A 230,686-nucleotide genomic window follows, 5' to 3' on the forward strand; every position below is an offset into this window, starting at 1 on the left:
TTGCTCGGTCAACTGACGCGCCAGCTTTTGCGATGTGCGACTGATCGTAATCAGTTTGTCGGGGCTGGTGAGGTGTTTCATGACTTCGCGCGCCTTTTTCGGGTCGCCGATTAAAACCGGCGGGGCCTTTTTCGCGCCTTCGATTTTTGAATTCTGGGCATTGATGATGCCAGTCAATTCTACCGGCGGTTGATTCTGGGCCGAGGTGCCGTACATGGCGCGGTAAGTGTTTTTGAATTCATTGGCTTTAAAGACCAGCGATTTTTCGTCCGGAATGTCGCAAATGGCCATCCAGCCGCCCATTTTATGAATGATGTGATGAATCAGCGGATCGTGAAACACCACGTCTTGATAGGCGCCGACTTTGCGAATGGCGGTTTCCACTTCGTTCCAGGCACGCAAGGCGTTGTCTTGGGTGCCGCCTTTGCAGTGTTTGATAATGTCGGAGACTTTCGGCCACCACTTGCCTTCTTCCGGGTGTTGCATGTGGGCGTTGAACGCTTCCTGAACCTGTTCGATGGAATAGTCTTTCAGTCCGTTCCAGTACATTTCAAACGTAAGGTCGGTTAAGTCCTTTTCGTAATAAGCGAAAACCCAGCTGAGGATTTTCGAGAACTTTTCCATGTCTTGTACTTGCATAGGCGTTCCTGAGCGAATTCCGGTGTCAATGACGGTTTTGGTTGTTTGAGTTTGTATGATGAATGTCGAATTATCTTATCATTTTTCACCCAATGCTGTGGTTTCAATTCGCATTCAAATTCGACCCGGTCTGGTGAAAAATGTCATTGGATTTTGGCGGTGGTTTTGCTGTCGGCATTGGCCAAAAGCGAGTAGAATGAAAGCTTGAATTTTAACGAAGCAGGGACGTCCGTGAAAAAAGTGCTTTTGACAATATGCCGGCTTGGAACCGGGCCGGTTTCCGGTCGTGTGCTTGCGGGCTTGGTGCTGTCCTGCCTTGCGTCGTTTACGGCATCGGCCGCCACTTTGGAGTCGGAGCTGGCGAAAAGGCCGGCTTCGGGGCTTTTGCTATTGAACGCCGCCGAGCAACCGTTGGTGTCGAATCAAGCGGAGCGGTTATTGATTCCGGCTTCCACCACCAAGCTGGTGACCGGCTATTTGGCGTTGGATCACTGGGGGCGCAACTATCGTTTTAAAACCGACTTCCGTGTGGTCAGGCGGGCGTCGGACGGCACGGTGGTTTTGTGGGTGAAAGGTTATGGCGACCCGTTTTTGGTGTCGGAGGAGTTGCAAACCATTGCATCGCGTCTGGCTTCCGCCTTGGGGGATAGAGGCGTGTCGCATCTGGATGCGATTTATTTGGATGCCGGTTATTTTCAGCCCGGCCTGGTTTTGCCCGGTACCACCGATACTCTGAATCCTTATGATGCGCATCCGAGTGCGTTGGCGGCGAATTTCAATACTTTGTTTTTGAAGTCGGATGACGGTGAAATTGTGTCGGCCGAATCGCAAACACCTTTGACGCGCTTGGCGGTTAAGATCGGTCATGAAACCGACCTCAGTGAGGGACGCTTTAATCTGGGGCCGGACGTGCGTTTGGGACAGCGTTATTTCGCCGAGTTGTTGGGTGCGTTCTTGAAACGACAGGGTGTGACGGTGGCGGATGATATTGAATGGCATCCGATGGTTGAAGCCAAAGGCTCGGGACTGCGCGAGCTATTGAGTTATCGCCACCTGAACTCCTTGACGCTGGGGGAAATGGTGGCGCCGATGATGCGTTATTCGACCAATTTTATCGCCAATCAACTCGCGCTGAAGCTGGCGGCGGACGCCTATGGCGAACCGGCCACGGCGGATAAGGTGAAGCAGTTGCTGAACAGTCGTTTAAAGCGCCGTTTCGGTTGGCGGGATTTTTATTTGGAAGACGGTGCCGGTTTGTCGCGTGAAAATCGGTTGAGTGCGCGGCAATTGGTGGACGTGCTGGAGCGTTTCCGCCCTTGGAAAGACCTGTTGCCGGAAGTGGAACCGGATGTGTATGCCAAAACCGGTACCTTAATCGGGGTCAGTGCTTTGGCGGGTTACATCAAAAACGACCAGGCCTGGTCACCGTTTGCCTTGCTGGTGAATCAGAAGGTGCCGTTTCATTATCGTAACCAAGTGGCACTGCAATTAAAGCAACGTTTGGCGGACGAGGCGGCGGCGCAACTCAGTCAACGCCCAGAATCTTATGGGTCTGTAAACTGAGTTTCCATTGCGGGTGCGCCAGACAATAGTCCAGAGTGGCTTTGAGGTTTCGGGCCTGAATCGTTGGGTCGGCATCGTCCATGGCCTGCAGATAGAAATGGTCAAACGGCAAACCGGCGACTTTTTCCGGTGGACAATCTGCCTGCGGGTACACCAGTTTCAATTCATTCCCCTCATCCAAAATCAATGGCGCATTGGCCTTGGGGCTGACGCAAACCCAATCGATGCCCTGCGGTGCCTTTTGTGTGCCGTTGGTTTCAATTGCAATTTCAAAACCATGCTCGTGAAACGAATCCACCAGCGTTTGGTCGACCTGTAACAGCGGCTCTCCGCCGGTCAAAACCACAAACGGATGGGGGTGAGCGTGAGCCGGTTCCTTGTCGGTGGGGTTGGTTTTCGGCCAGAGGGTCAATAGATGTTCGGCCAGGTCGTCAGCGGTTTTAAATTGCCCGCCGTTTTGGCCGTCGGTGCCGAGAAAGTCGGTATCGCAAAACTGGCAAACGGCTTGCGCTCGATCCGCTTCTCGCCCGGTCCAGAGGTTGCAGTTGCTGAAACGGCAGAAAATGGCCGGGCGGCCGGAATGAAACCCTTCTCCTTGCAGTGAATAAAATGCTTCTTTGATGCGGTAGCCCATGGCGTGTTTCCCGGTTGTTTCTCGATGCGGTTGGATGCTATTTTTTACAATGAAAGGGTTTGAAAATGCTATAATGATTAGCTATTTTTTAGACCTTATTGTTGACCTTGATTCGTATCAATTACGTTGAATTAAAACAGAATAGGGTTTATGCGTCGGTTGAAATGACTTTTCAGAGCGTTTAAACGCCGGTTTCATCAGAGCATTTCACGTCACATATTTTTAGGAGAGAGATTATACCAATGTCTGCCAAGACCTTATACGATAAATTGTGGGACAGCCATGTCGTCCGTCAGGAAGAAGACGGGACGGCGTTGATTTACATTGACCGTCAGTTGTTGCATGAAGTGACTTCGCCTCAAGCGTTTGAGGGCCTGCGTCTCGCCAATCGTAAACCTTGGCGCGTCAACGCCAACTTGGCGACGCCGGATCATAACGTGCCGACCACGCCGTATAAAACGGTGGACGACATCGCCGATCCGATTTCGCGGATTCAGGTACAGACATTGGATGCCAATACCAAACATTTCGGGATTACCGAATTCGGTATCGGCGACATTCGCCAGGGCATCGTGCACGTAGTCGGGCCGGAAGAAGGGATGACTTTGCCGGGCATCACGTTGGTGTGCGGTGACTCTCATACGGCGACGCACGGAGCTTTAGGTGCTTTGGCACATGGTGTGGGGACATCGGAAGTGGAGCACGTGCTGGCCACGCAATGCTTGATTCAAAAGAAAATGAAAAACATGTTGATCAAGGTGGACGGTCAATTGCAGCCGGGGGTCACACCGAAAGATGTGGTCTTGGCGATTATCGGCAAAATCGGTACCGCCGGCGGCAACGGTCATGCTATCGAATTCGGCGGACAGGTGTTCCGGGATATGTCGATCGAAGGGCGTATGACCGTGTGTAACATGGCGATTGAAGCCGGTGCGCGTGTTGGTTTGGTGGCGGTGGATGATAAGACCATCGAATATGTAAAAGGCCGCCCGATGGCACCGAAAGACGACCAGTGGGAAATGGCCGTTCAGGCCTGGCAAGATTTGAAATCCGACGATGATGCCGTGTTCGATAAGGTGGTGGAAATCGACGGTGCCAGCATCGAACCACAAGTGTCTTGGGGAACGTCGCCGGAAATGGTCTTGGACGTCAATGGCAAAGTGCCGAATCCAGCCAACGAGTCCGACGAAGTCAAAGCCAGCGGCATTCGCCGCGCGTTGGAATACATGGGTCTGGAAGCCGATATGGCGATTACCGATATTCCGGTGGATTATGTCTTCATCGGTTCCTGTACCAACTCGCGCATCGAGGATTTTCGTGAAGCGGCGGCGGTGTTGAAAGGCCGTAAAGTAGCCGCTTCGGTTGAGCAAGCGATCGTGGTGCCGGGGTCCGGTCTGGTCAAACAACAAGCCGAAGCCGAAGGGTTGGATAAGATTTTCATCGAGGCCGGTTTCGAGTGGCGTAACCCGGGCTGCTCAATGTGTTTGGCGATGAACGCCGATAAACTGCCGAGCGGTAAGCACTGTGCCTCCACGTCGAACCGTAACTTCGAAGGGCGTCAGGGCGCTGGCGGGCGCACGCATTTGGTCAGTCCGCAAATGGCCGCTGCCGCAGCGGTGGCCGGGCATTTTGTGGACGTACGTGACATGATGAAAGAAGCGGTTTAAGGAGACAAGATGGAAAAGTTTACGAAATTTACCGCCATCGTGGCGCCAATGGATCGTGCCAATGTGGATACCGATGCGATTATCCCCAAGCAGTTTCTGAAATCCATTAAACGCACTGGTTTCGGACCGAACTTGTTTGATGAGTGGCGTTACGAAGACGTCGGCGAGCCGGGACGAGATAATTCCAAACGTCCGTTACGCAAAGACTTTGTGTTGAACCAGCCGCGTTATCAGGGTGCGCAAATTTTGATTGCGCGTGAAAACTTCGGCTGTGGTTCCAGTCGCGAACACGCGCCATGGGCTTTGAAAGACTACGGTTTCGACGTTATCATCGCGCCGAGTTTTGCCGATATTTTCTTTAATAACAGTTTTAAAAACGGAATCTTGCCAATCGTGCTGGACGAGCAGACGGTGGACGGTTTGTTTAAAGAAATTTTCGCGCAGGAAGGTTATGAGCTGACCATCGATTTGGAAAACCAGCAAATCATCAAGCCGAACGGTGAGGCAATCGGGTTTGAGGTGGATGCCTTCCGTAAACATTGTTTGTTGAACGGGTTGGATGATATCGGTTTGACCTTGCAGCATGAAGATGAAATCAAAACCTTTGAAACCAAGCATAAGGCGACCTCGCCTTGGCTGTTTTGATTTGCGGCTCATTGACTCATTGAATAAGTAATTTAATAAAAGACACTGTAGAGACACTGTAAATGACAAAAGAAGTACTGATTTTACCTGGGGACGGCATTGGGCCGGAAATTACCGCCGAAGCGGTGAAAGTGCTGGAAGCCTTGCAAAAAAGCGATGGCCTGGACATCAAGATGACTCACGACTTGGTCGGGGGTGCGGCTTACGATGTACACGGTGTACCGCTGGCGGATGAAACCTTGGAAAAAGCCAAACAGTCCGATGCGATTTTGCTGGGCGCTGTTGGCGGGTATCAGTGGGAGTCGTTGGATATTTCGGTTCGCCCGGAAAAAGGGTTGTTGTCTCTACGCTCCAATTTGGAGTTGTTTGCCAACTTGAGACCTGCATATTTGTTCCCGCAATTGGCGGATGCGTCCACGCTGAAGCCGGAGGTCGTGGCCGGGCTGGATATTTTGATTGTGCGTGAATTGACCGGTGGGATTTACTTCGGCCAGCCACGCGGTATCCGTACTTTGGAAAACGGCGAACGCCAAGGTTACAACACCTATGTGTATTCCGAGTCCGAAATCAAACGTATTGCGCGCGTGGCCTTCGATGCGGCGATGAAGCGTAACAAAAAGTTGTGTTCTGTCGATAAGGCCAATGTGTTGGAAGTGACGGAAATGTGGCGTGAAATCATCGATGAAGTCGCCAAGGATTATCCGGAAGTATCGGTTCAGCATATGTATGTCGATAACGCCGCCATGCAGTTGGTGTTGAATCCGAAGCAATTCGACGTCATGGTGACCGGTAATATGTTCGGCGATATCTTGTCGGATGAAGCGTCTATGTTGACCGGTTCCATCGGCATGTTGGCGTCGGCGTCATTGGATGCCAACAATAAAGGGATGTATGAACCAAGTCACGGTTCCGCTCCGGACATCGCCGGGCAGAATATCGCCAATCCATTGGCGACCATCCTGTCGGCGGCGATGATGTTGCGTTACAGTCTGGGGCATGAAGATTTGGCCTTAAAAATTGAAAACGCGGTCAGCAAGGTCTTGGATCAAGGCTTGAGAACCGGTGATATCTGGTCGGAAGGCTTGACGAAAGTCTCGACTTCGGAAATGGGGGATGCGGTCGTCGCGGCACTGTAAAAGCGACGAACGATTCGTGCATTTTTCGTGTAAACGTGTAAACTGCACAAAACGCCTTTTGAGATGAACAGGAAGCCTCCCGTTTAAGATGAAGAATCATTTTACAATCACCATCAGCGATGTACACGGTTCCCGCCATTTTTCGTTTAAGCAGTTCATGCGAAAAATCGCCTTATTCGTGGTGTTGTTCATCTTTTTGTTGTTGGCCGGATCGGCGGCCGTCATCTGGTGGCTGAACCAGGAAATTGTCGATATTGAGGACAAGCGGGAAAACGCCGAGCAGGAATATCGCACCGTGCTGGAAAAAAGCAAAAGTGCTTACCTGTCGTTGGAAACCGAAAAGAAAAAACTGCAAACGCAGTTGGATAACCGGACCAAGCAGATTCAGTTTCTGGACCAGACGCTGAAGGGCCTGGAAGACTTGATTGGCGTCAAACCGGATGAAGATGCGTTGGTGACCGATCGGGTCAAGATTGTTCAACTCACCACGTTGGAAAAGCAGGTGATGTTGGAAGATATTCCGAATGGCCGTCCGGTAAAAGACTACAAAGGCGTCAGCAGTAGTTTCGGCTGGCGGACGCACCCGGTCAAAGGGACGCGTGAATTCCACCGTGGCATCGATTATCGCGGCAAGCGAGGTGACGGCGTCATCGCGACAGCCAGTGGTGTCATTGAATACGCCGGCTACCATAAACAAAGCGGTTATGGTCGTTTAATCATTATCTCGCATGACTACGGGTTTAAAACGCTTTACGGTCACATGAGTAAATTGTTGGTTAAAACCGGTCAGGTGGTGAAAAAGGGTGAGTTGATTGGTGAAATCGGTTCATCCGGTTTGTCTTCAGGGCCTCATTTGCATTATGAGGTCAGTTTTGTGCAGCGTAAGCTGAATCCCGTTCCGTTCATCAACTGGGATTTAAAAGATTACGATGAAATATTTAAAAAGGTAAAAGGTGTACCATGGGGATCTTTAAGTCAAATGGTTCAGGATCGCGTCCAGCAGGTGGAAAAACAATTATTGCTGCGGGATGTAAAATAAGCGGTGAGATTAAAGACCTGGGTGGTGCCTTACATATAGACGGGCATATCGATGGGATCATTGAAACCGATTACGATGTGTCCATCGGTGACAAAGGCATTGTCACCGGATTGGTGAAAGCCAAGACCATTGTGGTGAGTGGCACGCTGGAAGGGAAAGTGGCTTGTGAGAGCATTGATATTCTGTCCAGCGGGAAGATGCTCGGTGAAGTGGTCTGCGGCGAGATGATGATTGAATCCGGCGGGAAATTCATTGGTGAAAGCCGTGAATTGACCGAGGGCGGGTTGATTGTCAGCTTCCCGGAAGATGAAAAAACCAAATTGGAAAACCAAGCGAAATCCGTAGTGGAGATGATAAAAAGTAAAAACGCCATTACGGACGATATCAAAGCAACGGATGCAGAAGCCGTTTCAACGAAATAAACAGCAAAGAAGGGAGAAGTATGTCAAAGCAGTATGATGTTGCGGTCGTGGGGGCCACCGGTGCGGTTGGCGAAACCATTTTGAAAGTGTTGGAAGAACGCAACTTCCCTGTTCGGAACCTTTATCCGTTGGCGAGTAGCCGTTCGGCGGGTAAAAAACTGGAATTCAATGGCGGTTGGGTCGAAATTCAGGATCTGGCGACATTCGATTTCTCTAAAGTTCAGATTGGCCTGTTTTCACCGGGAGCCAGCGTGTCCCGCGAGTACGCGCCGAAAGCGGCGGCGGCCGGTTGCGTGGTGGTGGATAACACGTCCGAGTTCCGTTATGACGACGATATTCCATTGGTGGTGCCGGAAGTGAATCCGGATGCCGTAGCGGGTTATAAAACGCGCGGTATTATTGCCAATCCGAACTGTTCAACCATCCAGATGCTGGTGGCGTTGAAGCCGATTCATGATGCGGTGGGCATTACGCGCATCAACGTGGCCACCTATCAAGCGGTGTCCGGTTCCGGCAAAGAGGCGATTGATGAGTTGGCGACACAAACGGCGAACCTGTTGAATCTGAAACCGGTGGAAGCCACGGTGTATCCGAAGCAAATCGCCTTTAACTGTATTCCGCAAATTGATGTTTTCCAAGAAAATGGTTACACCAAAGAAGAAATGAAAATGGTGTGGGAAACTCAAAAAATCATGGGTGACGATAGCATTCTGGTGAATCCGACGGCCGTACGTGTACCGGTTTTCTACGGTCACAGTGAAGCGGTTCACATCGAGACCAAAGAAAAAATCACCGCAGAAAAAGCCAAGGAAGTATTGAAAGCGGCCGACGGCATCGTGTTGATTGATGAACACCAGGATGGTGGTTATCCGACGGCGGTGACCGATGCAGCGGATACCAACCCGGTTTACGTCGGGCGTGTGCGTGAAGACATTTCCTGCGAAAAAGGCCTGGATTTGTGGGTCGTCGCCGACAACGTCCGTAAGGGCGCGGCAACCAACACGGTTCAAATCGCCGAACTGCTGATTAAGGATCACATTTAATCTCCAATGGCGTTACTGGCAATTGGTATTGAGTATCAAGGCACGGCCTATTGCGGCTGGCAGCGACAACGTCATTGTGAGTCGGTGCAGCAGCACTTGGAAAGTGCGTTATCGGAAATTGCCAATGAACCCATCGAGTTGAATTGCGCCGGTCGAACCGATACCGGTGTGCATGCCATTGGTCAGGTTGCGCATTTTGTGACCTCGGCCGAACGTCCTGATAAAGCCTGGGTGCAAGGCGTGAATACCAAGCTCCCGCGTGATATTCGGGTGGTGTGGGCCAAGCCCATGACGGACGATTTTCATGCTCGCTTCTCGGCGGTGGCACGCCAATACCGTTATGTGATTTTCAATCGTTCCGTGCATTCGGCCATTTTGGCGCATCGTGTGACCTGGGAAAGCTGGCCGCTGGATGAACAGAAAATGCATCAGGCGGCACAGGCACTCATCGGCGAGCGCGATTTTTCCTCTTTCCGGGCAGCAGGGTGTCAAGCGGCGCATGCACGTCGGGAAGTACAGTGGATTGAGGCGTCGCGTCGCGGCGACTTCGTGTTTGTCGATATCCGCGCCAATGCGTTTTTACACCACATGGTGCGTAATATCGTCGGTACCTTGTTGGAGGTCGGTCGCGGGGAAAAATCGGTGACTTGGGTAACGGATTTACTGGCGAAGCAGGATCGTACCCAGGCGGGGATGACGGCGCCGGCGGATGGACTTTACTTCGTGAATGCCTTTTATCCAGAAGCTTTTGAGCTTCCGGTGGTTGAGTTGAACGAGCTGTTATGGCAAGGATGACGTGATGCGAACACGCATTAAAATTTGTGGCATGACGCGGTCTGAGGATGCATTGGCGGCGGCGGAAGCCGGAGCCGACGCCTTGGGATTTGTGTTTTACCCACCCAGTCCGCGTCATATTGAAATCGACCAGGCCTGGTCGATTATCGATGTTCTGCCGGCCTTTGTGACCACGACGGCATTGTTCGTCAACCCTGAGCCAGGCCTGGTGAAAACCGTGATTCAGCGTTTGAAAATCGATTTACTGCAGTTTCATGGCGATGAATCCGTCGAGTTTTGCGAGCAGTTTGAGCGGCCGTACATTAAAGCGGTGCGTATGCAGCCGGGTACAAATCTAGCCGACTTATCGCAGCACTATGCGTCGGCTCAGGCATTGCTGCTCGACACCTATGTGAAAGGCGTGCCGGGCGGTACCGGCGAGGCCTTTAACTGGGATTGGGTTGCGCCCTCGAAGCGAGAGGACACCTGTTTGCCGATTATCCTGGCCGGTGGATTGACGGCGGAGAACGTCGGGCAGGCGGTTCAAACTGTTCAACCTTGGGCCGTGGACGTCAGCGGCGGAGTGGAGGCTGAACCGGGCAAAAAGTCGGTGGCACAGATTCAAGCGTTTGTGGAAGCGGTCAACGCATCCGCACGAACCTAAAATTGAGATGAAAAGTGAGTTCAAGAATGAGTGTTGATTATTCGCAATATCCTGATTCAAAAGGACATTTCGGTATCTATGGCGGCATCTTTGCGCCGGAAACCCTGATGGCAGCGTTGGAGGATTTGAATAAACAGTATGAAAGTCTGAAAAACGACCCGGAATTTTTGGCCGAGTTGACCAAAGACTTTCAAGACTATGTCGGGCGCCCGAGTCCGCTTTATTTCGCCGAGCGATGGACCGAATCTTTGGGCGGCGCGAAAATCTACCTGAAGCGCGAAGACTTGAATCATACCGGTGCGCATAAGATTAATAACACCATTGGACAGGCCTTATTGGCGAAGCGTCTTGGAAAAACGCGCATCATCGCCGAGACCGGTGCCGGGCAGCATGGCGTGGCGAGTGCGACTGTCGCGGCACGCCTGGGCTTGGAGTGTGTGGTGTATATGGGCGCGGATGATGTGGTGCGTCAAGCGCCCAACGTGGCCCGCATGAAAATGCTGGGCGCCGAAGTGGTGGCGGTAGAATCCGGTACCCGCACTTTGAAGGATGCCTTGAACGAGGCCATGCGTGATTGGGTGACCAATGTGGACGATACGTTTTACATTATCGGCACCGTGGCCGGCCCACATCCGTATCCGGCAATGGTGCGTGATTTTCAAGCCATCATCGGGCGTGAAGCCAAGCAGCAGCACTTGGAAAAAGAAGGGCGTTTGCCGGATGCTTTGATCGCCTGCGTGGGCGGCGGCTCTAATGCCATCGGGTTGTTTTATGATTTTTTACCGGACGAATCGGTCTCGATTTACGGTGTCGAAGCAGGTGGTCATGGCTTGGAAACCAACGAGCATGCCGCTCCATTGTGCAAAGGCAAGCCAGGTGTGTTGCATGGTAACCGTACCTATTTGATGGAAGACGAAAATGGGCAGATCATGGGAACGCACTCCATTTCCGCTGGTCTGGATTATCCGGGTGTCGGGCCGGAGCACTCTTGGTTAAAAGACATTGGGCGAGTGGACTATGTCGCGATTAACGACGATGAAGCCCTGCAAGGTTTTCGCGATTTGACGCGTTATGAGGGTATTATTCCGGCGTTGGAATCGAGCCATGCCTTGGCGTATGCCACCAAGTTGGCGCCGACCATGCGACCGGATCAGACCATTGTCGTGAATTTGTCCGGCCGTGGTGATAAAGATATGAATACCATCGCGAAGATAGAGGGGTTTGAGTTTTAAAATGAATCGAATTGATGCAACGCTGGCGGCTTTGAAAGAACAAGGCAAGACCGCTTTAATCCCTTACATCACCGCGGGTGATCCGCATCCGGATATGACCGTTTCATTAATGCATTCGCTGGTCGAACAGGGCGCCGATATGTTGGAGCTGGGTGTGCCGTTTTCCGATCCGATGGCGGATGGTCCGGTCATTCAAAAAGCCGTGGAACGCGCGCTGGCCTATCATGTCAGCATGAAAGATGTTTTTCGTTATGTGACGGAGTTCCGAAAAACCGATGCCAAGACCCCGATTATTTTGATGGGGTATTTGAATCCGATTGAAGCCATGGGCGTGGAAACCTTTGCGAAACATGCCAAAGAAGCCGGTGTGGACGGTGTTTTGACGGTGGATATGCCGCCGGAAGAAACCAATGGTTATTTGAGCGCTTTACAGGATGAAACCTTAAACCGCATCTTCCTGGTGTCGCCAACGACGCCGGACGGTCGTTTGAAAGCCGTCAATGATATGGGTAGCGGTTTTGTTTATTACGTGTCGTTAAAAGGCGTGACCGGTTCCAAAGCGTTGGATGCATCGGATGTGGCGCAGCATGTTGGGCATTTGCGCCAGAAAACGGCCATGCCGGTGGCCATCGGTTTCGGGATTCGCGATGGCGACACCGCTTATCAGATGGCGAAACTGGGCGATGCCATTATTGTCGGTTCGGCTCTGGTGAGTTTGGTTGAACAGAATGCCGATCAGCAATTATCTGTGATTGAGCAGGTATTGAGTGATAAAATGCGCGAATTCAAACAGGCGATCAATAAAGCGGACAGCGAATAGCGCCTTAAATAGACAGATAAGATATGCAACAGGCCGTTACGGATTAATGGCCGTTTGGAGAACATCATGAGTTGGTTTGAAAAGATTTTACCGAGTATCAAGCAAGTGGCGGAACGCAAGAAAAACGTTCCGGAAGGGCTGTGGACCAAGTGCCCGAAATGCGAAAGCACCTTGTATCGTGCCGAAGTGAAACGTAACCAGGAGGTTTGCCCGAAGTGTGATCACCATATGCGCTTGGGTGGGCGTGATCGTTTGGAATCCTTCTTGGACGATGGAACGGCGGTTGAAATTTCGGCGAACATTTCGCCAGTCGATGCCTTGAAATTCAAGGACCTGAAGCCTTACAAGTCCCGTATTGCGCAAGCGCAAAAAGCCACCGGCGAGAAAGATTCTTTTGTGACCATGGTGGGCGAAATTCAAGGCCTGGAAGTCGTGGCCGGAGCGTTTGAATTTAAGTTCATGGGCGGTTCCATGGGATCGGTGATGGGCGAAAAATTCGTGCGCGCTGTGAATGAAGCCATTGAGCGCCGTTGCCCGTTGATTGTGTTCTCCGCCAGTGGCGGCGCGCGCATGCAGGAAGCCTTGTTTTCGTTGATGCAAATGGCCAAGACCAGTGCGGCGTTAGGCAAGTTGCGTGATCAGAATTTACCGTTTATTTCCGTTTTGACGGACCCGACTATGGGGGGCGTCTCCGCCAGTTTTGCGATGTTGGGTGACCTGAATGTCGCCGAACCAAAAGCCCTGATCGGTTTTGCCGGACCACGCGTCATCGAGCAAACGGTGCGCGAAAAACTGCCGGAAGGCTTTCAGCGCAGTGAATTCCTGCTGGAGCACGGCGCTATTGACATGATTATTCACCGTCATCAATTGAGTGCCGAATTGGCTTCCGTCTGCCGTATGCTTTTGAAAAAGCCGGCCTGATGCATTCCTGAAGCCGTGAAACCGACATCCCACTCCAGTCTGCAAGCTTGGATTGATTGGCTGGTGTCCTTGCATGCCGAGGAAATCGATCTCGGTATCGAACGCGTGAAATCCGTTGCTGAAATCATGGGGTTGCTCCCTATGGCGCCGACGGTCATTTCCGTGGCGGGGACCAACGGCAAAGGGTCCAGTGTGGCGATGCTGAACGCCATTTATCAAGCGGCCGGGTTTCGAACCGGCGTGTTTACCTCGCCTCATCTCTTGCGTTTTAACGAACGTATTCTTTTGGCCGGTCATGAAGCGACCGACCAGCAAATTGTCGACGCTTTCTGTGCCATTGAAGCCGCTCGCGGGCAAGTCAAACTGACGTATTTCGAATTTTCAACCTTGGCGGCGCTTTGGTTGTTTGCGAAACACTCGTTGGATGTGGTGATTCTGGAAGTCGGTCTTGGCGGGCGTTTGGACGCGGTCAATTTGGTGGATGCCGATGCCAGTTTGATTACGGCGATTGATGTCGATCACCAGGATTGGCTGGGATCGGATCGCAGTCAGATTGCCGTTGAGAAGGCGGGTATCATGCGTTCGGGACGCCCCAGCGTGTGTTCCGATGCGGATGCACCGACGACCTTGTTGTATTATGCGGAGCAGTATCAAGTGCCGTTGCAGTTACTGGGGCGGGACTTTGGTTATGTTGAAAACGACCAGGCCTGGTCGTTTGGGTCGGAAGGATCGGTTCGGGATGGACTGCCGATGCCGGCATTGAAGGGCCGCTTTCAATTGCAAAATGCCGCCGGAGTGTTGGCGTTGATTGAACAGTTACAAGCGCGTTTGCCGGTGTCGGAAGCCGCTATGCATATGGGGTTGGAAACCGTCACGCATGCCGGACGGTTGCAATCCATTGAGCGGGGGGCACAACACTGGTTGGTGGATGTGGCGCACAATCCCCAAGCTGCGATGGAATTGGCCCGTTTTCTTGATACTCAACCGATCATGGATGTGGCGATTTTCTCGGTATTGGCCGATAAAGACGCTTTGCCGATGGTTCAGGCCGTGGCGCCGTATGTGAAGAAATGGGCGATTGCCGACCTGGCGGTTCCTCGGGCCATGTCGCTGGAAAACCTGAAAGCGCTTTTGCTTCGGGCGGGCGTTTCAGCCAATAATATAGTAGAATACTCGGATATTTCGGAAGCGGTCGCCGCGCATCATGACGAACCTTGGGAGCGCATGTTGGTTTGGGGATCTTTTTTCACCGTTTCACAAGCTTTGGCCTGTTTGAACCATGACTGATCCAATCGACAATCAGGAACTTTCCGACTTTCAAGTGTCCAAATATCGCTTGACCGGCGCGTTTGTGTGGCTGGGATTATTGGTGATTATCGTGCCGATCTGGTACAGCAATCCGGTGAATTTCGATCCGACCGCACAAACGGATGCCGATGCATCCGACTCGAAAACCATTTTAGTGGAAAAGCCGTTTTTATTGCCGGGGCATGACCGCTCGACGGCATCGGACTCGAAGTCTTCCGAGCCGAAGCAAACGATTTCCGAAGCAACGACCAAAACAAAGTCAGAAGCCGCTGATGAGACGGTAGCGGTGGATAAAGCGCCGGTTGAAGCGGCGCCGGCCAAAGAAGAACCTGCGACGGCTGCGGCTTCCGAAGGTGATTCGGAATGGATTATTCGCTTGGTGGCCTATCGTAAAAAAGAGATGGCGGAAACGCTTCAGGGTCGGTTGAAATACGACTATGAAGCCTTTATAAAGTATTTTCCAAAGAGTAATTATTATTCGGTCAGAGTGGGGCCTTATACCTCGAAAGCACTGGCGGAAAAAGATCAAAAACGTTTGGACAGACTGTTAAGAATACAGTCGCAACTGGTTAAATTTAAACGGACGCCCTAGCCGTTTAAGCGTGTCGAACTGGGCTATATAATCGGAGAAAACTCACCATGTGCGGGATCGTCGGAATCGTATCAAACACACCTGTTAACCAAGAAATCTATGATGCCTTGACGGTGTTGCAGCATCGTGGACAGGACGCGGCAGGCATTGTCACGTGTCAGGAAGGTCGTTTGTACCAACGTAAGGATAACGGTTTGGTGAAAGATGTGTTCCGCACTCGTCATATGCGTGATTTGCATGGCAATATGGGAATCGGGCATGTGCGTTATCCGACGGCGGGCAGTTCTTCCGGCGCAGAGGCGCAACCGTTTTACGTTAACTCGCCTTACGGTATTGCGATGGGGCACAACGGTAATTTGACCAATGCCGATCAGTTAGGCAAAGAGCTTTACGAACAAGATTTACGTCACCTAAACACCAATTCCGATTCCGAAGTGTTGCTGAATGTATTCGCCCATGAGTTGATGCAGCAGAAAAAACTGTTTGTCGATGCGGAAGATATTTTCAGTGCCATTTCTCGAGTGCATAAACGGGCGCGTGGCGGTTATGCCGCGGTGGGTGTGATTCCGAGTGTCGGCATGTTCGGTTTTCGTGACCCGTTTGCCTTGCGCCCGATTGTTGTTGGACAACGCCAGACTTCTGAAGGTGTCGACTATATGGTGGCGTCCGAGAGTGTGGCGCTGGATGCCGCCGGTTTTGAACTGTTGAAAGATTTGGAACCGGGTGAAGCGGTTGTTGTCAGCGAATCGGGGAACATTCAATTCAAGCAATGTGCCGACAACCCACAGTACAGCCCGTGTATTTTCGAATTTGTGTATTTTGCCCGTCCCGACTCGATGATCGATGATATTTCGGTTTATAAGTCGCGTTTGCGTATGGGGGAAAAGTTGGCCGAGCAGATTTTGCGTGATTGGCCGGAAAATGACATTGATGTGGTGATGCCGATTCCGGACACGAGCCGGACGTCGGCCTTGCAATTAGCGGACATGTTGGGCAAACCATACCGAGAAGGGTTTATCAAAAACCGTTATATCGGGCGGACGTTTATCATGCCGGGGCAAACCTTACGCAAGAAATCCGTGCGCCAGAAGTTGAACGCAGTGCCGTTGGAGTTCGAAGGCAAAAATATCCTATTGGTGGACGACTCCATCGTGCGCGGCACGACGTCGGGTGAAATCGTGCAGATGGCGCGCGAAGCGGGTGCCAAGAAGGTGTATTTCGCTTCGGCGGCACCGGCGGTTCGTTATCCGTATGTGTATGGTATCGATATGCCAAGCGCCACCGAATTGGTGGCGAACGGTCGAGATATTGAACAGATTGCTGAGTATATTGGTGCCGACCGTTTGTTCTATCAGGATTTGGACGATTTGATTGAAGCGGTTTGGCAAGGCAATAAATCCATCAAAGAATTTGATACGTCCTGCTTTAGCGGTTGCTATGTGACCGGTGATATCACACCGGAATATTTGGAATCTCTGGATAAAAACCGTAACGATTCCGCTCAGTCCGCTCAAAAACGGGTTGGTCGAGAACCGGTTGGTATTTACAACGGTGATGCTTCCGATGACTGATGATTTCGATTTAGAGACGTTGGCCATCCGTTATGGCTATGATCAGACTCAGGAGCAGGAAAATTCCGAAGCGATTTTTCCGACATCGAGCTTTCGGTATCGTTCGGCGCAGCAAGCGGCCGACCGTTTTGCCGGAAATGAAGCGGGCAATGTGTATTCGCGGTTTACCAATCCAACGGTGCGCGCGTTTGAAAAACGTTTAGCGGCGTTGGAGCAGGGGCAAAGCTGTGTCGGCACCGCGTCGGGAATGGCCGCGATTTTGTCGACGTTTTTAGGACTGTTGGAGTCTGGCGATCACATCGTATCGTCGAGAAGTGTGTTTGGTACCACCAAGGCGTTGTTTGATCGCTATCTTAAAAAATTCGGCATCGAAATCACTTATGTACCTTTGACGGAGCTGAGTGCCTGGCAGAGCGCCATCACGCCGAAAACGAAAGCCCTGTTTTTGGAAACGCCATCCAATCCGCTGACGGAAGTGGCTGATTTAACGGTTTTGGCGGACTTGGCGCATGACAATGATGCGTTGTTAATTGTTGATAATTGCTTTTGTACACCAGCGTTACAAACCCCTTTGACGATGGGCGCTGATTTGGTGGTGCATTCCGCGACCAAGTTTTTGGATGGGCAAGGTCGTATGATCGGTGGGGCGGTTGTCGGTTCCGAAACCTTGATTGAAGAACATATCCGTGGCGTGATTCGAACCGCGGGGCCATCAATGAGTCCGTTTAATGCTTGGGTGTTTTTGAAAGGCTTGGAAACCTTGAAATTACGGATGGATGCCCATTGCGAACGCGCGCAACGCTTGGCGGAATGGTTGCAGGCCCACCCGGCGGTGGAATCGGTGTTTTACCCAGGCCTGGCTTCGCACCCGCAGCATGATTTGGTGGCAAAACAGCAAAAAGGGCCGGGTGGTCTCTTGTCTTTTCGAGTGATTGGCGGGCGTGAAGCTGCCTGGCAAGTGGTGGACGCCACGCAAATGATTTCCATCACGGCGAACCTCGGCGATGTGAAAACCAGTATTACTCACCCGGCGACCACGACACATTGTCGAGTGGAACCGGAAGAGCGGTTGAAAGCCGGGATTACTGAAAATCTATTGCGGGTGTCGGTCGGATTGGAGAGTTTTGAGGATATCCGGACGGATTTAAGCCGAGGCTTGGACGCGTTGCTTTAACGGTTTCCGTTAAAGCAGGCGGAGAGCGAAGATTATTTCGGGAGTTGTAATTCCGAGTCTTCGTTTTGACGGAAAATCACCACGGTTTTACCGATGGATTGCACCAGTTCGGCTCCGGTTTGTTGCAGGATGTAATCAACGATGTCTTTTCGGTCGGCTCTTTCCGCTGACGCCATTTTGATTTTTAACAATTCGTGATGCGATAAGGTCGTTTCCAGTTCCTGCATCAAGTTGTCCGTTAAACCATTGGCTCCGATCAGGATGACCGGGTTCAGTCCGTGTGCAATCCCTCGTAAGAATCGTTTTTGATTATTTGAAAGTTTTTTGGTCTGTGGCATTGAATTTCCAAAACATATTATTATGAAGTATCAAATCGACATTTGTCGGCACTTTGTCCGACGGGTGTCGCTTGACGGTAACAGCAACGAAGTTGTGTTTGGCCGATACGACTTCGGTCGTGTCGGCGAAAGTGATATTCTAGCGGAAAAAGTGATAAAACACGATGGCAAGAAGTAAATCCAGCGCAGGCTGGCTGAAAGAACATTTTGACGACTACTATGTGAACAAAGCCAAACAAGAGGGTTGGCGTTCACGGGCGATTTATAAGCTACAGGAAATCGACGAAAAAGATCAATTGTTCCGAAAGGGGATGACGGTCATCGATCTGGGAGCCGCGCCGGGTGGTTGGTCACAATGGACGACCCATAAGGTTGGCGAAGAAGGTCGGGTGTTTGCATTGGATATTCTTCCGGTGGAACCTTTTGCTGGGGTGACGTTTATTCAGGGTGACTTTCAGGAAGATGAGGTCTACCAGGCATTACTGGATGCGCTGGACGGCCGGGAAGTCGATTTGGTGATGTCTGACATGGCGCCGAATATGACCGGTAATAAAGGCATTGATATTCCTCGCGCCATGTATTTGGTGGAATTGTGTGTCGATTTGGCTGAGCAGGTTCTGAAACCGAATGGCGATTTGTTGATGAAAGTGTTTCAGGGAGAAGGTTACGATCAATTACTGAGTCGCCTGCGGCAGCAGTACCAAAAGGTATTGACACGAAAACCTAAGGCGTCCCGCCCCAGAAGCAAAGAGATATACGTTTTGGCCAGAGGCAAGAAACCCTGAGGGATTCGGGTGATGGTTAAAAGCAATGACCATGATGTAAAAAAACAATCGCGCGCTTAAGCATCTATAAAGAATATTTATAGCGTTTTGTGGTAAAGTGACGCTTATCTAACAGTCAAAAAAAGCGAAAGCGAATGATTCCGAAGGTGGATTATGAAAAATGATATGTTGAAAAATATTTTGATTTGGACAGTGGTGGCCACGGTGATGCTGTCCATCTTTAACCATTTCAGCGGTCAAAAATTGATGGGAAGCAGTTCCCAGTTGGCGTACTCGGATTTTATCGACCGTGTTCGTGATGGTTCTGTCAGTCAGGTTTCGATTGAAGGAGGCACGATTCACGGTGTCTTCACCGACGGAAAAGCTTTTACGACCTATAACCCGGGCGATGCCGGCTTGATGGGTGATTTGCTGAATAATAACGTTAAGGTAACGGCGCGTCCGCCGGAAAAGCAAAGTTTGTTGATGCAGATTTTCATTTCCTGGTTCCCGATGTTGTTGTTGATCGCCATTTGGATTTTCTTCATGCGCTCCATGAGTGGTGGCTTGGGCGGTAAAGGTGGCCCGATGTCGTTTGGGAAAAGTAAAGCGCGCATGTTGACCGACGATCAGGTGAAAGTGACCTTGGAAGACGTGGCCGGAGCGGATGAAGCGAAAGAGGAAGTTGGTGAGATTGTCGACTTTCTGCGTGACCCGGAAAAATATCAGAACCTCGGTGGGAATATTCCGCGTGGTGTCTTGATGGTTGGACCTCCGGGGACAGGTAAAACTTTGCTGGCGAAAGCGATTGCCGGGGAAGCCAAGGTGCCGTTTTTCAGTATTTCCGGTTCCGATTTCGTGGAAATGTTTGTCGGGGTGGGTGCCTCGCGTGTACGGGATATGTTTGAGCAAGCCAAGGCGCACTCGCCTTGTATCATCTTTATCGACGAGATTGACGCCGTTGGGCGCAGTCGTGGTGCCGGCATGGGCGGCGGAAACGATGAACGTGAGCAGACGTTGAACCAGATGTTGGTGGAGATGGACGGTTTCGAAGGCAGTGAGGGTGTGATTGTAATCGCTGCGACCAACCGTGCGGATGTGTTGGATCCGGCCTTGTTGCGTCCTGGTCGTTTCGACCGCCAGGTAACGGTGGGCTTGCCGGATGTGCGAGGCCGTGAACAGATTTTGAAAGTGCATATGCGTAAAGTTCCCTTGTCGGATGATGTTAAGCCGGCGTTGATTGCGCGAGGGACACCAGGCTTTTCCGGGGCGGATTTGGCAAACCTGGTCAATGAAGCCGCTTTGTTTGCGGCTCGTAACAATGACCGTCTGGTGACGCAAGCGCATTTTGAAAAAGCCAAAGACAAAATCCTGATGGGGGTTGAGCGTAAGAGCATGGTGATGAGTGAGGAGGAGAAGAAACTCACTGCTTATCATGAAGCTGGGCACGCCATTGTCGGTTATTCGGTGCCGGAGCATGATCCCGTCTATAAGGTCAGTATCATGCCGCGTGGTCGTGCACTGGGTGTGACCATGTATCTGCCGGAAGAAGACTCCTACAGTTACAGCAAACGTAAGTTGGAAAGTCAGTTGTCGAGTCTGTACGGTGGGCGGATTGCCGAGGAGATGATTTTCGGTGCCGACGCGGTCACGACCGGCGCAAGTAATGACATTATGCGCGCAACGCAAATTGCTCGCAACATGGTCACCAAGTGGGGGTTGTCCGATAAGCTTGGGCCTTTGATGTATGAAGAAGAGGATAATGGTTCCTTGATGGGGTCGTCGCGTAACGCGAATGTGTCCGGTGAAATCTCCAAGGAAATCGATGTCGAGATTCGTAATTTCATTGATCGCAACTATCAGCGTGCCGAGCAGATTTTGACCGATAAAATCGATGTGTTGCATGCCATGGCGGATGCGTTGATGCAATATGAAACCATTGATTCGGATCAAATTAAAAACCTGATGGAAGGTAAAGAGCCGGGTGAACCGAAGGATTGGCAGGAGCGATCCGGTGGTGACGATTCTTCTTCTACACCGGTATTGAGTGATGAAGCTGAAACACCGACCGGTGACACCAAAACGGATTTGTCTTCGGGTGATTCCGTTGAGGGCGGCGAGCCGAAACTACATTGATTCCACTTGGAATGGTTAGAAAAACCCCTTTACGGGGTTTTTTTTATGGGGACAAAAACACGTGACATTGATTGAAAAATTGCATGATTCCGGCTTGGAGAGACCGCTGGTAATGGGGATTTTGAATGTAACCCCGGATTCGTTTTCGGATGGCGGACGATTTGTATCGAAAGATGCCGTTCGTCGTCAGGTGGATGCGATGGTGGCGGCCGGTGCGGATATGATTGATATTGGTGGGGAATCGACCAGGCCTGGTGCGCCGGAAGTATCGCTGCAAGAAGAGCTGGACCGCGTTTTACCAGTAATGGAATGGGTTAAAAGCCATTGTGATGCTTATGTTTCCGTCGATACCTATAAGCCCCAGGTCATGAAAGAGTCGATTGCACTTTCGGTGGATATGATTAATGACATCAATGCCTTGGAGTCGGATGGCGCGGTTGAGTTGGTCGCTGATTCCGGAGTGGCGGTGTGTCTGATGCATAAAAAAGGTACGCCGAAAAATATGCAGGCCAACCCCGTGTATGAAAACGGTGTTTTCAACGAGGTTTTCAAGTATTTGGCGGCTCGAGCAGATGCTTGTGTGCAGCAGGGTGTTAAACCGGAGGCGATTACCTTGGATCCCGGTTTTGGGTTCGGTAAAACATTAACGCATAATATTGAGCTGTTTGAGCGACTTGAGATGTTTTCTGAATTACAATACCCACTGCTTGTCGGGGTGTCACGTAAACGCATGATTGGGGAGTTGTTGGGCGATGTGCCGGTAGATGAACGTGTCATCGGCAGTGTGGCCGCCGCGTCACTAGCGGCTTTGAAGGGCGCTAAAATTTTACGGGTGCACGATGTGGCCGAAACGGTTCAGGCGCTGAAAGTGACTATGGCATTGTTGTAAAGGTTGAGTAAGGTTGGATAGTAAATAGATGGCAAAGGCAAAGAAATATTTCGGTACGGATGGTATTCGCAATCAGGTCGGGAAAGGTTTGATTCGTCCGGACCAGATTCTCAAGCTGGGATGGGCTACAGGTAAAGTGCTTAAAGAGCAGGGCGGAACCAAGGTCATGATTGGTAAGGATACGCGTATTTCCGGTTATATGTTCGAGTCGGCACTGGAAGCCGGGTTTATTTCCGCCGGGGTGGATGTGCTATTGCTCGGGCCGATGCCGACGCCGGCGATTGCATATTTGACGCAGACTTTCCATGCCGATGCCGGTATCGTTATCAGTGCGTCGCACAATCCGCATTATGACAATGGCATCAAGTTTTTTTCCGGTAAGGGAAAGAAAATCTCTGATGAAATGGAATTGAGAGTCGAAGCGGCGTTTGAAGAGGAGTTGACGATCTGTTCGTCGTCCGAGCTGGGAAGAGCTCGCCGCGTTGATGATGCCGCCGGCCGCTATATTGAATTTTGTAAGAGTACTTATGACAGTTCTCAGAAGCTTGACGGTTACAAGATTGTTTTGGATTGTGCCAATGGCGCGACCTATCACATTGCACCGTCGGTTTTCCGTGAGTTGGGTGCAGAGGTGGTGGCGATTGGCACGCAGCCGGATGGCATCAATATCAATGACGACTGCGGCGCGACGGACTTGGAGCAGCTTCAGGCTCGGGTCGTGCTGGAGAAAGCCGATTTTGGTATCGCTTTCGATGGTGACGGTGATCGGGTGATGATGGTCGATGGAAGTGGCGATGTCGTGGATGGGGATGAGATTCTTTACATCCTGGCCACAGGCTCCAAGTTTCCGGTCAAAGGTGTGGCGGGTACTTTAATGACCAACTTAGGACTGGAAAACGCCTTGAAGGATAAGGGAATCGAGTTGCTGCGAACCGCGGTGGGCGATCGATATGTGATGTCCGCTCTGGTTGAAAAAGGCTGGTCTTTAGGGGCAGAGCCCTCCGGTCATGTATTGTGTTTGAATAAAACGTCGACGGGTGACGGTATCGTGGCCGCACTTCAAGTGGTGGCTATTTTGGTTGAGTCCGGTCAGAAACTGGAGGATTTGAAGCGTGGAATGAAAAAGTATCCGCAGGTATTGAAGAATGTACGAGTGGATGGTTTTGCAGATATTAGTGCTAATGAAGCGCTGAATTCGGCTGTGGAAGCATCGGAAAAAAGAATGGCCGGAAAGGGGCGGGTTTTGATACGCGCATCCGGTACAGAACCTTTGATTCGAGTGATGGTCGAAGGTGAAGATCTGACCTTGGTGGAAAGCGAAGTTTCAGGCCTGGTAAAGGTTGTTGAAACAGAATTTTGTTAAGATTGTCAAGATTGTTTTTTGAAAAAGAAACCGCTAATATAGGCGGAATTTTGTGTCGGAGACTAAACGGGATGAGACAGTTATTCGTTGCTGGTAATTGGAAAATGCACGGGGATAAGGCCTCAATCAAAACACTTGTGACCGGTTTGAACGCCCAGGCAGATTCAGTCGGGAATGTATCGGTCGCCGTTTGTCCACCTGCGGTGTATTTAGACTATACAAAAAATTGCTTAGTGGCAAGCAATATTGCCGTTGGCGGTCAAAATATTGCAGAGGAACCCGTTAGTGGTGCGTTTACCGGCGAAACGTCGGCCGCCATGTTGAAGGATTTGGATTGCGAATATGTCATCTTAGGACATTCTGAACGTCGTGCCATTTATGGTGAAACCGACGCTGAGATTGCCCGAAAGGTTAAAACGGCTTTAGGCATGGGCTTGACGCCGATTCTGTGCGTGGGTGAAACGCTTGAAGAGCGTGAGTCCGGTCAGTTGGAAACCGTGATTTCAACGCAATTAAATGCCGTGATTGATGAAGTTGGCATTGCGGCTTTTGCGAATGTCGTGATCGCTTATGAGCCGGTTTGGGCGATCGGAACCGGGAAGACGGCCTCGTCTGGGCAGGCACAAGAAGTACATGCCTTTATTCGTGGACAATTGGCGGCAAAAGATTCAGCGGTCGCGGAAAAAGTGATTATTCAGTACGGTGGCAGTGTCAAGCCTGGTAATGCCGCCGAATTATTCAGTCAGCCGGACATTGATGGTGGTTTGATCGGCGGAGCTTCTTTGAATGCCGATGACTTCATCGCCATCTGTCGTGCGGCGGGAGAACAGTAATATGTTTCAAATTATTTTGGCAATCCACTTGGTGATTGCGTTTGTGTTAATCGTGCTGGTGTTGTTGCAGCAAGGGAAAGGCGCGGATGCCGGTGCCAACTTCGGTGGCGGCTCGTCTCAATCCGTATTCGGCAGCAGCGGCTCGAACAGTTTCATGCTTAAGGTGACGTCTGTGGTGGCGGTGATTTTCTTTATCACCAGTTTAACCTTGGCGTACTTGGGCTCCGAACAGGCCAAGGGCTATCAAAGTGTTGTGCAAAAGCCAGTGGTTGAAGAAAAAGCGGATACGTCTTCGGAAGAACCGGTCGTACCGAACTGATACAGAATTTGCCGATGTGGTGGAATTGGTAGACACGCTATCTTGAGGGGGTAGTGGCGTAAGCCGTGCCGGTTCAAGTCCGGCCATCGGCACCATGATTAACGAGCGCAGGATGCGCTAATAACGATACAAGCTGAATTCATCAGCGGAAATCAAAATGTAGCGGTGCATTTTGAACTAGAGGGGCTTAAAACCTATGCTAGAAAATTATTTACCCATTCTCGTTTTTGTCGTATTGGGCATTCTGTTTGGTGTCGGGCCTATTGTAATGGGCTATATTTTAGGCCCTAGAAAGCCCGATCCAGAAAAACTGTCGCCTTATGAGTGTGGCTTCGAAGCCTTTGAAGACTCTCGGATGAAATTCGATGTCCGCTTTTATCTGGTCGCGATTCTGTTCATTATTTTTGACTTGGAAATTGCTTTTCTGTTTCCGTGGGCGATCGCGCTGGAAGAGGTGGGGACCTTTGGCTTAATGGCCATGGCCGCTTTCCTGTCGTTGCTGGTCGTTGGCTTTATCTATGAATGGAAAAAAGGAGCGCTGGAATGGGAATAGAAGGCGTTTTAAAGGAAGGGGTAGTCACCACTTCTGCAGATAAGCTCATTAACTGGGCCCGTACGGGGTCTTTATGGCCGATGACGTTTGGCTTGGCTTGCTGTGCCGTGGAGATGATGCATGCCGGTGCGGCACGTTACGACTTGGACCGTTTTGGCATTATTTTTCGCCCAAGCCCTCGCCAATCGGACGTCATGATCGTTGCGGGAACCTTGGTCAATAAAATGGCGCCAGCTTTGCGTAAAGTCTATGACCAAATGGCCGAGCCGCGTTGGGTGATTTCGATGGGATCCTGTGCTAACGGCGGAGGGTACTATCATTATTCCTATTCCGTTGTGCGTGGTTGTGACCGTATTGTTCCGGTAGATATTTATGTGCCGGGCTGCCCTCCAACGGCTGAAGCTTTGTTATACGGCATTATTCAGCTGCAAAATAAAATTAAACGCACGAACACGATTGCGCGCTAGTCTGAAACAGAACGGGAAAGTTTTATGAAACAATCGGTATTGGATTTACAAACAAACGTTCAAACGGCCTTGGCGGATGCCGTGGTCGCTTCAGAAATCGCCTTGGATGAATTGACGGTTGAACTGGCCCCTTCTCAGGCGCTCAAAGCATTTGAAAAGCTGAAAACGGATTTGGGTTTTGAGTTATTGATCGACATTTGTGGTGTGGATTACTTGGCCTATGGGGATGTAACTTGGGAAACCCGCAAAGCGACGAAAGCCGGCTTTAGTCGTGGTGTTTTTGATTTTGCAGAAGATGAGTCCGATGACAATGTTGATTTGCCAAGACGGTTTGCCGTCGTCTATCACTTATTGTCTGTTGAGCATAACCTTCGCTTAAGAGTGAAAGTGTTTCCGGAAGATTCGAAGATGCCGGTCGTGGATTCAGTGGTTTCGATCTGGAATTGTGCCGACTGGTATGAACGTGAAGCGTTTGATTTGTTCGGGATTTTGTTTAGCGGTCACCCGGACTTGAGACGTATTTTGACCGATTACGGTTTCGTGGGGCATCCGTTGCGTAAAGATTTCCCGTTGACGGGGCATGTTGAAATGCGCTACGACGCTGAGAAAGCACGAGTTGTTTATGAGCCTGTTACGATTGAGAACCGCGTGAATGTACCGCGCGTGATTCGTAATGATGCCGAACCTAATGGATAAGTAGAGCTAATTATGTCTGAAATTCGTAACTATACCCTTAACTTCGGTCCTCAGCATCCATCTGCACACGGCGTGTTGCGTTTGGTTTTGGAGTTGGACGGCGAAACGATTGTCCGCTCTGATCCGCATATTGGGCTGCTGCACCGTGGAACGGAAAAATTGGCGGAGTATAAACCTTATAACCACTCCATCGGTTATATGGATCGTCTGGATTACGTTTCCATGATGTCGAACGAGCACGCCTATGTCATGGCGATTGAAAAAATGCTCGACTTGGACGTGCCGGAACGCGCGCAGTACATTCGCGTGATGTTCGATGAAATTACCCGTATTTTGAATCACTTGATGTGGCTGGGAGCGCATGCTCTGGATATCGGCGCCATGACGGTCTTTTTGTACGCTTTCCGAGAACGCGAAGACTTAATGGATTGTTATGAAGCCGTTTCCGGTGCGCGGATGCACGCCACTTATTATCGCCCAGGTGGCGTCTATCGTGATTTGCCGGATACCATGGCGAAATACGAGGAATCCGAATGGCATTCCGGCAAAAAATTAGACCAGCTGAACGAAACACGCGAAGGTTCGTTGCTGGACTTTATTGAAGCTTTTACAGAGCGCTTTCCAGGGTATGTTGACGAATATGAAACCCTGTTGACCGATAACCGAATCTGGAAGCAAAGAACGGTGGATATCGGTATTGTATCGCCAGAGCGCGCGATGCAGTTGGGCTTTACTGGCCCGATGTTGAGAGGCTCGGGCATTGCATGGGATTTGCGTAAGAAACAACCGTATGAAGTCTACGATAAGTTGGATTTCGATATCCCTGTCGGACAAACCGGTGATTGTTATGACCGCTACTTGGTACGTGTCGCGGAGATGCGTGAATCCAATAAAATTATCAAACAATGTGTGAAATGGCTGAAAGAAAACCCAGGCCCGGTCATTTCTGAGGATCATAAAGTGACGCCGCCTTCTCGTGAAGACGCCAAGTCAAGCATGGAGGCGCTTATCCATCACTTTAAACTCTTTACGGAAGGGTATTCTGTTCCGGAAGGAGAGGCCTATGCCGCGGTTGAACACCCAAAAGGTGAATTTGGTATTTACATGGTTTCGGATGGCGCCAACAAGCCTTACCGCTTGAAAGTCAGAGCGCCTGGCTTCCCGCATCTGGCCGCGCTGGATGAAATGGCAAAAGGGCATATGATTGCGGATGTCGTAGCCATTATAGGGACACAAGATATCGTATTTGGGGAGATTGACCGATGAGTTCAGTGAATGAAAACATCATTCAAGGCGACGTGAAAGCGCGCATCGACCGTTGGGTGTCACATTATCCGGCTGATCAGAAGCAATCGGCGGTCATGCCGGCTTTGCGTATTGTGCAAGAGGTGAACGGTGGTCATTTGACAACCGAGCTGATGGATCAGGTGGCGGATTATTTGGATATGACACCGATCGCGGTTTATGAGGTGGCCACCTTCTATTCCATGTATGAACATGAACCGGTCGGCAAGCATAAGATTTGTTTGTGTACCAATATTTCCTGTATGCTGCGCGGCAGCGATGAAATTCTAGAACATTTGGAAAACAAACTTGGCGTGGGTGTCGGTGAAGTAACGGACGACGGCAAGTTTTCCATCAAAAAAGTGGAGTGCCTGGGCGCATGTGGTGGGGCTCCAATGATGATGATCGGTAAGGAATATTATGAAAACCTGACCGAAGCATCCGTTGATGAAATTTTAGATGGCTTGGAGTAGTGAAAATGATTCCGTTAAATGAATGTTGCTACCGCTTGAATCATCTAGACACGCCTTGGGATATTGAAACCTATATTGCCAACGGCGGTTATGAAATCTGGAAAAAAGTGCTGGCAGGCGAAATTTCGCCGCAAGAGATTATCGATGAGGTGAAAACCTCCAATATCCGTGGGCGCGGTGGGGCCGGTTTCCCAACCGGTTTAAAGTGGAGCTTTATGAATCGTGCGGCGCCCGGACCGAAATACATTTTGTGTAATTCGGATGAAGGGGAGCCGGGCACGTTTAAAGACCGCGATATTTTGCGTTATAACCCCCACCAATTAGTGGAAGGGATGATGATTGCCGGTTATGTCATTGGTGCGTGCGCCGGTTACAACTACATCCGTGGCGAATTCTGGGAACCTTACAAGCGTTTTGATAATGCCATTAATCAAGCGAGAGAAGCCGGGTTACTGGGTAAAAACATTTTGGGTTCTGGGTTCGATTTCGACTTATACACGCATTTGGGTGCCGGGGCCTATATCTGTGGTGAAGAAACCGCCTTGATCGAGTCCATCGAAGGCAAGAAAGGCCAGCCACGCTTTAAACCCCCTTTTCCGGCCAGTTACGGGTTGTACGGTAAACCAACCACCATCAACAATACCGAAACGTTGGCATCGATTCCGGTGATCTTGGCGAAAGGCGGTGAATGGTTCTCCGACTTGGGCGTGCAGAATGCCGGCGGTACGAAATGTTTTGCGGTATCCGGTCACGTTGAAAAACCGGGTAACTTTGAAGTCCGTATGGGAACGCCGTTTAAAGATTTGTTGGACGCCGCCGGCGGTATCTGGAAAGGCCGAAAATTCAAGGCGCTGATTCCGGGTGGTTCTTCAACCGCTGTCTTACCAGCCGAAAAAGCGCTGGAAATGAATATGGATTACGATTCCATCGCTAAAGCCGGGTCTTTTCTCGGTGCGGGTTCCGTGGTGGTGATGGATGATCATACCGATATGGTTAAAGCGCTGGAGCGTTTGACCTGGTTCTATTACGAAGAGTCTTGCGGTCAATGTACACCTTGCCGTGAAGGAACGGGTTGGATGTATCGCGTGGTGCACCGTATCCGTCAAGGAAAAGGGCGTCCGGAAGACTTGGAATTGCTCAAAGACGTTTCGGGCAAAATTATGGGGCGTGTGATTTGTGGTTTGGGGGATGCTGCGACGATTCCAGTCAGCAGTTTCCTGCAACACTTTGAACATGAATTCCGTCATTATATCGATCACGGTTGCAGCATTTTCGACAGACAATAAGCGTTGAGCTGTCGATGCATACCCCAATAAATTTAGGTTTGAAATTATGGTAAAGATTGAGATTAACGGACAAGTAGTTGAAGCTCATGAAGGCGACATGCTAATTGATGTCGCGGATGACGCTCAAATTTCGATTCCGCGTTTTTGTTATCACAAAAAACTATCAATCGCGGCGAACTGCCGGATGTGTTTGGTTGAAGTAGAAGGGGCGCCTAAGGCGTTACCGGCGTGTGCGACTCCGGTCACTGACGGGATGAAAGTACACACAAAATCGGCCAAAGCGCTGACGGCGCAAAAATCCGTTATGGAATTCTTGTTGATCAACCACCCGCTGGATTGTCCGATTTGTGACCAGGGTGGCGAGTGTGAACTGCAAGACGTGGCCATGGAATACGGTGATGACGTGTCCAAGTACACCGAAGCCAAGCGTATTCTTGGGGATAAGAACATCGGTTCCTTGATTCACACCGACATGACACGTTGCATTCACTGCACCCGTTGTGTGCGTTTCGGTCAGGAAGTGGCCGGAATGATGGAACTGGGCGCGACCGGGCGAAGCGAATGGATGGAAATCGGTACCTACATTGAACGTTCCGTTACCTCCGAAATGTCCGGCAACATGATTGACTTGTGTCCGGTGGGGGCCTTGACCTCGAAACCTTTCCGTTATTCCGCCCGTCCGTGGGAGTTGAAGTCGCATAAAGCCATTGCGCCCCACGACAGCATCGGTTCCAACATTATCATTCACTCCAAAAACAACGAAGTGAAACGGGTGGTACCGGCTGAAAATGAAAGCATCAATGAAGTCTGGATTTCCGACCGAGATCGCTTTTCGTACGAAGCCTTGAATGCCGCAGATCGTTTGACAACGCCGATGATCAAGGAAAAAGGGCAATGGAAAACCGTTGACTGGGAAACCGCGTTGGCGTTCGTGGCCGATAAGCTGAAGCATTATGCGCAAGAAGACGCTTCAAAAGTGGGCGTATTCGCCTCTCCGAGTGCGACTTTGGAAGAACTGCATATTTCTCAAAAACTGTTCCGCGGTTTGGGCGTGGAAAACCTTGAGCACCGTTTGCGTCAAGTCGATTTCGACATGGATGCTTCCGGCGGCATTATGGCGCCGAAACTGAATCATGCCTTCGAAGAGGTGGAAGCTTTGGATTCCGTGCTGTTGATCGGTAGCTATTTGCGTAAAGAATTGCCGCTTTTGAACCATCGTGTTCGTAAGGCTGCTTTGAACGGCGCACACGTGCTGTCGGTCAATCCGGTCGCGTTCGATTTCAATTACGACGTTTCAGCGGAATTCGTGGCTGAAAACATGGTCAATGAACTGGCGGCTTTGGCCAAAGCGGCACTGGAACTGAATGGCGAAAGCGACCAGGCCTGGTCGAAATCCATTGACGTAACCGATGCACACCGCCAAGCGGTTCAGCGTCTGAAAGACGGTCAAAAAGCCTCCATTATGGTCGGACAAATTGCACAGATGGATGCGCATTACGCGAAACTGGTGAAGTTGGCCAGTTTGATTGCCGATGCGACCGGAGCGACCTTGAATGTGTTGCCGATGTCCGCGAATGAAGTCGGTGCCCATATGGCCGGTTTTGTGCCGAAGGCCGGTTTGAATACCAATGAAATGCTGTCTGAAAACATGAAGTGTTTCATTAACTTGGGTGTGGAAGCTGAAAAAGATATTCAAGACGGTGGGCGCGCTTTGAAAGCGATGCAAAACGCCGAATGCGTCATTAATTTCACCCTATTCGACAGCGATGCTCAGCGCGAATACGCCGATGTCATGCTGCCAATCGCTTCCTTTGCGGAAACCGCCGGAACCTTCGTGAATGCCTGCGGCCTGAAGCAATCCTTCAAGATGGCGGTTGAGCCGGCCGGTGAGGCGAAAGCGGCATGGAAAATCATGCGTGTGCTGGGCAACCTGTTGGAATTGGAAGGGTTTGATTACACACACAGCAACCAAGTGTTTGCAGAAGTGTCGGACGAATTGCGTCCGGTTGATGTCTCCGGTATGGCATTTGAAATGCCGGAGAACATTGACCTGATCGGTACGCAATGGATTTCAATGTATCAAGTCGATTCGCTGGTGAGACGTTCGCCGTCCTTGCAAGCGACGCCGGATGCTCAGGCTGTGGCAAATTAAAGGTAGAGGGTATAAATAATATGTTTGATGCGTTACAAGCTTGGCTTTCTTCCTTTTTATTTGACTGGTTGGCCATTTTAATTACCTTGTTGTTGCAAGCGGTGGCGGTCATCTTGCCGGTGATGCTGGCGGTGGCTTGGTTAACGTTCGCGGAGCGTAAAGTGATCGGTTACATGCAGGTGCGTATGGGGCCGAACCGCGTCGGGCCGAAAGGTTGGTTGCAACCGATTGCCGATGCCTTAAAGCTGATGTTCAAAGAAATCGTGATGCCGTCCCAGTCGAACTTGTATTTGTTCGTGGTGGCACCTATTTTGACCATTGCGCCAGCCGTGGCCGCTTGGGCGGTGATTCCATTCGACGATAACGGCGTGGTGGTGTCTGATATCAACGCCGGTGTCCTGTATGTACTGGCCGTAGCATCCATTGGGGTGTACGGGGTGATCATTTCCGGTTGGGCTTCCAACTCCAAGTACGCTTTCCTGGGGGCGATGCGTGCTTCCGCACAGAAAATTTCGTATGAAATCGCGATGGGCTTCGCACTGGTCACGGTTTTGATGGTCGCCGACAGCATGAACTTGACGGCTATTGTCAACGGTCAGCAAGGCGGTTTCTGGCACTGGTACTGGATTCCACTGTTGCCGATGTTCTTCGTTTATTTCATTTCCGGTGTGGCGGAAACCAACCGTGCGCCATTCGATGTGGCGGAAGGGGAGTCTGAAATCGTCGCCGGTTTCCACGTTGAATATTCCGGTATGGCCTTTGCGGTCTTTTTCCTGGCGGAATACGCCATGATGATCCTGATTTCATTCATGACCGCCATCATGTTCATGGGTGGCTGGTTGTCACCGTTTGAAGGCATTCCTGGGTTGGAAGCGGCCTTTGCATGGGTGCCGGGCTTTATCTGGCTGTTTGCGAAAGTCGCTTTCTTATTGTTCTTATTCCTCTGGTTCCGTGCGACTTTCCCGCGTTACCGTTATGACCAAATCATGCGTTTGGGCTGGAAGGTGTTGATTCCGGTTACCATTGTCTGGGTCTTTGTGGTCGGCGTGATGGAATATTTTAAATTTGGCCCGTGGTTCAATTAAAGAGGTTCGTCATGATTGCATTTATCAAACATCAAGTAAAAACCTTTGGATTGACCGAATTGTTCAAAGGGTTGGCGGTCACCGGTAAATATCTGTTCAAAAAGAAAATTACCGTCCGTTATCCGGAAGAGAAAACACCGCTGTCACCGCGTTTCCGTGGTCATCACGCGTTGCGTCGTTATGAAAATGGTGAAGAACGTTGTATCGCCTGTAAATTGTGCGAAGCCGTTTGTCCGGCCAACGCCATCACCATTGAGTCGGAAGAGCGTGAAGATGGCAGCCGTCGTACCACTCAGTACGACATCGACATGTTCAAATGCATCTACTGCGGTTTCTGTGAAGAAGCCTGTCCAGTGGATGCGATTGTGGAAACGCGCGTGTTCGAGTACGAATTCCATGAAAGAGGACCACACATCATGACCAAGGAAAAACTCCTGGCCTTTGGTGATAAACATGAAGAGCAAATTGCTGCCGACCGAGCAGCGGATGCGAAGTACCGTTAATAAAGAGACTGTATTCAATGACTTTTGAGCAATTTATTTTTTATCTATTAGCGGCAATTTCTGTTTTTTCCGGTCTGATGGTCATCAGTGTGAAAAACCCGGTTAAAGCCGCACTTTGGTTGGTATTGGCGTTTATTGCAACCGCCGGTGTCTGGTTGACGGCTCAAGCGGAGTTCTTGGGGCTGGTATTGATTCTGGTTTACGTCGGGGCGGTGATGGTGCTGTTCTTGTTCGTGGTGATGATGTTGGACATCAATATCGCACGTTTAAAAGAAGGGTTTACCCGTTATTTGCCATTAGGTGTTCTGGCAGGCCTGGCGATTTTTGCCCTGATGTATTTGGTGTTAGGGCCGGAGCGTTTCGGCTTGGAACACTATGCGGCACCGGCGAAAGTCGGTGCGGAAGACAGCAATACCTTGTCGATTGCGGTGCCATTGTACACGGAGCACGCTTATGCGTTTATTTTGGCAGCGGTTTTGTTGTTGGTCGGTATAGTCGCGGCCATCACGCTGACATTGCGTCGTCGAGCGCCGAAAGAGGTGTTGTATCAAGACATCGACAAACAGGTTAAGGTTCAGGCTTCTGAGCGTTTCAAAATGGTCAAAATGGACGCGGTGGTCGAGAAAGACATCCCTGCGAAGGAGGAAGACTGATGATAGCTTTATCGGATTACTTAATTTTCGGTGCGATTCTTTTCATGATCAGCATGGCGGGGATTTTCCTGAACCGTAAAAACGTCATCGTATTATTGATGTCGATTGAATTATTATTGCTCGCCGTCAACACCAACTTGGTGGCGTTCTCGCACTTCTTGAATGATGTTACCGGACAAATTTTTGTCTTTTTCATCCTAACGGTTGCGGCCGCTGAAGCGGCGATTGGTTTGGCCATCATCGTATTGGTCTTCCGTAATCGAAAAAGTATCAATGTTGATGATTTAGGTTCAATGAAAGGGTAATAACAACAATGCTATTAAAATTTCTATTAACGATTATCCTTTTGTCGCCATTGTTTGGCGCCGTGGCGGCCGGTTTGTTCGGGCGCCAGATTGGGCGACGTGGTGCCCACACGGTGACGATTTTCGGTGTGGCGGTATCCACCATCCTGTCGGCTTACGTTTTCTGGCTGTTCATCTTTGAAGGCCATGCGACTTACAATGTCTCGCTCTACACCTGGTTGGTGTCGGACGGCATTAAATTCGAAATCGGTTACATGATCGATCGTTTGTCCGCCACGATGATGCTGGTGGTCACGTTCGTTTCCTTGATGGTTCACATCTATACCATCGGTTATATGAATCATGACGAAGACTACGATCATAACAATCCGTATTATCAGCGTTTCTTCAGCTATATTTCTTTGTTCACCTTCTCGATGCTGTCCTTGGTGATGGCGAACAACTTCCTGCAGTTGTTCTTCGGTTGGGAAGCCGTGGGCTTGGTGTCTTACCTGTTGATCGGTTTCTACATGAAACGCGAATCGGCGATTCAGGCCAATTTGAAAGCCTTCCTGGTGAATCGTGTCGGTGACTTCGGCTTCATTCTGGGGATTGCCGTTGTGGTCATGTATTTCAATACCTTGGACTACGAAGAGTTCTTTGCTGGGCTGGAAGCAAATCAACATATTCAAATGAGCTTTTTCCCAGGCGTGGAATGGTCGATGATCACCGTTCTGTGTTTGTTGTTGTTTATCGGTGCCATGGGTAAATCGGCGCAAATGCCATTGCACGTTTGGCTGCCGGAATCGATGGAAGGCCCAACGCCGATTTCCGCTTTGATTCACGCTGCCACTATGGTAACGGCGGGTATCTTTATGGTAGCCCGTTTGTCGCCGGCCTATGAGTTATCCGAAGTGGCTTTGAGTGTGATTTTGATTATCGGTGCAACCACCGCCTTTATGATGGGGGTTCTGGGGATTGTTCAGAACGACATCAAACGTGTGGTGGCGTATTCGACCTTGTCCCAGTTGGGTTACATGGTCGCCGCTTTGGGTGCGTCCGCTTACGCGGCGGGCATGTTCCATGTTTTGACGCATGCCTTCTTTAAAGCCTTGTTGTTCTTGGCAGCTGGTTCGGTCATCATCGCCATGCACCATATTCAGGATATTCGTCAAATGGGCGGCTTGCGTAAGCACATGCCGATCACTTATTGGGCGTTGTTGATCGGTTCCTTGGCTTTGATTGGTTTCCCAGGTTTCTCCGGGTTCTTTTCGAAAGACAGTATTTTGATGGCAACCGACCAGACCGAAATCTTTGGTGCGGGCTATGCCCAGCTCTTGTTGCTAATCAGTGTTTTTGTCACGGCCTTCTACAGCTTCCGTATGTTCTTTGTCGTGTTCCATGGCGAAGAGTCGGATTACGTGAAGAGCCACAAAATCACCGAATCGCCTAAGGTGGTAACGATTCCGTTGATTATGTTGGCGATTCCGGCCGCCATAATGGGCATTCCAATGGTCGGAGGTATTTTCTCCGGTGCTTACTTCGGCGATTCTATTACCGTTTTGCCGCAACATGACGTGCTGGGCAAAATTTATGCTGAGCAATACCACGGCGTCATTGATATGATTCTGCACTCCCTGACGACGGCGCCGGTGATTCTGGCCTTGTCCGGTGTGTTCCTGGCTTGGTTGTTCTATCTGAAGAAGCCGGAGTGGCCAGCTAAAATTCGCCAGGCCTGCCCGCGCGGTGCCTATGTGTTGGATAACGCCTATGGCTTCGACCGTTTCAATGACATTGTGTTTGTGAACGGTGCGCGGAAGTTGGGTGACTTCTTCTGGAAGGGCATCGACGTCAAGATAATCGATACCGGTATCGTGACCAATACCTTCACGTCCATCGCGAATGCGGCGGGAGCGTTGCGACTGAGCCAAACCGGTTATCTATACCATTATGCGTTCGTGATGATTTTCGGCCTGCTGGCGATGCTGGTTTGGGTACTTTGGTAATGATGATAAGAAATAAAAGAGAAGGGAATTACATAACATGATTTTCGATTTGCCTATTTTAAGTACCCTGATTTGGTTACCCATTCTGGGCGGTTTACTGATTTTATTCGTGGGATCGAATCGAGATGCGTTTGCGAAATGGTTTGCGCTTTTTATTTCCGTCGTTACCTTTTTGTGCTCGATTCCGCTGTGGACGAATTTTGATACCACTACCTCGGCGATGCAGTTCGTTGAGCGAGTCGAGTGGATTCCGCAATTCAATATCTATTACAGCCTGGGTGTGGACGGCTTGTCCATGCCATTGGTCTTGTTGACGACCTTTACCCAGATTCTGGTGATTGCGTCGGCTTGGGACGTGATTAAAGAACGCGTCGAACAATACATGGGTGCCTTCATGATTATGCAAGGCCTGATGATTGGGGTCTTCGTTGCGTTGGACGGGATTCTGTTCTATGTGTTCTGGGAAGCGCTGTTGATTCCGATGTTCATTGTCATCGGTAAGTGGGGTGGCCCGGACCGTGTCTACGCGACCATCAAGTTCTTCCTGTATACCTTCTTCGGGTCGGTCTTCATGCTGGTGGCGTTCCTGTATATGTACTTCCAGTCCGGCAGCTTCTCGATTTTGGATTTCCATACCATGTCCTTGTCTTACATGGCGCAGATTCTGATTTTCCTGGCGTTCTTGATTGCCTTCGCCGTCAAGGTGCCGATGTTCCCGGTGCATACTTGGTTGCCGGATGCGCACGTTCAGGCGCCAACGGCGGGTTCCGTGGTGTTGGCGGCCATTATGCTGAAAATGGGGGGCTACGGCTTCGTACGCTTCAGTTTGCCGATTACGCCGGATGCAGCCATGGAATTGGATTGGTTGGTCATCGTTTTGTCGTTGATTGCGATTTTCTACATCGGTCTGGTGGCCATGGTGCAGTCGGACATGAAAAAACTGGTGGCTTATTCCTCGATTTCCCACATGGGCTTCGTGACCATCGGTATGTTCTTGGTGTATGACATTGTTCAAAACACCGGTTCCATCCAAGGGTCGATGATCGGGATGGAAGGGGCCATGATTCAAATGATTTCCCACGGGTTCATTTCCGGCGCGATGTTCTTGATGATCGGTGTCTTGTATGACCGTATGCATACCCGTGAAATTTCCGCTTACGGCGGGGTGGTGAACACCATGCCGTGGTTCGGCTTCTTTGCCGTGTTGTTTGCGATGGCGAACGCCGGTTTGCCGGGCACGTCCGGGTTCGTGGGTGAATTCATGGTTATCCTGGCCTCATTCAAAGCGAATGTCTGGTACGGCGTGATTGCGGCTTCCACCTTAATTATCGGCGCGGCTTATACCCTGTGGATGGTAAAGCGTGTCTTCTTCGGTGCGGTGGCGAACGACAACGTCGGAACCTTGCAAGATTTGAATAAACGCGAATTCGCAATTATGGCGACACTTGCCGTGGCGGTTGTGCTGTTGGGTGTGTACCCGGCTCCATTGATTGATGTGATGCATTCTTCGGTGGCCAACTTGCTGATTCAAGCGACCACGTCAAAACTATAAGAAACAATAGGTGAGTTAATCGTATGAACTTTGTTATTCCCAGTTTTACCCCTGCAATTCCAGAGATTGTCTTATTGACCCTGACATCTTTGTTGTTGGTTGCAGACACTATCTGGTCTAAGCGTAGCGAATTCGCAACCTATTATGCCACTCAGTTAATCTTGGTTGTCGTGGGTTATTTGGTTTTAACCAGTTTCTCTGTGGAGCAAGTACTGACGTTCGACGGAAGTTTTGTGCGTGATGCTTTCGGCGATGTGCTGAAGCTCTTCATCGTCATTATTTCAATAGGGGTTTTCCTGTTCTCGAAAGAATATCTTCTGCAGCAAAAATTCTATCGGGGTGAATATTTCACCTTAGGATTGTTCGGTGTGCTGGGCATGTTTGTCATGGTGTCCGCTTATAACCTGATTACCTTGTACCTGGGGCTGGAAATCATGTCCTTGGCAATCTATGCGATGGTGGCCATGCGTAAGGACAACCAATTCGCCTTGGAATCGGCCATGAAATACTTTGTGTTGGGCGCATTGGCCACCGGTATGTTGTTGTATGGCTTCTCGATGCTTTACGGGGCGACCGGTACCATCCAATTCAATGAAATGGCCGATGTGATTGCTTCCGGCAATGTGGATCACGTGGTCTTGTCATTCGGCGTGGTCTTTGTGGTCATCGGTTTGGCATTCAAACTGGGGGCAGTACCATTCCATATGTGGGTGCCGGACGTTTACCATGGTGCACCAACCGCCGTGACACTATACCTTGGTACGGCACCAAAGCTTGCGGCCTTTGCCATCATGTACCGTCTATTGGTGGAAGGTCTGCCAGGCCTGGTGGAAGATTGGCAATCATTGATTATCATGATTTCCATTCTGTCGTTGATTGTCGGTGCCGTTATCACCTTGGTGCAGGATAACCTGAAACGTCTATTGGCCTATTCCGGTATCGGGCACGTCGGTTTCCTATTGTTGGGCATTATCGCCGCGAATCCGGACGGTTATTCCGCCGCGATGTTCTATGTCATCGTCTACGCCATCACGGCCGTCGCTGGGTTCGGCATGATTACCGCTTTGGCGAGAACCGGCAATGAATTCGACTTGATTGCTGACTTCAAAGGCATGAACAAGCGCAACCCTTGGTTGGCGTTAATGATGTTATTCGTCATGTTCTCTATGGCCGGTATTCCGCCATTTGTCGGCTTCTATGCGAAAGTGGTCGTGATTGAAGAAGTGGTGGCGGCTGGCTTCACTTGGTTGGCGATTCTAGCCGTGGTGACGGCGGTTATCAGTGCTTTCTACTATTTGAAAGTGGTCAAGGTTATGTACTTTGATGAGCCGGACGATAACGCTAAAATCGAGCCGATCAGTAATCAGCTGAACTGGGCCGTGAGCTTTGTTTCCATTGCCTTGTTGCTGCTTGGGTTGATGCCGTCGCCATTGATTACGCTGTGTTACAATAGTTTGTAATATTAATCCTAGCCCGTTCCAAACGGGCTTTTTTGCTTGAAGGAGTGTTGTTATGACAGTCGACACCGCTGTTTGGGTTTTATTGGTCACGGCCATCGTTTTAGCGAATATTCCTTGGATTCTGTCCAATCGAGTATTTATCTTTATCCCGGTTCAAAAAGCCAAATCCATTTGGTTTAACTTTGCCGAATGGTTTTTGTACTTCCTGGTGACCGGCATCTTTGCTTACCTGTTAGAAAACAAAGCGATGGGGCATGTCAAACCACAAGAATGGGAGTTTTATGTGGTGACGTTCTTTATGTTTGCCATCTTCTCTTTCCCTGGGTTTATCTACCGCTACAACCTGAAAATGTTTTTGGACAAGGCACGCGGTAAGAAACAAGCGGCCTAATTGCCCTTTACATCAACATCTGTTTTATTGATTCTTGAATCAGGCCTTTCTGGCCTGATTACTATCTTCCTTGCTTTTACCGTCTAATCGCTTAATATTGAACCTCATTAATTTAGATTTTGAGTGCCTTATGAAACCATCCATTCCGATTGAAACCGCTGGCAAAGGTTGTTCGCAATGCCATAAAGACTTGGGTTTCGAGTTTTCGTTCGCTTTTCAACCCATTGTGAATGTGCGTGAAGCCACGATTTTTGGTTATGAGGCTTTGGTGCGGGGCACAGAAGGGCAAGGGGCTTTTTTTATCTTGAATCAGGTGGGGGCCGATAACCGTTACGCTTTTGACCAGGCCTGCCGCGTAAAGGCGATTGGCTTGGCAGCCAAATTGAACCTTCAGCAAGTGATCAGTATTAATTTCCTGCCCAATGCCGTTTATGAACCGGAACACTGCATTCAAAGCACTCTGAAAGCCGCAAAAGCCAACGATTTCCCGATTGAACGGATCATGTTTGAAATCACCGAATCCGAACAGGTCTATGATTTGGATCACATGACCAAGATTTTTGATTACTATCAAAGAAGCGGGTTTATCACGGCGCTTGATGATTTTGGCGCTGGGCACGCAGGCCTAAATACCTTGTCGCGGTTCGTTCCCAATATCCTGAAAATTGATATCAATCTCGTCTCTAATATCCATCGTGATGCCGTCAAACAATCCATCTTTAAAGGTTTGAGTTCGATTGCCTCCGATTTGAATTTTACGTTATTGGCCGAGGGAATCGAGCAGGAAGAAGAGGCTCTGTATTTCAAGGAAGCGGGCGTCGAGTTAATGCAAGGCTATTATTTTGCCAAGCCCGGCTTTGAAACCCTGCCGACAGTTGATTTTGCCAGCAAAGTGTTTGGTTGATTTGTAATGTATTGTTTCTAAAGACAAATTTTGGACAATAGAAAAGCCAGACTTCATAAAGTAATGAACATCTGGCTTTCCAGAGTGCTAGATTAAACCAATGATTTTGAGGATAGTCAAAAGCATAATTGTTTGATTTTGAATACTATATTTGTTTTTGAAGATCGTTTAGAAGAAAGAGTCGCTAAATGTTATTCACGAATTTATTAAAAATACAGCAAAATTTAAATAATTTATAACTTAAATATATCAAAAATCTTGTTAAAAAAATTCAAAGAAGTAATACTAGTTTTTAGGCAATAAAAGGGACTTAATGAGAATTAATTTATGTATGATGATTACGACTATAAGCTGACTGAAAAAAGAATTAAGTTTGAATTCATTCAAGAAGATGATATTTCTATTTACCCTTGGGAAGTTGGTAGATTTATAAACGATCTAAATACAAATTACTATAAATTTGAATTACTCAATTCCATTTCGACAGCTTTAATAAATGATATTGACCCGCAAAATATTATTATTCTAAATAAATCATTACCGCTTCATAAAAACTACACTCATTTAGATGTTATTGATGCCAAAAATAATGGTCTTTCATTTATTTATGAAATTGGCGCAATGCACTCACTTAGTCCGTCCCTGGAAATTGCAGAGCTTTCTGCTGCACTCGATTTATTTCGATCCTTTAATAGTAGATTACACGGCGCAAATCACCAGCCTTTATCTCTAAAAAAACTAACAGCTTTATATGAAAGTATTAAGCAAAATGGAATCCATAGCGCTCCAAAAGCAATGCTTGAATTAGTAGCTAAAAAAAAGACAAAGAAAAAAGAATTACCAAGTTTTGAAAAATCTATTTTGGATTTTAATTCAAAAATAGAGGGGGTAGTTAATCAGTTTAAGTTATCAAAATTAATTGATATAAATGATACTGAAAAAAATTATCCCAAAGATTTTCCTAAAGGATTACCTAAAAAGTTTTTTAATTATTTTGAATTCTTGTTTATTAAATTACATAGACCAGTAGTACTTCTTAAAGAAGAGGATCAATTTAGAGTACTTGGTCGGTCTTTAGTCAATAAATCAAGCAAAAGAATTAAAGGGCTTGAACTGATTGAAATGCCTAGAAATAGCCCTCTTCGAGGTATATTTGAAGGTGGTGCAGCTGTCTATAGGACAATACAAGAAGAAAAAAGAGCTAATGAGCTTCATGAATATGAAAAAAAAGATCGACAACTTGCTCTTAAAGAAAGGGCATTGGCTCTTGAAGAGCAAAAGGCAAGGTTTCTTGAAAATAGATCGATCGCTGCAGAAAAAATGAAACAAGAAAAATTAAAAACTGATGCATTACAAAAGTTGAATTTAGAGTTAACTGAAATTTCAGAGAAATCTGATGTCACTTCTCATGAAAAATTGGGAAATCAATATCATGAAATGCAAGTTAAGAGTTTACTTAAAATGGTTGATAATCAAACATATTCAACTATAAATAGTAAAGGCTTTAAGCTTTTGCCGGAGAAAACGGAGATAAAAACAATTGATATAACAGTATGAATTATTATCATTTAATTTTACGCTTTCGTATTAATAACTTAATGGCGTATAAGATTAATTAAATGTCAAAATCCTATTAAAGTACTTCAAATTAGATTTATCTAATATAGATAAAGTTAAAAGAGGTGGCAGGGGGAGTTGTTAGTGAAAAAATCTCTTGTTGTATCTATATACATGCCAAGTTTTGGCACTATATTATTGGCCACTCATTAGATTTTTAAGTAATAAAAAAGCCAGACTTCAGAACTTTTGTTAAAGTAATGAATATCTGGCTTCCAGAAATTTGGTAGCGGGGGCTGGATTTGAACCAACGACCTTCGGGTTGTTAGTCAAAAATTAACAATATCAACAACTTGTAAACACTCTTCTTATCTTTTCTACAAATCTAATCTACTCTATACGGATTAAATAAATTGACCTTGTTTTAAAAGTATATACAATAAAGTATATATTTAATTAAAGGAAGGGGATTTATTATGGAAGCTAGAATTTTCCAATCCGGAAACAGTCAAGCCGTTAGAATTCCGAAAGAATTTCGTTTTGATGTCACGGAAGTTGAAATCTTTAAGCGTGGCGATGAAATCGTTTTAAAGCCGAAACCCAAAAATTTAGGAGCCGCTTTTAAATTGCTTGGTGAGATGCCAGACGATTTTATGGTTGATGGACGTGAAGACACCTTACCTCAAGAAAGAGAGTCTTTTTAATTATGTATGTCCTTGATACCAATATCTGCATTTACATTATTAAAAAACAACCGCCTAGCGTTTTTGAAAAGTTCGAGAATTTGCCTTTAGGTTCAGTCTCTATGTCATTAGTGACGTTTGGAGAGTTGGAATATGGAGCGATGAGAAGTAACAACTCAGAAAAAGCACTGAATATTCTGGATGAATTGATTAACTATATTCCCGTTTTACCAATGGGAACCAATGTGGCCAAACACTATGCCGATATACGAGCAGATTTAGCAAAAAAAGGAACGCTTATTGGCAATAATGATCTATGGATCGCCGCGCATACAAGGTCGCTTGATCATACTTTAGTGAGTAATAACATTAAAGAATTTGAAAGAGTTGAAAGCCTTGAGTTTGAAAATTGGGTGTGATAGAACGAATTTGCCAGGCCTGGTGGTTTTGAAAGAGTGTGTTGCTGGGTAAATTCTGGACATAAAAAAACCAGACAAGTGTCTGGCTTTTGGTATTTGGTAGCGGGGGCTGGATTTGAACCAACGACCTTCGGGTTATGAGCCCGACGAGCTACCAAGCTGCTCCACCCCGCATCAATTGATGTGGCGTATTATAGAGTGTTACGAGAATATTTCAAGGACTTTCCCGGATTAATTTCGTAATCCCTTCAAAAACGGCCAGGCCTGGCCGTTTTAACTATTTAAATCCGGTTTTTATGGAAAGATGTTTGATGGTTTGAGCCCTAGCTAGGGGAAACAATTTTCTTGGCGATCGTCTCGGCAATGTGTTCTTCCAAATATTTATGCTGTGTATTGATCATGACTAAAGGTACGTTGGCACTTTGGAAGGCCTCTAAAATGAACTGGTCTCTAGTCTTCCGGTCCTTTCTTTGATGTGACGGGTCGTTCAGCTCAACAGCACAGAGCAAGTTTAAGTTTTGGTCTGTAATTACAAAGTCGATGTGCTTTTGACTAATTTGAGAAAAAAGCCAATGCCAGCCGCTTCCTTTTTCAAACTTATTGACGGCCGGTGTCAGAATATCGGAAACCCTGACTTTGCCAAAAACCTTTAATTCATCGCCCGCGATGGATTCTAAAACCGATAGAAACTTCTTTTCGGTTGCAGTGAAAAGTTGAGCCTGAGGCTTATATTTAATGGGATGTTTTCTTTGTCCTTGGCTCGCAGTCGTAGTGGACTTTCGTTTATGAGCAAGGCTAAAAAAATACAAAATAGAAAGTAAAATTAGAGCGCCGAACAGAAATAAAACAAATTCAACCATTGTTATAATTACTTATTTTTTGAATATATGAATCTTAGTGTAATCATAAATTGGAATCAAATTATTTTGAGAAGGGGAGTATTGCATTACCTATTCTTATTTAATTAAACCAAAATCACTTAACGGCCAGGCCTGGCCGTTTTCCACTTTCTTTTTTATTTCTTGTAAAACGAATGCGCGAATTCTAGCGCTATTCGATATACTTTAGGCAACGTGAATTTAAGGTAAGTTTTAGATGCCAGTTTCGGGAGAACCGACCAGAGTGATGTTGGTGGATAACGAGTCGGCGCGTGCGGCGTTGTTGTCCAAAGCACTGGAAGACCATGGTTACCAAGTGGTGGCCAGGGTGGCCCCTGGCCCGAGTTTGCTTTCCAAGGTGGCCAAAATCATGCCGGATATGATTGTGATCGATACGGATTCGCCGGACCGGGATATTTTGGACAGTATGTCGTTGTTGAATGAGCATAACCCGATGCCGGTGGTGATGTTTGCGGATGAGGATAATGAAACCATTATTCAGGAAGCGATTCGTTCCGGTGTGAGCGGCTATATCGCGAAAGGGGTGGACAAGGAACGCGTCAATTCCATTATGAGTGTGGCGGTGGCGCGTTTTCGTGAGTATCAAGCCTTGAAGAACGAGTTACGTGAAACCAAGGATGAACTGGAAAGCAAGAAGGTGATTGATAAAGCCAAGCGCTTATTGATGCTACAGAAGAAGGTTTCCGAAGATGAGGCTTATGAGGCGATGCGCAAGATGTCAATGGATCGGAATATTCGGATGGTTGACGTTGCGGAGAATATTATCAGTGTGCTGGAGTTGTGAGGGGCAGTATGACGCAAATTAATATCGGATTCATTCCATTGACAGACAGTGCACCTCTGGTCGTGGCACAGGAACAAGGTTTTTTCGAAAAGGAAGGCTTGGACGTTCGTTTGCAGCGTGAGGTGTCCTGGTCAAACATCCGTGACAAATTGACGTTTGGCGAAATCGAGGCCGCTCAAATGTTGGCCCCGATGTTGATGGCGTCCACTTTGGGCGTAGGCGGCTTGAAAAAACCGTTGGTGACGGCTTATTCATTTGGCTTGAATGGCAATGCAATCAGTGTGTCGAATGCGTTGTATCGCGAAATGCTGCCTTATGAAGATAAGGTGCTGGCGAAGCCGGAATTGAGCGCTCAGGTTTTGAAAAAAGTGATTGATGCCCGACAAGAAGCCGGAAAAGAACGCCTGCGATTTGCGGTGGTGTTTCCATTCTCGATGCATCACTATCTGTTGCGCCACTGGTTGAGCAGCGCCGGGATTTCCCCTGAGCAAGATGTGCAAATCGTCGTGGTGCCGCCGCCCAGTGTGGTCAAAGCGATGGAAGAGGATTTGATTGACGGTTATTGCGTGGGGGAACCTTGGGGCACTCATGCCGCGATGCGTAAAGCCGGGGTGACCCTGATTACGGGGTATGAAATTTGGAATAACGCGCCCGAGAAAGTGTTGGGCGTGACGAAAACCTGGGCGGAAGCCAACCCGGAAACGCATCGCAAGTTGATTTGGGCGTTGTATCAAGCCAGTGAATGGATCGATCAGCCTGACAACAAGGAAACTTTGGTGCATTGGCTTGCACAGCCGCAATACGTGGGGGCGCCGGAGTCGTCGCTTTGGAATTGTATCAATCAGGAGATATATCACCCGGATGATCAGCTGCGTCGCCAGGTGCCGAACTTTACGACGCCGTTTAAATATTTGGCTAACTTTCCATGGCAGTCGCATGCCGATTGGATATTGCAACAAATGCAGGCGTGTGGGCAATTGGCCGAACCGTTGGATGTGGCTGCCGTATCGGAATCCATTTACTGGACAGACTTATACCGGGATGTGGTGGGCGGCCATGGTGTGACCTTGCCCAGCGTGAATCGTAAGCCGGAAGGGGAGCATTGCGCTCCTTGGTTATTGGAAGGCATTCAAATGGGAGAAGATTGCTTTATTTAAGTGCAATTGAACTGTTTTGGAACATGATGGTGTGGTCTTAAACGGCGCCTTATTCCAATGTTTTTTATTTAACTGTATGTTTATAAAATAAAATTAGTTTTTTGGCACGGATATCGTTTAAAGAAAGCTAAATTGACGAAAAGAGTGTAGACGCTCACGGACTGTTTCCCGAATGGGAGGCAAGTCCGTGGGCGTTTTTTTTTGCTTTTAAAAAGTTCAACGCCGAAACTTAAATAAAAGTAATGTGAATCCATAATGCCGTGAACAGCAAAGGAAGAAACATGATGACACAGACAGGACGACGTACATTTATCAAGAAGACCGTTTTGGCGATGGCTGCAACGTTTGCGTTTGCATCCAACTCGGTTTACGCATTGGGCGACCCGGAAAAGGAAGACTTGAAATTCGGTTTCATTAAATTAACCGATATGGCGCCTTTGGCCATTGCCTATGAAAAGGGGTATTTTGAAGACGAGGGCCTGTATGTGCAGTTGGAAGCGCAAGCCAACTGGAAAGTGTTGTTGGACCGTGTGATTGACGGGCAATTGGACGGCGCGCATATGTTGGCCGGCCAACCGATTGCCGCCACCATTGGGTATGGCACCAAAGCCAATGTCATTACGCCGATTTCGATGGACCTGAACGGTAATGCGATCACGGTTTCCAATAAGACTTGGGAAGAAATGAAACCCCATGTCGCCATGAAAGACGGTAAGCCTGAGCATCCTATCAGTGCCGCGGCCTTGAAGCCGGTGGTGGAAGCGTATAAGGATGCCGGTAAGCCGTTCAAAATGGGCATGGTTTTCCCGGTGTCGACCCATAACTACGAGCTGCGTTATTGGCTGGCCGCTGGTGGTTTGAAGCCAGGTTATTATGCGCCTCATAAAGGAGACACCGCCGGCACTTTGGATGCCGACGTGCTATTGTCGGTTACGCCTCCGCCGCAAATGCCGTCAACGATGGAAGCCGGCACGATTGAAGGGTACTGCGTAGGTGAGCCTTGGAACCAGCAAGCGGTTTTCAAAGGCATTGGTGTGCCGGTGATTTCCGATAATTCCATTCAAAAGAATAACCCTGAAAAAGTGTTCGGGCTGCGCGAGGACTTTTACAAGGAATATCCGAATACGACCATCCGAATCGTGAAAGCGATGATTCGGGCTGCGAAATGGTTGGATGAAGAGAACAATAAAAACCGTCCTGAAGCGGTGAAAATTCTTTCCCAATCGAACTATGTCGGTGCGGATTATAAAGTCATCGCGAATTCCATGACCGGCACCTTCGAATATGAAAAAGGTGACAAACGCTCGGAACCGGATTTCAACGTTTTCTTCCGTTATAACGCGACCTATCCATATTATTCCGATGCCGTTTGGTACATGACGCAAATGCGTCGTTGGGGACAAATTTCCGACTATAAGCCTGATTCCTGGTATCAGGATATGGCGAAAAAGGTCTATCGTCCGGACATCTACAAAAAAGCGGTTGAGGCTTTGATTGAAGACGGCGTGATGGAAAAGTCCGAGTTCAAAGAGGTGTTTGCAACCGATGGTTATCGCGGTGCGCAGGATGATTTTATGGACGGCATTCCATATGACGGACGTAAACCCAATGCTTATATTGATAGTCTGAAAATCGGCTTGAAAGGTAAAGATACGCTTTAAGTTAAAAGTGACGTTTGGCCCCGTTTTGTTCCAGGGGCCTTTTTTAAGATTCAAAGGTGAGTGATATGAATCCTTTAAAGTGGGCGATGGTAGCGCCTTTTTATAAATTGATGGTCGGTGAAGACCGCAAAAGCCAAGTGAACCTGATTTTGAAAACCATTGGGTTGCCATTGTCAGGCCTGGTCATTTTCCTTTTGTTATGGCAGGGCGCCGCCTCGCATATCAATACTTCGCTGGGGCAATTCCCTGGGCCGGTTCAAACGTACGAGCAGTTTGAAGCCCTGCAGGCGGAAGCCAAAGCCGAGGGTGTCAAAGAACAGGCGTTCTATGAACGGCAAGAAGCCCGTAATGCCAGAAAACTGGAGAAAAACCCGGATGCCGAGGTCAAGATTCGGGACTATATCGGCCCGCCGACATTCTTTGACCAGATTGGTCGCAGTTTGGTGACGGTGATGAGCGGGTTCATTCTCGCGTCGATTATTGCCATTCCGATTGGCATCATCATCGGCTTGAGCGCCAATGCTTACGCCGCTGTTAACCCGTTGATTCAAATTTTCAAACCGGTTTCGCCGTTGGCCTGGTTGCCGTTGGTGACGATGGTGGTGTCGGCCCTGTATGTCACGGATGATCCGGCGTTCGATAAAGCGTTTTTGAACTCCATGTTCACCGTGTTGTTGTGCTGCTTATGGCCGACCATCATTAATACCGCCGCGGGTGTGGCGACGGTGACACAGGATTTGAAGAATGTCAGTCAGGTATTGCGCCTGAGTTGGTGGACGCATGTTCGCAAAATCGTTTTGCCATGTTCCATTCCGATGATGTTTACCGGTTTGCGTATCTCGTTGGGGATTGCCTGGATGGTTTTGATCGCGGCAGAGATGCTGGCACAGAACCCAGGCCTGGGCAAATTTGTCTGGGATGAGTTCCAGAATGGGAGCTCCGATTCCTTGGGCCGCATTATGGTGGCTGTCATCACAATCGGTATTGTCGGGTTCTTTTTGGACCGGGGCATGCTGATGTTGCAAAAAGCCGTGTCCTGGGACAAGTCGGTCACATTACGTTAAGCGCGAGGAGAAAAAAATGTCAGAAGTCCACTTAGAACTCACTCATGTGGGGATTGAGTTTCCGACGCCGAAGGGGCCTTTTCGCGCTTTGGAGAACGTTGATTTGAAGATCGATAAAGGCGAGTTTATTTCATTGATCGGCCATTCGGGTTGCGGGAAATCCACGGTATTGAACATTGTCGCCGGACTGTATGGCGCCACCGAAGGCGGCGTTCTGTTGGACGGGCGCGAAGTCAATGAACCGGGTCCGGAAAGAGCGGTGGTGTTTCAAAACCATTCCTTATTGCCTTGGTTGACCGCTTATGAAAATGTTGAGTTGGCTGTTGACCAGGTGTTTAAAAGAACCAAAAGCGCGGCTGAAAAAAAGGAATGGATTGAGCACAACTTGAAATTGGTGCATATGGATCATGCCATGCATAAGCGGCCGGATGAAATTTCCGGGGGCATGAAGCAGCGCGTCGGTATTGCCCGTGCATTGGCCATGCAACCCAAAATCATGTTGATGGATGAGCCGTTCGGGGCTTTGGATGCCTTGACTCGAGCGCATTTGCAAGACTCCTTGATGGAGATTCAAAAAGATCTGAATAACACCGTGATCATGATTACGCATGACGTCGATGAAGCCGTATTGCTATCCGACCGTATTGTGATGATGACCAATGGCCCGGCGGCCACCATCGGTGAAATTTTGAAGGTGGATTTACCGCATCCGAGAGATCGTCTGGCCTTGGCGGATGATCCGACTTACAACCACTACCGTTCCGAAGTGCTGCGTTTCTTGTACGAGAAGCAACGCAAGGTGGAACACTGAGGGCGGACGCTGTGAAATCGAAGTTGGTTTTAATCGGTTCCGGTATGGCCGGGACGCGTTTTCTGGAGAACCTTCTGGAGACGGCTCCGGATCAATACGAGATTGAAGTGTTTAATAAAGAACCGGTGGGCGGCTATAACCGCATCCTGTTGTCCCCGGTTTTATCGGGCGAGAAGCAGTGGCCGGAGATTGTGACCCATTCGCCGGAGTGGTTCCAGGAGCGAGGCATTCGATTGCATTTGGGGAAAACCATTTCGTCGATTGATTCGGTCGGGAAAGTGCTCACGACTTTTTGCGGCGAAACGGTTTTTTACGACAAGCTCGTCATCGCGACGGGTTCCAAGCCCTTTACCTTGGATATTCCCGGCAAGGACCTTCCGGGCGTGGTGACGTTTCGCGATATTCGGGATGTCGAAAGCATGGTGGCGGTCTCTGAAAACCGGGGCAAGGCTATTGTCATCGGTGGAGGGCTGCTGGGGCTTGAGGCCGCTTATGGTTTGTTGAAAAGAGGCATGACCGTCACCGTCGTACACCGCAATCCGGTGCTAATGAATGTGCAGATGGACCAGGAAGCGGGGCAGCTTTTGAAAAATCATTTGATGTCCGGATTGGACGGCTTACCGGGAATAGCGTTTCGGTTAGGCGCGAATGTCGTCGAAATCGAGGGCGATTCGTGTGTGACATCGGTGCGCCTGGATAGTGGCGAAGTGCTGTCGACGGATTTAGTGGTCATGGCCATCGGGATACGCTCGAATGTCGCTTTGGCGAAAGGGTCCGGCATTCGGGTCGACAACGGAATCTGGGTGAATGACCGGTTGGAAACCGACACCCGTGACATTTATGCGCTGGGTGAATGTACGGAGCACCGCGGTCGAACCTATGGCTTGGTGGCGCCACTGTATGAACAGGCACAAGTGTTGGCGGATGTTTTGGCAGGTAAGGTGGCTGAATACACCGGGTCCTTGACGTCCACTATGTTGAAAGTCACGGGCGTGAATTTATTTTCCGCGGGCCGCTTTCACTCCGAGGACGATACCCAAAGCATTATTTTTCGGGATCTGGCCAGAAACATTTACCGAAAGGTGGTGCTGAAAAACGGGCAGGTTGTGGGGGCGCTGTTATTTGGAGACACCACCGGCGCGAACTGGCTGTTTGATTTATTACGAAAACGTGAAGACATCACCGCCATGCGCGAGACATTGGTATTCGGTCCAGGGTATGTCTGATGGAACCGACCGTCACAGGAGAACGGATATGAAACAGAAAATCATCATTATCGGAAATGGCATGGTCGGGCACAACTTCGTGGAGAAGTTGGTCGACAGCGAGCCGTTCCAACAGTTTGAAGTCACCGTATTCGGTGAAGAGCCGAGAGCGGCTTATGACCGGGTGTATCTGTCATCGTATTTTTCCGGAAAAACCGCCGAAGACCTGTCTTTGGTCGCGCCGGGGTTTTATGAGGAAAACGGGGTGGACTTGCGCTTGAAGGATAAGGTGGTCGCCATCGACCGTGGCGCGAAAACCGTGACGTCCGAATCCGGTGAAACCTTGCCGTACGATAAATTGGTTTTGGCAACGGGGTCCTATCCTTTTGTTCCGCCGATTAAAGGAAATGACCGGGAAGGTTGTTTGGTCTATCGCACGATTGAAGATTTGGACGCGATTCAAGCGGCGGCTGAATCCGGTCGTGTCGGAGTGGTGGTCGGTGGCGGCCTGCTTGGGTTGGAAGCCGCCAAAGCGTTGAAAGACTTAGGTTTGGAAACGCATGTCGTGGAGTTCGCCCCGCGTCTGATGCCGGTCCAGTTGGATGATGGAGGCGCGGCGCTACTGAAACGAAAAATCGAGCATCTGGGCGTCAGCGTGCATGTTTCCAAAGCCACGACGGAGATTGTCGCTGGAGAACAGCACCTCAATAAGATGGTGTTTTCGGATGGTGAATCTTTAGAGACCGATATCGTATTGTTTTCGGCGGGTATCCGGCCTCGTGACGAGCTGGGACGTTTGGCCGACTTGGAGGTGGGGCCGCGTGGCGGGATTCAAATCAATGATTACTGTATGACGTCCGACCCGGACATTTATGCCATCGGTGAATGCGCTTTACACGAAGGCATGGTTTACGGGTTGGTGGCGCCCGGATACGCCATGGCACAAGCCGTCGTCAATCAATTGAATGCGCAGCCCGGTGAATTTTCCGGTGCGGACATGAGCACGAAATTGAAATTGATGGGGGTGGATGTCGGTTCCATCGGCGACCCGCACGGCAATGACGAGAATGCGTTGTCTTATGTTTATGAAAACGGGCCTGAAGAGATTTATAAAAAAATCGTGGTGTCTTCCGACGGCCAAAAGCTGTTGGGCGCGGTGCTGGTGGGGGATGCCGAAGATTATGGCAACCTGTTGCAATTGATGCTTAATGATATCGATTTGCCCGAGCACCCCGACAGTTTGATTCTGCCCAATCGTGATGGGGCCGCCGAGAACCTGTTCGGGCCGGATGCCTTACCGGAAACCGCACAATTATGTTCCTGTTACGACGTTTCAAAAGGCGATGTGATTCAGGCGGTGGATGGCGGCTGTTGCACCATGGCCGATTTGAAGGCGACGACCCAGGCGGGGACCGGTTGTGGTGGCTGTGTGCAGCTGGTGACCAATGTTTTGAACAGCGAGCTGTCGAAACGCGGTGTGGAAGTGAATACCGATATCTGTGAACACTTCAGCCATACCCGCCAGGAGTTGTTTCATTTGTGTCAGGTCGGTGAAATCAAAACCTTTCAGGATTTGATTCACAAACACGGTCGAGGCCACGGCTGCGAAATTTGTAAACAGGCCGCCGGCAGTATTTTCGCGTCTTTGTGGAACAGTTATGCGCTCGAACCGGACAAAATTCCGTTGCAGGACACCAATGACAACTATTTGGGCAATATGCAGAAAGACGGCACTTATTCGGTGATTCCCCGTGTGCCGGGCGGCGAAATCACGCCGCAAAAACTGATGGTTTTAGGGCAGGTGGCGACGCAATACAAGCTGTATACCAAAATCAACGGTGGCCAGCGCATCGTGTTGTTCGGCGCTCAGATGAATGATTTGCCCGCCATTTGGAAAACGCTGATTGAAGCCGGATTCGAATCCGGTCAGGCCTACGCCAAAGCGTTACGGACCGTGAAATCCTGCGTCGGGTCGACTTGGTGCCGTTATGGCTTGGACGATTCCGTCACCATGGCGATTGACATGGAAAACCGTTACAAAGGTTTGCGCTCGCCGCACAAGATCAAGATGGGGGTGTCCGGTTGTACGCGTGAATGTGCCGAAGCTCAGGCCAAGGACATCGGGTTAATTTCCACTGAAGAAGGCTGGAACCTTTATGTTTGCGGCAACGGCGGGATGAAGCCGCGTCATGCGGATTTGTTCGCCACGCGCCTGACCCAGGAAGAAGTGTTTCGTTATGTCGATCGCCTGCTGATGTTTTATATCCGAACCGCCGACCGTTTACAGCGAACCGCGACGTGGATGGAAAACCTGGAGGGGGGGCTGACTTACCTGCAAAAGGTGGTCATCGACGATTCACTGGGCATCGGAGTCGAGTTGGAATCGCAAATGGCCGCCCTGAGAGATTCTTACCAGTGCGACTGGCAGCGAGCGATTGAAGACCCGGCTTTCACGAAACGTTTCCGGTCTTTTGTCAATGTCGAAGACAAGGCACCGCAATATTTTGTGCAAGAAAGGGGGCAAATCCGTCCGGCGACCGAACAGGAAACGCTGGACGGGATTGCCGTGGAAATTCGCGATATGGCCTGATTGGGAAAATATGGCCAGGCCTGGTCAATTTAAGGATTGGAAAGGAACGAGAGAATGAACGAGTTTCAACCGGTGTGTAAGGTGGATGAGTTGGTGCCGGATGCGGGCGTCGCGGCTTTGATGCAGGATACGCAAATCGCTTTGTTTTACGTCGGGGGCGAGGTGTTCGCGATGGATAACTTCGACCCTGTCGGGCGGGCAAATGTGATGTCGCGGGGCATGACCGGCGATTTAAACGGTGAGTTGATGGTGGCGTCGCCATTGCAAAAGCAGCATTACAGCCTTCGAAGCGGCGAGTGCCTCGATAATCCGGAAATCGTCATTCCGGTTTATGAGGCTTGCATCGATGGCGACTGGGTCAAAGTGCGTGTGCCATGAAGAAGCCGATATCTTCCTTTAGTGCCGCTGTCGAGACGACTTGCCCTTACTGCGGTGTGGGTTGCGGGATGACGGTTCAAACCCGAGAGGCGGGTCTTGAGGGTATGTCGGAAATCAAAGTGTCCGGCAGCCGTCGTCACCCGGCCAATTACGGAAAATTGTGCGTTAAAGGTGCCGCGGCCGGTGAAACCATCGGATTTGACGGGCGAATGTTACACCCGCAGATTGACGGTCGTATCGTGGGTTGGGAAACCGCTTTGTCGGATGTCGCGAACAACTTTAAACGCATCATTGAAGAACATGGCCCCGATGCGGTGGCTTTTTATGTTTCAGGCCAGTTTTTAACCGAAGATTATTATGTCGCCAATAAGTTGATTAAAGGCTTTATCGGCACCGCCAATATTGATACCAATTCGCGCTTGTGTATGGCTTCGGCGGTCGCGGGCTATAAACGTGCGTTCGGGGCGGATACGGTTCCGTGCAGCTATGAAGATTTGGAACAGGCCGACTTGATTACCCTGGTGGGCTCGAATGCCGCTTGGGCGCATCCGATTGTGTATCAACGTATTGCCGCCGCTAAAAAAGCACGGCCGACCATGAAAATCGTCGTGATCGATCCGCGCCGGACAGCCACCTGTGATTTGGCCGATTTGCATCTGCCTATCCGTCCCGGCTGCGATGCGGCGTTGTTTAATGGTCTGCTGGCGTATTTATCGAACAACGAAGCCATCGACCAGGACTATATCGCCCGTCACACCGAAGGCTTTGAGGCCGCGTTGGAAACGGCACAACTTGGGCAAGGCGATTTGCAACAGTTGGCCCGGGATTGCGACGTGGAGGTTGACGCTTTACAGACCTGGCTGGATTGGGCGACGCAGACCCCAAAAATGGTCACACTTTATTCGCAAGGCGTCAATCAATCGACTTCCGGTGTTGATAAATCCAATGCCATTATCAACTGTCATTTGGCGACCGGGCGGATTGGGAAAGTCGGTGCCGGTCCGTTTTCCATCACGGGGCAACCGAATGCGATGGGCGGCCGGGAGGTGGGCGGACTGGCCAACCAGCTGGCGGCGCATATGGATTTTAACCGTCCCGAAGATATCGAGCGGGTCGAACGGTTTTGGCAAGCGCCGAACATGGCCCGACAAAACGGGTTGAAAGCGGTGGACATGTTTCAAGCCGTCGCGGACGGCCGAATCAAAGCCATTTGGATTATGAATACCAATCCGGTGGCCTCGATGCCGGATGCGGATGCGGTGAAGCGTGCCCTGCAAGCCTGTGATTATGTCGTGGTGCAGGATTGCATGCAGCACACCGATACGACGGCGGTGGCCAAGGTGTTATTGCCGGCGGCGACCTGGGGTGAGACGGACGGTGCCGTTACCAATTCGGATCGCACGATTTCGATTCAGCGTCGTTTTATGGCGGGGCCGGAAAATACCCGTCCGGATTGGTGGATTTTGTCCCAAGTTGCGGAACGAATGGGCTGGGGCGCCGCGTTCAATTACCGTTCCGCAGTGGATATTTTTCGTGAACATGCTCGTTTGTCCGGTTTTGAAAACGACGGCGCTCGGGATTTTGATATTTCGGCTTTTTCAAATATCACCGAAGCGGAATACCAACAGTTTGAACCGGTGCAGTGGCCGGTGAATGCGAAGGCGCCGCAGGGGACGCCGCGCATGTTTACCGACGGCCGGTTTTACACGCCGTCGGGCAAAGCGCAGTTGATCGCGATTGAACCGAGAGGGCCTCAAAACCGGGAAAGCTTGGAAACGCCTTATGTCTTCAATACCGGGCGGGTGCGAGATCAATGGCACACCATGACGCGCACGGCCAAGACACCGAAATTGATGGCGCACAAGGACGAACCTTATTTGGTGATGCATCCGGACGATGCTCAAGCGGTTGGCGTGGCATCGGGGGAACTGGTGCTGGCACAAAACGATTTGGGGCGTTATGTCGGACGGGTGGAAATTTCGGACGGGCAGCGTAAAGGCGACGTTTTTGCGCCGATTCACTGGACGAGCCAACACGCCAGTGAGGCGCGAGTGGACGCCTTGATTCCGGCCAACGTCGATCCGATTTCGGGGCAACCGGAGCTGAAACATGCGCGCGTTTCGCTGAAGCCGTTCGGCGCGAAGTGGTATGGCTTTATTTTAACTCGAGAGCCTTTGAAGATGGCGGCTTTGCAAGGATGTCACTGGGTGAAAGTGACCGGACAGCAGTTCGTTCGTTATGAAATTTCCGGGTGTCAGTCCATTGAAAACGCCCAGGCCTGGGCAAAACAAGTATTGGCGCCGAAAGAGCAGGGTTCCGATTGGTTGGAGTATGGCGATGATGGCCAGCAACGTTATCGCGCGGCCGTTTTGGAAAATAATCGGATGCAATCGGTGGTGTTCATTGAACCGGGGCACGACATGCCGAGCCGGAACTGGTTGGGCAGTTTGTTTGCCGATTTGGCGTTGGACGATGCGCAACGCCGTAGTGTGCTGGCCGGACGAGCCAGCGGTGTGAAAGATCCCGGGAAAATGATTTGCAGTTGTTTCGGAGTTGGTTTGAACACCATTGTGGAAGCGATTCGGTCTCAGGAATTGCATTCGGTGGAAGCGATCGGGAAAGCATTGAAGGCGGGCACGAATTGTGGCAGTTGTGTGCCGGAATTGACTGAAATTTTAGCGGTGGAGCTGGCGTCTGAATTGTCCGGCACGGAGGGGTGAACCATGGATTATTTACCGATTTTTACAAACATCCGAAACCAGCATTGTCTCATTGTGGGTGGCGGACCGGTGGCGGCGCGCAAGGCGGATTTATTTATCCAGGCGGGTGCGATTGTCACGGTGATTGCGCCGAAGCTGGCGGGTGAAATGCAATTTCATTTGGCTCAAGGGAAAATCATTTGGCAAATGGGACGGTTTTCCGAGGCGGTGATGCGGGATGTGCCGGTTCCGAAATTGGTGATTTCCGCAACGGATCGACAGGAGGTCAATCTGGCGGTATATCGATATTTCAAGGCACATTCCATTCCGGTTAATGTGGCCGATCAAACCGAATATTGCGATTTTATCCTGCCGGCGATTGTCGACCGGTCTCCGATGACCATTGCCATTTCCACCGGGGGCCGTTCGCCGGTGTTGGCCCGAGTCATGAAAGCACGTTTGGAAACCATGATTCCGCAAGGTTTCAGTCGTTTGACGGCATTGGTGGGCGCGTATCGTGAGAAAGTCAAAGCGGCAATCCGGGAGCTGGAAGGGCGTAAGGTCTTTTGGGAAACGTTATTGGATGGGCTTTTTATCGATAAGGCGGTACACGGCAAAGACGGCGAGGCGGAAGCCTTAATCGATGAAAAACTGGAGCAGGTGATGGGCTCCGGCCAGACAGTGCCGAGGGGAGAGGTTTACATTATCGGTGCCGGCCCGGGGGATCCAGACTTGATGACCTTCAAAGGATTGCGCTTACTGCAACAAGCGGATGTCATTTTGTACGACCGGTTGGTGGCGCCGGAAATTTTGGAAATGGGCCGCCGCGAAGCCGAGCGCATTTATGTGGGCAAGAAAGAAAAATTCCATAAGGTGGCGCAACAGGACATCAACCAAATGTTGGTGAACTTGGCTCTGGAAGGCAAGCGGGTGGCGCGCTTGAAAGGTGGGGACCCTTACATTTTCGGACGTGGTGCCGAAGAGGTTGCGTTATTGGTCGAACATCAAATCCCATATCAGGTGGTGCCGGGCATTACCGCAGCGGCTGGGTGTGCCGCCTATGCAGGCTTTCCGTTAACACATCGAGATTATGCCCAGTCGGTCGCACTGGTTACCGGTCATCAGCAGGATGGTGCTTGTGACATTGATTATGCCCGTTTGGCGCATTCCGGCGATACGATGGTGTTTTACATGGGGATTAAAAACGCACCGAAAATTCAGGCGGGTTTGATTGCTCACGGTATGTCGCCGACCACGCCGGCCGCTATTATCGAAAAAGGCACGCGCATCGACCAGAAAGTCACGGTGACGACCTTGGGGCAATTGTCGGAAACGGTGTCTTCGAACGCCATTAAGCCGCCAGCCTTATTGGTGGTGGGGGAAGTGATTCGGGTTCGTGAACAGTTGCACGCAAAAAAGCATGACGAGCGAGTGCCGGCATGAGCGATCACCCGTTTTCCGAATACCTGCGGATTTTGGGGAAGGGGCCCAAAAGTCGACGTTCGTTGACTCAGGCGGAAGCGGCATCTGCGTTGAAAATGATTTTGTCGGGGCAAGTGACGGAAAAGCAGTTGGGTGCCTTTCTTCTGCTGATGCGGGCCAATGGCGAGTCGCCGCAGGAATTGATCGGGTTCGTGAAAGGGTTGCGGAGCGCGCTGGGATTGAACGCACAATCTTGCCGGGTAGATTTGGATTGGGCGGCTTATGCCGGTAAATGGCGTTACCCGCCTTATTTTCTGTTGAGTGTGAAGCTGCTGAATCAAATGGGCTATCGGGTATTGTTGCATGGGGACAGCGGGCAATTCGATAATCGTCAATATGCGTCGGCTTTTCTGGCGGAATTGAATTTTCATCCGGCCGAATCGCTTGCCGAGGCGGCGGAAGCCATTGAACAAGGCACATTAACCTATTTACCGTTAGAGGCCTATGCTCCTGCATTACGGGAGATTCTGCATTTGAAATCGGAGCTGGGCGTTCGCACGGTGTTTAACACCGCGGTGAAATTACTGAATCCTTTGAATGCACCGGCGTCTTTGCAGGGCATTTTTCATAAAGGGGTCGAACAGTTGCATCACGACACCGCGAAAGCGGTCGGTGTGGCGGATAACCTGGTGTTTAAAGGAGAAGGCGGCGAGGCCGAGATTCGACCGGACGCCATGACGCATTTGTTTGTCAGTCGACGTTCGCATGATTCCTTGGAAAAGGTGGGCATGCCGGGAGTGATCGAACGTCAAACGCGTCCAAAGGAATGGTGCGCTCAGGATTTGTCGGCGCTTTGGCAGGGGACGCGGGTTGACGCTTACGGGGAGCAGGCCGTGATGACCACCGCGGCGGCGGCTTTGATGTTGGTTGAAAAAATCGATATGGACCAGGCTATGTCAAAGGCACATGACGCTTGGGTCGGGAGGATGGCATGTTAAAAGCAAATGTGGATTTACAACAGGATTACGATTCCGTATTGGCCGAAATCCTTGAAAAAACGCATCCAGTTACCGAGAAAGAATTGCTGTCACTGAATCGTTTAGTTGGGCGGATTCTGGCGGAGGATGTTCTGTCACCACTGGATTTGCCGTCGTACAGACAAAGTGCGATGGATGGTTATGGCATTGCTGCGGGTGAAACCGTCGGTAGGCAAAAAGTCGTGACGACGATTTCAGCAGGCGATAAACCGGGGAAGGTGACGATAGAACCCGGCCAAGCGGTTCGTATTATGACCGGTGCCGCGGTTCCGGCCGGCATTGACTATGTGATTCCTCAAGAACAAGCTCGAATTCAGGAAGACTCTGGAGTGACTTGGTTGTTGCTGAAAGGCGATGTTCCTAAACGAAACCATATTAAAGCGATTGGTTCCGATGTGAGCGAGGGGCAATGTGTCTTGAAAGCCGGGCATCGTTTGCGCCCTCAGGATATCGGGTTGCTGGCTTCGATTGGCTTGACCTCGGTGAATGTGTTTAAAAGGGTCAGGGTCGTGGTCCTGACTTCCGGTAATGAATTGGCCAGGCCTGGTGAAAGTTTGCAAACCGGGCAAGTGTATGACGCCAATGCGTTTTTAATCACGTCTTTGTGTGAAGCGCTGGATGTCGATGTATTGGCACAGATTACCTTGCCGGATGAGGCCGAGACCGTGAAAAAGACGTTTGATGACTGGCAGGACCAGGCCGATGTGATTTTGACCGTCGGCGGGGCTTCCGTGGGTGAAAAAGATTTCGTGGCATCGGTCATCCGCTCTTTACCGAACCATCGGCGCTGGAAGTTGAAAATGAAACCGGCCAAGCCGTTTTCGATGGGGATGATGAACGATTGTATGATTCTGGCGTTACCGGGTAATCCCGTGGCGGCATTCATGAGTTTTCAGGTGTTGGCAAAGCCCGTGCTCAAAAAACGTTCGGGGCGGCGGGATTGGTCAGGAAAGGCGATGCGTTATCCATTAAAAACAGGTCTGGATAATCGGCAACAACCCATGCGTTGGCTGCCTGTGCGGGTGGTCGGTGAAGAGCTGGTACCATTAAAACCTTTGTCGGGTGGAGACTTGGCTGGGTTAAGTGTCTCTGACGGGTTTGTTCGATTCGAGTCCGGTCGTGAATATGCGGCTGGTGATGAAGTCCGGTTTTGGAGGATTTGACGTGTTGGGCGTCATCATTTTGGCGGGCGGGGAAGGCCGGCGGATGCATGGAATGGATAAAGGGTGGTGCCGTTTTTCAAACGGCGAATCCTTTGTTGAAACCGTCATGTCGCAGTTGGAGCAATTGGGACAATATAACGAAGGGAAGCGGGTCAAATTGGTGATCAGCGCAAATCGAAACCTGCAAGCCTATCAATCACTCGGCAAAGCGGTTGTGCCGGATATTCGTTCAGGGTTTCATGGCCCTTTGGCGGGCATTGAGTCCGTGATGAGTGCGTTTCAGCATGCGTCGATTTCCCGCTGGTGCACCTGGCCGGTGGATTCCGTTACGGTTCCCTATGAAGCACTTCAGCGCTTAGTGGCGATGGACGAGGGCAAAATCGGTTATCTCGCGGATGCGCATCGACAACATTTCGCCCATTTATCCGTTCCATCCTCTTTTCGGGCATCGATTTCCGGTTATTTGAATGGCGGTGAAGGTTCAATTAAGGGATGGCTGACTCAACAGCGGGATTATGTGGTTCCTTTGAACCTGAATCCGGCAGAACGGATTGAGAATTGCAACCGTTGGCCGCAAGCTGTCGACGGAACCAACGATGTTATTCGTCTTTAAAGCGTCGGTTGATATCGAGGAAGTCGTCGAAGTTTTGCAGGAAAAGCTCGGCTAAGTCGGGGTCGAAGGCTTTGCCCTTTTGTTCGCGAAAATAGTCGCGTACTTGTTCGGGTTCCCAAGCGGGTTTGTAAACGCGTTCGTGGCTGAGGGCGTCGAATACGTCGGCCAGGGCGCATACTCTGCCGGCGATGTGGATGTCTTTGCCTTTTAAGCCATTCGGGTAGCCGAAGCCGTCAAAGCGTTCGTGATGTTGCTGTGCAATGATGGCGGCCATTTGCAGGACGGAGCGTTTGGAGTATTTGAGAATGTCGTAACCGATTTGGCTGTGGGTTTTCATCATGGCCATTTCGTCGTCCGTCAATTTGCCCGGTTTGTTGAGGATGGCGTCCGGAATGGCCACTTTGCCGATGTCGTGCATAGGCGCGGCGCGGTAAATCAAATCGATGGTATCGGCTTCCACGCCGTGCAACGTGGCGAGCCGTTTGGCGGCCTCGGCCACGCGAACCACGTGTAATCCGGTTTCGTGTGAGCGTTCGTCAATGGCGGCACCCATCATATAGATGACTTCTTTTTGGGTTGCTTCCAACTCGTCGTTGAGGTTTTGAATTTCAGAGACGGCTTGACTGACTTTTTCTTCCAGATGGTTTTTGTAGTCGTTCAGTTCCAGGTGAGTGTGAACGCGCGCCAAGACTTCTTCGTTGGCGAAGGGTTTGGTGATGTAGTCGACGCCACCGGCACGGAAGGCATCGACTTTGCCTTCGGTTTCATTGAGGGCGCTGATGAAGATAATGGGAATGCTGGCGGTTTCCGGCTCGGCTTTGAGGCGTTTACAGACTTCGAACCCGTCCATATCGGGCATTTTGATGTCCAACAAGACCAAATCCGGTTTTTGAGCATGAATCGAGGCGAGCGCCATCTGACCATTGATGGCGACACGAACATTGTAGTGTTCGTCGGCCAGAATGTTGCTCAATAACTTGAGGTTGGCGGCGATGTCGTCAACAACAAGAATTTCATGCTGTCTGGGTGATGTGTGACTCACAAGCACTCCTTCCGGTAATGGCACGATGCAATCGGCGTTGGAAGTCGCAGATTGCCAGGTGGCGTGTTTTCATTGTAATTTCTATTCATGAAAATTTGAATTGTTAAATTACGTATCCGTTTTGGTCTCGGTTTTCGTCAATTCCATAATCAAGTCGAAGCGGTAGGCATCGACCAGTTTGCGTAAGCCGCTTGCTAGAGCGATTTGGGCTTCCGGTAAGGTCTGGATAATCTCGGTAATGCTTTGAGCGTCGCCGATAACGGCCGCGCCATAGAGACTGTCCCGTAGCGTTTCCGACAGTTGGGCCATATCTTGTGTCGACAGATTCAACAGCTTGGAACCTTCGTCTTCCAATTCACCGTCTTCGGCGTAGCGGTAATGCAAGGGGAGGTGACGTGCCATGCAATCATAGAGTTCTTCCGGGCGGTAAGGTTTACGCACAAAGTCATCCGAACCGGCTTCCATGACTTCGTCACGCTGGTCCTTGAAAACCGATGCGGTCAAGGCAACGATTTTGACTTGGTCCCCGCCGGGCAGGTGGCGGATTTTACGAGTGGCGGTGAGGCCGTCCATGACCGGCATGCGGCGATCCATCCAGATAAAGTGGGGCTGCCAGGTTTGAAAAAGTTCAATCCCTTTGGCGCCGTTTTCGGCAATTTTGACCTGGAAGCCGATTTGTTTGAGGATTTTTTGAATCAGCAATTGGTTTTCCAGTTGGTCTTCCACCACCAGAATACGCCACTCGGGTTCGCCGTCGGCCAGGCTGATCACGGCCTTTCCGTCCGAGCCGCCATTCGTGATGAGGTCCAGGTCGGTGGTGGCGTGTTTGACCTGAATGCTGAACGAGAAGATGGAACCTTCATCGGGTTTGGACTGTACGTGGATGTCGCCGCCCATCATATTGACGAACTGGCGCGTAATCGCCAAACCAAGCCCGGTACCTTTTTGCGAGGTGGCGTTGGCGAGCTGTTCAAACGGCATGAAGATGCGTTCGATGTCTTTTTGTTCAATGCCGGTGCCACTGTCTTCGACTTCAAACTTGAGCACGAGATTGCAGTCGTCGTCTTCCAGCGTGTCGAGTCGGAGGGTGATGCCGCCCTGGTTGGTGAATTTGATGGCGTTGCTCAGCAAATTGATGAGGATTTGGCGCAGTTTCGGGGCATCGCCGTGGATGATGCGAGGGAATTTCGAGGTTTGATCGACCAGCAGTTGCAAACCTTTTTCGGAGGCACGGATGCGCATCATGTCGGTGATGTTTCGAATCAACTCGCCCAAGTCGAAATCTTCGGCGTCCAGGCGGACATGGCCGGCTTCGATTTTCGACATGTCCAGGACATCATTGACCAGTTGCAACAGGTGCTCACCGGAATGGTTGATGATTTTCAGGTTATCCTTTTCGGTTTCCGGAATGTCGGAGCTTTGGGTCATCAAGGTCGAGAAACCGAGTATGGCGTTCAAGGGGGTGCGCAGTTCGTGACTCATATTGGCGAGGAATGCGCTTTTGGCACGGTTGGAGGCCTCGGCTTTCTCTTTTTCTTCTTCCAACGCTTTGGTACGGTCTTGAACGATGGTTTCCAGATTGTCATTCAGGTCTCGGATTTCTTTTTCGACCTTGACGCGTTGTCGGATATCTTGGCGTAGGTTTTTCTGCGTGCGTTGCAGTTCTTCTTCGTTTTGTTTCAAGGTGCCCAGCATGAGGTTGAATTCGTGTGACAGTTGACCGACTTCTGCGACACCGTTTTCGTCGGCCATAGCGTCTTTATCGCCTTTTCGGATGCGTTTCATGGTGTCGATCAGGCGGTAAAGCGGGTCGGTCAGGCTTTTGGCGGTCAAGAAGGAGACCAATAGGCCAATCAGTAGGGCGCCAAACGTGAAGAGCAAGCTGTTACGAATGGTGGCTGAAATACTTTCCTGGCGCTGGGTTTGGTCGGTGCGCAGTTCCACCCAGCCGATGTAGTGGTTGTTGTGACGAATCGGCCGGGCCAGGTCGATATGATGTTCATTTTGGCTGATGATGGTGGCGCGGTCTGACAGCTGGTGTTTTTGGGCCAGCAGGTGCTTGAGATAATTGACACGGGCTTTGTCGGAGACGTATTGTCCGATACGTTCTTTATCGGTGTGGGCAATGACTTTTCCATCCATATTGATAACGGCGGCGTAGATAAGGTCTTTGTAGATTTCGAAATTGGAAATGACTTCTTCCAGGCCGACGTAGTCGTTGGCCATGACCCAGACCTGGCTATTAACCGCGAGCATGAGGCTACGGTCCTGGGTTTCGGCCATGGCTTCTTTGTGCAGGAAATCGCTGTGGTTATGGATGGTGAAATAGGAAAAGACGCTGATCAGCAAGGTAAGTATGCCGGCGGTGCCTAAGATTAGTTGGTTACGGATGCTTTGATTCCAAAGCTTCTGGATAAGGGTATTCATGGTTGCAACCTGATAGGGCGGACGTCTTTTTCAAATTCGGCCAAAAAGGTTTCGACCGGTTGGTAAGTCGTATTGGTGGCCGGTTCGTAATGACTCAGCTCCATGGACGACAGGATGGTTTGGCCTTCCGGCGTGTCTTGCAAATGAAAGATGATGTCGCCGACCTGTTGAAGGATTTTCTCGGGGACGTTTTCTTTCACCACCAAACCGTTGTTGACCAAGTGCGGCGTTTCCCATTTGACCATGACCTTTTCAGCCACTTCCGGCCGTTCCTTGATAAAGGCTTGCCATGGCGGTGGCCAGGTGGAGGCGGCGTCGGTTTTGCCGAGATAGACGTTCATGATGGACGACTCCTGCGAACCGACATAATGATTGGTGATGTCCTGATTGATGTTCAAGCCGTGTTCATGCAAATACCACTGAGGCATGATGGTCGCGGCCAGAGCGGTAGGGGCTGGATAACTTACCGATTTGCCTTTCAGATCGCTGACCTTTCGAATCGAACTGTCTTTTCGGACCAGAATGATGCCGCGGAAATTCGCATCGTCCGCCATCTTTCCGAACACGCTGTAGCCATGCTTTAAGGATGCGACGGTTTGGTAAGGGTTTGGGAGTGCGAAATCGAAATGGCCGTGAAACAGTTTCTCGTTATAGGCGCGGTAATTTCGGGAGGCCTCCAAACGTAATTGGCCGCCTTCGAGACGCGCATTGATGTAATCGACCATCGGTTGATAGATTTCGAACAGGCGTTTGGGGTTGTGGAGCGGATGAACGCCGAAAATATAGACATTTTCCAGAATCGGGGGCGTGTCGGCATATTGCAACTTCGGCGTTGCGTTCGATGAATCGCTGCATCCGTTTAAAGAGATAAATATGAAGGACAAGAAGACCAAAAAAATCTTTTTACAGCAATGCATGGCGACTCAATAATCCCTCAAGATTTGTATTGATGATTGCAATATAGCATTGAGCCGAGCACGACTCAAGCGAATGCATGCAATATCTGTCATAAAAACGACCAGGCCTGGCCGTTTTGGAGATTCTTAGAATTGTTTGATGGTGGCGGTGACGACGCCCCAAATGAATATATCCGATTCTTCGCGGACTGGAATAGGCGGGTAATGGTCGTTTTCCGGCACCAGCCAGGTGCCGGTGGATTTGATGGAAAGCCGTTTGACGGTCAGCTCGCCGTCCAGTGCGGCGATGACGACTTTACCGTCTTTGGGTTCCAGGCTGCGATCCACCACCAGAATGTCGCCGTCCTGTATGCCGATTTTTTTCATGGAGTCGCCCTGAACCGTGAGCAGAAAGGTACTGCTTTTGTTTTGAATCAGCTTGCTATTGAGGTCGAGTCGGTTTTCGATATAGTCGTCGGCCGGGCTGGGAAAGCCGGCCACGACTTTATGGCTATGCAAGGGGAGCGGAACCTCGTCGCCGATTTCCGGCACATGAATCGTCAGTTTGTCGCCCGCCATGGCTTGTGCGGTTTGTAGCTGGCGCTGTTGCAACTCTTGTTCAGCTTGGTTGGATAGCCAGCTTTTGACGACGGAAACCTTTGATTCCGGCACGCGAATGACTTTGGTGTCTTCACCGAACTTACCGGACCCTTTTTTGCGGCCGGCCCCTTTGCGGGCGCCGCCGCTTTGTTTTTTGGACTCAGAGTGTTTCATATCATTTTGGCTTTTATTGTTTTGATTTTTGTTACAGAAATTATAAGATAGAAAAAGCGATTGGAAAAGTGATTTTTGCAATCTTTGGGGTTTATGTCAGGAGAAAAGCGCGGTATGGCCGTATTTGCATTGGTGGATGGCAACAGTTTTTATGCATCTTGTCAGGTGGCGTTCGAACCGGCTTTGCGGCATCGTCCGGTGGTGGTGTTGTCGAACAATGATGGGTGTATCGTGGCGGCGAATGCACGTGCCAAGGCAGTGGACGAACTGTTGAAACAACAGCGGGGAGATTTCGGGCCGGGCGGTTATCGGGCGGCGCGCCCGGACAGCTTGATGTATCAGCCGTATTTTAAGGTCAAACCCTATCTGGACCGGATTCAGGCGGTGGTGTTCAGTTCGAACTATGAATTGTATGCCGATATGAGCAGCCGGATGCATGCACTTCTCGGTGAGTTTTCCCGTCGCCAGGAAATTTATTCCATTGACGAAAGCTTTTTGGATTTATCGGATGTGGCGCATTGGAACCTGACCGATTACGGGCAGGAAATCAAACGGAAGGTGTTGCAGTGTCTGGGACTGCCGGTGGCGGTTGGCCTCGGTCATTCCCGAACTCAAGCCAAGCTGGCGAATCACTTGGCGAAAAAACATGAGGCTTACCAAGGGGTGTTGGATTTGACCGCCTTGACGCCCCTGAGCGTGGATTTGTTGTTGAAACAAGTGACGGTGGATAAGGTCTGGGGCGTGGGAAAACGCTTGTCGGCGAAGTTGGTCGATCAGGGCATCTTAACGGCGTACGATTTGAAAAGCTGTGATTTGAAATGGATTCGTCGTTGTTACTCGGTGACGGTGGAGCGCATTGTCCGTGAGTTACGCGGGGAGTCGTGTTTGGGCGTGAACAGTCATGAAAGCTCGGAGCGGCAGATTATTTCGTCGCGGTCTTTTGGTCGTTCGGTGACGGAGTGGGAACCGATGGCACAAGCGGTGTCGGCGTACGTTTCCCGAGCCGGGGAAAAGTTGCGCCAGCAAGGTAAGGTTTGCCAATTTGTCACGGTCAGCATTCGTTCGAGCCCTTATACCAAACGAGGAGAACCTTACCAAGCCTCGCAAACGGTGCCGTTGATTTACCCGTCTGATAATACGGTGTTACTGGTAAAACAGGCCAAACGGGCTTTGCAGAGTATTTGGCGTTCGGGAGTGTTTTATCAGAAAGCCAGTGTGGTGTTATCGGGTGTCACAGGCAAAGGCGCTGTGCAAATGGACTGTTTTGCACCGGATCCGAAATATTCCGCCAATGCGCGTTCGGATCGTTTGATGTCGGTGGTGGACGGTTTGAACCAGACAATGGGAAAAGGCACGATTCAATTGGCTTCCGAAGGGATGAAAAATCACCAGGCCTGGCGAATGCGCCGTAACTTGATGTCGGGACGTTATACGACGCGTTGGGACGAGTTGCGGGTGGTTTCTTAGCGTGTTTCGGTTCGGTGGACGGAAAAACATCAGAAAATATCATCGTGCGGTTAAAAAAATTAATGGCTTTTTCAGGCAAGAGACTGGGCAAAGTCGTGGCGTTTTCATTATGATAGTGAGTTAAATGATTGATATTCTGTTGGGGTCGTCACAGAGCATAAGAATAAACGGCCAAGTTGGACAAACAAATGGAAGAACTTTTTATTGGCCGACAACCGATTTTTGATCGGCGTAAACAAGTCTATGGGTACGAGTTGTTGTTCCGTGACGGTTATCACCCGAACGAAGCGCATTTTGAATCCGATGACGATGCCACTGCGACGGTGGTGCATAATTCGATGATGGGGTTTACCCTGGACGAACTGGTCGGTGGCGCCAAGGCCTTCATCAATTTCCCGGAAGCGTTTTTCGACCCTCGAATTGATCCGTGTTTTTCATCGCATCGCATTGTCTGTGAAGTTCTGGAGACGGTTCCCGTCAATGAAACCACTTTGGCCGGTATCAAAAAATTACGGCAGAAAGGCTTTCAAATCGCACTGGACGACTTTGTGTTCAAAAAGGAGTTCATTCCATTCATTCGTTTGGCCGATATCATTAAAATCGACATCGAAGGCGTCAAGCCGGAAAAGATTCCTCTGTTGATAGAACGCATTCGCAAGGTCGCCAATACCAAAATCCTGGCCGAGCGGGTCGAAACCCAAGCGATTTATGAAGTGTGCCGCGATGCGGGTTGTGATTATTTTCAGGGGTATTATTTTGCCAAGCCGGAAATTGTCACCAGCGCGAAACTGTCGGTGTCGAAACTGCATTTGTTGATGCTGTTGCGCAAGTTGGCGCAGGAAAATATCAGCTTAGAGGACTTGGAAGAGGTGGTGTCGCAAGATGTCGGTTTGATGCACAAGTTGATTAAACTGGCGGCGCAGAATCGTACGGTGGGTATGCCGGAGTTTGAAACGCTTCGGCAGGTGATGACGCTTTTCGGATTGCGCCGTGTACAATCCTGGGCAAGCATGATTTCGATGAATTTGCTGGACGATGTGGTGCCTGAAGTCTTCAATATCGCCCGTACCCGAGCGATTTTCATGCGCTTGTGTGCCGAGCACGAAAAACTGGAAAATCCGGATTCCTATTACCTGGCCGGGATGTTCTCATTATTGGATGTGATTTTGAAAAAACCGTTGCTGGAATTGTTGGAGGCTTTATCTTTGAACCGGAAAATCGTCAATGGCATTCTCCGGGAGGAGGGTGAGCACGGACGTATGTTGCAGATGGTGAAGTCGTTTGAGCAGTCGCGTTCCGAATCCCTCGATCAAGTGTATCGCCACCTCTATGTTCGTGCCTTAAAAGAAAGCCATAACGCCGAAGCCTTGCTATGAAAGCACGATTGAAGCCCTTGTTACAGAAAGCCGATTCTCGGATCACCTTCATTATTCCGACCTATTTTATTCTCGTCGTGGTTTTTGCAGTGATGGCTGCCGTCGGTCAAGAATGGGTACTGGCTCTGTGGTTGTCGTCTTTTGCGGCTATGATTTTATTGTTCGGATTTCATATCTTCCAAAACGGATTGACCTGGATCGGAAAGGGTATGATGCTGGTCACCAATGCCTTGTTTATCGGGTTTCTCGTGGTGCATGGCGGGCATGGGCATTCGGGGTATTTCTGGGTTTTTCCATTGCTGGTGGCGACCATCCAGGTGATGGGGGCAACACTCGGCGTTTTATTTGCGGTCTTGCTTCTGGGGATGGTTTGGCAGCTGGATGCGTTCGGCTGGACGGATACCGCTTTGTCGAGCCGTTTCTATTTTGCCGCGCTGGGCCTGGTGTTGATTACCGGAGTGCATGAGTTTACGTTGGAACGCCATCGAAAAGAGTTGTCACGTCAGGTGAAGGATAAACAGCGCGAAAGCTGTCTCGACCCTTTAACCCGGGTGGGTAACCGGCGTTTGATTGATGAAGAATTGGCCATGATTTATACACGAGAGTCTGTGGGCACATCCATCGGCCTTTTGATGGTGGATTTGGATAATTTCAAACAAATCAACGATGCTTTCGGCCATCATGCAGGCGATGAAGTGTTGAAGACAATCGCCAGTCATTTATCGGAAAGTGTGCGGCCGTCCGATGCGGTCGCGCGCTGGGGCGGCGACGAATTCGTAGTCCTGTTGCATCCTATTCGTCAAGATGAGCTGGAGGCGGTCGCCAAGCGTATTCAACAATCGATCGTTCAGGATGAACGTTTGACCAGTTTTGATTTGAGCGTCAGCATGGGCGGCGCCTTGACATCGTCGGATTACCGCGCTTTATTGAAAGTGGCCGATGAAAACCTGATTGAAATGAAAAATCACACCAAAAACGATTACAAAATCACACGCGTCTAAGCATTTCCTTATATCTGTATTATTTATAGGGTTATCTGTCATATTTATTTCCGAAAGATGTCATTTTCCAGAAATGGCCTAGTCATATTTGCTCTCTAAAATTTGAGCCACCTACTTGGTGGTTCAATAACAATTTATGCTTAGGAGCAATAAACATGAAATTTAAGACTTTGACCCTGGCGATTGCAACGGTAATCGCTTCCTCGGCTGTCCTGACCGGATGTGGTGGTGACGGTTCCGATGGTACTGACGGAACAGCCGGCACGGATGCCAATGCTTCCGCTGTTAAGTTTGCTTCCATCGCCCCGGCGGTGACCGAAGACGAACAAAATTCTATCCGTGCAACCGGCAGTGTCAATGTGGCTGGCGAAGAGCAAACGGTCAGCTATCAAACTTTGATTAAAACGGGCGACGTCAACAATGGTGAGACTTACGGGGTGGTCAAAGATTACCAGGATAACGTGATTCAAGAATTGGACGGTTCCGCTTATTTGTGTAACGGTACGGATACTGGGAAAGGTTCCGGGCTGGATCATTTCTCGTTCTTGCAGAAAAACGGTAAAGTTTACATGGTTTCCCAGTTCGAATGTGGACCGGGTGCGATGTATATGAATGAATTGGAGCAGGCATCCGACGGGAAATTGACGGTTAAAGCCGATAGCTTGCAATTCATCAGTCAGAAAGACGACTTCGGTGGCTGGGTACACTGTGCCGGTATGACCACGCCATGGAATTCACATCTAGGGTCGGAAGAGTATCCGGCGGATGCAAACCCTGCCGCTTCTTACCCTTATACGGCAAACAGCTACTATTCAGAAGTGACGGATAAGTTCTGGGGCGGGAATGCCGCCATGAATAACCCTTATTATTATGGTTGGACGCCGGAAGTGACGATTGGTACTGATGGTACGCCTAACTATACCAAACATTACAGCATGGGGCGCTTTGCGCACGAGCTGGCTTACGTGATGCCGGATAAGAAAACGGTTTATTTGTCGGATGACGGTACCAATGTCGGGCTGTTCATGTTTGTGGCCGATACGGCGGAAGATTTAAGTGCCGGTACTTTGTATGCCGCTAAATGGGTACAAACCTCGAGCGACGGTTCGAGCATGGGGCAGGCTGTTATCAAGTGGATTGATATGGGCCACGCGACGGATGCGGATATCAAAACAATCGTTGCAGCCAAGCCGGCTTTCTCAGATATTTTCGCCACCGAAGCGCCACAAGCAGATGGTTCCTGCGCAACTTCTGGATTTGTCAACGTCAATACCGAAGCTGGCAACGAATGTTTGCAATTGCAGGACGTCAATGGCGATACGGCTGTGGATGCCGCGGATGAAGCCATTGCCGCACGTTTGGAAACACGCCGTATGGCGGCTTATAAAGGTGCGACCACCGAGTTCCGTAAAGAAGAGGGTATTACCTTCAATCAGCGTGACAACAAGTTGTATATCGCCATGTCCGAAGTCGCTTACGGTATGGAAAGCAACGAGAAGAAAGGCGTCACTAATACCACGTATGACTTGGGTGGAAACAACGACATTCGCGTTGAATATAACCCTTGTGGTGCGGTTTATGCACTGGATGTCGCCACTAACTCAACCATTGGTTCCGATTATGTGGCCTACAGCATGAAAGGCTTGGTGAGTGGTACACCAGTGGATTACTCCGGAACGGCTTTGGAAGGAAACACCTGTGATGTGGACGGAATCGCTAGCCCGGATAACGTTACCTTCTTGCAAGGTTCCGATATTCTGGTGATTGGGGAAGACACCAGCGCGCACCCGAACGATATGGTTTGGGCGTATAACATCAAAGACGGTTCCATGGAGCGTATCTTCACCGGTCCTTACGGTTCTGAAACCACATCGCCTTTCTGGCATAAAGACATCAACGGTTTCGGTTACCTGACGGTGACGACGCAGCACCCATTCGGTGAAGTCAGCGGTTCTTATACGCGACCAGCCGGTGTTGAAACCAAGTCGGAAGCCGGTTACATCGGGCCGTTCGATTTCTCGGACGTCAAATAATCCGATTATCTCACTTGGCCGATCCTCGGCCAATCTCAACAAGCCTCGCCCTTCCGGCGGGGCTTTTGTGTTTCAGTGTAAAGAGTCAAAATTATGATTGTTTCTTATTTTTTTAAAGTGGGGCTTTGGGCCTCTTTGGGTGTATCGGTCGCTGGTCTGACGGCCTGCTCTGGAACCAGTGGTTCCAAAACTCAAGACGTTGAAATCATCACGCTGGACGGCCCACAAACCGTCCAGCAGGTGACCGCCATGTTTGATGACGATTGGCTGTTGAACACGAAAGTGCATCACCGAGCCAGTAGCTACATCCCGTCCCAGTGTTACACCCGTACGGAAGGGCAAAACGGCAAGGTGCATAACCCATGCTTTACGTGTCATTCCACGCCAAAAGCACCGACCTATATCGACGACACCAGCTTTCAGATGGCCTATGAATTTCGTGATACGTCTCGAAAAAACCCTTGGATTAACTTGTTCAAGGATCGAACCGAAGCGGTGGCAAATATTTCCGATGACACCATTATGGAATACGTTCGTCAATCGAATTACTTTGATGAAGACGGGCGAATCATTCTGGCCGAAACCCTGAAAGACGTTCCTAAAAATTGGGATTTTAACGGTGACGGTGAATGGAACGGCTATCGTCCGGATTGTTATTTCAACTTCGACTCCGAGGGATTTGATCGAACGCCGAGCGGAGAGGATTCGGGCTGGCGTTCATTCGGTTACACCCCGTTTCTCGGGACTTTCTGGCCCACCAACGGCAGTACCGATGATGTGATTATGCGTCTGGCACCGGCTTTCCGAAAAGACGAAAACGGCGCTTGGGACCGAGATGTGTATCGTTTGAATTTGGCGATTGTCGAGGCCTTGATTAAACGCCGCAATGTTTCGATTCCACCGACCGACGAAACCCTATATCAGGTGGATTTGAACAAGGACGGTGAACTGGGGCAGGCCACTGAAGTGGTTTACGACTGGGCGCCTTTGGAAGGGCGGTACATGTCTTATGTCGGTCAAGCCAAACAACAATTGGCGCAGAAGAAGGTGCACTTGGCTGGTGGTTTGTATCCGGAAGGCACTGAGTTCATTCACAGCGTTCGCTACATCGATTTCGATGAAAACGGTGATATTCGAATGTCGCCGCGTTTCAAGGAATTGCGTTACGGTATTAAAACCAACTGGAACACCTATACGCAATTGCGGAACGTCGCGATGGAAGAGCTGAAAGAGGCGCATGATTTTCCGGACCGGTTGCGATATGTTCAAGGCTCGCCGGAAGGCGGCATGCTTAGCGGTGTCGGCTGGACATATCAAGGGTTCATCGAGGACCAGAACGGCGACTTGCGACCACAGAGTTATGAAGAGTCGTTGAACTGTATCGGCTGTCATGCCGGGATCAGTCAGACCACCGACACCAGTTTTGCCTTTCCGCGTAAACTGGACGCCGATGCCTTTCAAGGCGGTTGGTACCATTGGACGCAAAAAGGTCTGTCGGGCATTCCGGAACCGAAATGGTCGGACGGCACCTATGAATATACCCAGTATTTGCTGGAAAACGGTTCCGGAAACGAGTTCCGCAATAACCCGGAAGTCATCGCCAAATTCTTCGATGAAAAGGGCGAGGTGAAGCCCGAGGCGTTGGAGCGACTGCATGGCGACATCGGTTATCTGTTGTTACCGTCTCCGGAACGGGCAAAGGCTTTGAACAAGGCCTATAAGGTGATTGTGGATGAGCAAAGCTATATTTATGGTCGCACGCCACACATCAAATCCTTGAAAGACACTGTCTGGCTGGAACCGCCTGCGGATGAACCGACCGGTGTGAAGGAAGCGGTATTGATTCCGTAAAACCAAACTGATTCAATCAACACCATAAAAAAACCGGGCCATGCCCGGTTTTTTTATGGAAAGCCCAATTGTTCAGGCGCGGGTTTGCTGCGCCGTTTGTTGAGCTAAACTGAGCATTTCTTCCGCGTGTTTCAGCGTTTGCTCGGTGATTTTCATGCCGCCGAGCATCCGCGCCAATTCCTCAATCCGCGCGTCGTCATCCAGTTGGGTGACTTGGGTTTTAGTTTGGTCGTTTTCGGTATGTTTGCGGATAATGAGTTGCTGGTCGCCGTATGCCGCCACTTGTGCCAAGTGAGTGATGGAAAAAACCTGACGATGACGCCCCAGTTGTTGCATTTTTTGACCGACCACCTCGGCGATGCCGCCGCCGATGCCGACATCGACCTCATCGAAAATCATCGACGGCAAACTGGCGACTTCGGCGCTGGCCACTTGAATCGCCAAGCTAATGCGGGAAAGCTCTCCGCCGGAAGCGACTTTTGCCAAGGGTTGCAGTGGCTGACCTTTATTGGCGGTGACCTGGAAGTGCACCTGATCCAATCCGAGTTTGCTGGCTTTGTCGGTGGTGTTGACATCGATTTGGAACAAGCCGTTTTCCATGCCCAATGTGTGCATGGACGCGGTGACATTCTCGCTCAGGCGTTTGGCGGCCTGGGTGCGTGATGTATGCAGCTTTGAGGCCTGTTGGGTGAATGCCGACCAGGCCTGGTCGATTTCCTGTTTCAAGGTGTCGAGCGAGGCGCCGGAGTCGCTCAGTTCGGCCAGCGCATCACGAATTTCCTGATGTTTGGTGATCAGTTGCTCCGGGTCGAGTTGGTATTTTTTCGCCAGCCCAAACAGTTCGGACAGGCGTTCATCGACTGCTTGCAAGCGTTCCGGGTCCAGTTCGACGTGATGGTTTTGCGCTTGAATGTCGTCGGCCACGGCCTGACAGTCGATTTGAATGGAGTTGAGTTGCGCCAGCGCTTCGGCCAGTTGCGGTGAAAACTCGCTGACGTTTTCCAACTCGGAAATGGCTTGCGACAGTTTATGGGTCAAACCGTCGTCGCCTTCAATCGCTTCATAGGCGTTGTACACCGATTGTTTGATTTCGCTGGCATGCGACAAGGTGTTTTGTTCATCCGATAAGGTTTCGAATTCATCGGCTTGCGGCTGCACCTTATCGAATTCCGACAATTGAAATTCCAATAATTCCAGTTTGCTCTGGCGGTCCGCTTGCGAGGCGTGCAGTTCTTCGTAGCGTCGGTTCAATATTTGCCAGGCCTGGTAGGATTCGGCCGTTTCCGCCAGCTGGTCGTCGTGCTTGGCGTAAGCGTCCAGAAGCGCCAGTTGCTTGCTGGTGTGCATCAGGGTCTGGTGTTCGTGTTGACCGTGAATGTCAATCAGCAGGGCACTCAGGCTTTTCAGTTGGCTAACGGAAGCGGGCAGTCCGTTGATGTAAGCTTTGGAGCGCCCTTCGGATGAGAGCGTACGGCGTAGCAGACAGCTGTTGTCTTCATCCAGTTCGTTTTCGGTTAACCAGTTTTGGACGTCCGGTAAATGGGTAATGTCAAAATCGGCGGTGATGTCCGCTTTGGGTGTGCCATGGCGAACCAGCGCGCTGTCGGCGCGTTCGCCCAACGCCAGCCCGAGGGCATCCAGCAAAATCGATTTACCGGCGCCGGTTTCACCCGTCAAGGTGGTGAAACCGGATTCGAAATTCAGGTGCAGTTTTTCAATCAAGGCCAGGTTTTGAATGGTCAGTTCTTGTAGCATGTCGCTCCTAAGTTGCTCGGTGCCTGTGACGGCGCATTTACAGCTTTTGTCCCCAGTTGAGTTTGGCTCTTAGCAGTTCGTAATGATCATGGTTTTTCGGGTGGACCATTTTAATGAAATTGGGGTGACGCGTCACGATGGTTTCGTAGTGTGCCATAAATTGAAAGGAACGCTGGCCGTCGCAAATGATGGACGCCACGCTGCAGCAGTTGGCGTGCGGTCGAATCAGAACTTCGCTGTCGCCGGACACCACCACCGGGCGGTTACTCATGGTGTGCGGGTTGATGGAGACCAGTGAAATCACATTCAAGCCGGCGTCGACAATCGGGCCGCCGGCGGATAGTGAATAGGCGGTGGAGCCGGTTGGCGTGGAGACGATCAGGCCATCCGAGCGTTGGCTGTTCAGAAAACGGTTGTCGACGAAGGTTTCGAATTCGATCATGCGCGGCGAATCGTTTTTGTGCAGCACCACATCGTTAAAGGCCACTTCTTCAAACAGGGTTTCGCCGTCTTTTTTGATGACAACTTTTAACAGTGTGCGTTCTTCGCATTGGTAATCATCGGCCAGCACTTCGTCCAGGGTGTCAAGCATGGTGTCGGGTGACACGTCGGTTAAAAAGCCCAAACGCCCGAGGTTGATGCCGAGAATCGGAATGTTGTAATTGACGATGGAACGCGCCACGTCGAGAAAGGTGCCATCGCCGCCGACGACAATCGCGAAATCGATGGTTTCCAGCAGTTCGGAACGTTCCTGGCGTTCAATGCCGTAACGGTCAATGGGAAAATCCGAGCAGGAGCGTTGATCCAGCAACACGCGCTTGTCTTTTTCCTGAAAGTACAGAATCAGCTTATCAATCACTTCCCAGGACTGAATGCCGTTGTATTTGGCGAAAATTCCGATTTTACTGAACATGCGTTATATCCTTCGTCGAGCGGGTTGACAGTCGTTGGTCGTCATCCGCCTCTTGAAAATTTCCGTTTTATACCCATAATGCTTTTGAGTCCAATTTATGAGCTAGAATATTAAGCATCATTTTACGTTAAGCAAGTACTATTTTTGCCTAACATCCGTTAAAGAATGACGAGTGTCGCTGCGCTGTATGAACTTGAATGAACGATCACAACTGCTTTTCAAACACTTAATGGTATTATACCTGAATGAGGGACGGCCCGTCGGGTCATCCGTGCTGGCGAAAATGCCGGACGTTTCGGTCAGTTCCGCCACCATTCGTAATGTCATGGCAGACCTGGAAAGGATGGGGCTGATTCATTCGCCGCACACCTCCGCGGGACGCGTACCCACCGAGCACGGCTTTAGGGTGTTTGTGGATTCGATCCTGACGGTGCAGCCGTTGAATGCCTCGTCGATGAAGCAAATCGAACAAGGCTTCGATAAAGCGCAAACTCAGGAGGAGTTGCTGGGTTCCGCCTCGCAGATTTTGTCCGGCTTGACGGGCATGGCGAGTTTGGTGATGCTGCCGAACCAAGAACAGGAAGTCTTGCGCCATATCGACTTTGTGCGTTTGAACGACAAGCGCGCTTTGGTGGTGCTGGTGCTGAACGACTTGGATGTTCAAAACCGGGTCATCGAATTTGACGAGCCGGTGTCGGCCTCGCATTTGGAACAGGCGGGCAACTACCTGAACGCGCATTTCGCCGGCCGTCACCTGTATGAAGTCAAACAACTGCTGGTGCAGCGCATGGACGAGTTGCGCAAAACCATGGACCAGCTGATGGTGTCGATTGTCGAAGCCACTGATGAAGTCATTGACGACAAAATGAAGCAGGGCATGCCGTATTTTATTTCCGGTCAGACCAATTTGTTGAATTACGACGAACTGGCCGATGCCGAAAAGCTGCGCGCCTTGTTTCAATCCTTCGAAGAGCATTCCGATATGCTCAATCTGCTCAATAAAAGCATGCAGGCCAAGGGCGTTCAAGTTTTTATCGGCCAGGAATGCGGCAATGAAAGTTATCAGAACTGCAGCGTCATCACTACGCCTTACGAGCGTGACGGCGAAGTGATGGGCGTGCTGGGTGTGGTCGGGCCGAGTCGAATGCCGTACGATAAAATCGTGCCGCGTGTCGATATGACCGCACGGATTCTCAGCTCCCTACTCAATAAGTGATCAACACGGAATCATCCAAAACGACCAGGCCTGGTCGTTTTCGGGATTGCGCGGAACGACACCGTCCTGAATCGTCTTCGCAAAATTTAATGCAAAAAATTCATTTTGGGCGCTTGAAACCCTGAAAAGCGTCCTTATAAACCCCCTGATTTTACAGTTATCAACTTCTGGAGATTTTTATGTCTGAAAACAAGGCAGAACTGAACGAAGAACACATTCCAACGGCGGAAGACGGTGTTTCCGAAGAAACCCACCAAGCCGAAGACGCCGTCGAACATGACCTGGAAGCGATGTTGGACGAGGCCAAAAAAGAAGCCGATGCGCAAAAAGAGTTGGCGCTGCGCACCCTGGCCGATATGGAAAACTTAAAACGTCGTACCCGTTTGGACGTGGAAAACGCGCATAAATTTGCGTTGGAAAAATTCGTTGGCGAATTGCTGCCGGTATTGGATTCCATGGAAATGGGCTTGGACGCGGCATCGAAAGATGATGCCTCCGCGGACAGCATCCGTGAAGGCTTGGATATGACATTCAAGCAATTCCTGGACGTGATGCAGAAGTTCAATGTGGAGCGTGTGGACCCGGCGGGCGAGAAGTTTGACCCGCAATTGCACGAAGCCATGACCATGGTGCCGTCGCCGGATCACGAATCGCAATCGGTGATTGAAGTCTTCCAGAAAGGCTATGTTCTGAACGAGCGTCTGGTCCGTCCGGCGCGTGTTGTGGTGGCGCAATAAGCGGTAAACGGCCAAGGGCGAAAAAATACGAAAAAACTTTCGATGCCGCCCTTGAATAATCTCAGGCGCCCCCTATATAAAAGCTAACACAAAAAACTTTACGTATTAATTTGAAAGGCTTTGCCTCGCGAAGCCATGAAATTTGGAGATAAACGAATGGGAAAAATTATCGGGATTGACCTCGGGACAACGAACTCATGTGTCGCGGTAATGGAAGGGAAAGAAACCAAAGTCATTCCTAACGCGGAAGGGGCTCGTACCACACCTTCCATCGTGGCTTACGCAAACGACGGTGAAGTCTTGGTCGGGGATTCGGCCAAGCGTCAAGCGGTGACCAACCCTGAAAACACTTTGTTCGCCATCAAGCGTCTGATTGGCCGTCGTGCCGACGATGCCGTGGTGCAAAAAGACAAGGATATGGTGCCTTATAAAATCATTCCTGCCGATAATGGCGATGCATGGGTGGAAGTCGGTGACAAGAAATTGTCTCCGCAAGAAGTGTCTGCGCGTACGTTGATGAAAATGAAGAAAACGGCTGAAGATTATCTGGGCCATGAAGTGACCGAGGCGGTTATTACGGTACCGGCTTACTTCAACGACTCGCAACGTCAAGCCACCAAAGATGCCGGTAAAATCGCGGGTCTGGAAGTGAAGCGTATCATCAACGAACCGACGGCTGCGGCCTTGGCTTACGGTATGGACAAAGTCAAAGCGGACAGCAAAATCGCGGTTTACGACTTGGGTGGCGGGACCTTCGATATCTCCATCATCGAAGTGGCCGATCTGGACGGTGAAAAACAAGTCGAAGTACTGTCGACCAACGGGGACACGTTCCTGGGTGGGGAAGACTTCGATAACGTCATCGTGGATTACATCGCCGAAGAGTTCAAGAAAGACCAGAACGTGGACTTGAAACTGGATAAGTTGGCACTGCAACGTGTGCGTGAAGCTGCGGAAAAGGCCAAAATCGAGTTGTCTTCCCGTGAACAGACCGACATCAACCTGCCGTATGTGACGGCGGATGCCACCGGTCCGAAACACTTGAACATGAAAATCACACGTGCCAAGTTCGAATCCTTGATCGAAGGTTTGGTTGAGCGTTCCATCGAGCCATGTCGCATCGCATTGAAAGACGCCGGTTTGTCGGCTTCTGAAATCGACGACGTGATTTTGGTCGGTGGTTCCACACGTGTACCGATGGTGCAAGCGAAAGTAAAAGAGTTCTTCGGTAAAGAACCACGTAAAGACGTGAATCCGGATGAAGCGGTTGCCATGGGGGCGGCCATTCAAGGTGGTGTTCTTTCCGGTGACGTGAACGACGTACTGTTGCTTGACGTGACTCCGCTTTCCTTGGGGATTGAAACCATGGGCGGCGTGATGACCAAACTGATCGAGAAAAATACGACGATTCCGACGCGTAAGTCGCAAACCTTCTCGACGGCGGAAGACAATCAGGCGGCCGTTACCATTCATGTCCTGCAAGGTGAGCGTGAAGTGGCTTCCGGTAACAAATCGCTGGGTCAGTTCAATCTGGACGAAATCCCACCGGCGCCACGTGGTACGCCGCAAATCGAAGTGACGTTCGACATTGATGCCAACGGTATCCTGAACGTTTCGGCGAAAGACAAGGCGACCAACAAAGAGCAGCACATCACCATTCAAGCGTCTTCCGGTCTGTCCGAAGACGAAATCGAAGCGATGGTGAAGGATGCCGAAGCGCACGCCGCGGAAGACGCCAAGCTGAAAGAGTTGGTGGAAGCACGTAACCAGGCCGATGCCATGATCCACGGTACGAAGAAACTGTTGGAAGAACAAGGCGAAGGCGTGGATGCGGCCGAGAAAGAAGCGATCGAGAAAGCGATTGCCGACTTGGAAGAAGCTGTGAAAGGCGACGACAAAGCGGCCATCGATGAAAAATCGCAAGCATTGGCGGCAGCGAGTCAGAAACTGGCCGAAAAAGCCTATGCTCAGCAACCGGGCGCCGATGCCGGTGCGCAGGAGCAAGGTTCCGCCAATAATGCCGATGACGACATCGTCGATGCCGAGTTTGAAGAAGTCAACGACGACAAAAAATAATTCGGTTAGGTTCGATAACAGGGCCTAATTGAATACCAAAATCGGTATAATGCGGGCCATTCTCAAGAATGGCCCGTTTTTTTATGCCTCACTGCGCAATGGACTTTGCGGTTCAATTACCATTCAAAAAGATAGGATAACCCCGACCGTTTCTGGAAAATCGCCAGGCCTGGTCATTTTCGGTTTTATCGTATGGTTTTGAATATTAATTGACCGATTTAACAAGATATCTGAATCATTATGAGCAAAAGAGATTACTACGAAATTCTGGAAGTATCGGCCACGGCGTCGGACGGCGAAATCAAAAAAGCCTACCGAAAACTGGCGATGCGTTATCACCCGGACCGTAACCCGGACAACAAAGACGCCGAAGATAAGTTCAAGGAAGCGTCCGAAGCGTATGAAATCCTGTCCGACCCGCAAAAACGCCAGGCCTATGATCAGTTCGGTCATGCCGGCGTAGACGGTAGTGCGGGCCAAGGCGGCTTCGGAGGCGGCGGTTTTGCGGACTTCGGCGATATCTTCGGCGATATCTTCGGAGGTGGTTTTGGTGGCCGTCGCGGCCCGCAGCCGGGGAACGACCTGCAATACGAATTGGAAATCTCACTGGAAGACGCGGTGTCCGGCACCACCGTCGATATCCGTATTCCAACCAAAGAGTTGTGTGAAGCCTGTGACGGCTCCGGTGCCGAACCGGGTTCGGATGTGCAAACCTGTCCGACCTGTCAGGGCGCGGGCCAGGTTCGTGTTCAGCAAGGTTTCTTTGCGGTATCGCGTACCTGTCCGAACTGTCACGGTACCGGTAAAATCGTCAAAACGCCGTGTAAGGCGTGTCGCGGCGAAGGCTATAAGCACAGCCACAAGACCTTGTCGGTCAAGATTCCGGCCGGAGTCGATAATGGCGACCGCATTCGCCTGCAAGGCGAGGGCGAAGCCGGTGAGCCGGGCGCGCCGCATGGCGATTTGTATGTGCGCATTCGCGTCAAAGAACACAAAATTTTCCAACGTGACGGCAATACACTCTATTGTGATATGCCGTTGTCGTTTGCTACAGCCGCTTTGGGGGGCACCATGGATGTGCCGACTTTGAGCGGTAAAGCCAACTTGAAGATTCCGGCGGGCACGCAATCCGGTCAACGTTTCAAGCTGTCCGGAAAAGGTGTGAAATCGGTGCGTTCACATCATATCGGCGATATGGTGGTGCAGGTGCACATTGAAACGCCGGTCAAATTGACCGAGGAGCAGAAAGAATTGCTGCGTGCGTTTGACGAAAGCCTGCAAGGTAAGCATCATAAACAGCACAGTCCGAAAACGCACAGTTTCTTCGATTCGGTGAAAGCCTTCTTCACCGGTGATGATGAAAACGAGAAAAAAGACAAAGACGGACCTTGGAATTAAAAAGGAATAGCATGATGAGAGTTGCGGTAATCGGCGCTTCCGGGCGTATGGGAAAAAACTTGATTGATGCGGTCAACCAGGCCGAAGGCTTGACTTTGTCGGCGGCCATCGAGCGTCCCGGGTCGTCGTTGGTCGGTGCAGATGCCGGTGAACTGGCCGGTGTTGGCACGTTGGGTGTCAAGGTGGTGGATCAAATCGAACTGGCGGTGGACGACTTCGATGTGCTGATTGATTTCACCACGCCTGAGACGACCATGCACAACATCAAAGTTTGTTTGGCGCATGATAAGAAAATGGTCATCGGCACCACCGGGTTCGATGAAGCCAGCCTGAAAACCTTGCGAGAAGCGGCCGAGCGCATCGCCATCGTGTTTGCCGCCAATTTCAGCGTCGGCGTCAACCTGGTGTTAAAGCTGCTCAAACAAGCGGCGGAAGTGCTGAACGACGGTTACGATATTGAAGTGATTGAAGGCCACCACCGCCATAAGGTGGATGCGCCTTCCGGTACCGCTTTGCGAATGGGTGAAGTGGTGGCCGATACCTTGGGACGTGATTTGAAAGAATGTGCGGTTTACGGGCGTGAAGGCATTACCGGCGCGCGTGACCCCAACACCATCGGCTTTGCGACCGTCCGAGCCGGCGACATTGTCGGTGATCATACGGTGCTGTTTGCAACGGAAGGTGAACGGGTGGAAATCACCCATAAGGCGTCCAGTCGCATGACTTTTGCCAAAGGCGCGGCGCGTTCGTGCTTGTGGTTGCAGGATAAGGTAACCGGGTTGTTCGATATGCAGGATGTTCTGAATCTGCGTTAATCTCTCGGTGGTTCGACGGTTTGAAAACGCCCGTTTTTACGGGCGTTTTGTGTTTTAGAAGTGTGAAAACACTTTTGAAATCAAATGGTTTTGACAAGATGTCAGACTTGTTTCCTTTTATCGGTGTTGGCTTAGGACTATACTGGTTCGAAGGGCCTGGCTGGATGATATTCAGCCGCCCGTTAAACAAGGAGGTGTCCCATGTTGGTTTCTCTTCAAAATCGACCGTTGTTGTTAACGGCTCGAAATGTTTTATTCTTCCTGTCTTTGTTCTTTGTGTTCGGATTGTTTTCCTCTTTCTCGTTGGCGGCGTCATCCGGTGCGTCGTCGAACATTATCACCGTGCAGCATCAGAAAGACATCAAGGTCGTGTACGACATCAATCAGGATCAGCAACAGGCCGGTATTGGCAAAGGGCTGTATTACGTTCGCGGGTTGTTGGAGGCTTATGAAAAACAGGGCATTCCGGAAAGTCAGTTGCACATCAGCGTGGTGGTGCACGGGGCGGCCGGCTATTGGCTGTTGAAAGACGAGCCTTATCAAATGTTCACCAACGACCCTTTCAGCGTTAACCGCAATGCGAAGGTGGTACAGGAATTGATTGACCACGGCGTGAGCGTGGAATTGTGTCACGTGACGATGAAAGGACACGGCTGGACGGCCGAAGATGTGCTTCCGGGAGTGAAAATCGTGTTTGATGCGTACACTCGCATGATTGATTTGCAACAATCGGGTTACGCCTACATCAAATTCACGTAATCAAACATCAGGTTTCATTATCCGAAACGACCAGGCCTGGTCGTTTTTTGATCCGCTTTCGGAGCACTGTTAAAAAAAGCACGTATTTACGTGCTTTTTTTATGGCAATCAAGCCGTTAAGGGCTTTGTAAACGGCCAAGGAAAGGGTAGAATTTTCGACTGTTGCCGAAAAGTGCTGAATCATTTTTGTTGCACTTTTCGTTCTTGCCATCTTGCTAGAATGGCGAAGACTCTGAAAAACCATACAAAAAAAGAAATAATTATGAGAGAGAACCTACCCGTTACTCAAGAAGAATACCCTATCCCTAAGGGACTGACCCTCGTTTCCCGCACCGATCTGAACGGTACCATCGTCGAATGCAACGACAGCTTTGAAATCATCAGCGGTTTCAAACGGTCCGAACTGATTGGGCAGCCGCATAACCTGGTTCGCCATCCGGATGTGCCGCCGGCGGTGTTCAAAGATATGTGGCAAACCTTGAAATCCGGTATGCCCTGGACGCAAATCGTCAAAAACCGTCGTAAGGACGGCAGTTATTACTGGGTGCGTGCCAATGTGACGCCGGTCTATGATATGAACGGTCAAAATACCGGTTATCTGTCGGTGCGCGAAGCCGTGCCGGAATCGGAAAAACAGGCGGCTGAAAAAGCTTATCAAGCGCTTCATAAAGGGCAGGCTCGAATCGAGCAAGGCAATGTGCATACCGGCATCAACTGGCAGAAGTGGAATCTCTGGACCAAACTCGGCCCACGCAGTGAAATGGTGGTGTTGGCGCTGTTATTGGGCGTGGCGCCGCTGATTCTCACCCACACCTTTTTGGAGGTGACACCGACGATGATCGGGGTGGTGTCGGTGTTGATGTTGTTGGTCGCTTGGCTGATGGGCTCTTATTTGCAAACCAGCATCCGGCAAGCCGTTTCGTTGCTGCGCAAAGTGGCGGGCGGTGAGCAGGTTCTGGATGTGAAGGTGAAACCGAATTACACCGGTAAACTCTACGGCGCCATTCAATCCAGTGCGCTGGCAATGGGCGCTTATCGTTCCAATCTGGAAACCGAAAGTGATCGCTCACGCCGCCTGCAAATGGCGGTGGATCAGGCCTGGGTGAATATGATGATGTTGGATGCCGACGGTAAAATCGTGTATCTCAACCAACAGTTGAAAGACTTTTTTGCCAGCCGAGAAGCAACCTTGGCGAATGTGATCAGTGGTTTCAACGCCGCCAAGCTGATTGACCAACCGATGGATCTGTTCAATGTAGACGGCGCCGGTTTTGTTCTGAATCAGGCCGACACCCAGTACCGTGAAATTGAAATGGCGGGAATGTTGTTCTGCCTGAAACTGGTGGCGGTACATAACCGGGCCGGTGTTCACGTCGGAACCGTGGTGGAGTGGGAAGACAAAACACTTACCGCGCAACTGTTGCAAGAAGTTAAAAAGATTCACGACGGCATTCTGATTGGGGACTTGGGGTATCGCGTCGACCTGGAGAAAGCCGACAAGGAGCTGCGTCCGGTGGCCGAAGCTTTGAACATGACGCTGGATTCCATTGTTCGCTCCATCGATATGTCGACGGAAGTGGCCATTGCCATGTCGGTGGGTGACTTCCAACAATCCATCGAACAGCCGTGTCCAGGCTATTTCGGTGTGGTGAAAGAAGCCTTGACGGTGAGCATGGAAAACATTTCCGATATCCTGTCCGGTGTTCAGGAAGTATCGGAATTGATTGATACCGACAGTAAGGAAGTGCGCCGCGCCAGTACCGAACTGAGCTCCAGTTCACAAAGCCAAGCGGCGTCGATTGAAGAAACCTCCGCGTCGATGGAAGAAATGACCAGCGCGGTGCAAAGCAGTTCCGACAATGCGCAGGATGCCGCGTCTCAGACCCATGATGCAGCCGCCAAAGCGGCACAGGGCGTGAAAGTCATGCAGGATGCGATTCAGTCGATGGAAGCCATCAGTCATGCCAGCCAACGCATTGGTGATATCATTACCTTGATTGATTCGATTGCCTTCCAGACGAATTTGCTGGCGTTGAACGCGGCGGTGGAAGCGGCTCGCGCCGGTGAACATGGCCGCGGTTTCGCGGTGGTGGCGGGTGAAGTACGTAACCTAGCCGGAAAGTCGTCCGATGCGGCCAAGGAAATTCGCGGCTTGATTGAGGACACCTTGGAAAAAGTCGAACAAGGTTCGGCGTATGTGAACGATTCCGGTGATTCCTTAAACGAAATTCACCAGTCAATTCAGAAAGTTCAATCGATTATCGATGACATTTCCAAGTCGAGCCGGGAGCAGACACAGGGGATTTCGCAGGTCAATATCGCCATCAGCGACATCGATTCTCAGGTTCAGAAAAACGCCATCATGGCGGAAAGTACCAGTCAGACCGCCAAGCAACTGGAAAGCCTGACCCATGCGATGACGCAAAATGCCCAGACGTTTAAAATTCAACCGAAGTCACACAAAACCGCGTTGGATGCGGATGCCAATTTTGTGCGCATCCGTATGGCGCACCGTCAATGGCGCGCCAAGGCACGGGCTTACATTCACGGGTTTGATGTGGGCGTGGATCCGCAAAAAGCCGTTGACCCGAGAGCCTGTGAGCTGGGACAATGGATTTACGGCGCTGGCCAACAGTATGCGTCTTTCCCGAGTTTCCAGCAGTTGGAAAAATCGCATCAGGCCATGCACGCCCATATCGGTAAAATCATTCAGTTGAAAGAAATCGGCGACAACATCAGTGCCGAAACCAACCTCGACGAGCTGGAGCGATTGAGCCGTGAAGTGGTGGATGCCATCAACGAAATGGAAACCCATCTGGCCGAGGTCAGCGGGTCTCGCAGTGTTCAGGCCAATCATTTGCCGGATTCCGTCTCATGATGTAAAGGGGTTGACTACCTTTCGAAATATTACAAAATCCGCCAGTCCTGGCGGATTTTTTGTATGGGTGACTGGAAAGAAAAGGAGGGTGGCGTGATTACGCTGTCAAGCGGGTGGAAACTTCCCGAAAACGAATTGGATTGGCAGGCCGTGCGCTCGCAAGGCGCTGGCGGTCAGAACGTCAATAAAGTGGCCACCGCCGTCCATTTGCGTTTCGATATTTTCGGTTCTTCGTTGCCGGAAGCCATCAAATTGCGCTTGATGGCACTTCCGGACCGACGCATTACCAAAGACGGCCTGATTATCATTAAAGCGCAATCTCAGCGCACTCAGGAAGGGAATCGCCGGGAGGCTCTGCAGCGGTTACAACAGTTGTTGGAAGCTGCCTGGGTTCGACCGAAAAAGCGTTTAGCCACTCGTCCGACCAAAAGTGCTCGCCGGAAGCGCATGGATCAAAAGCGTCAAAGAGGTGAAATCAAGGCGCGGCGCAAACCGGTGAGGCTGGATGAGTGATGGTGCAGATTCGAACCTACCAGCCGCAAGATGCCGACGCGATTGCGGATTTATACCATGCGGCGGTGCATGCCATCGATCCGACGGTGTATTCCAAAGAACAGCAGGAAGCCTGGGCGCCTACGCCGCCGGATAAGGTGTTTTGGAAAGAACGTCTGGCCCAAAAACAGCCCTTTGTCGCGTGGCGGGAGGGGCGAATTGTCGGTTTTATGGAGTTGGAAGCCGACGGGCATATCGATTGCGCCTATACGCATCCGGCATTTCAGGGGCAGGGTGTGGCGGCGGCCTTGTATGCGCATTTGGAAGCGAATGCCCGCCAAGCGGCCATGGCACGCCTGTATGTGGAAGCTTCGCATCTGATTCGCCCGTTTTTCGAACGGCGTGGATTTCACTGTGTGCAGACCAATCAAGTGCGTCGTGGCACGGTTTCACTGACGAATTTCACGTTGGAAAAACCCCTGTCAGAACCATCCCGCTAGCGCATGCATTTCACCCCATCATCTACCATTTAGTCTCATTTGGACAAAATCTGCCAGGCCTGGGAGATTTTGAGTCACTGCCTTTTTAAACCGAATGCCGTAGCGGAGTCGGGTTTTGACTTTCCTGATGCAGTTTTTCGGTTTCATGCAATATCTTCAAGATCGCGAGTTCGGTTTCACGGTTCCATTTCAACGCGCAGGACAGCCGGAAAAAATGATTGTATTTGTCGGTGGTGGAGAAAATACGCCCCGGCGCGATGCTGATGCCATGCGGAATCAGGCGGTTCGCCAATTCAAAGGTGTCGATCGCATAGGGTAATTCCACCCAGATGACAAAACCGCCTTCCGGGCGGGTGACCTTGGTGCCGGGTGGAAACAGCCGCACGATGGCACTGGTGAGTTGGTCCACCGCGTAAGCGTATTGTTGCCCGGCCCGGCGCAAATACAAGTCGTAACGACCGGATCGCAGGATGTCCAGAGTCGCGAGCTGCGCGGCGGAGGAGGTCGACAGGTTGGAAACGTATTTCAGGTATTCGAGCTGTTTGTAATAGCGTTTCGAGCTGACCCAGCCGACCCGTAAGCCCGGCGACAGGGTTTTGGAAAAAGACGAGCAGTAGATGACGTTATCGTAAGGGTCGAACGCCTTAAGCGGTTTAGGGCGACTGTGGCGATGCGATAGCTCGCCGTAAACGTCATCTTCAATCAAGGGAATGTCGCGTTCGGCCAGTAAGACGTTCAAGCGGCGTTTATGGTCGTCCGGCATGCTGAACCCCAGCGGGTTGCTGAAAGTGGGCACCGTCACGCACGCTTTGATCGGCCATTGATCGATGGCCATCTCCAGGGCGCTGATCGAGATGCCGGTGTTCGGGTCGGTGGGGATTTCAATGGCTTTCATACGCAATGAATTGATGACTTGCAGTAAACCATAAAAGGTGGGGGATTCGATGGCGATGATGTCGCCGGGTTCGGCGCAGGCGCGTAACGCCAGACGCAAGGATTCCTGACAGCCGTTGGTGATGACGATGTCGTCTGCGGACACGTCGCAACCGAAGCCGGACATGCGTCGCGCGATTTGCCGCCGCAATTCCGGGTTGCCCGGCGGAAACTCGTAATGGCTGATGGTGTCGGCCTGATGGTGGCAGACTTTTTTCATGGCTTGTGACACCAGTTTAATGGGTAAAAAATCGCTGTCCGGCACGGCGGCGCCGAATTGCAGGATGTTCGGATCATTGGCGGCTTTGACCAGGTTCAAAACCATTTCCTGACCGGTGACGGCGGAAGGTTTGGCTTCCGGTTGGCTGCGGTTCGGGGTTTCGAACGACAGTTTGGCAGCACTGCGCACATAAAAACCGGACTTGGGACGAGACTCGATGTACCCCATGCTTTCCAGTTTGTAATAAGCCGACACCACCGTCGAGACGCTGACGTGAAAGTTTTTGGCGCTTTGGCGCACTGACGGCAGTTTTTCACCGGGCGCATAGGTGCCTTGGCGAATGTTATCCGCTAGGGACTGGGCGAGATCCTGGTACAAAAACTCGCTTTTCGGCGAGCGTGGCTTGGTCTTTTTACTCATCTGATGGCCTTATTTCGTTCTTCACTTCAATACAGTTGTTGTCTTTCAAACCGGTACAGATGATTTTAACGCTAATCTGTACTGGTTTATTTAATATTTTTTGAATCTGTATATTTTTTTGGAAAGCCTTAGACTGATTATTTGGTGATGATGAAGCGGAAATGGAGGTTTCAGGCAATGAAGCGTGAAGGATTCATAAAACTATTGTGGGTGGTTGTGCTGTTCTTGTTGGCGCTGGGTTGGGGCTGGATGAAGCAAACAATCGGGCAGCCGGTAGGGCAGACGGCAGAGGAGACTCACGTTGAGGCAGATCGCCCTTGGTGGTGGCGCATTAAATAATCGAAGAAATATAGTATAACGGATATTAAGGAGTGGTAATGGAACGGCAGTGTTGGATAAATCAGGCAATCAAACCGGTCTCACAAGCGGGTGTGGCCTTGACGGACCACGGTCTTTTATACGGCGACGGCGTTTTCGAGGGGGTTCGATTTTATCATCGGGTATCGTTTTTATTGACCGAGCATCTGGAGCGGTTGTTTCAATCCGCCAAGGCGATTTGTCTGGAGCTGCCGTATTCAATGGATGATTTACACCAGGCCTGCCGTGATGTCATTGCACAAAATGATTTAATGGATGGGTATTTGCGTTTGGTGGTCACGCGCGGTTCGGGCGCGTTAGGGCTGGACCCGAAGCGCTGTGAAACACCGACGGTTTTCATTCTGTGCGACGAGTTGAAGATGGTGCGTGATTCGGCGCAATCCGGTTTGAAGTTGATTGTCGCCGCCACGCGACGTATGCCGTTGGATGTGTTTGACAGTCAAATTAAAACTTTGAATTATATGAACAATATTCTGGCGAAAATCGAAGCCAATCAAGCCGGTGCCGACGACGCACTTTTGCTGAACACGCAAGGGCGTGTTGCCGAAGCCAGTGCGGCCAATGTGTTTGTGGTCAAGAATGGAGCGTTGATCTCACCTCCGAGTTCGGAGTGTGCGTTGAATGGCATTACACGGCGTTTTATTCTCGAGCTCGCGGCCTCTTTGGGGATAGAGTGTGTCGAAAGGCCGCTATCTTTGTATGATGTTTATCATGCCGATGAAGTTTTTCTCAGCGGGTCGGGCGCGGAAATGTTGCCGGTGGCGGACATCGGCGGGCGGCGCATGACGGCCTGCCCGGGGCCGATGTTTAAACGCTTGAAGCAGGCCTTTGATGAACGGGTTCAAGCTTTGTCCGAGGCTTAAAGCCGATAACAGAGCGAATAGCGGAAACCACCAGGCCTGGTGGTTTCTGAGATTGCCGGTTTCAATGAGTATGGCTGTGGTATGATATGGATGTTTACAAGTATGTAACATTTTATCTGGGTGTTAACGTCGTTCTTAACCCCCTCAAGCCGTTTTACGGCACACTTTTTCACTGGAAGATTCGCTATTATGCACGCTTTGTCTGCTCGACAATTGGCTCCAAGGTTGGGGGCTTTAGTCGCTTTGACCCCTTTTGCGGTCGATACCTATTTGCCCGCCATTCCGGAAATCGCCACCGCATTGGAGGCGACCGTCAATGAAGTGAGTTTGACGGTGCCGTTGTTTCTCATCAGCTTTGCGCTGGGTCAACTGATTGGCGGCCCCTTATCCGACCGTTTCGGTCGTAAACCCATCGCGTTTATCGGTTTGTTGGTGTTTTCGGTCACCTCGGCGTTGATGATGTTTTCGGTGCAGATTGAGCAGTTGTATGTGATGCGGGTGCTGCAGGCGGTGGGCGGCGGTTTCGCGACGGTGGTCTCGGCGGCGATTGTGCGCGATTTATACTCGGGGCGGGAGAGTGCCAGAGTGTTTTCGATGATTGCGATGGTGATGCTGATAGCGCCTTTGGCGGCGCCGGGCGTGGGGGCGTTGATTTTGAACTTGGGCGATTGGCATAAGGTGTTTTTGTTTCTGGCGCTGTATGCCGGCTTGTTGTTTGTGGTGGTGAAATGGGCCTTGCCGGAAACCGTGGGGCCGGAAGCACGTCAAAAGGCGCGGGGTGAATCGGTTTGGCAGTTGCTGGCAAACTATAAAACGGTGCTGTCGAACACTCGGGCCTTGGGCTTTTTGCTGGCGCAGGGCTTCGCCAGCAGTATTTTGTTCGTATACATTACCGAGTCGCCGTTTATCTACATGGATTTCTTTGGTGTCAGCTCAGCGTCCTTCCCGTTTTATTTCGGCCTGGTGGTGTTGGGCGTGATGTTCTTCAATCGGGTCAATATCGGCTTGTTGAAACATTACGAACCGCAGCAAATTGTGCTCGGCGCTTTAATCGGCCAGGTGGTGATGACGGTATTGTTCGTGAGTTATGTGGAACTGTTCGAGCCGAATGTGTATCTGGTGTTGTTGATTCAGTTTTTTATTTTGGGTCTGCTGGGGGCGATTACGCCAAACGTACAGGCCAGTTACATGGATTTCTTTCCGCATATTTCCGGCACGGCCAACGCCTTGGTAGGTACCAGTATCTTTGCGTTCGGGGGCGTGATGGGTTTGGTGATGGGAGCCTTGCATGACGGCAGTTTGAGTCGAGTGGTGGTGTTTATTTTCATGCTGTCGAGCATCAGTCTGTTGAGTTTGTGGTGGGTGGCGAAGGTGCGGTTTGTCAATCCGGCGGCACCGAGCGATGTCGGAGCGCAAGCGGATTGATTTAAACGGGCGTCGAGCCGATTACTTGGAACAGACTTTGGTAGTGAACTGCTGAACCGGCTTGCCGATGACCAAAATGGCGGCAAACGCAATCGGCCAGGCCACCAGCATGGCTTCCCACCAGCGCTGGATGAAGTTACCGCCGATGCCGGTATTGACGGCGGTGATGACAGCCGTCATGACGAAGACCATGATGACGGACATGGTGAAAGCGGCGACAAAGCGGTGATAGTGTTTTGGAAACATAGTCGGTTGTCCTGATGGTTAGGGTTTAGGAACGACGGATGAACGTTCTGCGAATCGAAGCGTTCATGCGATATTTAAACGGAAAGCCATTGTAAAAGATTCCGCTTCTTTTTGACCAGGCTTTTAACCTCAATCACTTTTATTGACGCTGGAAAAACTTATTGAAAAACGTCGTTTTACTGCGGTTTTAATATAGACAGATAGGCCCGAATCAAGTACAATCCGCGTAATCTTATTTTTATGGCTTTGACTATTTGGGGTCGGTACGAGAAATGGCGGTGAAACCCACTGATTTCTAAGAAAAAACGGAGTGAGTTCCTTCTGGGAATTGGCTCCGTTTTTTTATATGGCCTCCCCAAAAGTTTTTGAATTTCTGTTGGGCGGAACAAATCAATGACACAAACAGCTTTATTGGCTTTGGAAGATGGCTCCCTGTTCTGGGGAACGTCTCTTGGTATCGAAGGGGAAACAATCGGTGAAGTGGTATTCAATACTTCGTTAACCGGTTATCAGGAAATTCTGACAGACCCATCGTATTACAAACAAATTGTGACGTTAACTTATCCGCATATCGGTAATGTGGGCGTGAACGAAGAAGACGAAGAGTCTCCGTCAATTATGGCTCAAGGTTTGATTGTTCGCGATTGCCCGCCGCTGATGAGCAACTTCCGTGCGGAAAAATCCCTGCCCGATTACCTGAGAGAACAAAATGTGGTGGCGATTGCCGATATCGACACGCGTAAATTGACGCGCATTCTGCGTGATAAAGGCGCCCAGTCCGGCATTATCGTGGCCGGTGATGAGATTGACGCCGATGCGGCCGTCGCCAAAGCCAAAGCGTTCGCCGGGTTGAAGGGGATGGATCTGGCCAAAGAAGTCACCACGCCGGAAACCTATGTCTGGACCGAAGGCACTTGGGTGTTGGGCGAAGGGCATAAAGACTGTTCCGATAACACACCGTATCACGTGGTGGCGTTTGATTACGGTATCAAACGCAACATTCTGCGCATGTTGGCGGATCGTGGTTGTAAGTTGACTGTGGTTCCGGCGAAAACGCCGGCGAATGAAGTCTTGGCGATGAACCCGGATGGCGTTTTCCTGTCGAATGGCCCGGGAGACCCGGAGCCATGTGATTACGCCATCGAAGCGATTCAAGAGGTCTTGAAAACCGATATTCCGGTTTTCGGTATCTGTTTAGGGCATCAGTTGTTGGCACTGGCATCCGGTGCGAAAACCGTGAAGATGAAATTCGGTCATCACGGCGGGAACCATCCGGTGCAGGATTTGAAAACCAAGAAAGTGATGATTACCGCACAGAACCACGGGTTCGCTGTGGATGCGGATACCTTGCCGGATTGCTTGGAAGCCACGCACAGTTCGCTATTCGACGGTTCCTCGCAAGGGATCCAGCGCAAGGATAAGGCGGCGTTCAGTTTCCAGGGTCATCCGGAAGCCAGTCCGGGGCCGCACGATGTCGCGCCTTTGTTCGACCAGTTCATCGATAATATTAAAAAATACAAACAAGCATAAGTGATAGGAAGTTAAAGAAGATGCCAAAAAGAAGTGATTTAGAAAGTATTCTGATTATTGGTGCGGGTCCTATCATTATCGGCCAGGCCTGCGAGTTCGACTACTCCGGTGTACAAGCCTGTAAGGCGCTGAAAGAAGAAGGTTACCGTGTCATTCTGGTCAACTCCAACCCGGCGACCATCATGACCGACCCGGAAATGGCCGATGCGACCTATATCGAACCGATTGAATGGAAAACAGTTCGCAATATCATCGCGCAAGAACGTCCGGATGCGATTTTGCCGACCATGGGTGGTCAAACCGCTTTGAACTGTGCGCTGGATTTGGACAAGCACGGTGTGTTGGAAGAATTCAATGTCGAGTTGATTGGCGCCAATGCCGATGCCATCGACAAAGCGGAAAACCGCGACCGCTTCCGTCAGGCGATGACGAAAATCGGTTTGGATATGCCGGTGTCCGATGTGGCGCATAACATGGAAGAAGCCTGGGCGATTCAAGAAAAGGTTGGTTTCCCGACCATCATTCGTCCGTCTTTCACGTTGGGTGGTTCCGGCGGTGGTATCGCTTACAACAAAGCGGAGTTCGAACAAATCTGTAAGTTCGGTCTGGACTTGTCGCCAACCAAAGAGTTGTTGATTGAAGAGTCGATTCTGGGCTGGAAAGAATACGAAATGGAAGTGGTGCGCGACAAAAACGACAACGCCATCATCATCTGTTCCATCGAAAATCTGGACCCGATGGGGGTGCATACCGGGGATTCCATTACGGTGGCACCGGCGCAAACCTTGACCGATAAAGAATATCAAATCATGCGTAACGCCTCTTTGGCGGTTTTGCGCGAAATCGGGGTTGAAACCGGGGGCTCCAACGTTCAATTCTCGATCAATCCTGAAACCGGGCGCATGATTATCATCGAGATGAACCCGCGTGTGTCGCGTTCTTCGGCCCTGGCGTCGAAAGCCACCGGTTTCCCGATTGCAAAAGTCGCGGCCAAGTTGGCTGTGGGTTATACGTTGGACGAGTTGAGCAACGACATTACCGACGGCGCTACGCCGGCTTCCTTCGAGCCGTCCATCGATTATGTGGTCACGAAGATTCCACGCTTTACGTTTGAAAAATTCCCGCAAGCCGATGCACGCCTATCGACGCAAATGAAGTCGGTCGGTGAAGTCATGGCGATGGGGCGTAATTTCCAGGAGTCCTTGCAAAAAGCGTTGCGCGGTTTGGAAACCGGTAAAGACGGTTTGGATGAAGTCATGCCGTTGGCGACCATGGATGAAAAAGATATCAAGGATGTCTTGCGTCAGGAATTACGTGCGCCGGGCCCTGAGCGCCTATGGTATGTCGCGGATGCTTTCCGTGCCGGTTGGAGTTTGGAAACCGTTTATGAGATTTCCCGCATCGATCCGTGGTTCCTGTCTCAGATTAAACAGCTGGTCGACATGGAAGACGACATCAAACAACGCGGTTTGGATGCGTTGGATGAAAATCTGTTGCGTCAATTGAAGCGTAAAGGTTTCTCGGATAATCGTCTGGCGAAATTGTTGGATACGGATGCCGCCTTTATCCGTAAGTTCCGTCATACCTTGAATGTTCGTCCGGTCTATAAGCGCGTCGATACCTGTGCGGCCGAGTTTGAAACTTCGACGGCTTACATGTATTCCACTTACGAAGAAGAGTGTGAAGCGGCGCCGAGCGAGCGCGAAAAAATCATGGTATTGGGCGGTGGTCCGAACCGTATCGGCCAAGGGATCGAGTTCGATTACTGTTGTGTGCATGCCGCCATGGCGATGCGCGAAGACGGTTATGAAACCATTATGGTCAACTGTAACCCGGAAACCGTTTCCACTGACTACGATACGTCCGACCGTTTGTATTTCGAGCCATTGACATTGGAAGACGTTTTGGAAATTGTCGAGGTTGAAAAGCCGAAGGGCGTTATTGTCCAGTACGGTGGTCAAACACCACTGAAGCTGGCAGAAGATTTGGAAGCCGCTGGCGTACCGATTATCGGGACGTCGCCGGAATCCATCGATTTGGCGGAAGATCGCGAGCGTTTCCAGCAAATGTTGTACGGACTCGATTTGCAACAACCGCCTAACCGTACGGCGCGCAGTGAAGAGCAGGCTTTAGCGTTGGCGAATGAAATCGGTTATCCGCTGGTGGTGCGCCCGTCTTATGTCTTGGGTGGGCGAGCCATGGAAATTGTCTATAACGATGCCGATTTGTCGCGTTATATGACGGAAGCGGTGAAAGTGTCGAACGACTCGCCGGTTCTGTTGGATCGTTTCCTGGACGACGCGGTTGAGTTGGATGTCGATGCGGTGAGCGATGGCGAACAGGTTGTCATCGGCGGGGTAATGGAACACATCGAGCAAGCCGGGATTCACTCCGGTGATTCGGCTTGTTCCTTGCCGCCGTACAGCATTCCAATGCACATTCAGGATGAAATCCGCAGCCAGGTCGAAAAAATGGCCAAGGCCTTGAGCGTGGTGGGCTTGATGAATACCCAGTTTGCCGTCAAGGGCGATGAGATTTATGTGCTGGAAGTCAACCCGCGTGCCTCGAGAACGGTTCCGTTTGTGTCCAAAGCCATCGGTCATCCGTTAGCGAAAATCGCTGCGCGTTGCATGGTCGGCCAAAAACTGGCGGATCAGCAATTCGTTAAAGAAGTGCGTCCAACGCATTTCTCGGTGAAAGAAGCGGTTTTCCCGTTCATTAAGTTCTTGGGTGTGGACCCGATTCTTGGGCCGGAAATGAAATCAACCGGTGAAGTCATGGGCGTGGGCGATACTTTTGCGGAAGCTTATCAAAAAGCGCAATTGGCGGGCGGCACCATTTTGCCGACGTCCGGTAAAGCCTTCTTGAGCGTACGCCAAGCCGATCGCGTCAAGGTGATTGATTTAGCGAATAAGCTGATTGCGAAAGGGTTCACCATTTTGGCGACGCGTGGCACAGCCAAATCGTTGGAAGAAGCCGGTATCGAATGCGAAATCGTCAATAAGGTAACGGAAGGACGTCCGAATATTGTGGACTCCATCGTCAACGAAGAAGTGGATTTGATTGTGAATACGTCCGATGGTTCTGTTAGTATTAAAGATTCATCGAGTATTCGCCGTGAAGCGTTGATGCATAAAACCTGTTATACAACGACGATGGCAGGCGCTTTGGCTATGGTGGCCTCTATGGATTACTTGGACAACCAAAAAGTGACCAAGCTGCAAGCGATTTAATCCGTAGCGTCCGTCATCTGAAATAACGCCGAGCAAGGGCTCGGCGTTTTTTGTTTTAGGAAGAGTGTGAGGAAAAGAGAATGCAAAGACATCCGATGACAAAAGAAGGGGCAGACGCCCTGCAAGCCGAATTACAAAAATTGAAGAAAGAAGACCGCCCGACGATTTCCAATGCCATTGCCGAAGCGAGAGAGCATGGCGACCTCAAGGAAAACGCGGAATATCATGCTGCTCGCGAGCAGCAAGGGTTGATTGAAGCACGCATCAAGCAAATCGAAAACATGCTGGGACGCGTTCAGATTATTGATGTCACCAAACTGAATCCAAACGGAAAAGTGGTGTTTGGTGCGACGGTGACGGTCCTGAATGTGGAAACCGATGAGGAAGTCACCTATCAGATCGTCGGTGAAGAAGAAGCCGACTTGAAACACAATAAAATTTCCGTCAATTCGCCGATTGCACGCGCCTTGATCGCCAAAGAGGAAGGGGACGAAGTGGTGGTGAAAGCCCCAAGCGGCAACATCGACTACGAAATTGTCGAAATTCAATATATTTAAATCGGTTGGGGGCTTTTAGTCATGCATTTGGCACTGTTGATGATTCTGCTCACGGCGAATATCACCATCGGTTATGTTGTTGCGCCAGTTTTGTTCGGCCGCTTGAGCAGTGAAACCGCCGGTGAGCTGATGGGTATTTTTCTGACAGGGCTATATGGGTTTGACTTACTGCTTTTGCTTGGGTTGCTTGGCTTGTTGGTGCTGCAAAAACGGTTTCGTCCGAAACGGGAACTTCTGCTGGGGATTGCGGCCTTGTCGGTCGCGGGTAATTTGTGGGGGATTTCGCCGCTGATGATGGAATTGAAAGTCATGGGGCTGGCTACATCGCCACAGTTATATGGAATGACCTTTGCCCAGTGGCACGGCGTTTCCCAAGTTCTGTTTATGCTGACGTTGGTGCTGCTGGTCGTCTGGGGGATTCGTTTTGGCCGAAGCCGTTGAGTTCGTCGTCCTCAAAGCCGCGACTGGACTATAAAAAAAGCTTATAAGCATTTAATTATTTTATAGCTGAAAGTCAGGGTTTTCGGTTGCAATTTGCACTAAAAAGACTGAAAATAGTCCCGGTAAATGATTAAATCCTAATATAAATACAACGGTAAGATAACGGAGTGGTTTGAATGAAATTAACATTACAGGCGCTATTTGTTGCAGCTGTTGCCGCGTTCACTTTAAACGTGCAAGCTGCAGAGTCAAAATATGATCAATGTGTTGCAGACGGTGACACGATCGTTAAGTTGGCAAGAGAGAAAGGGGCCACTGCGGCACGTGCTTACGAGCAGAAAACAACTGTTGGTGAGTGTTTTGCTGAGTTGAGCAAAATCGAAGCGACTTACGGTGAGAAGACTTTGGGTCTAAACCCATCTTATGTAATGACTCCGGAAGATCGTGCCAAATGGGCGAAATTGTTCGATTCCATCGATGCGAAACAATATCGTGGCACACCTTACCTTCAAGCGGCTTATTACTTCAGCAAGTAATCGCCAACAGGTTAGGAAGAAAAAGCCGGCTTTATGTCGGCTTTTTTGTTTCCGGGCGTTTTTTATTCGTTGTTAGGAATTGGGTGTGAAATACAATTTATTTGAACAGACTTACCGTTGTCTGGTGGAATCCGATTTGGGTGAAAAGGTAAGGCAGTTGGCTTTGCTACAACAGTGGTGGACCGAAGATACCTTCGACTTTGAACCGACATCTGAAATCCATAAGGTGCCGGATGCCGGTCGCCCCGAAAAACCGGAGTTGGTGCCGCCCAGAGAGTTGCCCAAGCGCCGGTTGGGTTCCAAAGAAGGCCACGCGGCGTTAATGCACTCCATTTTACACATTGAATTCAATGCCGTGAATCTGGCGCTGGATGCCATTTACCGTTTTCAGGATATGCCCCGAGAATATTATCGGGATTGGTTAGGCGTGGCGGGAGAAGAGTCCTATCACTTTCAAATGGTGCGCGAGCATTTGTATCATTTGGGCTATGAATACGGCGATTTTCCTGCCCATAACGGCCTTTGGGTGACGACCTATGAAACCGATCATGACCTATTGGTTCGCATGGCATTGGTGCCAAGAACGCTGGAAGCACGCGGTTTGGATGTGACGCCGCCGATGATTCAAAAACTGCGTGCCGTGGGCGATAAACGCGGTGTGGAAATCTTGAAGATACTGCTGCGGGACGAAATCGGCCATGTCGAGGTCGGTACCCGTTGGTTCCGATACTTGTGTGCAGAGCGGAGCCTGAACCCTTTTGAAACTTTTACCCAGGTCATTGACGATTACTTTCATGGCGATTTGCGCGGACCGTTCAATTTCGAAGCCCGCCAGGAAGCCGGTTTCAGCGACGATGAAATCGCCTGGCTGAAAACCTTGGAGTCGGCCTGACAATGAAACTCAGCGAACGGCATCGCGAGCGGATTATCCGGCGGCACCAACGCTCCATTCAGGAGCGCGGTTACGGGGCGACGGCGCTTTATTGGAATAATACCGAAGCCCAGCAGGTAAGATTTGACGTGTTGTCAGATTTACTGTTGCGTTATGGGTTGAAAAACGACCAGGCCTGGTCGTTTCATCTGTTGGACGTGGGGGCGGGGTTTGGTGATTTTTACCCGTATTTGACGGCGCGGGAATTTGATGTCCGTTATACCGGTATTGATGTGTCACCGGACATGGTTCAGGCTGCCGGGTTTAAGCACTCGGGCTTGCGTTTGCAACAAGGTGAGCTGTTCGACTTCGATTGGCCGGCCAATTCGTTTGATTTTGTGGTGTGTTCCGGGGCGATGAATGAAGTGGTGGATGCCCCCGACTGTGAAGGGGAGTATGCAAAAGCCGTGATTCGCCGAATGTATGCCCTGGCCAAAACCGGCGTGGCGTTCAACTTGTTGAATGCCCGGCACGATTGGACGGCTAATCGAGGGCTGTTGCAGAGTTTTGATCCGGAGGAAATAGCCGAGTATTGTTCCGATTTTGCCCGGCAAGTGGTCTTGGAAGAAGGGTATCTTCCCAATGATTTCAGTGTGTATTTAGGAAAGTAAACGGCAATGAAAGTGGGGATTGATCTTGGTGGCACGAAAATCGAAGCGGTGGTGCTGGATGATGACAATCATATTCTGCTGCGAGAGCGAATGCCGACACCGCAGGGCGATTATGCAGCGACTTTGGCGATCATCATTTCTTTGGTCCGGCGGGTGGAGTCGGAGTTTGGGGCTTTTCTGCGTTTGGGAATCGGTATTCCGGGTGCCGTCTCCAAGCAAACCGGCCGTATCAAAAACGCCAATTCGACCTGTTTGATCGGTCGCGATTTGGTCGCTGATTTGTCGGCCACTTTATCTCAAACCATCGTGTTGGCAAACGACGCCAATTGTTTGGCGTTGTCGGAAGCGTCTGACGGCGCCGCGGCGGGTGAAGACGTGGTCTTTGCCGTTATTTTGGGCACCGGCTGTGGCGGCGGTTTGGTGGTGAATGGACAGGTTTTGAACGGGGTGAATGCCATTGCCGGAGAATGGGGGCATAACCCGTTACCGTGGCTTTCGGAAAAGGATGAAATGCATCCGTGTTATTGCGGTCAAAAGGGTTGTCTGGAAACGTTTTTGTCGGGACCGGGCATGGCAATGCATTTTGAAAAACGTTACGGACGGCCGTTGAGTGCGCAGGCCATTTCCGAAGGCGCTGAAGCGGGAGAGGCAGTGTGTCGGCGGCATATGGAGTCCTATGCACACTGGTTGGCGAAAGGCCTGGCCAGTGTGATGAATGTCGTCGACCCGGATGTCATTGTATTGGGTGGCGGCTTGTCCAATGTGGATTTTTTGTATCGTCGTGTTCCGGAGCTTTGGGCACAATGGGTGTTCAGCGACCGGGTGGATACCCGGTTGGTGCCGGCAAAATGGGGGGATTCCAGTGGGGTTCGTGGGGCCGCTTGGCTCTGAATCGATGCTGAATTTGACCAGGCCTGGCCGAAAAGGCCAATAGCGTTATGGTGTGGGAATCAAAAATGGAGAAAGGGAAGGTGGAAAATATCACATCGTTGGAACGGTTGGATGAGTTGAAGCAAGCCGAAGAAGCCTTATTGGTGCTGTTCGGTGGGCGAGATTGCAATGTCTGCCATGCCATCAAGCCGAAGTTGATTGAGCTGGTCGAGGCGTCTTACCCAAACATTAAAATGGTGTATGTGGATTGCCATGAAGTGACGGACATTTGTTCACAGAACGGCGTGTTTACCTTGCCGACCTTACAGGTGTTTTTCACCGGGCAACGCTTTATCGAGGAAGTGCGCAGTTTCAGTGTGCAAAAGGTGATGCAGGAAATCGAGCGTCCGTACCGTATGCTGTTTTCAGATTAAGGCACGGGTTTAGTTGAAGGAGTGCCCGAAGTAGAAATACAGCGATTGGTGTTCTTCGTCGTGATAGCCATAGGCAAAATAAATCGGCCCGATAAAACTGTTCATGCCGATGAATATACTGCCGGCTTGTTTGGTGTTGGCCCAGGTGACATCGGAGGTGTCGACACCGGTGATATTCTCTTCATCGTAAATATTCCCCGCTTCCAGCGTCGCGCCGAGGTAATACGGAAAATTCAGCGGGTTGCTGCTGGATGACATGCGATACAGATATTTCAAGCGGGCGAAAATGACTTTGTTGCCGATCAAATCGTCCTCGGCATAGCCGGATAGGCGTTGGAAACCGCCCAGGGTGTAGAAGTTGTGGATGTCGTCGGCCTGGTCGGCTTGCAGGTCGGTCGCTTCAAAATGGAAGTTGACTGTATGGCGGCCGTGTGAGAAGTAGCTGGACAGGAAGGATTTGAATTCCTGCACCTTGCCGGCTTTGTCGATATTGTAAAGAGTATTGTGATACGACAAATCCAGCAGGGTGCCTTTTCGCGGGAAAGCGACCTGATCCAAGCTGTCGTATTTCAACCCGATATAGACGATGTTGTCGTCATAGGTCTCTTTTTGCTGCGAGCTGGCGTTTTTGCCCAAGACCAGCTCGCCGGCTTCCCAGTCGTATCCGACGTAGGTTCTTAGATTCAGATTGAAGTTGTAGCCCATTTCCAGACTCGGAGTCAGGGTTTGTTGCTCTAGCTGCACGGAGGCGATGCTGTTTTGGTCGTTGATGTCGTAGATGCGGCTTTTGGCTTCGAAGGCCGGTTGAATGTAGAGTTGCTGTCCCGTATCTAACGGTTGGTAAAAGGCGGTTTTCAGCCGTTGTGTCTGGCCGATATTGATTTCATTCCGCCATTCACCGCCCAGTCCGTTGGCCGGTGAGTAAGTATGCCGTAACCCGATATTGAATACATTGCTGTCGTCCAGGTTGGAGGCGAGATTAAGTTTCAGTTTGAAGAAATTCGGGCCCCAGGACGGCGGTGTGGTTTTGACGGTCAGGACATTGCGGTCATCTTTCCGGCTGATTTCATAGGTGATGAGTTCGAAAAACCCCAGGCCATAGAGAGTGGTGATGTCGGTTTCCAGTTGAATCCGGTCAATAGGCTGGTCGACTTGTTGGTGAATGTAATGGCGAATGACATCGTCTGACAGATGGGTTGTATTGATAATTTTGATGTCGTCAATGACGCCCCAAGTGCGTTGATTCGACGGAATACGATAATTCGGGTCGCTCAAGGTTTTCAGTTGATCGGTTTTCGCCAGTGCGGCTTCCGAGCCGATTTGAATGATCTCTTTAGGGTGGTCGAAATCGGTGGCGCTGAGTGTTTCGGGAATAATGGGGCGAATCAGTACGTCACCGGGTTTAAGGGTGGCCAGTTGACGTAAACTGTTGGCGGTGATCATGCTGGAAATGATTTGGCTGGTGATGCTCAAATACGAATCCATGGCTTCGTCTTCCGGTGTTTGGGTGTGGGTGTCGGACACAATCACAATGTCGGCGCCCATGTTTCGCACCACATTCACCGGTGTGTTGTTGGTGACACCGCCGTCCACCAGATAGCGGTCGTCGATTTTGACCGGCGCGAAAATCCCGGGTACCGACATGCTGGCGCGGAGGGCTTGTGCAAGGTCGCCGGATTTTAAGACGACTTCCTCGCCGGTACGTGCATCCGTGGCGACGGCTCGAAAAGGAATCGGCAGTTTGTCGAAATCGTGAATGTTGCTGACCGGAAGTGTCATGCCTTTCAGGAGAGTGGCCTGTTGTTGTCCCAGTAACAAGCCGCTGGGCAGTTTGAAGTAGCCGTCGTTTAGGCCGAATTCCCCTTTGACGAAATAATGGAATTGGTCCTGTTTGCGGCGAAACGATAAGAAGTGTCGGGAGTTTTCGTCCACGAAGGTTTGGTCCCAGTTGACGTGGGTGACGAAATTTTCGATTTCCCGGGTGCTGAGGCCGGACGCGTAAAGCCCGCCAATCAAGGCACCCATGCTGGTTCCTGAAATGTAATCGATGGGAACGTTCAAACGCTCCAGCTGTTTAATGACGCCGATGTGCGCTAAGCCGTGCGAACCGCCGCCCGGGAGTACCAACCCGATTTTCGGGCGTTTTGTTTCAGTTTCGGCCGCCAAGCTGTTAGTGGTTGGAAGCAGAAAGAGCCAGCAAAAAGCGAGCGGCAACAGGCGCTTAACGTTTGCCATTGCCACCTGCCTGAATCAAAAGGGCGTCGAGCCAGCGTCCGGGAAGGACGCGTTTGAGGTAAGCGAACAGTACTGTCGGAAAGGTGATTCGGTAGCGCAGGGCAGGCCTGGTGGATTTCAGAGTTTTTTCCACGGCCGCTGTGACGGCTTCCGGTCCGAGCGTGAAAGGCGCGGTGGGGCCTTCGGTTTCCAAACGGTCGATCATGGCATTGTAGTTATCGCGATGTGCGCTTTGCTCTTTGGCGATCCAGTGTTTGAATTGCGCATAGGCATTGGCGCGGAAGTTGGAAATAATCGGGCCCGGCTCGATGAGCACGACTTGAATGCCCGTCTCTTTGAGTTCCAGGCGTAGGGTGTCGGCGAGCCCTTCAATTGCAAATTTGCTGGCATTGTAAGCGCCGCGATACGGCATGGCGGCAAACCCGAGGATGGAGCTGTTATAGACGATTTTTCCGAACCCTTGCGCGCGAAAGGTGGGCAGTAAGCGGTTGGTGAGTTCTTGCGTGCCGAAGACGTTGGTTTCGAACTGATGGCGGAGCGCGTCACGGCTTAGGTCCTCCACCGCGCCGGGCAGACCGAAAGCGGCGTTATTGAACAGCAAGTCGATGCGTTGTGTCATCGACAAAATGGTGTCCACCGCCTGTCGGATGGATTCGGTATCGGCCAGATCCATCTGCACACACTCGATGCCCAGGTTTTTGAGTTGTTCGACATCACTCGGTTTACGACAGGTGGCAATGACCCGATACCCCTGTTGATGGAAGTGTTTGGCGGCATGATGTCCGATGCCGGTGGAGGCGCCTGTAATCAGCAAAGTCTGCGTTGTGTGCGGGGTGTTTTCCATGGTTTCTTAGCGTTGTTGGTCGATGTTTTCCTAATTTTAGGGCAACTTCGGTAAAGTGCAAGTGTTTCCGGGAATTTTTATCGTTTGCAGGGGGTTTTATAAATCTGGCACAAATCGCAGGAGAATCGTATGAATCCTGCCAAAAGGATCCGAATTCTTATATAATAAAAGGCTTGATTTAACAATTCGCGAAGCGGGACAAATGTCATTTATCAAACGTTATTTAATTGCCGGTTTGTTGGTGTGGCTGCCTTTAGGGGTAACGATCGCCGCTTTGATCTTTTTGGTCAACCTGTTTGACCAGAGTCTGCTGCTGCTGCCGGAGCATTTGCGGCCGGATGAATTGTTAGGGCGCCATATTCCAGGCTTTGGCATTATTTTGTCGTTTGTACTGATTTTTGTGACCGGGATGCTGGTGGCAAATTTCTTCGGGCGCTATCTGTTTGGCATGTGGGAAAAGCTCTTGTCCCGTATTCCGTTGGTGCGGTCAATTTACACCGCGGTCAAACAGATAGCCGAAGCGCTGTTCGGTTCGGGATCCCAAACCTTCCAAAAGGTGTATTTACTGCAATATCCGCGTGCGGGCTTATGGACATTAGCGTTTCAAACCAGCAAAACCCAGGGCGAAGCACAGATGAAGACCAATATGTCGGAAGTGGTGAACCTGTTTGTACCGACCACGCCGAATCCGACGTCCGGTTTTTTCATCATGGCGTCGAACAATGAAATCATCGAGTTGGACATGAGTGTCGATGATGCATTGAAAATGGTCATTTCCGGCGGGGTGGTTGTGCCGCCTTGGCAAAAAGTTGATAATGCCGGGGCCGTGATCGAGGTGATTGAACCCATCGAACTGGATAAGACCAAAAACGATGATTCGCCGTCGGCCGAAAAACAGAATTGAACTTAATTTTTAACCATTGAAAAATAGGATGCGCCGGTTTCGGGGTGTTTTAGTAAGATAAGGTAATAAACGATATGATGCGTACACACTATTGTGGACAAGTAACTGAAACTTTGGAAGGCCAGCAAGTCACCGTGTCGGGCTGGGTACATCGCCGCCGTGACCACGGTGGGGTCATCTTCATTGATTTGCGTGATCGTGAAGGACTTGTTCAGGTAGTGGTGAATCCGGGCAATGACGCCATGTTCAATATCGCGGAGCGTGTCCGTTCCGAATATGTGTTGAAAGTGCAAGGTAAGGTGTGTGCTCGAACGCCGGAAACCATCAACCCGAAAATGACCACCGGGAAAATCGAAATCGTTGCCGATGATTTGGAAGTGTTGAGCGCGGCTGAACCGATTCCATTTCAGTTGGACGATAAACATATTTCCGAAGAGGTGCGCCTGACGTATCGTTATCTGGATTTGCGTCGTGATGAAATGCAGGAAGCTTTACGCACCCGTTACCGAGTCACGCGTTCCATGCGTCGTTATCTGGACGACAATGGCTTTATGGACATGGAAACACCGATTTTGACCAAATCCACACCGGAAGGCGCACGCGATTATCTGGTGCCGAGCCGAACCCATCCGAACAAGTTTTTTGCCTTGCCGCAGTCCCCGCAGCTGTTCAAGCAGTTGCTGATGATGTCCGGCTTTGACCGTTATTACCAAATTACCCGTTGTTTCCGTGATGAAGACTTGCGTGCCGATCGTCAGCCGGAATTCACCCAGTTGGATATCGAAACCTCGTTTATGACCGAAGAAGAAGTCATGGACATGATGGAAGGTTTGACCAAAACCATTTTCCGAGACGGTGTGGATGTGAACTTTGATTATGACTTCCCGCGCATGACCTATGCCGAAGCCATCGAGAAATACGGAATCGATCGCCCGGATTTGCGTATTCCGTTGCAGTTGGTTGACGTGGCCGATTTGTTGCAGGACATTGAATTCAAAGTCTTTGCCGGGCCGGCCAAAGACCCGATGGGCCGCGTAGCGGCCTTGCGTGTGCCGCAAGGCGGCCAACTGTCACGTAAGGAAATCGATGATTACACCAAGTTCGTCGGCATTTACGGTGCGAAAGGGTTGGCTTATATCAAAGTCAACGACTTGTCCGCCGGGTTGGACGGTCTGCAATCGCCGATCGTGAAATTCTTCCCGGATCAGGCCATGGAAATCATGGAGCGCGTTGGGGCCGAAGATGGCGATATCGTTTTCTTCGGGGCCGATAAAGCGAAGATTGTGAACGAAGCCTTGGGTGCCTTGCGTTGTAAAATCGGTGAAGATCTCGATATGATCGAGCGCGAATGGGCGCCGGTTTGGGTCGTGGACTTCCCGATGTTTGAAATGGATGAGAAAACCGCTCGAATGACGGCGATTCACCACCCGTTTACGCAGCCGAAAGCCACGACGGAAGAAATTTTGAATCACGATGCGCCGCATCAAATGTTGTCTCGTGCCTATGACCTGGTCATTAACGGTATTGAAGTCGGCGGCGGGTCGGTGCGTATCCACGACACCCACATGCAAGCGGCGGTGTTGAAAATGCTGGGCATTTCCGACGAAGAAGCTGAAGAGAAATTCGGCTTCCTGTTGAATGCGTTGAAATACGGTTGTCCACCGCATGCCGGGATGGCCTTTGGTCTGGATCGACTGGTGATGTTGATGGCGAAGCGCGATTCGATTCGCGACGTGATTGCCTTCCCGAAAACCCAGTCGGCGGCGTGTATGTTGACCGATGCACCAGGCCTGGTCGATAACGCCCAAATGGCGGATTTGGAATTGCGTTTCCGTAAATCCTTGACGGAAAAACAGGCCGACTGATTCGGTTCGGTCAGGAGAAATTATGTCTTCACTAGCCACCAGCGTACCGGTTGAGTTGCTCAGTCGCATCGATTTGCTGGCGCAGTCGGCGCCGGTACCGCCTGTGATGGATGCCGCCGAAAAGCAAGCGTTGAAAGACAAAATCAAGCGTCTGCTCCAGGAAAAGAACGCTCAGCTGGTTGCGCACTATTATGTGGATGACGACCTGCAGGCATTGGCGGAAGAAACCGGCGGTAAAGTCGCGGATTCCTTGGAAATGGCCAATTTCGGCGCACAATCCGAAGCGGATATGTTGGTGGTGTGCGGCGTGCGATTCATGGGTGAGACTGCGAAAATGCTCAGCCCGGAAAAAACCATTCTGATGCCGGATTTGAATGCGACCTGTTCCTTGGATGAAAGCTGCCCGCCGAAAGAGTTTGCCGAGTTTTGTGCGCAATATCCAGATCATAAGGTCGTGGTGTACGCCAATACCAGTGTTGAGGTTAAGGCCTTGGCGGACTGGGTGGTGACGTCGGGCAATGCCTTGGAAATCGTCACCCATCTGAAAGAGCAGGGCGAAAAAATCATTTGGGCGCCGGACCGGCACTTGGGGCATTGGATTCAAAAAGAAACCGGTGTCGATATGATTCGCTGGCAGGGGCATTGCATCGTGCACGACGAATTCCAGATGTATGAATTGCAGTCCTTGAAAGAAAAACACCCGGACGCAAAAGTCATTGTGCATCCGGAGTCGCCCGCGGAAGTGGTTGATCTGGCCGATGTGGTTGGGTCGACTCGTGTGATGATTGACGCGGTGCAAACCCTGCCGGACCAAAAATTCATCGTGGCGACCGATTACGGTATCTTCTATAAAATGCAGCAATTGGCGCCGGAGAAAGAGTTGATTGTCGCGCCGACCGGCGGTAAAAGCGGGCATTGCATCAGTTGCGCGCATTGCCCTTGGATGGCGATGAATGGCTTGCATAATCTGGCCGCCTGTTTGGAAAACGAAACCGGTGAGATTCTAATCGAAGAGCCCATTCGTCAAAAAGCCTTGCAGTCGGTTGAGCGTATGTTGGAATTCTCGCGCGCCAAAGGGCTGGTGCAAAGCAAAGCATCCGGCGACTGAGGTCGGAGTGGCGTTCGTCGCCGCTTTGAAATATCTGGCCGATGTTCAGAATGTGTATTCCAATATTGGCGTGTCCGATGCGGTGATGGTGCAGTTAATGGATGCAAATTAGGCCAATATGTAAAAACTACCAGGCCTGGTGGTTTTAATTGAATTTTCAGGATGTTATGTGGCAGAGTTACAACGCATTTTAGGCATTGACCCCGGGTCTCGTAAAGCCGGTTTCGGCTTGATTGAGTCGGGCCGTTATCATCCGAGTTATTTGCTGAGCGGGGTGATTCGGGTTGAAAAGCTGTCCGGTGCCGAGCGTTTGAAAACCATCTTCGAATCCGTCTGCCAAATCATCGATCAATATCAACCGCAAGTGATGGCGATTGAAAAGGTGTTTGTTTACAAAAATCCCAATTCGGCAATCAAGCTCGGCCAGGCACGAGGTGTCATTTTGTGTGCCGCCGCCCTGAAAGAAATTCCGATTATGGAGTACACGCCGACGCAAATCAAAAGCACGATTGTCGGGCAGGGGCATGCCTCCAAAGATCAGGTGCAGTTTATGGTGCAAAACCTTTTAAAGCTGACCGAAAGCCCGCAGGAAGATGCCGCCGATGCCTTGGCCGCCGCCCTGTGCCATGATCGTTATTTAACCCTGGGCATCGACCCGGAAAAAATTTCCAAAGGTTCCAAGTTTTAAGGATTGTTATGATTGGTTTTTTATCGGGAAAATTACACGCCAAACGCCCACCGCAGATTTTGATTGATGTGAATGGCGTCGGCTACGAAATTGAAGCACCGATGTCCACTTTTTACGCCATCGGCGAAGCCGGCGCCGATGTGACGTTGCTGACGCACATGCATGTGCGGGAAGACGCCATGTTGTTGTTCGGTTTCGCCACTGAGCAAGAGCGCAATTTGTTCAAAGAACTGATTAAAGTAAACGGTATCGGTGCGAAAATGGCCATTGGCATTCTGTCGGCCATGTCGGTCAACGATTTTGTCGGGTTGGTGGATGTCGGTGATGCTCCGGCCTTGACCAAAATTCCAGGCGTGGGTAAGAAAACCGCCGAGCGTCTCGTAATCGAAATGCGTGACCGCTTGAAAGGCTGGGGCGCCGTGGACGGGGTGGCGCCTTCTGCGGGCACCGCAAGCCCGAAACTCGAAACGGTTGGAAACATGGCGCCAGCCATCGAAGCGCTGGTGTCCTTAGGTTATAAACCGGCGCAGGCCGAAAAAATGGTCAATGCAGTGGAGAAGGGCTTGAGTTTGGAAGAAACCATCAAACAGGCCTTGATGACCATCAAGTTATGAGAATCGGAAGCCGGCATTCTTCGGCTTCAAACTTTTTCAATGGTGTCTGACGAGGGCACCGTTAGAATATCGATAACCAATCACATAATCATCCGGCATGTATCGGATGAAAACGATACCCTGAAGCACTTGACCGGTGGAGGCAATAACGAAATTCAACTCAAAAAAGATAAGAGAAAGATTATAATGAGTTGCGTTATTCGATAAGTAGTCGACACTGAATAACACATTTGAATTTTGGCACAGCCAGACTTTTCTCAACAAGGCAGAATTTTGAAATGCTATCTCGATAACATGAGAAATTCTAACGATGTTGAGGTAAGTCTGGTGAAGCCCTTTCAGGTGGGCGTTTAAGCGCGCATCCTCGTTGTTGCGAATCTTGATAAAGGAATGACCTTTATCTGCAATTCGCGCCTAGAGGCTACTCGCTTAAACGTCCCACAAAATTTTAAATGCGTTATTCAGTGTCGACTAAGTAATGGCACTGAGCTAAGGTGACGGGTTTAAGATGATTGAAACGGATCGTATTGTCGGTGGACAGGCGTTAGAAGAAGACATGTATGTTCAGCCATCTGTTCGCCCACAGATGATTACCGACTACATTGGACAGCAGGCGGTTCGTGAGCAGCTTCAATTGTCGATTCATGCGGCGAAAATGCGTAACGAACATTTAGATCACGTTTTGTTATATGGCCCGCCAGGCCTGGGTAAAACCACGCTTTCCAATATCATCGCCCAGGAAATGGGCGTCACCTTACGCCAGACATCCGGACCGGTCATTGAAAAACCGGGCGATCTGGCCGCCATCTTGACGCGTTTGGAACCGAACGACGTTCTGTTTGTCGATGAGATTCACCGTCTCAGCCCGATTGTGGAAGAGATTCTGTATCCGGCGATGGAAGATTTCCAGATCGATATCATTATCGGTGAAGGGCCGGCTGCCCAGACCGTGAAAATCGATATTCCACCCTTTACCTTGGTGGGCGCGACCACGCGCGCCGGGCTGTTGACGTCGCCGTTGCGCGATCGTTTCGGTATCGTCCAGCGCCTGGAGTTTTATTCGGAAGACGAGTTGGCTCAGATTGTCAGTCGTTCCGCCAATATTCTCGGCATGGATACCCAGTTGGACGGCGCCTTGGAAATTGCACGCCGTTCACGCGGCACGCCGCGTATCGCCAACCGTTTGCTGCGTCGAGTGCGGGACTATGCCCAAGTGAAGGGGAACGGCATTATTACCGCAGACATTGCCGATGCCGCCTTGAACTTATTGGAAGTGGACCCGCTCGGTCTGGATAAGATGGACCGGCGACTGCTGGAACTGTTGATTGAAAAATTTGAAAGCCGCCCTGTGGGCATCGACAGCATTGCTGCGGCCTTAGGCGAAGAAAGAGGGACGATTGAAGATGTCATCGAACCGTTTCTTGTGCAGCAGGGCTTTTTAGTTCGTACGCCCCGGGGACGGGTGGTGACGCAAACCGCGTACCGCCACCTGGGGTTAGCACTACCGGAGAAATTTGAAGATGAATGAACATTCCTTGATGGAGTTGATTTTGGACGCCAGCCCGGTCGTTCAGGGTGTGATGTTGATTTTGTTGTTGATGTCAATCATGGCTTGGGCGATTACCTTCGCGAAATCCTATCAAATTCGTAAGGCGGCGGCCGAAGCCAAGGCCTTCGACGATGTGTTCTGGCAAACCACCGAGTTGACACAACTGTATAACCAAGTCGCTAATGAAGAGGATAAGCGTGGGAGTGCCTCGATTTTCGAAGCCGGTTTTAAAGAATTCGTCAATCTTAAGAAACAAGGTGTTTTGGATGCCTCCGATTTGATGAACGGCACGCAACGCGCGATGCGCGTAGCCTTTTCCCGTCAAGTGGAAACCCTGGAAAACCAAACCCCTTTGTTGGCGACGGTCGGTTCGTCCGCTCCTTACATTGGCCTGTTCGGTACGGTCTGGGGGGTCATGCACGCTTTCTCTTCTTTGGGGGATATTCAGAACGCGACTTTGGCGGCCGTGGCGCCGGGGATTTCCGAAGCCTTGATTGCAACCGCAATGGGCTTGTTCGCCGCGATTCCGGCTGTTATCGCCTATAACCGTTTGTCGGTTAAGGCCGACCGAGTGGTGGGGCTGTACGAAAACTTTGCCGAAGGCTTCCTGACCATTATCCAGCGTCAGGCGCACGCGCTTGAGAAGAAAATGGAAGCCGAACAGGGATGAGTCCGATGCGCAACTCTTTTCGTTCTCAATCCCGTAAACGCCTGATGTCGGAAATCAATGTGGTGCCGTATATCGATGTCACCTTGATTCTGTTGATTATCTTCATGATTACCGCGCCGATCGTTCAACAAGCGGTGACTGTCGATTTACCGCAAACGCCGCGAGTGCAAAATCAAAAACAGGCCGATGCCAAGCCGGTTGAACCGTTTGTCATTACCGTTACAGCGGACGGTCTTTACAAAACCTCCGAGGCTCCGGACACCGTACTGGGGCAAAAAGACTTGGCAAACCTGGTTGCAGAAGTTGTCGCACGCGCTCAGCTGAAGCCGAATCAACCATTTTACATTCAAGGGGATCGCCAAACGCCGTACGGTAAAGTGGTTAACCTATTTGTATTGTTGAAAGCCAATGGCGTTCAACAGGTTTCCCTTATGACGGAGCCTGAAGAGAAATAAGTATGTTTGCATTTGTTATTCGTCATCCTTTGGCCTTATCGGCCGCAGTCTTGTTGCATGTCGTTATTGCGATCGGTTTGGTTTTCGGTTCCTTTGATGATGACCCGATTTTGAAAGTGACGCTGCAAAGTGATTCCGAAGAAGGAGAAATCACTCAGGTTAAGCAGGTTGAACCGATGAAAACGTTTGCGGTTGATTCGGCATTGGTGAAGGAGCAGCTGGCCAAAATCAAGCAACAGGAAGAGGCCAAACGAAAAGAACAGGAAGCGTTGAAAAAACGCTCTGAAGCCGAAAAGCGCCGCTTGGCAGATTTGCAAAAGCAGCAATTGGAAGAAAAACGCAAAACGGAATTGGCGAAGAAACAGGCCTTGGCCGAAAAGCGCCGTGCCGAAGAAGCCAAGCGCTTGGCGGAAATCGAGCAGCAGCGTGTTGCGGCGGAGCAGAAACGGGCAGCCGAAGCCAAACGTTTAGCCGAACAGGCCAAAAAAGAAGCCGTATTGGCTGAGAAAAAGCGTGAGGAAGCCAAAAAAATGGTGGCCGCAGCCGAGAAACAACGTCAGGAAGAAGAGGCGAAAAAACGCGCGTTGCAAGAGCAAATCAAAAAGCAGAATGCTGAAAAGAAACGCCTAGAAGAAGCGGCACTCCAAGCGCGCTTGCAAAAAGAGCAACAGGAAGCCGAGACGGCGTTGCAGCAGCAAATTGCCGCGGAAGAAGCCAAGCGTCGTCAGGCCGCAAAAGAAAAAGAAATGCAGAGCCTGCGTGAGACTTATATTTCTTCGATTGCGGCCAGCGTTAAGGACAACTGGCGTACGGCGGCAAAAGTCTCGGATGAAGCTCAGTGCGTTTTGTCGATTACACAAACGCCGAAAGGCATGATCAGTGGTGTAAAAGTCGAACAATGTAATAAGTTTGCCAATGAACAGTTCCAAAAAGATGCGGTCAAGGCGGTGTATCGTGCCGAACCGCTCCCGGCACCACCGGTCAAGGAACTGTTTGAACGAAACATCAAGTTTATTTTTAACCCTTAAAATACAAAAGTTGCAGAGCTGAATCACAATGATGTCGAATATGAAGAAAGTTTCCCAGTATTTCATCGCGTTTCTATGGTTGTGGGTTGGAACGGCGCAGGCCGATCTGACCATTCAAATTGACCAGAGTTCGGACAGTGCATTACCGGTTGCGATTCTGCCGTTTGAGTGGCAGGGAAAAACCGTGACGCCGCCCGTAAATATGAGTGATGTCATCGGGAATGATCTGCTGCGCAGCGGTAAATTCCGCCCTGTGGCGGAAAGCCGTTTGCCGGCACGCCCGAAGACGTTGGATGAGGTTGATTTTGCTGAATGGAAGCAATTGGGAACCGACAATCTGTTGATTGGGCAATTGAAGGAAGACGCCAACGGGCATTATGAAATCGAAATGCGATTCATTGATTTGCTACGTAAGCAACAGGTCATCGGTAAGCGCTGGGTTAATATTCCAAAAAGTGCCTTACGCCAAGTGGCGCACAAAATGAGCGACCTGATTTACGAAGAGCTGACGGGGATCCGCGGCGCATTCAATACCCGTATCGCTTATGTGACGGTGAAGACTGTTGACGGTAAAAAACAATTCAGTTTGGAAGTGGCCGATTCGGACGGCTACAATTCACAACCGATTTTACGGTCAAGCAAGCCAATCATGTCGCCGAGCTGGTCTCCGGATGGCAAGCAGTTGGCTTATGTTACCTTTGAAAACGGCCGTTCGGAGATTGCCGTTCAAAGTTTGGATGGCAAAACGCGTGAAATCGTTGCCAGTTATAAAGGCATTAACGGTGCGCCGAACTGGTCACCGGACGGTCAGCATTTGGCACTGACCTTATCCAAAGATGGATCGGCCGATGTGTATATCATGAATATGAAAACCAAGAAGTTGCGACGATTGACACGTAACTGGGCGATTGAAACCGAAGCGGTGTGGGCGCCGAACGGGCACTCCTTGTTCTTCAATTCGGATCGCCGCGGCCAGCCGCAAATCTTCCAGGTTTTCTTGGATACCGGCGAAATTCGCCGTGTTTCCTTCGTCGGTCGTTATAACGCCAATCCGGCCGTGTCGCCGGATGGACGTTACGTCGCGATGGTTCACGCCAACGGGGGCTTTCACATCGGTTTGTTGGACTTGTATAATGATGAATTCAATATCCTGACAAAAACTTACCTGGATGAGTCTCCGAGCTTTTCGCCGAATGGTGAAATGATTTTGTATGCCATGAACCAAGGCGGGCAGGGTAAATTGGCAGTGGTTTCACCGAATAACAATACGACACAGATTCTAAGCGTTCAGAAGGGCGAAGTCCGTTCGCCGTCCTGGGGGCCTTTTCAGTCGAACTGAGACTGATTTACGAAACACATGACATTTAAGGAGTTGGGTATGTACAATCAACTGAAACTGGGCTTGGGCATTGCTTTAATTGCGTCATTGGCCGCGTGTAGCAGCAACCCGAAAACCGGCGAAAATGCCGATATGAACATCGATCCGGCAACGGATGATTCCGGCGTGGATTATGAAGAAAGAGCGCGTCTTGAGCTGGAGAAAGCCGATACCGGTGAAATCAATGAAGTCGAAGTCATGGGCGCCGGTGGTGCCACTGGCGCGGCGGTGAGCAGCGAAGAACTGGCCAGTCAGGATTTGAACGCCGCGAATCAATCCGTCACCGATATGGGGCAGACCTTCGAGCCGGTGATTTATTTCGGTTACGATCAATATATTGTGGACGATACCTCTCTGGAAACCGTGAAGCATTATGCGGCGATTTTGGTGGATAATCCGGATGAAAAGATTCAATTGGTGGGGCATACCGATGAACGGGGTACGCCGGAGTACAATTTGGCTTTGGGCGAACGTCGAGCCAAAGCCGTGGCGGAAGCTTTTATGTTGTACGGTGTGAGCGACGATCGAATCGATGTCATCACGATGGGTGAAGAAATGCCTGCGAATGAAGGGCACGATGAAGAAGCCTGGTCGAAAAACCGTCGAGTCGAAATCAAAGCACAATAATTTCCGGAGTCAATCACGATGGTAAAAGCTCTGACATCTGCAATGGCCCTACTGCTGGCGGTGGTCGGTTTTAGCGCAACGGTTCAAGCCGCCACTCAATCATTGGAACAGCGCGTCGAGCGTTTGGAGCGCCGGGCCGACAACCCGGTGTTGATCCAGTTAAGCCGTCGTCTGGCGGAACAGCAACGCCAAATTCAAGAGCTTTATGGTGAAATTGATCGCTTGAAATATCAGCTGTCGCAAACGCGTGACAAAATGGCGAAGCAATATCAGGAAACCGATGAGCGCATCAATCAATTGGAAACCCGCCCGGCCGGAAAGGCCGTCACAGCGGTGCCGGTGGTGAGTTCAGAGGCCGTAACATCAGTCGTTGAATCACGAGAAGCGACGAAAGAAGCGGCCGCCGAATCGAAGGCGAAGACCCATGCTATCCACCCGGCTACCGCCGAAGAAAAGAAAGCTTATGATCAAGCCTTTGGGTTGATTAAAAAATCGGATTACAAATCGGCTTCCGAAGCCTTTGCCAAATTCAAAAAACAATACCCGCAGAGTGAACTGGCCAGTAACGCTTCGTACTGGGAAGGGGAGTCTGAGGTGATTTTAGGGCATGACCAGAAAGCGCTGGAAGCCTTTAAAATGGTGTATGAAAAATACCCGGATTCCAGCAAAGCGCCGGATGCGCTACTGCGTTCGGCTGACATGCATCAGGAAATGGGTCAGGTTAAAGAAGCCAAGGCCTTATATGAAAAACTTTTGAAAGCGTTTCCTAAGGGTAAAGCGGCCACCAAAGCCGAGCAGCGCTTGAAAGATTTGAAGAGCAAATAAGGCAATAGGGAGTCACACTGTGAAAAAAGCCATTGTCTTGCTCTCCGGAGGCTTGGATTCGGCTACGGTTTTAGCCATTGCCCAGTCCGAAGGCTATGAATGCCATACCATGAGTTTCGATTACGGTCAGCGGCACCGAGCCGAGTTATTGGCGGCAGAACGGGTTTCTAAAGCCTTCGGTGCGAAAACACACCGGGTCATGTCGATGAATATGCGTGCGATCGGCGGATCGGCTTTGACCGATGATGCGATTGACGTGCCGACGACGGGCGTGGAAGAAAACCAGATTCCGGTGACCTATGTACCCGCCCGTAACACCATTTTCCTATCTTATGCTTTGGGGTTGGCCGAAGTGGTGGATGCGGATGATATTTTTATCGGCGTCAATGCCGTGGACTATTCCGGCTACCCGGATTGCCGTCCCGAATTCATCCAAGCATTTGAAGTCATGGCGAACCTGGCAACCAAAGCCGGGGTGGAAGGTCATAAGATGCATATTCGTACTCCTTTGATTGATTTGACCAAAAGTCAGATCATTCAGGAAGGCATTCGTTTAGGGGTGGATTACAGCCAAACCGTGTCCTGTTATCAGGCGGACGATTCCGGCGCTGCGTGCGGCGTTTGTGATTCTTGTCGGTTGCGTAAACAAGGGTTTGAAGCGGCTGGCGTGGCCGACCCGACGGTTTACGTGAACACGCACTAAAAAAGTTCGAAAAAAGCCTAAAAACAACTTGCCAAACCGCTCTCACCTTGTATAATACGCCCCATTCCAGAGAGGGTCGTTAGCTCAGCTGGTAGAGCAGTTGGCTTTTAACCAATTGGTCGCGCGTTCGAATCGCGCACGACCCACCATTTATGCAAATGGTCTTATCTAATTTGGAATCCTTTCATTATATTATGGGTCGTTAGCTCAGCTGGTAGAGCAGTTGGCTTTTAACCAATTGGTCGCGCGTTCGAATCGCGCACGACCCACCATTTTCCTTCATATTGAAATTGTTATTTTCCAAACCGTATTTAAACGTTCGGTCTTTTGCCGTGTTCAAGCAATGGTTTGTCTAGCAGATGGGTGGCTTGTCAGTTTGGGTTAGCAAGGGCGAAAACCGCCAGGCCTGGCGGTTTTTGAAATTGACGATACGCGGTTTATAGGTGGTCGGCGGCGATTTTACGTAAGGTCGGCACGGCCAATCCGAATTGGTCGGCAAACGTTAAAGCACGCGTTAAGCGTGCCGGAGCGGAACGGCCCATGCACTTATGTTCCAAGTCGCCGTGGATGGCTTCGTCTAGGCCCGCCATCAGCTTTTCCCGGTCTTGTTGAGAGTCCGTTAAAGCGTCCTGAATGTCCAAGACGTCTTGCGCTACAGCATTCATGACGTCGGCATGCTGGTGTTTAAGCTGGTCCACATTGCCGCCAACTTCCAAACCGGCAATGTTGGTGGTCAGAATGTAAAGATTCTTGCGCACCAGCTCGTATAAAAGTTCGTCTTCGTTGTCGAGCTGAACGCACGGTAAATCGACTTGTGAGAGGGCATTGAAAACCAGTTTGCTGTGCGGGGCGAAAACCGGTGACGGCAACACGACTTTGCTGTCCATGCCTTTTTTCTTCTCAAACCAAACGGAGATAACGGTCGGGTTTTGAAGGGCCGATTCCGCCCAATCCCGAGGCAGCAGTTCATTTTGCAGCAAAATCACCTTGTCGGCCCAGTTGGCCGGGCAGTTTTGGATGGCCTGGTGAATGTCGGCTTCACCGACAGCAATTAAAACGGCTTCGGGGTCCGGAATCTCATTCGCCATTTCGTCAATATTCTGATTGCGCGTTACGCCCTGGACGGGGTGCCCCAGTCGTAAAAAGCCACGTGCGAAGACACTGCCCAGTTCTCCCAGGCCGACAACAACAACGGTTTTTTTCATCGGTTTTCCTTTATTTTTTAAGTTTTTCAATCGCTTCCATTCGAGAAAGCGAAGCGATCGCTTGGATGGGGTAGATTGTAACTGAAAAACTTTTCAGGTTCATGTCGCAAAGTTTTTAAAATATGGGGCATAATGCATTAAAATAGTGCATAGTTAAAATGGATTTTGAGGAAGACAGATGCCGGCGCAAAAAGCAAAATTTACTTGGCATTACTATGCCATGGCCTTTGGTGTCCTGATGGCGTTACTGGGCATGACTTTGTCCGCATGGGGAGCCGTGGTCAGTGCATTGGGGTTCAGCATCATTTCACACCCGGCCTTGCCGTTTAAGGGACTGACTCGATTTATTTTCCTGGCGCTGTTCGTGGTGGTGTATATTCTGGGCTTTCCGGATGCCTCTGTGGTGCTGGAAATGATGGCGACGGATATCTCGAAGGCGTAATGTGATGGCCAGTAAGGCACTTGAAGATTATCTGAAAATCATCTACAAGCTTGAAGAAGCAAATGAGACCGATAAAGGGGTGAGTACGTCGGCGATTGCCGAGCGTTTGGCGATTTCGCAGGCCTCGGTTTCCAATATGCTCAAAAAGCTGGCGGATAAAGCGTTGATTCGTTACGAGCCTTATTATGGCGTGGCCTTGTCCGATGCCGGGCGAAAAGTGGCTTTGAGCATGATTCGCAAACATCGCATTCTGGAATTGTTTCTGGTGGAGCGATTGGGCTATCAGTGGGACGAAGTCGATGAAGAAGCGGAAGTTTTGGAACATGCCATTTCCGATAAGTTGACCAATCGGATGTGGGAAGAACTTGGACGTCCGACGGAAGATCCGCACGGTTCGCCGATTCCGGATGAATCCGGCGAAATGATTGAGCAGGCCGCGATTGGTCTGTCGCAAGCCGACCTGGAAACTACCCTGGAAGTGATTCGAATTCAAAACCGCTCGCCGGAAGAATTACGTTATTTGTTTTCGATTGGGCTGGTGAAAGGCGCAAAGGTGCGCGTTTTACAAAAAGCGCCGTTTGACGGACCGATTTCCATTGAAATCGCCGGAACGCAACACCCGCTGGACTTCCGTCTGGCTGAATCTATTTTTGTCGCTTGAGGCGATGAGGAGCCGTAAATCATGACGCACCCGATTAAGCAGAACGTCAACCTGGTCGAAATTCTGGCCGGGTTGACCACCGCGGTTGTCTGGATTGATAAGAACGAAAATATCGGGTTTATCAACTTGGCCGGAGCCGAGTTGCTGCAGCTCAGCGCTCAACGGGTTATCGGCATGAACTGGCGGTATATCTTGCCCCGTCTTTTGGATGATATTCATGCCTGTGGTACCGGCCGTTTAACGATTCACGAGTACACGATTCGTTTGCCGGATGCCCAGAAAATTCATGTGACCTGTACCATCTCCTATTATGAAATGGATGGCGACGACGGCTGGTTGATCGAACTTTACAACACCGAGCGCCACCATCGGATTGCTGAAGAAGACGAACGTTGGCATCAATATGAAGCCGGGAATCTGCTTGTGCGGACGTTAGCGCATGAAATCAAAAACCCGTTGGCCGGTATTTACGGCTCGACCCAGTTGTTGCAGAAACGTTTTCCGGATAACGACAAGGCCGATCAGTTCCTGGAAGTGATTCTGCGCGAGGTCAAGCGGCTGCAAAACCTGGTGGACCGCATGTTGGGGCCGAGAGGCGATGCGGATAAGGAACCTTATAACATTCACGAACTGATTGGCTATGTGATTGATGTCGTACGTGGCGAAAAACCGGATAACGTCTTTATCAAGCTGGATTATGACCCGAGTATCCCGGAGATTTCGATGGACTTCGAGGCGATGGTCCAAGCTCTGTTGAATCTGGTGAAGAACGCGATTCAGGCGATGGAAAAACACGGCGGCGTGCTGACGTTGAAAACCCGCGTCGAATCGAAGTTCACGCTCGGAACCAAGACCTATCCGCTGGTGGCCGTCATCAGTGTGATGGACGAAGGAGAGGGCATTGCACCGGATGTGTTCGATTCCATTTTTTATCCGATGGTGAGCAGCAAGAAGAGCGGTTCCGGTTTGGGGCTCTCGGTCTCGCAGAACATTGTACGTAAACACGGCGGCTTGATTGTGGCCCAAAGCGAACCTGGCAATACCGTGTTCAATATTTATTTACCGTTCGACCATAACCGCAGTGAAACTCAGCGGTTATTGCGTAAGGAACGGGGTTAAACATTTTTTAACGGAATTTAAGCGAAGCGGCTTGAGTGAACAGTAAACAAGCAAGCATGAGTTGATAGGAAAACGGCATGGAACAAGAAACAAACGGAAATCAATCGGACCCAGTGGTTTGGATCGTGGATGACGACGCCTCGATTCGATGGGTGTTGGCGGAATCCCTTGAGGACAGGCCTTATATCATTCGCGCCTTTGATTCGGCGTTTGAGGCTCTTCGCAACCTGCATGAAGAGCGTCCGACCGTGGTGATTTCGGATGTTCGCATGCCGGGTATGGACGGCTTGGAATTCATGGAAGCCATTCATGACCACGATAAGGACATTCCGGTTATTATCATGACGGCGCACGCCGACTTGGATACCGCAGTAAAATCCTTCCAAAGTCGCGCTTTCGAGTATCTGCCAAAACCGTTTGATATCGACGATGCGTTGATGATTATCGACCGGGCGGTCAAACGTCAAATGTCGGGCGGTAAGCGGGTGCGTAAATCCAAGCAGACCAAGCAGCCGTTGAATATCATCGGTTCGGCACCGTCGATGCAGGAAGTGTTCCGGATTTTGGGGCGTGTGTCTCAATTGGATGTGACGGTCTTGATTACCGGGGAAACCGGGACGGGGAAAGAGTTGGTCGCGCGTGCGCTGTATGAATTGAGCGGCCGTTCCAATCGACCGTTTGTGGCGATCAACACCGCGGCGATTCCACGTGATTTGTTGGAGTCGGAGTTATTCGGTCATGAGAAAGGGGCCTTTACCGGGGCGCACACTCAGCGCATGGGACGATTTGAAGAAGCCAATGGGGGGACGCTGTTTCTGGATGAAATCGGTGATATGCCGGTGGATTTGCAAACTCGTTTGCTTCGGGTTCTGAATGACGGCACCTTTTATCGCGTCGGCGGAAAAACCCCGATTAAAACCGATGTGCGCATTGTCGCCGCCACTCACCAAAACATGCAGGAGCTGGTCAAACAAGGGCGATTCCGTGAAGATTTGCTATACCGTCTGAACGTGATTCGAATCAAGGTGCCAGCCTTGCGTGAACGCCGCGAAGATATTTTGCCGATTGTGCGTTATTACTTGACCGAGGAAGCCAAAACCTACGGCTTGGAAGAAAAGCGCTTGAGCAAGCCGGTCGAAAAGTATCTGGCCGAATTGCCTTGGCCGGGGAATGTGCGCCAAATCCGCAGTTTATGCACCTGGTTGACCATTATGGCGCCGGATAAAACCGTGTATATGGAAGACTTGCCATTGGAACTGCAAAACGACTCAGAGCCGATGAGCGGCGTGGAAGGCGGTCCTGGCGATATGTCGGAAGATTGGGAAACGCCGTTGCGTCTCTGGGCGAAAAACTTCCTCAACGCCGGTCAATCGGAACTGCACACCGAAGCGGAGAAAATCTTCGAGAAAGCGTTGATTGAAGTGGCGATGAAACACAGCATGAACCATCGCCAGAAGGCCGCGCAGTTACTTGGGTGGGGGCGGAACACCTTGACGCGTAAAACCCAGGCATTGGGATTGGATGAGTAAGCCGAACGGCTGTCGTCCGTTTGGATGTAATCCCGGATGCTGAAAGAGTTCGTTCAATTCTATACCACGCCGTCCTCGCGTTTGGCACGCAAGATGGGCTTTCTGCATGAAGCCATCGCTATGTCGGCGCGCCATCAACGCTGTCAACAGTCCTGGCAGCCGCATTTCGAGCAATGTCAGGCCGCCATCCGCCAAGCGGTGGCGGAATGCACTTCCTTTCGCCACATCGTCGTTCTGGGCGCCGGTTCGCTGAATGACATCCCGTTATCGTTTTTAAGCCAGACATTCGCCTCCGTGACCTTGGTGGATATGGTGTTTTTGAAGCCGGCCCGTCGCCAGGCGGCCGAGTACGATAATGTGACCTTATTGGAAGCGGATGTCAGCGGTTGTTTGGCGAAGGTCGAACAGGGCGGAAGCGTTGTGGAGCCGCCGAGTTTGCCGGGGATTGAACCGGAAAAGGTCGATTGTGTGGTGTCCTTGAATCTGGCGACGCAATTACCGTTGATTCCGGTCCGTTGGCTGATGGACCGGTTCGGTTTATCGGAAGCGAAAGCCGATGCGTTTGGTAAGGCGCTGATTCAAGCCCATTTGGCGTATTTAAATCGGTTTGGCGGAGTGAAGTGTTTGATTGCCGACCGGGAAATGCGGGAATACGACCGCAGTGGTCGTTTAACCGATCAGTTGGACCCCGCTTGGGATGTGCCGTTACCGGCGTATGAGCTCGCTTGGGATTGGGAGGTCATTCCGTTCGGTGAATCCAGTGAGAATGCCGAGCTTTGCCAAAAGAACCGAGTGGGAGTATCGATTTGGCCGTCGAGAGAGGGAGCGGTTTAGAAAGTGCAGATATAAAAAACGACCAGGCCTGGTCGTTTTTTGAAGGGCGAGAGGGGGATGCGCTTACAGTGCTTCCGGCCCGGTCTCACCTGTACGGATACGAATCGTTTGTTCGATGGCGGTAACGAAGATTTTGCCGTCACCGATTTTGCCGGTTTGCGCCGTTTGAGTGATGGCTTCGATGACTTGGTCCACCTTATCCTCGCTCACGGCGATTTCCAATTTCAACTTCGGCAGGAAGTCGACGACATATTCAGCGCCACGATACATTTCGGTATGACCTTTCTGGCGGCCGTAACCTTTGACATCGATCACGGTCATGCCGTGTACGCCGATCTCATGTAAGGCTTCGCGTACATCGTCCAGTTTGAAAGGTTTGATAATCGCAGTAACCATTTTCATAAAAACCATTCCTCGTATTGGGATTTCATTTTATTTATTGTTGCAGAGCAAAAGCGTGAGCCTTGCCCATTCCAATGTTGCAACATTGAAATGGACGGCCGGTTAAGGCTAAGGCGTATTTTCCTGCGCTGAAAAATTATCTTCTGCATATTGTGCCAGCATTTGGCCCATTTGAATAGGGGTATTTTCCGCTATTTGTCCCAGGCCTGGCATTTTGCCTTCCGGGCTGAGTAGGATGACGGTGGACCCCATGTTAAAACGGCCAATTTCCTGGCCTTTGCTATAGTGTTGTTCGTCGTTTTGATAGTCCCAGTGTTGCAAAGTCGGCAAATAATCCGGGGTGATTTTGCCCTGCCAGACGGTTTCCATACTGCCGACGAAAATGGCACCGACCATGATCAGGCAGAAGGGCCCCTGTTCGTTCTCAAAGCGAATCACCAAGCGTTCATTACGGGCGAAGAGGCCGTCGACATTGCGGACCGTCGCCGGGTTGACGGCGAAGAGGTCGCCGGGCACGTATGTCATGGACAGCAGCTTGCCGTTGGCCGGCATGTGAATGCGGTGGTAATCCTGGGGAGATAGGTAGATGACACAGCTGTCGCCGTTGGTGTAGGTTTTGGCGTATTCGATGTCGCCGCCCAGCAAGGCTTCCAAAGAGTAGTCATGGCATTTGGCTTGAATCATGGTGTGGCCTTGAATGGCTTGCGATTGGCTGATGACGCCGTCCACCGGGCTGCACCAGGCCTGGTCGTTTCCGTCAATCGGTCGTAATTCGGGTTTCAGGGCACGGGTGAAAAAGGCGTTGAAATGCGGGTAGTTTTCGAAGTCCTCGTCTTCCGCTTCGGAGACGTCGATTTTGTAGGCCTTTGTCATCAATTTGATGGTGGTGTTCTTCACCCAAGGCTGGCGGATGTGCATAAACCAGTGCATGCCCTTCGACAGCAATTGCTGGGGCAAAAAGTACTGGGGAACGACCTTGAAAAAATCGGTAAATCGCATTCGGGGAAACCTGTCTCGTATTCAAAATAGTGAATGGCTGTTTGCGGTGCTCGGCGTTTGACGGAAGCCAGAAGCCGGGCGGGTTTGCCTGTGAAAATAAATTCGCGGGCAAACGCAAAGTAGCATTAAGGAACCGCTGCTTGAATCAGTTTGAGGTTCTGCGGGACTTAAAGCCCACCTATTCTAGGCGTGGCTCGCCGACCTTAGTCATTCTAAGGTCAAGATCCATAACAACGAAGAGGTGGGCTTTATGCCCCGCCCGAAGGGGCTTAGCCAAGTTTCCGACTTCTGCGTTATCCTTTTTCGCGGTATCCAGATGGCCCTTCAAAATGAGGCCTTGAAGACGAAAACTTGGCGTTGCCAGAATCCAAACCGATTCAATCAGAGGTTCCTTTAAAAAACAGTTGATTTTAATGTATAATTCGCGCGATTAACAGTATTACTTTTTAACAAGGAAATCGCATGTCGGAAATTAAAAAAGTCGTTTTGGCCTACTCGGGTGGTCTGGATACGTCAATTATCGCCAAATGGTTGCAAGAAGAATATCAGTGCGAGGTGGTGACCTTCACCGCCGATATCGGGCAAGGCGAAGAAGTGGAGCCGGCTCGTGCCAAAGCGCAAGCCATGGGCATCAAAGAAATTTACATTGAAGACCTGCGAGAAGAATTTGCACGTGATTTCGTTTTTCCGATGATGCGCGCCAATGCGATTTACGAAGGCGAGTACCGTTTAGGGACGTCCATTGCGCGTCCGTTGATTTCGAAACGCTTGGTGGAAATCGCTCAGGAAACCGGTGCCGACGCCATTTCTCACGGCGCGACCGGGAAAGGGAACGACCAAGTGCGTTTTGAGTTGAACGCTTATGCCTTGATGCCGGACGTCAAAGTCATTGCGCCTTGGCGTGAGTGGGATTTGCTGTCACGTGAAAAACTGATGGCCTATGCCGAAGAGCACAATATCAGTATCGAGAAAAAACAAGGCAAAAAATCGCCGTATTCGATGGACGCCAACCTGCTGCACATTTCTTATGAAGGCGGCATTATCGAAGATCCGGCCAACGAACCGGAAGAGGATATGTGGTTGTGGACGGTCTCGCCGGAAAATGCACCGGACGAACCGACCTATTTGACCATCGGTTATGAAAAAGGTGACATCGTTTCCATCAATGGTGAGGCGATGTCCCCGGCGACGGTTATGGAATACCTGAACAAGGTGGGCGGTGAAAACGGCATCGGTCGTGACGACCTGGTGGAAAACCGTTTTGTGGGCATGAAAGCGCGCGGCTGTTATGAAACTCCGGCCGGGACCATTATGCTGAAAGCACACCGTGCGATGGAATCCTTGACCTTGGACCGTAATGCGGCGCACTTGAAAGACGAGTTGATGCCGAAATACGCGGAAATGATTTACAACGGTTTCTGGTTCAGTCCGGAGCGTGAAATGTTGCAGGCACTAATCGATCAGTCGCAACAGAATGTCTCCGGTGAAGTCCGCTTGAAACTGTATAAAGGAAATGTGATTGTGGTGGGACGCACGTCCGACAACAGTCTGTTTGATGAAGACATCGCCACTTTCGAAGACGATGGCGGCGCTTATAACCACAAGGATGCGGAAGGTTTCATCAAGTTGAACGCATTGCGTTTGAGAACGGCTGCCAAGAAGCGCGGCAAGTAACGTTCAGGCCGAACTTGTCATGAAGACGCAACAGCCTAAACCGGTTCGCTGGACGGACTTGAATCGTCATCCGGTGATGTGGCTGGGCTTCGGTTTCGGTTCCGGTTTGGCACCGAAAGGGCCGGGGACCGCCGGCACACTGTTGGGATTGCTGTTATTTTTGCCCATTTTATTATGGAGCGAAGCGGCAGCCTGGAGCGTGTTGGCGTTGGCCTTGGTGTTCGGCAGTTATATTTGTGGTGAATCGGCGCGCCAAATCGGTGTGCATGACCACGGCGGGATTGTTTGGGACGAGTTTGCAGGCATCTGGTTGGTGCTGTTGGCTCTGCCGGAGCAATCTTGGCTCTATTGGACAATGGCGTTCATTTTTTTCAGAATTTTCGATATCGTTAAGCCTTGGCCGATTCGTTGGGCCGACCAAAAGGTGTCCGGCGGCTTTGGGATTATGCTCGATGACATAATGGCAGCTTGTTACGCCATAATTATTATTTGGGCCCTGCAAACTGGCTTTTTATAAGGCATTAAGGTATATTTCGAGAAAAATTAGATTTCATTAAATGAGAGCTTTGTACGAGTGGGGTGCGAAGAAAAAAAGAGAAAAAATCTGTTCGATTAAGGCGGAAAACGCAGCCATTGGCAAGTTTTTCAACGTAAATCGGGCGGATTTTAGCCTTTTTTACTCGTGCATCCATTTAGTGTAACGCTCTCTAAAATAACGGGTTAAAGAAGAATGTTTACGGCATGTGAAGATGTAAAACGACTGATTAAAGAAAAAAACGCGCAGTTTGTGGATGTGAGAACGCCAGAAGAATATGCGATGAACAAATTGCCGGGTGCGGTCAATATTCCCCTTCAGGATATCGACCGAGTTGGCGACAGCATGTTGAGCAAGGATTTGCCGGTGATTGTGTTTTGTCGTTCCGGTCAACGTTCACATATGGCGATGCAGATTTTGTTGTCTCTGGGCTTCGATGAAGTCTATAACATGGGGCCATCTCAAGCCTGGACGCAGTGTCCAGATTCTTAATGGCTTGCGCGTTCTTCGCGCGGACATAATGCATCCAAGATAAAAAAGCACCAGGCCTGGTGCTTTTTTTATAACTGGGTGTTTGTTTGATTGCACAACAACAGAAATCAAAGGGAAGATGATGAGACTTGCTTTGCATTGGCAGATATTAATCGCACTGGCCTTGGCGGTGGTGATGGGGGTGTGGACCGGCACCGAAGCACAGATTTTCGGGGTGCACTGGTTGGCGATTTACACTTTTATCGGCACTTTGTTCTTGAATGCCTTGAAAATGATTGTGGTGCCGCTGGTGGTGTCCGCCATCATTACCGGGGTGGCGAATGTCGGCCAGCATGGCGGTTTCGGGCGCTTGGGCGGTAAAACGCTGGGCTATTATGTTCTGACCAGCTTTTTGGCGATTCTCATCGGTCTGGCTCTGGTCAACTTATTGCAACCCGGCGTGTCCGAAAACGGTGTGCCGGTGATGGAAACCAACGATCAGATCATGAGTGCGATTTCCGGTAAGTCGGCCGGGGATGTGGTGGATGTTTTCCTGCGAATGATTCCGGTCAATGTGGTGGATGCCGCGGCCGAAGGTCAAATGCTCGGTTTGATTTTCTTCAGCTTGCTGTTCGGTTATTTCATGACCAAACTGAAAGGAGCGCATAAAGACACTCTGACGAATTTCTGGCAAGGGATTTTCGAAGTCATGATGATGATTACCGCCTGGGTGATGAAATTCGCACCTTTGGGGGTCTTCGGTCTGGTGGCGGCCTCGGTCGCGAAAACCGGCTTTGACCAGTTCGGTCATTTGGCGTTGTTCTTTTTGACGGTGTCCTTGGCGTTGGGCGTGCACTTCCTGGTGGTCATGCCGATTCTATTGCGCGTTTTGGGCGGGGTGAAAAATCCGTGGTTGCATTATCAGGCCATGGCGCCGGCGATTCTGACGGCCTTTTCCACCAGTTCGTCCTCATCGACTTTGCCGATTACCATGAATGCGGTGGAAACCCGTGCCGGAGTGTCCAACCGCGTGTCGAGTTTTGTGTTGCCGCTGGGCGCGACGGTGAATATGGACGGCACCGCGTTGTATGAATGTGTGGCAGCGGTGTTTATCGCACAATTATTCGGTGTGCCGCTGGACTGGAGTACGCAACTGTTGATTGTGGTGATTGCCTTGACAACATCCATTGGCGTGGCGGGGATTCCATCCGCCAGTTTGGTGGCCATCAGCATTATTTTGGTGGCGGTCGGTTTACCGGCGGAGGCCATTGGGTTGTTGCTGGTGGTGGACCGGTTATTGGATATGATGCGCACTGTGGTGAATGTGTTCAGTGACTCGGTCGGGGCTGTCGTCATCGCGCGCTCCGAAGGCGAAGACCAGGTGTTGGTCTCCAAGCATTTTTAAGGTGGGTTTGTGAAGATTATCATCACGGAATTGGCCGGGTTGACGCCCGGCGAAGAGCACAACGAAACCATTCTCGCCCGTTTCTCGGAGCGTTTGCCGGAACTGGAGCATGACCTGGTTCAGGATTTATCGCACATCAGTCATTTCGCCAATTACATGGGCGGCATGGCGCTGGATGCCGTCATTTATCAAAAAGATAACCTCTATCGTCTGGATTACCATTATCCGTGGGAAATCAACTGGAGTTGTGCCGATCAGATGGAGCAGGGCGTCATGAACGACAAAGTGCGTTTTACTTTGGCCGAAGACGGCGAAGTGCACTTCAAGCTACTGAAATTAGATTAGTTTAGAATGCGACACTAGGCCTTAGCGTGCGACCAGTTCAAGGGTTTGGTTGGACCAGACTTTGAGGACTTCGGTTTCCGGACGCCAGTCGCCCAACACCCAACGATGTTTGACTTGGCCGTCCTGTTCGATTTGATGTAAATAGGGGCGGTGGGTGTGTCCGTGCACCAGGTGACGGCATTGTGGGTGACGCTGTAACAGCTTTCTGACCGCCGCTTCGTTCACGTCCATAATGTTTTCCGCTTTATTGAGGTTGTATTTCTGAGAGTTGGCGCGCATGTTTTCGCCAATGGCGACGCGCTTGTGCTCCGGCAATTTCAGAAACAACCAGGTCACCAGGCGATTGCGTAACAGAAGACGCATGCGCTGAAACGCTTTGTCGTCGGTGCAGAGCGAATCCCCATGCAACATTAAGATCGGCAAACCATACAGGTTGACCAACGCCGGTTCTTTCAAAAACTGAATGCCGGTGGCGTCGAAAAAAGCCCGCCGCATCAGAAAATCCCGATTCCCGTACATCAGATAAATCGGCAGGCCGTGTTCGGTGAGGTGTTTGAACTTACGAATCACCGTGGCGTAATGCTCAAGGCCGTGGTCGTCGCCGACCCACATTTCGAACAGATCGCCGATGATGTAAAGCGCATCGGCTTTCGGCGCGTCCTGGTCCAGGAAGCGGTAGAACGCCTGGTTGATCGGATGGGTGTCATCCGGTTGCAAGTGTACGTCGGCGGTAATTAAAGTATGCGGCATATCAGCCATCGCTTTACCCAATCAGTCGGTTTCTTTGACGAGGGTTTTTTCGATGATGATGTCTTCAACCGGGACGTCCTGGTGGCCACGGCGAGTGGTGGTTTCGACTTTGGCCATCTCATCGATGACGTCCAAGCCTTCCACGATACGTCCGAATACCGCATACCCCCAACCGTGCATGTCTTTCGATTTGTGGTCGAGGAAATCGTTGTCTACCAGGTTCATGAAAAATTGTGTGGTGGCGGAATGCGGGTCCATGGTGCGGGCATAAGACAATGAACCGCGGACGTTTTTCAAACCGTTGTCGGCTTCGTTCTCAATCGGCTCGCCGGACGGTTTTTCTTCCATGCCCGGTAACATGCCGCCGCCCTGAACCATGAAGCCAGGAATGATGCGGTGGAAAATAGTGCCGTTGTAAAAGCCTTCCATAGCGTAATGCACGAAATTTTCGGCGCCGATCGGCGCATTTTCGTGGTCGACTTCGACGGTGATATTACCCATATTGGTTTGAAATGTGACTTGTGTCATGCGATTTCCTTTGATGATATTTTTTGAATTCGGGTGTTTGTGTGTTGTTTGGATTGTTTAATGGGGACGCGATGTGCCCATTCAAGCATGCAATCGATAAAACCACCAGGCCTGGTGGTTTTATCGATTTGGCAAATTACGCAAGCTTATTGAATTTGCGTGACCTTAATGATTTCCACGGTCTGCAAGGGGACGTCGCCCATGCCGTTTTTAAAGCCGGTTTGCACCTGACGGATTTGATTGACGACGCGCATGCCTTTGATGACGCGCCCGAAAACCGCATAACCGTAAGCGCGTGGGGTTTTCTCACGGAAGTCCAGGAAGGTGTTTTGCGCGACGTTGATGAAGAATTGCGACGTTGCGGAATGCGGGTCGTTGGTTCGGGCCATAGCTAAGGTGCCGATGCGGTTGCGTAAGCCGTTGTCCGCTTCATTTTGAATCGGCGCATGGGTCGGTTTTTTCTGCATGTCCGGCGTGAAGCCGCCGCCCTGAATCATGAAATTGGAAATGACACGGTGGAAAATAGTGCCGTCGTAGAAACCTTCATGAACATAACGCAAAAAGTTTTTGACGGTTTCGGGCGCTTTCTCCGGGTACAGTTCGGCTTCAATGTCGCCCATGCTGGTCTGAATCAGGACCACCGGGTTTTTGGTGTCTTTGTTGGTCTCGGCGGCGCTGGCTTGAAAACTCAGCAGGCTGAAAAAGAGCGTAAAGATAAAAGCGCGTTTTGTCATGATGTTCTCCAAGATTGTCACGGCTTAACGTCCGTTTGATATCGGACCGGATGTCATTGCATTCAATAGTGTTTCACTGTGGGGTAGCATTCTAACACGACCGGTCTTTTTGGATGACGCAAATCACCATGCCAAGTATTGAAAAAAGCCTACAAAACTCATGAAAAAAGCGTACGAATCGTGATGGAGGATGGCGAGTTTTATCTCGGTTTTCACTCCGATGACGATTGGCAATTTCCTGTATAGATGGGGTATTTCGGCGTCTTTTTAGTGTTATAATGTTGCGTTATTCTAAACGTATGCGTTGGCGTAACGATTCGGGTCGCTCACGGGGTGAGCTTGAATCGGTTCTGCGACAGCACTTGCACCCACTATTCTGATATTTTTCGATAGGTTTTTTTGGACATGAGTCAAAACACGAACGCCGCTGTTGATAAGCCCACCAATTTCATTCGCAACATCATCGATGACGATTTGGCGAATCACAAATACGAAACGGTCATTACGCGTTTCCCGCCGGAGCCGAACGGTTACCTGCACATCGGGCATGCGAAATCGATTTGTCTGAACTTCGGGTTGGCGGAAGATTACCAGGGCGGCTGTAATCTGCGTTTTGACGATACCAATCCGACGAAAGAAGACGTCGAATATGTGGACGCCATTAAGGAAGACGTGACCTGGTTGGGCTTTCAATGGGCCGGTGAACCGCGTTATTCCTCCAATTACTTCCAAAAGTTCCACGACTATGCGGTGGAGTTGATTGAGAAAGGTTTGGCCTATGTGTGTTTTCTGAACGCCGAACAAACCCGTGAATACCGCGGTACTTTGACCGAGCCAGGGAAAGACAGCCCGTATCGCGATACGTCGGTGGCGGAGAATCTGGAATTGTTCGTTAAGATGAAAAACGGCGAATTTAAGGAAGGGGAATGTGTGTTGCGTGCCAAAATCGATATGGCGTCATCGTTCATGTGTATGCGCGATCCGACGCTGTACCGTATCCGTTATGCGCACCATCACCAAACCGGTGACGAGTGGTGTATTTACCCGATGTATGATTTCGCACACTGTATTTCCGACGGTATTGAAGGGGTGACGCACTCCCTGTGTACCTTGGAATTTCAGGACAACCGCCGGATTTACGATTGGTTGTTGGAACATCTGGACGATTTCAATAAGCCGGACCGCCCGTTCCAGTATGAGTTCTCACGTTTGAACCTGGAATACACCGTCATGTCCAAGCGGAAATTGATGCAATTGGTGGAAGACGGTTTGGTGTCGGGGTGGGATGACCCGCGTATGCCGACCTTGTCCGGTTTGCGCCGTCGAGGCGTGACGCCGGCGGCGGTTCGTGATTTCGCGGAACGCATCGGGATTTCCAAGGTCGATAGCATGACGGAAATGGGTATTCTGGAAGCGGCGATTCGTGACGATTTGAATGTGGTGGCACCGCGCACCATGGGCGTGATTGACCCGATTAAACTGGTTATCGAAAATTACCCGGAAGGCGAAGTGGAAGCTTTGCAAGCGCCGGTGCATCCGCAGAACGAGGCAATGGGCAAACGCGAAATCTCCTTCAGCCGAGAATTGTATATCGACCGCGCCGATTTCATTGAAGAAGCGCCGAACAAAAAATGGCAACGCCTGGCTTTGGACAAGGAAGTGCGTTTGCGTAACGCTTATGTGGTGAAAGGGTTGCGTGCCGAAACCGATGCGGATGGAAACATCACTACCGTATATTGTTCTTACGACCCGGAGACTTTGGGCAAGAACCCGGCGGATGGTCGTAAGGTGAAAGGGGTGATTCACTTTGTGGAAGCCTCCAAAGCCTTACCGGCGGAGTTCCGTTTGTATGACCGTTTGTTCTCGGTACCGAATCCGGCCAAGGAAGACGATTTTGAAGCCGTCATCAACCCCGAGTCATTGGTGGTGAAAAACGGTTTTGTCGAGCCGGGTATGAAAGACGCCGAGCCGGAACAAGCGTATCAGTTTGAACGTGAGGGGTATTTCTGCCGTGACAACCAAGCCGGAGACGCGTTGGTGTTCAATAAAACCGTTGGTCTAAGAGATACATGGAGTCAGAAATAGTGGCATTACAGATTTACAATACCGAAACCCGACAAAAAGAAGTCTTTAAACCCATTCATGAAAATCAAGTGGGCTTGTATGTCTGCGGAGTCACGGTTTACGACTATTGCCATGTCGGTCATGCACGGGTGATGGTGGTGTTCGATACGGTGGTGCGCCACCTACGCGCTTTGGGTTATGACGTCACCTATGTGCGTAACATCACCGACATTGACGATAAGATTATCCAGCGTGCCTTGGAAAACAAAGAACCGATTCAAGAATTGACGGCGCGTTTCATCGACGCTATGCATGAAGATGAAAAAGCGCTGAATGTGCTGCGTCCGGATATGGAGCCGAAAGCCACTGAGCACATACAGGACATCGAGCAGATGATCACCAGCCTGGTCGATAAGGGTTACGCTTATCCGGCGGAAAACGGTGATGTGTATTTCCATGTGAAGGCCGACGACGATTATGGTCGCCTGTCCGGTAAACACATCGACGAACTGGATTCCGGTGCGCGAATTGAGGTGAATTCCTTTAAAAAAGACCCATTGGATTTCGTGTTGTGGAAAGCCTCGAAAGAAAACGAACCGGCCTGGCAATCTCCGTGGGGTGACGGCCGTCCTGGTTGGCACATCGAGTGTTCCGCCATGTCCACCAAATGTCTGGGGAACCATTTCGACATTCACGGTGGCGGACTGGACTTAAGCTTTCCGCACCATGAAAATGAAATTGCCCAGTCGGAGTGTGCGACCGGTGAGCATTATGTGAATACTTGGATGCACTGCGGCTTCGTGCGCATCGATGATGAAAAAATGTCGAAGTCGCTGGGCAACTTCTTCACCATTCGCGAAGTCTTGAAACAATACCATCCGGAAGTGATTCGTTACTTTCTGCTGGCGAGCCATTACCGTAGCCCGGTGAATTATTCCGAAGAGAACCTGAATGTGGCCAAAGCCAGCGTCGGGCGGTTGTACTCGGCATTGGAAGCAGTGGAATTGGCTGGAGACGCGGAAACTTCAACGAGTTTCACCGATGAGTTTGTCGAAGCGATGAACGATGATTTCAATACCCCGCAAGCCTTAGCGGTGTTGTTTGAATTGGCAAAAGAGGTCAATAAACAGAAATCACCAGGCCTGGCCGTTTTGTTGAAACAATTGGCAAACCGTTTAGGCTTATTGGAAATGACGCCGGAAGCCTTTTTCAAATCGCAGCCGTCTGATTCGGCTTTGACCGATGAAGTCATTGAACAATTAATTCAGGAGCGTGCCGAGGCGCGACAAGCGAAAAATTTCGCACGCTCCGACGAGATTCGTGACCAGTTGTTGGAGCAGGGTGTCGAATTGCTGGATAGCCCGCAAGGCACCAGTTGGCGAAGAGTTTAACGGAATCAAACGCTTAGCGTCGGCTTATAACCATTTTAAAAATGTGGAAATAAGTCGCTGTTATTTTTAAACTTTTTTCATATTAGGGTTTGACAATATAAGTTATTTCTAATAAGATGGAGTCATTCATGTTTCTTCATGAGTATCCTCCTCTGATTATTTCTTGTTATTAAAAAGAAATAATGTATTTAAAGCCTCAGTTTGTCCCTGAGGCTTTTTTTTATCTCGAATTTTTCATTAGCTGTTTGGAATCAAGAATTTGGCGCGTTGCGGCCATCGGTTTGAGACAGGGTTTTGTGGTGTCCGATCGGATGCATGAAATTTTCCAGACGGTCATATTTCTTATTCAGCATCGATTTGAAGATGGTGGTGTATTCCAGCACCGCTTTGACGTAGGCGCGGGTTTCGGAAAACGGAATGGTCTCAATCCATTGGTCGGCGGAAAGCACCTTGTCTTGCGGAATCCATTGGTCGACTCGTGTCGGTCCGGCGTTGTAAGCCGCCGTTGCCAAAACGCGACTGCCGTTGTATTTGTCACTTAAATAACTCAAGTAAGCACTGCCCAGTTCGATATTGGATTCGGGGATGGTGAGGCGGGTGTATTGACGTTTTTTCAGGCCGATTTTTCGCCCGATGTAGCGTGCGGTTTTCGGCATGAGTTGCATCAAGCCGACGGCGCCGACCGGTGAACTGATGGTCGGTGAGAAAGCGCTTTCACGGCGCATGACGCCGTACACCCAGGCCGGGTCGATGGTGTTCTTATTGGCGGCCTGCATCACCGGTTCGCGATAAGGGGTTGGGAAGCGTAACGATAAGTCGTCCCATTTTTTGACCCGGGAAATGGTTTGAATCGCCAAATTGTGCTGATCCCAGTCCGCCATGAAGTTGGCGATGGCTTCGAAGTCGTTTTGGTCGATGTTCTTGAGCAGGTTGTACCATTCGCGCTTCAAGCTGAGTTTCCATTGAATTGCGATCAGCTCCTGCATGACTTCCAGTTGCGGGTATTTTTTCACCATCTTCGCCAGGTCTTTTTTCTGGCTGGGCGTCGGATTGAACTGATAGGGCTGTTGCAATCGGTCGGCGGACAGAAAACCATAGAAGCTGCGCTGTTTGGCGAGGGTTTGGAAAATCGGGCGGGCATCCTCTTGTTGGTTCAATTCCACCAGGGCGCGGGCTTTCCAATACAGCCAGCGGGATTCGGATTGTTCTTCCGGCGGCAGCAGGGCGTAAAGGTCCAGATAATTGACCCAGTTGGATTCCCGAATCGTGACTTGCAATTCCCATTCCAGCGTGCGCTCGTCTTTACCGGCGCGGTCGATCTGAGCGAGATATTCGCTGGCTTTCGGGTGATATTGATAAGCGAAACGCAGACTGACCCGGCTTTGCAAATGGCTTTCTTCCTGACGGTTCAAACCGTATTGCTCGGCGCGTTGTTTGAGGGTTTTCAGGGCCAGTTCCGGCTCGGAATAGGACAAGCGTTGAATGCCTTGTTTGAAAATCGCCTTGCGAATCACCGGCGAGACGTACGACGGCATATCTCGGGTGACATTTTTCGGGTGGCGGAAGGTGTCAATCCAATAATTCAGTGCTTTGCGCTCTTGTGCCGAGAGGTCGCGGCCGATGTTTTTGGCGGTTTTGAGTTTGCCTTTTTTCATCGCCAATTGCGCTTTTGTCCACACCATGGAACCGGTAATGAGTTTGTGTTTGCGTAAATATTTTTTCACCGGTTTGCAGGTGCCGGGCAGGCTGAGCTCGCTTTGCCATAATGCCTGCATTTGCCGGTCGGTTTTTTCGGTGTGTTGCACCTGCATCTGAGCGCGCAGGTCATAGCATTTCAAGGTGGTGGAGCTGTATTCGCCCGGCTCATATTGTTTCAAATACAAGGACCACTGATGGGTTTTACCCAGGTAATGCAGCCATTTCCGTTTTAAAAAGAACGGCAAGGGGCTGTTGGGGTGAGTGTCGATGAAGCCTTGAATCAGAGCGGGCGGTGTGTCTTTGATGTGGTATTTATAATCCAGATACACCAGATAAGGGTATAGGGGGTAATCCTTTAACTCCGCCTGGTATTTGGCGATTAACGGCCGGTCGTTGGCTTTGGTGGCTTCATAAGCGTCGAGAAAGGTGCGTTGGTTTTGGGTCAGTTGATCGGGGTCGGGCGTCGAGGCCGCCGCCGGCTGCTGTAAGCCGAAGGCAACGAAAAGCAGTAGTGTCAGGATGTGGTGTAAGCGTCGTTGCTTGTTCCCTAGCATAACCTTTAACTCTTAACCCAAACCTTGAGTTTGGTTCCCGGTTGCAGAACGGCCGATTTCTTGATGCCGTTCCAGTTGCACAGCTCTTGCGTGGTGACGCGGTATTTTTGCGCCACGACCCATAGGCTTTCCCCTTCTTTCAGGGTGTAAGACACTTTTCGACCATACTGGTTGGATTGAATCACCAGTTGCTGGCCTTTGTAAATCGGCTTACGGATGCTGATGCCGTTCCATTCGCATAACTTACGCGGTGAAGTGTTGTAATACTTGGCGATGGTCCAGAGGCTTTCGCCGGAACGAACGGTATGAGTGTGTTTGTTGCCGGTGTATTTTTTGGGTTTATCCGCTGAACGTAATGCGACTTGATGGTTTTGCGGCAGTGGAATCAACAGGGTTTTGCCGGCACGCAGGAAGCTGCCTTTCATGTTGTTAAGCTTTTGGATTTCGCGGCTTGAGGTGCGGTAGCGGTAAGCAATGACGCTCAAACTTTCCCCTGAGCGGATTTTATGACGCACCCAGGTAACTTCGTAGTCGTCAGGACTGGCGGAATATTCCGCCTCGAAAGCATCGGCCACCTCAATCGGCAAGAGCAGCGGGTGTTTGCCTTTTGGCGGGGTGGCCAGGCGAAGGTAGCCGGGGTTCAGCACCTTAAGCATGTCTTGCGGGGTTTGAGTGGCCTGTGCGACCTTCGGCAGGCTGATTTGATCGGAGACCTGCACCTTTTTGAAATAAGGCTCGTTGGGAACCGGCTCCAGGTCGAGCTGGTAGGTTTTTTTGTGGCTCACAAGGTTGGAAATCGCCAGCAACTGCGGCACATAGTGCTGAGTTTCTTTCGGCAGATAAGGGCGGATGTTCCAGAAATTCGGGTCGCCGTTCGGATGTTTTTTCAGGAAGCGTCGTTGCGCTTTCAGGACATTGCCGTAGCCGCTGTTGTAGGACGCCAGTGCCAACAGCCAGTCATAGTCGTTTTGGGCATACAGGGCTTGCAGGTAGTCCAATGCGGCGAGAGTGCTGCGATAGACGTCCTGACGGCCGTCGTACCACCAGTTTTGGTGTAATCCATACATGTGTCCGGTGGCGGGCATGAATTGCCAGAGACCGGCCGCGCTCATGTACGAGCGGGCATAGGGGTAATAACCACTTTCCACGACCGGAAGCAGGGCGATTTCATACGGCATTTGGCGCTTTTTGACTTCTTGCAGAATGAAATATAAATAGGGTTTGGCTCGAACCGACACGCGCTTCAGGTAACGCTTTTTATTGATGTAGTAGCTCATGTAGTCCTGATAGTTCTCGCTGTTGGCCGGAGCCAGGAACAAGTGTTCGCTGATCTCTTGCCACAGGTCGTCGTAAACCGGCGCTTCCTGCGAAAACACTAAAGCACGATCCAACTGGTTGGACAGGTTTTGGTTCGATTTCAGAGCCGAAAACCGTTCGGTGGATTCTTGGATCGAGCTTTCGAAAGCATCCGTTTCGCGGTTTTCCGTGAGAATCGGGTCGGTAATAGGCAGCTTCGGTACCGTTTCCTGTGAGGAACGTTGTGCGGTGGTATCGATGTCCTGATAGGGAAGGTGGCTGCACCCCGCTAACATCAGGAAGGTGGCGGCGGACGCCAGTTTTATAAAAGGGGTGAACAGTTTATGTCGGGTCTCAATCATTCAATCCGGCCTCAAGGGTTCCAGTTTTATCGAGTTCATCTTTCCAGGCTCTCAGGGTCGCATAAGCCTGTTCGTTGCTGAGTTCGGCTTTTCCGGCACGGTTGGCCAGGGTTTCCTTCAACGGTGATTGGTCAAAGCGCAGAAACGGGTTGGTTTTCTTCTCCAGACCGAGTAAGGCCGGAACACAAGGTTCGCCTTGTCGGGTTTTACGCTTGACTTCGGTCTGGCGAGCGGCCATGTCGAGGTTGTCAGGTTCGGCAATCATCGCAAAATTGAGGTTGGCGTAAGTGTATTCATGGCCACAGTAAACCGCACAACTGTCCGGCAGTTCGCGAATCTTTAACAGGGATTGGGCCATGACCCCAGGTGCTTGCGTCCAGGTTTTACCGCAGCCGGCGGTGAACATGGCATCGCCACAGAATAAGGCCTTCGGGTGATAGAAGCTGATGTGTTCGTGGGTGTGCCCCGGTGTTGCCATCACCTTGAAGGTTTCGCCATGCACTTGGATTTCGTCGCCGTCGGTTACCGGGTAGGTAACGGGTTTATAAGGGCCGTGTGCATTGCTGACGATGGGCACGTCGCCTAATTCTGTTCTCACTGCTGCAATTCCGCCGGTATGATCATAATGATGATGTGTTAGCAAAATGCCGACCAGTTCCAGCTGGTTTTGATGAAAATATTCGATGACTTTCCGACTTTCACCCGGATCGACGATCCAAGCCGACTTATCCTGCGGGTTCTCCGAGAGAATGACCCAAGTGTAATTGTCCGAAAGTGTCGGTAGGCCAACGATTTTCATGTCTGACTCGTTAATTGTTATAATGGCCGTATTCTAACAAATCCGCCGGTTAAAATGATGACGAATCCTTCATTTCAATCCTTTTTACATCGGTTTTATCAGACGCCAAAAGGGCAGTCGTTATTCCGGCAGGAAAAACCTTTGATCGATCATGCGTTAGCACACGTTTTCGGCCTCTATTTGGTGCAACTGGGTCGAGTGTCGACCGATAGCCTGCTGGAAAACAGTCGCGTCAACTGTAAAGTCCTTCTGGATGACCATGCGTTGCCGGAAGCCAGCGGCTTGCGTATTCAAGCCGATATGGATTATTTACCGATTCGAAACGATGCGGTTGACGTGTTCGTCTTGCCGCATTCATTGGAATCCGTGACCGACCCTTATCATTTGCTGCGACAAGTGGATTCGGCGCTGGTACCGGAGGGGCATGTGCTGATTACCGGTTTCAACCCGTTGGGGTGCCGTACCATGCGCAATCGTTTCGGCGAACATCGCCGTCATTTCAAATCGGCGAATTTGATTCGCGCTCATCGGGTAGTGGATTGGCTAAGCTTGTTGGGGTACGACATTGAACAGGTGACGTACAGCTCCATCAGTTGCTTGACACGTCAGGATGCCGAGCAGGGCACCTGGCGTTGGGTGGAAGGGTTGGAAAAAACATTGGGGCGCATGGGATTGGATTTTGGAAATGTGTATTGCATTTTAGCCAAAAAACGCATTGCTTCGCCGACGCCGGTTGGTCTGAATTGGCGGCTTTCCAACTGGCTAATCGCCGCGAAGGGCGGGCGGGCCGTCGTTTCGAATCGCGCCAACCGACATCATCGAATGGATAAGGACTCATAACAACATTATGCAGGAAGTGGAACTTTTTACCGACGGCGGCTGCCGTGGCAATCCCGGCCCCGGTGGCTGGGGCGCGTTATTACGTTTTGGCGAATTTGAAAAGGAGTTGAAAGGGGCGGAGCCGGACACCACCAACAACCGTATGGAATTGACCGCCGCGATAGAAGGGCTGAAAGCCTTGAAACGACCTTGCAAGGTGACCTTGACCACCGACTCTCAGTACGTCAAGAACGGTGTCACCCAGTGGATGGCGAACTGGAAACGCAATAACTGGCGAACCGCGGCGAAGAAACCGGTCAAGAATCAGGATCTTTGGCAAGCCTTGGACGAGGCACTTAAACCGCATGATGTGACCTGGGCTTGGGTCAAAGGGCATGCCGGTCACGATGAAAACGAACGCGTCGATGAACTGGCGAATTTGGCGATGGACGAATTGATGGCCGCTCATTAGGGCGGCCAAACGCAGGGCGGATTACAGTTGAATGTGACTGAAATCCGGTTCGAAGAAATCCACTGATTTTAAAATCTTATCTTTACGGTAGGCCTTGCCGTCACGGCCGGTCTGGTCAGACGCGCAACGAATCACGAAAAAATCGCCCACCTGATCGTAGGTAACGTCGACATCCAGTGTGTCGGCGTAATGCTGAACGGTTTGACGGGCATTTTCTTCTGTGGGGCAGAACTTGGAAAAGTTCGAGCGCACCACTTCTTCAAATACCGCCTGACTGACCGCCAGTGGGTCTTGCGGTTGCAGTTTGTCCAGAACATAGAGAATGGACATCTGCGACGCCGCCATCGGTTCCGGTAAGTCAAGGTGATGGGTGATGCCCCAGGCAACGAACAGCATATCGCCCAATGCATCCAACTGTTCGGTCAGGTCGTTGTCCTGATAAGCATCGAAAAACTCTTTGGCTTCTTCGTCATAAAAAAACAAGTGATTGACGCCGTGTTGATGGGAGGCGTCGTTACCGGCGAGCTGGTGCCACTGTGCGGTGGGTTCCAGGAAAATGCTTTTGGCGGAATCGTCACGAAAAAGTTGCTGTCTCAGTTGCATGGTCACCTCTAGTGTATCTTCTTATGTGTCTCTTTTGGGTATTGGAATCGCAGCTTGAAAAACGGCCAGGCCTGGCCGTTTTCGGTGTTAAGCAAGAAGAGTCGTGCGAGCGGTTACCATTGAATGGTGCGGTCGCATTTCTTGCTGATGGCGGCCAGCTTGCTGGCATGGGCCTCAAGCTCCGCTTCGGAAGCGCGTAATACTTTGAGTGGCGCGCGCTGTTGGCTCAAATTGGCCTGTTGATCCAGCTTAGCGTTGGGGTCTTCGTTCATCAGCATCAAGTCGGTCTGTCCGCCGGTCATGGCCAGATAGACATCGGCCAGGATTTCGGAGTCGAGTAAGGCACCGTGCAATGTCCGGTTGGAGTTGTCGATGTCGAAACGTTTGCAAAGCGCATCCAACGAGTTACGTTGTCCGGGGTAGGCTTTTCGAGCCATTTTCAAGGAGTCGGTGATTTGACAATGCGCTTCGATGGTGCCCCATTTGTTGTCGGGCAACATCGACAGTTCATGGTTGATAAAGCCCACGTCGAAGGGCGCGTTGTGGATGATGAGTTCGGCGCCGGCCACGAAATTCATGAAATCGTCGACCACTTGAGCGAATACCGGTTTGTCCTTCAGGAATTCATTGGTGATGCCGTGCACATCGATGGCGTCCTGCGGCACGTCCCGTTCCGGCTGGATGTATTGATGGTAGTTGTTGTGGGTGAGTTTTCGTTTGACCAGTTCCACGGCCCCGATTTCGATGATTCGGTCGCCGGTTTTCGGGTCGAAGCCCGTGGTTTCCGTATCCAGTAGTATTTGACGCATGGTTAAATTGTTTCTCTTAATCTCTGAGAGTTCTTCGGGTAGAATACGCTAAATGTTTTCTATTTTAATGCAATTTTGAGAGTCTGAGTATGAGAATTAAAAAAGGGAGCGAAGTCACGTTTCATTACGAGTTGCGAAACGAGAAAGGTGATTTGCTCGACAGCACTTTCGGTGGCGAGCCGGTGCATTATGTCCACGGTGAAGGTGAAATCGTCGAAGGGTTGGAAGAGTTTTTGGAAGGTGAGGAACCGGGCTTTGAAGCCAAGGTCGAAATTCCGCCTGAGAAGGGCTATGGAACGACACGAGAAGATTTGATCGTATACGCATCGCCGGAAAACTTTGATGACCAAGTGGAAATCAAAATCGGTGAGGTGGTGGAAACCGAAGATCCGGAAGGTAATATGATTCAATTCCGCATTGTGGAAGTGGATGAAGACAAAGTGTATCTGGACGGTAATCACCCATTGGCGAATCAAACGTTGGAATACCGTGTAGAGGTGGTGGAAGTCGCTTGATTCAAGTGCCGCCTGACGCCGGTAAATCCCGGATACAAAAAAGCCCCAAAAACGGGGCTTTTTTTATGGGTGTGTGTTATCCGAAACGAATCAGTCGTCCAGATTACCGCACTTCAAGTTGCCAGGCACCGCGATGTCGATGCGTTTTGGATTCGGCAGATTCAAGTTGTCCATAATGGTCGAGAAGTCTTCAAAAGACTTGTTGCTACCGGCACGGACATTGAACGTTTTTTCTTCACCGATGGTGGATTGGCTGAACCCTTTGTAGTCATGCGCCGGGAACACCATGGTGTCTTCCGGTAGCTTGAACAGGATTTCCGTCAATGAGTGATACATGGATTCATTGTCACCCAATTGGAAGTCGGTCCGGCCGCAGTCACGCACCAACAAGGTATCGCCGGTGAAAACCGCACCGTCAATTTTATAGGTGATGTCGTTATTGGTGTGACCAGGGGTGTGAAGTACATGAATTTCCTGATTGCCCAGTTTGAAGACGTCACCGTCCACCGCCAGAATATCCGCACATTCCGAGCCGGAGTTCTTGTGCACCACCAGTTGCCCGCCAATGCGTTTTCTCAAAGGGCCTGCCCCTGTGATGTGGTCGGCGTGGATGTGTGTTTCCAACAGGTATTTAACGTTCAATCCCAATTCTTTGATGTGCTGCTCGTCACGATCAACTTTTTCGAGTACTGAATCGATTACGGCGGCTTCTTTGGTCTCTTCGTCCCAGATCAGGTAAGTGTAGGTCCAAGTGTCGTAATCAAAAAGTTGTCGAATGTTCATGTAAATCTCCTTTGTCTTCGTTTTCGTTCGTGTGTCGAACGTAACGATTCGAGGGTCTGATTATCGCTTTTTTCAACCGGATAAACAAACACTAATATGTTTTTGGGTCAAAAAAAGTGTAATGATAAAAACAACTTATAATCTTTTATAAAATTAGATTTTAAGTTCCCGATACTCCGTTAAAATCAGCGTTGTTCGCCCGGACGTCCTTATCGAATTGCGAGCCATTATGGCATGCGGCCGCCTGATATGCATATAGAAATAATTAATGGTTTTAATAGTATTTTGCAAGCCGATGCGGCTGACCGCCGCGTTATTTTGCTATCTTAGGCCGTCATTTTTTATTCATGCTTTATCGACGGATTCGGCGTTATGATAGTATTTATAGTCCAAATTAATAGGGGTATAAATATGACTGATAATGAGTTTAGATTACCGTATTTTCCGGCCAGTTTCTTCGGGATGGTGATGGGCGTGACCGGTTTGTCGATTGCACTTTTGGCCGTGAAAACATCGGCGACCTTAATGGCCGGGCAGGCGGTATTGGCGGTCGCCACCCTGTTGTTTGTTGGCTTGTTGGTTTCCTATTTATTGAAAGTGGTACGTTTTCCAGATGCGGTGCAGGCGGAAATACGCCATCCCGTCAAAATGAATTTTGTCCCCGCCATCAGCATCAGTCTGATTTTGCTGAGCATCGCCTTCTATGCCATCGGTAAAACGCAACTTTCGTTTTGGTTATGGTCCGTGGGTGTCGTGGCCCACCTGATATTGACCTTGTGGGTGCTGTACCACTGGATTCATCATGATTTTTTTAAAATCGAACATTCCAACCCGGCCTGGTTCATTCCCATTGTCGGCAATATTCTGGTGCCGATTGTCGGGGTGCATCATGCGCCGGTTGAAATCAGTTGGTTCTTCTTTTCAATCGGTATTGTATTCTGGCCGGTCATCATGGCGATCTTGTTCAATCGCATCATTTTTCATCCGCCGATTGTCGATAAGCTGATTCCGACCTTGTTTATTTTCATTGCGCCGCCGGCGGTTGGTTTTCTGTCTTATGAAGCGTTGAACGGAGGCGTATTGGACGCTTTTGCACGGATACTGTATTTCTTTGCGGCTTTCATGACGTTGCTGATGTTGGTGTCGGCCGGTAAGTTTCTGCAAGTGAAGTTTGCGTTATCCTGCTGGGCTTATACGTTTCCACTGGCGGCCATCAGCATTGCATCCTTCAAACTGTTTGATCTGACGAATCAAGTGGTGTTTCAATGGGTGGGAATCGTTTTGTTGGCGCTGCTGAGTTTGATGATTTTGGTGTTCGCCTGGAAAACGATTCAGGCGATCCGCAATCGTCATATCTGTACGCCGGAGCACTGAAAAGCCGTAGGGAGCCTGATTACAGGGCAAAGACCACTTCCAGCGGGTTGTGGTCGGAAATCTCTTCGACATGAAAGGCGCGGGCGGATTGGACGGTGAGGCCGCGATAGAAAACATAATCCAAAATTTGTCGATTGAGGGTTCGGATAGGACGAGTGTCCGGGTAAGCGACTTCCGACAGGCCGAGTTGTTGCACGGCTTTTTCCAACATGGAAACCCGGGTTTTATTCCAGGTGTTGAAATCGCCGCTGACAATCATCGGTCCCGATTTTTCGGCAATCAAATGCCACAGTAAATTTAATTCCTGCTGAAACAATCGGTTCGGCACAAAGTTGATGGCGTGAATGTTGATGTGGGTCAGCGTTTCGCCATTTTGCAAACAATGCTCGGTCACCAAAGCGGTTTTATGCGTGGTCCAGCCCAGCTCTCGGCTGCGGGTCAGACATTGGTGCTGCGCCGTCATGCCGAATTCGGTGGCGGTCAGCACGCCGAAATGTTTCTGGCGGGTTTCAATATTGGGTGCCATTACAAACGGCAAGTTGAAAAAACGGTTTTGCATCGGGCGGGTGGCGGCTTCTTGAAACGACAGCAAGTGCGGCGGTTCCATACTCAACAACTGTTCGATGGGGCGGTGGATGTAATGCGCAAAGTCGGTTTTGTGCAGGTTCCAGGTCAGGAGCCGGAAGGGGTTCGGCAAGGCCTGGCCGAGCTGTGTCGAGGACAAGTCATGTGAAATGGGGGTCAGCTTGGGTTTGTACATGCGTTGGAAGCCTGCCGGTGAAATCGAAGAATCTTATGTCCGATTATAGAATAGTGACCAGGCCTGGTGAAAACTTTTATAGCCATTGCGTGATTTCGCCAGGCCTGGGCGTTTGTCGGAATGGCGTTGTGCAGGCTTAGTTTATTCGCTCAACCCATTCGATCAAGATTCACGCCCCGGGTTTCAATGCGGTAATGCCAAGTAACCCAAGCGCCGAGCAAAGACGTTCCGGCCAGAATGTAAAGCAAGGTCGCGGTGCCGATGTCGGCCAGTAGAATCGGGAATAAAAACGCCGTGCTGACCGCGCCGATTTTGGCAAAGGAGGCCGAAAAACCGGCACCAATTCCACGAATGCGGGTCGGAAAGACTTCACCGGCAATCAGATAGGTTTGTGCATTCGGGCCGAGGTTGGTCATGAAATTGAACAGCATGAAGCCGACGAATATCAGCAACAGTTTCGAGTCGCCCGATAAGCTTTGTGAGAAGGCGACCAGAATCAGGCCGATGGCGCAGCCGATGAAGCCGATAATCTGCAACTTGATGCGACCGACGACATCGGTCAGGAAAATGGCAAACAGCATGCCGATAATCAAGAGCACATCCAAAAAGGCCGCATGTTTGGCGCTTTGCAGGGTGTTTTCCACCAAATCGGCGATATTGCGGTCGTCTCCGACGGTGTTGTGACCGAAGGTGGCGGTGAGGATAATCGGTGTGAAAATACCGATGCCATAGGTTCCCAAATCCTGTAAGAACCACGGCACTGATGCGAAAATGGTGGCGCGGCGGTGTTTTTTCTTAAACAGTTTGGAGAAAGGCGACTTGCTTTTGACGCCTTCTTCTTCCGGTTCTGCAGACGGGTGGCGGCTTAAGGTGATGCTGTGCGGGTATTGCGGTGTGCGTTGCAACAGACGCCCGAGTTCATGTTCGGCTTGCGCCATATGACCTTGTTCCAACAGCCAGTGGGGCGATTCATTGATAAAGAAACGCCCGACGATGACCAGCAGCGCGGGAATGATCGCCACGGCATACATCCAACGCCAAGCTTCGACTTCCGGGTTGAGGTAAAGCACCAAAAAACCGATGATGGTGCCGACCAGCGCGCCAACGGCCTGGAATCCAAAGGCACCCAACACCAAGCGACCGCGCGTTCGGCTGGGAATACTTTCCGAAATCACCAAATGCGCGGTGGGGTAATCGCAGCCCAATGCCAGCCCGGCGCCGAACAGTGCAATGGCTAGGAAAATAAAGCTGGGGCTGATGGTGAGGGCGGCCAGAAAGAACACGAACAACACCAGCTCGATAATAAACAGTTTCTTACGCCCATATTTATCCGACAAACCGCCCAGCGTGGTGGCGCCGACCAGAATGCCAAACAGAATCGCAGCGCCGATAACCCCTTTTTCCAGCGCCCCCAAATCGAATTCCTGAACAATCAACGGTAAGGCGACGCCGGTCATGAACACCACCATGCCTTCGAAAAATTTGCCGGCGGTGGCGAGCATCCAAATGCGCCATTGCATTTGTGTCATGGGCGACATACGGACTTGCGTGCCGTCCGCCCAAATCGGCGATTCGTCAATGTAATCTTGCGGTGTGCGTTGTGGCATTTTGGTTGCGTGTGTCATCGGTATCGTCTTTTAGAGATAAAGGGTAGAGTTCATGATGGGTTTCATGATAGGCGAACTGAGGCCGAGCAATATAACGGTTTCCTTACGTTTTTTTGACGTTCTGTTTTTCCGGTTTTGGGGCGTTTATCGGTGGCTGGAATTTAAAACATAGAATTTATGGGGTTTGGTATACTGCGAACAAGCTTAAGTGAAAAATCGTACTCATGATAAGCCGCCTTTACGTTGCTCTTTAGCGCTTCTTTGAATCGGGCGTTGTCGCTCATAACGAACCCATAAATTTTTTCGGCATGAAACCAGACGAACATTCTCAAAGTCTTCTTACCCTGAGCTTATTGGCGATTCTCATCGGCATTATGGGCGGTATTGCGTCCTGGGGCTTTCGTATGTTGATCGGTCTGATTCACAATTTCCTGTTCCTGGGTGAATTCTCACCGTATTACGATGCGAATGTGCACACTGCGGCCAGCCCGTGGGGTGTATGGATTATTCTTGCGCCGATGTTGGGTGCATTGGTGGTGGCCTGGTTGGTGAAAAATTTCGCGCCGGAAGCCAAAGGTCACGGCGTGCCCGAGGTGATTTACAGCATTCATTATGAAGGCGGCAAAATTCGGCCGGTGGTGGCGATTGTTAAATCGCTTGCGTCGTCCATTTCCATCGGCAGTGGCGGTTCCGTCGGGCGGGAGGGGCCGATTATCCAAATTGGGGCGGCGTTTGCCTCGGCGGTCGCGCAATGGGTGACCTTGCCGGTGCATCAGCGCGTCACCTTAGTGGCGGCGGGCGCGGCCGCCGGAATTGCCGCCACCTTTAACGCGCCTTTGGGCGGCATCGTCTTTGCCGTGGAATTATTGCTGGTGTCGATCAGTGCCACGACATTACTGCCGGTTGCGTTGGCCGTGGTGGTGGCGACGCACACCGGACGATTCCTGCTGGGCATGACCCCGGCGTTTGATATTCCGGCACTGCAAATGCCGACATTCGAGCAGGTGCCGTTTGGCGAGTTGATGATTTTCATTCCGTTCGGTTTGCTGATGGGTGTGGTGTCGGCGTTCTTCGTGCGTGGCATCTATTGGGCGGAAGACCGTTTCGACAGTATGCCGGGCAATTATTACACCCGCCATGTCACCGGGATGTTTTTCGTCGGGGTGATTTTCTATCTGTTCCAGCATTTCAGCGGCCATTATTATGTGCAAGGTGTAGGGTATGCGACCATTACCGATCTTCTGAACGGCACGCTCGGGAACCCTTGGTTTTTGTTATTGCTGTTCGCGGCTAAGATGCTGGCGACGTTTTTGACCTTGGGGTCGGGCGCATCGGGTGGGGTGTTTTCACCGGCATTCTTTCTCGGCGGCACGCTGGGCGCGGCTATTGGCCAGTTTGCGCAGATGTTGTTCCCGGAACTGTCGATTGAACCGGCGGCGTTTGCGCTGGCAGGCATGGTGGCGATGGTCGGCAGTGCGACCGGCGCGGTGATTACCGCAACGGTCATGACGTTTGAGATGACGCGCGATTACAATGCCATTTTGCCGATTATCCTCAGTGCGGTCACCGCCTATGCCGTGCGCAAACGTTTGTCGCCTGAAAGTATTTATACCTTGAAGTTGATCCGACGCGGCCAGCCGGTGCCGGAAGGCTTGCAAGCCGCCATCGATGTGGCGCGGCAGGTTCGGGACGTGATGACGCCACAATTTCGGGTGGTGTCCGACGGCGACACGGCTCAAGCCTCGCCGCAAATCGGATTACAGTTTCAAGGCAATCGTATTCAAGGCGTGATTCCGCCACAAGTCACTTTGCCGACGGACGCGTCTCCGCAACCTTATGTTGTCGTCTCGCCAAATGAAGGGCTGGTGGAAGCCATGCACCGTATGAATCTGGCGGAAGTGGATTATGCTTTGGTCAGCGACAGTGCCGAACCCTACAGCGTGGAAAGTATCATCGGCATTCTCAGTGCCGATGACATTGCCCGTGCCTCACGGAAGACGGCGGATTTATTGCGCTGACAGGTTTTTCAGAGCGTCACACTAGAGAATCGGCGCGAAAATCCGGGTGAAGTTTTCAAACAGGCGACGTCCACGGCTGGCGGACAGTCGGTAAGGCTGGCTGTTCTCGATTAATTCCGCAACCCATTGCCAGGTTTGCTCAATCAAGTCTTCCCCATAAACCCAGTTGGCCAGTTCGTGGTTGATGAACAGTGAACGATAATCCAAGTTGGCGGTGCCGAACATCAGCGCTTTTCGATCCACTAGCACCAGCTTGGCGTGCAGCATTTTCCCTTTGTAGAAATGCAGCGTCCCGCCGGCCTCGCAAAGTTCGCGCATATACGAACTGCGGCCGAGGTCGAAAATCAAATGGTCGGATTTCTCCGGCGTCACCAGCGTGACCCGCACACCGCGTTTAATCGCAATCATCAAGGCGTTCATCACCGAGCTGTCCGGAATGAAATAGGGCGAGACGATGAGAATGTCGTCTTCCGCGGCATACAGTCCTTGCAGTAAGGATTCGAACAACGCATCTTTGTGGATGTCCGGCCCGGACGGGATGGCTTGCACCAATTCGCCTTGCGCCTCGTGTTTCGGCCATTGATTCGGCAGCGGCAGTTTTTCTTCGGTGGTGTAAAACCAATCTTCATTGAAAACAATGTGATAGTGCGCCAGCACCGGGCCTTCCATGCGGAACAGCAAATCCTTCCAGCGGTCATTGATCGGTTTGTCGGCCTCGGTGCCGAGATAGTCGTTGGACAGATTCATGCCGCCGGTGAAACCGATGTGGTGGTCGAACAGATAGATTTTACGGTGGTTTCGTAAGTTCACCTGGCTATTGAACAGGTTTTTGAACACCGGTTGAAAAAAGGCATAGTGGCCGCCGGCATCGGTCAAGGCTTGAAGCGCTTTGGGGTTGCGGTAGAGCGCGAAGGAGCCGATGGAATCCATCAGCAAGCGTACTTCCACGCCTTGCCTGGCTTTTTCGATCAGGGCATCAAGAATGCGCTGGCCGGTGGCGTCCAGTTCGAGAATGTAGGTTTCGATGTGAATGCATTGTTGGGCATTTTGCAAAGCGTGCATAAAGCGTTCGAAGGTGCGGCAGGAATCGTCGAAAAACTCGACCCGATTATGGCGAGTGGTGCTGGCGATTTGGTCGGCAATCAACAAGCGGTCGATTTGACGGGCCAGACGGTTATCGCCGGGCAGAATCGTGTCATTATCGGTGTTGGCCGGAATGATGATGTTCGGTTTATTGCGCTTGTAAAGGACTTTTCGGGAACCGAAAATCAGGTAAAGGAACACGCCGAGGTAGGGCAGCAGTAATAACGTCAGCAGCCAGACGGTGAGGTTTTGCGGGGAACGCCGTTGGTAAAGCATGTGCACCACGGCCGACAGCACCAGAAAGATGTAGACAAAATAGAAGAGCACCCAAAACTGTTGTAATTCAATTTGCATAGTCGGACGGCATTCGTTGCGATGTCGGTTAGCATACCGTCTTCTCTCCCGGATGAAAAGCTTTTCGGCGGTGTTGTAAAATTCGATATGTATTAAAGTATATTTTGATAAACTGTGCCGATGTCGCAAGGTTGGTTTGCGCAGGAGCAAGTGGCTTTAGGCCACACAATAAACGAGGAGAAATGAAAACGATGTTGTTTCAAAAAGGTATGAAAGCGGCGGGTGTCGCCGTGTTATTGATGGGCATGATGGCGGTAAACGCCGTATCGGCTGCAGATGAAAAAGGCGAGATGAGCAAGGTACTGACCGTGAGCGGCGCGGTGAAAAAACCGTTGACGCTCAGCTTGAAGGATTTGCAGGCCATGAAGCAATCCAAACAGGTAAAGGATATCGCCATCGTCTGCCAAAGCGGAGCCAATAAAGGGCAAATGGAAAGCCTGACCGGCGTGCCGTTGAAAACGATTTTGCTGGAAGCCGGGTTGAATGTGAGCCATCCGAAAGACTTCCGTAAACTCGCCATTATCGCCAAGGCCACCGACCCTTATTGGGTGACCTATTCCTGGGGCGAAATCTTTAACCGTCAGGACGGCGATGGCGTGATGGTGTATTACGCCCGTGACGGAAAGCTGTTGGACGAAAAAGAAGGCCAGTTCGCCTTGATGCCCACCGGCGATGCTCGCACCGGCGCACGTCAGGTGAAATGGCTAACCCATATCGAAGTCCGAAAGCTGGAACCTTAAGATACAACTTTCGAACAGCTAATTAAGTAAGCTGTTCGAGACTTTCAAAAACGCCCAGGCCTGGTTAAATTAATTGAAGAATAATTATATGTATTCATCATACAGTGATGGGTTGCTATATTTTTTTAATTATTAAGATCGTTTAAGTTAGTATATTTACATAAATAACGAAACGATGGTTTTGACGGGAAAAAGTTCAGTACCAAATAAACGGTCAATTTAACGGGGTGATGATAATAGATTGGCTGGTGAATCCGCCTGCAGCAACCTAACAAGCCAATCAACCTGACGTGTTCCACGCCCCAAAAATTAAAATTTTTAGCGCGCGAAGCCACGCAGGTTATCGCCATCCCGTTATGCAATATAGAGTCATAAAAGGAATGTGTTCACTTAATGAAAGTGGGTTATGAAGAAAAGACTTATGAAATCTATTTCAATAATGAATTAGATTCAAGGTCATCTATGTACTTCCCTCCTGGTCAAGTTTTAGAAGGTTTATTAGGGTTCGATGCTGCCGCAAACTCTCGAAACCGAAATCTTTGGAGAATATTTGGGCATCCATTTTGGTTTTGGCCTCACTTTTCAGGAGTTAATCTTTTTGATATAGCGGAAGAACTAGAAGTTGAGATTGAAACATTTACAAATAGAATTCCACAAATAAATGCAAACTTATTACTGCAGTATAAGAGACCTGTTTTTATTACTACTTCAAGTGGTGGTGAATGGCATCATTGGAATGAGCCATACTATAGATATTCAATTGACAAAGATCAGCATGACCTTCTTAATAAAATTGAGGAATCTTTTGGTAATCAAGCACTAGTTTTATATGCTTCTCCAGCCATACGTAGTTTAGATGAATTAGTTTCAGCAAAGCAGAATAAAGAAATTATAGAAAAATCTAATTTTCAAAAACCTTCAGGCTTAGGCAATCACAGAAAAAACACCTATACTCAGGCTGGTATGTATTCCATCGCATGTAGTGAACCTGAAGAACTAAAAAATTTCAATTTAATCTCTGAACTTGAGCGTTTAGATGGAAGTCATAATTTTTCTAATACTCAATTTGTTATTAACACAAGTCAGATTATCGAGGAAGTTATGGCAAGTTCAACAAGTTATAAAAAGCTAATTTCAGAATATGCTGAACTTAAAAAGTTTAAACTTATTTATTCATTTTTAATAATGAAAGTTTTCCGTGAGACTACAGGAATTCAATGGTCATTGAGTATTAAGGCATAACAGCACACCCAGCCCGACTGCGCTAACGCGCAGCCGGTTAGCTTAAACGTTATGTTTGAAGGAGTTAACGTGCACGATATGTACATCTCAGCTGAAGAGCTACAAGAGTGGTTAAATGAGAGCAAATCTGTTGGTAAACACTTACTTCAGGGATACCGTGGTGCTATTTCAAATATGACTAATGACATTGTTTCTGATCCGCGTAGTGCAAATAACTCTCATATAGTTAACAGCGATTTTTCTCTAAATCCTAAGTATATGATGGGATTTACTCCTTACCCCTCCCAATCAAAATTTATTCTTTCATGTTTGTATGTTTTTCCAGAGCATAGGGGGATTGGTTTGGGGACACATCTGATTTATACAGCACAACAGTTGGTAAAAGATAAAGCCTTTATTCAGGTCGCAGTTGAAGAAAAACAAATTGAGTTTCTTGGTCCTTTTTACAAAAAGCAAGGCTTTAAAACTACTGGTGACAGAATCAAAGATCCTGCTGGAATGGTCTATCAAGATTATTTCTGGGCGAGTTTTCCATTAAAACTAGAACGAGTCGGTAGAACAATTATAGTTCGTTGGTAAAAACAATAAACACAACAAGGTGCTATACCCGATCGCAAGCGGTCGGTCTAGCAATGCAATCAACCAGACGTGTTTCGCCTCCAAGAAATTAAAATTTTAGCTCGCGAAGCCACGTAGGTTATCGCCACTAAGTGTTCAAACCACCAACAACCTCAATCAGGTAAAAGGAGAAGACAATGGAGATACAAGAAAATGAGACAAAAACTGAAGCTTTTGAGGCAGATCTCAGCTTTAAGAGTTTTACCGTAGACGTGAATGCCAAATCGGGCTGGAAGGATACAGGAATAGAAGTTCGAGAAGGAGAAATTATACGTATGGAATGGTATTCAGGCACTTGGCGAGGAGATGTCGGTATGACTAACTGTCCAAAACACGGCCCAGCAGGTCCAACCTGTGATGCTTATACCGCCCTCGCAGGATACCCTCTGCCTGGAGTGGTAGAAGATTCTCTCGTTGGTAAAGTAGGAAACGATGTGTTTTTTGTTGGTGAGCAACTTAGAAAAATATCGAGGACAAATGGGCGTCTTCATTTAACTATCAACGATACAGGGCATCATGATAATGATGGCGTCATTACTATGAAAGTATCTATTGGGCGAAGATAGGAATAACAAGGCAAATGAACTTGGGCGCCAAGAAGCACCGCTTCTTGGCGCCGGAGATTTGCGGCGTATTTCAAAGGAAGAGTTGTGCCGGATTCAGAAATAGCCGATACGATTGAAGCCTACCTGCAGGCAAGAAAGCAGTTAATAAAGATGGGCGAAAAGTATCCTGAAAGGATATCTGGCAATGACAATATGATTGGGCGAATCGGGGAGTTCATTGCGCTGAGATTTTTAGAGAGTTTAGGTCAAAGGCCTAAAAAGGTAACTGGAAAATCAAATCCAGGATACGATTTAGAAGATGGTACTATTCTTACTCAAGTAAAAGTGATAACTGATGAAAATGTAAAAGGTCGGAATGTCAGGTTAAAAAAGCCTTGGAACCAACTTATATTAATAGAGCTTGGTGAGCACTACAAACCAATCAGAATAGGTCAGCTGACCGAGAGAGAACACAACAAGGCGCTTGAAGAAAACGCAACTTGGAGCAATCAGCCAACAGTAAAGTTAACAATGCTTAGCGATAAAGGGATGATTGGTAAATACGGCAAGGTATATGCGGCAGAAGAAATTGAAATATAACGATCCGCAGTAGTCGCTCCCGTTGGTCGCAGAAATAGTTAAAACGCTACGCTTATTTTCCGGCTCCTGTGCGCGGCGTTAAGCAGTTATCTTATGACACTTCATGAAAATCAAGCTCTAATAGAAATATCGTATGGAAGAATGGCTTTGAAAGCTCATTCGATAGAACGAAATTTGGCTATGATTTTAGCTCTGTCAATTGGACAGAATCCTGAGGAATATAATAAATTATTAAAAAGGTATCAAAAATTAACTCTAGGAAAACAGGTCAATTTAGCAAAAGAAAAAAACATTTTTGATGAAGAGCTTTTGTTCGCTTTAAATGATGTTGTAAAAACAAGAAATGAATTAATTCACGATATTGGTGGTTTAGTTGCTGATTCTGCTTTCTCGGATAGGAACTCAAAAGAAATAATTGAATACCTAGCAATTTTTACAGCATTTTTAACTGAAGTATCAAATATATTAAGCCTCGAATTAGAACAAAAATTCGGAAAGGATGTTCTTGATGAGCTTAGAAAAATTGCGGAAGAAGTTGTTCTCAAATGGCATGCATAACAAATTACTCAACCCGACCGCACTAACTCGCGGCAGGTTATTAAACCTTATGTCCTGAACTTAATTATTTGATTTATTTGGTAACATGGTTACAATAATATTGCCTGTTGAATAAAAAGGGATTTAGCCATGAGTCAAGTAATCCGGATTTCTGACAAACTATATGACCGATTAAAAAGTCATGCTGAAGGATTTGATACACCTGCAAATGTAATAGAAAAAATCTTAAATACCTATGAAGCTAAAGGCTTCGAACCTATTAAACAAGTCGAGCAAATAAAAGAAGCCGTTAATCTTGAGATTGACTATTCAGGTTTAAGTGAAGAACAGTTCAAAAAAGAATTAATCAATAGTAAACATTGTTTTGTAACACGTTACTACACAAATGGCTCCCAAGACACTAAGCATTGGAAAGCGAAAAAATTTACTACTGAATCTAGTGTTTCAAGTAATTTACGGTCAGGCCTTTTAAGAGGTTGGCGAGAAAAAGGCATTTTCAAGGCAGAGCTGTTTTTTTGAATAACTTAGTGGTACAAACGAACGCTAATGCACAGTCTTTTATGCGTTACCTAACGGGGACAGCTAATTGAACGTATTTCACCCACAAAAAATTAAGATTTTTCGTATGTGAAGACACGTAGGTTATCAAAATCACATTATAAATTTTAGGAGATAGAATCATGAATCTTAAAAATAAAAAATGGCTTCTACTTCCATTTAGCTTATTAATTGTTTCTTGCTCGTCAGTCACAAAAGTTACGAAAGTAGGAAAAGATACATATACAGTCGGTTCCCAGGTTCGAGGAGGAATGACTAGCTGGGCAGAGGTTAAGCAAATGGCGCTAACTGAAGCGGATGCGTATTGTTCTAGTTTAGGGCAAGAGTTGGTCTCTTCAAACATCGAGACTCATGGAGCTCGTGGCTGGACACCGCAGGAAGCAGAAGTTACTTTTAAATGTGGTTCAAGTAAAGAAGCAACTGTAGAACCATAACAAAGTGATCAAATGCATTCTGACTATTGTAGGCTACGTGAGACAAGCCAACTTCGTTCAATTAGTATTATCAAACCGCAAAGCAGAAAATCTATTCTGGATTTTTACCAGGCCTGGGCGTTTTTTTATGTCTGAAAATCAGCCAAACTTTTCTTGGTTTCCATTACAACTTAATGGCCGAAATGGTATGTTGCAGTTCATTGGCGCGTTGTGACATGGCTTGGCTCAATTGTGCGGATTGATCGGAGAGGGCGGCGTTTTCCTGAGTGAATTGGTCCAGTTGCGATACCGCCTGATTGACTTGTTCGACACTGCTCATTTCCTGAGAGGCGGCCAGGCTGATTTGCGCGACGATGGTCACCAACTCCATAATGGTTTCGTTGATTTCCTGAAAGGAACCGGAGGATTCGTCGGTGAGGTCTTGGCCTTGTTTGACCATTGATAGATTCTGCTCCACCAGTTCTTTGATTTCACTGGACGCGTCGGCGGCTCTTTGTGCCAGCGCGCGCACTTCTCCCGCCACGACGGCAAAGCCGCGACCGTGTTCACCGGCGCGGGCCGATTCCACCGAGGCATTCAACGCCAAGAGGTTGGTTTGAAATGAAATGTTTTCGATTAACTGCACAATGTCGGCGATTTTCTGACTGGCGCCGCTGATTTGATTCATGGCTTCCAACGTCTGTTGCACGATTTGCGAACCGTGGGTGACGTGCGTTTTGGCTTTTTCGCCCAGATCGGTGGCGGTTTTGGCTTCGTCGGCGGTGTTGCGGATGGTGTGCATCAATTGTTCCATGCTGGCGGCGGTTTCTTCAATGGAGGCGGCTTGCTGTTGGGTGCGGGCATTTAAGGTTTGGTTGTCCTGCTCCATGGTTTGGATACTGTCCACCACGGTGTTACTGGTGCTGGCGGTCTGGGTCACAATGTGATGCAGGTTGGTCATGGCTTGGTTGATGTCCTGTTTCAGTGTTTCCAGGTCGCCTTGGTAATCGCCACTGATTTGTTTGGTTAAGTCCCCGTTTGAAAAGGCGTTCATGGTGCGATTGATTTCCGACAGGGCTACATGCAAGGCGGAGACGGACTGGTTCACCACGTCTTTCAAATCATTTAAATCGCCCGGAAGATCGCGCTCGATGCGGTGCGAGAATTGGCCGTTGGCCATGTAGAACATTACTCGGGTGACTTCAGCCAGAGCGCCTTTTAACGTCAGCATGGCGTGCACGCTTTTTTGGACGGTTCGCGTGCCTTGGGGCGTCAGACCGTCGGACAGTTCGTCGAGGTGATCCAACAGGGAAATGTCCACGCCGACCACACCGATGAATTGGTTGTTGTCGATAATCGGCACCGCGAAAGTGGTGAGCAACAGTTCTTTGCCATCGATTTCGTAGACATAAGGTGCGATGGTCTGGTCGGTGCGATGTTGTTTCGGTAAAAGATAAAAATCGCCCAGGCCTGGGACATCGTAGTCCATCAGCGCTTCGACAATCACGTCGTTAGTGTCGGAAAACGCACACACCGGCATGAAGCGTCCGGCGGCATCGTGCCAGTCGCGGTTACGGTGATTGGCGTCTTGCCCGTCAAAGGCATCCGGTTCCCAGGCGCACCAGACGGTGACGTAATTGGGATGGTTTTTCAGGTGGTTTTTCAATAGGTTGATGGCGGTGTCGCGGGAAGCGGATTGACGTTTCAAGGCCAGCAATTCCTGGGCGATTTGCTGCACGAGTCCTTTGGCGTCATCCAAATCCTGGCGTGCGCGTTTGAGGGTCAATTGGCCACCGAAGTCGGCGGTTTGAATGGATTCAATGACCTCGGACATTACGTCGGTGGCGCGGGTGTTCTGGTCCAGGTAGTGTTGTACTTTTTGTTTGACGTCTTCGGGAAGGCGGGTCCATTTGCCGTCATCGAGATTGGACGAACCGGAGGCGAGTTTTTCTATGAAGTCGTCAAACGCGGCGACGGGGCTGTGTTGTTGCCGGAAGGTTTCCAAGTGGCTGTGCCATTCCGGATGGTGTTTGGCCAGGTTGTCATTGTCATCGCTCCATTGTTGGAACACCTGTTTTTGTTGCGCTTTTATTCGGCCTTGGAAATACAGTAAAGACAGTCCCGAGGCGAGCAGCATGACGGGAATGATGCTCCAGGTCAACGGCATATCCGACTGAGTATGGAACAGCGCGGTGAGGCCTGCGCCGAACAGCAGGTTAATCATCAGGGCGGCGATGAGGAAAGATGACATGATTTTTCCTTTTAATATAAAAATATTCTTTAAAGGAAAAAAGCAAAAAGTGTTCTTAATGCTGAAAAAGACTTAAAAATAAGGATGATAGCAATAATAACACTATGATTTATATTGAAATATCGGGTTTGTTTTCGCCCGTAAACAGCGCATTTGCACCAAAATAACCGTTTCTATTGATGACTGGAAACCTGGAAACGCCCAGGCCTGGGTGTTTTGGTTGTTTGCGCTTACAGCCACTTGCGGCGTTTGAAAAGCCAGAATTGCACCGCGACCACCAGGATCAGCGCGGCGGTGAACACGATAAACGCATAGGGGCTTTCGCTACCGGGAATACCGTTGAGGTTGACGCCGAGCAAACCGGTGAAAAAGCCTAACGGTAGAAAAATGGCGGCGATAATCGACAGCACGTACATACGTTCGTTCAATTGTTCGGAAATGCGGCTGAGCACTTCTTCATGCGCAACGGCCGTGCGTTCGCGGACGGCATCGATGTCTTCAATATGGCGAATCAAACGGTCGTTTACTTCGCGCAGTTGCATGCGGTGATCCGGCGTCAACCAACTGACTTTTTCCACCAGCAAGCGGTTCATGGCTTCGCGTTTTGGTGCCAGATAGCGTTTGATGGCTATGGTTTGGCGTCGCAAAGCGGCCAGTTCGGATTTCAGCGTCGGATTTTCGGACGTCAGTGTCTGGGTTTCCAGTTCGGCAATCTGGTCTTCAAAGTCGTCAACGGTGTCGCTCATCATCAGAATGAGTTGGTCGGTCAGGCTGATGAGCAAATCGGCGCTATCGTGCGGGCCCTTGCCTTTTTCCAGACGAGTGGCGAGAGTGTTGACCGACACAAGGTTGCGTTTGAGGGTGGTGATGACCCGGTTGTCGTCCGCCCAGATACGAATGGAGACCATGTCTTCCGGGTCGGCGCCCGGGTTCTTGTTGACGCCTCGTAAAGCCATTAACAGGCCGTCGCCGACACCGACGGTGCGCGGGCGGCTTTCTTCACTCAGGAGCGCGTCGGTAATCAAGTGGTCTAACTGGCTGTGATGGCGCAACCAATCCCGGGTGAGGGGGGCGGAATAGTCCATGTGCAACCACAAACAGCCATCCGACGGTTGCCAGTTTTGCGCCTCCGACCAGGTTAAGCGGCGGCCGCCACCGCGGCCGTCCAGTAAAAAGGCATGTAAAAAGCCGGCATCTTGAGGTGAATCGGACATAAGCGGGTTCCTTGCGTTATGAGCGTGGTTTAAAGCACTGTCATAATGGATGCATGAGAAGCATTGTTTTAGATAGATTGTACGAAATTGCGCAGGAAAGGCCAGGAAAATACGAGAAGGGAATACGGCGCTTGAAACGCCGTATTCAGTGCGAAGGATGTCGGATTATCGGTTGTTTCCGCCGCCCATGCCTCCGCCCATTCCGCCACCTTGGCGCATGCCGTTACCTGGGCCCATGCCACCCCCCATACCTTGGCGGTAGCCCATGCCAGCGCCACCGGCCGGTGGGGAGTCTGGCAAGGTAACGCCTTGTTCTTTGGCGCGTTCCTGCATTCGGGCGTGGTTTTCAGCACGGATTTGGTTACGTTCTTCTTCCGTTTTGGCATTACGCATTTTTTCACGGTGTTCCGCTCTTTCCTGCGGCGTCATGAGTTGACTGCCGTACATTTGTTGTGGGCCGTCTTGTGCGGCGACGGAGATGGCTGGCAAACCGGATAAGGCCAGAACGCTGGCCAGTGTGGATGCGATAAGTAACTGTTTCATGTGATTGACTCCTTACTGAATAATGAAATGATCTGTATTTCAGCAGAAGGTGTCGTACCTAAGGGGGAGAATCAGTTCAGCAAGATCTGCATAAAATACTTATGAATCATAAAACGTTTTGAAATTTCGGGTCAATCGAAATGCAAGGCGATGGCTAAAAATTACGATGTGTCGCATTTTTACCACGGTGGGTTTCTTTTTTGAACAGGATGAGATTGTGGGTTCAGCGGTCTGATTCTGGGAAATGAGGCCCCCAGGTGGTTTCAATCAAGTGTCGGATAACGGCGGCATCGTTTGGAAAAAGTTCGGGTTGTTCGCAACTGTCGGTGCATTTGCGTAATGAGAGCATGGCGTAGCCGTGCACTTGCGACCAGGTGGCGGCAATCAACCATTCGGCTTGGGTTTCGTCGGGCATCAGCTCCCGGCAGGTCGAGGCCAGCGACTCAAAGGTGGCGTTGCCGAGTTCGGTCAATTCGTCAAAGGTTTCGGAATGCCAGTCGAAACGACTGAACATGATGTGAAAGTGTTCCGGGTGGTTTAACGCAAAATGTATATAGGCTTCACCGATACGAAACAGACGTTCTTTGGCGGTTGGCGCTTTGATGTCGGAAAAAGCCTGGTGCATTTTTTTGAAGCCTTCCTCTGCCAATTGGGCCAGAAGGGCTTCTTTATTGGTGAAGTGTCGATATACGGCGGCCGGTGTGACGTCCACGGCCTTGGCAAGGCTGCGAATGGTCAATGGCTTTTCCTGCTTGATGAAATGGAGTCCCACGTTTAACAGGGCTTGTTTGAGGTTGCCATGATGGTAATGCGCCACGGGAGTTCCTTTGAGCGATGTTGAGAAAACAGAAGTTAACAGTGTTTACATTTTAATCGACATGATTATAATGTCAATTGTTAACGGTGTTTACATTGGGCCGAATTATGTCTCAGCCAGTTTTGGAGTAATGGATGTCAAAGAAAATTCTCATGCTTTACGGTCACCCGAAAGAAGACAGCTTATGCTGTGCGCTGGCCGAAGCCTATGCCGACGAAGCGGAGATGCACGGGCATGAAGTCAACTGGCTGAATCTGTTTGAATTGGATTTCGACAGTACACCCAACGGCCTTGAAAATCCGGAAGACCTCGAACCCGATATTCGTCAAGCCCAGGCCTTATTACAAGACAGCGATCATCTGGTGTTGGTGTACCCGATCTGGTGGGGCGGCATGCCGGCCAGAGTGAAGGGGTTCTTGGATCGGGCCTTCGCCAGCGGTGTGGCGTTTCGTTATACCGAAAAAGGGCGCTTGGTGCCGTTATTGAAGGGCAAGACGGCGGATATTCTCAATACGTGCGATACGCCGAAAATCGCTCAGTGGTATTTTCTGGCCGGAGACCGTTTACAGATGAAACGGGCCGTGATGGGGTTTTGCGGGGTCAAAGTGCGCCATCACCGCCGTTTTGGCGCGGTGATTGGCAGTGATGCGGCACAACGCTCACGCTGGATTAAACAGGCCGGGCAACTGGTAAAATCCTTATAGACCGGTCAATCGTTTTGCAGGCGCTTGCCGTTCGGATTCGGGCGCATGGTCAGCAGGTTTTCCACCGCGTGTTGGTCGTATCCTTGCCGTAAAGCGTACTGCGCCAGTTGATTGGCGCGCTGCTGCAAATCGACGGGGTCGACGCCGTTTTCAATCGCTTCTTCCAAGCACCCGGACAGCATTTCCAACGTATCGACTTCTTCTTCGTCTTCTCGTAAACCCGTGTCGTTCAAACGGATTAGGTTGAGGTCGAAGCATTCCAGAAGCTGGCGGGCTTTTAGGGTTTGTTTGATGTCAATGACGTCGTGATCGCTAGGAGAATTTATTGATTTCATCTGGTGCCTCCGCTGGTTTCGAACCGGTCACGGTTTCATATTAGCGGTTTTTGGCAGAGTGGTAAATGCAATCGTCTCTTGAAAAGGCGTGTGAATGGCCTTATCTTACCTCCAAAGAGAATGAAACGGGAGAGTGGAACGGATTCCACAGGGTAAGCATCTGAGTGAATGTTATGGCGCGTTTTTTGAAATGGTTGGTGTTGATAACGGTGGTGGCCGGAGTGGTGGCTATCACTTGGTCATTACGTGAGGAATTCCGTGAAACGGACGCCCCCGCCATGACTGACTCGCCAAGTCCGGTTGAATCGCCGGACGTGGATTCCGGGATCGAATCGGTTGCGCCGGTGAAAGTGCCGCCCACCATTGATGAAGCGCCGTCGCAAGAGGAACTGGAGGCGCCCTTGAACTTAAGGTTGCCGCAAAAAGACACTTTGCCATCGCATGATGGGCCGCAAATGAAAGCCGCCGACATTCCGTTGGATGGGCCTGAAAAAGCACCGTCCATCAACGATTTATTGCCGGATAAGCCCATCGAAAAACGGGTGTTCAATTACAGCTATGAAGGGGCGGATAAAGACGATGAAGACAAATACAATGTCAAATTGGGCGTTCAGGATGAGGATGTGAAGGTCAATGTCGGTGTTGGGGTGCAAACCGGTGAAAAACGCACGGATTTGAATTCCATTGATATTGAAATGAAACTGCCGGAATCATCCAAATAAACCAGGCCTGGCTGTTTTGGGGATGGCCGTTTTTGTGTGGAGCCGAATCTGACGAAACTCTCTGACGAAACTCTGAATCCGGTTCGTGTCGGTTTCTTTTTGCCTTGCGCTATGCTAGGGTGCTCATCTGTACTTCTGAAAATACTCGACTAAGGACACACTATGCGATTGACTCTCTCCCTTTCCAGATTTGTTTCGGTCATGGCCCTGGCGGCTTCCATTTCGCTTGGCGGCCAGGTTATGGCTCAGCCGCCGATGCCGCATAGTGGTGGCGGAGGCATGCCGCAACTGACTGAAGAGCAAAAGCAGTTGATGATGGAGGTTCAGCAAACCCAGCAGGCGTTGCAGAAAACCCAAGAGCAGTTGCGAGCGATTCAAGACAAGGTTTATCAGTCAAATCCGGATTTGGTCAAACAAAAGGACGCCTTGCAACAAGCCATTTCGAAAAAAATGTCTTCCGGTGGTTATGATGCCGATAAAGAGTTGGATGCGTTGAAAGCGATGGTGGATAAATACAACACCGGACAGGAAAAGCCGACGCAAGCCGAAATTCAAGACTTCCAAAAACGTCAACAAGCCTTCCAAATGCGTCAGCAGCAAGCGTTTCAAGACCCGGATATCCGTGCTAAGGCAGAAGCCTTGCAACAGAACCTGAAAGCCAAAATCCAAGCGTCCGGTCCGGAGGGTAAAGCGCTGATTGCAGATTTGGAAAAACAAGTCCAAAAACTGGAGACATTACGCGCAAAAGCGGCGACCATGATGAAAAGATAACTTTCTTCGTATTCCAGCGTAATGTTTTAGCAATCCTTTCTGAATTTCCGTTAAACTAACGCATAATTATGCGTGTTACCGGCATGTATCAGACACTCAAATAACCATAAAGACCGAGAGTGGCATGCCGATACAACCCTTTGACGTTCAAACGGAAATTCTCTATGTCTAAAAAAACATTGTTTCTGGCGATTTGTTGCATCTCTTCAAGTTTTCTTTCGACGGCCCAAGCGGCCGATACCAGTGCCAAACCGAAACGCCCTTTGCCCAGTGTGGTGGTGCAAACGGTCGATACCAAAAATGTTTCCCCTGAAATCAAACAGTCCGGTCGAGTCGAAGCGATTCAAACCGTGGACTTGCGTGCCCGTGTGGAAGGCTTCCTCTTAAAGCGTAACTTCGTGGAAGGCACGATGGTCAAGGAAGGGGACGTGCTGTTCAACATCGAGAAAGACACTTATCAAATCGCCTTGAAAGAACGTGAAGCCGATCTGATGAGCGCCAAAGCGACCTTGAAGAACAACGCGGCCGACTTGGAACGTAAAAGGGACATGCTGAAAAAGGACTTGATTTCCCAGTCGGACGTGGATGCGGCCGAAGCGGCACGTGATACCGCCAAAGCACAGGTGAAATTGTCGCAAGCGGCGTTGGAACAAGCCAAATTGAATTTGAGTTACACCGATGTGGTCAGCCCGATTGACGGCGTGATCGGCATTGCCAACTACACCAAAGGCAACCTGGTCAAGACCACCAGTGATCCGCTGGCGACCATCACCAGTGTCGACCCGATTTACGTGTCGGTGGAAATCGGCGAAAAGAAACTGCTCCAAACCCGCAATCTGCAAATGCAAAACGGTGATGAAAACCTCAAGGCGGTGCCCACCCTGGTGTTGTCGGATGGAACGACATACAACCATAAAGGCGAGTTTACCTATATGGGGCCGGAGGTGGATATGACCTCCAATACGGTTAAGGTGCGCGCCACTTTCCCGAACCCGGAACATACCTTACGCCCGGGACAATATGTGACCGTATCCATTGGTTTGAATAAGCAAAACATTCTGCCGGTGGTGCCGCAGGAATCGGTTCAGAAAGACAAAAAAGGCTATTTTGTCTTGGTGGTGGATGCCAATAGTAAGATTGAAGAACGGCGTGTTGACGTCGGGCGTCAAATCGACGGCGATTGGGCCATCAAATCCGGTTTGAAAAAAGGCGAGCAGGTTGTGGTACAAGGCCTGCAAAAGGTCCGCCCGGATATGAAAGTGAATGTTGTTGAGGCGAAGGGAGCAACGAAATAAATGTTTTCAGCTTTCTTTATCGATCGTCCTAAGTTCGCGCTCGTCATTTCCATTGTCATCACCTTAGTCGGTTTCATCACCATGAAACTGATGCCGGTGGCCGAGTTCCCTGATATTACGCCGCCGGTGGTCAGCGTCACCACCACCTACCCCGGGGCCAGTGCCGAGGTGGTGGAAGAGTCCGTCGCCATTCCGATTGAAACCCAGGTCAACGGTGTGGAAAACATGCTCTACATGTCTTCCAACAGCAGTAACAGTGGTTATTATTCCCTGAATGTTTCCTTCGATGTCGGTACCGATCCGGACATTGCCGCCGTAAACGTCCAGAACCGGGTCGCGTTAGCCCAGCCGCAATTACCGGCTGACGTGACGCGTCAGGGTGTTTCGGTGAAAAAGCAATCCAGCAGTATGTTGATGATTATCAATCTGTCCACCAAGGAAGGGGACAAAGACGGCATCTGGTTGAGTAACTATTCATCCATCAACATGGAAGATTCGCTGGCACGTTTGCCGGGGGTGGGGAACGTGTCCCAGTTCATTACCCTGGATTACGGGATGCGGATTTGGTTGGACTCGCTGAAAATGCAAGCCTTGGGCATCACGCCGCAAGACATTTCCAATGCCATCGAATCGCAGAATATTCAGGCCTCGGTCGGACAGATCGGTGCAGCGCCATATGGCGAGAAAAAGCCCGCGTTCCAGTATACGTTGCAAGCCAAAGGGCGCTTGGCGGAAGTCTCCGAATTTGAAAACATTATCGTTCGTGCCAACGACAACGGTTCCGTGGTGTATATGAAAGACGTCGCACGCGTGGAACTGGGGACTCAGGAATACGACGGTTCGACCTACCTGAACAATAAACCGACCGCTTCCATTGCGATTTACCAGTTGCCGGGCGCCAACTCCATGGCGGTGGCCGATGAGGTCTATAAAGAGCTGGAAGTCTTGTCTAAGCGCTTCCCCGAAGGGCTTATGTATGAAGTGCTTTACGACACGACGGCGTCGGTCAGGGCATCCGTCGAAGAGGTCGTCAAGACACTCTTTATCACCTTTACGCTGGTGGTCATCATCACCTTCCTGTTCCTGGGTGATTGGCGAGCGACCCTGATTCCATCGATTGCGGTGCCGGTGTCTTTGATCGGGGTTATGGCGTTGCTTTATGTGTTCGGCTTCTCCATCAACATGATTACCTTGTTTGCGTTGATTCTCGCCATCGGGGTGGTGGTGGATGACGGCATCATCGTGGTCGAAAACGTCAAGCGGATTCTGGCGGAAGGCGAAACCGATGTCCGTCGTGCCACCCGTGAAGCCATGCGTCAGGTGACCGGGCCGGTGGTGGCGACAACCTTAGTGTTGTTGTCGGTGTTCTTGCCGGTATCCTTTATGCCGGGGATCACCGGGGAGTTCTATCGACAGTTCGCATTGACGATTGCGATGGCCGTGGTGATTTCCTCGATTAACGCCTTGACCTTATCGCCAGCACTGTGTCGTTTGTTGCTGCGTCCCGAAGATGCCGAACCGAAAGGGTTCCTGGGCTTGTTTGCCAAAGGCGTGGATAAGGCGCGTGACGGTTATGTGGCCGTGGCGAAACGCATGATTTCCCGTTATAAAATGAGCATGCTGGCGTTTTTGCTGTTTGTGTTTGGCGCCGGTTATATGTTCCAAAACGTGCCGTCCGGTTTCTTGCCGACCGAAGACCGTGGAGCCTTGATGGCGAATATCCAGTTGCCGGACGGTGCATCCTTGCAGCGGACCACCGACTTTACCCGTAAGGTGTCCGACAGCTTGGGTCAAATCAAAGGGGTGCGGGACGTCATTGTCATCAACGGTTACAGTATCATGTCCGGCTCGGCGTCCAATGCGGCCTTTGTGGTTTTGTCGCTGGAAGATTGGAGCAAACGCGCGGACAATCCGGCCAAGAAAATTTTGCGTGAAGCCAATATTCGCCTGAGTACATTCCCGGAAGCCGATTCCTTCGCCTTCTCGCCGCCTGCTATCAGTGGTCTTGGGGTGGCGGATGGTCTGCAAGGGCAAATTTTGGATTTGGCCAGCGGGCCTTCCAGTGAGTTGGCTTCCGTGACCCGTGGCTTGATGTTTAAGGCCAATCAGGTTGACGGCATCCAGCAAGCGTTTTCGACCTTTTCCGCGGATGTACCGCAATATTATCTTGATATCGACCGTGAAAAAGCGCGGGTGCTCGGGGTGGAAATTTCCGATATTTTCAATACCTTGCAATCGAATCTGGGTTCCTTGTACATCAACGATTTCAACCTTTATGGCAAAACCTATCGCGTCATTATCCAGTCCGAAGCGGATGAGCGGATGGCGATGTCCGATTTGGACTTGATTAAAGTGCGCAACAAAAACGGCAATATGGTGCCTTTGAGTTCCGTGGTCGAATCCAAGCCAATTATGGGGCCTTTGTCGATTCCTCGCTACAACATGTATCGTACGGCGTCCTTCTCCGCGCAAACCGGGGCGGATTTCAGCTCCGGTCAAGCGATTGACGCCTTCGAAAAGTTGGCCAAGGAAGAAATGCCGAAGACCTATGAAATCGCCTGGACGGGGATGACGTTACAGGAGTTGGAAGCCGGCGACTTGGTGGTGTTCATCTTTGCCTTGGCCATTCTGTTCGCCTATCTGTTCCTGGTGGCTCAATATGAAAGTTGGTCGGTCCCCATGTCGGTCATCACTTCGGTGGCGATTGCGGTCTTCGGTTCCTTGTTGCCGCTGTATTTGCTGCCGGGCATGGACAATAACCTCTATACCCAGATCAGTATCGTTCTGATGATCGGTTTGGCGAGTAAGAACGCCATCTTGATGGTGGAATTTGCCAAAATGCGGCGTGAAGAAGGGGAAACCGTTGTCAACGCTGCGATTGATGCCGCTCACCTGCGTTTCCGTCCGTTGATGATGACCGCTTTGGCTTTCCTGTTAGGGGTTCTGCCGTTGCTGTTCGCCACCGGTGCCGGTGCGGTGAGCCGTTATTTCGTTGGGGTCACGGTCATTGGCGGCATGTTGTTTGCCGCGGCCATTGCCGTCTTCTTTATTCCGGTGCTGTATGTGTTCTTCCAAAGCCTGCGTGAAGGGGTTAAAACCAAGCTGTTCGGAATGGATCCGGACCGGGCCGCGGGTATTCCGGAAGTGCATGACGACGACCTGAAAAAGGCCTGACGGTTTGGTTAAAGAGGCATGAACTGAGTGCTTCGCTTGAATTGAAAAAAACGCCCAGGCCTGGGCGTTTTTGCTATTTGGGGAACCCGTTCTAGCGGGGGAAGGCGCCGTTGTTGATGTCGATGCAGACGCCGTTGATGTACTCCGGCGAGTCGGTGCCAAGCCAGCCAATGGTGTCGGCGACTTCTTTGGCGGTGGCGAAACGTCCGGAAATGGTGTTTTGTTTGAAGGCCGCCCGGCGAGATTCGGGAATGACATCCAGCATATCGGTTTCCGCGGGGCTGGGGGCGACGGCATTAATCAGCACGCCTTGCGGCCCGAAAATTTTCGAGAAGCTTTTGGTGGCGTTGATCAGGCCCGCTTTACTGATGCCGTACCAGACGTCCGGATGGCCGATTTGCCCGGCAATGGAAGCGTTATTGACAATGCGGCCGTGGCCACGTTCGGCCATGCGCGCGCCAATGATTTCCATGAGGCGAACCGGCGCTTCCAGGTTCAAACGCATCAATTGATCGATTTTCGCTTGCGGGTAATCGTGATAGGGCAGGGAGTGCATGACACCGGCATTGTTGACCAGTACATCAATCTGACCGAGATGGTCGATTAATTCCGGCAAACTTTCCAGGTTCTGCAAGTCGTAAGCCAGCGTGGTGACGTGGTCCGAGCCGGAAAGTGGAAAATTGTCGAAATCGCGCGCCAGCACGATTACACGGTGCTGTTTGCCCAAGAAATAACGACTGGTTTCCAGACCGATGCCTTTATTGCCGCCGGTAATTAACACGGAAGGGCGTTTCATGGCCGTCCTCACGGTTTGACAATTGACAGATGATCAACATCGATTTCTGGCGTTTTCAGGAAATCTTTTTCGACTTCGCCACGGATTTCCACCAGCGTGTCGGCTTTAATCGGGTCGGAGGTGAAGAGGTCGTGATCGATTTCGACGCGAATTTCGCCGGTGTCGTCCTTGAAAATATATTTGTCGCTGGACACCTGCTGAGTCAGATACCCTTTCAGGACGACGAATTGGTCATCCTGAGGGTTTGCAAGAATCTGTTTGACGCTTCGAGGTTGGTCTTCACTGGAAGGGCCGACATAAGCGGCATTGACTGAAAAACTCAAAAGCAAGGCGCCGACAAAACCGGCAGCGCGTGTCATGGAACGAAATGGCATGGCGTTTCTCCAAGTGTGTGAAAATGAATCATGGCGGTTCATGGAACCAACAGCATACCCGAAACCGGCCGGTCTGCAAAGCGTCTGAGCGAGGGAAACGGGTTCAAAGCCATTATCGTTGCGTAGAGTTCGGTTATTGTGCAAACTTAATGAAACCCGAAACTTTCTAAACCTGTTTAAATTGTGTACGAGGTCGAATATGCCGTTGATTCAAATCACCTTTCCCGAAGAGACATTCCGTGCCGAGCAGGAAGCGCAATTAGCCGAGGAAGCCACTGAGGCTTTGCTCAAGCTGGAAGGCATGGCACAAAACCCCAAAGCACGGATGCTGACCTGGACCTATCTCAATAAACATCCGAAAACGACCGGATTTGTCGGCGGCAAACCGATGCACAAACCGCATTACCGTTTCGATGTGACGGTGTTTGAAAACACCTTGGACGACGACCGCAAAGCCCGTTTGACCCATGAATTGACCGAGTGCGTTTTACGGTTGGAAGGCACCGATCATAATGTTCTCAATGCCGCGCGTGTCTGGGTACTGTTTCATGAAGTGGCCGACGGCAACTGGGGCGGCGCCGGGCAAATCTACCATTTGGCCGAACTCATGAAAATGATGCAGTCGTAATCAATCGTCCAATTCGTTCGGTTGCATTCAGAGCGGTTGACGTTTCATCAATTGAGCGTTGATGGCGACAATGACGGTGCTCATTGACATCAGAATGGCACCGGCGGCCGGTGATAACAACAGGTCCCACTTCATTAAAACGCCGGCAGCCAATGGAATGGCGACGATATTGTAACCGGCCGCCCACCAAAGATTTTGTACCATCTTGCGATACGTTCGTTGCGACAGACGGGTGATTTTGGGAATATCTCGCGGATCGGAACGCACCAGAACAATGTGGCCGGCTTCCACGGCGACATCGGTGCCTGCGCCAATGGCGATGCCGACATCGGCGGTGGCGAGTGCCGGTGCATCGTTCACACCGTCGCCCACCATCGCCACCCGTTGCCCTTTGGCTTGGAGCGCTTCAACTTGTTTGGCTTTATCCTCCGGCCGAACTTCGGCCATCACCGTATCAATGCCAAGCTGTTGGGCCACGCTGTCGGCCACTGCCTGAGCGTCGCCGGTGAGAATGGCGACATTCAAACCTTGTTGATGTAAGGATTCGATGGCTTCCCGGCTTTCGGGGCGAATCGCATCCGCCACGATAAAGGTCGCGATGGCTTGGCGGTCACGAATCAGAAAGATGGCGGTTTGCGCGTTTTTTGAAGCCTGATCAGCGGCGTCTTTCAACGGCTTGGGCAATTCGATATTTTCACTTTTCAATAATGCATTGCCGCCCATTTGATACGATTTTCCGTCCAGTTGTGCGCTCACGCCTTGGCCGGAAATGGCTTGGAAATGTTCGACCTTCGGCCAGGACAATTCACGTTCTTTGGCGGTGTTCACGATGCCTTGGGCAATGGGGTGCTCGGATTCCGATTCAATCGCGGCAGCGATTTTTAAAAGGGATTCATCCGATTCCGTATCCCGTGTTGTGCAATCGACCACGCGGAATTCTCCCAGCGTGAGCGTTCCGGTTTTATCGAAGACCACCGTGTCGAGTCGACGGGCTTCTTCCAGGCCGCGTCGGTCCCGTATCAGCAGGCCATGTTGCGCGCCCATGGTGGTGGAAATGGCTACCACCAGCGGCACCGCCAAGCCCAGAGCATGCGGGCAGGCGATGACCAGAACCGTCACCACGCGGATAATGGAAAAGTCCAGCGATGCGCCGGCCCATTGCCAAGCGATCAGGGTGACGACCCCGCTGGCAATCGCAACGGCGGTCAGCCATTGAGCGGCACGGTCGGCAAGATGCTGGGCGCGGGATTTGGATTTTTGCGCTTCGGACACAAAGCGCATGATGCCGCTGAGTTGGGTGTTGTCGCCGGTGTGGGTCACGCTGATTTCCAAGGAGCCGGAACCATTCACCGTGCCGGCGATGACCGTATCGCCAGGGCTTTTTTTGACCGGCTGCGATTCGCCGGTAATCATCGATTCGTTGACGTCGCTTTCGCCGTTTTCGATGGTGCCATCCACCGGCAAGCGTTCGCCTGGCCGGACGCGGACACGGTCATTTTCCGTCAGTTCGGCGACGGGCACGTCCTGCTCGCCCTTGTCGGTCAGTTTGGTTGCAGTGTCCGGTAAGAGTTTCGCCAGGGCTTGCAGAGCGCCTTGGGCCTGATGGATGGAGCGCATTTCAATCCAGTGGCCCAGCAGCATGATGACAATCAATGAGGCCAGTTCCCACCACAAAGGTTGGGCGTCCAGCCAGTTCAGTTGTACCACCCAGGAAAACAGGAAGGCGACCAGTATCGCCAGGGAAATCAAGGTCATCATGCCCGGTAATTTGGCCTGCAGTTCGTGCCAGGCCGACTGCAAAAATACCCGACCGCCGTAAACAAAAATCAAGGTGGATAATATGGCGGGAATCCAGGTCGAACCCGGAAAATCGGGGGCTTGGAAACCTAATAAGGACTGGATGTGCGGGGACCAGATGACGACGGGAACCGTCAGCCAGAAGCTCCACCAGAATTTCTCGCGGAACATGTCCGGAGAGTGGCCGGCGTGAGCGTCGTGCTCGGAAGAATGGTGGTGGCTGTGCGTTGCGTCCTGCATGGGGCCTCCTTTTCGACCAAGTTTAATATCAAAACGGAATTCAAAATGGAATTCAAAACAAAACATAGGGTCGAGCCTCTATGCTAAAACACTTTCTTTGCCGGGTCAAAATGTCCTCAGCGGCGAATTCGACGGAACCTAAAAATGCCCAGGCCTGGTCGAAAGTGTTGTTTTTAAAATAAAAGTATTGAGGTTTACGGTTTCATTAGAAATTTTTAAATAAGAAGCGTAAAGTAAAAGTCTCGGCACTTGTGATGCACTCGACCGCTTGTCGGTCATGAGGGCAAAGGAGGCGCGATGCAGCGGTTGGCAAAGTTCTATCGGTGGTTTTTACTGATGATGGCGCTGGTTCTATTGGTTCAGAGCCCTGCGCTGGCGGAGACGTCGGCAAAGTCCAAATCACCGGAAGTGATTCAACTGACGGTGAATGATGCCATCGGTCCGGCCACGGCGGACTACATTGAACGTTCGTTGGCGAAGGCGGAGGCCCGGCGCGCCGAATTGGTGGTGTTGCGACTGGATACGCCCGGCGGTTTGAGTTCGTCGATGCGTGACATTATCAAACACATTGCCGCGTCCAGTGTGCCGGTGGCGACGTTCGTCGCACCGTCCGGCGCGCGTGCGGCCAGTGCGGGCACCTATATTCTTTTCGCTAGCCCGGTGGCGGCCATGGCCCCCGGCACCAATCTCGGCGCCGCCACGCCGGTGCAAATTGGCGGCATTTCATTGCCGAAACCATCTCAAGACCCATCGGAAGAATCTGCGAAACCCAGTCAACCTCAAGACGCCTCAAAACGTAAAGCCGTCAATGATGCGGTGGCCTATATTCGCGGGTTGGCGGAGCTGCACGGGCGCAATGTCGATTGGGCGGAAAAAGCCGTTCGGGAGGCCGCCAGCTTGCCCGCACAGGAAGCTTTGGCGTTGAACGTGATCGACTTGATGGCCGACAACACCTGGGATTTATTACAGCAACTTGACGGGCGTGAAGTGCAATTGAATCAGCGCCGGCTGGTGCTACACACCGCCGGTGCGGAAGTGGTGGAGATGCCGCCGGATTGGCGTAGTGAGTTGTTGAGTGTGCTCACCAATCCGAATGTGGCCTATATTCTCTTGCTGGTCGGGGTGTACGGCATTATTTTCGAATTTCTCAATCCGGGCGGCATCGTGCCGGGAACCATCGGCGCCATTGCCATCGTCTTGGCCTTGTATGCCTTTCAACTGCTGCCCATCAGTTATGCGGGCATGGCGCTGATTCTGCTCGGCATCGGTTTGATGGTGGCGGAAGCCTTTGAACCCAGTTTCGGCATTCTCGGCATTGGCGGGGTGGTGGCGTTTGTCATCGGTTCGATTATCTTGATGGACACCGATGCGCCGGGGTTCGGCATCGATTTGTCGGTCATCGTGACTTTTGCCGTGCTAAGTGTGTTGGTCGTGGCGGCGGTGGTGCATCTGGCATTTAAATCCTATCGTCAGCCGGTGGTCAGCGGCTTGCAGGAATTGGTCGGGAGTGAAGCGGTGGTCTTAACGGATTTCAACGGCAAGGGGCAAGTCATCGTTCACGGCGAACATTGGCAAGCGGTGTCCGAGGTGCCTTTGAAACAGAATCAAACGGTTCGCGTGACGGGCATGAAACACCTGACTTTGCAGGTCATGCCGATTGAAACGGATTCAGCTACAACAGAGGAGGCGACATCATGACGGCTTATGCTTTATACATCGTACTGGCGGTGGTGCTGGTTTTTTTCGTCAGTGCCATCCGTATCCTGCGCGAATATGAACGCGGGGTGATTTTTATGCTCGGGCGTTTCTGGAAAGTGAAAGGGCCGGGGTTCATTTTGGTGATTCCAATTATCCAGCAAATGGAAAAGGTTGATTTGCGGACGGTGGTGATGGATGTGCCGAGTCAGGACGTGATTTCGCGCGATAACGTGTCGGTGCATGTGAACGCGGTGGTGTATTTTCGGGTCATTGAGCCGGATAAAGCCATTATTCAGGTCGAACACTTCAACGATGCCATCAGCCAATTAGCGCAGACCACTTTGCGGTCGGTGCTGGGGCAGCATGAATTGGATGAAATGCTGTCGGAGCGGGATCGGTTGAACGCCGATATTCAGACGGTGTTGGATCAGCAAACCGACGCCTGGGGCGTGAAAGTCAGCAATGTGGAAATCAAGCACGTCGATTTGGATGAAAGTATGATTCGCGCCATTGCCAAACAGGCCGAAGCCGAGCGGACGCGACGCGCGAAAGTCATCCATGCGCAAGGGGAAATGCAGGCGTCGGAAAAACTGTTCGAAGCGGCACAAATCCTTTCCAAACAGCCGCAGGCATTGCAATTACGTTATTTGCAGACCTTGACGGAAATTGCCAATGATCGTTCCAATACCATTGTGTTCCCGCTGCCGATGGAAATGGTGGATTCGCTGTTTAAACACGGCAAATAGCCTCGACACTTATTTCAACCTGTATCAAAAACGCCCAGGCCTGGGCGTTTTCGTTTTCAGGCTAGGGCCGGTTTATTGTTGAGCAGTTTGCGCACGCGCATTTTGATGATGTCGTTAATGACAAACCACACCAACGCATACAGCCAGATGTAGAGCGCGTATTCCCAGCCAATCGGGGTGACGAACAGGCCGTATACCGCAATGAAGGTGGCGAGGATTTCCGTCCCGAAGGTGGCGACCAATAACAACGGTGACGGCCAAGGGCGTTTCCAGAACCAGTCTTCGGTGCGGGTGATGTAAAGGGTGCTGTGCCCGGCCACAATCAGTTTCAAAAACAGCAGGGTTTGTATCATGTCTTCGCTGATGCCCATTTCCAGCAGCACGAAGAATAACACGAAAGATGAAATTACGCCGCTGATGCCCAGCACCGTGGAAACGGTCAACAGCGAATGCATTTCCCAGCGCACCGGTTTGTTCTGCACCTTGGTGTGGTCGTAGGCGATGGCGAGAATCGGAATGTCGTTTAAGAGCGCCAACAGGATAATCATCAACGGAGTAATCGGGTAGAAATTGAACACCACGATGCTCAAGGCCATGAACAGAATGATGCGGATGGTTTCCGCCACGCGGAAGGTGGCATAGCTTTTCATGCGCTCGAAGGTGATGCGGGCTTGTTCGATGGCGTGGTTGATGACCGATAACCCCGGTGAGGTGAGGATGATGTCTGCCGCCGCTCGGGCGGCATCGGTGGCATTGGAGACGGCGAAACCGCAGTCGGCTTTTTTCAATGCCGGTGCATCGTTAACGCCGTCGCCGGTCATGCCGACGATGTGGTCGGCTTTTTGCAAGGTGTCGATAATGGTGTATTTGTCTTCCGGACGCACTTCCGCAAAGATGTCGACGGTTTCCAGGGTTTCAATCAACACCGATTCGTGGGTGTGAATGAATTCGCGGGTCAGCATTTCCATATCGAAATTCTGTTCCAAGGACGCCATGACGTCCTCGGCAAAGGCTTCCGCAGCCTGGTGACTGACTTCCGGGTGCAAGCGTTGATAGAGGGCGTTGCTGAGCGCCTTGGCGAAGCCGATGAGTTCATTGCTGCCTTTGCCAGAGAGCTCGGCGGAGCGAATGCTGCGTTGCCGTAACCCCAGACGATGGCCGATTTCGCGGGCGATGGCCACGTTGTCGCCGGTAATCATTTTGACGCGCACGCCGTTGTGGGTCATATTGAGGATGACGTCGGCGGAATCCTCTCGTTCCGGGTCGATGAGTGGAATCAAGCCGACCAGCCGGACGCGGTCGTTTTCGGTTTGAACCGCGACGGCCAGCGTCCGATACCCTTTGTCGGCAAAAGTGTCGATGCTGTGATGGATGGCAATGAGCTCGTTACCGTCAATGTCCGCCATTTCCAACAACACCTGGGCGGCGCCTTTGAACACGGTCAACTGCTGAGGGCCGCATTCGACCTGCGCCGACGTATATTTGTTCACTGGGTCGAAGGGGGTGAAATCGTGTTGGGTCCATTGCTGCCAGTCGGTTTCGGGAAAGTGTTCATCCAGATAATGGAATAACGGCAGTTCAATCGGGTCGCGGTTTTCCTGGCGGGAAGCCAGAACGGCGTAAGTAAATAACTGTTCTTCATGGTAGCCATCGAATACCAGTGGCGTGGCCACCTGCATTTCGTTTTTGGTCAGGGTGCCGGTTTTGTCGGAACAGAAAATATCCACGCCGGCCAGTTCCTCGATGGCGGTCAGGCGTGAAACGATGGCTTGTTTTCGCGCCAGGTTCACCGCGCCGACGGCCATGGTGACCGACAGGACGGCGGGTAAGGCCACCGGTACGGCGGCCACGGTCAGCACCAGCGCGAAACGGGCGATTTCCAGCATGTCTTCGTGACGGAACAGACCGACCACCAGAATAATGGCGACCAGAACCAAGGTCATCAAAATCAAGAAGTTTCCGATTTTGATGACCATTTTTTGGAAGTGGCTGCGTTCTTCCAAAGAGGCTTTCGCCACCAGCGACACCACGGCATTGAATCGCGTATGCCGTCCTGTATTGACCACCACGGCCACCATCTCGCCCTGTTTGACCACGGTGTTGCTGTAAGCGACTTCGCCTTGGCGCTTGGTGACCGGTAAGGATTCGCCGGTCAAGGACGATTCGTCGATGGACAGAAAGTCGCCGCTGAGCAGTTGCACGTCGGCCGGTACCACATCGCCGATGCGAATGCGGATGATGTCGCCGGGGACCAATTCTTTGGCGGGTAATGCACAATATTGGCCGTCCCGCAGGGCGCGCACCTCCAATGAAACCTGTTGTTTGAGGGTTTTCAGGGCGTTGAGTGCACGGTGTTCTTGAAAGAAGTCCAGCACCACGTTAATCAGCAACATGATGAGAATGACGACGAAATCTTCCCATTTCTGGACGATGGCCGACAAGAGGGCGGCGATTTCAATCATCCACGGAATCGGTCCCCAGAAACGTCGGAAAATACGGTGCCAAAGCGGTTCTTCTTTTTCGATGATTTCATTGGGTCCGAAGGTTTCCAAACGGGCCTGAGCCTCGTTTTTACTCAGACCTTGCTCTGGCGAGACCTCGAAATAGGAAAGGGTGTCCGCCGCTTGCTGGCTATGGTAGTCGTCGGTGTTTCTGAGTTCGATTCTGTTCATCTGGCCGAATCCTGGTGGCAGGGAAGGAGGTTTGGGGTTGTGCCTTCAACAGGATAAACATAATCAAACTGGACCGGACAGTCAAAAATTTCTGACGAAATATCGTCGAACCCAATGATATTTAGCTGTTTTTGAAACAGGCGCCGGCGGTTTCGACATAGGCCATGAAATCCGTGTAAGCGAGCGGTTTGCCGAAATAATACCCTTGGAAAAGGTGGCAACCCATTTCTTCCAGGGCGAGTTTCTGATCTTCGGTTTCGACCCCTTCGGCGATGATTTCCAAGCCCAGCGCTTCACTCATGGTGATGATGGTCTGTGTGAGGGTTTGATTGCTTTTATCTTCCAACAGATTGCGAACGAACGACTGGTCGATTTTCAACTGGTCCAGCGGCAGGGCACGGATATTGGAAAGGGAAGAGTAGCCGGTTCCGAAATCATCCATGGAAAACTCCAGGCCGTGCTGCTTCAACTGACAGAGTTTATCGGCGCACTCGTCCAGGTTCAGCATAACGGCGCTTTCGGTGATTTCCAGCTTCAGTTGAGCGGGTTCGATGCCACACACATTCAAACTGTTGAGGGTTTTAGCGACAAAATCGCGGTGGCGGAGCTGTTGTTCACTCACATTGATGGATAAAGTGGCTTTCGCAAGAGTAGGGTGTGTTTTCCACCCGGCCAATAATCGACAGGCTTCTTCCTGAACCCAGTCGCCAATGCCGACAATCAACCCGCTTTTTTCGGCCAGTGGAATGAAATCGGCCGGGGAAATCATACCTTTCTGTGGATGGTTCCAACGAATCAAGGCTTCGGCGCCAATCAAGCAACCGCCGGAATTGACTTGGGGTTGCAGGTAAAGCTCGAACTGAGCTTCGTTCAAGGCATGTCGCAGGTCTTTTTCCAACTCCAGCTTCTGCACCAATGCCTGTTGAATGGACGGGTCAAAGGTGTAAATGCAGTTTCGGCCGGAACGTTTGGCGTGGTGTAGGGCGCTGTCGGCTTTTTTAAGCAGCTCCTGGGCGGAATGGCGATGATCGAACAGTGCGATGCCGATGCAACAGGCACTGAAGTATTCCAACCCGTTCAAGGTGAAAGGCTCACTGAGTTTGCTTTGAATCCATTCGGCTTGCTGGATGGCGTCGTTCAAGGCCAATTTTGAAGACAGGTTTTCCAGGATGACGACGAATTCGTCACTGCCCCAACGGCCGACGGTGGCGTCCTCGAAATCCAGGCAGGCATGAATGCGGCGCGCCACTTCCACCAGCAGTAAGTCGCCCATGCCATGACCACAGGTGTCGTTCAAGCTCTTGAAGTCGTCCAGGTCGATGAACAGGACGGCGCCACTGGCCTTGGTTTCATTCGGTTTTTTCAATGCTTTTTGAAGGGTGTTTTCCAACAGTTTTCGGTTGGGGAGCAATGTCAGAGTATCGTAGTAGGCGAGACGTTCGATGGTGGCTTCGTCTGCTTTGTTTTGGGAAATATCCGTCAGGGTACCGACGTAATAACGTTGCTTACGGAAAGGGTAGCGAAAAGAGGCGATGGTGAGGCGCTCGGCATATTCTTCACCGTTTTTTCGTTTGTTCCAGACCTCGCCTTGCCAGTGGCCGTTTCGCTGCAGTTCGTACCACAGTTGCCGATAGAAGCTTTCGTCCTGTCGGCCGGAGTTGAAAACCGCCGGGGTTTGTCCGATGACATCTTCCGGCGGATAGCCGGTAATGTCGCAAAACGCACGGTTGACGGTGAGGATACGTGCCCGTTGGTCGGTAATGATAATGGGTTTGGGGAGGTGCTCGAAAGCGAGGGCGAGAAAGTGCAGTTGTTTGTGGCGGTATAACACGAAACCTAAGATGAGCAAGGTGAAGATGCTGAGGGAAATGGCCAGGGTCATGCTGTTTAATTCCATTTAGTCGCCTTGGGTTGCGTTATAAAACGCTCGATTATTTATTTAAAAAAACTACCACGGTTCTACCACTTATTTTCAGACTGCTGATGATTCGTATTTTAAAAGCCAGGAAAAAACGATAATCGTTTACTTGTTATGTCGGTCTTAACCGGCTTTGAGCACGCTTCTTGCATCATTGCCCCCGGCGACGGAGAGAATTTCCCGTTCGTCGGAATTAAAGTTGCTTTGCTCTATTATGGGAGCAATTATGTCTTCATGTTTTGCAAAAATCAAGGTCCAGTGTGGAGCAATACATATGAATAAGATTGGGCCAAGAGTCAAAACCGTTCGGGAAGGTTTCGTTTTTACCCAAGAGCAATTGGTTGCCAAGTGCAATTTGATTGGTTGGAATATTAGCCGAAGCACGCTCGCAAAAATAGAAGCAAGAGTTCGACGCGTGACGGATTTTGAGGTGACTTTTCTCGCCAAAGCCTTGAAGGTGCCGGAGCAGAAGTTCTTCGATATGGATTAGAGCTGAGTCATCCCGGTTGAAACGGTGAATGCTTGAAACGCCCAGGCCTGGGCGTTTCGGGGAAAGGTTTGTCGTTAAAACCGGTGGGTTCAGTCGTCGGGTTTGAATTCCAGCAAATCGCCCGGTTGGCAATCCAGATGCTCGCAAATGGCTTCCAGCGTGGAAAGCCGAATCGCTTTGGCTTTGCCGGTTTTTAAAATCGACAGGTTCTGTTCGGTAATGCCGATCCGTTTGGCCAGTTCATTGGATTTCATCTTACGTTGCGCCAACACAACGTCCAGATTCACGATAATCGCCATTCGATTTCCCTTTACACCGTGTACTTTTGTTCTTCAGACAAGTTTTGCCCTTCTTCCACCACCCATGCGATGAAAAACGTCATGGCGGCGACAATCATAATCATCAATTCGGCGGAACCGAAACCAACCGTTAACAGCCGTTCTCCAGGCGGGTTTTGCCAAGTGAATACAACACTCTTGGCCGATTCGTAAAGCATGGATGTGACCACCCACAGCAGTAACGCCTTGGCGATGTGCTTGAATAAACGCACCTGCTGGTAAGAAAAAATAATGCCCTGTTGGTAATAACGAAACAGTCTATCGATGTTCACCAGCCCGTAAATCAAAGACAGGACCACCGGCAGCGCGGCCAGAAAGCCGAGCCATTGTAATGGGACGGAAAGCGTATTGTCCAGAATCGGTTGTGCGGCGGTATTGACGTTGATCAGGGTTTGGGGCAGATAGTTGATGAACACCCAGTAGATCACGTAATACACCGGTACGGCGACCATCAGAAAGCGGGTGAGCAGCCGGAAGGTTCGGCTGAAGGATTGAATGCGGGATAGGTTTTGGTTCGTTTGGTTCATGTGGCACTCCGTCAAAAATGATTGAACTCAAGCATCAGTATAATTATTAATTATCGTTTTACAATAATTTTTTAATGAAATTTAATTATTTCTATAAATGGTGGCGGTTTGCCAGTCGCGTCTTTTGCCGAAAGGGCCCAACTAGCGTAAAATTCCTTTCTTAATTTTTCATACGATTCAAATCCCCAATGGCCGATTCCATCCAATTCAACGATAAACCGTCGATTATCAAGGCGCTTGAGCAAACCTTGTCGAAAGACCGGTTTGCCTTGAAGCGGCAATTCGAACGCTTCAAACTCGATTCGGACGCGGATGTCGAGGCGTTGCAGGATGATTCGGCCTGGCAAAAATTTCAGGCCCGTTTGACGGCGTCGGTGCAGGCGGTGGCCGCCAACCGGCAAGCGGTGCCGCAAATCACCTATGGCACCTTGCCGGTGGCGGAACGCCGTGAGGAGATTCGGAATCTCATTCAAAACCACCAAGTGGTGGTGATTGCCGGGGAAACCGGGTCGGGGAAAACCACCCAGATTCCGAAAATCTGTCTGGAAGCGGGGCGCGGTATTTTCGGCCGAATCGGCTGTACTCAGCCGAGACGTTTGGCAGCGCGCAGCGTGGCGGAACGGATTGCCGAAGAACTCGGCTCCAAACTGGGCGAGTTGGTCGGGTATCAGGTGCGGTTTCACGACCAGGTGCATCAACAAAGTTTGTTGAAGGTGATGACCGACGGGATTCTACTGGCGGAAGTCCAGAACGACCCGTTTTTGAATCAGTACGACACCATCATCATCGATGAAGCGCATGAGCGGTCCATCAACATCGATTTCTTGCTCGGTATTTTGAAAAAACTGCTGCCGAAGCGCCCGGATTTGAAACTCATCATCACGTCCGCCACCATCGACACCGAACGTTTTGCGCAATTTTTTGAGGGTGCGCCGATTATCGAAGTCAGCGGGCGGACCTATCCGGTGGAGGTCCGCTACAACCCTTTGGTGAAAATCGAAGACGACGACGGCAATGAATTCGAACAGGACATTCCCACCGCCATCGGTTATGCGTTGGAAGAATTGGCGGAAATTGACCCGTTCGGGGATGTGCTGGTGTTTCAGGTCGGTGAACGCGACATCAAGGAAACTGCGGAATACCTGCGCAAACAGCATTTGAAAAACACCGAAATCGTGCCCTTGTACGCGCGTTTGAGCATGGCAGAGCAGAACAAGGTATTTCAATTGTCGCAGAAGCGGCGGGTGATTTTATCGACCAATGTAGCGGAAACGTCCTTGACGGTGCCGGGCATCAAGTTCGTGATTGACCCAGGCCTGGTCAGAATCAGCCGTTATTCGGTGCGCTCCAAGGTGCAGCGTTTGCCGATTGAGAAAATCTCCCAGGCCTCGGCCAATCAACGGGCCGGGCGTTGCGGCCGTGTCAGTTCCGGGGTGTGCATCCGTTTGTACGATGAAGACGATTTCAACAGTCGTTCGGCTTTTACGCCGCCGGAAATCCACCGCACTTCACTCGCCACGGTGATTTTGCAGATGACGCAAATGAAGCTGGGCGCGGTGAAACATTTTCCGTTTATCGAACCGCCGGAAGACAAGGCGGTGAATGACGGTTATCGTCAATTGCACGAAATCGGCGCGTTGGACGAAAACCGCCGCTTGACCGACAGTGGCCGCCAGCTGGCCAAACTGCCGCTGGACCCACGGATGGCGAAGATGGTGCTGGAAGGGCAGAAGAACGGTGTTTTGGCCGAAGTGCTGGTGATTGCCTCGGCCATCAGCATTCAAGACCCGCGCGATATGAATGAAGCCAATCGTCAGGCCGCCAACCAAGCGCATAAACCCTTTGAAGACCCGCGTTCCGACTTCCTGTTTTTCCTCAATCTGTGGCGTTTTTACGAAGATAAACGCCGTCATTTGAGTCAAAACAAACTGCGCAAACTCTGCAAAACCAATTTCCTGTCCTATCTGCGAATGAAAGAATGGCACGACTTGTTTTTCCAGTTGGAGATGAGTTTGAAACGCATCGGTGTGAAAGTCGGCGATCTGCACCTGTATGAAGAAGTGAAGCAGGGCAAGACGGTCACCGAACGTTTGTCGGACATGCATTCGATGGCGGTGCACCGTTCTTTGATGGCCGGGTTGTTGGGCAATATCGCCATGCGCGACGACGAAAATACCTATTTGGGCGCGCGTAACACCAAATTGTTTATCCACCCGAGTTCGGTGTTGTTCAAGCGCAAACCGAAATGGATGCTGTCCGGCGAGCTGGTGGAAACCTCGAAGCTCTATGCCCGTAACAATGCCCTCATTGACATCAACTGGGTGGAAGCGCTGGCGCCGCACTTGGTCAAACGCAGTTACACCGATCCGCATTGGCAGAAAAAGGCCGGGCAAGTCGGTGCCTTTGAATCAGTGACGTTATACGGGTTGCCGATTGTGAACCGACGACGCTGCAATTACGGGCCGATTAATCCCAAAGAAGCCCATAAAATTTTCCTGCGTCACGCGCTGGTGGAAGGGGAAATGCACAGCCGGGTGGCGTTTCTGGCGCATAACCGTCGTTTGATTGACGAGATTCACGACATCGAATCCAAGTTGCGGCGCCCCGATTTTCTGGTGGAAGAGGATGTGCTGTATGAATTCTATCAGGCGCGGATTCCCGAACACATTTACAGCCAACCGGCGTTTGAAAAATGGGTCAAGAAAACCGAACAGCAGGCCCCGGAAACCATTGACGCTTTGAAACTGACGCGTGATTTTCTGCTCAAACAGTCGGTGGACGCCGGGTTGGCGGTGGAATACCCCGACCAGGTCCAGGTCAAGAATCAACTGGAACTTGATGTCGATTACCATTTTGAACCGGGCAAGCAGCAAGATGGCTTGGTGGTGAAAGTGCCGTTATCGGCGTTGAACCTAGTGCAAAAGTCCGATTTCGATTGGCTGACGCCGGGTCTCTTGAAAGAAAAAACCGCTTTCTACATCAAGGCCTTGCCGAAACAACTTCGAAAACAGTTTATTCCGGCGCCGCAGACCGCAGAAGTGGTATTGCAGGAAATGTCACCGACGAAAAAGCTGGACGGGCAATCGGCGGATTACGTCACTCAGTTGGTGTGGGCGCTGAATCGTCGTGGTCAGCAGAAGGTGGCGAGCGCGGATTTTGAAAACGCCGGTCTGCCGGAGGCCTTGCCGGAACATCTGCAACCCTATTTCGTCTTGCAGGACGATAAGGGCAAAACCATTGCCGAGAAGGCCGATCTGGAAGCCCTGAAAACCGAGTATCAACATCTGGTGGACGACCGCATTCAGAAACATCAGGCCAAAACCGCGACCGACAGTCAAAGGGTGGAGGAATGGAACTTTGGCGATTTGGCACCTTCCCAGACCATTCGCGCTAAAGGCGTGGAAATGGTCGCGTATCCCGCTTTGCGTTGCCGGCCGGAGGCGGAAGGTGACATCATCGAACTGGATTTGGTCGGGGATGAGGAAACGGCATTGGCCGAGCATGGTGAAGCGGTGCGGACCTTGTTGGCGTTGAATCTGCCGGATAAGGTCAAGTATTTGCAGAAGAAGTTGCCGATGCAAAAAGCCTGCTTATGCTATGCGCCTTACGGGACGTGCGACGCCCTAACGCAACAGGTCATCGACCGCGCCTTGCGTCAATTGGTGCCGGAACCGGAAACCATCCGCACCCAGGCGGCTTACGAGCAGACGCTGGAAACGGTGCGTTCGAAATGGATTGAAACCGCGCAGGGCATTGCCAAACAGGTTAACGATATTCTCACCGGACATCAGAAAATCGCCAAGCAGGTCAAAGGTAAGGTGAACCCGCGTTGGCTGGCGTCCGTGGCGGACATCCGTGCTCAGTTGGATGCCTTGATTGATAAAGACTTCGTGCGAACCACGCCGGAAACCTGGTTCCGTCAGATGCCGCGGTATTTACAAGGGCTGGAAAAACGTTTAGAAAAAATCGATATCGACCCGACCAAAGACCAAAAGGCCATCCGGGAAATGCAACCGGTGTTGGAAGCCTATGAACGTCTGGCGCAGGATGCCGCCTATCGAAATCACCCAGGCCTGGTGGAAATGCGTTGGCTGCTGGAAGAATTGCGCTTATCCTTGTTTGCCCAACCGATGAAAACCGTCAAGCCGGTATCGGTGCAACGTTTATTGAAACAACTGAAAAACCTATAACTGAAACCGATAAATGATTCGTACAGAGGCCGGATTGAAGCGGGACTCTGTTTTGGTTCGGAGGAATTTGCCATGTCGATTCGTTTAATAAAACCCGGTGACGACCTGACTGCCGTCGCGACCGTGATGCAACAATTGCGTCCGGCGCTGACGGTCGCGGAAATCATCGCGCGAATGCAACAGCAGCAAAGTGAAGGCTATCAATTGGTATGTGAAGAACAGGATGGCGACATTCGAGCGCTGGCCGGTTTTGTGTTTGTGCGTAAACTGGCGTGGGGCAAGGCGTTGTATGTTGACGACCTGGTGACGGAGGAAACACACCGTTCGAAAGGCGCCGGAAAGCGTTTGATGGATTGGTTGAAAGTGCATGCCGTCGAAAATGGCTGCGAGCAACTGCATTTGGATTCGGGGCGTCAACGTGAAGACGCGCATCGCTTTTATGATCGGGAAGGCTTTGAGAGCAACAGCTTGCATTTTGTGTTCCGGGTGGCATCGTCTCAGCCGTCTTGACTTGACGTTTTGACGTTGTTTTAAGCTGACGACATCAAAGCTGACTCAAATCAAATTTTTGTGACTTCACGGTTTTTCACTTTCTCAAATCAACCGGACTGGAGTAAAATGGGTTTTAAACGTGACAATGTTGTCACTTTATTCAACGCGTCCGTTTTCCGAAGCGGCCCGGTCGCCATTCCATTCAGTCAGGTTTAGTAATTTCATCATGTCCTTTTTGTCCAAATTGACGCGTGTGTTCGACATCGGTGCCCATGACGATATGGGGTATCAAGAGCTGCGCATGCTGCGTTTTGTGAATGTGACGGCCACGGCCATTATGGTCCCCGCCATTGTCGGCCCGTTGTTTTACCTGTATGTGTTGGTGTGCCGTCCGGAGTTGCATGCGCCGTTATGGCAAGGACTGGTGCCGTTCTTTCAATTTATCATGGCTTTCGGGGTGTTCTATTTCAATGCCCGGCACCGTTACTGGGCTGCCAAGTTGCTGATTGTGTTTTCCGGCTTGATAACCATCACCTTGATGGGGCTGCTGTTCCAGCAGGCAGGGGGCGATTCGCTGTTTTTCCTGGTGGCGCCCATTGCGATTTTCCTGTTCCTCGGACTGAACCGTTTCTCGATGATGCTGAATATCACGGTGTTCTGTATTTACTTGGGCGTGAATTATTTCCACAATCACTTTCCGCCGATTACACCCATGCCGATGGAATTGGTTCAAGTGAATTACACCATCAATCAGGTGATTATTTACCTGATGATCGGTATGTTGACCTACTTTCTCATCAGCCTGAATCAGGGTATGGAGCAACGGATGCGGACGTTGATGGAAACCGATTCCCTGACCGGTTTGTTCAATCGCCGCAAATACGACGCCTTTTCCCAAAAAGCGTACACCCAAGCCTATGATGATCAGACGCCGGTGTCGGTGATTTTGTTCGATATTGATTACTTTAAAGCCTATAACGATACTTACGGCCATTTGGCGGGGGACGATTGTCTGGTGGAAGTGGCTGAGGTGTTGAAAGCCTGTGTGCATCGTCGCACCGACATCGTTTCCCGCGTCGGAGGCGAGGAGTTTGTGGTGGTGTTGACCAATACCGAATTGAAGGATGCGGTCCATTTGGCACAGACGGTGTTGCAGCAGGTCGAAGCCAAGGGTTTGCCGCACGAGCAGTCCAAAGTGAAGCCGTATGTAACCATCAGCGCCGGTGTGGCGTGCCGTATTCCGTCGCAGGAAGACGATTTCTTCGGTTTATTCAATGCGGCTGACCAAAAATTGTATGAAGCCAAGGCGAACGGTCGGAATCAAGTGGCGGCATAGTGGCATCACAGGGTTGAAGCGCCTTGCTTGCATCCGGCTTGAGCAATGGGTGTTTTGACCGAAACCTGAATCCATCTTGAAGATGACCATAAAAAATTCCCAGGCCTGGTGGATTTTCATTAAGATAAACACAGAACGCTTTTTTCTCTCGAGAGAGCGGTTTTGAATGATTTTCGGCGGCGAGTAAAGTGCAACGGTGTTGGCTCGTCATTTCTGTTTCATAGTGATTAAGGAATCGACTTATGTTTAACTCTTTCTCTCTAGGCGCCGTGTCTCTGGCTTGTTTGCTCGCCTTGGGCTTGACCGCTTGCAGTGACGACGCCAAGCAACTCGAAGAAGCCACCTCCACCGATCAACCGGTGATTGGCAGTGAAACCGGCTCGGACATCAAACCGCCTGCGGCCAATCAGCCATCGACGATGGACGTCAAAGACAAGCAATTGATGGATGCGCAGCCGGATAAGGAACCATTATCCGAAGAAGCGGCCGCCGCCCAACAGGAGGCGGAGCAGGCTGCGGCTCCGGCGGATGAGGCGACCACGGTGATTGAAACCACGGTGGAAGAGACGCCGAGCGAAGAAGCGGTGACCGAAGCGGCTCAAAGCGGTCCGGCCGGTGCCGAATTGTATGCGACTTGCGCCGGGTGTCATGGCGGTTCCGGTGAAGGCGGTGTTGGCCCGCAATTGGCGGGGCAGTCGAAAGACGCTTTGGTCGCCAGTTTGATGGACTATAAGGCCGGCAAGCAGAAGGGCGCCATGAGTGCGATGATGATTCCGAATGCCCAGCAGCTGACGGATGACGAAATCGTCACCGTATCGGAATACATCACGACGTTTTAAGAGCGCCGCATTCAATCCTTTCAGTCATGAGTTCAGGTGTGTTCACCTGAACTCGCACCTTCAATCGCCACTCGGCGTATTCAAGACGACAATGTCAGTCTTTCTTCAATATTCTCCCGGCCGTTTTTTTGTTATACTCGCGACCAGTAAAGTCGTTTTGCGAAGGGTGTTTTGAAGCCTTTCGGACGGATTTACCTATTTAAAACTTTGGCATAAAACCAAAAGGAGAATTTATGCGTTTGAATCAATCTAAACTGACTTCTTTTGCAATGATCTTGGCCATGGCGTTCGGTTCAATGACTTTGGTGGGGTGCAGTGACGACCCACAAGAAGACATGAAAGAAAGCTTGCAAGATGCAAAAGAATCGGCCGCTGATGCTGTGTCCAATTTGAAGGACGCGGCCGGTGACGCGGCGGATGCCGCCGAGGATAAAGTTGACGAAGCCAAGGAATCCATGCAAAACAATTAAGGTTCCAGTCTTCAACGATTGATTGACGCTAGAAGGAACGCCGATGACGATGTCGGCGGATAATAATAAGAAAGCCCGGCCTTGCCGGGCTTTTTACGTTTTCGGGTTTCCTTGCAGACCGCCGGAATGGTACAGCACCACTTTCGAGCCGCTTGGGAGTCGGCCGGATTGCAGTTCTTGCAGAAAGCCGTACACCATTTTGTTGGTGTACACCGAATCCAACGGAATGTGAAACTGGCTTTCAAACCAGTGTTGCGCTGCCTCGATGTCGGGGGCGGTTTGACCGTATCCCGGGCCACAATACTCGGTGAGCAAACGCCAATTGGGCGAATGGGCGGCATTATATGAGACACCGCTGAGGCTTTCGATGTCCGGAATCAGGTAGTCGGCTTGTTTCAAACTGGCGACGCCTAAAATATGGCGTTGAGGATTCGGCGTGGCAAATTTCACCAGGCCTGCCAGTGTTCCACCGGTGCCAACGGCGGTGAAAAGGTGTGTCCAATTTGGGCATTGGAATTCAATCGTCTGGCTGAGCGTTTTAAAGCCCTGTACGGCGGCTTGGTTGGTGCCGCCTTCAGGCAGAATATAAGCCTCCGAGTGCTTGGCGGACAGTGTGTCCAGAAAATCCGATTGGGTTTTTAGCCGGTAATCCGAGCGGGACAAAAAGTGCAGCTGCATGCCGTTCTGCTGTGCGGTGAGCAAGGTGTGGCTCCAACGCTCCGGTCGGCCGGCTAATTCATCGCCGCGAATGTAACCGATGGTTTGGAACCCGTAGGCCTGTCCGGCCGCCGCCGTGGCGGCGATGTGATTGGAATAGGCACCGCCGAAGGTCAATAAAGTCGATTTTCCGGCCGCTTTGGCAGCTTCCAGATTATGTTTCAGTTTATGCCATTTATTGCCTTGAATGGTCGGATGGTTGAGGTCGTCGCGTTTCATCCACACTTTGATGCCGTGGTCGGCGAAAAGCGGATGCTCCAAAGCCATCATGGGACTGTCGTTTGTGCGGTAATCGGGCGTTAATGTGTGAGGCATGCGTCTATGATACCGCACTGTGGTTTGCGAAACGGCCGAAGAACGTCGGTCATAAAATCAAAGGTGATAAGGTCATAAAGGGTTTCTTTTTCCTGTCACAGAAGTTTTGGTAAAATACGCCCACAATTTATAGCGATTTTTACATATAAGAAAACATATCAACAGGGACGAAAGAAATGGAACAATTGACCACAAGTTTGGATGTGCTGTTCATTTTGCTGGGGGCGATTCTGGTGCTGTTCATGCACGCCGGGTTTGCTTTTTTGGAAGTGGGAACGGTTCAACATAAGAATCAGGTAAACGCGCTGGTGAAAATCATGACCGATCTGGGCGTGTCGACCGTGGCGTATTTTTTCATCGGTTACGGAGTCGCTTACGGCGTATTCCTTGGTTTCAACCTGGACGGTCAATTGACTCAGGCCATGACCGAAAAATCCGGTTACGAGCTGGTGAAATTCTTCTTTCTGATGACGTTTGCCGCGGCGATTCCGGCCATCGTCTCCGGCGGGATTGCCGAGCGCGCCCGTTTCTATCCGGTCCTGTTGGCGACTTTTTTGACGGTGGCGTTCATTTATCCGTTGTTCGAAGGCATGGCCTGGAACGGTAACTTCGGCTTCCAGGCCTGGTTGGAATCGTCCTATGGTGCGCCTTTCCATGACTTTGCCGGTTCCATTGTCGTTCACGCGGTGGGTGGCTGGATTGCCTTGGCGGCGATTTTGATTCTGGGTGCCCGTCATAATCGCTATAACGCACAAGGTAAAATGCAACACGTTTATCCGCCGTCCAGCATTCCGTTTTTGGCATTGGGTGCCTGGATTCTGTCGGTTGGCTGGTTCGGCTTTAATGTGATGTCGGCACAAGCCGTCGAAGGCATTCAGGGGTTGGTCGCAATGAACTCTCTGATGGCGATGGTCGGCGGTATCCTAGCGGCGACGGTCGTGGGCGATAAAGACCCGGGCTTTATTCACAACGGACCTTTGGCCGGTTTGGTGGCCATCTGTGCCGGTTCCGACGTGGTCAGTCCGTTGGGCGCGTTGGTCATCGGTTTGGTGGCGGGGGCTTTGTTTGTGAAAGCCTTTACTTGGACACAGAAAACTTTGAAAGTGGACGATGTGTTGGGTGTCTGGCCGTTGCACGGTTTGTGCGGCGTTTGGGGCGCGATTGCGGTGGGTATTTTCGGCAGCACTGCCTTGGGCGGCCTGGGCGGTGTGGCCATGATGTCGCAAATTCTAGGCACCTTGGCCGGTGTGGGTGTGGCTTTGATTGGCGGTTTCATCGTGTATTGGCTGGTCAATAAGTTGATGACGTTGCGCATGAGCGATGAAGACCAGTATCAAGGCGCGGATTTGTCGATTCATAAAATCCACGCCAATCCACCACGAGAAGAGTTTTAACGAGGCCATCAGCCGTCTTGAAATGCATTGTCTTGCAGAAAGACGGCGGCTTTTTCAAAAAACTCGGGCGTATCTTCTATAATAACGTTTATAGAAAAAATCTCGGCCTTTCAAGCGGGCGTTTCGGACGAAACGCCCGCTTGTTTATATCAACCTACGGAAAGCCGTTTCATGCGGTGGGACCCATAATATAACTCACATCTATGCGTAAATTATCTGCACCTGAGCTGTACCGTTTTACTCAAATCAATTCCGAAGAATTTCACGTCAGCGAATCCGATACCAAGGAATTCATGCAACGCTTTCATCCGCGTGCATTTCAGTCGCTGAACTTCGGGTTGCATTTGAAGCGCAATCAGAACCATATCTTCATTATGGGCGAACCGGGGGTCGGGCGCATCGGCATGACCAAATCGATGTTGCGCGAAGCGGCCAAGCGAAAGGACATTCCACAGGACGTTGTTTTGGTGTCGGATTTCAGCGAAGCCAATAAAACCCAGTACCTGTATTTCCAGGCCGGACATGGGCACGGTTTCAAGCAGGCGGTGGAAGAGCTGATTACCCAGCTGAAAACCCAGTTGCCGGTGGTGTTTGACGGCCATGCCTATCAGCTAAAAAACCAGCAGTTGGAAAACGAGTTGGCCCAGAAACAGGAAAGTGCCTTGGAGCCGGCGCTGGATTTGGCGGAGTCCTTGAATATCGAAGTGCAGCAGAACGAAAATAATTTCGTTCTATTCGCGGTGGTGGAAGGCGAACGTTTGCGGATGGCGGACTTGAAAAAACTCGACGAACCGTTGCAACGTTATTTCATGGACGGTTTGGATCAGGTGGAAGAGGCCTTGAATAAAGGGTTGACCCATTTCCCATTCCTGCAGCATGAATTCATGGACGCCGGCAAAAAACTGAATACTCAGGTGGCCAATGAACATTTGGAACCTTTGGTCGATTCCTTGAAAATGGAATTCGGTGAAAACCCGAAAATCAAAGACTATCTGGATTCGTTGAAAGAAGCGATTGTTTCTAAGCTGCATTTGTTCTGGGACCAGTCCGCCGAGCAGGTCACCAGCGCGGCGCAGACCTCGATGGAAGAATTGCTGGCGGAGCAGTCCGGCATGTCGGTGTTCGAGGTGAACCTGCTGATCGATCATTCCGGTTTAAAACACGCCCCGGTGATTTACGAGCAGAATGCGACCATGCCGAAACTGTTCGGTTACACCATCAATTCGGCCAGCGCCAATGCGACCGATACCTTGACTCTGGCGATGAACCATCAGGCCGGGTTATTGCAAAAAGCCAATGGCGGCTTTCTGATGTTGAGCGTGCAGTCGGTGTTGAAAGACCCGGAAATCTGGTCGCACCTGAAAGCGGCCTTGATGAGTAAGCGATTGACGTTTGAAATTCCGTCTTCCAGCAGTGTCGTGCCGTACCATTTACCGGATTATCCGTTGGATGTGACCTTAGTGTTGATTGGTCAGGCGCAGCATTTCTATGCGTTGCAGGAAATCGATGCGCAATTCAATCGCCTGTTCAAGGTGCAGGTGGAATTCGAGGTCGAGTTGGAGCGCACACCGGAGCATGAACTGGTGCTGGCGAAACAATTGGCTTCCGAGGTCGAGGCCTGGGAAGATTTGCCGGTGCGTCCGTCTGCGCTGGAACGGTTGATTGAATACGCGTCTCGTTTGGTGGAATCGCAAGGGCGTCTGTACACCAATAAAGCCATTTTGCGCGATGTCCTGGCCGAAGCCAATGCGTTTGCCCGTGCCCATGATAAGGGCGAGGTGACCCGCGAAATTATCGAAGACACCATCCTGCAACGGGATTTCCATACCGGGTTGATGGAAGATTACTACCATCGTGCGATTATCGAAGAGCAAGTGTTGATTAAGGTATCCGGCCATCATGTCGGCATGGTCAACGGTTTGACCGTGTTGACGGTGGGGCGCCAGTCTTTCGGACAGCCGGTGCGCATCACTGCTCAGGCTTCCGCTGGCGATGAAGGTGTGGTGGATATCGAGCGCGAAATCGAAATGGCCGGGCCGATTCATTCCAAAGGGATGTTGATTCTATCCGGGTATGTGCGTGGTCGTTATATGAAGTTGAAGCCGCTCGGATTCAGTGCGTCCATCGTGATGGAGCAGACGTATGACGGTGTGGAGGGCGACAGTGCTTCTTCGGCGGAATTGCTGGCCTTGATTTCGTCTTTGTCACAAGTACCGTTACGCCAGGACATCGCGGTCACCGGCTCGGTCAACCAGTTCGGTGAAATCCAGCCGATTGGCGGGGTGAACGAAAAGGTCGAAGGTTTTTTCAAAGTCTGTAAGGCCCGTGGTCTGACTGGGCAGCAGGGCGTCATCATTCCGGAAGCCAATACCAAGCACTTGATGCTGAACGCCGAAGTCCGCGGAGCGGTGGAAAAGGGCGATTTCCATGTGTATGCCATGAGCCATATTGACGATGCGCTGGGCTTGCTGACCGATATGCCGGTGGGTGAGGAACGTGAAGACGGCACCTTCCCGGAAGGCAGTATCAATGCCCGAGTGATGAAATCATTGGAAAAAATGAACGAGAAGGATTCCGACCACCATCATTGAGGTGTTGGTCGTTGCGGAGCCGAATCGGCTTAGGCGGCTAAGGTCGCCTCAGGATTCTTGCGCCGCTTTGGCGCGGCGTTGCTGCATGCGGCGTTCCCAGGAACGGCGTACATGAATTTTCCAGAATAAGTGCAGTCCGAAATAGCTGGTGACGGCGAGAACGGTGCCGACGGTGATGCTGCCGAGGTAAAGCGGTAGCCAGAGCTCGTCTAAGGTGGTGACAATCCAGTCCCAGCTCATTTCAAAATGCAGAGAGGCTTCGGCTTCGGTGCCGAGTATCCAGGTGCCGACCAGGTAATTAAAATAGAAAATGGGTGGCATGGTGAGTGGGTTACTGATCCAAACCAGTGCGACACTCAAGGGCAGGTTGGCACGAATCAGGATGGCGGTGATCGCAGAGGTCACCATTTGCGACGGAATGGGAATCGACATCCAGAAAAGACCGTTGGCAAACGCCTTGGCGGTGCTGTGGCGGTGAATGTGCCATAGGTTGGGATTTCCGATCCATTTCGCCAGAAACCCGAGTCCCTTCATGTTTTTGATTTTGTCAGGATTGGGCGCGTATTTTTTAAATATCTTCTTCGGCATATGTTTCGTTACTTCGTACTGGGTTTTGTCTGCTGTGTTTATGCCTTTTATCAGCTTGGGACCTTTCCGAGTGGCTGGTCGCTTGTCTGGCTATTTGCGGGATTGGTGTCTGGCTGGGCAATCTTTCGATTCGCTCGGTTGAAACAACCGGTCAATCACGTCCTTATAGCGGTTATCAGCCCTATTATTATAGGCCTTCTTTTTGGCTATATCTGGGTATTTTCACATTCTTTTTTGACAGACAGGTTACCAAACGCGATTTATTTTAAGCCGGTTACCGTCGTTGGAAAAGTGGTGGATCTGCCGCAGGTGACTGTGCTGACCGAAAAGGGGCAAGCTTCCCGTGTGAAGTTTCTGTTTGAACTGCAACGCCTGACGGAGGAAAGCTCTAAATTTGACCAGGCCTGGTCGTTTTGGCAACCGACGGTTCAGTTGAGTTGGTATGACGCCGAGACGGTGCCGAAAAGCGGTGAGGTCTGGCGTTTTCAAATTAAGTTAAAACCACGCCATGCCAGCCTGAATCCGGGGGCTTTCGATTACGAAACCTATCTATTCCAAAAAGGCGTGCAAGGCTATGGCTATGTGCTGGATAAAGGCGTCGCGCCGGTCCGACTGTCCGAGGCTGGTGTTTTCGGGTTGCGTAATGAGCTGGCGGATCATCTGCAGCGGCTGTTCGCCGAGTCCCCGTTTCAAGGGGTGTTTCAGGCGCTGATAGACGGCGATAAAAGCGATATCGGGGCTGAAGATTGGCGCATAATGCAACGTACCGGCACCATCCATTTGATGGCGATTTCCGGTTTGCATATCGCCATTATCGCCGGTTTGGGATTTGCCTTGTTCGGTTGGATCTGGCGTTGGGGAATTCGTTGGACGAATTGGGCATGGTGGTGGCACACGCCGAAAATCGTCTTTGCCAGTTGGGGCGGCATTCTGATGGCCACACTCTATATGGCGATGGCCGGTTTTTCGATTCCGACGCAGCGCGCCTGGTTGATGGTGGTGACAGTGCTGTTGTTCGTGTTGATTCGCCGAAAATTCCAGCCTTGGTCGGCGTTGGCACTCGCGGCGTTTTTGATTGTGCTGTGGCATCCGCCGTCAGTGTTGAGCCAGGGGTTCTGGTTATCCTTCACCGCAGTGGCGATTATTTTTACCGTGTTGCGTTCGCCGACGGTGCAACGGGCGCCAGGCTGGCAAAAGCTGCTGTGGATTCAACTGGGGCTGACCGTCGGGTTGGCGCCGGCATTGGGCGGGTATTATCACCAGATCGCTTTGGGCAGCTTTCTAGCCAATTTGCTGGCGGTGCCGTTTGTGAGTTTGTTGGGACTGCCGCTGTTGTTTTTGACGGTGTTGGTCAGTTTTGTGTCCGACACTGCGACGCATGGGCTGATGTGGTTGAACGACCAGCTTTGGAGCGGCTTGTGGTGGGCGCTGCAATGGATTTCCGACCGGTTGGGATTTTGGGTGATCGGTCAGCTTCAGGCCTGGCAAATTGTGTTGTTATACGCGGTGTTTTTCTGGACGGCCGGCGTACGAACTGTCGACGGTCAGAAACGCAAATGGTTGGGCGGTGTGGCGTTGGTCGGGCTGACGGTGGTTTTTCTGTGGCATCCGTTCAAGCCGGTGTTGGCTCCAGGCGAATTTCGGGTGACGGTGTTGGACGTCGGGCAGGGACAGGCGTTGGTGTTTGAAACCGAAACCGCCACCGTGGTGTACGATACTGGCGCGCGCTGGAGTGACAAAATGGACGGCGCGAAACTGGCGCTGTTACCCTATTTGAAATCGCAAAACCGTTCGACGCTGGAGCTGTTGATTGTCAGCCACTCCGATTCGGACCATGCCGGCGGCGTGGCATCGTTATTGCAGGATATGGCCGTGACAGAGGCGGTGTCCGGCCAGGCGAAGGTATTGAATCAAGGACTGGAGCAAGCGGTGTTTCAACCTTGCCGAAACGGCCAGGCCTGGTCGTTTTCCGGTGTACGGTTTGAAATTTTGTCTCCGGCCGATTCTTTGCCGCAGCCGACGAACGATAACGATGCGTCTTGTGTGCTTCGGGTCACCAATGGTGTGGGAACCGTCTTGGTGCCGGGGGATTTGACCGAGCGTATGGAAAAACCGCTGGTGGCGGCCTATGAGGATGAATTGCAGGCGGATTTACTGGTGGCTGGGCATCACGGCAGCCGTACGTCGACGTCCCAGGCCTGGTTAAACGCGGTGTCACCGCAGGAAGTAGTGTTTTCCAGCGGTTTTGCCAATCGGTTTCATTTTCCAACCGAAACGGTGTTGAAGCGATTAGAGGCGCAGGGGATTCCCTGGCGAAATACTGCCTGTCGCGGCGCGATTCAGTATAAAATAACCCTCGATTCCGAACGGATTCACCCGTCGTCTTTGCACTTTGTGAATAGCGCACGGCAAGCACGTCCGCGTTGGTATGCCAACGAGTGCGAGGCGTTTGCCGAAACGCGTGATAAAGCCGGGCAGTAATCGTAAAACGGTTTGGATAATCGATCAATGAAACCAATAGTCAACGGATAGAAGAGAGAAAGGGTAAGAATGAGCTGGCCGGATTTCTGGATGAAACCCCCGACACGATCTTGGAAAACGGCACTGTTGTGGCCGTTAAGCCAGTTGACGTGTGGCGTGGCCGCTTACCGTTTGTCGCGTTTTGTGCGCAAACCGCCGATTCGCCGCAGCCGGGCGCAAGTGATTGTGGTCGGCAATATCGTGGTCGGGGGCACCGGTAAAACGCCGTTTATCCAATGGCTGGGACGTGAGCTGAAAGCCCACGGGATTCGTTACGGCATCGTTAGCCGGGGGTATGGCGGGCAATCGCGCCATTGGCCGCAGTGGGTCACCGAGCATTCCGATCCGGCGATGGTGGGCGACGAGCCGGTATTGCTGGCGCATTCGTTGCAATGTCCGATTGCGGTGTCGCCAAGCCGTCCTGAAGCCATTGCCTTGTTGGAATCGAAACATGAGTTGGATGTGATTATCAGTGACGATGGCTTGCAGCATTTCGCCATGGCGCGAGACATTGAAATCGTGTTGATGGACGCGCAACGTCTGCTCGGCAATGGGTTGTGTTTGCCTGCGGGGCCGTTACGGGAGCCGAAAAAGCGATTGGGCTTGGTGGATTATGTGGTCTGGAACGGCGGCGATGCGGCCGAGCTTCAGGCCGATACCAGTACGGTGATGGAGCTGGTGCCGCATCGATTCCGGTTGGTGGCGAAGCCGGAAATGACCTTGCCGTTGCAAGCCTTTAAAGGCGATCGAGTGAATGCCGTGGCCGGTATCGGATCGCCGGAGCGTTTTTTCAGTACACTGGCGGACTTGGGTATCCAGGCGGACACGCAGGGCTTTGATGACCATCATGCTTTCCAACCGGATGATTTTGCCGCCTTCGAAAGTTCAAAACCCTTGCTTATGACCGAGAAAGATGCGGTAAAATGTCGGGCATTCGCACAGGCGAACTGGTGGTATCTCGAATTGCGCCCCAAATGCCCGGATGACTTTACGCATCGTCTGTTTCAACGGCTGGGGCATTATGATTTCACGATTTGAAATCTGCCGCCAGCCCAGCTGACCGTTCACGCTTAAAAGAGGCTAAGAGATTTTATGGATCCGAAATTACTCGACATACTGGTTTGCCCGGTGACCAAAACCCACTTGCAGTTTGATAAGGACAAGCAGGAGTTGATTTCGACCGCCGCCAATCTGGCGTACCCGGTTCGCGACGGCATTCCGATTATGCTGGAAGAAGAAGCCCGCGAATTGACGCCGGAAGAAAAAGAACACTACATCAAATTGAAACGTTAATCCAAAGCCGAACGCTTTGCTTTGTTATTGAGAGACTCGCCGCAACCTATGTCGTTTACTGTCATTATTCCCGCCCGTTTTGAATCCTCCCGTTTGCCCGGAAAACCTTTGATGGAAATCAACGGTCGTCCAATGATTGCCTGGACCTGGATGCAGGCCAAGAAATCCGGTGCCGAACGCGTGGTAATCGCCACCGAGTGTGAACAGGTGCAAGCCGTGTGCGAAGGGTTCGGGGCGGAAGTCTGTCTGACGTCCGATCAACATCAGTCTGGCACCGAACGCATTGCCGAAGTGGTGGCGCAGTTGGGGTTGTCGGAAAATGAGATTATCGTCAATGTTCAGGGCGACGAACCGATGTTGCCACCGGCGTTGATTCATCAAGTGGCGGCCGGGCTGGAAAGCCACCCGCATACTTTGATGGCAACGCTCTGTGAGCCGATTGAAGATGTGGAAACCGTGTTTGATCCGCATGCGGTGAAGGTGATTCGTGATTGCCAGAATTTTGCGTTGAATTTCACGCGCGCACCCATGCCGTGGTCGCGTGACACCTTTGGCGCCGAGTCCAAGACCTTGCCCGCCAATTGGGCCTATAAGCGCCATATCGGTTTATACGCGTATCGTGCCGGATTTGTGAAGCGGTATGTGGAATGGCCGGAGTGTGACTTGGAACAGGTGGAAAAATTGGAGCAGCTTCGGGTGCTGTGGCACGGCGAGCGTATTCTGGTATTGGATGCGGAATGCGATGCCGGCGTCGGTGTGGATACCGAAGCGGATTTGGTGCGGGTGCGTGCCAAAATGGCGTCAGCGGTTTTCGAGGCTTAACGCATGGGGAAGTTGCTGAATATCCTGACGGTGCTGGCGTTGATTTATTTCGTTTACTGGATGTTGAAACGTCATTTCCGACGTCGAAAACTGGCGTCGCAGGGCATTGAAATCAAGGACGAAGGCATTCGTCCCATCACTTTGTTCAGTATTGTCATGGTCGTCATGTACGCCGCTTACATGCTGTATTTCTTTGTCGGTCAAATGTCAGCCGATTCCTAACGTCGATTCTTAGTTGTAACCCTTCAGTCCATAGGCGACCCGAGCCTTGTCCAATGTTTGGCACACCTCCGGCAAGGCGTTGATGAAACGCGCCGTCGGGCGCTGTAACCAATCGCTGACCATCGGGTAAATTTGATGTTTCTCAACGGCGGTCAGGCCGGGGACTTTTTGCCAGGCCTGCTGCCAGAGGGTCTGTTTTTCCGGGTAACCGCCCAGCAGAATCACCTGCGGGTCGGCTTTCAAAATACTTTCCAAACTCACTTCGCCCGACAGGCTGGGCAGGTTTCCAAACACATTGCGGCCATGACAAAGCGCGATCCCTTGGCTGATAAACTGATCACGATTGATGGTGATGTAGGGTTTGGCCCAAATTTGGTAAAAAACGCGAATTTCCGGCGTATTTTGATAGCGTGATTTCAGTGTGGTCAGGGTCTGTTCCAAGGCTTGCGCGGCGGGGATTGCCTGCGACTCGGTTCCGGCGCGTTGACCAATGGCGCGGATTTGGCGGGGAATATCCGACAGACGGTGAGTATCGGTTGTCCAGACGTTCAGGCCCAGTTGTTTGAGTTTGTCTAAATCTTTCATGCGATTGCCGGACTGCCAGGCCAGAATCAAGTCCGGTTTGAGGGCGACGATTTTCTCGATGTTCAAGTGGGCGAAGTTTCCGACTGACGGGAGTGTTTTGGCGGCGTCGGGGTAATCGGAATAGTCGATGACGCCGACCAGCTTGTCACCGGCTCCGGCGCTATAGACTTGCTCTGTCAAATGCGGCGCCAAGGAGATGATGCGTTGCGCACCGTCAGCCGCCCAAATAGGCCAGGCCTGACCATAAATCAGAAAGCCGAACAGCAGGGGAATCCAGCTCGTGTGCCGCGAAAGCATCAGTAGTCGACGCCTTTTTGCGCTTTGATGCCGGCGGTATAAGCGTGTTTTTCATCGCGAATCTCGGAAACGGTGTCGGCGATGTCGCGCAGTTCCGCCAGTGCCGACCGGCCGGTGACCACCAGATGTTGGTTTTCCGGGCGGGCCAGAAGCGCATCCAGTACGGTGTCTTGATCGAGGTAGTCGTAACTGAGCAGGTAGGTGAGTTCGTCCAGTACCACCAAGTCGTAACGTGGGTTTGTGAGCATGCCCATCGCGACTTCCCAGCCTTTTCGGGAGGTGCGGATGTCCTGTTCGCGGTTTTGGGTGTCCCAAGTGAACCCGTCGCCTAACACGTGCCATTCGCAGTTGGGATGGGCGCTGAAAAAAGCTTCTTCTCCGGTGTCGGTCCGGCTTTTAATGAACTGGCAAACGCCGACGTTCAAGCCGTGGCCAAGCGCGCGGGCCACCATACCGAAAGCGGAGGTGGATTTGCCTTTGCCGTTACCGGTGATGACGAGCAACACGCCTTTTTCGTCCTGAGCACGGGCAATAGAAGCATCGATTTGGGCTTTTTTACGCTCCATGCGGGTTTTGTGGTATTGGTTCCGCTTGTCGGTTGTGGCTGAGTGGGTCATGCTTTCTGTCCTAAGATACTGTCGATTTTTTCAATGTCCAAATGCTGTTCCAGGGTGTCGGCCAGGCGGTTCAGTTGGGTTTCCCGGTGCTGGTCCAGATGGAAAGTGGCGGCGTCGCTTAACCCTGCCCATTCTAACAGGCTTTTTTGGCCTTCGGGATGGTCGAATAAGCCGTGGCAATAGGTGGCGAGGATTTGGTTGTCTTTGGAAAGGGCACCGTCCCTTAGATCGTATTCCCAGTTGAGGGCCGGTGCGTAACCGCTGAAATCGGTCTCGCCCTGATGGATTTCATAACCGGAAATCGGGGCCTTGGCCCCGAAATTCAAATGACCCGAATGGCGTTTCAACTGTTTGCGCGGTTTCAAGATGGTTTCGTACTGGAAGCAGCCGAAACCGTTCATTTCCGTTTGGGTGGATTCCAGTTGGTCCGGGTCGTAGATTTTATAGCCCAGCATTTGCAACCCGCCGCAGAGGCCGATGACTTTACCGCCATAGCGAAGGTGGCGTTTCAGGGCGTTTTCCCAGCCTTGTTGTTTGAGCCAGGCCAGGTCAAACGCCACGTTTTTGCTGCCGGGCAGAATCATCAGGTCGGCAGGGGGAATGGCTTCATTGTGCTTGATCCATTGAAAGTCGATGTCCGGGTGCCATTGCAGTGGGTCCATATCGGTATGATTGGCGATGTGCGGCAACAGCGGGCAGACGACTTTGAACCTGTGATTGGCCGAATCTTGAAAACCACCAGGCCTGGTGATTTTTGTGTCGGTGACATCGGCCACTGCAATGGCGTCTTCGGCATCGAGTTTTAAGTCGTGCAGATAGGGCAGGACGCCGAGCACCGGTTTTCGGGTGCGTTTTTCGAGCCAGTCGAGCCCGTCTTGTAACAGGGCGATGTCACCGCGGAAGCGGTTGATGACAAAACCTTGAATGCGTTTCCTTTCAGAAGGTGTCAGACACGCCAGCGTTCCGACGATGTGAGCGAACACGCCGCCTTTGTCGATGTCGGCGATGAGAATGACCGGGCAATCAACCTGTTCGGCAAAGCCCATATTGGCGATATCGCCTTGTCGAAGATTGACTTCGGCCGGGCTGCCGGCGCCTTCGACAAACAGGGTGTCGTATTGGTCGGACAACTTTTGAAAGGAAACCCAAACCGCGTTGGCGGCCCGGGGTTTGTAGCGATGATAGTCTTGCGCGTTGAGCTGGCCGATGGCTTGCCCTTGCAGGATGACTTGAGCGCCGGTATCGCTGTTGGGTTTCAGCAATATCGGGTTCATGTGTACCGATAAGGATGCACCGGCCGCTTGGGCTTGCAATGCCTGGGCACGGCCGATTTCGCCGCCGTCTTCCGTGACGGCGCTGTTCAAAGCCATATTCTGCGGCTTGAACGGAGCGATTTGATGGCCGCGCCGGGCATAGAGGCGGCACAACCCGGCGACCAGCGTGCTTTTGCCGGCATCGGAGGTGCAACCTTGAACCATCAAACAGCGCGCGGACATCGGCTAGAAAGTCCCTCGCAAACCGAACGACACTTGTGTGCCGCCATTGCCATAGACATAGGCGGGCGTGGTGCCGTCACTTTCGTAACTGGCCACGGCACTGGTGTAATCGTCGTCGAACAGGTTCAAGACTTTTCCGTACAGGGTGAAATGGTTGTTGAGGGCGTAATCGGCGGTGAGGTCGGTGACGAAGTATTCGCCGATTTGAGCGCCTTGTTTATCCACTTTGTCGTACATGGTGCCGATGTAACGTGTTTCCCATCCCAGATGTAACCCGGCCAAACTGTAGTTGTCGATTTGCAATGACGCTTGTTGTTCCGGACGGTGGCTGAGCCATTGATCGTCGTCGTTTTTGGCGCTTTGGTAGGTATAACCGAGTTTTAAGTCGGTGTGAATGGCCTTGATATCGGTTTGGTAGGAGGCTTCCACGCCGTTGAATTTTGATTTGCCGGACAGGTTCTCGTAGTAATCGTTCGGCCAGGTGCCGCCGTAATTGATGAGGTTTTTGGTTTCGGTTTGGTAATAGGTCACTTCCAAGCCGTAAGCGCCCAGAGTGATGTCGTAGGCTTCGGTTTCTTCCGGTTGCAGGTCGTGAGTGGCACCGTAGGTCACTTGATAGAGTGTGGGGGCGTTATAGGCCGTTCCAACGTTAGCGCTGGCGTAAATGTCCGCGGTAAAGTAGTTTTTAATGCCGACCTTTCCGGTGACTTTGTTGTCGAATTTGCTGAATTCGTCATAACGCAGGGCTTCGGTAATGATCAGACGGTTGCCGTTGAATTGGTTGGTGTTGTTCAGCGCCACGCCGGTGTTGTAATAGCGACTGGTGTCACCCGAGGAGCTGTTGGTGCCTTCGAACTCCTTAGAGGTCAGGCTGGCGGCCAGTCGTTGATTGGCGGCGTATTCGTAATGGCCTTTGGCACCGTATTCGGTGAGCTGGCCGTCATTATATTGATCGATTTCGTTTTCCAGCCAGTAGATCGATGCGTTGAGGTCATTTTGCTCGTATTGATAGCTCAGTTTTTTGATGGTGTTGCTGTAGTCGCTTTCATAAAAGGTTCCGGCCGCATCCGGATTGGTGCTGCTGTCATATTGACTGGAAGAACTGGTGTTTTTCAAAAAGGCTTCCAGACGATGACCGGCCACCGGTTTGAGTCCGATTTTCATGGAAACGTCGGTTTGTTGGAAGGCATCGTCTTCCAAACCGTCGTTGGAATGATGATATGGACGTACGGCCGAGAAGCCGTCGGTGGAAAGATCTGAAAGTGTGAATAGGAAGTCGGCTTTATCGCTGGAAGCCCCCAAGACCGTATTCAAACGTTGGGTGTTGTAAGTGCCGCCTTCCAGGCTGAATTGCGCTACGTTTTGCGCTTGACGGGTGACGATATTGATGACGCCGGCCGAGGCGTTGGCACCCCACACACCGGATTGCGGACCTTTGATGATTTCAATGCGTTCCACATCGCCCAACAGCAAGGAGGAAATAATGGCGCCGCCGGTGCCCATCGGGTTGGTCATTTCAATGCCGTCCACCATAATCAAGGTGGCGTTGTTGCTTTGACCACGCATGAAGATGGAGGTGGTTGTGCCATAACCGCCATTGCTTTTGACGGTGACGCCCGGCACAGTTTTCAGCGCTTGGGCCAGGGTTTTATATTGTTTTTCTTCGATTTCCTGTCGGGTAATGACATCGTAATCGGCGGTGACCGAATGAGCGCTTTGGTCGGTGTTGTTTGCGGACACGATGATTTTATCGAGCGATTGAGTTTCGGCCGCCTGTAGTTGGCCGGCGCATAGCACGGAAGCCAGGCCAATCGAAATTGGACTGAGTTTGCATGTTACTTTAGGGGTCATGGAAAGTTCCTTCGTTTGGATCAGAACCCGAATATTCCACAAATTTACACTGACCTTGCTGGTTCCTTGATTCCACAAGCAATATTTCTTCAGTCGGTCGTAATCATTGATACGACACTTCTTCAGAAATTTCCTTGTGAAGCCAATGTCCTGCGCAATCTCAGCACAAATTCATGAAACATTCGGGTTTGAAATCTCTTTAAGGAGATTTCTAATAACGAAGGCAAAACGGTTTACGGCGGCCGCATCAGACGGGTTGCCGTAAAAACAGATAAAGGGTCGTTGCTAAAGGAGCATTGCGAACGAAGCCTAGAAATACCTGCCGTATTGCCCACCGCAATCGGTTTGGTGACATCTTTGTCGTTTACTGTCAGGCCGGTATCCGGGCTGAAGAGCAATTCGCAGACGCCTTCTCAAAGCAATGCTTCAATGGCATGGGGTCTGGTTTTCTCTATCACCGTTGCGGGGGCAGCACTGGATTGGAAGATCACTTAAACGTGAGCTTCGCACCAGTTTCCCGTTTAACGCGTTGCCATCCATGCGAATGGCCGCGCACCTGAAGGGCAAATATTAAAAGGTTTGATGTGGTTTATCAATTAAATTTAATTCAAGCTAGTATGAGAGAGCTTTACACGAGATAGATACACGAGTAAAAATGGCTAAAATCCGTCTGATTTTTGTTGAAAAACTGGCTAATAGCGGGCTATTAGCCAGTTTTCCGCCTCAATCAGCCAAATTTTCTCTCATTTTTTCTTCGCGTCCTACTCGTGCAAAGCTCTCTATGAATGAAATTCAATATTAGATGAACAGACTTTGTTCTTGTGGGGTTTGCGCAAAATAGGTGGCGGCGCCGGCAAATTCCAAACCGTCGATTAAGTCTTCCGGCTGATAGCCGAGCAGTTCCATGCTCATCTGGCAGACGGTGAATTTAACGCCAAGTTCCTGGCAGAGGGCGCGCATTTCATCGAAAGGCAGTTGGCCGTGTTTCTGCAGGGTGCGGTGAAACATCCAGGTGGCGGCGCTTGTCATGCCAGGCAGCGACCAGACGATGTCCGGTAGAAAGCGCCAGTCAACAGTTTGCAGCCAATTGGGCCCGATGGGGCTTTTCAACGGCATGCCGGGATTGCCGACCGGGGACACTTTGAGGCGGGTGGTGTCTTTCAACAGGCAGTTGATGCCGTAGAAGGTGAAGAAGATTTCCACGTCTTTGCCCATGGCCACCGCGCTGCTGGCAAGAATCATCGGCGGGTAAGACCAATCCAAAGAACCTTTGGATTGAATGATGCTGAAACTCGCCGTGTCAGGCATTGCATTTGTGTCGGTCATGGGAACATCCTTGTGCGTTGTCTTAAAAATGGCCAGGCCTGGCCGTTTTAGGAACTTCTGTTAGGAATCGCTTGGTTTCTGCTCGTCGGACGGGGCCAGCATTTTTTGCGTCAAACCATAAGACAACCACAAGGCGGGCAGAACGATAACGAGCGTGAACAGCGCCGACATCAAGCTTTCCTGCGGCGTGGAGTCTTGAAGGTGGGTGACGATGCCGACGACGAGGGCAATGAGTATCGCATTGCGTAGGGCACGCCTCAAAGGCGGCTGGCGCGACGGTTCGAAACGGCTTTTTGCCGGTACGGTTTCCTGTGGTTTGGCATCGTTTGACATAAGCGCTCCCAATTAGGATTTCAGTAAATTTTGCAAACAGCTTAAATAAGCGTCTTCATCCGGCATGCCCTGGTTTTGTTGGGCTTGCCAAAGCGATTCGCCCAAGCAGTCCATCATGGCGTGTTCGGTGTCGTGAACATCGCCCAGTTGTTCACCGAGTTGCCGGTAAACGGCTTGAATACCGGCCGGGCGATCCAAGGCTACCTGTTCCTGCAGCGCCAAATGCATGCCCATGTGCAGAAATGGGTTGGTTTCGCCCATTTCCGGCAGGTAATCGCTGCCCAGATGTTTCTCGTTGTTGAGCATGGCATGGTATTCCGGGTGCATTTCAATCACTCGGGCCACACGGGTTTCCATGGCGTCCAAGGGGTCGTTTTGGGTAGCCTTACGCCAGGTATCGGCGTAAAACTGGCGCATTTTGTCGCGTTCGGTGGTATAAAACATGGTCGAAAAAAGTTTGATTTCAATGGGGCATAGTGTACCGAAAACGACTTTTGTTCGGAACGGTTTTTGAGTTTTTTAGAAGACTGTACGGAAAGTCGCCAGGCCTGAACGGCGGTGTGGGCGCGGCTTCATACTCTTTGCACATTTATGTAACAATCGAAACCTATACTGATGATTCGAAATAATCGCGTAAAATACAACGTTAACCCAGTTTAACCCTTCTAGAGAGCTTTGAACGGATGAGACGCGAGCTAAAAATGAGATAAAATTTGTCTAATCAAGACGGAAAACGCAGCGAATAGCAAGCTATTCGCAAGTTTTTCAACGAAGAGAAGGCGGATTTTAGCCATTTTTAGCCGTGAAATCATTTCGAGTAAGGCTCTCTTCTAACATCATTCGGAGAGAGAATAGATGAGCATGAAAAATTCGGCGGACGCCTATGGTTTAGTGACTCGAGCCAACCATTGGATCAGTGGACTGTTATTTATTGGCTTGATCGCTTTGGGGATTTACATGGCCGGACTGCCGAAGTCGCCGGGGAAATTCGAACTGTATGACATTCATAAGGCCTTGGGGGTGATTCTGCTTGGGCTGGTGGTGATCCGTTTGGTTTGGTTGAAGGTCTCGCCAAACCCGGCGGTAATTGCCTCGAAACGTTCCGAAGAAGTGTTGGCGCATATCGTTCGCGGTTTTTTGTACCTTGGTTTGATTTTGATGCCGTTGTCCGGTTGGATGATGTCCAATGCCGGCGGACATGAAGTGTCGGTCTTCGGTTGGTTCATCATGCCGCAAATCGTGCCGGAAAACGAAACCATCGGCGGAATCGCCAAAGCGGTGCACGCCATTGCCGGGCAATTCATTTTGCCAGCGGCAATTTTGTTGCACATTGCCGGTGCCTGGAAGCATCACTTTGTGTATAAGGATGCCACCTTGATGCGTATGTTGGGGCGTAAAGCACCGCAAGAATAAGCGTGTTCTAGCATGTTTCCGATGAAGATTTCCTTAAGGTTTAAACTGATTCTGGTGTTGCTGAGCTTCGGGTTTCTGATGCTCGGTGCGATGGTGTGGAGCAACCAGTATTTGTTGCATGACACCATGGTCAAATACGTCGATAAACGTGACCAGTTGCGTTTGGAACGTTTGAAAAACAACATCGAAGTCTATATGGACGAAAAGGGCATCTTCGACACCAAAGACATTGATTTGGGTGTCTGGCAACGTTTGCTGACGGCCTCGCACCGGGTGGATTTGACACATACCTATATTCCGATGGACATTCTGTTGGAGCGTGAATACCCGACTTTGTTGAAAATTCATCCCGATGAATTCGAAAGCCGCGTCAGTTTGATGAGTAAGGATGGCGAGCTGATTGTCGGGCCGCCGCCGACGGAAAACGGAATGGTGGAGTGTATCCGTGTGGATCGCGAGGAAGCGGGGCACCTGGGGTACAATCACCGTAAAGAGTTGACCGATAAGTCGGATATTGAGTTTGCTCAGAATCAGTCCTTTATTTTTACCTGGGGTGCCATTCTGGTCACCCTTTTGGCTCTGTTGTTCCTGTTGCCGTTCGCCAGCCATTTCCTGATACCGATTCGGAAAATCACACGCGGGATGCGCCGTCTGTCGCAAGGGCATTTCTCGACGCGGTTGAAACAGAACCGTTCCGACGAACTGGGGCAACTTCAGCAGGACTTCAATCATTTGGCGGCGACCTTGGAGCAAAGTAAGCAAAGTCGTAATCAGTGGATTGCGGATATTTCCCATGAACTACGCACGCCTTTGACGGTGTTGCAAGGCAGTTTGGAAGCCATCAAAGACGGCATTCGTCCTGCAACGGAACGTAATCTCCAGCAAATCTACGAAGAGGTGATGTTGTTGAACCGCTTGGTGGATGATCTTTATCAGGTGACCTTGAATGATGTCGGTGGTTTGCACTACAAAATGAACCGGGTGTCCTTCAAGGAAATCCTGTCGCGTTCGCTGGAAACAGTGGAAGGTGCCATTCAGGAGAAGGGCTTGAAACTGTCCTTGACCTTGCCGGCGGATAAGTGTGAAATCAACGGGGATGAATCCCGCTTGCAGCAGATGATTACCAATTTGCTGTTGAACAGCATCGCTTATACCGATGCGGTGCAAGCCGATAAAGATCAACAGCCGGGGCAAATCGATGTGGCGCTGATTTGCGACGCCAAACATGTGCAGTTGGACATCACCGATTCGGCTCCGACCGTTGAACCGGACGATTTGACGCATCTGTTTGAACGCCTGTTCCGAACCGAAGGGTCACGCAGCCGTCGGCACGGTGGGGCGGGCCTTGGATTGGCGATTGTTCAGCAAATTGTTCAGGCGCACCAGGGCGAGGTATCGGCCAGTCAATCCGAGCTGGGCGGCATCAAAGTAACGGTACGTTTACCGCTTTAAAAAAGGAAACAACATGACAGCACAAACGGTTCTCGTGGTGGAAGATGAAATCAAAATCGCCAATATCGTGCAGGAATACCTTGAAGACAGCGGTTTTAAGGTAAAGGTGATTGACAATGGTTTGGACGTCGTGGATTGGGTGAAAAAGCATTCAGTGGACTTGGTGTTGTTGGATGTGATGTTGCCGGGCAAGGACGGATTGCAAATCTGTAAAGAAGTGCGCGCCTTCAGCCAAGTGCCCATTATTATGCTGACGGCCAAGGTAGAAGAAATCGATCGGATTCTCGGTTTGGAGCTCGGTGCAGACGATTATGTGTGTAAACCTTTCAGCCCTCGGGAACTGCTGGCGCGGGTTAAGGCCCTGCTTCGGCGCAGTGCGAACCATAATGAACACTTGAACGACGACATCTGGCAAATGGACGAGGAACGTTATCAAGTGCGTTATCAAGGTAAGACCGTGGGGTTGTCATTGGTGGAGTTTGCCATTTTGAAGCTGTTGAGCGAGTCGCCCGGTCGTATTTATTCCCGTACCCAATTGATTGGCAGTATCTATCCGGATAATCGCGTGGTGTCGGATCGAACCGTTGACAGTCACATCAAGAAACTGCGCCATAAGCTGGCCGAAGAGTTGACCGATAAGGAGCTGATTCACTCGGTATACGGCGTGGGCTATAAGTTCGAAATGCTGGCGTGATTTTTGGTCTGAAAAACGTTTAAGTATTGTTGCGAAAATAAGGGCATCTCGATTAACCCCGAATAAAATTCTGCGGGACTTAAAGGCTACTTATTCTAGGCGCGACTCGCCGGCCTTAGTCATTCTATGGCTAAGAGTCGTAACAACGAAGAAGTGGTCTTTAAGCCCCGCCCGAAGGGGCTTGGCCAAGTTCGTCAGTTCTGCGTTGTGAACGTTTGCAAGGTCTAGACATTCCTTCACGTTCACGCCTTGATCTGACAAACTTGGCGTTGCCAGAATTCATTGGGGATTAATCGAGGTGCCCTAAAAGAGTAAATTTTTTTTAAAAAAACGTTGTGTTTTTATTTTCGATGTCTTAATATTTCACCATCTTAATTTGATAAAGCTAAATTCGTCGCGAGGCGAAGACAGAAAGCCACGGATCTCTCGGAGATGGCCGGGTTGCCTTATTCAGACCGTTCAGGTCACAGCTTTTAGCAAGCTGCTTAAGTCTTCCTTTTTCATATTCCTGTTTTCCGTTTATTTCTGACGCTTCATTCTGTTAAGCGAATCGATCCGGTTCAATTCGTTTTTGGTTTAACCATTTTTCGTTGCGAATTGAAATGTTCGAATTTCCCTTCGGAAGATCGCTCGCTTGGAATGTGTATCAAATTTTTACCTTGTTCAGAGTGCAACTGAATTTCCCCTTTCCCATTTCTGACGTGGGAATACCACACTGGGGGAAATTATTTTGAGGGCTTTTTTAAGCCCTCTTTTTTTGCCCGTCAAAAATGCTTTCCGTCACCTTTACCGCGCATTTGAATATCGAATACCTTTAGGAATCAAAACGCTAATCGGGTATAATCCGTCGCACATTCGACCCGTTGAATAACCAAAACTACCAGGCCTGGTGTTTTTAGTGTTTGGACCTAATTAGCCATCGGGTATCGAAATAGAACTTAAACAACCCGACAGCAATAAGCGATAAGAAGCCAAGAAGAAGTTATGTCCCTGCAGCTTGAAACCAACAAACGACGCACTTTTGCGATCATCTCCCACCCGGATGCGGGTAAAACCACAGTCACGGAAAAACTGTTGCTTTACGGGGGCGCCATTCAGATGGCCGGTGCCGTTAAAAGCCGGAAAACCGACCGCGCCGCAACCTCCGACTGGATGAAAATGGAGCAAGAAAGAGGGATTTCCGTTGCGTCCTCGGTGATGCAGTTCCCGTATCGCGATGTCATGATCAACCTGTTGGATACGCCGGGGCACGAAGACTTCTCGGAAGATACCTATCGTACCCTGACCGCCGTGGATTCCGCCCTGATGGTGATTGACGTGGCGAAGGGGGTCGAGGACCGCACCATCAAATTGATGGAAGTGTGTCGTTTGCGGGATACGCCGATTTTGACTTTTATCAACAAATTGGACCGCGAAGGTAAGGAGCCGATTGAGTTACTTGATGAAGTCGAAGACGTACTGAAAATCGAGTGCGCGCCGATGACCTGGCCAATTGGTATGGGCAAGCGTTTTAAAGGGATTTACCATTTGTATAACGATACGGTACGTTTGTTCGAATCCGCCGACGGTTTGAATGCGTCCGAGGGTGAGTTGATCGCCGGGCTGGATAACCCGGAGTTGGATGCCAAGCTGGGCGGTCAGGCGGAAGAATTGCGCGAGGAAATCGAATTGGTGCGAGGTGCGAGCCATGAGTTCGATTTGCAGCGTTTCCTGAAAGGGGAATTGACCCCGGTTTTCTTTGGTTCCGCGGTGAATAACTTCGGGCTTCAAGAATTATTGGATGGGTTTGCCGATTATGCGCCGGCACCGGTTGGGCGCGGCACTGACGAGCGTTATGTGGAATCCGACGAGCCACAATTGACCGGTTTCGTTTTTAAAATTCAGGCCAATATGGACCCGAAACACCGTGACCGTGTGGCGTTTATGCGCATTGTGTCCGGGCGCTACGAAAAAGGCATGACGCTAAAGCATGTCCGTATCGGCAAGGATGTCAAAATCGCCAAAGCGATTACCTTCCTGGCCAATAAGCGTGATCAGGCCGAGGTGGCTTATCCGGGCGATATCATCGGTTTGCACAACCACGGCACCATTAAAATCGGCGATACCTTCTCTCAGGGTGAAGCGCTGAAGTTCACCGGGATTCCGAACTTTGCGCCGGAATTGTTCCGCCGTGCCCAGTTGAAAGATCCGATGAAAATGAAAGCCCTGCAAAAAGGCTTGACGCAGCTTTCTGAAGAAGGGGCGACCCAGTTGTTCCGACCGATTGCCAATAACGACCTGATTCTCGGGGCGGTCGGGGTGCTTCAGTTCGAAGTGGTGGCGCAACGATTGAAAGACGAGTACAACGTATCCTGTTTGTTTGAGCCGGTGAATGTGAGCACGGCACGTTGGGTGCTGGGCGATAAAGCGGAAATCGATAAGTTCCTCGACAAAGTCAAAGAGAACGTCGCTTACGATGCGGCCGACCAGTTGGTGTACATCGCGCCGACACGTGTCAACCTGTCCTTGATGGAAGAGCGTTGGCCTAACCTGCAATTTGTCGCCACGCGCGAACACTGATTCATTCTATTTCGATAACTCGGCCCGCTATAAGCGGGCTTTTGCGATTCTTTCCAAATGTTCCCCCCGATATTTATTGAATCGGGTGCTTCAAATTTTGTATCCATAAAACGCTGTGGTTTCAAAGAAATGACCAGGCCTAGTTATGTTTATTTGAATTCCAATTCGTAACCAATTGATTCGTTAGAAAAAATTTTGACTCTTTGCAAAAATGTGGTATGGTTTGTGTAGTTAATTTTACGAAATTGTGTCAAAAAGCACGGAATTAACGGATAAAAAGATGGCCAAACCTGTTGTGAAGCAGGGACGGAAAGCCACGGATCTCGTCTCTGAGGACAAGACCGCCGGGTTGCAAAGAAAGTTTAGATAAGCAACGACAAGCTCATACTTTCGGCCCGAAAAACACGTTTATTAGATGAAACCGGTCAGAGAAGGATGTTGAGAGCATGATGAAGCTTAAACGAAGAGAGTATATTTTTCGGAACCCGAAGAAATCGCACTTCAAGATGATTACGTTCGTCGTCTTGTTGATGATTTTGGTTTCTTCTTATCTATATTCCATCGATCCGTCGATGATGGTGGATATGCTTTAAGCGGCGAGCACAATCGTTGCCAGCCCGAGAAAGACAAAGAACCCCAACGAATCTGTGACGGTGGTCAACATCAAGCCCGTCGCCAATGCCGGATCGATTTTCAATTTATTCAAAATCAATGGAATCACCGCGCCCGCCAACGCCGCCGCCGTTAAGTTAATCAGCATCGCCGCGCCGAAAATCGCGCCCAAAAATCCATTTTGAAACCACAACCATGCTGCTATTCCGGTGAGTACACACCAGAGTGAGCCATTCAATACCCCGACCAGCGTTTCTTTTGCAATCAATTTACGACTGTTTTTCGCACCGAGCTTACCGGTGGCAAGAGCGCGTATTACGATGGTTGCGGTCTGGGTGCCGGCCACACCGCCCATGCTGGCCACCATCGGCATTAAAATCGCCAGAGCGACGATTTCCGATATGCTGGCTTCAAACAGGCTGATGACCGTGGCCGCTAAACTGGCGGCAATCAAATTGATGCCTAGCCAGAAAGAACGACGCTTGGCGGAACGAAGCGGTGGGGCGAACAAATCTTCTTCATCGTCGAGACCGGCGCTGGCCATTTGGGTACGTTCGGCTTCTTCACGGATGATGTCGACCACATCATCGATGGTGATGCGGCCCAGAACATGGTTGCGTTCGTCTACCACGGCAATGGAAATCAAATCGTTTTTCTCGAAAATGTTGGCCACTTCTTTGTCGGGCGTGAGGGCCTTGATGGCAAAACGCTTCGGGTCGACCAGTTCACTGACCAGGGTTTCGCCGTCGTGCGTCAAAAGGTCGTTCAGTTTGAGAGCGCCCTGGTATTTCCCGTCGCGGTCACGGACAATCAAATCCACCATGTCTTTGGGCAGTGAGCCGACCTTTCGCAGCAGACGAATCACCACTTCCAGCGTAACGTCGGAACGAACCGCGATGAAGTCGGTGCTCATCAAGCCACCGGCGGTGTTTTCCGGGTAGGAGAGGGCGGTCTGGACCGCAACCCGTTCTTGTTCGGGCAGTTTTTCCAGCAGCCCGGCTTTGTCTTCTTCCGGCAAGGATTGGATGATGTCGGCAATGTCATCCGTTTCCAACTCTTCGGTCAGTTCGACGATTTCGTGCTTGTCCAGTTGGCCGAGTAGGCTGGCGCGGACTTCGTCGTTGGTGTGGCCGAGGACTTCCCCTTGAACGTCGGAGGGTAGTTGTTCCCAAAGGCTGTAACGTTCTTTTGGCGGGGTGGCTTCGAGGATTTCAGCGATTTCTTCCGGAACCAGTCCGTGCAACAACTCTTGGATGTATTCGCTGTTTTGTTCGCTGACGGCTTGGTGAAGGTGCTCGGTGAGTTGAAGTTTGTCTATGCTGTGATGTATTTGCGACATAAAATCTTCTCGAAGCTGTGGATAGGCCTATTTTAGCCGGATTCAGCACCATTTAAAGGTTTAATTTTCGGATTCGGGCTTATTTTAGCGGGGATGCGCGCTTGTAGGATGACAAGCGGATGACAATCGAGGGTGCCAGGCAATAAAAAAGGGCTTGAAAAAGCCCTTTAAGCGAAAGAATCAATGAATCAAGCTTCTTCAGCCGTCGTCATGTTTTTGACCCCACCGGATTTTTGGTGGTGGCTGCCGATTTTTTCTTTGTGTTTGATGATTTGACGATCCAATTTGTCGACCAACGCGTCGATGGAAGCATACATGTCTTCACAAGTGTGTTCCGCAAATAGGTCCTTACCGGATGCGTGCACTGTCGCTTCGGCTTTTTGCTGTTGTTTTTCTACCGTTAAAATAACATGCGCATTGGTAACATGGTCAAAATGACGAGTCAGTTTTTGCATTTTTTCAGAAACGTAATCACGAAGAGAGTCGGTGATTTCGATATGGTGACCAGTAATGTTGATTTGCATGATATCGCTCCTTAGTCGTTGTTTTTTCTGCGATGTTTGGTTGAGGTTTTTCTGTGTCTTACAACCCCGTTCTTTTCGAGTTCAGTATAGCATAGAGTCATAAAACGAATTCGGCCTTTTCGTGAAAAACCGAGTGTCGAATCCTGACGTTATTTGAAGTTTTCGCCGAGGTAAACCCGTTTGACATCCGGGTTGGCAAGGATTTCGTGCGGGGTGCCTTGGGCGAGAATGGTGCCGGCGTGCAAGATGTAGGCCTTGTCACAGACACCGAGGGTTTCGCGGACATTGTGGTCGGTAATCAGGACGCCGATGCCTTTCATTTTCAGGTGCAGGATAATCCCTTGGATGTCTTTGACGGAAATCGGGTCGACGCCGGCAAACGGCTCGTCCAGCAGAATGAAGTTCGGCTCCATTGCCAAAGCACGAGCAATTTCAACTCGGCGTCGTTCGCCGCCCGACAGCGCTTGGCCGAGCTGTGTGGTGATGTGGCCGATTTGCAGGTCGTCAATCAAGGATTCGTATTTTTGGCGCTTTTCATCCAGACTCAGTTCCGAGCGCATTTCCAGGATGGCCAGAATGTTTTGCTCTACGGTCAGCTTTCGGAAAACGGATGCCTCTTGCGGAAGGTAACCGATGCCGAGTTTGGCACGTTGGTCGATGGACAGTTGACTGATTTCCCTGTCGTCGAGATAGATGTCGCCGGCATCGTTTTTGACCAGGCCTGTCATCATGTAAAACGTTGTGGTTTTGCCGGCACCGTTCGGGCCGAGCAGGCCGACTACCTGACCGCTTTCAACATCCAGGTCCACCGAGGAAACGACCTTGCGGCGTTTGTAGCTTTTCGCCAGATTGCGTGCGTAGAAATGGGCCATCAGGGCGCGTCCTTCTGGGCTTCGTCTTCCGGTTGGAAAATGACTTTGACACGCTGTTTTTCGTCACGATCACCGTAGGCGGAAAGGGTCTTTTTCGTCAGGTCATAATAGATTTTCGGGCCGGAAATGCTGTTCTGCCCTTCCTGATTGACATAGGCGTCACCTTCTAATAGAACGGTTTTCTGTTCGGTATCATAGGTGATTTGATCGGCGTGTCCGTTCACCCATTTCTGTTCTTCGGGTAAAAAACGTTTGAACGTGGCGGGTTGGCCGATGACGATGGCCTTGGCGAGCTTGCGATCCGGGTGGTGTAGGGTGACCTTGTCGCCCTTGATGACGGTGGTGCCTTGGGTGATGATGACGTTGCCGGTATAGACACTTTCGCCTTTCTGTTCTTGAGAAACCAGTTTGTCTGCGGTGACTTCAACCGGTAAGGTGGATTCGTCATTTTCGGGTTGCGAATCGGCACTCAAGACGTTGGCTGCCGGTAGGCACAGCAGTGCGGCGAAAAAATAAGAAAGCAATGTCGGCTGTTTTTGCATAGTTCGTGTTGTCCGATTCAAGGCGACTCGGGAGCCCCGTTTTTTTCCGGTGATGCCGGTTGGTAATGGGTTTTGACGTGAGATAGAAACTGATAATCCCCCGTCTCGGTGTTGGCTTCAAACCCGATGCCGCTGATGGTGGCGTTCGGTTGAATAATTTCCGTATACACTGGGCTTGTCAATAGGCCGGTGACGGTATTATATGTAATTTGTTCGGTTTTCAGAATTCTATTTTCACCTTGATCGGTTTTGGTGAAGGAGTGAATGACGACCGCTTGCTTAAGGGTGATTTTATCGTCGTTACGGGTAGAACCAAACTGGCTTTGCAGGACGTATTGTTGTTCCGAATCGTCTTTGATGATGTAAGGAGCCTTGAAGGTGCTGGTTTTATTTTGGTTTTGGTAAAACACTTCTTCGGCGTAAACCCGGGTTTGGGATTCGGTCGGTTTGAGTTTGGACACTTGCCAACTGGTGGTGTCAAAGGCCTGCCAGCTATGATTTAGCTGTATGGGGTCGACTTTGGAATCCAAGGCGTCACCGTTTTGGGTGGTTTGTTTGAATGCGATGACCAGCGTGATGATGGCGGCGAGAAAAATCAGAACGGAAGGGAGTTTTTTCAGCATGTTGGAATTCGTTCACCGTAATCAGTCATTTGGCGCCTCAAACGCTTATAACGTTGTGGCTTAGAGGTGTCTTGAATTCTATCAGAGTTTTTTGCGTAAATAAAAGTCCATGTGGGCTTGCCACAAGTCTTGAGATTTCAAAATCAATTCGCACACCTCGCGGACACAGCCTTGGCCGCCATTGAATTGCGAGACGTAATCCACATGCGGCGGCACTTCTTTATCCGCATCGGCCGGACACACCGACAAACCGACTCGGGTGAGAATCGGTAAATCGAGAATGTCGTCACCGACGTAAGCGATTTCGGAAAAATCCAGCCCGAGCTCTTCCACCAGTTTCAAAAATGTGGGGAGCTTGTCCGGCACGCCTTGGTAGACGTGTTTGACTTTCAAATCCTGCATGCGTTTGGTGGTCAAGGGAGATTTGCGCCCGGTGATGATGCCGATATCGATACCGCTTTTTTGCAGCATGACCATACCGTGGCCGTCGCGGGTGAAGAAGGCCTTGTATTCCATACCGTCGTCACCGTAAATCAATTTATTGTCGGAGAGGACGCCGTCCACATCCAAAATCAGCAATTTGACGGTTTCGGCTTTTTGCATCAACTCGGGGGTAAACGACATCATAATCTTCCTCAATCTTCCTTGAAATTAACCGTTAATCGTTCGAACGTACAGGAATACCATATAAGCGATAAAACTCATTAACAGTATAAACCCTTCGACTTTGGTGATGACGGCTTTTCCTTTTCGTGGCAGCGCCACCAGCAGCATGGCCAGGGTGAGGGCGAGCATGATCGGGTAATCCAGCAAGAGTGTGGTGTTTTCGATGACGGACGGTGCCAATAGAGCGGGCATGGACATGACCGCCAGCAGGTTGAAAAGGTTGGAACCGAGAATGTTACCAATCATCAAGTCGGCTTCGCCTTTGCGGGCGGCGGTGATGGCAGCGGCCAACTCCGGCAAGCTGGTGCCGATGGCGACGATGGTCAAGCCGATGATCATTTCCGGGACTTTAAAGTAAACCGCGACTTCGACGGCACCCCAAACCATCATCTTGGCGCTAATCATCAAAACGACCAGGCCTGCCAGCAGATAAAACCAGGATTTACCTCGGCTGAACTTGGGCATATCTTCCAGTTCGTCGACCGTTTCCTTTGCTAGGGGGTCGGTTGGTGCCATGTTTTTGTTGGCGTGAATCATCCAGGTCATGACAATCAGCAGCAGGGTCAGCAGGATGAAACCATCGGTGATGTCGAGGTCTTTGTCGAGCATCAGCAGGATGCCGATCAACGAGATGACGAGCAGCATCGGGAATTCACGTTTCAATAGGGAGGATTTGATGACAATCGGCGATACCATCGCGGTGACGCCAAGGACCAGGCCGATATTGGCGATATTGGATCCGACGACATTTCCGATGGCGAGGCTGGGGCTGTTATCCACCGAGGCGAGGATGGCGACGAGAATTTCCGGTGCGGAGGTTCCGAAGCCCAAAACGACGACCCCGATAATCAGTGGCGAGATGTTCATGTGTATCGCCGTACTTGCAGCGCCATCGATAAAAATATCCGAACTCCAAACCAGAAGGACCAGTCCAATTGCAAGGACAATCAATGGTAAAATAAGGCTGCTTATCATGGGGTGTCTTTTTTATTTTTCGTTTTGTCAAACAATGTAAAGTCGCCATTATATGTTTTTTTATAATTAAAATAAATAAAGTTTATGGAGTGCGCGGTGGAGAACTTGATGGTCGGGGCTTACGGTTGGAATCAGTCCGGTTGGCTGGAGAGCTTTTATCCGGAGGATATGCCGGAAGATTGGCGATTGGATTATTATAGCCAGTTTTTTCAGGCGGTGCTAGTGCCGGAATCGGAGTGGCAAAGCTGGACAAACGACGATATCGGTGACCTCGCTGAGGCACTGGAAGACGAAACCTTTTATTTTGTGTTCGAGGTGCAAGGAACGCTGGATGCCGTGAATGGCGAACGTTTGCGATACCTGAAAGCACATCTTGGAAATCAGGCGTATGGCCTGCTGTGTCATGGCGAAGCGCCGGCGGCGGCGGAGGGTTTCCGTGTTACGCATGTTTCAGACAATGCCTTGCCGGATTCAGTTGGAGGCTGGTCCTGGCAGTATGGCGGCCTGTTTCTGTGGGGCGAGCCTATGGGGTATGTGGCGACCTTGTCGGAAGACGGTAAGCAGCAAGCGGATATGTTGAAGCAATTCATGGCCTCTTTGCCGGAGGGCCGCGAGGGTGCTTTGTTTTTAATCGGTTCTCCAAAACTGGATATCGCGCAGTTGAAAAGCCTGAAAGTGGTCGGTGAATTATTAGGGTTTTGAGTGGAATATTGAATCGGTATCGGCCCGAAAAGGGTGTTATTGTCTTTGGGTTTAAACGAAAGTTTGTTAATATCTGCTTTCCCATTTTTTATTTACATGAGTGCAGAAGCGGTCTATGGCCTCGGAAACCTTGATTGAAATCCAGAATGTCACCTTTTCACGAGGGTCGCGAAAGATTTTTGAAAATTTTTCGTTGAACATCCCAGTCGGCAAAGTGACGGCGATTATGGGCCCCAGTGGTACCGGTAAGACCACTCTGTTGAAGTTGATTGCCGGTCAATTAAAACCCGAAAAGGGCACCATTCTGGTAAACGGCCAAAATGTACATAAGTTGCGCCGAAGTAAGCTGTATGAGTTGCGACGCACGATGGGGATGCTGTTCCAAAGTGGCGCGCTGTTGACGGACTTGAATGTGTTTGACAATGTGGCGTTTCCGATTCGCGAACACACTAAATTGCCGGAAGAAATCATCCGACCCTTGGTGTTGATGAAGTTGCAGGCGGTCGGTTTACGCGGTGCTCAAGATCTTATGGCCGCGGAATTGTCCGGCGGTATGTCGCGTCGTGTGGCTCTGGCTCGCGCCATTGCACTGGATCCGGATATGATTTTTTACGATGAGCCTTTTGTTGGTCAAGATCCGATTACGATGGGGGTCTTGATTGAACTGATTCGCAAATTGAACGACAGTTTGGGTGTGACCAGTGTGGCGGTGTCGCACGATGTGAATGAAGTCTTGTCGATTGCGGATTTCGCATGCGTGATTTCCGAAGGACGCGTTGTGGCGGAAGGTACTCCGGAAGCTTTGCTAGCGTCGGAATCGGAGTACGTGCAGCAGTTTTTGCAAGGCTTGCCGGACGGCCCGGTGCCGTTTGATTATCCGGCCAAACCCTTTTTGCAGGATTTGATATGAACGCGGTCTTTGATTTTCTCGCGGCCACGGGGCAGAGCTTCATTCGCATCTTCGGCGCGTTCGGCCGTGGCTTTTTCTTTTTGTTATCGCTGTTGCCGGCGATTCCATCCGCGTTTGTCCGCTTGGATTTACTGGTCAAACAAATGTATTTCTCCGGTGTGCTTTCATTGCCGATTATTCTGACCGCCGGTTTGTTCGTGGGGATGGTGCTGAGCCTGCAAGGCTACAACGTCCTGGTCGATTTCAATTCGGAAGAGGCGGTCGGTACCATGACGGCCTTGTCATTATTGCGTGAACTGGGGCCGGTGGTCGCGGCCTTGCTATTCGCCGGGCGGGCGGGTTCCGCCTTGACAGCGGAAATCGGCTTGATGCGTTCCACCGAGCAATTGTCGGCCCTGGAAATGATGGCGGTCGATCCGTTGAAATATGTATTCGCACCGCGTTTTACCGCCGCATTGCTAGTGTTGCCGATGTTGTCCCTGATGTTCATCGCGATGGGGATTTTAGGCGGCTATATGGTCGGGGTCGGCTGGCTTGGCGTTGATGAAGGGGCTTTCTGGACGCAAATGAATCAGCAGGTGGATTGGCGCGAAGACGTTATCAACGGCATTATCAAATCGATTGCTTTTGCCGTTTTGGTGGCGGTGGTGGCCTTGTTCCAAGGGTATGATGCCTTGCCGACCTCGGAAGGCGTGAGCCGAGCCACCACGCGCACGGTGGTGCATTCCTCGCTCGGCGTGCTGGGACTGGATTTTATCTTGACCGCCATGATGTTCAATTGAGCGGCTTAACAAACATGAGAGTTTAAGGTACATGATTATGTCACGATGGAAAATGATCGAAATTTGGGTGGGCGCATTCGTATTGTTTGCGTTGATCTCACTGGCGGTAATCGCTTTGAAAGTCAGTAATTTCGAAGGCTTTCAGGATCGTCCGACCTATCAGGTCAATGCGCTGTTCAGCAATATCGGTGGCTTGAAGGTTCGGTCTCCGGTGAAAATCAGTGGCGTGGTTGTCGGGCGTGTCGGAAACATTTCGGTGGACCGCAACACCTACCAGGCACGTGTGGTGATGGATATTTACCAAGACTACAACCAGTTGCCGCTGGATACTTCGGCGTCGATTTTGACTTCCGGTTTGTTGGGAGATCAATACATCGGCCTCGAACCAGGAGCGGATGAAGAATATTTGAGAGACGGTGATCAAATTGATTTGGTGCAACCGGCTTTGGTGTTGGAAGAATTAATCGGTCAATTCCTGACCAAATTCGCGGACAGTGATTCGGAGGCGAAGTGATGCGTTTGTTGAAACAATTGATGGTGTCGGTGATGTTGCTGACCCTGGCGTTGGAATCGACGGCTTATGCCGTGGATATTAACCAAAAAGATCCGGAAGTAATGGTGAAGGAACTGTCGGAAACGGTGGTGTCCGAGGTCGATAAACAACGTGCCGATCTGGAGACGGATCCGCAGAAGGTCAAAGCCTTTGCTAACGAGTATGTGTTGCCGTATGTGGACACACCCAAAATGGCACGTTATGTCATGGGACAATACTGGAAGCAGGCTTCTGCCAGTCAGCAGAAAGCCTTTACCGAAGCCTTTACCAATACCTTGTTGCGTTCCTATGCCAAGAGCATCTTGAAGTTACGTGTGACGAAAATCGTGGTATCCAAAATGGTGGAAACCCGTCCTGGTCGGGCTTCGGTATCGACCGAAGTGACTCAGGCGGACGGTAATGTGTCCACCGTGGTTTACCGTGCTTATTTGAATAAGAATGATCAAAAATGGTTCCTGTACGATGTGTCCATTGAAGGGATCAGTATGTTGTTGAATTACCGTAAGTCTTTCGCATCCGAGTTTCAGAAAAAAGGTATTGACGAAGTCATCGCCGGTTTGAACGCGAAAAACAATGCGAATCAAGATGTCTTGGACGAGGGCTGAGGCTTGTTAGTGGTCAATTTATCCGAGGACACGGCGGCCGTTCTGGAGGGCGAGGTACTTCGCTTGTCGGGCCAGGTCGATGCCGGAGTGGTGACCCGTGTTTATGACCAAGGGTTGAAAAATCTATCCGCGCCGGTTACGGAGGTGGATTGTCATTCTTTGAAAGGGGCGGACTCCACTTGTCTTGCCTTATTGCTGCATTTGCAATCGCGGTTGTCCAAACCGCTTAAAGTGGTGGGCCTGCCGGATGAGCTTCGGGTGCTGGTCGACCTGTATGGATTACAAGACCTGCTTGAATTGGCCTGAACTCGCTTTTCAAGAAAGTTTCTTTCGTGTAATTCAATCAATTATTAAGTATTTAATGTAAAAGGATTTTTATGTCAGCTGCCGCTGTTTCATTTCAAGCCGTTCAAAAGGATTATGGCTCACTGCAAGCGTTGAAAGGCGTTTCGTTTGATGTCAGGCCTGGTTGTTTTTTCGGTTTGTTGGGCCCGAATGGTGCCGGAAAATCGACGTTAATTAACAGTATGGCCGGTTTGGTCAAGCCTTCTGCCGGTCGAATTCTGGTGAATGGTTATGATGTGGAGAAAGAATATCGCCAAGCCCGTCGTTTTCTGGGCGTGGTACCGCAAGAGCTGATTTCCGATCCGTTTTTCACGATTCGCGAATTGCTGGACATTCAAAGCGGCTATTTCGGATTGAAAAGCCGTGAGCAACGTTTTTGGGTTGACGAATTGCTGGATCGTCTGGCGCTGTCGGACAAGGCGAATGCCATCACCAATGAATTGTCGGGTGGTATGAAACGTCGCGTGTTGATTGCGATGGCGCTGGTGCACAAACCGCAAGTACTGGTACTGGATGAACCGACGGCGGGTGTGGATGTCGACTTACGCCGGACCTTATGGGAGTTTACTAAGGAACTGCATCAAAAAGGGCATACTATTATTCTGACCACGCATTATCTGGAAGAAGCCGAAGCCTTATGTGAAGAAGTCGCCATTGTCAAAGGCGGTGAATTGAAAGCATTGGAAACCACCGGTGAGTTGTTGTCTCGACATAATTATCGTTATCTGCGCGTGGTGTTGGAGTCGTCGAAAAAAGTCGATGAACAGCAATTTACGCCGTTTTTGCAAGAACGTTTTCTCGAGCAGGATGCGAATGGTTTGATGTTCAAATTGGAAAAAGAAAAGCCTTTGAATCAGATGTTGAGTGCCTTGTCGGAAAGTCATTTGGCAGTGAAAGATTTGACCAGCCGCGACGCGACGCTGGAAGAGGTCTTTTTGGATTTGACGGGAGAGAAATAAGTGGAAATGAATTGGACAGGTTGTTGGGCGCTTTTTGTAAAGGAAGTCCGGCGTTTTTATTCGGTGGCGGTGCAAACCATTTTCGCGCCAGTGGTGTCGTCGTTGTTGTATCTGCTGATTTTCGGTCAGGTGATTGTCACTCAAATCGAGGTGTTTTCCGGGTTGAGTTACAGTCAATTTCTGATTCCCGGTCTGGTGATGATGACGATTCTGCAGAATGCGTTTTCCAACACCTCATCAAGCTTGATTCAGTCGAAAATGCACGGCAACTTGACGTTTGTGATGCTCAGTCCGATTTCGCCGTTCGAGTTTTATCTGGCGTTTGTCGGGGCTTCGATTGTGCGTGGTTTGGCCGTGGGCATCGGTGTGTTGGTGGTGGGCATTGTCGGGTTTGACATCGCCTGGCAGTCGCCGGGCTGGATTTTGCTGTTTGCGGTGTTGAGTGCCGCCATTATGGGAGGGGTTGGTATGACAGCCGGGATTTTGTCGGACAAGTACGACCATTTGGCGGCGTTTCAAAACTTCATTATCATCCCTTTGACCTTCTTGAGTGGGGTGTTTTATTCGATTCATGCCTTGCCGGATTTTTGGCAGGCGTTTTCGCACATCAATCCGTTCTTTTATATGGTGGATGGATTCCGTTACGGTTTCTTTGAGCAATCCGACGTATCGGTTTACTTGAGTTTGGCGATTACGGTGTTGTTCTTTGTGCTGATTACGACGATTAATCTGATTTTATTGTACAAAGGCGTTAAAATACGCAATTAATTTTGAGAGGTCTGCCGCTCGGTTGAGTCCGAGTGTAAAAGGGCCGTGAATTCAAGCTGTTGTAGAAAGAAGAATTTGTTATGTCTCCAGAAAAAATCCGTGAAAAAATCCAAGCGGTACTCGATGATGCGCAGGTCACTATGAGTGGCGAAGATTGTAACTTTGCGGTTGAAGTGTCCAGCGCCGCGTTTGAAGGTCAATCGCCTTTGCAGCGTCATCGCATGGTAAACGACATTTTCAAGGATGAATTCGCTACGGGTGAATTGCACGCGCTGTCGATTAAGACCAAATTGCCAGAGTGAGTGAGGAATGGATAAATTAGTCATAGAAGGTCCTTGCCAACTCTCTGGAAGAGTACAGATTTCCGGCGCGAAAAACGCCGCCTTACCCATTTTGATGGGTTGCCTGTTGTCGGAAACACCGGTGACCCTGTCGAACGTGCCGCACCTGAAAGACGTGACGACTACCATTCAGTTGTTGGCGACGATGGGGGTCGAAGTGATGTTCGACGAGCATTTGAACATTGAAATCGATGCGTCCAATATCACCACCAAAGAAGCACCTTATGAATTGGTGAAGACCATGCGGGCCTCGATTCTGGCCATGGGACCGCTTCTGGCTCGTTTTGGCGAAGCGAAAGTGTCTTTGCCGGGTGGGTGTGCGATTGGTTCGCGTCCGGTTAATATTCACATTGAAGGCATGCAGAAAATGGGTGCCGACATTAAAGTGGAGCAAGGCTACATTATTGCCAAAGCCGACCGTTTGAAAGGCGCCGACATCACGATGGAACCGGTGACGGTAACGGGGACGGAAAACCTGTTGATGGCAGCGGTATTGGCGGAAGGTCAAACCATTTTGCGCAATGCGGCCCGTGAACCGGAAGTGTCCGACTTGGCGAACTTCTTGAACGCCATGGGAGCGAAAATCAGTGGCATCGATACCGATACGCTGGTGGTTGACGGCGTGGAGCGCTTGCAGGGCGTTTCTTATAAAGTCATTCCCGACCGGATTGAGGCCGGAACCTATCTGGCGGCAGCGGCCTTGACCAAAAGTTGTGTCACCGTGACGCATGTGGTGCCGGAGCATTTGACCGCGGTGCTCGAGAAATTCACCGAAGCCGGCGCCGATGTTTCATGGACGGAAGACACCATTACACTGGATATGCGTGGCCGCGAGTTGAAGCCGGTGAACGTTGTTACGGATCCGTATCCGTTGTTCCCGACCGATATGCAAGCGCAGTTCGTGGTGATGAACAGCATCGCTAAAGGCAAAGCGAAGGTGGAAGAAACCATCTTTGAAAACCGTTTCATGCATGTATCGGAACTGGTACGCATGGGGGCTGATATTCATGTGGAAGGCAATACCGCTTACACCCAGGGTGTCGACCATTTAGTGGGCGCGCCTGTTATGGCGACGGATTTGAGAGCCTCGGCCAGTTTGATTCTCGCCGGTTTGATTGCGCACGGCGAAACGGTGGTGAGCCGAATCTATCATATCGATCGGGGCTATGAACTGATTGAAGAAAAATTCCATAAGCTCGGTGCCCATATTTACCGAGCGAACTGATAAACGAATGAAGAGGACGTTGCCACGGCAACAGACGAAATAATGGCTGATCAATTAACGATAGCGCTCTCGAAAGGGCGAATTTACAAAGATACCTTGCCTTTGCTGGAAGCGGCGAATATTTTGCCGTCCGAAGATCCGAGCAAAAGCCGTAAACTGATTATTCCGACCAACCACGACAATGTGCGCTTGCTGATTGTCCGTGCCACCGATGCGCCGACTTATGTCGCACATGGCGCGGCGGATATCGGTGTGGCCGGTAAAGATGTGTTGATGGAAGCGCCGACCGACAATTTGAATGAATTGCTGGACCTGCAGATTGCCAAGTGCAAGTTGATGGTGGCGGGGCCGAAAGAAGCTAAACCGCATGGGCATCGTTTGAAAATCGCAACCAAATACATTCAATCGGCCAAAGCCTATTACGCGGAAAAAGGCCAGCAGGTGGACTTGATTAAATTGTACGGTTCCATGGAAATTGCGCCGTTAATCGATTTGGCGGATAAGATTGTCGATTTGGTCGATACCGGTAATACACTGAAAGCAAATGGTCTGGTGCCGGAAGAGCACATTGCCGATATCAGCTCGCGCTTGATTGTGAACGAGCATGCTTATAAAACCAAATTCAATCAAATTAACGATATTGTTGAGAAATTTAAATCGGCGATTGAATAATCGCCTGACGGTTTGAAGCCGATGGATGAACGGCTTCCTGAAAAGATGGAAATGAAAATGTTGAAAGTTCGAAAACTATTTGCAAACGATGAAGGGTTTAAAGCCGAATTGGAAGCTTTGTTGGCTTGGGAAACGGTTTCCAATGATTCGGTGAATCAGATTGTTAAGGACGTTTTGCGCAATGTCCGTGAAAAGGGTGATGCGGCGCTGCTGGAATACACGGAAAAGTTTGACCGTTTGGCCTTATCGGCCGGCGCGGATTTGGAAATTCCGAAAGCGGAGTTGAAAGCGGCACTGGAGCGCATTCCAGCCGATCAGCGTGACGGTTTGGAATTGTCTGCCAAACGCGTGCGTGACTACCATGAGAAACAAGTGGGTAAATCCTGGTCTTATACCGAAGACGACGGCACCTTGCTGGGGCAGCAAGTCACGGCATTGGATAAGGTCGGCCTCTATGTGCCGGGCGGCAAGGCCGCGTACCCGTCTTCTGTAATCATGAATGCCATCCCGGCGAAAGTGGCCGGTGTGCCGGAGCTGATTATGGTTGTGCCGACGCCGGATGGAGACGTCAATGACATGGTGCTGGCGGCTGCGGAAATCTGCGGCGTGGATCGCGTATTCAAATTGGGCGGCGCCCAAGCGGTGGCGGCCTTGGCGTATGGCACCGAAACCGTTCCGCCTGTGGATAAAATTGTCGGGCCGGGGAATATTTTCGTGGCGACGGCCAAGCGTGAAGTGTTCGGTACCGTCGGCATTGATATGATTGCCGGGCCCTCGGAAATTTTGGTGTACTGCGACGGTCAAACCAACCCGGACTGGATTGCGATGGACTTGTTCTCACAAGCGGAGCATGATGAAGACGCACAATCAATTTTGGTGACGCAGGATGCGGAATTTGCCGAGAAGGTCTATGAAAGCATGAACCGTCTAGTGAAAACCTTACCGCGTGAAGAAATCATTACCAAAGCCATTACCGACCGTGGTGCCATCATTGTGGTGGACGACGAAGATCAAGCCGTGGAGATGATCAATTACATCGCACCGGAGCATTTGGAGTTGTCGATTGAAGACCCGCAGGCTTTGTTGCCAAAAATTCGCCACGCCGGTGCGATTTTCATGGGCCGTTACACGGCCGAGGCGTTAGGCGATTACTGTGCCGGGCCGAACCATGTGCTGCCGACGTCGCGTACCGCGCGTTTCTCGTCGCCATTGGGCGTTTACGACTTCCAGAAGCGTTCCAGCTTGATTATGTGTTCCGCGGAAGGTGCCAATGTGTTGGGTCAAGTGGCCGGCGTCCTAGCCGATGGCGAAGGGTTGCAAGCGCACGCCGCTTCGGCACGTTATCGTGTGAAAGACTGATTCGTGTTCGATTCATAAAAAATGACCAGGCCTGGTCATTTTTTTTGTCCGCAATATACGCAACCGCTGGGTTGCAGGGGAGAAGCAATGCACATTCACGAACTGACCGAATATTTGGATACCTATCTGCAAGTCGCGGATTTTAAAGATTATGCGCCGAACGGATTGCAAGTGTCCGGTAAAACGGAAATCGCTAAAATCGTCACCGGTGTCACGGCGTGTCAGGCGTTGATCGATGCCGCCATTGAACAGGAAGCGGATGCAATTTTAGTGCATCACGGCTATTTCTGGAAAAATGAACCGGTGACCCTAACGGGCATGAAACAAAAGCGTATCCGCAGTTTGCTGATGAATGACATCAATCTATTGGGCTATCACCTGCCATTGGATGCGCACCCGGTTGTCGGGAATAATGCGATGCTCGGCCAACTGTGGGAACTGGAGGACATCACGCCGGATGCAAAAAGCTTGGTTCGACTGGGGCGTTTGGCCTCTCCGAAGCCGATCAGCGAGTTTATCCAGACGATGGAAACCACTCTGGATCGCACGCCGTTACATTTACTGGGCGGTCCGGAAGCGGTTGAAACGGTGGCCTGGTGCAGCGGCGGGGCGCAAGGCTATATCCAGCAAGCCATTGACTGGCAGGCGGATGTGTTTATCAGTGGCGAAGTATCGGAACAAACCACGCATCAAGCGCTTGAAAGTGGGGTGCATTACTTAGCGGCCGGGCATCATGCTACCGAGCGTGTTGGGGTCAAGGCGCTGGGTGAAAAGTTAGCGCAAGAATTTGATTTGGAAGTAATTTTTGTGGATATTCCTAACCCGGTTTGAGTAAAAACCGACTTGAATGGTCGGTTTATGAACAATTTTTTTTATGTCTGTGATTAGTTTTATTTATAAAAATATTTTTAATGGTCATAAATAGATATTGATGTAAGGATTAATTTTGCTTTGGTAAAATAGCCAGCCGCTTTGATTATTTTTAAGGTTTATTCGGGCTTGCCATGGGCTTTGCCGCGAGAAAATTTAAAAATACGATCAACGTATAACGATTAAGAAAATGGACAAAAGAGGAAGTCTCTATGTCGTCAAAAGAGCAGACTGAGAACAAAAACCTGACGCGTCGTAAAGTATTAACGGCTGCGACGGGTGTTTTAGGGGCGGCAGGCGCTACCTTTGTAGCGGTTCCTTTCGTGAGCTCCTGGCAGCCGAGCGAAAAAGCCAAGGCCGCCGGGGCTCCTGTGGATGCAGATTTGAGTTTGTTGTCACCTGGGCAAATGTTGACGGTTTCCTGGCGTGGTAAACCGGTTTGGGTCGTCAGACGGACGACAGAAATGTTGAGCATTCTGCCGACATTGGACAATGAGTTGCGTGATCCGAACTCCGATAACTCGGTGCAACCGGAATATTGTAAAAACGAAGTCCGAGCCTTGAATGAGGAATACTTGGTCGTCGTCGGTGTCTGTACCCACTTGGGGTGTGCGCCGATGTATCGCCCGGCGGTCGATTCACCGGATATGGCGAAGGGTTGGAAAGGCGGCTTCTTCTGTCCGTGTCACGGTTCCAGTTTTGATTTGGCGGGCCGTGTTTTCCAAGGCGTTCCGGCGCCGACCAACCTGGAAATTCCACCTTATCGTTATGTTTCCGATTCGGTCATTAGAGTGGGTGAAAACCCTGAAGAAGGAGTGGTTTGATGCAAACAGAACACAAGAAACCTCAAAACTCTCTACTGGCCTGGTTGGATGCGCGTTATCCGCTTGTCAGCACATGGAACGAGCATGTGGCCGAGTATTACGCGCCTAAGAATTTCAACTTCTGGTATTTCTTCGGTTCACTGGCGCTGTTGGTGCTGGTCAACCAATTCGTCACCGGTATCTGGCTGACGATGAGCTTCAAGCCGAGTGCGGCGGAAGCGTTCAATTCCGTTGAATACATTATGCGCGATGTTGAGTGGGGCTGGCTGATTCGTTACATGCATTCCACTGGGGCGTCGGCCTTCTTCATTGTGATTTACTTCCATATGATGCGGGGGCTGCTCTATGGCTCCTATAAGAACCCGCGCGAGCTGGTGTGGATACTGGGGATGTTGATCTTCCTGGTGTTGATGGCGGAAGCCTTTATGGGGTATTTGTTGCCTTGGGGACAAATGTCTTACTGGGGCGCACAGGTCATCATTTCCCTATTTGGAGCTATACCCGTTGTGGGACCGGATTTAGCGGTATGGGTGCGGGGTGATTTCGTCATCTCCGATGCCACTTTGAACCGCTTCTTCGCATTGCACGTCATTGCCTTGCCGTTGGTGTTGGTGATTCTGGTGTTCATGCACATTGTGGCGCTGCATAAGGTCGGGTCCAACAACCCGGACGGCGTGGAAATCAAAAAGTATAAAAACGAAAAAGGTTTGCCGATCGACGGCATTCCGTTTCATCCTTACTATACGGTTAAGGATTTGTTCGGCGCGTCCGTCTTCATGTTGCTGTTCGCCATTGTGGTGTTTTATTTCCCGGAAGGCGGCGGCTACTTCATCGAACCACCGAACTTTGAACCGGCGAACCCGTTGAAGACACCGGAGCACATTGCCCCTGTCTGGTATTTCACGCCATACTATGCGGTTTTGAGAGCGGTGCCGGATAAACTGCTGGGCGTTATCGCCATGGGCGCGGCGATTGCAGTGCTCTTCGCCATGCCGTGGCTGGACCGTTGTAAAGTGAAGTCCATCCGTTATCGCGGGGCGTCTTTTAAAGTATTGCTGACCATGTTTGTTGTGAGCTTCTTAGTACTTGGCTGGCTCGGAACGCAGCCGGCGACACCGGAACTGACGAAATTGGCGCGCGTTTTCACCGCGACCTATTTCCTGTTCTTCATTATCTTGCCATTCACATCGGTGAGTGAGAAAACCAAGCCAATTCCGGAGAGGGTCAGTTAACATGAGAAAAATCAGTTCAATTTTCATTTTATGCATGCTTTTCCCGCTGGCCGGTTTCGCCGCCGGCGGTCCGGCATTGGATTTGGAAAAGGCCGATAACAGCCTGGAAGACAAGGACTCGCTGAAACGCGGTGCGGTATTGTTCTCAAACTACTGCATGGCATGCCACTCGGTGAAATACCTGCGTTATAACCGTATCGCCCGTGATTTCGGTTGGACCGATGAAGAAGTGGTCGAAGCGATGACTTACGGTCAGAACCGATCGGTGGACAATGTCACCACACGTATGTTGCCGGGCGTTGATGAAGAAGTGCTTGGTACCAAAGTTCCGGATTTGTCGCTGATGGCGCGTTTGAAAGGCTCCGATTACATCTACAGTTTCATGCGAGGTTATGAGTTGGACGAGAAAACCGGTGAATGGGATAACCGCCTGTTGCACGGCACGGTCATGCCGCATGTCTTGGAAGGTATGCAGCGTCACATGTCGGCCGAAGAGTTTAAGCAGGCCACGCGCGATATCACCAACTTTTTGGAGTATGCGGGTGAGCCGGCTAAACTGCAACGTCACGATTTGGGTTGGAAGGTCATTCTCTTCCTATTGGTCCTGATTCTGTTGACCTATTTATTGAAAAAAGAATACTGGCGAGACATCAAGCATTGATCGCTGTTTTCGAAAGCCCGCTTTGCGGGCTTTTTTGTTTAGGTAATGTCTGAAATGGCTAAAAAAGTGAAACTGGCGTATGTCTGCACCGAGTGTGGTGCGGATTACGCGCAATGGCAAGGACAATGTACGGCCTGTGGTGAATGGAATTCCTTGAAGGAGTTCAAGGTCTCCGCCTCCAAAACCAAAGCCTCCGGACGGGCGCAAACCGTCGGTTATGCCGGCGCATCCGAACAAACCGTGATGTCGGTCAATGAAGTCGAGTTGTCGGAAGTCCCTCGTATTGATTCCAGCCTGTCCGAGCTGGACCGAGTGCTGGGTGGCGGTATTGTACCGGGATCGGTGGTGTTAATTGGTGGCGACCCGGGCGTCGGCAAGTCGTCCTTGCTGCTGCAGGTTTGCTGTCAATTAAGCCAGAGCCAAAAAGTGCTCTATGTCACCGGTGAAGAATCTTTGCAGCAGGTGGCCATGCGCGCCAAACGCATGAGTCTGCCGGAAGATAAACTGCGCTTGCTGACGGAAACCGATGTGGAAGCCATTACCATGGCGGCGCAAACCGAACAGCCTAAAGTGATGGTGGTCGATTCGATTCAAACCATGCAGTTGGGCGATGTCAGCAGTGCGGCGGGTGGCGTGTCACAAGTGCGCGAATCGGCCGCGTACCTGACGCGTTTCGCCAAACAAAATCAGATCATGGTTTTCTTGGTCGGGCATGTAACCAAGTCCGGTGAAGTGGCCGGGCCTCGAGTCTTGGAACACATCGTCGATACGGTGCTGTTTTTGGAAGGGCAGTCCGATAGCCGCTTTCGAACGTTACGCGCCATCAAAAACCGTTTTGGCGCCGTCAATGAATTGGGCGTGTTCGCCATGACCGATAAGGGCATGAAGCAAATCAAAAACCCGTCGGCGATTTTTTTGTCTCGCGCGGAAGAACCGTCGCCCGGTTCGGCGGTGATGGTGCTTTGGGAAGGTTCTCGGCCGTTGTTGGTGGAAATTCAAGCCTTGGTGGACGAATCTCCCTACGGCGCGCCGAAACGGGTAACGGTCGGCCTGGAGTACAATCGTCTCTCGATGTTGCTGGCCGTGTTGCACCGCCATGCCGGGGTGCAGGCCGGGGATCAGGATGTTTACGTCAATGTGGTTGGCGGCGTGAAGGTCAGTGAGACCAGCGCGGACCTGGCCGTATTGTGTGCGATTGTCTCCAGCTTAAAAAACAAAGTATTGCCTCAGGATTTAATCGTGTTTGGTGAGGTGGGGCTGTCCGGCGAAATTCGGCCGGTTTCCAGTGGGCAGGAACGCATTCTCGAAGCCGCCAAGCACGGTTTTAAAAAAGCCATTGTGCCGAATGCCAATATTCCGAAAGGCGGTGTGCCCGGTATGGAAGTCATCGGCGTCTCGACGCTTCAGCAGGCGTTGGCGCAAACTTAGGCCACGTCTACGGAGTTTTACCCCGTTCTATTGCAGGGGATTTCATGTAGAATAGCCCTATATCTTCCCAATCACGGCAGGTGATATCAGGCTATGACACATGAATCCACCGGGCTGGACGCCATTCACCTTGGAGACGTTGAACTCGCTTCGGCCGTGGTGCAGTCTCGCGGCGAAGCGGAATGGTGGATTGAGTCGCAAAATGACGCTGCCCTAGCCATCTGGGGCGATTACGACATCTCGCAGGACATCTCCTTGCGCTTATCGCTGTTGGAAGCCGACAAAAAGCGCATTCCCAGCAGTTTTCTGCATAAAATCCCCGGCAATATCCAGTCGTTACGTTTCATTGTGACACCGTACCAAGGTCGTTTGCTGGTACAGTTTTTTCCCGATTTTTCCGAACACCATTCCGAAGACGACGGTATTTTCGATTTCTATGAAACCGTTCTGGAAGCTTCCCATAATGGCGTGTTCGATTTTAACTTGACCGACGAAACGGTCAAATACAGTCGTAATGTCCATGAAATCTGTGGCGTCACCGTATCCGATTTGGGGCGAACCAAATCCGATTTCTTTAAACGCATCCACCCGGATGATATCGAGGCGGTGGACGAAGCGCTGGAAATGCATCTGGAAACCGCTTGGCCGTTTGAAGTGGAGTTTCGTTTCAAAACAGCGATGGGCATTTACATCTGGTTGCAAAGTTGTGGTAAGGCAATCAAAGATACCGAAGACGATGAAGCGGTGCGTTTTGTCGGCAATCTGGTCAATATTTCCGAACGAAAATTTGTCGAAGACATGGTGAAGCAACGTGAGCAACTGGTCGAACAAATCATCGACAGCTTGCCGATTAGCATTTACGTAAAAGATGACAAAGGCTGTTTCCGCTTTTTCAGCGAGCAAACCGAAAAAGATACCGGCATCGATCGCGCCATGGCCATCGGTAAAACCGATTATGAAATTTTCCCGATTGAGCAGGCCAGACAATCGGCCTTGCAAGATCAGCAGGTGGTCGAATCCAGACGCTTGATGGTCACCGAAGAACCGGTGCAATTGCCGAACGGTGAATGCCGTTGGTTAATGCAGGGGAAAGGTCCGATTACCATTTACGAAGACGATTCGGTTAAAAACTGGCTACTCGGTTTCTCGCTCGACATTACCGAGCGTAAATTGGCGGAAGACTTACAGCGTGATGCGAAAATTGCCGCGGAAGAAGCGGTACAAACCAAGTCCGAGTTTTTATCGGTGATGAGTCATGAAATCCGTACACCGTTGAACTCGGTGATCGGGACCGCGCAACTGTTGCAGGATATGGTGCTGGAAGACGAACAAAAGCATTATGTCGATATGATTCGCCACTCCGGTGAGCACCTGTTGCAGTTGATTAACGATATTCTTGATTTCAACAAGCTGGAAGCCAATAAGGTGGAGCTGGAATCGGCGGCGTTTGACTTGTCGACGTTGGTCGGCAGCATTCTGGATATGAATCGTCTGTTGGCGGATAAAAAGGGTCTCAAGCTTTCAGAACACTATTCGGATGGCTTGTCGGCGTTTTACCTCGGTGATGCGGCACGCGTACGACAGATCCTTTTGAACCTGGTCGGCAATGCGTTGAAATTCACCTCGGAAGGGGAAATATCGATTCGGGTTCGGCCGACCGAGA

The 230,686-nt window shown here is 50.7% G+C and carries 220 protein-coding genes, 4 tRNA genes and 3 riboswitches (2 of these 227 cut by a window edge); of the genes, 166 read left to right on the forward strand and 58 right to left on the reverse strand.

Annotated elements, in window-relative coordinates; translation table 11 throughout:
* Positions 1–639 carry the 5' portion of a DUF6475 domain-containing protein gene (locus tag EPV75_RS04515; RefSeq protein ID WP_128384600.1) on the reverse strand. The gene continues 12 nt to the left of window position 1, outside the view, so the window shows 639 of its 651 coding nt (coding positions 1–639); the start codon lies at positions 637–639; its stop codon lies beyond the left edge, outside the window.
* A 231-nt stretch (positions 640–870) separates the two neighbouring features.
* On the opposite strand from EPV75_RS04515, the gene EPV75_RS04520 reads away from it, so the two are divergent.
* Positions 871–2,202: a D-alanyl-D-alanine carboxypeptidase/D-alanyl-D-alanine-endopeptidase gene (locus EPV75_RS04520; RefSeq protein WP_225972395.1), complete on the forward strand. Its 1,332-nt coding sequence runs from the start codon at positions 871–873 to the stop codon at positions 2,200–2,202.
* Here EPV75_RS04520 and queE read toward each other — a convergent pair.
* On the reverse strand, positions 2,165–2,836 hold the full coding sequence (gene queE, locus EPV75_RS04525; protein WP_128384601.1) for a 7-carboxy-7-deazaguanine synthase: 672 nt from the start codon (positions 2,834–2,836) through the stop codon (positions 2,165–2,167). The genes EPV75_RS04520 and queE overlap by 38 nt on opposite strands.
* A gap of 242 nt (positions 2,837–3,078) precedes the next feature.
* On the opposite strand from queE, the gene leuC reads away from it, so the two are divergent.
* From leuC to EPV75_RS04600, 15 genes are all read left to right on the forward strand, one after another.
* Positions 3,079–4,503 (forward strand): 3-isopropylmalate dehydratase large subunit, encoded by a 1,425-nt coding sequence (leuC, locus tag EPV75_RS04530; RefSeq protein ID WP_128384602.1) that lies wholly within the window; start codon positions 3,079–3,081, stop codon positions 4,501–4,503.
* 9 nt (positions 4,504–4,512) lie between these two features.
* Positions 4,513–5,148 (forward strand): 3-isopropylmalate dehydratase small subunit, encoded by a 636-nt coding sequence (gene leuD / locus EPV75_RS04535; protein ID WP_128384603.1) that lies wholly within the window; start codon positions 4,513–4,515, stop codon positions 5,146–5,148.
* A 62-nt stretch (positions 5,149–5,210) separates the two neighbouring features.
* A complete protein-coding gene (gene leuB / locus EPV75_RS04540) occupies positions 5,211–6,284 on the forward strand; it encodes a 3-isopropylmalate dehydrogenase (protein ID WP_029937645.1) in 1,074 nt (357 codons plus the stop codon).
* 88 nt (positions 6,285–6,372) lie between these two features.
* The gene (locus EPV75_RS04545; protein ID WP_029937646.1) at positions 6,373–7,323 is read left to right on the forward strand and encodes a M23 family metallopeptidase; all 951 of its coding nucleotides are present in this window, start codon (positions 6,373–6,375) and stop codon (positions 7,321–7,323) included.
* Positions 7,324–7,340: 17 nt separating this feature from the next.
* On the forward strand, positions 7,341–7,745 hold the full coding sequence (locus tag EPV75_RS04550; protein WP_264080565.1) for a polymer-forming cytoskeletal protein: 405 nt from the start codon (positions 7,341–7,343) through the stop codon (positions 7,743–7,745).
* Positions 7,746–7,765: 20 nt separating this feature from the next.
* Positions 7,766–8,788: an aspartate-semialdehyde dehydrogenase gene (locus tag EPV75_RS04555; RefSeq protein WP_127119942.1), complete on the forward strand. Its 1,023-nt coding sequence runs from the start codon at positions 7,766–7,768 to the stop codon at positions 8,786–8,788.
* Between the two features lie 6 nt (positions 8,789–8,794).
* The gene (gene truA / locus EPV75_RS04560; RefSeq protein WP_128384604.1) at positions 8,795–9,583 is read left to right on the forward strand and encodes a tRNA pseudouridine(38-40) synthase TruA; all 789 of its coding nucleotides are present in this window, start codon (positions 8,795–8,797) and stop codon (positions 9,581–9,583) included.
* A 4-nt stretch (positions 9,584–9,587) separates the two neighbouring features.
* Complete coding sequence (locus EPV75_RS04565; protein WP_128384605.1) at positions 9,588–10,226, forward strand: phosphoribosylanthranilate isomerase; 639 nt, start codon at positions 9,588–9,590, stop codon at positions 10,224–10,226.
* A gap of 26 nt (positions 10,227–10,252) precedes the next feature.
* Positions 10,253–11,458 (forward strand): tryptophan synthase subunit beta, encoded by a 1,206-nt coding sequence (gene trpB, locus EPV75_RS04570; protein WP_029937651.1) that lies wholly within the window; start codon positions 10,253–10,255, stop codon positions 11,456–11,458.
* 1 nt (position 11,459) lies between these two features.
* Positions 11,460–12,278: a tryptophan synthase subunit alpha gene (trpA, locus tag EPV75_RS04575; protein ID WP_128384606.1), complete on the forward strand. Its 819-nt coding sequence runs from the start codon at positions 11,460–11,462 to the stop codon at positions 12,276–12,278.
* A gap of 66 nt (positions 12,279–12,344) precedes the next feature.
* Positions 12,345–13,199, forward strand: a complete 855-nt coding sequence (gene accD, locus EPV75_RS04580; protein WP_029937653.1) for an acetyl-CoA carboxylase, carboxyltransferase subunit beta — start codon at positions 12,345–12,347, stop codon at positions 13,197–13,199.
* Between the two features lie 15 nt (positions 13,200–13,214).
* Positions 13,215–14,486 carry a bifunctional tetrahydrofolate synthase/dihydrofolate synthase gene (gene folC, locus EPV75_RS04585; protein ID WP_128384607.1) on the forward strand — a complete coding sequence of 424 codons (1,272 nt, stop codon included), beginning with the start codon at positions 13,215–13,217 and terminating at the stop codon, positions 14,484–14,486.
* Positions 14,479–15,099, forward strand: a complete 621-nt coding sequence (locus EPV75_RS04590) for an SPOR domain-containing protein (protein ID WP_128384608.1) — start codon at positions 14,479–14,481, stop codon at positions 15,097–15,099. The genes folC and EPV75_RS04590 overlap by 8 nt, the downstream gene beginning before the upstream one ends.
* 47 nt (positions 15,100–15,146) lie before the next feature.
* Positions 15,147–16,670, forward strand: coding sequence for an amidophosphoribosyltransferase (purF, locus tag EPV75_RS04595; protein WP_128384609.1), 1,524 nt, complete (start codon positions 15,147–15,149; stop codon positions 16,668–16,670).
* A complete protein-coding gene (locus tag EPV75_RS04600) occupies positions 16,663–17,844 on the forward strand; it encodes an O-succinylhomoserine sulfhydrylase (RefSeq protein WP_225972396.1) in 1,182 nt (393 codons plus the stop codon). The genes purF and EPV75_RS04600 overlap by 8 nt, the downstream gene beginning before the upstream one ends.
* Positions 17,845–17,876: 32 nt before the next feature.
* On the opposite strand, the gene yhbY is transcribed toward EPV75_RS04600, so the two are convergent.
* Entirely contained in the window at positions 17,877–18,182 is a 306-nt protein-coding gene (yhbY, locus tag EPV75_RS04605; protein WP_029937658.1) for a ribosome assembly RNA-binding protein YhbY, read from the reverse strand.
* Positions 18,183–18,204: 22 nt separating this feature from the next.
* Between yhbY and EPV75_RS12225 the strand changes: the two genes are divergently transcribed.
* The 27 genes from EPV75_RS12225 to vapC all read left to right on the forward strand — a co-directional run bounded on the left by EPV75_RS12225 (position 18,205) and on the right by vapC (position 42,894).
* Entirely contained in the window at positions 18,205–18,360 is a 156-nt protein-coding gene (locus EPV75_RS12225; protein ID WP_192894035.1) for a hypothetical protein, read from the forward strand.
* Entirely contained in the window at positions 18,347–18,967 is a 621-nt protein-coding gene (gene rlmE / locus EPV75_RS04610; protein WP_128384611.1) for a 23S rRNA (uridine(2552)-2'-O)-methyltransferase RlmE, read from the forward strand. Before EPV75_RS12225 ends, rlmE begins: the two co-directional genes overlap by 14 nt.
* A 165-nt stretch (positions 18,968–19,132) precedes the next feature.
* Entirely contained in the window at positions 19,133–21,082 is a 1,950-nt protein-coding gene (gene ftsH, locus EPV75_RS04615) for an ATP-dependent zinc metalloprotease FtsH (RefSeq protein ID WP_225972397.1), read from the forward strand.
* A gap of 61 nt (positions 21,083–21,143) precedes the next feature.
* Entirely contained in the window at positions 21,144–21,971 is an 828-nt protein-coding gene (gene folP, locus EPV75_RS04620; RefSeq protein WP_225972398.1) for a dihydropteroate synthase, read from the forward strand.
* 28 nt (positions 21,972–21,999) lie between these two features.
* Positions 22,000–23,334 carry a phosphoglucosamine mutase gene (glmM, locus tag EPV75_RS04625; protein ID WP_128384613.1) on the forward strand — a complete coding sequence of 445 codons (1,335 nt, stop codon included), beginning with the start codon at positions 22,000–22,002 and terminating at the stop codon, positions 23,332–23,334.
* 71 nt (positions 23,335–23,405) lie between these two features.
* Positions 23,406–24,167 (forward strand): triose-phosphate isomerase, encoded by a 762-nt coding sequence (gene tpiA / locus EPV75_RS04630; RefSeq protein WP_128384614.1) that lies wholly within the window; start codon positions 23,406–23,408, stop codon positions 24,165–24,167.
* Position 24,168: 1 nt separating this feature from the next.
* A complete protein-coding gene (secG, locus tag EPV75_RS04635; protein ID WP_127119935.1) occupies positions 24,169–24,486 on the forward strand; it encodes a preprotein translocase subunit SecG in 318 nt (105 codons plus the stop codon).
* Between the two features lie 10 nt (positions 24,487–24,496).
* A tRNA-Leu gene (locus EPV75_RS04640) sits at positions 24,497–24,581 on the forward strand.
* A gap of 101 nt (positions 24,582–24,682) precedes the next feature.
* Positions 24,683–25,039, forward strand: a complete 357-nt coding sequence (locus EPV75_RS04645; RefSeq protein WP_029937665.1) for an NADH-quinone oxidoreductase subunit A — start codon at positions 24,683–24,685, stop codon at positions 25,037–25,039.
* On the forward strand, positions 25,030–25,506 hold the full coding sequence (locus EPV75_RS04650) for a NuoB/complex I 20 kDa subunit family protein (RefSeq protein WP_029937666.1): 477 nt from the start codon (positions 25,030–25,032) through the stop codon (positions 25,504–25,506). The genes EPV75_RS04645 and EPV75_RS04650 overlap by 10 nt, the downstream gene beginning before the upstream one ends.
* A gap of 24 nt (positions 25,507–25,530) precedes the next feature.
* A complete protein-coding gene (locus EPV75_RS04655; protein WP_128384615.1) occupies positions 25,531–26,202 on the forward strand; it encodes an NADH-quinone oxidoreductase subunit C in 672 nt (223 codons plus the stop codon).
* Between the two features lie 12 nt (positions 26,203–26,214).
* A complete protein-coding gene (locus EPV75_RS04660; RefSeq protein WP_128384616.1) occupies positions 26,215–27,468 on the forward strand; it encodes an NADH-quinone oxidoreductase subunit D in 1,254 nt (417 codons plus the stop codon).
* Positions 27,465–27,959, forward strand: coding sequence for an NADH-quinone oxidoreductase subunit NuoE family protein (locus EPV75_RS04665; RefSeq protein WP_128384617.1), 495 nt, complete (start codon positions 27,465–27,467; stop codon positions 27,957–27,959). Before EPV75_RS04660 ends, EPV75_RS04665 begins: the two co-directional genes overlap by 4 nt.
* Before the next feature lie 5 nt (positions 27,960–27,964).
* Positions 27,965–29,245 carry an NADH-quinone oxidoreductase subunit NuoF gene (nuoF, locus tag EPV75_RS04670; protein WP_128384618.1) on the forward strand — a complete coding sequence of 427 codons (1,281 nt, stop codon included), beginning with the start codon at positions 27,965–27,967 and terminating at the stop codon, positions 29,243–29,245.
* A 46-nt stretch (positions 29,246–29,291) separates the two neighbouring features.
* Positions 29,292–31,397, forward strand: coding sequence for an NADH-quinone oxidoreductase subunit NuoG (gene nuoG, locus EPV75_RS04675; protein ID WP_128384619.1), 2,106 nt, complete (start codon positions 29,292–29,294; stop codon positions 31,395–31,397).
* A 20-nt stretch (positions 31,398–31,417) separates the two neighbouring features.
* Positions 31,418–32,482 (forward strand): NADH-quinone oxidoreductase subunit NuoH, encoded by a 1,065-nt coding sequence (nuoH, locus tag EPV75_RS04680; RefSeq protein WP_029937672.1) that lies wholly within the window; start codon positions 31,418–31,420, stop codon positions 32,480–32,482.
* A gap of 11 nt (positions 32,483–32,493) precedes the next feature.
* Entirely contained in the window at positions 32,494–32,985 is a 492-nt protein-coding gene (gene nuoI, locus EPV75_RS04685) for an NADH-quinone oxidoreductase subunit NuoI (RefSeq protein ID WP_068648091.1), read from the forward strand.
* 17 nt (positions 32,986–33,002) lie between these two features.
* Entirely contained in the window at positions 33,003–33,638 is a 636-nt protein-coding gene (locus tag EPV75_RS04690; protein WP_128384620.1) for an NADH-quinone oxidoreductase subunit J, read from the forward strand.
* The gene (gene nuoK / locus EPV75_RS04695; RefSeq protein ID WP_029937675.1) at positions 33,638–33,943 is read left to right on the forward strand and encodes an NADH-quinone oxidoreductase subunit NuoK; all 306 of its coding nucleotides are present in this window, start codon (positions 33,638–33,640) and stop codon (positions 33,941–33,943) included. Before EPV75_RS04690 ends, nuoK begins: the two co-directional genes overlap by 1 nt.
* An 8-nt stretch (positions 33,944–33,951) precedes the next feature.
* The gene (nuoL, locus tag EPV75_RS04700; RefSeq protein ID WP_128384621.1) at positions 33,952–35,928 is read left to right on the forward strand and encodes an NADH-quinone oxidoreductase subunit L; all 1,977 of its coding nucleotides are present in this window, start codon (positions 33,952–33,954) and stop codon (positions 35,926–35,928) included.
* Between the two features lie 37 nt (positions 35,929–35,965).
* A complete protein-coding gene (locus EPV75_RS04705; RefSeq protein WP_128384622.1) occupies positions 35,966–37,480 on the forward strand; it encodes an NADH-quinone oxidoreductase subunit M in 1,515 nt (504 codons plus the stop codon).
* Positions 37,481–37,503: 23 nt separating this feature from the next.
* Positions 37,504–38,940, forward strand: coding sequence for an NADH-quinone oxidoreductase subunit NuoN (gene nuoN / locus EPV75_RS04710; RefSeq protein WP_128384623.1), 1,437 nt, complete (start codon positions 37,504–37,506; stop codon positions 38,938–38,940).
* 52 nt (positions 38,941–38,992) lie between these two features.
* Complete coding sequence (locus tag EPV75_RS04715) at positions 38,993–39,331, forward strand: DUF2818 family protein (protein WP_128384624.1); 339 nt, start codon at positions 38,993–38,995, stop codon at positions 39,329–39,331.
* 130 nt (positions 39,332–39,461) lie between these two features.
* Positions 39,462–40,235 carry an EAL domain-containing protein gene (locus EPV75_RS04720; protein ID WP_128384625.1) on the forward strand — a complete coding sequence of 258 codons (774 nt, stop codon included), beginning with the start codon at positions 39,462–39,464 and terminating at the stop codon, positions 40,233–40,235.
* Between the two features lie 327 nt (positions 40,236–40,562).
* Positions 40,563–41,792 carry a hypothetical protein gene (locus tag EPV75_RS04725; protein WP_128384626.1) on the forward strand — a complete coding sequence of 410 codons (1,230 nt, stop codon included), beginning with the start codon at positions 40,563–40,565 and terminating at the stop codon, positions 41,790–41,792.
* Positions 41,793–42,268: 476 nt separating this feature from the next.
* On the forward strand, positions 42,269–42,496 hold the full coding sequence (locus tag EPV75_RS04730) for an antitoxin (protein WP_192894036.1): 228 nt from the start codon (positions 42,269–42,271) through the stop codon (positions 42,494–42,496).
* 2 nt (positions 42,497–42,498) lie between these two features.
* Complete coding sequence (vapC, locus tag EPV75_RS04735; protein ID WP_128384628.1) at positions 42,499–42,894, forward strand: type II toxin-antitoxin system tRNA(fMet)-specific endonuclease VapC; 396 nt, start codon at positions 42,499–42,501, stop codon at positions 42,892–42,894.
* Positions 42,895–42,991: 97 nt separating this feature from the next.
* Here the strand turns inward: vapC and EPV75_RS04740 are convergent.
* A tRNA-Met gene (locus tag EPV75_RS04740) sits at positions 42,992–43,068 on the reverse strand.
* 149 nt (positions 43,069–43,217) lie between these two features.
* Positions 43,218–43,754, reverse strand: coding sequence for a DUF2726 domain-containing protein (locus tag EPV75_RS04745; protein ID WP_128384629.1), 537 nt, complete (start codon positions 43,752–43,754; stop codon positions 43,218–43,220).
* A 235-nt stretch (positions 43,755–43,989) separates the two neighbouring features.
* Here EPV75_RS04745 and EPV75_RS04750 point away from each other — a divergent pair, with 235 nt between their 5' ends.
* The 13 genes from EPV75_RS04750 to EPV75_RS04810 all read left to right on the forward strand — a co-directional run bounded on the left by EPV75_RS04750 (position 43,990) and on the right by EPV75_RS04810 (position 60,377).
* Positions 43,990–44,577, forward strand: a complete 588-nt coding sequence (locus EPV75_RS04750) for an ANTAR domain-containing response regulator (protein WP_128384630.1) — start codon at positions 43,990–43,992, stop codon at positions 44,575–44,577.
* An 8-nt stretch (positions 44,578–44,585) separates the two neighbouring features.
* On the forward strand, positions 44,586–45,734 hold the full coding sequence (locus EPV75_RS04755) for a CmpA/NrtA family ABC transporter substrate-binding protein (protein WP_128384631.1): 1,149 nt from the start codon (positions 44,586–44,588) through the stop codon (positions 45,732–45,734).
* A gap of 281 nt (positions 45,735–46,015) precedes the next feature.
* Positions 46,016–47,395: a CmpA/NrtA family ABC transporter substrate-binding protein gene (locus EPV75_RS04760; RefSeq protein ID WP_404811341.1), complete on the forward strand. Its 1,380-nt coding sequence runs from the start codon at positions 46,016–46,018 to the stop codon at positions 47,393–47,395.
* Positions 47,396–47,460: 65 nt separating this feature from the next.
* Positions 47,461–48,459, forward strand: a complete 999-nt coding sequence (locus tag EPV75_RS04765; RefSeq protein WP_128384632.1) for an ABC transporter permease — start codon at positions 47,461–47,463, stop codon at positions 48,457–48,459.
* A 16-nt stretch (positions 48,460–48,475) separates the two neighbouring features.
* Entirely contained in the window at positions 48,476–49,270 is a 795-nt protein-coding gene (locus EPV75_RS04770; protein ID WP_128384633.1) for an ABC transporter ATP-binding protein, read from the forward strand.
* Positions 49,271–49,281: 11 nt separating this feature from the next.
* Positions 49,282–50,496, forward strand: a complete 1,215-nt coding sequence (locus tag EPV75_RS04775) for an NAD(P)/FAD-dependent oxidoreductase (protein ID WP_128384634.1) — start codon at positions 49,282–49,284, stop codon at positions 50,494–50,496.
* Positions 50,497–50,524: 28 nt separating this feature from the next.
* A complete protein-coding gene (nirB, locus tag EPV75_RS04780) occupies positions 50,525–53,065 on the forward strand; it encodes a nitrite reductase large subunit NirB (RefSeq protein WP_128384635.1) in 2,541 nt (846 codons plus the stop codon).
* 54 nt (positions 53,066–53,119) lie between these two features.
* A complete protein-coding gene (gene nirD, locus EPV75_RS04785) occupies positions 53,120–53,443 on the forward strand; it encodes a nitrite reductase small subunit NirD (protein WP_128384636.1) in 324 nt (107 codons plus the stop codon).
* Positions 53,440–56,163: a nitrate reductase gene (locus tag EPV75_RS04790; protein ID WP_128384637.1), complete on the forward strand. Its 2,724-nt coding sequence runs from the start codon at positions 53,440–53,442 to the stop codon at positions 56,161–56,163. The genes nirD and EPV75_RS04790 overlap by 4 nt, the downstream gene beginning before the upstream one ends.
* Before the next feature lie 3 nt (positions 56,164–56,166).
* Positions 56,167–57,585: a siroheme synthase CysG gene (gene cysG / locus EPV75_RS04795; RefSeq protein WP_128384638.1), complete on the forward strand. Its 1,419-nt coding sequence runs from the start codon at positions 56,167–56,169 to the stop codon at positions 57,583–57,585.
* Positions 57,582–58,562 carry a glycosyl transferase family protein gene (locus tag EPV75_RS04800; protein ID WP_128384639.1) on the forward strand — a complete coding sequence of 327 codons (981 nt, stop codon included), beginning with the start codon at positions 57,582–57,584 and terminating at the stop codon, positions 58,560–58,562. Before cysG ends, EPV75_RS04800 begins: the two co-directional genes overlap by 4 nt.
* Positions 58,556–59,764 carry a molybdopterin molybdotransferase MoeA gene (locus EPV75_RS04805; protein ID WP_128384640.1) on the forward strand — a complete coding sequence of 403 codons (1,209 nt, stop codon included), beginning with the start codon at positions 58,556–58,558 and terminating at the stop codon, positions 59,762–59,764. Before EPV75_RS04800 ends, EPV75_RS04805 begins: the two co-directional genes overlap by 7 nt.
* The gene (locus EPV75_RS04810) at positions 59,727–60,377 is read left to right on the forward strand and encodes an NTP transferase domain-containing protein (protein WP_225972424.1); all 651 of its coding nucleotides are present in this window, start codon (positions 59,727–59,729) and stop codon (positions 60,375–60,377) included. Before EPV75_RS04805 ends, EPV75_RS04810 begins: the two co-directional genes overlap by 38 nt.
* On the opposite strand, the gene EPV75_RS04815 is transcribed toward EPV75_RS04810, so the two are convergent.
* The 4 genes from EPV75_RS04815 to EPV75_RS04830 form a co-directional block, all read right to left on the reverse strand.
* Positions 60,364–61,419: a response regulator gene (locus EPV75_RS04815; RefSeq protein WP_225972399.1), complete on the reverse strand. Its 1,056-nt coding sequence runs from the start codon at positions 61,417–61,419 to the stop codon at positions 60,364–60,366. The genes EPV75_RS04810 and EPV75_RS04815 overlap by 14 nt on opposite strands.
* A gap of 108 nt (positions 61,420–61,527) precedes the next feature.
* Positions 61,528–63,846, reverse strand: a complete 2,319-nt coding sequence (locus EPV75_RS04820) for an ATP-binding protein (protein WP_128384643.1) — start codon at positions 63,844–63,846, stop codon at positions 61,528–61,530.
* On the reverse strand, positions 63,843–64,670 hold the full coding sequence (locus tag EPV75_RS04825; protein WP_225972400.1) for a phosphate/phosphite/phosphonate ABC transporter substrate-binding protein: 828 nt from the start codon (positions 64,668–64,670) through the stop codon (positions 63,843–63,845). The genes EPV75_RS04820 and EPV75_RS04825 overlap by 4 nt, the downstream gene beginning before the upstream one ends.
* 219 nt (positions 64,671–64,889) lie before the next feature.
* On the reverse strand, positions 64,890–65,516 hold the full coding sequence (locus tag EPV75_RS04830; protein WP_128384645.1) for a LexA family protein: 627 nt from the start codon (positions 65,514–65,516) through the stop codon (positions 64,890–64,892).
* Between the two features lie 114 nt (positions 65,517–65,630).
* Between EPV75_RS04830 and EPV75_RS04835 the strand changes: the two genes are divergently transcribed.
* The 5 genes from EPV75_RS04835 to EPV75_RS04855 all read left to right on the forward strand — a co-directional run bounded on the left by EPV75_RS04835 (position 65,631) and on the right by EPV75_RS04855 (position 73,244).
* Positions 65,631–66,983: a Y-family DNA polymerase gene (locus tag EPV75_RS04835; RefSeq protein ID WP_128384646.1), complete on the forward strand. Its 1,353-nt coding sequence runs from the start codon at positions 65,631–65,633 to the stop codon at positions 66,981–66,983.
* 188 nt (positions 66,984–67,171) lie between these two features.
* A complete protein-coding gene (locus EPV75_RS04840; RefSeq protein ID WP_127119928.1) occupies positions 67,172–68,359 on the forward strand; it encodes an EAL and HDOD domain-containing protein in 1,188 nt (395 codons plus the stop codon).
* A complete protein-coding gene (locus EPV75_RS04845) occupies positions 68,356–69,360 on the forward strand; it encodes a GGDEF domain-containing protein (RefSeq protein WP_128384647.1) in 1,005 nt (334 codons plus the stop codon). The genes EPV75_RS04840 and EPV75_RS04845 overlap by 4 nt, the downstream gene beginning before the upstream one ends.
* 155 nt (positions 69,361–69,515) lie before the next feature.
* Positions 69,516–71,393: a PhoX family protein gene (locus EPV75_RS04850; protein ID WP_128384648.1), complete on the forward strand. Its 1,878-nt coding sequence runs from the start codon at positions 69,516–69,518 to the stop codon at positions 71,391–71,393.
* Positions 71,394–71,486: 93 nt separating this feature from the next.
* Complete coding sequence (locus tag EPV75_RS04855) at positions 71,487–73,244, forward strand: hypothetical protein (protein WP_128384649.1); 1,758 nt, start codon at positions 71,487–71,489, stop codon at positions 73,242–73,244.
* Between the two features lie 72 nt (positions 73,245–73,316).
* On the opposite strand, the gene recN is transcribed toward EPV75_RS04855, so the two are convergent.
* Positions 73,317–74,999, reverse strand: a complete 1,683-nt coding sequence (gene recN, locus EPV75_RS04860) for a DNA repair protein RecN (RefSeq protein ID WP_128384650.1) — start codon at positions 74,997–74,999, stop codon at positions 73,317–73,319.
* A 37-nt stretch (positions 75,000–75,036) separates the two neighbouring features.
* A complete protein-coding gene (locus tag EPV75_RS04865; protein WP_128384651.1) occupies positions 75,037–75,912 on the reverse strand; it encodes an NAD(+) kinase in 876 nt (291 codons plus the stop codon).
* Between the two features lie 187 nt (positions 75,913–76,099).
* On the opposite strand from EPV75_RS04865, the gene hrcA reads away from it, so the two are divergent.
* From hrcA to EPV75_RS04910, 9 genes are all read left to right on the forward strand, one after another.
* Entirely contained in the window at positions 76,100–77,128 is a 1,029-nt protein-coding gene (hrcA, locus tag EPV75_RS04870; RefSeq protein ID WP_128385630.1) for a heat-inducible transcriptional repressor HrcA, read from the forward strand.
* A gap of 179 nt (positions 77,129–77,307) precedes the next feature.
* Positions 77,308–77,865, forward strand: a complete 558-nt coding sequence (gene grpE, locus EPV75_RS04875) for a nucleotide exchange factor GrpE (protein ID WP_029937707.1) — start codon at positions 77,308–77,310, stop codon at positions 77,863–77,865.
* A gap of 156 nt (positions 77,866–78,021) precedes the next feature.
* Positions 78,022–79,941, forward strand: coding sequence for a molecular chaperone DnaK (dnaK, locus tag EPV75_RS04880; RefSeq protein WP_127119922.1), 1,920 nt, complete (start codon positions 78,022–78,024; stop codon positions 79,939–79,941).
* A gap of 240 nt (positions 79,942–80,181) precedes the next feature.
* Entirely contained in the window at positions 80,182–81,339 is a 1,158-nt protein-coding gene (gene dnaJ, locus EPV75_RS04885) for a molecular chaperone DnaJ (protein ID WP_029937709.1), read from the forward strand.
* 14 nt (positions 81,340–81,353) lie between these two features.
* The gene (gene dapB / locus EPV75_RS04890) at positions 81,354–82,154 is read left to right on the forward strand and encodes a 4-hydroxy-tetrahydrodipicolinate reductase (RefSeq protein WP_128385631.1); all 801 of its coding nucleotides are present in this window, start codon (positions 81,354–81,356) and stop codon (positions 82,152–82,154) included.
* A 201-nt stretch (positions 82,155–82,355) separates the two neighbouring features.
* On the forward strand, positions 82,356–82,913 hold the full coding sequence (locus EPV75_RS04895; RefSeq protein WP_128384652.1) for a DsrE family protein: 558 nt from the start codon (positions 82,356–82,358) through the stop codon (positions 82,911–82,913).
* A gap of 262 nt (positions 82,914–83,175) precedes the next feature.
* Positions 83,176–85,791 carry a methyl-accepting chemotaxis protein gene (locus tag EPV75_RS04900; RefSeq protein WP_192894038.1) on the forward strand — a complete coding sequence of 872 codons (2,616 nt, stop codon included), beginning with the start codon at positions 83,176–83,178 and terminating at the stop codon, positions 85,789–85,791.
* A 63-nt stretch (positions 85,792–85,854) separates the two neighbouring features.
* Positions 85,855–86,304: an alternative ribosome rescue aminoacyl-tRNA hydrolase ArfB gene (gene arfB, locus EPV75_RS04905; RefSeq protein WP_128384654.1), complete on the forward strand. Its 450-nt coding sequence runs from the start codon at positions 85,855–85,857 to the stop codon at positions 86,302–86,304.
* The gene (locus tag EPV75_RS04910; protein WP_128384655.1) at positions 86,304–86,783 is read left to right on the forward strand and encodes a GNAT family N-acetyltransferase; all 480 of its coding nucleotides are present in this window, start codon (positions 86,304–86,306) and stop codon (positions 86,781–86,783) included. Before arfB ends, EPV75_RS04910 begins: the two co-directional genes overlap by 1 nt.
* An 85-nt stretch (positions 86,784–86,868) precedes the next feature.
* Here EPV75_RS04910 and EPV75_RS04915 read toward each other — a convergent pair whose 3' ends face one another.
* Positions 86,869–88,356 (reverse strand): aminotransferase-like domain-containing protein, encoded by a 1,488-nt coding sequence (locus EPV75_RS04915; RefSeq protein ID WP_128384656.1) that lies wholly within the window; start codon positions 88,354–88,356, stop codon positions 86,869–86,871.
* A gap of 177 nt (positions 88,357–88,533) precedes the next feature.
* Between EPV75_RS04915 and EPV75_RS12230 the strand changes: the two genes are divergently transcribed.
* The 3 genes from EPV75_RS12230 (at position 88,534) to EPV75_RS04925 (ending at position 91,022) form a co-directional block, all read left to right on the forward strand.
* A complete protein-coding gene (locus tag EPV75_RS12230; protein ID WP_192894039.1) occupies positions 88,534–88,695 on the forward strand; it encodes a hypothetical protein in 162 nt (53 codons plus the stop codon).
* Between the two features lie 38 nt (positions 88,696–88,733).
* A complete protein-coding gene (ilvE, locus tag EPV75_RS04920; protein WP_128384657.1) occupies positions 88,734–89,597 on the forward strand; it encodes a branched-chain-amino-acid transaminase in 864 nt (287 codons plus the stop codon).
* 189 nt (positions 89,598–89,786) lie between these two features.
* Positions 89,787–91,022 carry a multidrug effflux MFS transporter gene (locus EPV75_RS04925; RefSeq protein ID WP_128384658.1) on the forward strand — a complete coding sequence of 412 codons (1,236 nt, stop codon included), beginning with the start codon at positions 89,787–89,789 and terminating at the stop codon, positions 91,020–91,022.
* Positions 91,023–91,043: 21 nt separating this feature from the next.
* Here EPV75_RS04925 and EPV75_RS04930 read toward each other — a convergent pair whose 3' ends face one another.
* Complete coding sequence (locus tag EPV75_RS04930; RefSeq protein WP_029937719.1) at positions 91,044–91,268, reverse strand: DUF2798 domain-containing protein; 225 nt, start codon at positions 91,266–91,268, stop codon at positions 91,044–91,046.
* 393 nt (positions 91,269–91,661) lie between these two features.
* Here EPV75_RS04930 and carA point away from each other — a divergent pair, with 393 nt between their 5' ends.
* The 9 genes from carA (at position 91,662) to EPV75_RS04975 (ending at position 100,411) form a co-directional block, all read left to right on the forward strand.
* Positions 91,662–92,798 carry a glutamine-hydrolyzing carbamoyl-phosphate synthase small subunit gene (carA, locus tag EPV75_RS04935; protein WP_029937720.1) on the forward strand — a complete coding sequence of 379 codons (1,137 nt, stop codon included), beginning with the start codon at positions 91,662–91,664 and terminating at the stop codon, positions 92,796–92,798.
* A gap of 20 nt (positions 92,799–92,818) precedes the next feature.
* Positions 92,819–96,031 carry a carbamoyl-phosphate synthase large subunit gene (gene carB / locus EPV75_RS04940; protein WP_128384659.1) on the forward strand — a complete coding sequence of 1,071 codons (3,213 nt, stop codon included), beginning with the start codon at positions 92,819–92,821 and terminating at the stop codon, positions 96,029–96,031.
* Positions 96,032–96,111: 80 nt separating this feature from the next.
* Positions 96,112–96,588 carry a transcription elongation factor GreA gene (greA, locus tag EPV75_RS04945; protein ID WP_029937722.1) on the forward strand — a complete coding sequence of 159 codons (477 nt, stop codon included), beginning with the start codon at positions 96,112–96,114 and terminating at the stop codon, positions 96,586–96,588.
* 21 nt (positions 96,589–96,609) lie between these two features.
* Positions 96,610–97,029, forward strand: coding sequence for a DUF4149 domain-containing protein (locus EPV75_RS04950; protein ID WP_029937723.1), 420 nt, complete (start codon positions 96,610–96,612; stop codon positions 97,027–97,029).
* A 176-nt stretch (positions 97,030–97,205) separates the two neighbouring features.
* The gene (locus EPV75_RS04955; RefSeq protein WP_029937724.1) at positions 97,206–97,565 is read left to right on the forward strand and encodes a hypothetical protein; all 360 of its coding nucleotides are present in this window, start codon (positions 97,206–97,208) and stop codon (positions 97,563–97,565) included.
* 85 nt (positions 97,566–97,650) lie between these two features.
* Positions 97,651–98,457 (forward strand): ferritin-like domain-containing protein, encoded by an 807-nt coding sequence (locus tag EPV75_RS04960; protein WP_225972401.1) that lies wholly within the window; start codon positions 97,651–97,653, stop codon positions 98,455–98,457.
* Between the two features lie 2 nt (positions 98,458–98,459).
* Positions 98,460–99,107 (forward strand): class I SAM-dependent methyltransferase, encoded by a 648-nt coding sequence (locus tag EPV75_RS04965; protein WP_128384660.1) that lies wholly within the window; start codon positions 98,460–98,462, stop codon positions 99,105–99,107.
* Between the two features lie 6 nt (positions 99,108–99,113).
* Positions 99,114–99,998, forward strand: a complete 885-nt coding sequence (locus EPV75_RS04970; RefSeq protein ID WP_128384661.1) for an ROK family protein — start codon at positions 99,114–99,116, stop codon at positions 99,996–99,998.
* An 80-nt stretch (positions 99,999–100,078) separates the two neighbouring features.
* Complete coding sequence (locus EPV75_RS04975; protein WP_029937728.1) at positions 100,079–100,411, forward strand: thioredoxin family protein; 333 nt, start codon at positions 100,079–100,081, stop codon at positions 100,409–100,411.
* 9 nt (positions 100,412–100,420) lie between these two features.
* Here EPV75_RS04975 and EPV75_RS04980 read toward each other — a convergent pair whose 3' ends face one another.
* Both EPV75_RS04980 and EPV75_RS04985 read right to left on the reverse strand, forming a co-directional pair.
* The gene (locus tag EPV75_RS04980; RefSeq protein WP_128384662.1) at positions 100,421–102,646 is read right to left on the reverse strand and encodes a patatin-like phospholipase family protein; all 2,226 of its coding nucleotides are present in this window, start codon (positions 102,644–102,646) and stop codon (positions 100,421–100,423) included.
* Complete coding sequence (locus tag EPV75_RS04985) at positions 102,633–103,490, reverse strand: SDR family NAD(P)-dependent oxidoreductase (protein ID WP_128384663.1); 858 nt, start codon at positions 103,488–103,490, stop codon at positions 102,633–102,635. The genes EPV75_RS04980 and EPV75_RS04985 overlap by 14 nt, the downstream gene beginning before the upstream one ends.
* A gap of 202 nt (positions 103,491–103,692) precedes the next feature.
* Here EPV75_RS04985 and EPV75_RS04990 point away from each other — a divergent pair, with 202 nt between their 5' ends.
* The 15 genes from EPV75_RS04990 to EPV75_RS05060 all read left to right on the forward strand — a co-directional run bounded on the left by EPV75_RS04990 (position 103,693) and on the right by EPV75_RS05060 (position 116,176).
* Entirely contained in the window at positions 103,693–104,394 is a 702-nt protein-coding gene (locus EPV75_RS04990) for a DUF502 domain-containing protein (RefSeq protein WP_225972402.1), read from the forward strand.
* Positions 104,395–104,471: 77 nt separating this feature from the next.
* A complete protein-coding gene (aspS, locus tag EPV75_RS04995; RefSeq protein ID WP_192894053.1) occupies positions 104,472–106,259 on the forward strand; it encodes an aspartate--tRNA ligase in 1,788 nt (595 codons plus the stop codon).
* A 22-nt stretch (positions 106,260–106,281) separates the two neighbouring features.
* The gene (gene nadA, locus EPV75_RS05000) at positions 106,282–107,367 is read left to right on the forward strand and encodes a quinolinate synthase NadA (RefSeq protein WP_128384665.1); all 1,086 of its coding nucleotides are present in this window, start codon (positions 106,282–106,284) and stop codon (positions 107,365–107,367) included.
* A 169-nt stretch (positions 107,368–107,536) separates the two neighbouring features.
* On the forward strand, positions 107,537–108,055 hold the full coding sequence (gene ruvC / locus EPV75_RS05005; protein WP_029937734.1) for a crossover junction endodeoxyribonuclease RuvC: 519 nt from the start codon (positions 107,537–107,539) through the stop codon (positions 108,053–108,055).
* Between the two features lie 8 nt (positions 108,056–108,063).
* Positions 108,064–108,669: a Holliday junction branch migration protein RuvA gene (gene ruvA, locus EPV75_RS05010; RefSeq protein ID WP_029937735.1), complete on the forward strand. Its 606-nt coding sequence runs from the start codon at positions 108,064–108,066 to the stop codon at positions 108,667–108,669.
* Between the two features lie 556 nt (positions 108,670–109,225).
* Complete coding sequence (ruvB, locus tag EPV75_RS05015; RefSeq protein ID WP_404811344.1) at positions 109,226–110,197, forward strand: Holliday junction branch migration DNA helicase RuvB; 972 nt, start codon at positions 109,226–109,228, stop codon at positions 110,195–110,197.
* Complete coding sequence (gene tolQ / locus EPV75_RS05020) at positions 110,190–110,888, forward strand: protein TolQ (protein WP_029937738.1); 699 nt, start codon at positions 110,190–110,192, stop codon at positions 110,886–110,888. Before ruvB ends, tolQ begins: the two co-directional genes overlap by 8 nt.
* Positions 110,889–110,893: 5 nt before the next feature.
* A complete protein-coding gene (locus tag EPV75_RS05025; protein WP_029937739.1) occupies positions 110,894–111,343 on the forward strand; it encodes an ExbD/TolR family protein in 450 nt (149 codons plus the stop codon).
* A 2-nt stretch (positions 111,344–111,345) separates the two neighbouring features.
* On the forward strand, positions 111,346–112,371 hold the full coding sequence (gene tolA, locus EPV75_RS05030) for a cell envelope integrity protein TolA (protein WP_128384666.1): 1,026 nt from the start codon (positions 111,346–111,348) through the stop codon (positions 112,369–112,371).
* A 40-nt stretch (positions 112,372–112,411) separates the two neighbouring features.
* Entirely contained in the window at positions 112,412–113,710 is a 1,299-nt protein-coding gene (gene tolB / locus EPV75_RS05035) for a Tol-Pal system beta propeller repeat protein TolB (RefSeq protein WP_128384667.1), read from the forward strand.
* 39 nt (positions 113,711–113,749) lie between these two features.
* A complete protein-coding gene (locus EPV75_RS05040) occupies positions 113,750–114,376 on the forward strand; it encodes an OmpA family protein (RefSeq protein ID WP_192894040.1) in 627 nt (208 codons plus the stop codon).
* Positions 114,377–114,394: 18 nt separating this feature from the next.
* Entirely contained in the window at positions 114,395–115,201 is an 807-nt protein-coding gene (gene ybgF, locus EPV75_RS05045) for a tol-pal system protein YbgF (protein ID WP_128384669.1), read from the forward strand.
* 19 nt (positions 115,202–115,220) lie between these two features.
* Positions 115,221–115,904, forward strand: a complete 684-nt coding sequence (gene queC, locus EPV75_RS05050) for a 7-cyano-7-deazaguanine synthase QueC (RefSeq protein ID WP_029937744.1) — start codon at positions 115,221–115,223, stop codon at positions 115,902–115,904.
* A 73-nt stretch (positions 115,905–115,977) separates the two neighbouring features.
* Positions 115,978–116,053, forward strand: a tRNA-Lys gene (locus EPV75_RS05055).
* Between the two features lie 47 nt (positions 116,054–116,100).
* Positions 116,101–116,176: transfer RNA gene (locus EPV75_RS05060), tRNA-Lys, on the forward strand.
* 165 nt (positions 116,177–116,341) lie between these two features.
* Here EPV75_RS05060 and EPV75_RS05065 read toward each other — a convergent pair.
* Positions 116,342–117,109: a hypothetical protein gene (locus EPV75_RS05065; protein WP_128384670.1), complete on the reverse strand. Its 768-nt coding sequence runs from the start codon at positions 117,107–117,109 to the stop codon at positions 116,342–116,344.
* A 178-nt stretch (positions 117,110–117,287) separates the two neighbouring features.
* Between EPV75_RS05065 and EPV75_RS05070 the strand changes: the two genes are divergently transcribed.
* The 5 genes from EPV75_RS05070 (at position 117,288) to EPV75_RS05090 (ending at position 121,694) form a co-directional block, all read left to right on the forward strand.
* Positions 117,288–117,551 (forward strand): hypothetical protein, encoded by a 264-nt coding sequence (locus tag EPV75_RS05070; RefSeq protein WP_128384671.1) that lies wholly within the window; start codon positions 117,288–117,290, stop codon positions 117,549–117,551.
* Positions 117,552–117,555: 4 nt separating this feature from the next.
* On the forward strand, positions 117,556–118,212 hold the full coding sequence (locus EPV75_RS05075) for a metal-dependent transcriptional regulator (protein WP_128384672.1): 657 nt from the start codon (positions 117,556–117,558) through the stop codon (positions 118,210–118,212).
* A 21-nt stretch (positions 118,213–118,233) separates the two neighbouring features.
* Positions 118,234–119,331 carry a nitrogen regulation protein NR(II) gene (glnL, locus tag EPV75_RS05080; protein WP_029937748.1) on the forward strand — a complete coding sequence of 366 codons (1,098 nt, stop codon included), beginning with the start codon at positions 118,234–118,236 and terminating at the stop codon, positions 119,329–119,331.
* A gap of 77 nt (positions 119,332–119,408) precedes the next feature.
* Complete coding sequence (gene ntrC, locus EPV75_RS05085) at positions 119,409–120,860, forward strand: nitrogen regulation protein NR(I) (RefSeq protein WP_128384673.1); 1,452 nt, start codon at positions 119,409–119,411, stop codon at positions 120,858–120,860.
* Positions 120,861–120,896: 36 nt separating this feature from the next.
* Positions 120,897–121,694, forward strand: a complete 798-nt coding sequence (locus tag EPV75_RS05090) for a hypothetical protein (protein WP_128384674.1) — start codon at positions 120,897–120,899, stop codon at positions 121,692–121,694.
* Positions 121,695–121,757: 63 nt separating this feature from the next.
* Here the strand turns inward: EPV75_RS05090 and EPV75_RS05095 are convergent, their stop codons facing one another.
* The gene (locus EPV75_RS05095) at positions 121,758–122,096 is read right to left on the reverse strand and encodes a P-II family nitrogen regulator (RefSeq protein ID WP_068648249.1); all 339 of its coding nucleotides are present in this window, start codon (positions 122,094–122,096) and stop codon (positions 121,758–121,760) included.
* Between the two features lie 108 nt (positions 122,097–122,204).
* Positions 122,205–123,095, reverse strand: coding sequence for an archaetidylserine decarboxylase (gene asd, locus EPV75_RS05100; protein ID WP_128384675.1), 891 nt, complete (start codon positions 123,093–123,095; stop codon positions 122,205–122,207).
* Between the two features lie 462 nt (positions 123,096–123,557).
* Between asd and EPV75_RS05105 the strand changes: the two genes are divergently transcribed.
* The 5 genes from EPV75_RS05105 (at position 123,558) to EPV75_RS05125 (ending at position 127,525) form a co-directional block, all read left to right on the forward strand.
* Entirely contained in the window at positions 123,558–124,769 is a 1,212-nt protein-coding gene (locus EPV75_RS05105) for an argininosuccinate synthase (protein ID WP_127119901.1), read from the forward strand.
* Positions 124,770–124,788: 19 nt separating this feature from the next.
* Positions 124,789–125,286: a phosphatidylglycerophosphatase A family protein gene (locus EPV75_RS05110; protein ID WP_128384676.1), complete on the forward strand. Its 498-nt coding sequence runs from the start codon at positions 124,789–124,791 to the stop codon at positions 125,284–125,286.
* A gap of 213 nt (positions 125,287–125,499) precedes the next feature.
* Positions 125,500–125,796 (forward strand): rhodanese-like domain-containing protein, encoded by a 297-nt coding sequence (locus EPV75_RS05115; RefSeq protein ID WP_029937755.1) that lies wholly within the window; start codon positions 125,500–125,502, stop codon positions 125,794–125,796.
* Between the two features lie 118 nt (positions 125,797–125,914).
* Positions 125,915–127,180 carry a dicarboxylate/amino acid:cation symporter gene (locus EPV75_RS05120; RefSeq protein ID WP_225972403.1) on the forward strand — a complete coding sequence of 422 codons (1,266 nt, stop codon included), beginning with the start codon at positions 125,915–125,917 and terminating at the stop codon, positions 127,178–127,180.
* 9 nt (positions 127,181–127,189) lie between these two features.
* On the forward strand, positions 127,190–127,525 hold the full coding sequence (locus EPV75_RS05125; RefSeq protein WP_128384677.1) for a hypothetical protein: 336 nt from the start codon (positions 127,190–127,192) through the stop codon (positions 127,523–127,525).
* Positions 127,526–127,546: 21 nt separating this feature from the next.
* On the opposite strand, the gene EPV75_RS05130 is transcribed toward EPV75_RS05125, so the two are convergent.
* The 3 genes from EPV75_RS05130 to EPV75_RS05140 all read right to left on the reverse strand — a co-directional run bounded on the left by EPV75_RS05130 (position 127,547) and on the right by EPV75_RS05140 (position 129,537).
* Complete coding sequence (locus EPV75_RS05130) at positions 127,547–128,275, reverse strand: UDP-2,3-diacylglucosamine diphosphatase (protein ID WP_128384678.1); 729 nt, start codon at positions 128,273–128,275, stop codon at positions 127,547–127,549.
* A 21-nt stretch (positions 128,276–128,296) separates the two neighbouring features.
* A complete protein-coding gene (locus tag EPV75_RS05135) occupies positions 128,297–128,803 on the reverse strand; it encodes a peptidylprolyl isomerase (RefSeq protein ID WP_128384679.1) in 507 nt (168 codons plus the stop codon).
* 146 nt (positions 128,804–128,949) lie between these two features.
* Complete coding sequence (locus EPV75_RS05140) at positions 128,950–129,537, reverse strand: peptidylprolyl isomerase (RefSeq protein WP_128384680.1); 588 nt, start codon at positions 129,535–129,537, stop codon at positions 128,950–128,952.
* Between the two features lie 405 nt (positions 129,538–129,942).
* On the opposite strand from EPV75_RS05140, the gene EPV75_RS05145 reads away from it, so the two are divergent.
* Positions 129,943–131,622, forward strand: a complete 1,680-nt coding sequence (locus tag EPV75_RS05145) for a glutamine--tRNA ligase/YqeY domain fusion protein (protein ID WP_128384681.1) — start codon at positions 129,943–129,945, stop codon at positions 131,620–131,622.
* Positions 131,622–132,992: a cysteine--tRNA ligase gene (gene cysS, locus EPV75_RS05150; protein WP_225972404.1), complete on the forward strand. Its 1,371-nt coding sequence runs from the start codon at positions 131,622–131,624 to the stop codon at positions 132,990–132,992. Before EPV75_RS05145 ends, cysS begins: the two co-directional genes overlap by 1 nt.
* Positions 132,993–133,243: 251 nt before the next feature.
* Here cysS and EPV75_RS05155 read toward each other — a convergent pair whose 3' ends face one another.
* The 3 genes from EPV75_RS05155 to gloB are packed head-to-tail and all read right to left on the reverse strand — an operon-like array spanning position 133,244 to position 137,701.
* A complete protein-coding gene (locus EPV75_RS05155; protein ID WP_128384683.1) occupies positions 133,244–135,244 on the reverse strand; it encodes a lytic transglycosylase domain-containing protein in 2,001 nt (666 codons plus the stop codon).
* Between the two features lie 5 nt (positions 135,245–135,249).
* Positions 135,250–136,902: a LysM peptidoglycan-binding domain-containing protein gene (locus EPV75_RS05160; protein ID WP_225972405.1), complete on the reverse strand. Its 1,653-nt coding sequence runs from the start codon at positions 136,900–136,902 to the stop codon at positions 135,250–135,252.
* A complete protein-coding gene (gene gloB / locus EPV75_RS05165; protein WP_128384684.1) occupies positions 136,895–137,701 on the reverse strand; it encodes a hydroxyacylglutathione hydrolase in 807 nt (268 codons plus the stop codon). The genes EPV75_RS05160 and gloB overlap by 8 nt, the downstream gene beginning before the upstream one ends.
* Before the next feature lie 141 nt (positions 137,702–137,842).
* On the opposite strand from gloB, the gene EPV75_RS05170 reads away from it, so the two are divergent.
* Positions 137,843–138,541, forward strand: coding sequence for a class I SAM-dependent methyltransferase (locus EPV75_RS05170; protein ID WP_225972406.1), 699 nt, complete (start codon positions 137,843–137,845; stop codon positions 138,539–138,541).
* A gap of 7 nt (positions 138,542–138,548) precedes the next feature.
* Positions 138,549–138,992 carry a ribonuclease HI gene (gene rnhA / locus EPV75_RS05175; RefSeq protein WP_029937767.1) on the forward strand — a complete coding sequence of 148 codons (444 nt, stop codon included), beginning with the start codon at positions 138,549–138,551 and terminating at the stop codon, positions 138,990–138,992.
* 21 nt (positions 138,993–139,013) lie between these two features.
* Here the strand turns inward: rnhA and EPV75_RS05180 are convergent, their stop codons facing one another.
* Both EPV75_RS05180 and dnaQ read right to left on the reverse strand, forming a co-directional pair.
* Entirely contained in the window at positions 139,014–139,595 is a 582-nt protein-coding gene (locus EPV75_RS05180) for a pyrophosphohydrolase domain-containing protein (protein WP_128384685.1), read from the reverse strand.
* Between the two features lie 113 nt (positions 139,596–139,708).
* Complete coding sequence (gene dnaQ / locus EPV75_RS05185; RefSeq protein ID WP_029937769.1) at positions 139,709–140,404, reverse strand: DNA polymerase III subunit epsilon; 696 nt, start codon at positions 140,402–140,404, stop codon at positions 139,709–139,711.
* 89 nt (positions 140,405–140,493) lie between these two features.
* Here dnaQ and EPV75_RS05190 point away from each other — a divergent pair, with 89 nt between their 5' ends.
* On the forward strand, positions 140,494–140,919 hold the full coding sequence (locus EPV75_RS05190) for an FKBP-type peptidyl-prolyl cis-trans isomerase (protein WP_127119890.1): 426 nt from the start codon (positions 140,494–140,496) through the stop codon (positions 140,917–140,919).
* 90 nt (positions 140,920–141,009) lie between these two features.
* Here the strand turns inward: EPV75_RS05190 and EPV75_RS05195 are convergent, their stop codons facing one another.
* Complete coding sequence (locus EPV75_RS05195; RefSeq protein ID WP_029937771.1) at positions 141,010–141,702, reverse strand: MBL fold metallo-hydrolase; 693 nt, start codon at positions 141,700–141,702, stop codon at positions 141,010–141,012.
* Positions 141,703–142,113: 411 nt separating this feature from the next.
* Between EPV75_RS05195 and EPV75_RS05200 the strand changes: the two genes are divergently transcribed.
* Positions 142,114–143,076, forward strand: a complete 963-nt coding sequence (locus EPV75_RS05200; protein WP_128384686.1) for an SLAC1 anion channel family protein — start codon at positions 142,114–142,116, stop codon at positions 143,074–143,076.
* 19 nt (positions 143,077–143,095) lie between these two features.
* On the opposite strand, the gene EPV75_RS05205 is transcribed toward EPV75_RS05200, so the two are convergent.
* Together EPV75_RS05205 and EPV75_RS05210 are read right to left on the reverse strand one after the other, a co-directional pair.
* A complete protein-coding gene (locus EPV75_RS05205) occupies positions 143,096–143,836 on the reverse strand; it encodes an endonuclease/exonuclease/phosphatase family protein (protein WP_128384687.1) in 741 nt (246 codons plus the stop codon).
* Positions 143,837–143,985: 149 nt separating this feature from the next.
* The gene (locus tag EPV75_RS05210; RefSeq protein ID WP_225972407.1) at positions 143,986–145,461 is read right to left on the reverse strand and encodes an MFS transporter; all 1,476 of its coding nucleotides are present in this window, start codon (positions 145,459–145,461) and stop codon (positions 143,986–143,988) included.
* Positions 145,462–145,751: 290 nt separating this feature from the next.
* Between EPV75_RS05210 and EPV75_RS05215 the strand changes: the two genes are divergently transcribed.
* Complete coding sequence (locus EPV75_RS05215) at positions 145,752–147,461, forward strand: chloride channel protein (protein WP_128384688.1); 1,710 nt, start codon at positions 145,752–145,754, stop codon at positions 147,459–147,461.
* Between the two features lie 21 nt (positions 147,462–147,482).
* Here EPV75_RS05215 and cls read toward each other — a convergent pair whose 3' ends face one another.
* Complete coding sequence (gene cls / locus EPV75_RS05220) at positions 147,483–148,898, reverse strand: cardiolipin synthase (protein ID WP_128384689.1); 1,416 nt, start codon at positions 148,896–148,898, stop codon at positions 147,483–147,485.
* Between the two features lie 191 nt (positions 148,899–149,089).
* Between cls and EPV75_RS05225 the strand changes: the two genes are divergently transcribed.
* From EPV75_RS05225 to EPV75_RS05260, 8 genes are all read left to right on the forward strand, one after another.
* Positions 149,090–149,638: a molybdopterin-dependent oxidoreductase gene (locus EPV75_RS05225; protein WP_192894041.1), complete on the forward strand. Its 549-nt coding sequence runs from the start codon at positions 149,090–149,092 to the stop codon at positions 149,636–149,638.
* A 393-nt stretch (positions 149,639–150,031) separates the two neighbouring features.
* Positions 150,032–150,880, forward strand: coding sequence for a hypothetical protein (locus tag EPV75_RS05230; RefSeq protein WP_128384691.1), 849 nt, complete (start codon positions 150,032–150,034; stop codon positions 150,878–150,880).
* Between the two features lie 78 nt (positions 150,881–150,958).
* Complete coding sequence (locus tag EPV75_RS05235; protein ID WP_225972425.1) at positions 150,959–151,459, forward strand: GNAT family N-acetyltransferase; 501 nt, start codon at positions 150,959–150,961, stop codon at positions 151,457–151,459.
* Between the two features lie 176 nt (positions 151,460–151,635).
* Positions 151,636–152,064 (forward strand): hypothetical protein, encoded by a 429-nt coding sequence (locus EPV75_RS05240; RefSeq protein WP_128384693.1) that lies wholly within the window; start codon positions 151,636–151,638, stop codon positions 152,062–152,064.
* An 84-nt stretch (positions 152,065–152,148) separates the two neighbouring features.
* The gene (locus EPV75_RS05245) at positions 152,149–152,643 is read left to right on the forward strand and encodes a hypothetical protein (RefSeq protein ID WP_128384694.1); all 495 of its coding nucleotides are present in this window, start codon (positions 152,149–152,151) and stop codon (positions 152,641–152,643) included.
* 93 nt (positions 152,644–152,736) lie between these two features.
* On the forward strand, positions 152,737–153,201 hold the full coding sequence (locus EPV75_RS05250; RefSeq protein WP_128384695.1) for a hypothetical protein: 465 nt from the start codon (positions 152,737–152,739) through the stop codon (positions 153,199–153,201).
* Positions 153,202–153,330: 129 nt separating this feature from the next.
* Positions 153,331–153,720, forward strand: a complete 390-nt coding sequence (locus EPV75_RS05255; protein WP_128384696.1) for a hypothetical protein — start codon at positions 153,331–153,333, stop codon at positions 153,718–153,720.
* Positions 153,721–153,881: 161 nt separating this feature from the next.
* Positions 153,882–154,193 carry a hypothetical protein gene (locus tag EPV75_RS05260; protein ID WP_128384697.1) on the forward strand — a complete coding sequence of 104 codons (312 nt, stop codon included), beginning with the start codon at positions 153,882–153,884 and terminating at the stop codon, positions 154,191–154,193.
* A 163-nt stretch (positions 154,194–154,356) separates the two neighbouring features.
* Here EPV75_RS05260 and EPV75_RS05265 read toward each other — a convergent pair whose 3' ends face one another.
* The 4 genes from EPV75_RS05265 to EPV75_RS05280 all read right to left on the reverse strand — a co-directional run bounded on the left by EPV75_RS05265 (position 154,357) and on the right by EPV75_RS05280 (position 158,997).
* The gene (locus EPV75_RS05265; RefSeq protein ID WP_128384698.1) at positions 154,357–156,423 is read right to left on the reverse strand and encodes a methyl-accepting chemotaxis protein; all 2,067 of its coding nucleotides are present in this window, start codon (positions 156,421–156,423) and stop codon (positions 154,357–154,359) included.
* A gap of 230 nt (positions 156,424–156,653) precedes the next feature.
* Positions 156,654–157,637 (reverse strand): zinc transporter ZntB, encoded by a 984-nt coding sequence (gene zntB / locus EPV75_RS05270; RefSeq protein WP_128384699.1) that lies wholly within the window; start codon positions 157,635–157,637, stop codon positions 156,654–156,656.
* 165 nt (positions 157,638–157,802) lie between these two features.
* Positions 157,803–158,180: a hypothetical protein gene (locus EPV75_RS05275; protein ID WP_029937783.1), complete on the reverse strand. Its 378-nt coding sequence runs from the start codon at positions 158,178–158,180 to the stop codon at positions 157,803–157,805.
* 223 nt (positions 158,181–158,403) lie between these two features.
* Positions 158,404–158,997: a TetR/AcrR family transcriptional regulator gene (locus tag EPV75_RS05280; RefSeq protein ID WP_128384700.1), complete on the reverse strand. Its 594-nt coding sequence runs from the start codon at positions 158,995–158,997 to the stop codon at positions 158,404–158,406.
* 134 nt (positions 158,998–159,131) lie between these two features.
* On the opposite strand from EPV75_RS05280, the gene EPV75_RS05285 reads away from it, so the two are divergent.
* Positions 159,132–159,701 (forward strand): NAD(P)H-dependent oxidoreductase, encoded by a 570-nt coding sequence (locus EPV75_RS05285; RefSeq protein ID WP_128384701.1) that lies wholly within the window; start codon positions 159,132–159,134, stop codon positions 159,699–159,701.
* A gap of 5 nt (positions 159,702–159,706) precedes the next feature.
* Here EPV75_RS05285 and EPV75_RS05290 read toward each other — a convergent pair whose 3' ends face one another.
* Positions 159,707–160,036: a hypothetical protein gene (locus EPV75_RS05290; protein ID WP_128384702.1), complete on the reverse strand. Its 330-nt coding sequence runs from the start codon at positions 160,034–160,036 to the stop codon at positions 159,707–159,709.
* Positions 160,037–160,209: 173 nt separating this feature from the next.
* On the opposite strand from EPV75_RS05290, the gene EPV75_RS05295 reads away from it, so the two are divergent.
* From EPV75_RS05295 to EPV75_RS05310, 4 genes are all read left to right on the forward strand, one after another.
* A complete protein-coding gene (locus tag EPV75_RS05295) occupies positions 160,210–160,758 on the forward strand; it encodes a hypothetical protein (RefSeq protein ID WP_128384703.1) in 549 nt (182 codons plus the stop codon).
* 162 nt (positions 160,759–160,920) lie between these two features.
* Entirely contained in the window at positions 160,921–161,529 is a 609-nt protein-coding gene (locus EPV75_RS05300) for a hypothetical protein (RefSeq protein ID WP_128384704.1), read from the forward strand.
* A gap of 164 nt (positions 161,530–161,693) precedes the next feature.
* Positions 161,694–162,824, forward strand: a complete 1,131-nt coding sequence (locus EPV75_RS05305; protein WP_128384705.1) for an efflux RND transporter periplasmic adaptor subunit — start codon at positions 161,694–161,696, stop codon at positions 162,822–162,824.
* On the forward strand, positions 162,825–165,998 hold the full coding sequence (locus EPV75_RS05310; RefSeq protein WP_128384706.1) for an efflux RND transporter permease subunit: 3,174 nt from the start codon (positions 162,825–162,827) through the stop codon (positions 165,996–165,998).
* Between the two features lie 91 nt (positions 165,999–166,089).
* Here the strand turns inward: EPV75_RS05310 and EPV75_RS05315 are convergent, their stop codons facing one another.
* The gene (locus tag EPV75_RS05315) at positions 166,090–166,794 is read right to left on the reverse strand and encodes an SDR family NAD(P)-dependent oxidoreductase (RefSeq protein ID WP_128384707.1); all 705 of its coding nucleotides are present in this window, start codon (positions 166,792–166,794) and stop codon (positions 166,090–166,092) included.
* Positions 166,795–166,802: 8 nt separating this feature from the next.
* Entirely contained in the window at positions 166,803–167,168 is a 366-nt protein-coding gene (locus EPV75_RS05320; protein WP_128384708.1) for a NirD/YgiW/YdeI family stress tolerance protein, read from the reverse strand.
* Positions 167,169–167,367: 199 nt separating this feature from the next.
* Here EPV75_RS05320 and EPV75_RS05325 point away from each other — a divergent pair, with 199 nt between their 5' ends.
* Positions 167,368–167,796, forward strand: a complete 429-nt coding sequence (locus tag EPV75_RS05325; RefSeq protein ID WP_128384709.1) for a tautomerase family protein — start codon at positions 167,368–167,370, stop codon at positions 167,794–167,796.
* Between the two features lie 27 nt (positions 167,797–167,823).
* Here the strand turns inward: EPV75_RS05325 and EPV75_RS05330 are convergent, their stop codons facing one another.
* Positions 167,824–169,833 carry a heavy metal translocating P-type ATPase gene (locus EPV75_RS05330; RefSeq protein WP_225972408.1) on the reverse strand — a complete coding sequence of 670 codons (2,010 nt, stop codon included), beginning with the start codon at positions 169,831–169,833 and terminating at the stop codon, positions 167,824–167,826.
* Positions 169,834–170,130: 297 nt separating this feature from the next.
* On the opposite strand from EPV75_RS05330, the gene EPV75_RS05335 reads away from it, so the two are divergent.
* Together EPV75_RS05335 and EPV75_RS05340 are read left to right on the forward strand one after the other, a co-directional pair.
* Positions 170,131–171,531 (forward strand): NfeD family protein, encoded by a 1,401-nt coding sequence (locus EPV75_RS05335; protein WP_225972409.1) that lies wholly within the window; start codon positions 170,131–170,133, stop codon positions 171,529–171,531.
* Entirely contained in the window at positions 171,528–172,277 is a 750-nt protein-coding gene (locus EPV75_RS05340) for a slipin family protein (protein WP_029937796.1), read from the forward strand. The genes EPV75_RS05335 and EPV75_RS05340 overlap by 4 nt, the downstream gene beginning before the upstream one ends.
* Positions 172,278–172,333: 56 nt before the next feature.
* On the opposite strand, the gene EPV75_RS05345 is transcribed toward EPV75_RS05340, so the two are convergent.
* Positions 172,334–174,949, reverse strand: coding sequence for a plasma-membrane proton-efflux P-type ATPase (locus EPV75_RS05345; RefSeq protein WP_128384710.1), 2,616 nt, complete (start codon positions 174,947–174,949; stop codon positions 172,334–172,336).
* A 121-nt stretch (positions 174,950–175,070) separates the two neighbouring features.
* Positions 175,071–176,846: a putative bifunctional diguanylate cyclase/phosphodiesterase gene (locus tag EPV75_RS05350; protein ID WP_128384711.1), complete on the reverse strand. Its 1,776-nt coding sequence runs from the start codon at positions 176,844–176,846 to the stop codon at positions 175,071–175,073.
* Positions 176,847–177,093: 247 nt separating this feature from the next.
* Between EPV75_RS05350 and EPV75_RS05355 the strand changes: the two genes are divergently transcribed.
* On the forward strand, positions 177,094–177,357 hold the full coding sequence (locus EPV75_RS05355) for a helix-turn-helix domain-containing protein (RefSeq protein WP_225972410.1): 264 nt from the start codon (positions 177,094–177,096) through the stop codon (positions 177,355–177,357).
* 89 nt (positions 177,358–177,446) lie between these two features.
* Here the strand turns inward: EPV75_RS05355 and EPV75_RS05360 are convergent, their stop codons facing one another.
* Both EPV75_RS05360 and EPV75_RS05365 read right to left on the reverse strand, forming a co-directional pair.
* Entirely contained in the window at positions 177,447–177,656 is a 210-nt protein-coding gene (locus EPV75_RS05360; RefSeq protein WP_029937800.1) for a helix-turn-helix domain-containing protein, read from the reverse strand.
* 11 nt (positions 177,657–177,667) lie between these two features.
* Positions 177,668–178,222 carry a DUF2975 domain-containing protein gene (locus EPV75_RS05365; protein ID WP_128384712.1) on the reverse strand — a complete coding sequence of 185 codons (555 nt, stop codon included), beginning with the start codon at positions 178,220–178,222 and terminating at the stop codon, positions 177,668–177,670.
* 188 nt (positions 178,223–178,410) lie between these two features.
* On the opposite strand from EPV75_RS05365, the gene hrpA reads away from it, so the two are divergent.
* From hrpA to EPV75_RS05390, 5 genes are all read left to right on the forward strand, one after another.
* Positions 178,411–182,412 (forward strand): ATP-dependent RNA helicase HrpA, encoded by a 4,002-nt coding sequence (gene hrpA, locus EPV75_RS05370; RefSeq protein WP_128384713.1) that lies wholly within the window; start codon positions 178,411–178,413, stop codon positions 182,410–182,412.
* A 72-nt stretch (positions 182,413–182,484) separates the two neighbouring features.
* Positions 182,485–182,922: a GNAT family N-acetyltransferase gene (locus EPV75_RS05375; RefSeq protein WP_128384714.1), complete on the forward strand. Its 438-nt coding sequence runs from the start codon at positions 182,485–182,487 to the stop codon at positions 182,920–182,922.
* A 208-nt stretch (positions 182,923–183,130) separates the two neighbouring features.
* Complete coding sequence (locus EPV75_RS05380; protein ID WP_192894043.1) at positions 183,131–184,240, forward strand: GGDEF domain-containing protein; 1,110 nt, start codon at positions 183,131–183,133, stop codon at positions 184,238–184,240.
* A 242-nt stretch (positions 184,241–184,482) separates the two neighbouring features.
* Positions 184,483–185,079, forward strand: a complete 597-nt coding sequence (locus EPV75_RS05385; protein WP_128384716.1) for a c-type cytochrome — start codon at positions 184,483–184,485, stop codon at positions 185,077–185,079.
* 233 nt (positions 185,080–185,312) lie between these two features.
* Complete coding sequence (locus EPV75_RS05390; protein ID WP_128384717.1) at positions 185,313–185,549, forward strand: hypothetical protein; 237 nt, start codon at positions 185,313–185,315, stop codon at positions 185,547–185,549.
* A 93-nt stretch (positions 185,550–185,642) separates the two neighbouring features.
* On the opposite strand, the gene EPV75_RS05395 is transcribed toward EPV75_RS05390, so the two are convergent.
* Positions 185,643–186,581 carry a 1-aminocyclopropane-1-carboxylate deaminase/D-cysteine desulfhydrase gene (locus tag EPV75_RS05395; protein WP_128384718.1) on the reverse strand — a complete coding sequence of 313 codons (939 nt, stop codon included), beginning with the start codon at positions 186,579–186,581 and terminating at the stop codon, positions 185,643–185,645.
* Positions 186,582–186,757: 176 nt separating this feature from the next.
* Here EPV75_RS05395 and EPV75_RS05400 point away from each other — a divergent pair, with 176 nt between their 5' ends.
* Positions 186,758–187,975 carry an ammonium transporter gene (locus EPV75_RS05400; protein ID WP_029937808.1) on the forward strand — a complete coding sequence of 406 codons (1,218 nt, stop codon included), beginning with the start codon at positions 186,758–186,760 and terminating at the stop codon, positions 187,973–187,975.
* A 203-nt stretch (positions 187,976–188,178) separates the two neighbouring features.
* Entirely contained in the window at positions 188,179–190,566 is a 2,388-nt protein-coding gene (locus EPV75_RS05405) for a Lon protease family protein (RefSeq protein WP_128384719.1), read from the forward strand.
* A 48-nt stretch (positions 190,567–190,614) separates the two neighbouring features.
* On the opposite strand, the gene EPV75_RS05410 is transcribed toward EPV75_RS05405, so the two are convergent.
* The gene (locus tag EPV75_RS05410; RefSeq protein WP_029937810.1) at positions 190,615–191,154 is read right to left on the reverse strand and encodes a DUF2062 domain-containing protein; all 540 of its coding nucleotides are present in this window, start codon (positions 191,152–191,154) and stop codon (positions 190,615–190,617) included.
* On the opposite strand from EPV75_RS05410, the gene EPV75_RS05415 reads away from it, so the two are divergent.
* The 5 genes from EPV75_RS05415 (at position 191,155) to EPV75_RS05435 (ending at position 196,011) form a co-directional block, all read left to right on the forward strand.
* Positions 191,155–193,635: a DNA internalization-related competence protein ComEC/Rec2 gene (locus tag EPV75_RS05415; protein WP_128384720.1), complete on the forward strand. Its 2,481-nt coding sequence runs from the start codon at positions 191,155–191,157 to the stop codon at positions 193,633–193,635.
* Between the two features lie 90 nt (positions 193,636–193,725).
* Positions 193,726–194,712: a tetraacyldisaccharide 4'-kinase gene (lpxK, locus tag EPV75_RS05420; protein WP_225972411.1), complete on the forward strand. Its 987-nt coding sequence runs from the start codon at positions 193,726–193,728 to the stop codon at positions 194,710–194,712.
* A 54-nt stretch (positions 194,713–194,766) separates the two neighbouring features.
* A complete protein-coding gene (locus EPV75_RS05425; protein ID WP_029937813.1) occupies positions 194,767–194,967 on the forward strand; it encodes a Trm112 family protein in 201 nt (66 codons plus the stop codon).
* 48 nt (positions 194,968–195,015) lie between these two features.
* On the forward strand, positions 195,016–195,789 hold the full coding sequence (kdsB, locus tag EPV75_RS05430; RefSeq protein WP_128384722.1) for a 3-deoxy-manno-octulosonate cytidylyltransferase: 774 nt from the start codon (positions 195,016–195,018) through the stop codon (positions 195,787–195,789).
* Positions 195,790–195,792: 3 nt separating this feature from the next.
* Entirely contained in the window at positions 195,793–196,011 is a 219-nt protein-coding gene (locus EPV75_RS05435) for a hypothetical protein (RefSeq protein ID WP_128384723.1), read from the forward strand.
* A 9-nt stretch (positions 196,012–196,020) separates the two neighbouring features.
* Here the strand turns inward: EPV75_RS05435 and EPV75_RS05440 are convergent, their stop codons facing one another.
* From EPV75_RS05440 to EPV75_RS05470, 7 genes are all read right to left on the reverse strand, one after another.
* Positions 196,021–196,893 carry a cobalamin-binding protein gene (locus EPV75_RS05440; protein WP_128384724.1) on the reverse strand — a complete coding sequence of 291 codons (873 nt, stop codon included), beginning with the start codon at positions 196,891–196,893 and terminating at the stop codon, positions 196,021–196,023.
* The gene (gene cobO, locus EPV75_RS05445; RefSeq protein WP_128384725.1) at positions 196,893–197,510 is read right to left on the reverse strand and encodes a cob(I)yrinic acid a,c-diamide adenosyltransferase; all 618 of its coding nucleotides are present in this window, start codon (positions 197,508–197,510) and stop codon (positions 196,893–196,895) included. Before cobO ends, EPV75_RS05440 begins: the two co-directional genes overlap by 1 nt.
* Positions 197,507–199,006, reverse strand: a complete 1,500-nt coding sequence (locus EPV75_RS05450) for a cobyric acid synthase (protein WP_225972412.1) — start codon at positions 199,004–199,006, stop codon at positions 197,507–197,509. Before EPV75_RS05450 ends, cobO begins: the two co-directional genes overlap by 4 nt.
* 3 nt (positions 199,007–199,009) lie before the next feature.
* Positions 199,010–200,857 carry a TonB-dependent receptor plug domain-containing protein gene (locus EPV75_RS05455; RefSeq protein ID WP_128384726.1) on the reverse strand — a complete coding sequence of 616 codons (1,848 nt, stop codon included), beginning with the start codon at positions 200,855–200,857 and terminating at the stop codon, positions 199,010–199,012.
* Positions 200,858–201,213: 356 nt separating this feature from the next.
* A riboswitch (cobalamin riboswitch) is annotated at positions 201,214–201,432 on the reverse strand.
* Between the two features lie 223 nt (positions 201,433–201,655).
* Positions 201,656–202,183: a DsrE/DsrF/DrsH-like family protein gene (locus EPV75_RS05460; RefSeq protein ID WP_225972413.1), complete on the reverse strand. Its 528-nt coding sequence runs from the start codon at positions 202,181–202,183 to the stop codon at positions 201,656–201,658.
* Positions 202,184–202,243: 60 nt separating this feature from the next.
* The gene (locus tag EPV75_RS05465) at positions 202,244–202,516 is read right to left on the reverse strand and encodes a hypothetical protein (RefSeq protein WP_225972414.1); all 273 of its coding nucleotides are present in this window, start codon (positions 202,514–202,516) and stop codon (positions 202,244–202,246) included.
* Between the two features lie 12 nt (positions 202,517–202,528).
* Positions 202,529–202,960 (reverse strand): DUF1841 family protein, encoded by a 432-nt coding sequence (locus EPV75_RS05470; protein WP_128384727.1) that lies wholly within the window; start codon positions 202,958–202,960, stop codon positions 202,529–202,531.
* Positions 202,961–203,371: 411 nt separating this feature from the next.
* On the opposite strand from EPV75_RS05470, the gene EPV75_RS05475 reads away from it, so the two are divergent.
* From EPV75_RS05475 to EPV75_RS12235, 5 genes are all read left to right on the forward strand, one after another.
* Positions 203,372–203,929, forward strand: a complete 558-nt coding sequence (locus EPV75_RS05475) for a cytochrome b (RefSeq protein ID WP_128384728.1) — start codon at positions 203,372–203,374, stop codon at positions 203,927–203,929.
* Positions 203,930–203,941: 12 nt separating this feature from the next.
* Positions 203,942–205,381, forward strand: a complete 1,440-nt coding sequence (locus tag EPV75_RS05480) for an ATP-binding protein (protein ID WP_225972415.1) — start codon at positions 203,942–203,944, stop codon at positions 205,379–205,381.
* A 13-nt stretch (positions 205,382–205,394) separates the two neighbouring features.
* A complete protein-coding gene (locus tag EPV75_RS05485) occupies positions 205,395–206,075 on the forward strand; it encodes a response regulator (RefSeq protein ID WP_029937826.1) in 681 nt (226 codons plus the stop codon).
* A 374-nt stretch (positions 206,076–206,449) separates the two neighbouring features.
* Positions 206,450–206,524: riboswitch (cyclic di-GMP riboswitch) on the forward strand.
* 535 nt (positions 206,525–207,059) lie between these two features.
* The gene (locus tag EPV75_RS05490; protein WP_128384729.1) at positions 207,060–208,634 is read left to right on the forward strand and encodes a peptide chain release factor 3; all 1,575 of its coding nucleotides are present in this window, start codon (positions 207,060–207,062) and stop codon (positions 208,632–208,634) included.
* A 273-nt stretch (positions 208,635–208,907) separates the two neighbouring features.
* A riboswitch (cyclic di-GMP riboswitch) is annotated at positions 208,908–208,991 on the forward strand.
* Between the two features lie 89 nt (positions 208,992–209,080).
* On the forward strand, positions 209,081–209,227 hold the full coding sequence (locus EPV75_RS12235; RefSeq protein WP_164730700.1) for a hypothetical protein: 147 nt from the start codon (positions 209,081–209,083) through the stop codon (positions 209,225–209,227).
* On the opposite strand, the gene mgtE is transcribed toward EPV75_RS12235, so the two are convergent.
* From mgtE to EPV75_RS05530, 7 genes are all read right to left on the reverse strand, one after another.
* Entirely contained in the window at positions 209,224–210,585 is a 1,362-nt protein-coding gene (gene mgtE / locus EPV75_RS05500) for a magnesium transporter (RefSeq protein ID WP_128384730.1), read from the reverse strand. The two genes, EPV75_RS12235 and mgtE, sit on opposite strands and share 4 nt — an antisense overlap.
* A 188-nt stretch (positions 210,586–210,773) precedes the next feature.
* Positions 210,774–211,109: a ribosome hibernation-promoting factor, HPF/YfiA family gene (gene hpf / locus EPV75_RS05505; protein ID WP_029937829.1), complete on the reverse strand. Its 336-nt coding sequence runs from the start codon at positions 211,107–211,109 to the stop codon at positions 210,774–210,776.
* A 149-nt stretch (positions 211,110–211,258) separates the two neighbouring features.
* Positions 211,259–211,981 (reverse strand): LPS export ABC transporter ATP-binding protein, encoded by a 723-nt coding sequence (lptB, locus tag EPV75_RS05510; protein WP_128384731.1) that lies wholly within the window; start codon positions 211,979–211,981, stop codon positions 211,259–211,261.
* Positions 211,981–212,523, reverse strand: a complete 543-nt coding sequence (gene lptA, locus EPV75_RS05515) for a lipopolysaccharide transport periplasmic protein LptA (protein WP_127119851.1) — start codon at positions 212,521–212,523, stop codon at positions 211,981–211,983. The genes lptB and lptA overlap by 1 nt, the downstream gene beginning before the upstream one ends.
* Before the next feature lie 17 nt (positions 212,524–212,540).
* Positions 212,541–213,146, reverse strand: coding sequence for an LPS export ABC transporter periplasmic protein LptC (gene lptC / locus EPV75_RS05520; RefSeq protein WP_128384732.1), 606 nt, complete (start codon positions 213,144–213,146; stop codon positions 212,541–212,543).
* A gap of 81 nt (positions 213,147–213,227) precedes the next feature.
* On the reverse strand, positions 213,228–213,770 hold the full coding sequence (locus EPV75_RS05525; RefSeq protein WP_128385643.1) for a KdsC family phosphatase: 543 nt from the start codon (positions 213,768–213,770) through the stop codon (positions 213,228–213,230).
* 27 nt (positions 213,771–213,797) lie between these two features.
* Entirely contained in the window at positions 213,798–214,787 is a 990-nt protein-coding gene (locus tag EPV75_RS05530; protein ID WP_128384733.1) for a calcium/sodium antiporter, read from the reverse strand.
* 96 nt (positions 214,788–214,883) lie between these two features.
* Here EPV75_RS05530 and EPV75_RS05535 point away from each other — a divergent pair, with 96 nt between their 5' ends.
* The 18 genes from EPV75_RS05535 to EPV75_RS05620 form a co-directional block, all read left to right on the forward strand.
* Positions 214,884–215,489, forward strand: a complete 606-nt coding sequence (locus tag EPV75_RS05535; RefSeq protein ID WP_128384734.1) for a hypothetical protein — start codon at positions 214,884–214,886, stop codon at positions 215,487–215,489.
* A 115-nt stretch (positions 215,490–215,604) separates the two neighbouring features.
* Positions 215,605–216,399 carry an ATP-binding cassette domain-containing protein gene (locus EPV75_RS05540; protein ID WP_029937836.1) on the forward strand — a complete coding sequence of 265 codons (795 nt, stop codon included), beginning with the start codon at positions 215,605–215,607 and terminating at the stop codon, positions 216,397–216,399.
* Complete coding sequence (mlaE, locus tag EPV75_RS05545) at positions 216,396–217,181, forward strand: lipid asymmetry maintenance ABC transporter permease subunit MlaE (protein WP_029937837.1); 786 nt, start codon at positions 216,396–216,398, stop codon at positions 217,179–217,181. The genes EPV75_RS05540 and mlaE overlap by 4 nt, the downstream gene beginning before the upstream one ends.
* 37 nt (positions 217,182–217,218) lie before the next feature.
* A complete protein-coding gene (mlaD, locus tag EPV75_RS05550) occupies positions 217,219–217,695 on the forward strand; it encodes an outer membrane lipid asymmetry maintenance protein MlaD (protein ID WP_029937838.1) in 477 nt (158 codons plus the stop codon).
* Positions 217,695–218,339 carry an MlaC/ttg2D family ABC transporter substrate-binding protein gene (locus EPV75_RS05555; RefSeq protein WP_128384735.1) on the forward strand — a complete coding sequence of 215 codons (645 nt, stop codon included), beginning with the start codon at positions 217,695–217,697 and terminating at the stop codon, positions 218,337–218,339. The genes mlaD and EPV75_RS05555 overlap by 1 nt, the downstream gene beginning before the upstream one ends.
* Positions 218,340–218,348: 9 nt before the next feature.
* Positions 218,349–218,645, forward strand: coding sequence for an STAS domain-containing protein (locus EPV75_RS05560; RefSeq protein ID WP_164730753.1), 297 nt, complete (start codon positions 218,349–218,351; stop codon positions 218,643–218,645).
* A 71-nt stretch (positions 218,646–218,716) separates the two neighbouring features.
* Positions 218,717–219,643 (forward strand): ABC transporter ATP-binding protein, encoded by a 927-nt coding sequence (locus tag EPV75_RS05565; protein WP_128384736.1) that lies wholly within the window; start codon positions 218,717–218,719, stop codon positions 219,641–219,643.
* 6 nt (positions 219,644–219,649) lie between these two features.
* Positions 219,650–220,411, forward strand: coding sequence for an ABC transporter permease (locus EPV75_RS05570; protein ID WP_068650223.1), 762 nt, complete (start codon positions 219,650–219,652; stop codon positions 220,409–220,411).
* An 80-nt stretch (positions 220,412–220,491) separates the two neighbouring features.
* Positions 220,492–220,713: a BolA family protein gene (locus EPV75_RS05575; RefSeq protein WP_029937843.1), complete on the forward strand. Its 222-nt coding sequence runs from the start codon at positions 220,492–220,494 to the stop codon at positions 220,711–220,713.
* A gap of 7 nt (positions 220,714–220,720) precedes the next feature.
* Positions 220,721–221,977, forward strand: a complete 1,257-nt coding sequence (murA, locus tag EPV75_RS05580) for a UDP-N-acetylglucosamine 1-carboxyvinyltransferase (RefSeq protein WP_127119845.1) — start codon at positions 220,721–220,723, stop codon at positions 221,975–221,977.
* Between the two features lie 42 nt (positions 221,978–222,019).
* Complete coding sequence (gene hisG / locus EPV75_RS05585; RefSeq protein ID WP_029937845.1) at positions 222,020–222,649, forward strand: ATP phosphoribosyltransferase; 630 nt, start codon at positions 222,020–222,022, stop codon at positions 222,647–222,649.
* Positions 222,650–222,706: 57 nt separating this feature from the next.
* On the forward strand, positions 222,707–224,008 hold the full coding sequence (gene hisD / locus EPV75_RS05590; protein WP_192894045.1) for a histidinol dehydrogenase: 1,302 nt from the start codon (positions 222,707–222,709) through the stop codon (positions 224,006–224,008).
* Positions 224,009–224,095: 87 nt separating this feature from the next.
* Positions 224,096–224,839: a Nif3-like dinuclear metal center hexameric protein gene (locus tag EPV75_RS05595; RefSeq protein WP_128384737.1), complete on the forward strand. Its 744-nt coding sequence runs from the start codon at positions 224,096–224,098 to the stop codon at positions 224,837–224,839.
* Positions 224,840–225,090: 251 nt separating this feature from the next.
* Complete coding sequence (petA, locus tag EPV75_RS05600; RefSeq protein WP_029937848.1) at positions 225,091–225,702, forward strand: ubiquinol-cytochrome c reductase iron-sulfur subunit; 612 nt, start codon at positions 225,091–225,093, stop codon at positions 225,700–225,702.
* A complete protein-coding gene (locus EPV75_RS05605; RefSeq protein ID WP_029937849.1) occupies positions 225,702–226,934 on the forward strand; it encodes a cytochrome b in 1,233 nt (410 codons plus the stop codon). Before petA ends, EPV75_RS05605 begins: the two co-directional genes overlap by 1 nt.
* A gap of 1 nt (position 226,935) precedes the next feature.
* On the forward strand, positions 226,936–227,595 hold the full coding sequence (locus EPV75_RS05610) for a cytochrome c1 (RefSeq protein ID WP_128384738.1): 660 nt from the start codon (positions 226,936–226,938) through the stop codon (positions 227,593–227,595).
* Between the two features lie 54 nt (positions 227,596–227,649).
* Positions 227,650–229,023, forward strand: a complete 1,374-nt coding sequence (gene radA / locus EPV75_RS05615; RefSeq protein ID WP_128384739.1) for a DNA repair protein RadA — start codon at positions 227,650–227,652, stop codon at positions 229,021–229,023.
* 93 nt (positions 229,024–229,116) lie between these two features.
* Positions 229,117–230,686, forward strand: the 5' portion of a protein-coding gene (locus EPV75_RS05620; RefSeq protein ID WP_128384740.1) for a hybrid sensor histidine kinase/response regulator. It continues 686 nt past the right edge of the window; 1,570 of the gene's 2,256 nt are visible here — the first part of the coding sequence; its start codon is at positions 229,117–229,119; its stop codon lies off the right edge, out of view.

Origin of the sequence: Hydrogenovibrio thermophilus, from assembly GCF_004028275.1 — a bacterium.
Classification (GTDB): domain Bacteria; phylum Pseudomonadota; class Gammaproteobacteria; order Thiomicrospirales; family Thiomicrospiraceae; genus Hydrogenovibrio; species Hydrogenovibrio thermophilus.

Excerpts from the sequence above, each read along its gene's own strand:
- EPV75_RS05335 (WP_225972409.1), top strand. The coding sequence starts at position 170,131 with ATGCAGCGGTTGGCAAAGTTCTATCGGTGGTTTTTACTGATGATGGCG.
- EPV75_RS05230 (WP_128384691.1), top strand. The coding sequence starts at position 150,032 with ATGAAAGTGGGTTATGAAGAAAAGACTTATGAAATCTATTTCAATAAT.
- lptB (WP_128384731.1), bottom strand. The coding sequence starts at position 211,981 with ATGGCCCATTTCTACGCACGCAATCTGGCGAAAAGCTACAAACGCCGC.
- EPV75_RS05115 (WP_029937755.1), top strand. The coding sequence starts at position 125,500 with ATGTTTACGGCATGTGAAGATGTAAAACGACTGATTAAAGAAAAAAAC.
- EPV75_RS04645 (WP_029937665.1), top strand. The coding sequence starts at position 24,683 with ATGCTAGAAAATTATTTACCCATTCTCGTTTTTGTCGTATTGGGCATT.
- EPV75_RS04985 (WP_128384663.1), bottom strand. The coding sequence starts at position 103,490 with ATGGAAAACACCCCGCACACAACGCAGACTTTGCTGATTACAGGCGCC.
- EPV75_RS05135 (WP_128384679.1), bottom strand. The coding sequence starts at position 128,803 with ATGACACAAGTCACATTTCAAACCAATATGGGTAATATCACCGTCGAA.
- queE (WP_128384601.1), bottom strand. The coding sequence starts at position 2,836 with ATGGGCTACCGCATCAAAGAAGCATTTTATTCACTGCAAGGAGAAGGG.
- EPV75_RS05295 (WP_128384703.1), top strand. The coding sequence starts at position 160,210 with ATGGCGCGTTTTTTGAAATGGTTGGTGTTGATAACGGTGGTGGCCGGA.
- EPV75_RS05415 (WP_128384720.1), top strand. The coding sequence starts at position 191,155 with ATGTTTCGTTACTTCGTACTGGGTTTTGTCTGCTGTGTTTATGCCTTT.
- EPV75_RS04925 (WP_128384658.1), top strand. The coding sequence starts at position 89,787 with ATGCACGCTTTGTCTGCTCGACAATTGGCTCCAAGGTTGGGGGCTTTA.
- EPV75_RS05460 (WP_225972413.1), bottom strand. The coding sequence starts at position 202,183 with ATGACCGACACAAATGCAATGCCTGACACGGCGAGTTTCAGCATCATT.
- EPV75_RS05455 (WP_128384726.1), bottom strand. The coding sequence starts at position 200,857 with ATGACCCCTAAAGTAACATGCAAACTCAGTCCAATTTCGATTGGCCTG.
- EPV75_RS04965 (WP_128384660.1), top strand. The coding sequence starts at position 98,460 with ATGAAACTCAGCGAACGGCATCGCGAGCGGATTATCCGGCGGCACCAA.
- EPV75_RS04755 (WP_128384631.1), top strand. The coding sequence starts at position 44,586 with ATGACGCAAATTAATATCGGATTCATTCCATTGACAGACAGTGCACCT.
- EPV75_RS05235 (WP_225972425.1), top strand. The coding sequence starts at position 150,959 with ATGTACATCTCAGCTGAAGAGCTACAAGAGTGGTTAAATGAGAGCAAA.
- ntrC (WP_128384673.1), top strand. The coding sequence starts at position 119,409 with ATGGAACAAGAAACAAACGGAAATCAATCGGACCCAGTGGTTTGGATC.
- nuoK (WP_029937675.1), top strand. The coding sequence starts at position 33,638 with ATGATAGCTTTATCGGATTACTTAATTTTCGGTGCGATTCTTTTCATG.
- EPV75_RS04655 (WP_128384615.1), top strand. The coding sequence starts at position 25,531 with ATGAAACAATCGGTATTGGATTTACAAACAAACGTTCAAACGGCCTTG.
- yhbY (WP_029937658.1), bottom strand. The coding sequence starts at position 18,182 with ATGCCACAGACCAAAAAACTTTCAAATAATCAAAAACGATTCTTACGA.
- cls (WP_128384689.1), bottom strand. The coding sequence starts at position 148,898 with ATGCAAATTGAATTACAACAGTTTTGGGTGCTCTTCTATTTTGTCTAC.
- EPV75_RS05290 (WP_128384702.1), bottom strand. The coding sequence starts at position 160,036 with ATGAAATCAATAAATTCTCCTAGCGATCACGACGTCATTGACATCAAA.
- EPV75_RS05380 (WP_192894043.1), top strand. The coding sequence starts at position 183,131 with ATGTCCTTTTTGTCCAAATTGACGCGTGTGTTCGACATCGGTGCCCAT.
- EPV75_RS04730 (WP_192894036.1), top strand. The coding sequence starts at position 42,269 with ATGGAAGCTAGAATTTTCCAATCCGGAAACAGTCAAGCCGTTAGAATT.
- EPV75_RS05465 (WP_225972414.1), bottom strand. The coding sequence starts at position 202,516 with ATGTCAAACGATGCCAAACCACAGGAAACCGTACCGGCAAAAAGCCGT.
- EPV75_RS05065 (WP_128384670.1), bottom strand. The coding sequence starts at position 117,109 with ATGAAAAAAACCGTTGTTGTTGTCGGCCTGGGAGAACTGGGCAGTGTC.
- truA (WP_128384604.1), top strand. The coding sequence starts at position 8,795 with ATGGCGTTACTGGCAATTGGTATTGAGTATCAAGGCACGGCCTATTGC.
- EPV75_RS04980 (WP_128384662.1), bottom strand. The coding sequence starts at position 102,646 with ATGGCAAACGTTAAGCGCCTGTTGCCGCTCGCTTTTTGCTGGCTCTTT.
- EPV75_RS05215 (WP_128384688.1), top strand. The coding sequence starts at position 145,752 with ATGAAACCAGACGAACATTCTCAAAGTCTTCTTACCCTGAGCTTATTG.
- EPV75_RS05565 (WP_128384736.1), top strand. The coding sequence starts at position 218,717 with ATGTCAGCTGCCGCTGTTTCATTTCAAGCCGTTCAAAAGGATTATGGC.
- dnaJ (WP_029937709.1), top strand. The coding sequence starts at position 80,182 with ATGAGCAAAAGAGATTACTACGAAATTCTGGAAGTATCGGCCACGGCG.
- EPV75_RS04750 (WP_128384630.1), top strand. The coding sequence starts at position 43,990 with ATGCCAGTTTCGGGAGAACCGACCAGAGTGATGTTGGTGGATAACGAG.
- EPV75_RS04770 (WP_128384633.1), top strand. The coding sequence starts at position 48,476 with ATGTCAGAAGTCCACTTAGAACTCACTCATGTGGGGATTGAGTTTCCG.
- EPV75_RS05395 (WP_128384718.1), bottom strand. The coding sequence starts at position 186,581 with ATGCCTCACACATTAACGCCCGATTACCGCACAAACGACAGTCCCATG.
- EPV75_RS05480 (WP_225972415.1), top strand. The coding sequence starts at position 203,942 with ATGTTTCCGATGAAGATTTCCTTAAGGTTTAAACTGATTCTGGTGTTG.
- carA (WP_029937720.1), top strand. The coding sequence starts at position 91,662 with ATGACACAAACAGCTTTATTGGCTTTGGAAGATGGCTCCCTGTTCTGG.
- EPV75_RS05340 (WP_029937796.1), top strand. The coding sequence starts at position 171,528 with ATGACGGCTTATGCTTTATACATCGTACTGGCGGTGGTGCTGGTTTTT.
- EPV75_RS04565 (WP_128384605.1), top strand. The coding sequence starts at position 9,588 with ATGCGAACACGCATTAAAATTTGTGGCATGACGCGGTCTGAGGATGCA.
- nirB (WP_128384635.1), top strand. The coding sequence starts at position 50,525 with ATGAAACAGAAAATCATCATTATCGGAAATGGCATGGTCGGGCACAAC.
- ilvE (WP_128384657.1), top strand. The coding sequence starts at position 88,734 with ATGGAACGGCAGTGTTGGATAAATCAGGCAATCAAACCGGTCTCACAA.
- EPV75_RS04665 (WP_128384617.1), top strand. The coding sequence starts at position 27,465 with ATGAGTTCAGTGAATGAAAACATCATTCAAGGCGACGTGAAAGCGCGC.
- EPV75_RS05435 (WP_128384723.1), top strand. The coding sequence starts at position 195,793 with ATGGGGAAGTTGCTGAATATCCTGACGGTGCTGGCGTTGATTTATTTC.
- EPV75_RS04800 (WP_128384639.1), top strand. The coding sequence starts at position 57,582 with ATGAGCGATCACCCGTTTTCCGAATACCTGCGGATTTTGGGGAAGGGG.
- vapC (WP_128384628.1), top strand. The coding sequence starts at position 42,499 with ATGTATGTCCTTGATACCAATATCTGCATTTACATTATTAAAAAACAA.
- EPV75_RS04555 (WP_127119942.1), top strand. The coding sequence starts at position 7,766 with ATGTCAAAGCAGTATGATGTTGCGGTCGTGGGGGCCACCGGTGCGGTT.
- dapB (WP_128385631.1), top strand. The coding sequence starts at position 81,354 with ATGAGAGTTGCGGTAATCGGCGCTTCCGGGCGTATGGGAAAAAACTTG.
- ruvA (WP_029937735.1), top strand. The coding sequence starts at position 108,064 with ATGATTGGTTTTTTATCGGGAAAATTACACGCCAAACGCCCACCGCAG.
- EPV75_RS12230 (WP_192894039.1), top strand. The coding sequence starts at position 88,534 with ATGAAGCGTGAAGGATTCATAAAACTATTGTGGGTGGTTGTGCTGTTC.
- EPV75_RS05325 (WP_128384709.1), top strand. The coding sequence starts at position 167,368 with ATGCCGTTGATTCAAATCACCTTTCCCGAAGAGACATTCCGTGCCGAG.
- tolQ (WP_029937738.1), top strand. The coding sequence starts at position 110,190 with ATGAATGAACATTCCTTGATGGAGTTGATTTTGGACGCCAGCCCGGTC.
- hisG (WP_029937845.1), top strand. The coding sequence starts at position 222,020 with ATGGCTGATCAATTAACGATAGCGCTCTCGAAAGGGCGAATTTACAAA.
- EPV75_RS04660 (WP_128384616.1), top strand. The coding sequence starts at position 26,215 with ATGTCTGAAATTCGTAACTATACCCTTAACTTCGGTCCTCAGCATCCA.
- nuoH (WP_029937672.1), top strand. The coding sequence starts at position 31,418 with ATGTTTGATGCGTTACAAGCTTGGCTTTCTTCCTTTTTATTTGACTGG.
- EPV75_RS04810 (WP_225972424.1), top strand. The coding sequence starts at position 59,727 with ATGCGGCTGGTGATGAAGTCCGGTTTTGGAGGATTTGACGTGTTGGGC.
- EPV75_RS05300 (WP_128384704.1), top strand. The coding sequence starts at position 160,921 with ATGCGATTGACTCTCTCCCTTTCCAGATTTGTTTCGGTCATGGCCCTG.
- EPV75_RS05360 (WP_029937800.1), bottom strand. The coding sequence starts at position 177,656 with ATGGCGATTATCGTGAATCTGGACGTTGTGTTGGCGCAACGTAAGATG.
- EPV75_RS05200 (WP_128384686.1), top strand. The coding sequence starts at position 142,114 with ATGACTGATAATGAGTTTAGATTACCGTATTTTCCGGCCAGTTTCTTC.
- EPV75_RS12225 (WP_192894035.1), top strand. The coding sequence starts at position 18,205 with ATGAAGTATCAAATCGACATTTGTCGGCACTTTGTCCGACGGGTGTCG.
- EPV75_RS05105 (WP_127119901.1), top strand. The coding sequence starts at position 123,558 with ATGTCGGAAATTAAAAAAGTCGTTTTGGCCTACTCGGGTGGTCTGGAT.
- EPV75_RS05040 (WP_192894040.1), top strand. The coding sequence starts at position 113,750 with ATGTACAATCAACTGAAACTGGGCTTGGGCATTGCTTTAATTGCGTCA.
- EPV75_RS04930 (WP_029937719.1), bottom strand. The coding sequence starts at position 91,268 with ATGTTTCCAAAACACTATCACCGCTTTGTCGCCGCTTTCACCATGTCC.
- EPV75_RS05265 (WP_128384698.1), bottom strand. The coding sequence starts at position 156,423 with ATGTCATCTTTCCTCATCGCCGCCCTGATGATTAACCTGCTGTTCGGC.
- EPV75_RS04950 (WP_029937723.1), top strand. The coding sequence starts at position 96,610 with ATGCATTTGGCACTGTTGATGATTCTGCTCACGGCGAATATCACCATC.
- EPV75_RS04970 (WP_128384661.1), top strand. The coding sequence starts at position 99,114 with ATGAAAGTGGGGATTGATCTTGGTGGCACGAAAATCGAAGCGGTGGTG.
- EPV75_RS05180 (WP_128384685.1), bottom strand. The coding sequence starts at position 139,595 with ATGCAACTGAGACAGCAACTTTTTCGTGACGATTCCGCCAAAAGCATT.
- EPV75_RS05330 (WP_225972408.1), bottom strand. The coding sequence starts at position 169,833 with ATGCAGGACGCAACGCACAGCCACCACCATTCTTCCGAGCACGACGCT.
- EPV75_RS05475 (WP_128384728.1), top strand. The coding sequence starts at position 203,372 with ATGAGCATGAAAAATTCGGCGGACGCCTATGGTTTAGTGACTCGAGCC.
- EPV75_RS04705 (WP_128384622.1), top strand. The coding sequence starts at position 35,966 with ATGATTTTCGATTTGCCTATTTTAAGTACCCTGATTTGGTTACCCATT.
- aspS (WP_192894053.1), top strand. The coding sequence starts at position 104,472 with ATGCGTACACACTATTGTGGACAAGTAACTGAAACTTTGGAAGGCCAG.
- EPV75_RS04840 (WP_127119928.1), top strand. The coding sequence starts at position 67,172 with ATGGAAGAACTTTTTATTGGCCGACAACCGATTTTTGATCGGCGTAAA.
- EPV75_RS04915 (WP_128384656.1), bottom strand. The coding sequence starts at position 88,356 with ATGAGTAAAAAGACCAAGCCACGCTCGCCGAAAAGCGAGTTTTTGTAC.
- EPV75_RS05530 (WP_128384733.1), bottom strand. The coding sequence starts at position 214,787 with ATGATAAGCAGCCTTATTTTACCATTGATTGTCCTTGCAATTGGACTG.
- EPV75_RS05450 (WP_225972412.1), bottom strand. The coding sequence starts at position 199,006 with ATGTCCGCGCGCTGTTTGATGGTTCAAGGTTGCACCTCCGATGCCGGC.
- EPV75_RS05575 (WP_029937843.1), top strand. The coding sequence starts at position 220,492 with ATGTCTCCAGAAAAAATCCGTGAAAAAATCCAAGCGGTACTCGATGAT.
- EPV75_RS04600 (WP_225972396.1), top strand. The coding sequence starts at position 16,663 with ATGACTGATGATTTCGATTTAGAGACGTTGGCCATCCGTTATGGCTAT.
- EPV75_RS05070 (WP_128384671.1), top strand. The coding sequence starts at position 117,288 with ATGCCGGCGCAAAAAGCAAAATTTACTTGGCATTACTATGCCATGGCC.
- EPV75_RS05205 (WP_128384687.1), bottom strand. The coding sequence starts at position 143,836 with ATGTACAAACCCAAGCTGACCCCCATTTCACATGACTTGTCCTCGACA.
- EPV75_RS04765 (WP_128384632.1), top strand. The coding sequence starts at position 47,461 with ATGAATCCTTTAAAGTGGGCGATGGTAGCGCCTTTTTATAAATTGATG.
- ybgF (WP_128384669.1), top strand. The coding sequence starts at position 114,395 with ATGGTAAAAGCTCTGACATCTGCAATGGCCCTACTGCTGGCGGTGGTC.
- nuoF (WP_128384618.1), top strand. The coding sequence starts at position 27,965 with ATGATTCCGTTAAATGAATGTTGCTACCGCTTGAATCATCTAGACACG.
- recN (WP_128384650.1), bottom strand. The coding sequence starts at position 74,999 with ATGCTACAAGAACTGACCATTCAAAACCTGGCCTTGATTGAAAAACTG.
- EPV75_RS04855 (WP_128384649.1), top strand. The coding sequence starts at position 71,487 with ATGATTGTTTCTTATTTTTTTAAAGTGGGGCTTTGGGCCTCTTTGGGT.
- hisD (WP_192894045.1), top strand. The coding sequence starts at position 222,707 with ATGTTGAAAGTTCGAAAACTATTTGCAAACGATGAAGGGTTTAAAGCC.
- EPV75_RS05355 (WP_225972410.1), top strand. The coding sequence starts at position 177,094 with ATGTCTTCATGTTTTGCAAAAATCAAGGTCCAGTGTGGAGCAATACAT.
- EPV75_RS05315 (WP_128384707.1), bottom strand. The coding sequence starts at position 166,794 with ATGAAACGCCCTTCCGTGTTAATTACCGGCGGCAATAAAGGCATCGGT.
- hrpA (WP_128384713.1), top strand. The coding sequence starts at position 178,411 with ATGGCCGATTCCATCCAATTCAACGATAAACCGTCGATTATCAAGGCG.
- dnaQ (WP_029937769.1), bottom strand. The coding sequence starts at position 140,404 with ATGCGTCAAATACTACTGGATACGGAAACCACGGGCTTCGACCCGAAA.
- nuoG (WP_128384619.1), top strand. The coding sequence starts at position 29,292 with ATGGTAAAGATTGAGATTAACGGACAAGTAGTTGAAGCTCATGAAGGC.
- EPV75_RS05425 (WP_029937813.1), top strand. The coding sequence starts at position 194,767 with ATGGATCCGAAATTACTCGACATACTGGTTTGCCCGGTGACCAAAACC.
- EPV75_RS04955 (WP_029937724.1), top strand. The coding sequence starts at position 97,206 with ATGAAATTAACATTACAGGCGCTATTTGTTGCAGCTGTTGCCGCGTTC.
- secG (WP_127119935.1), top strand. The coding sequence starts at position 24,169 with ATGTTTCAAATTATTTTGGCAATCCACTTGGTGATTGCGTTTGTGTTA.
- greA (WP_029937722.1), top strand. The coding sequence starts at position 96,112 with ATGCAAAGACATCCGATGACAAAAGAAGGGGCAGACGCCCTGCAAGCC.
- EPV75_RS05025 (WP_029937739.1), top strand. The coding sequence starts at position 110,894 with ATGCGCAACTCTTTTCGTTCTCAATCCCGTAAACGCCTGATGTCGGAA.
- arfB (WP_128384654.1), top strand. The coding sequence starts at position 85,855 with ATGGGTGACTGGAAAGAAAAGGAGGGTGGCGTGATTACGCTGTCAAGC.
- EPV75_RS04900 (WP_192894038.1), top strand. The coding sequence starts at position 83,176 with ATGAGAGAGAACCTACCCGTTACTCAAGAAGAATACCCTATCCCTAAG.
- EPV75_RS05255 (WP_128384696.1), top strand. The coding sequence starts at position 153,331 with ATGAGTCAAGTAATCCGGATTTCTGACAAACTATATGACCGATTAAAA.
- lptA (WP_127119851.1), bottom strand. The coding sequence starts at position 212,523 with ATGCAAAAACAGCCGACATTGCTTTCTTATTTTTTCGCCGCACTGCTG.
- EPV75_RS05485 (WP_029937826.1), top strand. The coding sequence starts at position 205,395 with ATGACAGCACAAACGGTTCTCGTGGTGGAAGATGAAATCAAAATCGCC.
- EPV75_RS05095 (WP_068648249.1), bottom strand. The coding sequence starts at position 122,096 with ATGAAAATGGTTACTGCGATTATCAAACCTTTCAAACTGGACGATGTA.
- EPV75_RS05540 (WP_029937836.1), top strand. The coding sequence starts at position 215,605 with ATGGCCTCGGAAACCTTGATTGAAATCCAGAATGTCACCTTTTCACGA.
- EPV75_RS05405 (WP_128384719.1), top strand. The coding sequence starts at position 188,179 with ATGCGTAAATTATCTGCACCTGAGCTGTACCGTTTTACTCAAATCAAT.
- EPV75_RS04820 (WP_128384643.1), bottom strand. The coding sequence starts at position 63,846 with ATGAATACCCTTATCCAGAAGCTTTGGAATCAAAGCATCCGTAACCAA.
- EPV75_RS05240 (WP_128384693.1), top strand. The coding sequence starts at position 151,636 with ATGGAGATACAAGAAAATGAGACAAAAACTGAAGCTTTTGAGGCAGAT.
- EPV75_RS05470 (WP_128384727.1), bottom strand. The coding sequence starts at position 202,960 with ATGTTTTATACCACCGAACGCGACAAAATGCGCCAGTTTTACGCCGAT.
- lpxK (WP_225972411.1), top strand. The coding sequence starts at position 193,726 with ATGAAACCCCCGACACGATCTTGGAAAACGGCACTGTTGTGGCCGTTA.
- EPV75_RS04835 (WP_128384646.1), top strand. The coding sequence starts at position 65,631 with ATGGCCGTATTTGCATTGGTGGATGGCAACAGTTTTTATGCATCTTGT.
- EPV75_RS04760 (WP_404811341.1), top strand. The coding sequence starts at position 46,016 with ATGATGACACAGACAGGACGACGTACATTTATCAAGAAGACCGTTTTG.
- lptC (WP_128384732.1), bottom strand. The coding sequence starts at position 213,146 with ATGCTGAAAAAACTCCCTTCCGTTCTGATTTTTCTCGCCGCCATCATC.
- radA (WP_128384739.1), top strand. The coding sequence starts at position 227,650 with ATGGCTAAAAAAGTGAAACTGGCGTATGTCTGCACCGAGTGTGGTGCG.
- EPV75_RS04910 (WP_128384655.1), top strand. The coding sequence starts at position 86,304 with ATGGTGCAGATTCGAACCTACCAGCCGCAAGATGCCGACGCGATTGCG.
- EPV75_RS05365 (WP_128384712.1), bottom strand. The coding sequence starts at position 178,222 with ATGAACCAAACGAACCAAAACCTATCCCGCATTCAATCCTTCAGCCGA.
- EPV75_RS05525 (WP_128385643.1), bottom strand. The coding sequence starts at position 213,770 with ATGTCGTTTACCCCCGAGTTGATGCAAAAAGCCGAAACCGTCAAATTG.
- asd (WP_128384675.1), bottom strand. The coding sequence starts at position 123,095 with ATGCGATTTACCGATTTTTTCAAGGTCGTTCCCCAGTACTTTTTGCCC.
- EPV75_RS05390 (WP_128384717.1), top strand. The coding sequence starts at position 185,313 with ATGCGTTTGAATCAATCTAAACTGACTTCTTTTGCAATGATCTTGGCC.
- leuC (WP_128384602.1), top strand. The coding sequence starts at position 3,079 with ATGTCTGCCAAGACCTTATACGATAAATTGTGGGACAGCCATGTCGTC.
- rnhA (WP_029937767.1), top strand. The coding sequence starts at position 138,549 with ATGCAGGAAGTGGAACTTTTTACCGACGGCGGCTGCCGTGGCAATCCC.
- nirD (WP_128384636.1), top strand. The coding sequence starts at position 53,120 with ATGAACGAGTTTCAACCGGTGTGTAAGGTGGATGAGTTGGTGCCGGAT.
- EPV75_RS05320 (WP_128384708.1), bottom strand. The coding sequence starts at position 167,168 with ATGCCATTTCGTTCCATGACACGCGCTGCCGGTTTTGTCGGCGCCTTG.
- zntB (WP_128384699.1), bottom strand. The coding sequence starts at position 157,637 with ATGTCCGATTCACCTCAAGATGCCGGCTTTTTACATGCCTTTTTACTG.
- EPV75_RS05555 (WP_128384735.1), top strand. The coding sequence starts at position 217,695 with ATGCGTTTGTTGAAACAATTGATGGTGTCGGTGATGTTGCTGACCCTG.
- purF (WP_128384609.1), top strand. The coding sequence starts at position 15,147 with ATGTGCGGGATCGTCGGAATCGTATCAAACACACCTGTTAACCAAGAA.
- EPV75_RS04830 (WP_128384645.1), bottom strand. The coding sequence starts at position 65,516 with ATGAAACACTCTGAGTCCAAAAAACAAAGCGGCGGCGCCCGCAAAGGG.
- nuoN (WP_128384623.1), top strand. The coding sequence starts at position 37,504 with ATGAACTTTGTTATTCCCAGTTTTACCCCTGCAATTCCAGAGATTGTC.
- EPV75_RS04805 (WP_128384640.1), top strand. The coding sequence starts at position 58,556 with ATGTTAAAAGCAAATGTGGATTTACAACAGGATTACGATTCCGTATTG.
- EPV75_RS05090 (WP_128384674.1), top strand. The coding sequence starts at position 120,897 with ATGCTGAAAGAGTTCGTTCAATTCTATACCACGCCGTCCTCGCGTTTG.
- hpf (WP_029937829.1), bottom strand. The coding sequence starts at position 211,109 with ATGCAAATCAACATTACTGGTCACCATATCGAAATCACCGACTCTCTT.
- EPV75_RS04850 (WP_128384648.1), top strand. The coding sequence starts at position 69,516 with ATGAAATTTAAGACTTTGACCCTGGCGATTGCAACGGTAATCGCTTCC.
- EPV75_RS05305 (WP_128384705.1), top strand. The coding sequence starts at position 161,694 with ATGTCTAAAAAAACATTGTTTCTGGCGATTTGTTGCATCTCTTCAAGT.
- EPV75_RS05350 (WP_128384711.1), bottom strand. The coding sequence starts at position 176,846 with ATGGAATTAAACAGCATGACCCTGGCCATTTCCCTCAGCATCTTCACC.
- EPV75_RS05605 (WP_029937849.1), top strand. The coding sequence starts at position 225,702 with ATGCAAACAGAACACAAGAAACCTCAAAACTCTCTACTGGCCTGGTTG.
- EPV75_RS05160 (WP_225972405.1), bottom strand. The coding sequence starts at position 136,902 with ATGATTGAGACCCGACATAAACTGTTCACCCCTTTTATAAAACTGGCG.
- EPV75_RS05310 (WP_128384706.1), top strand. The coding sequence starts at position 162,825 with ATGTTTTCAGCTTTCTTTATCGATCGTCCTAAGTTCGCGCTCGTCATT.
- petA (WP_029937848.1), top strand. The coding sequence starts at position 225,091 with ATGTCGTCAAAAGAGCAGACTGAGAACAAAAACCTGACGCGTCGTAAA.
- mlaD (WP_029937838.1), top strand. The coding sequence starts at position 217,219 with ATGTCACGATGGAAAATGATCGAAATTTGGGTGGGCGCATTCGTATTG.
- glmM (WP_128384613.1), top strand. The coding sequence starts at position 22,000 with ATGGCAAAGGCAAAGAAATATTTCGGTACGGATGGTATTCGCAATCAG.
- EPV75_RS05110 (WP_128384676.1), top strand. The coding sequence starts at position 124,789 with ATGAAGACGCAACAGCCTAAACCGGTTCGCTGGACGGACTTGAATCGT.
- kdsB (WP_128384722.1), top strand. The coding sequence starts at position 195,016 with ATGTCGTTTACTGTCATTATTCCCGCCCGTTTTGAATCCTCCCGTTTG.
- trpA (WP_128384606.1), top strand. The coding sequence starts at position 11,460 with ATGAATCGAATTGATGCAACGCTGGCGGCTTTGAAAGAACAAGGCAAG.
- leuD (WP_128384603.1), top strand. The coding sequence starts at position 4,513 with ATGGAAAAGTTTACGAAATTTACCGCCATCGTGGCGCCAATGGATCGT.
- mlaE (WP_029937837.1), top strand. The coding sequence starts at position 216,396 with ATGAACGCGGTCTTTGATTTTCTCGCGGCCACGGGGCAGAGCTTCATT.
- accD (WP_029937653.1), top strand. The coding sequence starts at position 12,345 with ATGAGTTGGTTTGAAAAGATTTTACCGAGTATCAAGCAAGTGGCGGAA.
- EPV75_RS05610 (WP_128384738.1), top strand. The coding sequence starts at position 226,936 with ATGAGAAAAATCAGTTCAATTTTCATTTTATGCATGCTTTTCCCGCTG.
- murA (WP_127119845.1), top strand. The coding sequence starts at position 220,721 with ATGGATAAATTAGTCATAGAAGGTCCTTGCCAACTCTCTGGAAGAGTA.
- glnL (WP_029937748.1), top strand. The coding sequence starts at position 118,234 with ATGACGCACCCGATTAAGCAGAACGTCAACCTGGTCGAAATTCTGGCC.
- EPV75_RS05140 (WP_128384680.1), bottom strand. The coding sequence starts at position 129,537 with ATGACAAAACGCGCTTTTATCTTTACGCTCTTTTTCAGCCTGCTGAGT.
- EPV75_RS05275 (WP_029937783.1), bottom strand. The coding sequence starts at position 158,180 with ATGAAACAGTTACTTATCGCATCCACACTGGCCAGCGTTCTGGCCTTA.
- rlmE (WP_128384611.1), top strand. The coding sequence starts at position 18,347 with ATGGCAAGAAGTAAATCCAGCGCAGGCTGGCTGAAAGAACATTTTGAC.
- EPV75_RS04990 (WP_225972402.1), top strand. The coding sequence starts at position 103,693 with ATGTCATTTATCAAACGTTATTTAATTGCCGGTTTGTTGGTGTGGCTG.
- EPV75_RS04745 (WP_128384629.1), bottom strand. The coding sequence starts at position 43,754 with ATGGTTGAATTTGTTTTATTTCTGTTCGGCGCTCTAATTTTACTTTCT.
- EPV75_RS05400 (WP_029937808.1), top strand. The coding sequence starts at position 186,758 with ATGGAACAATTGACCACAAGTTTGGATGTGCTGTTCATTTTGCTGGGG.
- grpE (WP_029937707.1), top strand. The coding sequence starts at position 77,308 with ATGTCTGAAAACAAGGCAGAACTGAACGAAGAACACATTCCAACGGCG.
- EPV75_RS04690 (WP_128384620.1), top strand. The coding sequence starts at position 33,003 with ATGACTTTTGAGCAATTTATTTTTTATCTATTAGCGGCAATTTCTGTT.
- EPV75_RS04865 (WP_128384651.1), bottom strand. The coding sequence starts at position 75,912 with ATGTTCAGTAAAATCGGAATTTTCGCCAAATACAACGGCATTCAGTCC.
- EPV75_RS05195 (WP_029937771.1), bottom strand. The coding sequence starts at position 141,702 with ATGAACATTCGACAACTTTTTGATTACGACACTTGGACCTACACTTAC.
- dnaK (WP_127119922.1), top strand. The coding sequence starts at position 78,022 with ATGGGAAAAATTATCGGGATTGACCTCGGGACAACGAACTCATGTGTC.
- EPV75_RS05345 (WP_128384710.1), bottom strand. The coding sequence starts at position 174,949 with ATGAACAGAATCGAACTCAGAAACACCGACGACTACCATAGCCAGCAA.
- EPV75_RS04725 (WP_128384626.1), top strand. The coding sequence starts at position 40,563 with ATGTATGATGATTACGACTATAAGCTGACTGAAAAAAGAATTAAGTTT.
- gloB (WP_128384684.1), bottom strand. The coding sequence starts at position 137,701 with ATGAAAATCGTTGGCCTACCGACACTTTCGGACAATTACACTTGGGTC.
- EPV75_RS05145 (WP_128384681.1), top strand. The coding sequence starts at position 129,943 with ATGAGTCAAAACACGAACGCCGCTGTTGATAAGCCCACCAATTTCATT.
- nuoI (WP_068648091.1), top strand. The coding sequence starts at position 32,494 with ATGATTGCATTTATCAAACATCAAGTAAAAACCTTTGGATTGACCGAA.
- EPV75_RS05260 (WP_128384697.1), top strand. The coding sequence starts at position 153,882 with ATGAATCTTAAAAATAAAAAATGGCTTCTACTTCCATTTAGCTTATTA.
- EPV75_RS05570 (WP_068650223.1), top strand. The coding sequence starts at position 219,650 with ATGAATTGGACAGGTTGTTGGGCGCTTTTTGTAAAGGAAGTCCGGCGT.
- mgtE (WP_128384730.1), bottom strand. The coding sequence starts at position 210,585 with ATGTCGCAAATACATCACAGCATAGACAAACTTCAACTCACCGAGCAC.
- EPV75_RS04715 (WP_128384624.1), top strand. The coding sequence starts at position 38,993 with ATGACAGTCGACACCGCTGTTTGGGTTTTATTGGTCACGGCCATCGTT.
- EPV75_RS04790 (WP_128384637.1), top strand. The coding sequence starts at position 53,440 with ATGAAGAAGCCGATATCTTCCTTTAGTGCCGCTGTCGAGACGACTTGC.
- EPV75_RS05595 (WP_128384737.1), top strand. The coding sequence starts at position 224,096 with ATGCACATTCACGAACTGACCGAATATTTGGATACCTATCTGCAAGTC.
- ruvB (WP_404811344.1), top strand. The coding sequence starts at position 109,226 with ATGTATGTTCAGCCATCTGTTCGCCCACAGATGATTACCGACTACATT.
- EPV75_RS05410 (WP_029937810.1), bottom strand. The coding sequence starts at position 191,154 with ATGCCGAAGAAGATATTTAAAAAATACGCGCCCAATCCTGACAAAATC.
- cobO (WP_128384725.1), bottom strand. The coding sequence starts at position 197,510 with ATGACCCACTCAGCCACAACCGACAAGCGGAACCAATACCACAAAACC.
- EPV75_RS04545 (WP_029937646.1), top strand. The coding sequence starts at position 6,373 with ATGAAGAATCATTTTACAATCACCATCAGCGATGTACACGGTTCCCGC.
- EPV75_RS05285 (WP_128384701.1), top strand. The coding sequence starts at position 159,132 with ATGTCAAAGAAAATTCTCATGCTTTACGGTCACCCGAAAGAAGACAGC.
- EPV75_RS05225 (WP_192894041.1), top strand. The coding sequence starts at position 149,090 with ATGTTGTTTCAAAAAGGTATGAAAGCGGCGGGTGTCGCCGTGTTATTG.
- nadA (WP_128384665.1), top strand. The coding sequence starts at position 106,282 with ATGTCTTCACTAGCCACCAGCGTACCGGTTGAGTTGCTCAGTCGCATC.
- tolA (WP_128384666.1), top strand. The coding sequence starts at position 111,346 with ATGTTTGCATTTGTTATTCGTCATCCTTTGGCCTTATCGGCCGCAGTC.
- EPV75_RS04845 (WP_128384647.1), top strand. The coding sequence starts at position 68,356 with ATGAAAGCACGATTGAAGCCCTTGTTACAGAAAGCCGATTCTCGGATC.
- EPV75_RS05075 (WP_128384672.1), top strand. The coding sequence starts at position 117,556 with ATGGCCAGTAAGGCACTTGAAGATTATCTGAAAATCATCTACAAGCTT.
- leuB (WP_029937645.1), top strand. The coding sequence starts at position 5,211 with ATGACAAAAGAAGTACTGATTTTACCTGGGGACGGCATTGGGCCGGAA.
- tpiA (WP_128384614.1), top strand. The coding sequence starts at position 23,406 with ATGAGACAGTTATTCGTTGCTGGTAATTGGAAAATGCACGGGGATAAG.
- EPV75_RS05130 (WP_128384678.1), bottom strand. The coding sequence starts at position 128,275 with ATGCCGCATACTTTAATTACCGCCGACGTACACTTGCAACCGGATGAC.
- EPV75_RS05440 (WP_128384724.1), bottom strand. The coding sequence starts at position 196,893 with ATGCTTTCGCGGCACACGAGCTGGATTCCCCTGCTGTTCGGCTTTCTG.
- nuoL (WP_128384621.1), top strand. The coding sequence starts at position 33,952 with ATGCTATTAAAATTTCTATTAACGATTATCCTTTTGTCGCCATTGTTT.
- EPV75_RS05155 (WP_128384683.1), bottom strand. The coding sequence starts at position 135,244 with ATGCTAGGGAACAAGCAACGACGCTTACACCACATCCTGACACTACTG.
- EPV75_RS12235 (WP_164730700.1), top strand. The coding sequence starts at position 209,081 with ATGATGAAGCTTAAACGAAGAGAGTATATTTTTCGGAACCCGAAGAAA.
- cysG (WP_128384638.1), top strand. The coding sequence starts at position 56,167 with ATGGATTATTTACCGATTTTTACAAACATCCGAAACCAGCATTGTCTC.
- EPV75_RS05385 (WP_128384716.1), top strand. The coding sequence starts at position 184,483 with ATGTTTAACTCTTTCTCTCTAGGCGCCGTGTCTCTGGCTTGTTTGCTC.
- ftsH (WP_225972397.1), top strand. The coding sequence starts at position 19,133 with ATGTTGAAAAATATTTTGATTTGGACAGTGGTGGCCACGGTGATGCTG.
- EPV75_RS04590 (WP_128384608.1), top strand. The coding sequence starts at position 14,479 with ATGACTGATCCAATCGACAATCAGGAACTTTCCGACTTTCAAGTGTCC.
- EPV75_RS05250 (WP_128384695.1), top strand. The coding sequence starts at position 152,737 with ATGACACTTCATGAAAATCAAGCTCTAATAGAAATATCGTATGGAAGA.
- EPV75_RS05120 (WP_225972403.1), top strand. The coding sequence starts at position 125,915 with ATGATGAGACTTGCTTTGCATTGGCAGATATTAATCGCACTGGCCTTG.
- EPV75_RS05190 (WP_127119890.1), top strand. The coding sequence starts at position 140,494 with ATGAGAATTAAAAAAGGGAGCGAAGTCACGTTTCATTACGAGTTGCGA.
- EPV75_RS04720 (WP_128384625.1), top strand. The coding sequence starts at position 39,462 with ATGAAACCATCCATTCCGATTGAAACCGCTGGCAAAGGTTGTTCGCAA.
- EPV75_RS05210 (WP_225972407.1), bottom strand. The coding sequence starts at position 145,461 with ATGACACACGCAACCAAAATGCCACAACGCACACCGCAAGATTACATT.
- hrcA (WP_128385630.1), top strand. The coding sequence starts at position 76,100 with ATGAACTTGAATGAACGATCACAACTGCTTTTCAAACACTTAATGGTA.
- EPV75_RS05375 (WP_128384714.1), top strand. The coding sequence starts at position 182,485 with ATGTCGATTCGTTTAATAAAACCCGGTGACGACCTGACTGCCGTCGCG.
- EPV75_RS04650 (WP_029937666.1), top strand. The coding sequence starts at position 25,030 with ATGGGAATAGAAGGCGTTTTAAAGGAAGGGGTAGTCACCACTTCTGCA.
- tolB (WP_128384667.1), top strand. The coding sequence starts at position 112,412 with ATGAAGAAAGTTTCCCAGTATTTCATCGCGTTTCTATGGTTGTGGGTT.
- EPV75_RS04895 (WP_128384652.1), top strand. The coding sequence starts at position 82,356 with ATGTTGGTTTCTCTTCAAAATCGACCGTTGTTGTTAACGGCTCGAAAT.
- EPV75_RS05490 (WP_128384729.1), top strand. The coding sequence starts at position 207,060 with ATGTCCCTGCAGCTTGAAACCAACAAACGACGCACTTTTGCGATCATC.
- trpB (WP_029937651.1), top strand. The coding sequence starts at position 10,253 with ATGAGTGTTGATTATTCGCAATATCCTGATTCAAAAGGACATTTCGGT.
- carB (WP_128384659.1), top strand. The coding sequence starts at position 92,819 with ATGCCAAAAAGAAGTGATTTAGAAAGTATTCTGATTATTGGTGCGGGT.